Origin of the sequence: Paenibacillus sp. FSL R7-0312 (assembly GCF_038004445.1) — a bacterium.
In the GTDB taxonomy this organism is placed as follows: domain Bacteria; phylum Bacillota; class Bacilli; order Paenibacillales; family Paenibacillaceae; genus Paenibacillus_AQ.
Genome location: NZ_JBBORE010000001.1, coordinates 2,303,545 through 2,534,230 on the forward strand (window position 1 = coordinate 2,303,545; position 230,686 = coordinate 2,534,230).

The following is a 230,686-nucleotide window of genomic DNA, read 5'->3' on the forward strand; positions in this document are numbered from 1 at the left end:
GAAGATATTGAGGATATGAAGGTAGCAGTCTCGGAAGCCTGTAACAACTCCGTGCTTTATGCTTACGGGCAGGAAGACGGTTTGGTTGATGTAATCTTTGAAGTAGGATCAAGTGCTTTGTCCATTACTGTCAAAGATGAGGGGGAGAGCTTTGACGGGTTGGATTCGTCTGATGAACGTATGACGCTGCATGACAAGGAGCTGAATGATGTTCAGGTGGGCGGACTGGGATTTTATTTAATGCAGGCGCTTATGGATGACGTTAGCGTCGTCAGCGAAGCAGGGAAAGGGACAGTCGTTACCCTGACTAAGCGGCTTAATTACAGCGAGGAGAAAGTATGAACGACAAAGTGACTCCCCCAGAGTCCATGAATGAAGCAGTAAGCCTGATCTGGGAATACCAGCAGACGAAAGACAATGAAATAGCTACAGTGCTCATCCGTAAATACGAGCCTATGGTGAAGATGGCAGCCGGCAAAATTGCCCGTAACCGTCCAGATCTCTATGAAGATCTGTATCAAGTGGGACAAATGGCGCTAATCCGGCTGTTGCAGCAATATGATATTAGCCTGGGTATACCTTTTGAGCCCTATGCGATGAAAAGCATGATCGGACATATGAAGAATTTCCTGCGTGATAAATCCTGGTACATACAGGTTCCAAGACGGATCAAAGAAAAAGGCGCACTTGTGCAGCAGGCCATTGATGAACTTACCATTCGATTGGAACGTTCCCCTGCGGTGGAAGAAATTGCCCATTATCTGGATCTTACTGTGGAAGAAACTGTGGAAGTACTGGCCGGCAGGGAATGTTATCATTATGTCTCGCTCGATTCACCGCTCTCACAGGAAGAGACGGGTGCTACACTCGGCGAATTGATCAGCTCTGACGCCAATGACTATGAGACTGTGGAGAAACGCATGGATCTCCAGCAGGCTCTGGGACAGCTGAAGGAGCAGGAGCAGCAGGTGCTGCTGCTGGCATTCCAGGATGGCCAGTCACAGCGTGCCATCGCCCAGAAGCTCGGGGTATCGCAGATGAGTGTTTCCCGCATACAGAAGCGTGCTACCGAGAAGCTGAAGCAGATTATGGCTAATTCTTCTTATTAAGCTAAGTGGTATGCCATTATATTGAATAGCAGGACAAGCCCTTCCCCGCCGGGGATAGGGCTTGTTTTGCTATGGGCAGGATTAATTCCCCGCGGTTCCACGTGCAACACCCCTCCTGCAGTCTATTCTGGCGGGAGTAGGCTGCAGGAGGGGTGAGCGGGAGATCTATCTAGCTGTTGGCATCAATATATTTTTTGATTTCTCCAAGATATTCCCCGATAACTGGCACATCAAGAAACAAACTAAGAATATAGCCCAGTAAACCGAGGATCACGAACGTACCAAGGGAAAGCCCCAGGCCTCTGGATACGCCAGCCATCAGATTGGTAATGATCCGCTTCTTGGGGTCCGTATAATTTTCCAGGATATCCTTGAATTCGGATTTTTCGAGTGAATCTGCGATTTTGTCGAGCCGTGCATTCAAGCGTTTGACCTCATGCCGCAGCTCGAAGGGATGCTCATCAACCTCATAAGCATTAGTTCTGCTGTCCGCTTCTCCCATAAGGCGTACCTGCTTTCTATAGCCTGGAACAGGCTTTATTGAGTGTATGAGGGTATAATTCATTTCGGGCTTAGTGTGGACTTATACGCCCAAAAAAGGCATGCATAAATAGAGAGCAGCCAGCTACGGCGAGCTGGCTGCTCTCTTGTACTGCCTCAAATAGGCCGTATATCGCCGTTTTTTAATAAGTGGACTTGTAAGAGGATTTAACTTCCTCTTTAGCATCCTTAGCTTCATCAGCTATGTCTTTGGAAGCATCTTTAGCTTCATTCGAGACATCCTTGGAAGCGTCTTTAACATCACCGGCCACATCCTTCGAGGCTTCGCTTACGGTTTCACCAATCTTCTTGCCTGTTTCCGACAATGTAGCAGCAATTTGTTGTTTGCTGTCGCTGACCGTTGTGAAGATGTCGGAGGCTTTAGCAGATACTGTACCTGCCAGATCAGTCGCTTTTTCGCTGACTGTAGTTGCCAGTGTTTTGGTCTTGTCTGTTACGGCTCCGGCAACCTCTTTGGTTTTGTCAGTGGCAATCGAGAGCTTGTCCGACAAATCACTGCGCATTTCACGGCCCGGTTTCGGTGCGAACAACAGTGCCGCCGCAGCCCCAAGCAGACCACCTATGAAAATTCCCTTGAAAAATGTGCCGCCGCTTTCTACTGGATATTCTGTTTCTGCCTTGTTCATCACCAATCACTCCTCATTAGATTATTATGATTTGAACTCCGGCAGCTATGCTGCCTGCCGTCATTCAAATTCAGGATAGCCTGAAGTATCTTACTTCGTATATAAACGTAGGGGTATATACTGAAACAGTTGGTGAGCATGGGAAAGATTGACGGAGTATAGGGAAGAATCCAGGCAATAGAGGATCTTTTCTATATATAAACGGCTATATTTACGGCTTTACAAACGCTTGATTGATGAAGAAAGGAAGGGGGTAAGAGATACTAAATCACAGTGCCTATACACATCTCATATAAGGAGCATTTATCCCCTGGTTAAGATATGGAGAAGGTTCCAACATCTATGGAGGTGCAAAGTTTATGATTAAAGTAGTCACATCAGCAGAGCGTCATACTTCGACTAGAGAATGGATACACAGTGAATTCAGCTTTTCATTTGGAGATTACGATGACCCCAGCAATGCCCACTTTGGCGCACTGCTGGCCCATAACGACAATGAATTGAAGCCGGAGCAAGGCATGCATGAGCATCCGCATCATGATCTGGAGATTATTACTTATGTAGTTTCCGGAGTCCTGAAGCATCAGGATGATCTTGGAAATCATGCGGATCTGCAGGCCGGCAGTGTACAGATGATGAGCGCGGGTACAGGCATCAATCATTTGGAGACGAACCCGTCCCTAAGCTCGAATGTGCGTTTCTTGCAAATCTGGCTGCTGCCGGACCGTCCGGGAATGACGCCGAGGTGGGACGCGAGATTCTTTCCGGACGAGCTTAAGCTGAACAACCTGCTTCCGGTTGCTTCCGGATCAGCGGACAAGGGAGCGCTTAAGCTGGGCGAGGATGTTACGGTCTATTTGTCCCTTCTGCAGACGAACCGGGAGCTGCATTACCCGCAGCAAGAGGAGCGGCGCACTCATATTTATCTGATTTCCGGGAATCTGGAGATTAGCTGCTCAGACGGCGTGTTTCAGCTTCAGCAGGGAGATGCGGCGCGTATCCGCAAGAGCTGTGATCTGACCATTAAAGGGACAAGCAATGGCGGAGATGCAGAGTTCATCCTAATTGATCTGCCGTAAATGACAGTTGCAGACCTTCCTAAACCGAGCATCAACGCACAAAAGCCCTTCAGCTTCCCGGTCCATTCCTACGGACGGGTCGGAGAGAAGGGCTTTTATCATGCCGGCTGGCCGGTTTATTTCTTGCGTAAGCGTCCAAGTTCGGAGACAATCGCCTCCACCTGTGAGATGCTGAGCCTGTCGCTGCCCATGGCAACCTCATAAATATCCTGAATATCCTCATAATGCTCCACCGAAAAAGCCGAGGCCTGCATAGCCGCAGCGCTGGCCATTTTCAGCTTGTTCTTGATACCCTCGATCATATACTCAACATTTTCCTGGCTTGGTTTCGATAAATCCATGGGGTATAACAGTCCTCTCTAAGTGATATAGAATGAACTTAAGGTATGCTGCTCCATTGCATTCTTAAGTCCATCTTGCACAGTTCAAGTATTTTATCATGTTTGGATAGGGAAAGACCATTTTTTTGTCTGGATCACAGAAAACATGTTAAATTAGAGGGAATAATTCGCAGGCAATAGAAAGAGGGGGAGAGAAGTCTTTGGCAATCAGAGAAGAAGAGAGCAGGAAACGCCGCAAAATGGATGCTGACGGGCTGGCTTCTTTCTTCCGGGAGATCGCCGCCTTGCATCCGGCAGAGCAGCTGACCTTTCTGTGCATCGGAACGGACCGCTCCACTGGTGATGCTCTGGGGCCGCTGACAGGCAGCCGTCTGCTGGAATATGGGTTCCCCCATGTTACCGGTACGCTGCCGGCACCCTGCGATGCAGATAATCTGATCCAGCGGATAGCAGAGATTCCGGAAGGGCAGATTATTATCGCTGTGGATGCCTGCCTGGGGCCGCCTGCTGCTCTAGGGTATTACTTTGCGGCTGCGGAGCCGCTTCGTCCGGCACAGTCTGTCGGACTGCTGCTGCCCGCAGTCGGAAACTACAGTCTGGCAGCGATTGTCGATGTGAACAGTCCCCGGCCTTATCGTACGCTGCAGACCACACCGCTTCACCGGGTAATCGTTATGGCCGACCAGATTGCCCGTGCTGCCGCCCAGGGTTTCGGGCTCACGGGCTGAGAGCGTTTCAAAGGTACCTGATCTAGCTTAATAATAAAGACAAGCCGCGGTCTTCAACCGGATACTACATAGAAAGAAGGAAGCAGCCATGGAAAATGTTCGATGCGAAGGAAGCAACATTTGTTACAGTGATCAAGGTAAAGGTGATGTCATTGTTCTGCTGCATGGATTCTGCGGGAGCTCGGAATACTTTGAGAAGGTGATTCCTGGCTTAATCGCCAATTACCGGGTCATTGCCCCTGATTTGCGCGGGCACGGATCTTCAGATGCTCCGCTCGGAGTCTACACGATCGAACAGATGGCCGATGATGTTCTTTCACTGCTGAATGCCCTGGAGATTCCTGAGTGTTATTTGCTTGGACATTCCCTGGGAGGCTACATTACTTTGTCGTTTGCCCAGCGCCATGCCTCCAGGCTGAAGGGCTTCGGATTGATTCATTCCTCCGGCTATCCGGACAGTGAGGAAGCGAGGGAGAACCGGCTGAAAAGCGTGAGTACTATCCAGAATGAAGGCATCTTTGCTTTTGTAGACCAACTGGTGCCTGGGCTCTTTGCTCCTGGTGCAGCACCGCAGCTTCTGGAACGCGCCAAGGAGATAGGCTATAAGACCCCTCCGCAAGGTGCCGCAGGGGCAGCCATGGCCATGCGTGAGCGTCCAGACCGCAGGGATGTCATCTCGGCAACCGCGCTGCCGGTGCTGCTGGTAGCCGGAGCGGAGGATTCGAAGGTGACTCCAGAACGGACCTTCACCTCGGACAATCCGAATATTACCAAGGTGACAATATCAGGAGTGGGCCATATGAGCATGTTTGAGGCCCCGGAGCATTTGTCGCAGATTATTAAGGATTTCGTACACACGCCTGTGCAGAAGTAATTCTTATAGCATACAAAGAGGCAGCACCCGCCGGATGGCGGAGTGCTGCCTCTTTGTATTGGCCGCGCAGCGGCTTTTATTGAAATTTACGGATAGCCGGAACACTGAGCACGAGAGCGACACAGGTCAGTCCCAGAGTAGAGAAAATAATTATGGTCGGAACCCCGCCAATCAGGTCGGCCAGCCAGCCGACAAAGATGTAACCGACCGGCAGCAGGGCGAAGGAACCGAATAAATCGAGACTGGCTACCCGTCCGAAGGCTTCCTTCGGGACCAGCTCCTGCAGGCTGATCTCCCAGATCAGTCCGAAGATCATCAGCCCGAAGCCTTCAAGGGCAAAGAAACCGATGGCTGCAGCCGGAGTACCCGCAAACGGCATGAGCAGCAGAGCCACACCCCCCAGCATAGCACCGCCATAAGCCATAATGCCGCGGTTCTTCCATTTCGGCCGCAGTCCGAACAGCAAGCCGGCGATAATTGCGCCTACTCCGGAGAAGGTAACGGCAAGCCCGTAGACATAAGGAGGCCAGCCGTGATGGACCTTGAAGAGCCAGGGAAGAAGGACGCTGCTGATCCCCGCGTAGCAGATGTTGATGAAGCAGAAGGCCAGAATCGTAATCCACAGCCAAGGGTGGCTGCGCAGAACGGAGATTCCCTCGATGAAATCCTCTTTCCAGTTAGGAGTATCCGGGGCTTCAGTATCCGGCAGAACAGAGGCCGCGGAATCTGCGGCGGGTCCGGGCTGCAATTTGACAATCAGCACCCTGCGCAGGTAGACAAGGCATACTAGGGAGATCAGATAAGTGAATGCATCCAGTCCGAAGCCGACACCTGCGGACAGGTGAGTGATCAGCAGACCGCCCAGTGCGGGGCCGATCAGGCGTACGGACTGGGTAGTGATTTGGGTCAGAGAATTCGCAGCCACGCGTATGTCCGGAGTGAATACTGTGGCCCGGACTGCAGCATAGGCAGGCTGGAATAGACCATCGAGCAGACCATAGAAGGCTACCAGGATATAGAGCAGCGGGATACTGAGTATTCCGGTCAGGGCCAAGACTGCCGTGATCATCATCACGGCAAAGCGGGCAATATCCGCCAGCATCATAATCCGCACACGGTCGTAACGGTCCACGATATGTCCGGATACCGGAAGCATGATCACATTCGGCAGCATGTAAGCAGCCATGACCAGACCCATCGTGGTGGTTGATCCGGTCAGTGAATAGACGAGGACGGGCAGGATGACCATCGTCACCGAGCTGCCGAGGAATGAAATTAAATGTCCCAGCCACAGATAGGGAAAGGCGCGTGAACGGACAAAAGGAGCAGCGAAACCCTGCAGCGGATTGCGCCTTTCCTGTCCGGAAGGAGCGGCGGTATTCATCTACTCCTGTACCTCCGCATCTGTATTCGGCTCCGGAACAGGCTCTGCAGACTGCAGGCGGCCCATCACGATTTCAACACCATACTCGTCGCCGGCAGTAACCTTAGATTCCCAGGCAGTGATCAGCTTCAGCATCTCCTGATGGAATTTCGCAAGCTCCGGAGGAGAGAGGGTAAGTCTGGTGATGAAATGCTCCACCTGGTCTTCTTTGCGGAAGTGGAAGCCGCTAAGCTGTTCCGAGCGGAACATCGTCCCCTTGGAGCGGTAGAATTTCTGGATGATACCTCCCGCCACTTCGGTGCGGACAAGCTCCAGAAGCCCGCCCTCATAGAGCTTGACGATGTGGTAGTGGATGTTCCCCGGTGTCTTGTTCAGCTTCCTTGCAACCTGCTTGGACGTGAGGGGTTCCCCCGCCAGCGTATGCATGATCTTAATCCGCAAGGCGCTTTCCAGCAGCTTATCCTGTTCCGGGGTGACCTTCAAAGGCTGCACGTTTTCTTCCAGTTGAGAATAGCTTGAAGCAGCTGCTTCCGGCGGGCTTTGCCCGGGGTCGGCGGGTTGTGACATCACGTTTCCTCCTATAATCGATCTGTGTAACAGTATGATCTGGATTCCAGATTAGTTGTTTGTATTGTATTTGAGCCCCAGTTTTATGTCAAGAACAATCAGTAGCAGTGATAACAAGTGTTGGCTGAAGGACAGGGGTTATGCCAGGTGGCGCAGGCGGGTGGAATGGTTTAAGATGATTTCAAAGGCGAAAGGGTGAGCAAGCATGTTCCGGAGAGATTATATCGTACGCATGATCGAGGATATGACGGCAATGGTTGCCAAGGTAATGACCTTGAAGCAGGATAAAAAAACAACAGAAGCCCTGTGGGAAGTGGACGAGCTGCTCATGCGGCATTTCCGCATAAATTCCCGTCTGCTCAATTCGCTGTCCGTAGAGGACATTATTGATATGTTTCGTCTCGGCGGTGTGCTGGAGTCCGATAAGCTGCAAGGGGTAGCCCGGCTGCTGAAGGAGGAAGGCGGTATTTACGCGGCAAAAGGGGATCAGGATCAAGCCCTCTTCAGGGAGATGCGGTCCTTGCATCTGTTTTTGTATGCGGATCTGCATGGTGCCGACCGTGAGCTGCTAAACATGACGGGCGATATCAAGGAGCTATTAGAGGAAGTAGAGCCTTACCGCCTTCCGGCCAAAACAGAGCGGCTGCTGATGGCCTACCAGGAATCCCTGGGACATTACGCCAAAGCGGAGAACAGCCTGTACCGGCTATGGGAGCAAGGGGAGGATGTTGCGGCGGAGGGCAGGGAGCTGTACGGACGGCTGCTGCTGTTAAGTCCGGAGCTGTTGGCCCAGGGGGGGCTTCCTCTGGAGGAAGTGCAGCAAGGCGGGGAAGAATGGAGCAAGCTTACGGTTAATGCTATAATATAACGATATTCAGGAGACAGCGTGCTCCATTTATAAATTCGAAAGTGAGATGTACCCAGTGGAATCTTTGAAAGCATTGATCGATCAAGTGATTACCGGCCGTACGCTGATTATGGCTACGCTAAGCCAGCTGCGCAGCAAGGGTGGGGTCACCTACAGCAAAGTGCAGATCAAACCTGTTGAATTAAAGGGCAAGCTGCACTATCAGTTCGCCTACTATATCGGCCCCAAGGTCGAACACCGCAATATTCCGGCAGAGGATGCCGCTGAAGAAATGCTGACTCTGCTGAGAGAGACCTTCCGCCAAGGCCTGCTCTGTACCGCCAGTGCCGACTACCAGGTGCTGATCAGCAAAAAATACAAGGTGTCCATTCTGACCAAGTCTGCCAGCAAACAGGAGGCACCGGACCTGGCGCATAACCGCCGGAAGCAATATGTTCTGGACGAAGGAGAACCGGTGCCGTTTCTCGTGGAGCTTGGCATCATGAACAGCGAAGGCAAAGTGCTGGCTAAGAAATATGATAAGTTCCGCCAGATCAACCGGTTCCTGGAGATGGTCCAGGATGTGCTCAGTGATCTTCCGGCAGGCCGTCCGCTGACGATTGTTGATTTTGGCTGCGGCAAATCCTATTTGACCTTTGCGTTGTACCACTATCTGGCCGTCCGTGAGCAGCGGGAGCTGAAAATAGTCGGTCTTGATCTGAAGGCGGATGTCATTGCGCACTGTGGTGCCCTCGCTGCCAAGCTGGGCTACGACCGCCTCCGGTTCCTGGTCGGTGATATCGCTGACTATAATGAACTGGACCAGGTGGATATGGTTGTTACCCTGCATGCCTGTGATACAGCGACAGATGCCGCTCTCGAGAAGGCAGTACGCTGGGGCGCATCGGTCATCCTCTCGGTGCCTTGCTGCCAGCATGAGCTGTTCGCCCAGGTGCAGAGCGATGTGCTGAGTCCGCTGCTGTCACACGGAATCCTGAAGGAACGCTTCTCGGCACTGGCCACGGATGCAATCCGGGCCAAGCTGCTCGATCTGATGGGTTACCGCAGCCAGCTGCTGGAATTCATCGACATGGAGCATACACCGAAGAACATTCTAATCCGTGCCGTGCGGAGCGACAGCGGCGACAACGCCGCCAAATGGCGCGAGTACACCGCGTTCCGCGATTTTCTCGGTGCCAAGCCTTATCTGGAGCGCGTCTGCTCTGATCTGCTGCCCGTGGGAAATGCGGAGCTTAATTAATCAGCTTAATAGTTCAAAGTGTGACAGAACGGCTGCTTCCTGCGGGGGGCGGCTGTTTTTGTGCAAATATAAGAAATTATAAGTTGCACTTGATAACTTATCCTTCTATTTCTCGCTGAACCGTTACCGTTCAAAAGACAGCAAAGCCGTTTCCACTTGGGATTGCTATTGGAAGCTTCGGCCGCTATTAAGGTGCTGCTGTGGTGTTAATGGAGTGCAGCTGTGGTGCTGCTGTAGACGCTGATGTAGTGCTAACTGTGGTACTGTGATGCTGCTGTAGCGCATCTGTAGTGAATTCGTATTGTTAGTGCTATTTTAGTGCTGTTTTCGTACTTTTGTAGGGCCATCTGTGATGCCCTGAATTAGAATCTTGCATCAAATACAACAATTCTTTCATTATGCCGCCTCTAATCGGGAATTGTTGTACAAACTCCCGGCTATACCTGAATCAAAGTTGTAATACTTACAACATTTCGAATAATCCCGCTTGACCACCAGCTCTTAAGCGTTTATTTCCCCAATCTTAGACTTAAGTGTGGTTCATATAGCGACTTTCTTATGCATTGCTATAGATATGGGAAGACTGTAAGCAACAATAGGAATAGGGGATTTAGAAATGCGGATAAATCGGTTTCAGCAGTACAGAGGAATGGCGGTCACTCTGGCTTGCAGTTTGGCGTTGATAGCAGCGGGCGGAGCGGCCTGTGTGCTGAGAGGATTCTTTTTTGCCAAGGAAATGTATCTCTTCCTGACCGTATGGTTTGTGTTGTGCGGAGTTCTAACCCTAGGAGGACTTGTCCTGTATGCCGCCTCCGGCAGGGCAAAGCGGCTAAAGCTGAAGGGGGATCTGGCGGGTAAGGTGGAGACCCTGCGGGCGCTACCTGGAGGTGTCGTAAAGGGAGATATAGCTGAAGCTGAGAGGTTAGCCGGGAGTGGACGGTTGGTGACAGATCATGCCGGGAAGGCCGAGATAACGCAGGCAGCAGTTGAGGCAGTGTCCGGGAGTGGCCGTATGTTGGATAGCAGTATGAGTAGAGTTACGAGGTTGAGGGCGATTGTATGGTTGTTGCCGGGCTGCTGCATTGTTATCTGTATTCTTTACGCTATTCATGCATTCCGTGGCCCCCTATCCTCGCAGGGAACATTGAATGAATTGCTGCGCTGGGCATTTTACACCAGTTTTGCTCTCTTCGCTGTACTTGTGGCGGGAAACCGCCGGGGAGGAACTCTTCTTGCAGCGGTCTGGCATCTGCTGGGTCTCGTGATCAGCCTGTCTGCCTTATTGGCGGTATGCGGTGGCCTGCCGGTTCCTTACGCGGTAGCCTACAGCCAGTCACCTGAGGTCAGTGCTACCGGTGCCCGGCTGGCCGGACTGCTTCAGTATCCGAATGCCTTTGGCGCGGTGATGGCTGTGTTTCTGCTGGAGCGGCTATTTGCTGCTGCTTATGGCTTCAGGCTGACCGGTCCTTCGGGAACCGTGAGTGGAGAAGACTGCGCAGAGGGAGAGGTGGAAGCATCCCGTGGAGCAGTAAACCGGGCTGAGCAGGAGAACATAGCCAGCGGTGAAGCGGAGGGTGGAGCGGTAAGCAGAGCGGAGCAGGAGAACATAGCTAGTGGTGAAGGGGGGGGTGGAGCGGTAAGCAGAGCGGAGCAGGAGAACATAGCCAGCGGTGAAGCGGAGGGTGGAGCGGGAAGCAGAGCGGGTGAGACCGCTATAGCTGGCAGAGTGGGCCGTGCACTGGGCTGGTCCGCAGAGCTACGGCGGACAGCGGCGCGCCTGCTGCCGTTGTTCCCGTACGCCGCCGCGCTGCTGCTCAGCGAGTCGCGCGGCGCATGGCTGGCTGCGGCCTCCGCCGGCGCCGCAGCCCTGCTCTGGAAGCGGCAGCTGTCCGCGCTGCTTCTGCTTGCCGGCGCCGCGCCTGTGGCCGCCGCGGCGCTCCTGTACCGCCAGCTGGCCCGTACCGGGCTGGCGGCAGAGCCCTTGCCCGGCCTGCTGCTGCTGGCCGGGCTCTGGGCCGGCGCGCTGCTGGCCGGCCTATGGCTGCACCGCCGCAGCGCCGCGCGGCGGGCTGGCACCGCGCCGCCATGCTGGCGCTGGCGGCGGTGGCCTGGACGGCGGCCGCCAGCGCCGTCCTGCTGCAGGTACGCGCGCGGATCACGGGGCCGTCCCCGACGGCCGCCGCGCGCGGACTCTTCTACCGCGATGCCTGGAAGCTCGCGGCAGAGGCGCCCTGGCTGGGGCGCGGGGGCGAGACCTGGCGGCATTCGTACCTCGCCGCCCAGTCCCGCCCCTATGTAGGCAGCCAGGTGCACAGCGGTTATCTCGACATCCTGCTCAATCTGGGGACAGCCGGTCTGGCTGCTGTCCTCCTGCTGCTGCTGGCCGCAGGCTGGCTCGTCTTCAAGGCGTCACCTAGGCTGCTTCCGCCTCTGCTTGTCATCATCCTGCATAGCGCAGTTGATTTTGACTGGAGCTACGGATTGATATGGATGCTGCTCCTGCTGCTGCCTGCATGGGCTCTTACAGAAACCATAGCTCGGCCAGTTGCGGAGGGTACCGCCATCCTTACACGGCTGCGTCGATCATGGCCGTATGCAGGAATCGCTGTTCTCTGCGCCTTGACCTTCATGCTAAGCATCCTATCCTATCAGGCGATGAGGGGGGCTGCTTTGTATAAGCAGGCTGCCCGTACAAGCACTGATCCTGCCGCACAAACTGTGCTGCTGCGGCAATCGCTGGCGTGGAATCCAAGAGAGCCGCAGACGGCGGCCGCATTATCACGGCTGCTTCCAGAGGAGCAGGGAATGGACCTGCTGCAGAGCAGTATGCAATTCTCCCCCGGAGATGCTGCTCTGCACTGGGAACTTGCAGAGCGTTATCTGCAAGGCCGCGATCCGGGAGAGGCCTTGTACTGGGTCCGCCGCAGCCTGAAGGCCGACATATTTAACGCCGCCAAAAGACTGGCGGCGATTGAAGGGATGCTTAAAATGGCCGAACGCGGATTGGCGGAAGGGAACAGGCAGAGGGCTGCAGACAGCGCAGCTGCCGGACTGGAACTGCTGCGGCAATACAGCCTGCTTGCCGGCAGGGAGCATAGCGCAGGCCGGCGGCATAATGACCGCGGCTTCGGGATCAATGAACAAGCCGAAGGGGTTTACCTTCGGCTGAGAGCTCTGCAGGCGCTAGCCATACAGGATGAGCCGAAGAAGTTAGTGACCGGCTGAACACTGAAGCACTAAGCAGGCACTCAGTCGGCTGAATTCATTAGATGTGCATCTCCAGTAGCGTTCTTCCGAATCTCGGTGCAGTGCGGCGGCCAGCTTCAGACCTTGATCTTCCGCGAGATCAGCCACGAATACACATAAGGCACGATAATGGCGATAACCAGGGCAGTGATGATCATGCTGACCGACAGCACTTTTGGCATAAAAGCCCCCAGTGCAATCAGCAGTCCGCCAATCACCCACATCATTCCGGACAGACGGTGGGTCTTCCGCCACACCGCAGGGTTAGCCAGCGTCCAGGGTGTTCGGACACCCGTGAAATAATTATCCCTGATCTGCGGCATGAAGTTTCCAATCACTATAAACAGCAGCCCAATACTCACAGTAGCCCACTTCCCGGCGGCAAATTGCTCATCCAGACCTTGTGTGACCGACAGCACAAGTGCAGCATCGCATATGATGCCCACTGCCAGGCGGATCATTTTATAAGCGCTTTGAAACTTAGTGTAGTTCTCTCTTTTGGGATCAATTGTACGCATAAACTGCATGGCTATTGGGAAGATCAGTCCCATGAAGGAGAAAAAAGCAATGAGGGAGCCCTTGCTCCAGTAAGTGTTAACCTTGCCTGTAATGCTGAACTGGGCAGGAAGCTGATCCGGCAGCTTGCCGTAATTCAACAGTGCATAGCCGAGCGAGAACAATCCCAGAATTACAATCAGTGTGTCCTGCCATTTCCATTGGAAATCCTTCATCTTGATTCACCCTCCGTGTCAAAATATCGCTCCCGTCCCCTGGTCCCCTTTGAACCTGCGCCTTTTAAGCCTAACGAATCTTCAGCCGGTTCATCCGCAACTGCTTTACTCTCCGTACCGGCCTTACCCGTACCCGTCAATTCCAGGAACCAGCCCAGCACCTCTTCGAGCACGGTGGAGTCCAGCGAATAGAGAATAAACTGGCCTTTCCGTTCGTCCTGCACCAGTCCCGCATGCTTCAATGCATTTAGATGATGGGAGATGCTGGGTTTGGACATATTGAAAAAATCGGCAATTTCCCCGGCCGTCCTATCCTTTTCCCGCAGCAGGCGGAGAATCTGCCTCCGGGTCGGATCGGCCAGCGCCTTGAAGGATTCATTCAACTCCGCAGCCCCCTTTCAATATTTAGGTAATTATCTAAATGCATAATAGATCTTTATTCCACACTTTGTCAATGCTGGAATACCTGCTTTTCTATAGCAGAGAACCGAATGTCCATTTTCCATAAGTAGAAGTCGTAAGCCCGCATATGCTAGAATAGGCTAAGAGAAGCTGGATACATAGAGCGGACGAGGCTTAGGATTCTGCCTGCAGAATGCCAGGCTGATTACGCAACACACGGAAGGAGAGCTGCAGTTGCATTTTATATCTGAACTGATTTCGCAATTATTTGAATGGATTCAGAGTTTGGGTTACTTCGGAATAATGATTGGCCTGATGATTGAAGTCATACCAAGTGAGATTGTATTGGCTTTTGGCGGCTATCTGGTCTCGCAGGGAGATATTAATTTTTTTGGCGCGGTTTTGTTTGGTACAATTGGCGGGGTAGTCGCCCAGATTTTTGTGTATTGGATCGGCCGTTATGGCGGCAGACCGGTGCTGGAGAAGTACGGCAAGTATATTTTTATCAAAAAGAAGCATATTGACCATTCTGAAGAATGGTTCCAGAAATACGGGACCGGCGTAATCTTCACCGCCCGTTTTATCCCGGTTGTCCGTCATGCGATCTCTGTTCCCGCTGGTATTTCGCGCATGCCGCTGGGTAAGTTCACTATGCTGACCACGCTGGCTGTTATTCCATGGAGTGCACTGTTTGTATATCTCGGATATACTCTCGGCGATAAATGGCAGACTATTGATGAAGTCGCAGCTAAGTATACGCATGAAATCATTCTTGCCGCACTTGCGGTTATTGTTCTGTATTTCCTGTTCAAGTGGTACAAATCCAAGAAGAAGGGTAGTGCAGTATGAAACAGAATGTTGCTTCTAAATTTGGTCAGGGATTGACGCCCCGCCAGTTCGTGGAAGGCATGACGAAGAACCAGCAGGCTTTTGAATCCTGGTATGAGAAGTTTGCCTGGGCAGATGAGAGTGACCGGGAATATTTCGAGAGCCTGAATCACCGGGATGATCTGCGGGTACTGATTCTGGCTGCTGACTGGTGCGGAGATGTGGTTCGTAATGTCCCTGTGGTGTTCCGCATCCTGGAGACGGCAGGCATTAAGACTGAAGTGCTGATTCTGGAAGAGAATCAGGATGTTATGGATAACTTCCTGACCATGGGTGGACGTTCGGTTCCAATCGTGATTTTTGCCGATACCGGCGGCTATGTGCTGGGCCATTGGGGACCGCGTCCGGAGCATGTACAGTCACTGATGAGAGAGTTCAAACAGGAGAACCCGGACCGCGAGGCTGCGGATTATGAGGGCAAAATCACCGAAGTGCGCAAAGCCATGGGCCAAGCCTACGGAGAAGGAACGGAATCACACGCGGTTATTGCCAAAGAGCTGCGCAGTCTGATCTCCGGATTCTAATGCCGATGCTTAATATAAGGTCTTATAATCTTGGACCACTTCAGACGAACGCTTATCTGCTGACAGGAGCCGACCCTGCCAAAGGTGTGATTATTGATCCCGGTGCCAATCCGGCTGCCCTTCTCCGTGCTGCTGAAGGTATGGAAATAGAGGCTATCCTGCTGACTCACGCCCACTTTGATCATATTGCCGGACTGGATGAGGTCCGTAAGGCCAAGAAATCCCCAGTGTATATACATGCTCTGGAGAGTGAGTGGCTGGGCAGTCCCAAGCTGAACGGCTCGCTGATGTGGCCCGAATCATCTCCTCCGGTCAGTACAGATCCGGCTGAATACGATTTGGCGGAAGGCCAGATTCTGAAGCTGCTCGGTTTAACCTTCCGGGTGCTGCATACGCCTGGACACTCTCCGGGGAGTGTCAGCTTCCTGTGCGGAAATGATCTGTTCTCCGGTGATGTATTGTTCAAAATGGGAGTAGGACGCACCGATCTTCCCGGCGGCAGAGAACGTGATCTGTTTGATTCGATCCGCGGTAAGCTGTACCGGCTGGATGAAGAAGTGAGGGTATTTCCAGGACATGGTCCGCGCACCTCTATCGGGTTTGAGAAGCTAAATAACCCATACGTTCCTATGTAACGACGTGTTTATGCCGGTTATGACATAATTCGGGAAATTAGACATGGACAAAAAGATACAGAGTTGCTACAATAATGTTAATTAAATGTAACATTTACCTCGCGAAGCACGCAGACTGTGGAATAATCCCGGTTTGCGTTCTTTTTTTTGTCTATATGTCTTTAATTTCATGGGAGGAAGCAGATGAAGGAAGATATGCATCACCAACTGGACTATGGGGAATTGAGACTAGACGGGGAAGGTGTGGCGGAGCAGAATTCCGTAGAGTATGCTGCAGAGAATGGGGATAATAAGATCTCTCTATTCTGGCGCTTCCCCAGAGGCAAGGGAGCCGTCCAGCCATGGAGGCGCAGGCTGTGGGAATTGCAGAATAATTCTGACCCTGAATGAACGATCTACAATACATAATCGTATTACAGAGGTGAGGAAGAGAAAGAGGAGGGACTATGGGCGACGGGACGCTGGAGAAGATCAGACTGGCGCAGCAGGGGGATGCCAAGGCAACAGCTATGCTGCTGCGGGAGCATTATCCCTTCCTGTACAAGTATCTGATTAAAGCTACAATGGACCCTTCACTTGCGGAAGAGCTGGCTCAGGATACAATGGTCAGATGCTTGGAGAAGATGGGGAGTTACAATGGAACCTCTGCATTTTCTTCATGGCTGATAACGATTGCCAGCCGGCTCTACATCGACCGCAAGCGGCGGTGGAAGCGTGAGTTGAAGTGGCAGAAGGAGCAGACTGAGGAGCAGGGGAGCCGCAGTATCCGCTGGAGGTTTGAGAGCCGGAATATGGAGTGGAGTGAAGTGCTTGATGCCTTATCCCGCCTGTCTACTGCCCACAGAATGGCTGTACTGCTGAAGCATTATTACGGATACGGCTATGATGAAATCGGCCAGATGCTGCAGATCCCTTCCGGCACGGCCAAATCAAGGGTAGCAGCCGGATTGAATCAACTGCGAAAGGAGCTGGACGAGGATGAGGTTTAACAGTGATGAAGAGCTGCTGAATAAGCTGTCAGCAGAACTGGAGATTCTGGATCAGCATTACGACGATGTGGCGCCTCCCTCCTTGCCGGAGCTGGAGCAGCTTATTGCGGCAGAAGCAATCCGCCGAGTGAAGCGGCAGCGCAAGGAACTGCTGATATTCTCTCTGGTGGCTCTACTCCTGCTCAGCGTAGTGCTGTCTATTCTAAACTCTGCCCCGGCACTGTTTTGGGGCTTGCAGGCGCTATTTCCGCTGGCAGCACTTGGCAGTCTGGGAGTAGCACGGATCAGGCTGGGACGGGAGGATGCTGAAGAGTGAGTGAATTGCAGAAGGCGCCTTTGTGGCTGTGGCTTTGTATAGCTGCTGTACTGATGCTGCAGGGGACTTGGCTGTTCCGTAATGCTCAGGGCAGAGGGAAGGGCAGAATGGCCTGGTTCTGGGGAATTTGGGGCCTTACCGGTTTCCCGTCACCGGCTTTGTGTTATCTGCTGTTTGTAGTTCTCCCGGGCAGGCGGAAGGCCGGGCAGAAGCGCTGAAGGCGGACAGGGAAGGCGGTCTCAGAATAGCAAACTGGAGTATGGAGGGTGTACAGATGGATAAAGTGAATTGGGGGTTGATTGCGCCGCTGCTGGCGCTGCAGGTTCTGCTGGCGGTTGTGGGTCTGATCTCGCTGGCCAGGACAGATAAGGTTCGCGGGCCCAAATGGATGTGGGTGCTGCTCCTGGTATTTGGCAACCTGCTAGGAAGTATAGCTTATTTCACACTGGGAAGGAAAGAACTCTGATGCCGCTGCTTGAAGTTACGAATCTCCGCAAAAGCTTTGGCGGACATCCCTCCGTGGACGGCATCAGCTTCGGGGCCGAAGCCGGGCGTTGTGTCGCTTTACTGGGACCCAATGGAGCCGGCAAAACCACTACACTGCGCATGCTTGCCGGTCTTCTGCCGCCTACCGGCGGGAGCATCTCCTTTGGCGGCGCTCCTCCCGGAACGGATTACCGCCGGCAGCTTGGTTATCTGCCGCAGTCTCCGGCTTTTTACAGCTGGATGAGCGGTCTCGAATATATGATCTTTGCCGCCAAGCTTAGCGGCATGGCCGCCAAAGAAGCTGCGGCGGTGTCGGGCGCAGTGCTGGAGCGCGTGGGGCTTAGTTCTGCAGCGCGCCGCCGGATCGGCGGATATTCCGGCGGTATGAAGCAGCGCCTGGGGCTGGCCCAGGCCTTAGTGCACCGCCCGCGTCTGCTATTGCTTGATGAGCCTGTCTCCGCGCTTGATCCTATAGGGCGCCGGGAAGTGATGGAGCTGCTGCGGGACATCCGGGAAGAGACAACTGTGATTTTCTCCACCCATGTGCTGCATGATGCGGAAGAGATATGTGATGACGTCATATTAATGAACCGGGGAGCTATAGCTGTGCAGGGGACCTTGGCCCGTCTCCGGGCGGAGTACAGTCTTCCGGTTATCAGAATAACCATAGCGAAGGAAGACAAGGCTGTCCGGTGGCTGGAGGAGCTTAGGCACAAAGCCTTTATTGAAGAAGCAAGTATTTCGGACGGCAGGGCAGTCTTTAACGTAAGCGATGTCGGGCTCGCGCGCCGGATGATTCTGCAGGAAGCAGCAGGGCTGGATATTCCGCTGCTGCAATTTGAAGCAGGTTCTTCAACGCTGGAGGATCTGTTTATGAAAGTGGTGGGAACATGAGCAAGCTCTGGGCCCTGTATTCGAGAGAGATGCTGGAGGCAGTGCGCAGCTATAAGCTGATCTGGATACCTGTAGTGTTCATTATTCTAGGCATCATGCAGCCGCTAGTCACCTTTTATATGGCTGATATACTGGCAGCCTCATCAAATGTCCCGGCAGGGTTTATGGACAGCTACGAGATGCCTGGTGCTGCTGCGGTAATGGCCCAGGCTCTGGGCCAATACGGCACGATTGGCATCCTGATTCTGACGCTGGGGACAATGAACAGCCTGGCCGGCGAGCGGAGCAGCGGGACAGCCGAGCTGCTGATGGCCAGACCTGTTTCACCGGTATCGATCGTTGTTGCCAAATGGGCGGCAAATTTTACAGTGCTGGTAATTGCACTGGTACTGGGGGTAGCGGGGGCGGCTTATTATACAGTGCAGCTTATGGGGAGCTTGGCCTGGGGCACAGTTGCGGCGGCTTCCGGACTCTATGCACTCTGGCTGCTGTGTGCGGTGTCACTTACGCTGCTCTTCAGCGCCTGGCTGCGCGGACCTGCTGCTGCCGGGTTTGCTCTCCTGCTGGCTGCGGGGATGAGTCTCGCCCACAGCCTGCTGCCTTCCAGGACTGCCTGGTTGCCTGCCGCTCTGCCCGGAATGTCTGCCGGCTTGCTTGCAGAAGGCAGCGTAACCGGCGGGCCGATGATCTCAGCAGTGCTGTTAATCGTTGCTTGTATTGCAGGAGCTTCGCTGCTCATTCGTAGGAATAAATTGCCGAATTGATAAAATTGCAATAGAATAGCACGTTTTCAAGAATTTTCAGAGTATTTTCTGCGAAAAATCATCGGACTACTCTCCTGCGGCTGGACAGCTCTATCTTTTTTTAGTAGACTGTTGAAACAAGCAGAACCATGATAGATTTTGGTCAGGAGGTAGGACGATGCTGCGTTTAGGAGAGAAGATTGTCATTGTCGCGGACGCTTTTGAGCAGAGTCTTCCTATCGGAGACTACGGCTACCTAATTGCTTACGACCGCAATCCAGATAATGCGTTTGATTATGTCATTCGTGTTCCCGAGGCCAATAGAAATTTCTATGTTACGGCAGAGGATATTGAGGCCGAAGAGCAATTGCTGGTACTAGAAGCTGAAAGAGCCACGCACGAAGCTTTGATAGATTATGCTCTATCGACGTACAACGAGAAGCTGTTCCATCATCTGATGAACGGTGAGGAAGTTGAAGCGGAAGAGCTGGAGACAACATCCAAAGAAAGTTTGTCCCAGGCGGATTTCATCAAACAGGTGAATCTTCGCGCTTGGATTTAAGTAGAGCCGGCGAAAGCCGGCTTTTTGTTTTGTTATTTAGGAAATTATGATATTCCAGGAACCCCACTGATTCCGCTGATAGTTAGCGTTGCGGGAAAATCAAAGGGGAAAATCCCACTGATTATCCTGTGCGTTACCCGTAGGAGGCAAATGAGGAGCATTAGTGCCCCTCATATCCCCGGATCCATACTTTTTCAACTCCAATGTTCCCCGCGATCCCGCTATTCGGCACTCTGCTCCGCCGCACCGTCCCAGCACACCGTTCCCGCCTTATTCGCACCCACCGCCACCCGGCCTGCACCTCATATATCGCCCTCCATCGACAAGCGCATTGAATTGTAAGGCCGTCTACAATATAATTAAAAACGTTATCCGGGCGCTTTAGCCCTTTAAACAGGAGGGATATTCATTATGAGCATCACCGTCAAAGATGTGCAGCATGTGGCCAAGCTGGCCCGCCTGCAATTAAGCCCGGAAGAAGAGGCTACCTTCACCGAACAAATGAATGCTATTTTACAATATGCCGAGAAATTGAATGAGCTTGACACGGAGAATGTAGAGCCGACCACTCATGTGCTACAGGTCAGCAATGTGATGCGTGACGATGTGGTGAAGGAGAGCCTGTCCCAGGAGGCAGCACTGCTTAACGCGCCGGAAGATGAAGAAGGACATTTCAAGGTTCCCGCTGTTCTGGAATAACTAAAGCCTGAGAGGAGGAAGCAAGTTGAGCCTGTTTCAATATCGATTACCTGAAGTACATAACATGCTGCACAGTAAAGCGGTCTCGGTCAGTGAGCTGACGGAAGCGTCGCTTTCTGCCATTGCGGAGCATGACAGTAAGGTTCATGCTTTTTTGACACTGAATGAAGAGGGTGCCCGTGATCAAGCACGTGCACTAGACGACAAGATGGTTACCGGAGCCGCGCGCGGTCTGCTGTTCGGACTTCCTGCCGGAATCAAAGATAATATTGTCACCAAAGGTCTGCGCACCACCTGTGCCAGCCAGTTCCTGACCAATTTCCAGCCGGTTTACGATGCCACGGTAGTTTCCAAGCTGCGCCAGGCCGATGCGGTAACGATCGGCAAGCTGAACATGGACGAGTTCGCCATGGGCGGCTCGAATGAGAATTCCAGCTTCGGCGCTGTGCGTAATCCATGGGATTTGGAGCGTGTTCCCGGCGGTTCGAGTGGTGGTTCGGCAGCGGCGGTTGCGGCCGGAGAAGTGTTCTTCACCCTCGGCTCCGACACCGGGGGCTCGATCCGCCAGCCGGCTTCCTATTGCGGAGTGGTCGGCCTTAAGCCAACGTACGGGTTAGTGTCGCGTTACGGTCTGGTGGCATTTGCTTCCTCACTGGATCAGATTGGCCCGATTACCCGGACCGTTGAGGATTCCGCGTATGTACTGCAGGCGATTGCAGGCTATGACGCCCAGGATTCCACCTCGGCCAAGGTCAGCATTCCGGATTACCTGAGCTCGCTGACCGGCGATATCTCCGGTTTGCGTATTGCAGTGCCGAAGGAATACATCGGCGAAGGCGTAGATGCATCGGTCCGCGAATCTGTGCTGTCAGCGCTTAAAGTACTTGAAGGTCTTGGCGCCGTGTGGGAAGAAGTTTCTCTTCCGCATACTGAATATGCCGTAGCCGCTTATTATCTGCTCTCCTCTTCGGAGGCTTCCTCTAACCTGGCCCGTTTTGACGGCGTCCGCTATGGGGTTCGTGTAGACAATGGCGGAGGTTTGCTTGACCTGTACCATAACTCCCGCAGTCAAGGCTTCGGCCCTGAAGTCAAGCGGCGGATTATGCTGGGTACCTATGCACTGAGCTCCGGATATTATGATGCTTACTATTTGAAGGCACAGAAGGTCCGCACGCTGATTAAGCAGGATTTTGATGAAGTGTTCAAGAAATATGATGTCGTAATCGGTCCGACTGCGCCTACGACAGCCTTTAAGCTGGGCTCGCAGACTGAAGATCCGCTAACCATGTATCTGAATGATATCCTTACCATTCCTGTCAGTCTGGCCGGTATTCCTGCCATCAGCATCCCTTGCGGCTTCGCGGAAGGCCTGCCTGTCGGCTTGCAGATTATCGGCAAGGAGTTTGACGAGAGTACGGTACTGCGCGTTGCGCATGCCTTTGAACAACATACAGAGCATCACAAGGCCCGCCCCCAATTGTAGCTGCCAGTTTGAAGTATATGCCCACAAAACTTTTAAGGGATGAGATTATCTATGTCTAAATATGAAACGGTCATTGGGCTGGAAGTTCATGTGGAGCTTCATACCAAGTCCAAAATCTTCTGCGGGTGCTCCACAGAATTCGGCGCTCCGCCCAATACACATACCTGTCCGGTCTGTCTCGGCCACCCCGGTGTATTGCCGGTTCTTAACCGCCAGGCCGTAGAGTACGCGATGAAAGCCGCAATGGCGCTTAACTGTACGATTGGCGATGTCAGCAAATTCGACCGCAAAAACTATTTTTACCCCGATTCCCCGAAGGCCTACCAGATTTCGCAATTTGACCAGCCTATCGGCCTGAACGGCTGGATTGATATTGAAGTGAATGGAGAGACCAAACGGATCGGGATCACCCGTCTTCATCTGGAGGAAGATGCCGGTAAGCTGACTCATGTGGACGGTGGATTTGCTTCATTGGTTGACTTCAACCGGGTGGGTACTCCGCTTATTGAGATTGTCTCAGAGCCTGATCTGCGTTCGCCCGAAGAGGCGCGTGCTTATCTGGAGAAAATCCGCGCCATTATGCAGTACTGCGATGTATCCGATGTGAAGATGGAAGAGGGCTCGATGCGCTGCGATGCCAATATCAGCCTGCGGCCGGAAGGCCAGGAGGAATTCGGCATCCGGGCAGAGCTGAAGAACATGAACTCCTTCCGCGGCGTACTCCGAGGTTTGGAGTATGAGCAGTTCCGTCAAGGCGAGATTCTGGACGACGGGGGGATCGTTGTGCAGGAGACCCGCCGCTGGGATGAAGCTGGAGGCAAGACCTTGTCTATGCGCGGTAAAGAAGAAGCGCATGACTACCGTTATTTCCCGGATCCGGATCTTATCGTGCTGCATATTAGCGAGTCTTGGAAGGAACAGATCCGTGCCACCATTCCGGAGCTTCCGGATGCCCGGCAGGCCCGTTACAGTGAAGAATTTGGCCTGACTCCCTATGATGCCGGAGTGCTTACCTCATCCAAACCGCTCGCTGATTTCTTTGAGGGCAGTCTGGCCTACACCCAAGATGCCAAAGCTGTCGCTAACTGGATGATGGGAGACCTGCTGGGATATTTAAATAGCAATAATCTGGAATTATCCCAGGTGAAGATTACGCCGCAGGGGCTGGGTGAGATGATCGGCCTGATCGCAGGCGGAACCATCAGCAGCAAAATTGCCAAGACCGTCTTCAAAGAAATGCTGGAAAGCGGTAAGCTGCCGACAGTTATTGTTGAAGAGCAGGGGCTGGTCCAGATCAGTGATGAAGGGGCAATCAAAAAAATTGTCCAGGATGTGATCGCTGCTAATCCGCAATCTGTCGAAGACTACAAGGCCGGCAAGAAACAAGCGATCGGCTTCCTCGTGGGCCAGGTTATGAAAGAAAGCAAAGGAAAAGCAAACCCCGGTCTTGTTAACACACTGCTCGCTGACGTATTGAACAGCTAGGGACTGCTTTTGGGTAATAGATTGGGTAATAAGTCATAGAATCATTAGCACAGGGCTTGTCGGCAACGGCAGGCCCTCTGCAGTATATAAGGGGACTGTACGGATGGATACAATAGTGAAGCTGGATCTGCAGGATGAGATAACGCTGGATGAGCTCTGGAGTCTTCAGCATAAGGCGTACCGCCTGGAAGCGGAGATCATAGGGTTCCGTGATATTCCGCCGCTGCTGGAGACGAGAGACATGCTGAGCCGGGTTAAAGAGGACTTCTACGGCTGTCTCGACGACAATGAGGAGCTCATGGGGGCTGTTGCAGTGATGGAAGAGGCTCCCGGTAAGCTGACCGTTACACGCATGATGGTAAGTCCGGATCATTTTCGCCAAGGGGTGGCGGGCAGAATGTTAGAATTTATCTTTGCCCGTTATGGGGAAATGGAACAGTTTATCGTATCAACGGGGAAGCTGAATATTCCGGCAGTAACGCTCTACACCAAACACGGGTTTATTCCTGCAGGTGTTGAAGAGGTAGCTCCGGGTGTGGAGCTGATAGAATTTCACCGGAGCGGCAGGATTGAATGAGAAGCGGAGCAAACGTTCTGAAAGGAGGAGTGCCGAGATGAATTCAGGTCAACATGATCATGAGAATAATCCCGTGCAGGATGAAGAGAAGGAAGCTGATTTGCAGGAAGCTGAAGCTGGCGGAGAACCTAAGGCCCCTTATATCCCTCCCCGCCAAAAGCGGCGTCCCCGCAAACGCAAATTTATAGCCGGCCTGCTGGCTGCAGTTATTCCCGGCACGGGACATCTGTATCTCGGGCTGCTCCGTAAAGGAATTTCGTTTATTTTTCTTATTCTGCTGGATATTGTAGCGCTACTGTACTTCTCCTCTATCGGGATGCAGATCAATGTACCGCTTCTAATTTTGCTGGCGCTCCTGATCCCGGCATTGTACTTCTATAATGTGTTCGATGTGCTCCAGTCTGCAGACCGGATATTGCGCTTCCCTGAAGAGCATGACCCTGAACTATCGGATATGAAGGATTCTGCGAAGAATGCAGGGCGCCGGGTGAGAATCAGCGAGCCGGGGGTTTCCTTTGGTCTGCTGCTGCTCTTTGGCGGGACGCTGCTCTTCCTCTTCCGCCAGAAGCCGCCCTGGCTTCAAGTGTTCATTGAGAACTCCGCTGGTGCAACCGTAGCGGTTCTGCTGATGATTCTGGGCCTGCTGCTGGGTGTACGGGAGATTGCTAAGGACTCAGGCGCACGTCTGAGCAAGGAACGGCGGAGCCGGCGTGTGGGCAGATACACTGCATCCGCAGTACTGATTGCTGTCGGAGTTCTGTTGCTCGTGGATTGGCGTGAAGGAACAGATTATATGATGATGCTGCTGAAATGGTGGCCTGTCATTCCGGTATTATGGGGAGCGGAGTATTTGTTAATTCACTTCTTTTCCCGCCGCCGCAGCCAGAACGCTACTATTGCCAGAGCCCGTATGGACCTGCGCGGACTGTTCTCGGCTATCCTGCTCTCGGCATGCGTATTTATCGTAACGGAGCAGGAGCATTATCTGCATCTGTGGAACCGGGTTAGTCTTAATTTGACTGTAGCGGCAGTTGATTATGGAGAAGCTGAAGGAAGCCGTTATGAGAAGGCTCCGCTTATTGTTCCAGTTGAACTGAATACGTCTGGAATCAACATTGATGCGATTAACGGAGATATTCTGATCCACCGGGCTCCAGTGGAGGATATTGAGATTACAGCAACAGTCTGGGTGGATCAGTTGGACGGCGTACTTGCCGAATCCATAGCGGATCAGTCTTTTGTCGATGTGACAGAAGACACGACGATCAAGATCACTCCCCAGGGGAAGGTGTACGGTGAATCCGGCAAACGCCAGCCGCGGATAGATCTGGACATTTCCCTCCCCGAGGACCGCCGGTTTGATCTGGGGGTCCGTACGATGAACGGCGGTATTACTCTGCAGAACGTGGAGGCTATTTCAGATATTTCTCTGGAGACAGGGAACGGGGAACTTATTCTGCACCGTATTTACGGCAATGTAAAAGGTAAAACCCTCAATGGAGCAGTACGCGCCAGAAACGTACAGGGGAGTGTTGAACTGACTACAAGCGGTGGTGATATGGGGGCCTGGGAGGTTAGCGGGGCTCTGAAGCTCTCATCGGCAGTTGGTAATATATCGGCAACGGATAGCGGAGATGCGCTGGATCTGTCCACGAAGAACGGCAATGTGGAGGTAGCCGGAGCCAGATCGAAGCTGCATGCCGAATCTTTGAATGGCAGAATCAACATTCGTTCGAACGACTTCGGCGGAGACTGGGATATCTACAGTGCTGTCGGAGATATCGATCTCTACTTGCCGCTTACGGGTAATTATACGGTGGAGGGTTCAAGCGGGTACGGGGATATTGTAACGGACCTGCCGGGACTTGTAATCGACAAAAAAAACCTCTCCGGCCAGATCGGAACGGGTGAGTTCAAGCTTCGTGTGGATGGAAACAGCAATCTAAATGTGAGCAAATATTGAATTAAGTAATTTTTATTATATAATAATAAATATAATGTAAGGACTTCGTTGACAACATTGAAAGCCCGGTCTTACAATTACATTAGAGTTATTATTAAGTTGTATAATTAAAGGCGGTGGCATGGATGGGTAGTGGCGTACAGCATGCATTGGAGCAACTGAAGACAACCGGTGTCCGTATTACGCCTCAGCGTCATGCGATTCTTACGTACCTGATGGAAGCGATGAATCATCCTACGGCAGACGATATTTACCGAGCGCTTGAGCCTCAGTTTCCCAGTATGAGTGTGGCAACGGTGTATAACAATCTTAAGATGTTTATAGAAGCGGGTATGGTCCGCGAGCTGACCTACGGTGATAATTCCAGCCGTTTCGATGCCAATGTGTCTGATCATTATCATGTCATCTGCCAGGAATGCGGTAAGATTGAGGATTTCAGCTATTCTTCTCTCCATGAGGTAGAGGAGCGTGCCGAATTGGCTACAGGCTTTAAGATTCATGGATTACGTATGGAACTGTATGGTGTTTGCAAATGCTGCAACGAGAAGCAGCACTAAGATATGGAATTGCAGGCGTGTAGAATCCGAATGCGGATTGTACACGCTTTTTTCTATGGAGCTGTTACAAAAATACAAAGCTTCCAGCAGTTTGGCGCAACCAATAGGGCCGCGATGTCGTATACTTAACAGAAGTGCTATCTGATTATAAATTTATCATACTGTTTGGAGGATATATTTTGGACAGAAGACAGAGACAAAGACGCGTCAAAAAGCGTGGAAGTCTTTTTCGCCGCTTATTGGGACTTGTCATTATAGCTGCCGCAGCCTTTTGGGTTGTTTATTATGTATTACCGAACCGTCAGCATCTGGATCCGGATTGGAAGGGGCTGGAGAAGCCTGTTTTTGTTAAGGGAGAGCTTACCGGATACTCAGCCTCAGGTACAGGGGACAGCCTGCTATTACCACTGCCGCTATTACAGGAATACGTAGATTCATCTATCCGTTACGAGGAAAAGAGCAAGTCTGTGATTCTGTCGACAGACAGCAGTCTTTTATATATGCAGGAGGATTCAACAGCAGCAAGTTTGAACAATGAGCCCCTGCAGCTTCGTCTTGCGCCTGAAGAGAAGGATGGGGTGACATATCTTCCGGCAGATACACTGGAGGACTTATATGGCTTTGAGGTAGACGAGGATAGCAGTACCGGTGCCGTTCTGTTAATGACTGCCGGCGAAACGGTGCCGTTAGGCAAAGTGAAGGGTAAGGAAGGCGGACGGACCAAAGCGCTCCGCAGCGGAGACTCCGTACATGCGCCAATCCTTGCTGATATGCCGCCGGGAGCCACAGTGAGAATCTGGAATTCAGACATCAAAGGCTGGCTGTATGTGCAGCTGGAGAGCGGATATACAGGCTTCGTCAAGGCGGACGATATTCTAGCAGACGGGAATAGGACAGTAGTGCAGCAGCCTGTGGCTCCTACCCGTGCCGAACGCAGCTGGAAAGGAAAGCCCGTTAATATGTTCTGGGAGGCAGTCTACGAACGCAAGCCGAATCCTGCGAAATTTGCTGATTTGCCAGGAATTAATGTGGTTAGTCCAACCTGGTTCAGCATTATCGATGTTAATGGTAATGTACGCAGCCAGGCTGACAGCGCCTATGTAGAGTGGGCTCACACCCAGGGCATGGAGGTATGGGGACTGCTCAGCAACAGCTTTGAGGCAGACCTGACTACGGAGGCACTATCCACGTATGACAGACGGATGAATACAATTGTGCAAATGCTGAAGTATGCGGATCTGTACAACCTGGACGGTATTAATATCGACTTTGAGAATGTATACACCAAGGACGGACCTAATGTAACCCAGTTCATGCGGGAACTGAAGCCCATGGCACAGAGCCGGAATCTGATTGTCTCTATTGATGTAACACCGAAATCAAACAGTGAAATGTGGTCCTTGTTCCTGGATCGCCGGGCGCTTGGAGCCGTGTCGGATTTCCTGATCGTGATGGCTTACGATGAGCATTGGGCGGCCAGTCCGGTTGCCGGTTCTGTAGCTTCCCTGCCGTGGGTGAGGAATTCTATAAGCCGGATTATTGAAGAGGATGAAGTGCCTGCCGAGAAGCTGATTCTGGGGGTGCCATTGTACACTCGTATCTGGACCGAGAAGACCGAGAAAGGTGAAAACAAAGTAAGTTCCAAGGCCGTCAGTATGAATGCGGTTCAGGAGATACTTGCCGAGAAGAAGCTGACACCGGTTCTTGATAAGGAAGCAGGACAGAATTATGTGGAATACAAAGAAGAGGGTGCTCTGCGCAAAATATGGATTGAGGATAAAGTTTCGCTGGCAGCCAGAGTCGATCTGGCGCAGTCCTTCGGCCTTGGCGGGGTAGCCTCATGGAATCGGAGCTTTGCCAATCCGGAAGCGTGGGAAGCACTCAAAGCGATTGTTGAATAATGCTTAGGGGGATTAAATATAAAACGGGTGTCGTCCAGTAGAGGACGACACCCGTTTTTGTTTGTATCCGGCAGGAGATTATTTCTGTAAAGACATATGAATTCGATTATTGCTTCAATTGCTGGACTTCAAGTTCTTCAGCGGTAATTGTGGCTTGTGCAGGGTCCATCGTGAGGATGGTGTGACAGAACATACAGCGGTCCGTTTTGCCAAGCATTTTGGTCAGCTTATGGCATTCGGGACATTCCACCTGGACAGCACTGGTTGAGAGCATGCCCGCCCAGAAGTAGATGGCCAGACTGGCCATCATGGAGATTAGACCAATGACGAGACCGATAGCAGCGACAACCTTGCCTGCAGACCCCCAGAATACAATGCCTGCGGTTCCCATAATCATAAGGCCCATACCCAGCATCGTAAGAAGCAGTCCCCATGTACGAAAAGCGTTGATTTTGGCCGATTTAAATTTCATGAGTATTATCTCCTAACTGAAATATAGTTCGGTTATCCAGGAGGAACTGACATGAATATGTAGAATATCATTTATGTAAAGAGAATTATAACTGACTGGATGCAAAATCGCCAAATTTGATGGAGGGAAGTATGGAACTGTCCAATTTGACCCTATTAAGTGGGGAGACATTTGATGAGAATGTTCTTGGAGCCGTTGCTTTGCGGCAAAGAGGCAATGATACATTTCAGAGCGCGCTGCTGCATGACTTTGATATGATGGTGCTCATGCTGCATGAGGAACAGGAGACAGAGCGAATTATAACCCACACCATTGCCGGGGACCGGCGGACGCAATCCGTGCATGTGGGTCTATCTGCTTTGGAACGCGCTGTGATGGCAGGGGACAATAATGAACTCCTTACCAGTTTAATGTCCGGTGAGGTGATCTGGGACCCTAAGGGAATATTGGCGGAGATGCGGAAGGAACTCATTCAGTTCCAAGGTCCGCTGAAAGAGCGGGTATTGTTTATGGAATTCTCCCGGTTCCTACATATGTATGTGAAGTCGAAACGTTACCTTGAAGCAGGCTGTACTATGGATGCTTATAACTGCGTGCTGATCGCTCTGTATCATTGGGCACGTATTGAAGTGAGCGAGGCCGGATATTTTCCGGAGCCCGCAGTGTGGGGACAGGTCAAAAATTTGAATTCTCCGGTTCATAAGTTATATGAAGAACTGACAGTAAGTACAGAAACGCTGGAGCAGAGAGTCGAACTGATTTTGCTGGCCTGCGAGTTTGCGTTAATGTCAAAAATGGCGGATTGTTGCGCCATGCTGCTCCATATCCTGAGCAGCCGCAAGGAGGCTTGGAGTATCAAGGAACTTCTGCAGCATTCAGGACTGAGCCAGCTCCAGGCAGAGCTACCGCTTGTTCTGCGCAAGCTTGTATCGCGTTCATTAATTAGAGAAATTACTTCTTGGGCTGTAGAGGCCGGGGACGGACATGCAATTCGGTATACCCTTTAGTTAGGTGGCTGTCCACGGACATGAATAGACCTATAATAGAAAAAGTAAGCAGGAGGATGGAGAGAGGTAGTGTACTCTCTTTTTTTATTTGTTCCTTGCTGCATGAGCGCAGATAATGAGGGGAATATTTAGGGTTGACTAGGACGCAACTTATGTGATAAATTATAACTCGTCCCTCTGACATAACGATGCGCTGCAAAGCAGTCGTAAATCAGCCAAAAAAAGAAATCAAAAAAAAGGTTGACTAAAACGAGGGCGCTGTGATATATTATAAAGGTCGCTGCTGAAACAAATAACGGCGACAAAAGATGAGACATTGATCTTTGAAAACTGAACAACGAGTGAGTGGGAGATCGCTTCGGCGAGATCCAAAAAAGAGAATGAAAATTCTCGTCAGATGTTTCAAAATGAGCAATCGCTCTTTCTAAAACCAATTTGGAGAGTTTGATCCTGGCTCAGGACGAACGCTGGCGGCATGCCTAATACATGCAAGTCGAGCGGAGTTCATTTGAAAGCTTGCTTTCAAATGAATTTAGCGGCGGACGGGTGAGTAACACGTAGGCAACCTGCCCTCAAGACTGGGATAACTACCGGAAACGGTAGCTAATACCGGATAATTTCTTTCCTCTCCTGAAGAGAGAATGAAAGGCGGAGCAATCTGCCACTTGGGGATGGGCCTGCGGCGCATTAGCTAGTTGGTGGGGTAACGGCTCACCAAGGCGACGATGCGTAGCCGACCTGAGAGGGTGAACGGCCACACTGGGACTGAGACACGGCCCAGACTCCTACGGGAGGCAGCAGTAGGGAATCTTCCGCAATGGGCGAAAGCCTGACGGAGCAATGCCGCGTGAGTGATGAAGGTTTTCGGATCGTAAAGCTCTGTTGCCAGGGAAGAACGTCCGGTAGAGTAACTGCTACCGGAGTGACGGTACCTGAGAAGAAAGCCCCGGCTAACTACGTGCCAGCAGCCGCGGTAATACGTAGGGGGCAAGCGTTGTCCGGAATTATTGGGCGTAAAGCGCGCGCAGGCGGTCATTTAAGTCTGGTGTTTAAACCTTGGGCTCAACCTGGGGTCGCACTGGAAACTGGGTGACTTGAGTACAGAAGAGGAAAGTGGAATTCCACGTGTAGCGGTGAAATGCGTAGATATGTGGAGGAACACCAGTGGCGAAGGCGACTTTCTGGGCTGTAACTGACGCTGAGGCGCGAAAGCGTGGGGAGCAAACAGGATTAGATACCCTGGTAGTCCACGCCGTAAACGATGAGTGCTAGGTGTTAGGGGTTTCGATACCCTTGGTGCCGAAGTTAACACAGTAAGCACTCCGCCTGGGGAGTACGGTCGCAAGACTGAAACTCAAAGGAATTGACGGGGACCCGCACAAGCAGTGGAGTATGTGGTTTAATTCGAAGCAACGCGAAGAACCTTACCAGGTCTTGACATCCCGATGAAAGCATTAGAGATAGTGCCCCTCTTCGGAGCATCGGAGACAGGTGGTGCATGGTTGTCGTCAGCTCGTGTCGTGAGATGTTGGGTTAAGTCCCGCAACGAGCGCAACCCTTGACTTTAGTTGCCAGCAGGTAAGGCTGGGCACTCTAGAGTGACTGCCGGTGACAAACCGGAGGAAGGTGGGGATGACGTCAAATCATCATGCCCCTTATGACCTGGGCTACACACGTACTACAATGGCCGGTACAACGGGAAGCGAAACCGCGAGGTGGAGCCAATCCCAGCAAAGCCGGTCTCAGTTCGGATTGCAGGCTGCAACTCGCCTGCATGAAGTCGGAATTGCTAGTAATCGCGGATCAGCATGCCGCGGTGAATACGTTCCCGGGTCTTGTACACACCGCCCGTCACACCACGAGAGTTTACAACACCCGAAGTCGGTGGGGTAACCCGCAAGGGAGCCAGCCGCCGAAGGTGGGGTAGATGATTGGGGTGAAGTCGTAACAAGGTAGCCGTATCGGAAGGTGCGGCTGGATCACCTCCTTTCTATGGAGAATCGTTTCCTGCAACGGAAACATTCAAATCGGAAGCTAAAGCTTCCACAATGAACCTTAGGGTTCAAACACTCACTCGTTGGTCAGTTTTGAGAGTTTAAGCTCTCATCTTTAAACTGTCTGAATTTTCGAACATCACAGTCGTGATTGTCCCGAAATTTCAGCACCTTGATCCTTGAAAACTGGATACCGAAACGAATTTGCGTTTTAGAACATCTTTTAGCTGAAACTTGTGTAAGCAAGTTGAAATAGTTATTAGTCATGCTGAGCGATGGTTTTGGATTATGAGCGACTTTTGGCTTTAAACAGACTAGCGGACGGATTCATCCGGAAGCGCTGTTTAAAACAAGATGAGCGAATGAGCCAATACCGGAGCGATTGGTTAAGCTAATAAGAGCACACGGAGGATGCCTAGGCGCCAGGAGCCGACGAAGGACGTGGCGAACAACGAAACTGCCTCGGGGAGCTGTAAGCAAGCTTTGATCCGGGGGTGTCCGAATGGGGAAACCCAGCTGTGGTAATTCGCAGTTACTCGTATCTGAATACATAGGATACGCAGAGGCAGACCAGGGGAACTGAAACATCTAAGTACCCTGAGGAAGAGAAAACAATAGTGATTCCGTCAGTAGCGGCGAGCGAACGCGGAACAGCCTAAACCAAGGGGCTTGCCCCTTGGGGTTGTGGGACGTCTCACATGGAGTTACAAAGGAATATGGTAGGTGAAGAGGTCTGGAAAGGCCCGCGATAGAGGTAAAAGCCCTGTAGCCTAAACTGTGTTCTCTCCGAGACGGATCCCGAGTAGTGCGGGGCACGTGAAACCCCGTATGAATCCAGCAGGACCATCTGCTAAGGCTAAATACTACCTGGCGACCGATAGTGAAACAGTACCGTGAGGGAAAGGTGAAAAGCACCCCGGAAGGGGAGTGAAATAGAACCTGAAACCGTGTGCTTACAAAAAGTCAGAGCCCTATTACTGGGTGATGGCGTGCCTTTTGTAGAATGAACCGGCGAGTTACGTTTAACATGCAAGGTTAAGTCGAGAAGACGGAGCCGCAGCGAAAGCGAGTCTGAATAGGGCGAATGAGTATGTGGACGTAGACCCGAAACCGTGTGATCTACCCCTGTCCAGGGTGAAGGTGCGGTAACACGCACTGGAGGCCCGAACCCACGCATGTTGAAAAATGCGGGGATGAGGTGGGGGTAGCGGAGAAATTCCAATCGAACTCGGAGATAGCTGGTTCTCCCCGAAATAGCTTTAGGGCTAGCCTCGGTGAATGGAGTGGTGGAGGTAGAGCACTGATTGGGTGCGGGGCCCGCAAGGGTTACCAAGCTCAGTCAAACTCCGAATGCCATTAACTTCTTGCCGGGAGTCAGACAGTGAGTGCTAAGATCCATTGTCAAAAGGGAAACAGCCCAGACCATCAGCTAAGGTCCCCAAGTGTGTGTTAAGTGGGAAAGGATGTGGAGTTGCACAGACAACCAGGATGTTGGCTTAGAAGCAGCCACCATTGAAAGAGTGCGTAATAGCTCACTGGTCGAGTGACTCTGCGCCGAAAATGTAACGGGGCTAAACACACCACCGAAGCTATGGCTAGATACTTTGTATCTGGGGTAGGGGAGCGTTGTATGTGGGTTGAAGGTGTACCGTAAGGAGCGCTGGACAGCATACAAGTGAGAATGCCGGTATGAGTAACGAAAAGATCAGTGAGAATCTGATCCGCCGAAAGCCCAAGGTTTCCTGAGGAAGGCTCGTCCGCTCAGGGTAAGTCGGGACCTAAGGCGAGGCCGAAAGGCGTAGTCGAAGGACAACAGTTTGAAATTACTGTACCACCGTAATCCGCTATGAGCGATGGGGTGACGCAGGAGGGTAGTGACGCGGACTGATGGATGTGTCCGTCTAAGCAGTGAGGCTGATGTGTAGGCAAATCCGCACATCAATAAGGCTGGGCTGTGATGGGGAGCGAAAATTGTAGTAGCGAAGGTCATGATCTCACACTGCCAAGAAAAGCCTCTAGCCAGGAGAAGGTGCCCGTACCGCAAACCGACACAGGTAGGCGAGAAGAGAATTCTAAGGCGCGCGGAAGAACTCTCGTTAAGGAACTCGGCAAAATGACCTCGTAACTTCGGGAGAAGAGGTGCCTCGGTAGGGTGAATAGCCCGAGGGGGCCGCAGTGAAAAGGCCCAAGCGACTGTTTAGCAAAAACACAGGTCTGTGCGAAGCCGCAAGGCGAAGTATACGGGCTGACGCCTGCCCGGTGCTGGAAGGTTAAGGGGAGTGGTTAGGGGCAACCCGAAGCTGTGAACCGAAGCCCCAGTAAACGGCGGCCGTAACTATAACGGTCCTAAGGTAGCGAAATTCCTTGTCAGGTAAATTCTGACCCGCACGAATGGCGTAACGACTTGGGCGCTGTCTCAACGAGAGATCCGGTGAAATTTTAATACCTGTGAAGATGCAGGTTACCCGCGACAAGACGGAAAGACCCCATGGAGCTTTACTGCAGCTTGATATTGAATTTGGGTACGATCTGTACAGGATAGGTGGGAGCCGTTGAGGCAGGAGCGCAAGCTTCTGCGGAGGCGCCGTTGGGATACCACCCTGATCGTATCTAGGTTCTAACCTAGTACCCTAAGCGGGTACGGGGACCGTGTCAGGCGGGCAGTTTGACTGGGGCGGTCGCCTCCTAAAGAGTAACGGAGGCGTTCAAAGGTTCCCTCAGAATGGTTGGAAATCATTCGCAGAGTGCAAAGGCATAAGGGAGCTTGACTGCGAGACCTACAAGTCGAGCAGGGACGAAAGTCGGACTTAGTGATCCGGTGGTACCGCATGGAAGGGCCATCGCTCAACGGATAAAAGCTACCCTGGGGATAACAGGCTTATCTCCCCCAAGAGTCCACATCGACGGGGAGGTTTGGCACCTCGATGTCGGCTCATCGCATCCTGGGGCTGAAGTAGGTCCCAAGGGTTGGGCTGTTCGCCCATTAAAGCGGTACGCGAGCTGGGTTCAGAACGTCGTGAGACAGTTCGGTCCCTATCTGTCGTGGGCGCAGGAAATTTGAGAGGAGCTGTCCTTAGTACGAGAGGACCGGGATGGACGTACCGCTGGTGCATCAGTTGTTCCGCCAGGAGCATGGCTGAGTAGCTACGTACGGACGGGATAAGCGCTGAAAGCATCTAAGCGTGAAGCCCCCCTCAAGATGAGATTTCCCAACTAGTAAGACCCCTTGAAGACGACGAGGTAGATAGGTTGGAGGTGGAAGTGCAGCAATGCACGGAGCTGACCAATACTAATCGGTCGAGGGCTTATCCAAATTTCTTAGAGCGCAGATTCGTTTCGGATTCAGTTTTCAGGCGATCAAGCTTGATATGTATATTCCCTGATAGCTCAGTTGGTAGAGCACTCGACTGTTAATCGAGTTGTCACAGGTTCGAGTCCTGTTCGGGGAGCCATTTGGAGAGGTGTCCGAGTTTGGCCGAAGGAGCACGATTGGAAATCGTGTAGGCGCCACAAGCGTCTCGAGGGTTCGAATCCCTCTCTCTCCGTAGCTTTACTTTACAAGTAGTTAACAGCATGGCTCGTTGGTCAAGGGGTTAAGACACCTCCCTTTCACGGAGGTAACATGGGTTCGAATCCCATACGAGTCACCAATTTCTTCTTCGATTAATGGGATGAGAATTCCCTGGGTTCGTTGAAGCATAGGCATCGTAAGGAATACATCGCAATCTCGTAACGGAGTGGAGAGTATCTCATACGAGTCATATATGGAGGCTTAGCTCAGCTGGGAGAGCATCTGCCTTACAAGCAGAGGGTCGGGGGTTCGAACCCCTCAGCCTCCACCATCTATCTTTTAATAGAATAGATCTTTAACATTGACGCGGGGTGGAGCAGCCCGGTAGCTCGTCGGGCTCATAACCCGAAGGCCGCAGGTTCAAATCCTGCCCCCGCAACCAATTTGGAACCGTGGTGTAGTTGGCCTAACATGCCTGCCTGTCACGCAGGAGATCGCGGGTTCGAATCCCGTCGGTTCCGCCATCTTTATGAAAAAATGTTCGGCTCGGTAGCTCAGTCGGTAGAGCAAAGGACTGAAAATCCTTGTGTCGGGGGTTCGATTCCCTCCCGCGCCACCATATTTCTTACAACTTAATACGCCGGTGTAGCTCAATTGGTAGAGCAACTGACTTGTAATCAGTAGGTTGGGGGTTCAAGTCCTCTCGCCGGCACCATCCTCGGAGGCTTAGCGAAGTGGCCAAACGCATCAGACTGTAAATCTGCTCACGTACGTGTTCGGTGGTTCGAATCCATCAGCCTCCACCATTTTTAGGGGCATAGTTTAAAGGTAGAACAACGGTCTCCAAAACCGTTGGTGTGGGTTCAATTCCTGCTGCCCCTGCCAAGTAATATCCTATAAAATTTAATATGGCGATCGTGGCGAAGTGGTTAACGCACCGGATTGTGGTTCCGGCATTCGTGGGTTCGAGACCCATCGGTCGCCCCATTTCTTTTATAAGAGTTATAAGGCATTGCAATTAAATAAGCTTCATATGGCGACTGTGGCGAAGGGGTTAACGCACCGGATTGTGGTTCCGGCATTCGTGGGTTCGAGACCCATCAGTCGCCCCATTTTATTAAATCAAATGTTGGGGATTAGCCAAGCGGTAAGGCAACGGACTTTGACTCCGTCATTCATAGGTTCGATTCCTATATCCCCAGCCATTATATGCGGACGTGGCTCAGCGGTAGAGCATCGCCTTGCCAAGGCGAGGGTCGCGGGTTCGATTCCCGTCGTCCGCTCCATTTTTTGGTGCCATAGCCAAGTGGTAAGGCAAAGCTCTGCAAAAGCTTTATCCCCAGTTCAAATCTGGGTGGCACCTCCATTTTATTTTAGAATCAATTGTAAATAATATGTATATGCCGGCGTGGCGGAATGGCAGACGCGCTCGACTCAAAATCGAGTGGGAAACCGTGGAGGTTCGAGTCCTCTCGCCGGTATCTGCTAAAAGAGTTCATCAGAGATATTCTCTGGTGGGCTCTTTTTTCTTTTTATTTGAGCTGTATTCTCTTACTCCAGTTATGCGTAGAACTATCAAGATCCAGGCAATCTTTATCAGAACCAACAAATTGATTTCTAGCCGCACCTAGACCAACGATACCTCATGCCTGCCCCCACAGCTAAGGGAACACTAATACCGGAAGCTACCGCCCCGCATAGATTCAGGGAAACAGAATATCCCACTGTCCATAGTACCCATTTGCTGCGGAAACTCCCGTTTGATCAGGCTCGGAAGTAATACATTACATAGGGGAATAGCAAACCTCAGAATTGCAGTTCCAACATACAAGGTCACTCCGCCCGATTACGACTGAACAGCAATGGTCCCACCGATGTGAGGGGAGCACGCAAATTCGCTGCGATAAAAATAATTCCTACGATCATGAACCAGAGTGTCGCTTGCTTGCGAATACCGGTTCTGGAGACGGACAGCTTCCTCAGCTTTATGACCATCCTGATTGGCAATGGCTTGATAAATCAGGTCATAGGAGTCGAGATAAAAGCCGCATCTTTGCTTCGTTTCCAAAACCATGTTCTGACCTCCAGGCTCTCGAACTTATCGGTATGCTGAATCACTTTTCTTATTACTGACCCCAAAATACTGGAGGAGCAGACATAAGTCCCATCCCCTTGCCTGGTCTTCAGCAGAAGAGCAGAGAAGCGGCCCTCAAAAATGAGCGTCCGCTTCATTTTAAATAATTTATAATTCTTCGGAATAAAATGCTTTGGATACTGCCTCTGTGGCTTTATCAATAAAAGCTGCAACTTTACTGGGGCTTTCCTTCAAACCACTACTCACCCACTTTTTTATAATGGCTATACTGCCATGAGCGGCAAACGTATACCAAGACTCAAATAATTGTGGATCAAAATATTTTAATTCCTGCTTCCATCGCTCAATGGTTAAATCGTGACTGATATAAAGGATTCTTTCTAATAATTCTTTATCGCCATGCTCTGAGAACAGAACCTCACAAATCGTTTTATTCGCTTTTATATATTTACATAATTCATAAGATAGCTTTTCAGGAGTTTTAACGTCAGAAGAATTAATCCCAAGTTGCTTAATTTCTTCGTAAAGATCATTCTCGATCGTTGAAAGAAGCTCAAACTGATTAGCATAGTGTGAATAAAAGGTGTTGCGATTAATGTTTGCTTCGCTGCAAATGTCGGTCACTGTAACTTTATTGATAGACCGTTCTGTCAAAAGCTTCAACAAGCTTTCTTTTATAACCATTTTTGTATATCTCACTCTGTGATCTGCTTTTTTGTCTGCCATAATATCCTCCCCATATAAAATAAAAAATGAACAAAACTAATGTGATTTGTATGATAACTAACATAATTCAAACGAACAGCCTGTTGTTTTACTAACATGGTGATATTATAATTTATTTGAACGTTCGATTCAAATTAAATTAAATGGAGGTAAAATATGGGAGATATAACTGTAGTCCCTGTATGGATTATTCAAGATATTATGGTATTAATTGCTGCTGTTCTAATGGTTTTCTATATCCTTGATAAGGAAGAACATCCTAAAACGGTTCTAATGCAATTTATAGGTTTTGTGTTTTTTTACGCAGCTGTTTTTGAAATTACTGCGTCATCTCTTGGGGAAGGTTTCTACGCCTATGGGCGGAGTATTTTAATGTTATTTAATATACCTATTACTGTCCCTATAATTGAGTTTCTGATCATTTATTCAACTTTGCGTGTTCTAAAGTCTGTAAATATACCGTCCTGGACTAAACCCTTTATTACGGGATTAAGCGCTATGGTGTTTGACTTTTCATTGGATCCGGTGGCCGTTAAACAGATATTTCAGACCATGGAAGGAAGCATTGCAAGATGGACGTATTATCCGCTGGCCGGTGAACCTCAAATCTATGGGGAACCTGTGATGAATTTTACAGGATGGATTTATATAGCGGGATATTGGACAGTCTTTATTCTAATTGGTGAATGGTGGCATAAAAAGAAAGGCTACAGTAAATCCGTTGGTTACATTTATCCGTTTCTGGCGGCAATTGCGTCATTGGCTTGTATGTTCTCACCTTTATCTAACTTCTTTAATTATATGGGGCCATTCTTCGAAAGAACCTCTAATATGCAATGGGTGAATTTGATTGCACTTTCTGTAATTACAATCGGAGTTTTAGCATTAGCTTTCCTAAAGTTCTGGGACCGGAAGGTTAATTATTCAATCACTCCCAAAAAAGATTTTCCGATCATGTTTACGTTCTTGGGGTTCCCCCTGGTTAATACTATATTTTGCCTTATAGGAGGCTACACGGAAGTACTGTGGTTGGTCGTTCTAGCTCAGATAGTATTAATGTTTGCCTGGATTGGAATTTATATGATGGGTAAAAAGGCAAGCCCAATTGCGAGGTAGTTAAAGAAAACACCGCCTGGCTCTAGACCTCTTTCGTCTAAAGCTGGCGGTGTTTTCTTTTTGCCTTCTTGGTTAAGGAAGCACATTCCCTGCCGCGCGGTAGATCTCATACCATTCCTGGCGGCTGAGGGTTATATCGGAAGCTTTGGCGATATCCAGCAGACGCTTAGTGTTGGTGGTACCGACAATCGGCTGCATCTTAGCCGGATGTCTCAGTAGCCAGGCGATTGCGATGGCGGTATCTGCTACACCTTTTTCCGCAGCCAGACGGTTAATGACTTCATTCACCTCCGGGAACTTCTCATTGCCGAGGAATACGCCTTCAAAGAAACCGTATTGGAACGGGGACCAAGGCTGGATGGTCATGTCATGCAGACGGCTGTATTCCAGGATGCCTCCGTCATGGACTACAGAACCGGCGTTGGTCATGTTGACATTGAAGCCGGAGTCAATCATGCCGGTAACCATAATGCTAAGCTGAAGCTGGTTGAACAGCAGGGGCTGCTTGACGTTCTTTTTGAGCAATTCAATCTGCAGGGGATTCTGGTTACTAACGCCAAAGTGTTTAACCAAACCTCTGCTTTCCAGCTCATCGAAGGCTTCGGCTACTTCTTCAGGCTCCATCAGCGTGTCAGGGCGGTGGAGGAGAAGTACATCGACATAATCGGTCTGTAACCGCTTCAAGCTGTTCTCAACCGAAGTTACAATATGCTCTTTGGAGAAGTCGAAGAAGCCGTTGCGGATACCGCATTTGGCCTGAATCATCATACGATCCCGCATGCCGGGATTGGCGGTCAGAACGTTGCCGAACACTTCTTCAGCTTTACCCCCGGCATAAATATCAGCATGGTCGAAGAAGTCTATACCAGCCTCCAGGGCGCTGTGAATATGTATATCGGCCTCTTGTGGCGACAGATCTGCAATCCGCATACAGCCCAGGGAGATTTCAGCAACCTCAAGCGCACCATTAGCAACATTAATTCTTTTTACCATTAATTATTCACTCCTTAAATGAAGGTACAGTGTTAAGCTTAGACCTTAGAGTTAGGTGTAAGTCAATAGATTTATAGAGCGGCTTTTCATAGAAACCAAATGGTGTTACCTTAAGAGGTGAAACCGATACCAGCTGACAGAAGGGAGCTGCAATAATGGGATACAGCATCAAAACCATAGCACAAAAAAGCGGACTAAGCCAATATACGCTGCGTTACTACGAACGGGAGGGCGTATTGCCGGTTGTGGCAAGAGATGCTAACGGAAACCGGTGTTTTGACGATGAGGATCTGGAGTTAATTTCGTTAATCTGCTGTCTTAAGGATACAGGGATGGCGATTGCCGATATCAAACAATTCATTGCGCTTTCCAAAGAAGGGGTAAGTGCTTTGCCCGATCAGCGCAGACTGCTGCAGGAGCATAAAGTGCATATTGATGAGAAGATTAAATTCTTTCAGAGCTTTGCGCAAAAGGTGGACCACAAAATTGCTTATTTTGCCTCCCTGGAGAATGAAGCGAAAGCAGCCAGACCCTAATCTTGAGCCGTAGGGCCGTATGATTATTGTCGCTGCAATGAAGGATTGGAAATGCTGCAGCCAGTACTTAAAACTGTAGCAAAGCCGGTATAAGAATGAGATGAATTATAAATAGAGTAAGGCCTTATACTGGGTTGAAATCCTTGCGGAGACCGGGTTCCCGGGTTATCCTTAGTTGCTTATACAGTAGATAGAAGGGCAGCAGAAAGAACGGGATATCCAGGAAAATGGAATGCAAAGACTGCTAATGTAATGTTAAGTGACATATAAATTGACTATTTCTTGACAATGCGGTTTATAATCTTGACGGGAAGCCTCTTGATGATATGATAAAGGTACTTAAGGATGCCGATTCCGGATATTACGTTATATTAATTAACATGATAATGCCGGGGCTGCTTGCTTATCAGATGGACTAATCAAATAAGCTCTTGCTCTTGTATAAGCTCAATAATTTGGTTTGAGCGTTTCGACCAGGCGACCGTAAATTGCCCCAGGCTACAGGAGGTACGTGATAGGAATTGCTTTTCACTGTGCGGAGGAATCCGTGTGAGGCAGTGTTTACTATTATGTGCCTTTTGTACCCTGGGTTTTTTGTTGTGTACAGAAGCGTAGAGCTGATCTTGTCCCGTCCGGCCAGAGTGAGGATTCAACCAAATCATAAAGAAGAGGTGTGTACTGATGAGTTATGAACTGATCATTAAAAATGCGAGTATTCCGCAAGGCGACAGACAGGTGCTGACGGACATTCTGGTGAACAATGGCGTTATCGTGGGGTTTGCCAAGGATATTGACGCGGAGGCCGATACGATTATTGATGCACAGGGCAAACTGGTGCTGCCTGGGGTCATTGATTCGCATACCCACTTTAATGATCCGGGGTTCACACACCGTGAGGACTTCGTTACAGGGACCAGCAGCGCTGCGGCCGGCGGGGTAACGATGATAGTCGATATGCCTTGCTGCAGCGTACCGTCTGTACGTTCGGTGGAGAACCTGCATAACAAGCTGAATGCGCTCGAAGGCAAAGGAATCGTCGACTACGCCATGTGGGGCGGGATTACCGGCGAGGATGTACGCAATGATGTGCTGGATATTGTGAAGGAGCAGGCTGCTGAGGGCGTGGTTGCTTTTAAAGTATATATGACACCGTCTGTACCATCTTACCCGCGTGTGACGGACCCTGAGATGCTCGAAGCCTTCTATGCTGTAGCCGAAACTGGAATGCCAATCGGAATTCACGCTGAGAACTATGCCATCTGCGATTACTATACCCAGAAGCTGAAGAAGGAAGGACGGATGGATTATCCGGCATGGGCTGAAGCGCGCAAGATTCTGGCGGAAAAAGCGGCGATCCAGCTGGGCATCAGCTTCTCGGAGGAAACAGGAGCCCGCCTGCATATCGTGCATATGAGTACGGCGGCAGGCAATCAGCTGATCAAGGAAGCGAAGCTTAAAGGGGTGAAGGTGACCGCGGAGTCCTGTCCGCATTACCTTACACTGAATGCGGTGGATGCGATGACGGAGTTTGGGACTTTTGCCAAAATAGCACCTCCGCTGCGCCGTCCGGAAGATAATGAAGCGCTATGGCAGGGGCTGGTGGACGGAACGATTGACTTCATGGCTACCGACCATGCTCCTTATGAGATTGCTACGGAAAAGGATGCGCCGGGCATGGATGTCTGGACTTCCTTCCCGGGGATTCCGGGTGTAGAAACGCTGGTGCCGATTATGATCAGTGAAGGCTACAACAAAGGCAGACTCAGCCTGTCCCGCCTGGTGGAGCTGCTGTGTACGAATCCGGCCATCCATTATGGCCTGTATCCGAAGAAGGGCGCCCTTGAAATCGGCACCGATGCCGACTTCACGATTGTCGATCTGGAGAAGGAATGGACGCTCGACAAAGATAAAATGCACTGCAAACCGAAATACACCCCGTTCCACGGAATGAAGCTGAAAGGCAAGGTGGATAAAACCATTGTCAGAGGCACATTAGTCTACGATGACGAGCTTGGTGTGGTCGGTAAACCGGGCTATGGCGAGTTCGTTAAACGGCAGACGATCAGCGAGCTTCCGCGTTTGCTTAAATACTAGGGCGGTAGCATCGGAGAGGCTGGGGAATGCGCAGAAGGCTGATGGGATACGAAGTGGAAATCAAGAGAGGGAAGTGAGCATAATGGCTAAACACGCGGTAGTAATTATTGATATGCTGAATGACTTCATCCATCCGGATGGAGCGCTGACTTGTCCGAACGGTGCGGGAATCGTGCCAGCAATTCAAGAGCTGATCGAATTCAGCCACGAGAATGATATTCAGGTGATCTTCGTGCAGGAGGCGCACCGGCAGAATGATGCTGACTTCAGGGTAAGACCGGTGCACGCGATCAAAGGTACCTGGGGATCGGATTTCATTGCCGAGCTGACTCCGCAGCCGGATAAGGGCGATTATATCGTGCAGAAAAGAAGACACAGCGCCTTCAGCTATACGGATATGGATCTTTTTCTCCGTGAGGAGGGGATTGATACGGTTGTAGTTACTGGGGTATGGACCAACGTCTGTGTCCGCTCTACGGCATCCGACGCGATGTACCACACTTACAAGGTCAAGTGTATCAGCGACTGCTGCGCCTCCAAGGATGAGGAGATGCATATTTCCGGTCTGCGGGATATCGGGATTTTTGGAGAAGTGCTGACCCTGGCCGAGTATAAAGAGGTTAATGCTGTTGTAAAAGGCTAAAAGGATAAAAGGCTAAAAGACTGAAAGACTGAAAGACTGAACCTGATACTATAAAAGCTCCATGCTGTACGGCGGTGCCGCTCAGCTGGGGCTTTTTGCGTGAAGGCGGATGGGAGGGTGTTCCTCTTAATACACAGATAAATAATCCAGTAAAAACGGTAAATATGCTATTCCATTAGCGGCTGCTAAAAGCTTAAGATGCAGTAAGAGGCCAGGGTCAAATGCCTCAAAGTCAGCTATGTGCACCTTAGTTGTGATCCTGCACTATGAACCTGCGAAGGTCTTGGGTAAAATGAAGCTGGAACTGCTGACGCAGAAGGTAAGGGAATCATGGAAGAGAACAAAATCATTGTGAGAGACCAATAAGGAGGAAAATATAATGTTCAGCAACGAGCCCAGTCTGGAATGGTTATGCGATGTTTCGGTTTTTAAGGTGAACCGATTGGAAGCGCATTCGGACCATCGTTATTACAAGACCATGGAGGAAGCGGAGCGACAAGTCCCAATGGAGCTGCGTCATTCCCTGAACGGAGACTGGAAATTCAGCTACGCGGTGAATGCGGCCAGCCGGATTCAGGATTTCTATAAGGCGGATTATGATGCCAGAGGCTGGGGGGACATTCAGGTGCCCGGTCATATCCAGCTTCAGGGGTACGGCAAGCCGCAATATGCCAATACGATGTATCCCTGGGACGGGCTTGATGCTGTGCGGCCGCCGGCGATTCCGGAGGAGAGCAATACGGTGGGGAGTTATGTGAAGTATTTTGAAGTTCCGGCGAATATGGAGAACGGACCGGTCTTTATTTCTTTTCAGGGCGTAGAGGCGGCTTGTTATGTCTGGCTTAATGGACAATTCGTCGGCTACAGTGAAGACAGCTTCACACCTGCAGAGTTTGAGTTGACCTCTTATTTGCAGGAGGGGGTGAACAAGCTGGCCGTTGAGGTCTATCAGCGCTGCACGGGCAGCTGGCTGGAGGATCAGGATTTCTGGCGGTTCTCGGGTATCTTCCGCGAGGTGTATCTGTATACGGTGCCGGAGCTCCATGTGCAGGATCTGCGGATTCACGCGGGGCTGGATGCTGCCTTCCAGGAGGGAACGTTAACTGCTGAGCTTAGCATGGCAACGGCGGCGGACGCTTTTGTGAAAATCGGGTTGAAGGATGCGGCCGGAGTCGTTGTGGCGGAAACCGGGGGGCAGGTTGCGGCTGGTAAGGCGGCGTTTACCCTGGAGGCAGGTACGGTATCGGTGTGGAGCGCAGAGAATCCGTATCTCTATAGCGTCTGTATCTCTGTATTCGATGGCCGCGGAGAACTGGTGGAGGCGATTGTGCAGCGGGCGGGGTTCCGCGTGTTCGAACTGAAGGACAAGCTGATGCTGCTGAACGGTAAACGGATTATATTCAAAGGGGTCAACCGTCATGAGTTCAACAGCCGCAGAGGACGGAACATCTCCAGAGAGGACATGATTAAGGACATCATCATCCTGAAGCAGAATAATATCAATGCTGTGCGGACCTCCCATTATCCGAATCAGACGCTCTGGTATGAGCTGTGCGATGAGTACGGTGTCTATGTGATTGACGAGATGAATCTGGAATCCCATGGCTCGTGGCAAAAGATGGGCGCGGTTGAGCCGTCCTGGAACATTCCCGGTGATCAGCCGGAGTGGCAGGATATTGTAATGGACCGTGCAATGTCGATGCTGGAGCGCGATAAGAACCATCCGTCCATCCTCATCTGGTCCTGCGGCAATGAATCGTATGCAGGTGAGGTGATTCTGAATGTGTCCCATTATTTCCGCAAGACCGATCCGGGGCGGCTGGTGCACTATGAAGGGGTGTTCCATAACCGTAAATACAATGACACCAGTGACATGGAGAGCCGGATGTACGCCAAGCCTGCGGATATTGCAGAATACCTGGAAGGTCAGCCGGATAAGCCATACATCAGCTGCGAGTATATGCATGCTATGGGCAACTCGGTAGGAGGGCTCCATAAATACATCGAGCTGGAGAGCCGGTATCCGCAGTATCAGGGCGGTTTCATCTGGGATTATATCGACCAGGCGCTGGTGGCCAAAGACAGATACGGAGAAGAATATCTGGCCTATGGCGGTGACTTTGATGACCGGCCGACGGATTACAGCTTCTGCGGCAACGGGATTGTCTACGCCGACCGGACCGTGACGCCGAAGATGCAGGAGGTGAAGTTCCTCTACCAGAACATCCGGATTATGCCTGAACGGGATGCAGTGAAGATCATCAACGGTAATCTGTTCGAGGGGACGGAGCGGCTACGGCTGGAGTTCCGGCTGTACCGGGAAGGGCGGCAGATCTTCAAGGGGCAGCAGGAGATTGCAGTTGCGCCGCAGGCAGAGGCGCGGATTCCGCTTGCGCTGCCGCAGGTGTCAGGAGCTCCGGGAGAGTACACGCTGGCGGCAAGCCTGCTGCTGAAGGAAGCGGAGCTGTGGGCTGAGGCGGGATTCGAGACAGCTTTCGGGGAATACATCTTCCGGGTTGAAGCGGCTGAATCTACAGCGGATCAGGAGGATGTGATGCTGCCTGCGGCCGGAGCGTTCAGGGTGATCGAAGGAGACGTGAATATTGGCGTAACCGGCCGCGGATTCACTGCCCTGTTCTCCAAGCAGGCAGGTTCGCTGGTGTCGCTCTGCTACGGGGGGCGCGAGATGATTGCTACTCCGCCTGCTCCGCTGTTCTGGCGGGCAACCACGGACAATGATAAGGGAACTGCGCTTGCTTACCACGCAGGCGGCTGGCTCGCGGCCAGTCTTGCCCGCAGCTGTGTGGCGGTAAGGCTTGAGACCGGGAAGGACCGGGCCACGGTGAGCTTTGACTATGAATTCAGCATCAGCCGGGAGCTGAAGACCCGTATTGAATATACGGTCTACGCAGACGGCAAACTGCGGGTCCGTATGGTCTATACCGGAACAGCCGGCTTGCCGGATGTACCGGTTGTGGCCGTGTCCTTCCGGATGTCCGCCGATTATGGAGAGTCGGACTGGTATGCCCGCGGGCCGGAAGAGAATTACAGTGACCGCGCGTCTGGAGCGCGTCTGGGACGTTTCCGGCGTAAGGTGACGGAGCTGCCGTCACCTTATCTGGTGCCGCAGGAGTCCGGCAACCGTACCGGCGTACGCCAGGTACGCATTACGGACGAGCGCGGCCGCGGGCTGCAGATTCAGGCGGCTGCGGGAGAGCCGCTGGAATGTACGCTGTCGCCATACACAGCGTTCGAGCTGGAGCAGGCAGCGCATCCTTATGAGCTGCCCAAGGTGCACTACACGGTTGTCACCATTGCCGCGCAGCAAATGGGTGTCGGCGGTGATGACAGCTGGGGCGCGCCGGTGCATCCGGAATACCGGATACCTGCGGACCAGCAGCTGGAATGGGAGTTCTGGATGACTGCGGCGGTGCCGGAGACAGAGTAAGCATTAGTAAAATAACCCCGCAAAGTGGGACTTTGGCTTCGATGATTACTCAGGTACTATGCGGAGACCCCGAAATATATACATTCTTAACCAGTGAAACAGGCCATCAGCGGAGGAAACCGCTGATGGCCTGTTCTCATGAGAAGCGCTGGCGGTACTCCCGCGGTGACAGTCCCTCCAGCTTCATGAAGGTGGAGCTGAAGTAAGGCGCCTGGTTGAAGCCGACCTCTTCGGCAATTCGGGCGATAGGGAAGCTGGTCTGCATCAGCAGCAGCTTGCTCTGCTCGATCCGGTAACGGAGCAGATATTCCATCGGTGAATAGCCATACGCCTTGTTCATGCAGCGGGCAATATAGACCGGATGAAAGTTAAGGCTGTCTCCGAGCATCGCCGTAGTGATCTCTTCGCGGTAATGGGCGCGGAGAAAGGAGGCGGCCTGTTCGGCGCATACAGTGGACTGGGAGCTGTGCTGCTCCGGCTTCACGGAAGCAGCAAGCAGCTGCAGAATGTCCTGGAAGAGAGTCTGCTGCCGGAAGCGGACCGATTCCAGGTGGGCAGTGGCTTGCAGCTGCCCCAGCTGGGCTAACAGTTCTTCTACCTTGGCCGCCTGCAGCAGAGTGACGAATTGCGACAGCGCGAGGTTAAAGAAGCTGATATTGAAGAACGAAGCGGGCAGGCCGCCAACCGGCTCATTCGGGCTGCCGTAATCCAGCGCGGAACCGGGTAGTGCGGGCCAGTCATGGAAGGTTTGGAAATGAAGCCAATAATAGGCTGTCTCCTCCCGGCAGCCCTCGGTTCCGAAGTGGTGGCAGTCCGGGCGAAGGATTAAGGCATCTCCTGCCTTCACCGTAAACCGCCGCTCCTCTTCACCGATGTACAGGCAGCCTTGCCGGACGACGAGCAGATCGAATACTTTGATATGCTGGCGGTTCGGATGCTGATAGCCGGGCGGGTAGTGATTGAAGCCGCTTGCAATATAATGCGGCAGGGGAGGAATGCGGAATAGGAGCGGATTCATTAGGTAGCCTCCAGCAGGATGGTTTGATTATTGAAAGTTTAGGTTTGAGATATGGTACATTTTCCAGAGTATATCATCTATAATTTATTTCGAGCAAGCTTGAATTGCAAGGCTTGATTACACAGGTTATAGCAGCCGCATATTGGCAGAGGAGGGTTTATTCCATGAAACCCATGGGTGGGAAGAGCGGACTGTGGATGCTGGCCTGGCCAATATTTATTGAAATATTTCTGCAAACGCTGCTCGGGACAGTGGACACTATCATGGTCAGCCGGATCTCTGATGATGCCGTTGCCGTGGTAGGCATTTCGAATCAGTTATTTGGCGCTTTGATAACACTGTTTACCACGTTCGCCGGAGGTGCAGGTATACTGATTGCGCAGCGGCTCGGCTCCGGCCGCAATGAAGAGGCGCGTACGATTGCGATCATGGGAGTTACCGTAAGCACTATCCTGGGGGTTGCCTTCAGTGTCAGCTTGTTTCTGTATGCCGATCCGGTTGCCCGGATGCTTCACATTTCAGGAGATTTGATTCCGCTATCTCATGTCTATCTCACTTATGTGGGCGGCGGATTGTTCATGGTTGGAATGACTGCCTCTCTAGGCTCTGCAATCCGCAATACAGGCAATACGCGCGGGCCGATGTATACGGGAGTGGCTGTGAATGTTATTCATATCCTGCTCAATTATATTCTGATCTTCGGCATGTTCGGCCTGCCGGAGATGGGGCTAAGCGGCATTGCGGTCTCCACGATGATCAGCAGGCTGATCGGTGTGGCTGTACTGCTGTATATGTTCAGCAGCGCTTTTGAGCGCAGAATCAGGCTGCCGGATTTCCGGACCTTCCACCGCAAATTATTCGCGGAGATCGTCAGGATCAGCTGGCCGCTGGGACTGAACTCCTCCTCCTGGGTATTGTCGCAGCTGGTGATTTATTCTTTTCTCGCCCTGCTGGGTGCCAAGGAGCTGGCTGCGCGTACCTATCTGAACACGCTGGAGTCCTTCTGCTTCACGCTGGGTTATGCCATCGCCATGGCCGGGCAGATTCAGATCGCCTATCTCTTCGGTGCCAAGCAGACGCAGGAGGCCTATCGTGCTGCATACCGGACACTATACATCGGGCTGGCCATCGTCAGCGCCAATGTGCTGCTATTGTATTTGTTCGGCCGGTCGCTGCTCGGGTTCTTCACTGCCGATCCGGAGATTGTCGCTATCGGCGTATCCTTGCTGGCGCTTAATCTGCTGCTGCAGCCGTGCAAAATGCTGAATATGGCCATAGGCAACTCGCTTAATGCGATTGGCGACACCCGCTATACCATGGTGGTCTCGATGATCTCCATGACGCTGATTGGCGTAGGCGGCTCCTACTGGCTCGGAATTTCGTCCGGCTGGGGGCTGCTGGGGATCTACTGCTGTATGATTGCCGATGAAGCGGCAAGAGGAGGACTGGTGCTGCTGCGCTGGCGGAAACGGAAGGTGCTGAGTCAGGCCGAATCGCAGTTTGCCGGGCGCCGGCAGGGAGTGAAGGAGAAGCCGGGCGTGGCATGTTCGGTAGAGCTTTAAGGGTTATCTGATGATATAAGCGAGGCAGTACGCACACCATTCCCCCGGATTCTTCTCCTGAAGGAGAGTAATCCGGGGGCTTATTTGCGTTCAAGCTGCGGTTACTGCACAAAAGTATGAAATGTACACCCTGGGGTTGGCAATAAAATACAGGAATAGCTGTAAGGTTCACTGTTCAACTTCTGGAGGTGTCTTCTATACTCAGGTCATACATTGGACGAAGCCAACAGGTCTTCCGGAAGGAGGGCTTCGGGGGTTAGTGACGCCGCAACTTATATATAGGCATAGGAGAGTGAAGACTTTGAGACACCGCAAGCGCAAGAATAGTATGCTGCTCGCCATTGAGCTTCCTGTGAAGGAACAGGGCGGACTGCTGTCACCACACACTGAATCCGGCGCCCGGAAGAAAAGAAAAAAGGGATTTCTGCATGAGCTGGTTCATAATCGTGTTCTTTTTCTGATGCTGCTGCCGACGCTGCTGTTCTTCCTGGTCAATTCGTATTTTCCGATGGTCGGGGTGTATTATGCATTTACCCAATTTGATTTCAATTCGGGGCTGTTCAATGCTCCCTTTGTGGGCCTGAAGAACTTTGAATTTCTGTGGAAGTCCGGCACGCTGGTGAAGTTGACGCTCAATACGATCGGCTACAATCTGGCTTTCATCCTGCTTGGCAACATACTGGCCATTGTGTGTGCCATACTGCTCAGCGAGCTGCGGGTGAAATGGTTCAAGAAGCTGACCCAATCGATTATGTTCCTGCCGTATTTCGTATCCTTCGTTATTTTGAGCGTTATTGTCTATAACGTGTTCAATTATGATAACGGTTTCCTGAATACGCTGCTATCGCAATTCGGAGCCAATCCGGTAGATGTCTACAATAATCCGGTGATCTGGATCTTCCTGATTATCCTGTTCTATCTGTGGAAAAATCTCGGCTACAGCATGGTCATCTACCTGGCGGCCATCACAGGGATCAGCGATGAATATTATGAAGCAGCTAAAATTGACGGAGCGCATATTTTTCAGCGCATCTGGTATATCACGGTGCCGATGCTGAAATCCACCTTTGTCGTGCTGCTGCTGTTCTCGCTCGGAAGCATCATGAAGGGGCAGTTTGACCTCTTTTACCAGCTGATCGGCAACAACGGGGTGCTCTACAATACGACAGATATTCTGGATACGTACGTGTTCCGTTCGCTCAAGGTTACCTTTGATGTCGGGATGGCAACGGCGGCCGGTCTGTACCAATCCTTGTTCGGGTTCTTCCTAATTATGACGGTAAACTACATTATCCGTAAAATAAATGACGAATATGCCTTGTTCTAGAATGTGCTGAACATGATGCGGAAGGAGAAAACGAACATGCAAATCAAAGACGATCACTATACCAGGCTGCTGCAGGGAGTAGCCTACACAGTTATCATATTGGGCTCCCTAGCCTGTCTGATTCCGTTCCTGCTGATTATTTCCGCCTCCCTGACGGCCAATGAATCGATCATCAAGGATGGCTATCATTTGATACCGGCGCAGTTCTCGCTGGAAGGGTACAAGACGGTGTTTACATTTCCCGATGAGGTGCTGCGTGCGTATGGGGTGACACTGTTCACTACGGTGACAGGGACCACGCTGGGATTATTTTTTATGACAATGGCCGGTTATGTACTTGCCCGCAAGGATTTCAGATACCGCAATACCTTTTCATTCTATATTTACTTCACGACCCTGTTCGGAGGAGGGCTGGTGCCTTGGTATATTATGATCACTAAATATCTGCATCTGACCGATTCCTATGGTGCGCTGATTTTTCCGGGGCTGATGACCCCGTTCCTGATTATCCTGATGAAGAACTTTATCCGTTCCGCCGTTCCGGAGGAGCTGTTCGAATCGGCCAAGATTGACGGTGCCGGAGATTTCAAAATCTACTGGAGAATTGTGCTTCAGCTGTCGATGCCAGGCATCGCTACAGTCGGTCTGTTTCTCGCCCTGGCCTACTGGAATGACTGGTTCTCCTCTTCGCTGTTCATCAATGATCCGCATAAGTATCAGCTGCAGTTCCATTTGTACAATGTAATTAACTCGGCGTCCTTCATCGCCAACATGGGCGCAGGTACCGGTGTCAGCCTGGGCAGCGACTTGCCTACGGAATCTACCAAGATGGCCATGGCCATTGTCGTTACCGGACCGATTCTGTTCCTGTATCCGTTCATTCAGCGCTATTTCGTGAAAGGCCTGACGATCGGAGCTGTAAAAGGTTAGAACCGTTTGACAGAACGTACCATTATCATGAGTCTGTTATTTCGGCTAACATAGAGTCAAAACGGATGGAAGTAAGCTTACCCGGCCCGGGATTATGCCTTCGCAGTAAGTGTTGTGAAGCCAACGGAAAGAGTAGCTTACACAATCAAGTGTACGCTTCCGAAGCAGCTGTACTTGAAGCTGAAGCGTAGTTGTACCGCTTACCAAACTTTTAGGAGGGTTCATTAATGAGAAAGAAAGTAGGCAGAAAATCTCTGGTAACGCTTACGACTGGTGTGCTCGCTCTATCGCTTCTTGCGGGATGCGGCGGGGGCAATAGCAATGGCAATACCAACAGCGCTGGAACAGACGGAAATACAACCAACACTGCGGATGCAACAGACGGTGCTGCAGCCACAGCCGCAGCAGATACCGGCATTGACACCTCGAAGAAGGTGGAGCTGCAATTCTACATGCTGGGCGACGCTCCGAAGGATCTTCCGGCAATCCAGGCCGAGATCAACAAGATGGCTGAGGAAGAGCTGAATGCAACCGTGAAGTTCAATTATACAAGCTGGACGGACTGGGATCAGAAATACAAGCTGCTGCTGTCCTCCGGCCAGGCCATTGATCTGATTTTCACTGCGGACTGGACCCAGTATCAATCCTATGCGAAGCGCGGTGCCTTCCTGGCATTGGATGACCTTCTGCCTAAGGCGGCTCCCGAGCTGCAGAAATTCGTTCCTGAAAGCATGTGGGGGGATGTTAAGGTAGACGGTAAAATCTATACGGTTCCTGCCACTTTTAAAGAATATGTAACCAACGGTTTCGTCTACCGCGAGGATCTGCGCAAGAAATATAATCTTCCGGAGCCGAAGGACTTGGCCAGCTATGAGGCCTATATGGACGGCATCACCAAAAATGAGCCGGATATGATGCCAATGTCCCTAAACAGTGATGTGGGCAATAACCTGCACTACATTTATACGGAGCTGAACAAGATGATCGGCGCTCTGCCTTACGGTATGGGCGTGAAATATGAATCTCCTACAACGGTCTACTCCTACTGGGGCTCCGATGAGCAAAAAGAAGAGCTTAAAACGATGAAGCGCTGGGCCGACAAAGGCTTCATTCCGAAGAACGTGCTAAATATTAAGGATACGATGCAGGACCCGGTTACTTCCGGTAAAGCGGCCACCATGTTCGGAGACAACCCTAACCGGTTCAATGATATGAAAATGAAGATCAGCACCACACATCCGGATTGGGAGCTGGCTTATTCTCCATTCGGCTTAACTACAGGCTACGCTACACCGGTACATCCGATTCATAATGGATTTGCCATTCCAAAGAGCAGCAAAAACCCGGAAAGAGCGCTGGCCTTCTATCAGAAGATGGTCCTGGACAAACGGTATAACCAGCTGACGCAATACGGCATTGAAGGCAAAAACTACACTGTAGAAGACGGTTACTATAAGCTGGTCGGTACCAGCACTTCCAATGGCTTCACTCGTGAGGGTATGAACGGCTGGGCGTGGAGAAATCCGGAATTCATGCTGTTCGACAAGGGCTTCGACGGGGTCAAGGCGATCTTTGACGAGCTAGACAAGATCCAGAAGCCAGACCTGTTCCTGGGCTTTGCAGAGGATTACACCTCCTATCAGGCGGAGAAAGCCGCACTTGAGCAGGTGGAGAAGCAATATCTGTTCCCGCTGGAAGCCGGGCTCGTGGATGATGTAGACAAAGGGCTGGAAACCTTCATGCAGAAGGCCAAACAGGCGGGTCTTGAAAAGATTCAGGCGGAGTGGACGAAGCAGTGGAATGCTTATACTGCTGAAAAAGGAATCAAGTAGAGGAGTGCCCTGGAAGCCTAACGGCTTTTGGGGCTTTTTGTTGTGCAGATGGTAGGTGAGGGTACAGGTGCGAGTGCAGGGCTGGTGCAGGTGCGAGTGCAGGGCTGGTGCAGGTGCGAGTGCAGGGGGCTGGTGCAGGTGCAACGGAGGCGCGCCAGGTGAACGCTCCGAAAACGGAATGATGTTCCGATCGCTGTTGTGTCCGGATTTTATTATTTTTACCTTAGCGGTGAAAATCCGGACACAAAGGCGAACGCTGCCGCTTCTCCACATTCATTCCGTTTTCTCCGCTGTTTAAGCGGTAGCCAGACCTGCACACAGCACTCAAAGAGCAAAAGCCGCGTTAGACACCGTCTTCCATGGGGGAGGAGAGCAGAAAAGCCAGTCTCCGTGTATATGGAGACTGGCCAAAGCGGAGGGAGTTCTCTGCGTAGCTAGAGACTGGCTTGGTGTTCCACCAAAGCGTGAGAACATCCACCAAAGCTGAGAACAACCACCAAAGCGTGAGAACAACCACCAAAGCGGGAGGGGTCTTCGTGTACTGGAGACTAATCTTGTACAAAATACAACATTCCAGCTCAATATGCGCCAGCTAAGCGGGGATTGTTGTATGAAATGCAGCATTTTGCTTCATTCTAGCGGCTAATCGCGAGGGAAGCGGGAACAGGAACAGGAGCTGGAAATAGTACTGCTACAGCAGAACTGCCGTAAATGCCAGCATAACCCGAACCCCCCGAACTCCCGGAACATTAATGAGTCAACTATCTAAGCATTCTTCGAACGCCGGTAATCCGTAGGCGTCGTACCGAAGCTGCGCTTGAACATCCGGTGCAGATAAGAGCTGCTGGTGAAACCGCAGCGCTCGGCAATGGTAGTTACCGGCAGGTCGGTATTCTCCAGCAGGGCGCATACCTCGCGCATCCGCACCTCCAGCATGACATCGACGATACTGTTCATGGTCTGCTGCTTGTAAAGGCGGCTGATATAGATCGGCGACATATCGAGCTCATCGGCAATCTGGTTGAGGCTTAGGTTCGGCTTCATGTAATTCTCGTTAATCTTGTTATTAATCTGGCAGATCAGATCATGCTGCTTGGAGTTCTTCTTCTCGTCCAGCTGTTCGCGCAATGCAGTGAAGAGAGTGGAGAAGGCTTCCTCCAGCTCCTCAATGGTCTCAATGGATTCCAGGCAAGGCAGTCCGCTGATTCCGTCATTTTGTAAACGGTTACGTTTCTGCACAGTATTCGCGATTTCCCTGACCGTCACGCTGAGTCTGGATACTGTTAACTGCACCGTCTGGAAGGGGAAGGCTTCCGTCTCCCGGATAATGCTGTTGAACTGCTCGGCGGCGTCCTCCAGTTTACCGCTGAGCAGCGCGTCGGCCAGTTTCTTTTCCTTGTCGGTGGGATAGTGATAAGTGCTGGACTCAAGAGCGCATATGTGCTGGGCGTTAATAATACAGCCATGTCCGTAGAACAGGCGGTGATTCGACGCTTCCCGGACTTGCTTGTAGAGCTGGTGCAGCTGGCCAGCGTTACGGTCAATATGACTGTAGGTAAGCGTAAGACTTAGCTTCAGATAATCGGAGCAAGCCTGCTGGATCTGCCGGAGCAGCGCCTCAATCAGCCCGGTATCCGTATACTCCACGGGATCGATAATGTTCAGCAGCACAAGGATGCCGTCATCGTTCATATCAACAGTCTCGACGCGGTACGTCTGGCCACAAATTTCCGAAGCGATATTCATAATGGCAAACTTCGAGGCCAGCAGGTAGGAAGAGCGGGCTTCCCTGAACTCTTTGTAGTGATCAATCCTTAGCAGGATCAGGCGGAAATCATCATTGAAGGTGAAATGAATTCCAAGCTGGCGCAGCTTCTCTACCTGCTGAATAGACTGCAACGGCTTGAGGCCGAGAATGAGATCACGCAGTGTATTTTGCCGGATCATGAACATGCTGTCACGTTTCTCCGTTTCAAGAATGTTCATCTCGCTGACAATCCGGTCAATCGGCAGATAGAGGCTTCTGGACATGATCCAGGAGAGGCCTATGCCGGCCACCAGAACAAGTGCTGCAATGAGCAGGGTGGTGTTGCGGATGTTGTTGGTCTGCTCTGTAATGATGTCGTAGGGCGTAATCCGTACATACTGCCAGCTTAAGTCATCCGGTGCAGTATAAGAAATCAGCGAGTTCACGCCTCCGAAGGACCCGATGAAATAACCCGCCTCCTGTCCTTTGATCCGTTGTTCGATCCATCCGGCTTCCTCAGGGGAGAGCTCCTGCTGCTGCAGGCTGTTGCCGGACAGGAAAGCCCCCTGATCGTCCAGAATGTAAGTGGCGCTGGCAGAATTAATCGGACTGGTAATCTCCTTATTGATCCAGGGGGCAGAGATGTTGACGATTACCGCAGAGTTGATGGCCCGGTCCCAGCCGATGGCATCCAGACACAAAAAAGTATAAGCACGAACCTGGTCATTCTCCCGCGCACCATTGGAATACACTCTGGGAATCGGTGTGAAGGCCTTGTAGTCCTGATAATGGCCCAGGATATTAAGAATAGAGGTGTCTACCAGCTCTTGCTCAGTAAAGACACCGTTCTGCCCGTGGGAAGAGGCAATATACAGCTGTCCGCTTTTGGGATTATAGACATATATGGACTCAATATAAGGCATGGAGCTTAAATAATTGCCCAGCTCGGACATGGCTGCCGTGACATCATAGATATCAGGCTTATCGTAGAAAACGATTTTGGAGATCGTACTGTTGCGGTATATTTGAAAAGAAAGCGATTGCGCAGCATCGGTCATGTTAACGACTTCCCTGCTGGTCTGCGTGAGGTTACCGAGGTCCGACTGGAAAGCCTGCTTCTTTTCCACGCCGATATAATAGTTGTAATAGATGATGGTGGAGACAAGAAAAGTTAAGGAGACGCAAAGCGTAATGCTGGCTAATAATCTGCTGTACAGTGCTCTTTTATTACCAATCTTGTTCAGTCTCATATAAAGCCCCCTGTCTCACTGTGTACTCTGGCGATACCGTCCTGTCTATATTGTTCATAGAACAATTATAAGCTTCATAGCATGAACGGGACAGTGGAACAAGATTACAACAGTGAACAGGCTTGATAATCCGGCAGTGAACAAATGCAAGATTTGTGTACAAAAGCTACCCGGGAAAGCGGATGGTCAGCGGTAGGGAGCCTCACGGTGCGGCGGATATACGGCTGCAGCAGGTTCGGTAATCTGCATCATCAGCGGGGTTACCTTGAAGCCGTTGACCGGGGCCAGATCCTGCGAGCAGGAGGAGAGGGCGACGATCACATCGGTCAGCGCCAGGAGTGCAACGTAATCGCCGGGCCGGGAGAGCGGCTCTTCGATGACGTAGTCGAGATTCTCATCCAGCGCATTGTTCATGAACCAGTTAATGGGATCGGGCAGCTCCTTGTGACCCAGCTGATATTTGTGCAGTGCCTTCTGCAGGTTGTCATGGCAATTCGGATGCTCCTCCAGCCCGAAGTCGATCTTATAACGGTAATAGTCGCACGCCGGGAAAAAGAAATCATGCTTCCCTACGGTATCCTTCGTAAGCTGCATCAGCGGTCTGCGGCGGTTGCTGTAGAGGCCGTCGCCGGGCTTGAGCCTTATACTGCTGAGCGATGATCTCATATGCACAGGGGACACATGCTCGTCAGGGTCCTCAGCATTATAGCAGACGAAATCGCCCACCTGCTTGCCCTCGGTATCGATGATGTAGAGCGTCTGGCCTTTGCGTACGCGTGCACTTCTTCCCTCGTAAGCCGGTACCAGGATTTCTTCAATTACCTTGTCGGTGGTCATGGTACATTCACCTGCCTAATCTGTTTATTCTATGAATACCGCGACTGCACGGATGGGGGAGCCGGTGCCTCGGCGGATCCGGAGCGGAAGTCCGAAATACAGGAAACGCTTCTGGGCGATCAGATGCAGATTGCAGAGATTCTCGGTATTGGTCATCCGGTACTCACGGCAGATCAGGTGGCCGGAAAATAGCGGGTCCAGCGGATTGTCGATGGAGGGTGCATCAATGCCGATGTTAATGATCCCCTGCTTCGCCAGCCATCCCGCCGCTTCATAATCCAGGCCGGTATAGCGGGTCAGCCATTCTTCAGTGCCGTAGGCACGGTTATAATGCCCAGTGTACAGCAGGACGATATCGCCTTTATCCAGATGGAGGTGGTCTTTGCGCAGTGCCTGTTCCAGATCAGGCCGGGTAATGTAGGCGTCCGGTGAAATATGGGAGAGGTCCAGGCAGACAGCCGGTCCGTAAAAATACTCCAGCGGCATCTCATCAATCGTCGGCCCATGCGGATCATATTCGTAAATCGCATCGCTGTGGGTAGGGCCGTGCTCGTTAATCAGCAGATTGTTCGTGGCAAACTCGAAGCCGAGCCTGCGGCGGCTCTCTTCGTGACTCATATTGGGGAAGATCATCGTCTTCTGATGCGGCGGAAAGACCGGCATTCCCTGGTAGATTTCCTGGGAAAGATCTATCACTTGAATGCCCATAAGAGGTGCTCCTTTCACAGGGGAATTAGTTAGTTGCGTAACTGATGACCGGCTGACCGGCTCCGGATGTTAGGCGAGGCTGACGTGCGCAGCGGCAGGATGCAGACTCAGCCTGACGGCAGACGCAAGGGCTGCGGGCTCAGGCGAGCGGCGGCAGCACGGTGAAGGCATCGGCGTCGATCAGGCCAACGTCGGTGATTTTCCAGGCCGGGCTGGTGACCAGCGACAGGAAGGAGAGATGCATGAACGGCACATGCAGTGTACAGCCCAGCTCCTCGCGGGCCAGCCGGTGCAGCTCGGCAATTCTTGCGCTCATCTCTTTGCCGGTCAGCTCATCGGTCATCAGTCCGCCAATGCGCAGCGGCAGATCGCCGACCACCTTGCCGCCTTCGATCATGGCGATGCCGCCGTCCATCGCGATAACCCGGTTGACCGCAGTCACCATATCGGCGTAATTGGTGCCGGTGACGATAATATTATGGGTGTCATGGGCCACGCTCTCTGCAATGGCCCCGGCCTTCAGCTTCATGCCGCGGACGAAGGTTTTGCCGATCTTACCGCTGCAGCCATGCCGTTCTACGACAAGCAAGGGCAGCAGATCGTTCTCGACAGAGGGCTGCACAACGCCATCCTTCACGGCAGCGGTGTAGATGCCGGAGCCGGTCAGATTCTGGTCGGGGATGACCTCGATGACGCGGACCCGGACGGTTCCTTGGGCACCTTCAGCGGAGAGCTGAAGGTCAGCAAGCTTAACCGGCTTGCGCTTCACAGACTTTTTGACAGAGTCTGGATAGATATAGGAGGGGATCTCTCGCGTCAGCTCGCCATCACTGGCAACCTTGGCTCCGCTGATATAGACTTCGGCAATGGTCATGTTCGTCAGGTCGCTGATGACCGCGATATCGGCCTTCTTGCCTGGGGCCAGCACGCCGATATCCTGGAAGCCGAAATGGGTGGCCGGATTGATCGTGGCCATCTGAATCGCCTCAACCGGATCAATACCGACGGCAATCGTCCGGCGGATGATATCATTCATATGGCCGTGCTTCAGCAGATCCTCCGGCACCATGTCGTCGGAGACCAGAATGGCCCGCCGGGAATCCATACCTTCCTCGGTGATTGCCCGGATGCACTCCGCCATATTGCGCTGCGAGGAGCCTTCGCGCATGAATACACTGACCCCGTAGCGCAGCTTCTCCATCATTTCTTCCTTGGTTGTTGTCTCGTGGCAGGAGATATGGCCTCCGCCGCAGATGATATGGGCAGCCAGCTCCTGGCCGAACAGGCCGGGGGCGTTGCCCTCAATGCTTTTGCCGATAGCCTTGGCATAGGAGACGGAAGCGAGCAGATCATCGATCAGGTAAGGAGCGTTGCGGTATACAGGATGGACATTGCTGAACCCCTGCAGTTCACCGATTCCCTGAACATGGTCGTCATTCAGCAGTTCCTGCATATCCTTGGAGCCGATATCTGCGCCTGCGGTCTCGAGGCCGGGCACATCGGGTGTAAGGCACGGGACGGTGAACAGCACGCGGTTCGGCAAGGTCTTCGCTTCTTCAATCATGGCCTTCATTCCGGGAACGCCCAGTACATTGCCAATCTCATGGGGATCAGCCACCAGCGTGGTTGTTCCGGTTGGAATCGACAGCTTGGAGAACTCAGTAACCGTCAGCATTGCACTTTCAAAATGCATATGTGAATCGATGAAGCCCGGACTGATGAATTTGCCGCGCATATCCTCTACTACTGTGGAGGGACCGATCAGTTTATCAGCCTCGCCGACAAGCAGAATCCGGTCACCTTTAATTGCTACATCCCCGGGGTAGATCTCCCGGGTGATTACGTTGATAATATAGCCGCCCTTCAGCACCAGGTCGGCATGGAGCTGGCCGGATAGCAGCACATCAATCATCCGTCGCCGCTGAATCGCATCTTTGATATCGGTAGTCAGCATCATCTACAATCCTCCTGCTCTGGGACAATCCACACTATCTACGATTCCGACAATTGCGGCATCTATAGGGGCATTTGGATGCGTTGACGCCCTCGAAGCGACGCTGCCCACTGCATAGATAATGGTCTCCCCGATGCCTGCGCCAACGGTGTCGACAGCAATAATCAGCTGTCCGGCAGGCGTCCCGTCAGGGAGAATGGGCTGTACGATCAGCAGCTTGGCTCCGACGAGATTCTCATCTTTTCGCGTAGCCACAACGTGTCCAGTAATGATTCCCAGCTTCATGTGATGGTCACCTCTTCTATTCAAATCCTGCATGATTAAGCTCAATTCCATATTGCCGGGCGGTGTCCCTGGCCAGGGGAGTAATTACTGCCGGGCTGTTCAGAGTGATGGAGGTTCTGCCCAGCTTGGCTGCTGCGATGATATCCTCCTCCGTCAGTACCTGCCTCCTCAGCGGGGCAGAACCTGCAGACAGCCAGCTTAAGGCATCGGACGGTGCCAGTAGTCTGATCCCATAGCCGGATATTGCGGTCACCATGCTGCGCATTTTCTCTTTCAGCAGCGGACTGGCCTGAGATAAACCCTGCTCGCTCCAGCGGTAATGCTCCGGCTCCGCTCCAAGAGTAAGCGCGCCCACGGGCTTGCCGGCACACAGGTTCTCAACAATCAGTCTCACGAAGGGATGCCCGGTATCCAACTGAACGAGCCGGGACAGGAATGACAGCGACAGAACAGGGATCAACAAGGCGTCGGCATCGGCAGGGGAGAGTTTATCGGCCTGCCCCGGGTGGATCAGGTCATCTACTCCGGTTTGGCGTGCAAGTTCTCCGGCGTTATTTGTCCCGAGCAGCTGATCTTCTGCCCATAAGCGTAGCCTGAGTTTCTCCGTACTTAAGCTCCGCAGCGCAGCGTAACCTTCCTCCATACCAATGAAATGGCCGGCCAGCAGCACCAGCACCCGGGGATATTCCTCATTCAGCGCTGCCGTTCTGGAGCGGTATGACAATCCCAGCAGGGCATTCTCTGCAACTGTACTATGCCGGCTGTCCATGGGAGTATTTATTCAATACCCTTAGAGAGCAAGGCACGTTCTACTTCACTGTGCGGACGGGGAATGACATGAACGGATACCAGTTCACCGACCCGTTTGGCAGCGGCGGCTCCCGCATCCGTAGCGGCTTTTACGGCGCCTACGTCCCCGCGTACCATAACCGTGACCAGACCAAAGCCTATTTTTTCATACCCGCAGATTTCCACGTTTGCTGCCTTCACCATGGCATCGGCTGCTTCAATTGCGCCTACCAGACCTTTAGTTTCGATTAATCCAAGTGATTCTCCCATTATAAAAAACCTCCAATAATTTAGTTGTAATTCAAAAATGCCCTGCCGGAAACGAGACACGCAGTAAGTGGATAAGACAGATAGACAGGCGGACGGATAGATAGACGAACAGATAGTTAGTTAGGTAGGTAGGTAGATTGGTAGATTGGTAGATAGGTAGACAGATAGACAGACAGATAGATAGGTTGATTGTTAATGCTTATTCAATTTCTGGCAGATCCGGAGCAGTGGTACTGGCACTTCCGGCAGTTCCGGTTTGGTCGGTTTGATCAGCTTCGGCAAGTATGGCAGATGCGGCAGATTTGGCTCCGTCTGATGTAGTTCCGGCGTCTGTCGTCTTGGAGTCTGCGGGCAGGCCCGGAAGGAATCTGGCCAGTATTTTGCTGTTTACATCTTCATGGGTCTTGGCGATGACATGGGCGGAAATGACTGTGCCTATCCGCTGGGCTGCCGCTTTGCCAGCATCCACCGCAGCGCCGACTGCAGCGACATCACCGCTTAAATGAATGGTTACGCCGAGTGAACCGCCGACACCGATAACCTTCTCAACCGCAATCAGCTGCACATCCGCCGCTTTCAAGGCTGCATCTGCGGCGGAGACGGCGGTGGTATATCCAAGAGTCTCAATTAATCCGAGTGCCTGCATCACCGGCACCTCCTTTGTTATTAATGGGCTTAGTCTTTAGAGATGCTTGGGCGACAGGGCAGGATTGCTTTTTCAGAGTTGCTGCTAGTCAGCAAAGCGTGTGAACCCTGGCAGCACGCTTGCCATCTGAGCGGGGGTTCCGCTGATTATGCAGTAGCTGCGCTCGGCGCGGAGGCTGAGGCCTGCATCCGGGCAGCTGCCGAGCAGCTGTTCCGCGAGGCCGATGCTGCTCCAGCGCGAGGCGGCATCGATTACGGCAATGGCCTCCTGCTGGCCTGCAGCCAGATGCCGCCGAAGCAGCGGACCGGGCTGCAGGCTCGTGTATACCCGAACCCGGCGGGTGGAATCCCGCTGCAGGATTCCGGTGAGCTCTATCAGCAAGCGGTCCAGTTTGAAGGAATCGTTGCTGAACAGCCTCAGCTCAAAGCTCCCGCCGCTGGCGCCCCACTGGATATCTGCTTCCAGAGCAGGGTCACTGCCCAGCAGTTCTTCTGCGGCGAACAGCTGGCCCGGATGGCAGAGAGGAACGCTTAGTATGCCTGCCGAGCTGTAGCTGCGGCCGGCAGTGCCTAGCAGCGTGCGGAGCCTGCTGCTGATTACCGGGAATAGCCAGGCATCCATAGTTCCATCCCGGATGAGGGGGACTGGAATGTCTGGTGAAGCAGTGTTCCGGTCATATGACACTGCCAGTGAATCCATCGTCCGGGTGGGGCCAGCCCCCGGGATACCGCCGGACCGGCAGGGAATATCTCCGGTTGAATTCGTGCCCGAATGCTGAGTACCGGTTGGAATCGAAGCCTGCCCGCTCCCGGCAGGCAGGGTGCGCAAGAGCAGAGGGGACAGATACCGTTCGGCAAAGCTCCGATGATCCCCAGGCACATTGACTGCCGGGGATCGTGCCGTATTTGGGTATGCTGCCTGCTGCTCTTGAAAAAGATGTGAGGTGCGGAGCTGTGCAGCCGCATCCGCAGCCGGTAACCGGGCTGGAGTAGGGGATGCGCCGGGCAATCCGTGTGATTGGTGTGATCCTAGTGATTCTCGTGATACCGGTGACCTTGATGATCCCGGTGACCCCGGTGACCCTGTCGAGCCGGGATCACCGGGCAGACCAAACAATGCGAGCCGCTTCCCGGCCTGCTCCTTCTGGTAATTGATCCGCTTGATCCCGCCCGGTGGTTTCGGGCAATCCACGGGACTGCTGCAAGTGTCCAGGCAGTCCGACCAGTTGCCCGCTGAACAGGAAGGGCCGACTGAAGCAGAAGCAGAAGTCGAAGCCGGAACGGGAGAGGGAGCAGAAGCCGGAACGGGAATGGGAGCAGAAGAAGGTGCCGGTGCCGGAGCTTCAGCAAGGACGGGAACAGGTGAAGTAACGGTAACGGGTGAAGTAACGGAAGTGAGAGCAGCAGCAGCAGGGTGATTTCGCTCCAAAACCTCGGCAACAATGCTCTTCATGAAATTGGACAAGGGAAATCACCTCCTAAACTAGGTATTAATGCGCGCAGTATAGGTTTCCTTCAGACAATTTTTCAGACAACTTGGGATCGTGTTGTTCACACGCAGAGAAGTGCTGCCAAACGGAAAAACGTCCACTAATCATATGAAGAGTCCTAAATAGCGTGCAGTACAAGCTAAACTTTAAAGACACTAACGAAAATCCTACACGAAATACAACATTCTCCTCGTGAAATCGAGCGTAATCCGTAATTGTTGTATAAAAGGCAACATTCCTCCCGTATTCAAGCTGCTAAGCGGGGAATTGTTGTATTTCATACAACAATCCTTACAAGTTCCCTAGTATCGGGGTATCTAAGTTGTAAAACGTACAACTTTTTGGCCAGTACTTACAGATGTGCTTACAGTAGTACTCACAGTACTTACAGACGTACTTACAGTAGCGGCTAGAAGGTAGCACTCATAGATGTACTTGCAGTAGTACTCACAGTACTCACAGATGTACTTAAGTTAGCTCGCTTCGCTGCCGGGCCGCGGGCCGCAGAGTAACGCGTTAGTCCTTGGGTGGAGTGCCACGTGTAGTTGTATAGCCAGCGTATCTCATGGCTGTATACATACAGCGGCAGAACCGTTTCTTGCAGTCCTTGCTACCCGTCCGTATAACCAAGGCTTGCTCCGGTCACCGCTGATTTGCTGACTTTTAGCTATAGTCTAGGTGCATGCATATAGTTCTATAATTCAATCCATCTACAGCAGCATCCGCGCCAGATCCGGGTGCGGCCGGGGGATAACGTTGGAGGAAATCAGCTGTCCCCCCGTCCGGGGATAAGCGGCGATACCGGCCTCCACGGCCGCCTGGACTGCGGCGACATCGCCTTCGACGATAACCGTTATAAGTCCGGAGCCGACACGCTTGAAATCGACCAGCTTCACATTTGCTGCCTTGCACATCGCATCCAGTGCTTCAAGGGCCGGAGTTAGTCCCCGGGTCTCGATCAATCCGATCGCTTGCATAATCCACCTCCTGCTAAGCTAAATTGTGTATCCATGGATCCGGCTTCATCGTCTATAAATAACTCGCCAGTTCAATTTCCTCCTGGCCGGGGATGGAGGTCCGCCGGTAATGCTCCGCTTCAGCCAGCGGGAAGGTGGCGTCGATGCCCATTTTGGCGGTGACGCCGCGCAGGTTGTGCGAGGGCTCAAGCGGAGAACCCTTTGCTCCAGTGACAATGAAGGTGTCCAGGTCAGCCTGGACACGGGTGGCGATCGCCCACTCCACATCAAGCGGGTCCAGCAGGTTGACGTCCTCGTCGACAACGACCACATGCTTGAGGTCCTTGTCGCTGGCGAAGGCGGCGAGCAGGGCGGTTTTGCCGTCGCCCTCCTGTACCTTTCGGATACGGATGACCGCATGGTAGCGCCCGACGCCGCCCATAGTGATATGAACGTCTGTAACACCGGGGACGACCTGGCGGACGGAGCCCAGCAGGGCAATCTCGCGTGCAATGGCCATCGGCAGCTTCTCTTCGTAGCTGGCCGGGAGGATGGTCTGCCAGACCGGATTGTTCCGGTAGGTGACAGCGGAGAATTCGACGACCGGCTGCTCGGTGCGCGGGCCGTAGTAACCGCCGAGTTCGCCGAACGGACCCTCCGGTTCGCGGACCCGGGGAAGAATCCGGCCCTCGAACACAACCTCGGCTTCTGCCAGGACTTCAAGATCGATCGACTTGCAGCGGACGACCGCAAGCGGCTGGCCGAGCAGGGCAGAGGCGACCTCCAGCTTATCGGCATGGAACAGGTGGGTGCTGACCTGGGAAGCCAGCACGACGGCCGGGACGATGCCGAACATGAATGCCGCCTCCATCGGCTCGCCGCGTTCCTCGAATTCCCTGTACTGCTGGAATAATTCAGGGGAGGAGATCAGGATGCTGGTCCGGTTGCCGTCCAGCAGCTGCATCCGCCGGATGGAGGTGTAGCGCTTCTGCCCGTCCGCGCCTTTGACGACCATCACCCCGGAGACATAATAAGCTCCGCTGTCCAAGGCGTTATAGGTGCAGACCGGAAACAGCTCCCGCAGATTAATCCGGCTCGTAATGACGTTGTCGTGTACCGGAGCCTGCTCCTGGTTCTTCGTAGGCAACGGATGAACAACGGCCTCGATCAGCCGTGGCAGCAAGTCTTCCGGCTGAATGCCCATACTCTCGGCGAGCAGCTCTTTGGAGCCTCCAAGACCGGCTGCCATCGGGACGGAATAGCCTTTTACCTTCTGGAAGACCATAGGCTGCCTGCCCTTCACGGCCTTAATCACGGCCCCAAGCTCAAACTTGGGGTCCACCTCCTTGCGGACCTTCAGCAGTCTGCCGCTGCGTTCCCAGTGCTCCAGCAATTGCCGCATATTCATGAATGCCATCCAGGCTGCACCTCCTTCACCTCGTTCATTGTTGAACTGCTCGCCGTTGTAAGCTTCAGCGGGCCTTGACTCGCGCACCTTCCAAAAAAGGGAATAAAAAAAGAAGCCGCAGACATAGAGAAAAAAGATTCTCTAAATCGCGGCTTCCTTCATTCTGTGAACAGAAATGGGGCAAACCTTATATTGGGGCAGCGGATCTGGATATAATCGGGATCAGCCGGTATAAGTCATCATCACGTAAGCTTAAGTTCCATTATAGTGAAAAAAAGCAAAAAGTAAATGACTAATGTTATATTACATGACCTTACTTCTGATGCGGAAGGTTCGCGGGGAGAGTCCGCTCTCTCTTTTGAACATATTGCAGAATTGGGCATCATTGACGAATCCGGCAGCGGAAGAGACCTCGGAAATATGCATTTGGGTATGCAGCAGCAGAGATTTGGCATAATCCAGGCGCTTCAGTACAAGATAACGGTGCGGGGAATGTCCAAATCTTTCCTTGAACAGATGCCGGAAGCGGTCGTAGCTATAACCGGACATTTCTGCCAGAGAGGACACGGAGAGCTTATGGCGGTAATGCTCATTCATATAATTCAGCACATACTGCATCTGATCCTCTGCCGGGGAATGGAAATCCGAGGCGGCGAGCAGCCGCTGCAGATACACGGTAATTTCGCTCATTTGCAGATTCAGCAGCTCGGCGAACCCGTCACGCTTGCGCTTGAATTCTGCATTCATCCGCTGCAGGGTCTGCAGTACGGTATGTTCCTTATCATCGTCAAAAACGCCGGATAGCGTATTGATAATCGGATTGCCGCAGTGGAAGCCGACGAACAGCACCTCCGGGCTGGGCTGATGATTCTCGTCATGCTTGAAACCCGCCGGAATCAGGCCAAAGGTGAAGGGCCGGAAATGATAGCTGCGCGGTCCAATGCTGCAGGTCCCATGACCATGGATATAATACACAAGCTCGAAACATTCATGCTGATGCGGGGGGATATACGTATTTGCTTCATGCTCTGCATTTACAATATATAGAACACGGTCCATGATGAGCCTCCATTTATCGTCATTTAGCCGAATCGTACAAAAAGATGACCGAAAATATATAAATATTTATCTTTTCTTTTGTTATGATCTTATCAATTAAACCGAAGATTCTCAACTGGACTGGCCATCTTGTTCGGATTTATGCGGTTTTTTTGAGAAATGTAACATGTAATGTTTGTTTTTCAAAGTAAATTGCTTGTTTTCAGAATTTCAACAGTCTTTTATTCATGCTGCCCGATGCTATCCGTCAGACAAAACGTGTAATTGGAACTTTATGCTATTTTATGAGCGTTGATCTATTACAAACAGGGGTGTGAACTTAGAAAATGAAAAAGAATATACTCGCTTTATTACTGATGACGGTTATGGTACTGGTCACTGCATGCGGAAACAACACGTCAGGTAATGGAAATACGGTCAACTCCGGAACGAATGCTGAAGGCGGAGAGGCGGCTGCAGGGGACAAGCTCAAGGTTGTGCTGCTTATTCCGGGAACGCTAGGCGACAAGTCGTTTTTTGATGCGGCGAACAGCGGCCTGCAAAAAGTGAAGGACGAGCTCGGCGCGGAAACGAAAGTGGTTGAAATGGGCGCCGACAAGACGAAGTGGGAACCAACTTTTAATGATATCGCTGCCGAAGATTGGGATGTTGTCATCTCGGGCGGCTCGGAAATCACGGAAATGTTCAATGCAACAGCAGAGGCGAATCCGGATAAAAAATTCATCAACTATGATACGGACATCGAGGAAGCACCTGAAAATATGTACAACATGTCCTATTCGACCAATGAGGTCTCATTCCTGGCAGGGGCGGCAGCGGCACTTGCTACCCAGTCTGATATGCCAAACGCCAACCCGGAGAACGTAATCGGCTTCCTGGGCGGGATGGATATTCCCGGCATTAATGCCTTTCTGGTGGGTTACATCCAGGGGGCGCAGTATGTTGATCCTGATGTGAAGGTAGCGGTATCCTATGCCGGAGATTTCGTGAACCCTGCCAAAGGCAAGGAATTATCGCTGATCCAGTACAATTCTGGTGTGGATATTATTTTCAACGTAGCCGGCGGTACGGGACTGGGAATCTTTGATGCAGCCAAGGAAAAGACAAAGTATGCCATCGGTGTCGATTCCGACCAGGCGATGCTGCTGAAAGATACCGATAGTGAGAAGGCAAACCTGATTGTCACTTCCGCGATTAAAAAGATCGATATGGCTATCCTCGGCGCAGTGAAAAAACTGCAGGACGGGACGCTTGAGATGGGCAAACGCGATGTGCTCGGTTTCGTTGAAGACGGCGTAGGGATTGCAGAGAATGACATATACAAAGACGTATTCCCGGCAGATCTGCAGGCCAAGGTGGAAGAAGTGAAGCAGAAGCTGATTAACAAGGAAATTACGGTCGACAATGCAATGGGCATGGAAACCTCTGAAGTCGAAGCGATCCGCAATGCCGTGAAGCCTTAAGACGATTGATCAAAGATAGCTTTATATAATGAAATTGGCTTATGCAGCTCTGCAGTTGGAGGCTCTTCCCTTGGGGAGAACTCCAGCTGCCTATTTTTGCAGACCACCCAAGTTGAAAGGCGTTGATGACCCATGGCAAATGCTCTGCTGGAAATGCGGGGAATCACCAAAGTATACCCGAACGGCGTTGTTGCCAATAAGGATGTCGAATTCTCCCTGCGGGAGGGCGAAATCCATGCGATTGCGGGTGAGAACGGAGCCGGGAAATCGACTCTGATGAAGATCATGTTCGGCATGGAGGAGCCGAGTGAAGGCGCGGTCTATATCCGGGGAGAACAAGTGAAGCTGCAGTCCCCGCAGGACGCAATTGACCGCGGCATCGGCATGGTTCATCAGCATTTCATGCTGGTGCCTTCTTTTACTGTGGCCGAAAATATGGTGCTGGGCATGGAGCCGCGAAAAGGTGTGGGCTTCAATGCTGGCGAAGCGGTGCGTCTGACGGAGGAAACGGCGCGCAAATATAACCTCTCGGTAAACGCCAGGGCTAAGGTGGAGGATCTGTCGGTCGGCATGAAGCAGAAGGTGGAAATTCTGAAGGCGCTGGTTCGCGGGGCCAAAATCCTCATCCTCGACGAGCCGACCGCTGTGCTGACTCCGCAGGAGACAGAGGAGCTGTTCCGCGAGCTTCAGCAGCTGAAGGAGCAGGGGCACACGATTGTGTTCATCTCGCACAAACTGAAGGAGGTCAAAGCAATATGTGACCGGATCACCATCATGCGAGGCGGCAGAAGCGAAGGGGTCTTCGAGACCCGCGAGGTGACAGAGCAGGAAATATCACGGCTGATGGTCGGCCGGGATGTTGTACTGAAGTACGACAAGAGCACTATCCCACATGGCAAGCCGGTGCTTACGGTGGATGGGCTGAGTGTATCCGACAGTCTGGGCAAAGCACTCCTCGCAGAGATTAGCTTCTCGGTCCGTGAAGGACAGATTGTCGGCATTGCCGGTGTTGAGGGGAACGGACAGACGCAGCTGATTGAAGCGCTGACCGGCGGTCTGCGCGGCGTCTCCGGCAGTGGGGCGGTAAGTGTAAAAGGGACGGATATCCGCGGGCTGGATATTCTGGGCATCCGCAGCCTGGGCGTATCTTATATCCCGGAGGACCGGATGCGGCAGGGCTCCGCCGGAGAAGCCAGTATTGCCGACAACCTGATCTCTACGCGGTACCGTTCGAAGGACATGAATAAGGGGCTTTTTCTCCACAGCTCCAGAATTGCTGCTCTGGCGTCTTCGCTGGTGGAAGAATTCAAAGTGCGCTGCTCCGGTCCTCAGCAGCCGATCGGCATGCTGTCGGGCGGGAATATGCAGAAGGTAGTCGTTGCAAGAGAGTGCTCTACGAATCCGCAGCTGCTGATCGCCGAGCAGCCGACACGGGGTGTCGATATCGGTGCTGCACAATTCATCCATCAGAAGCTGCTGGAGCTGCGCTCGGACAAATGCGCCATAGTTCTGGTATCTGCCGATCTGAATGAAATTCTGGAGCTGAGCGACAGTCTCCTTGTGATGTACGAGGGGCAGATCGTTGCGTATTTCGATAATCCTTCTGCCGTGAGTGAGGAAGAGCTGGGACTCTATATGCTGGGCATTAACCGGCAGGACAAAGAGCAGACCGGGAGGGCATTAAATCATGTTTAGAGCAAAATACTTTGAGGCGGTCCGGACGGCAGCGGTTATTGTCATTGCGCTGATTATCGCATTCCTGATCATCTCGCTGGTCAGTGACCAGCCGCTCAAGACGATTGGCATTTTCCTGCTGGAGCCGTTCTCCACCAAGGGGCATATCGGCAATGTCATTGAGATGGCCATTCCGCTGATGTTCACCGGCCTTGCCGTCTCGCTGCTGTTCCGGGCCAATATGTTCAACCTGGGGGCAGAGGGAATCTTTTATTTCTCCGGTGTCGTGGCCTCTGTACTAGCGATTCATCTCAGCCTGAACAGTTGGCTGCATCCGTTGGTGGCGATATTAGCAGGTTCTATCACAGGGGCGCTGCTGTCAGCCATTCCCGGAATTCTCAAAGCGAAGTGGAACGCCAATGAACTGGTGACTTCGCTGATGTTCAATAATATCCTGTTCGGAGTGGGGCTATACCTGCTGAACTATCATCTGCGGGATGCCAAGGCCTTCGCCAACGTCTCGTTTAAATTCGAGAAAACTGCGCAGCTGAGCAAGCTTTTTGCAGGCACACGGATTCATACCGGACTTATTATTGTATTGGTGCTGATTGTACTGGCCCATCTGTTCCTCTACCGGACCAAATGGGGCTATGAGCTGCGGATGACAGGCGTCAACCGGGAGTTTGCCCGGTACTCTGGCATGAAGACTGCCAAGGTTATCATTCTCGTGCATCTGATCGCCGGGTTTATTGCCGGGATGGGCGGCTCGGTGGAAGTACTCGGGATGTACAGCCGCTTTCAGTGGACGTCTTTGCCGGGCTACGGCCTCGATGGTGCCCTGGTGGCGATGCTGGCCAAGAACAATCCGCTGTCTGTCATTGTCTCTGCGCTCTTCCTGGCCTATATCCGTATTGGAGCCGATCTGATGGCGCGGCTGTCCGACGTACCCTCCGAGATGATCTCGATCATTCAGGCTGTGATTATCCTGCTGATTTCGGCTGAGCAGTTCCTCAAGTTCTGGAAGAACCGCATGCTGCTGAAGGAGGCGAAGGAAGCATGAACAGTCTGCTGGATGTCATTCTGACGACGGATTTTGCCTTCTCTGTACTGCGTGTGACCACACCTATCCTGTTCGCTGCACTGGGAGCACTCATCTCGAACCGTGCCGGAATCATCAACATCGGGATGGAAGGGATTATGCTGGTCTCGGCTCTGGCCGGTGTTATTGTCAGCGCCTATACGCATAGCGCCTGGGTCGGGCTGCTGGGTGCGGTATTGTCGGGAACGCTGATTGCCGGGATTTTGGCCTTTTTCACCTTGAAATTCAAGACGCATATCATTCTAGGCGGTGTGGCGATTAATATGTTCGCCTCAGGCGGAACGGTGTTTATTCTGTATCTGCTCAGCGGGGACAAGGGTTCATCGACCTCCCTGGCGAGTAAAGTGCTGCCGAGTGTGCAGATTCCGCTGCTGAAGGATATTCCGGTGCTAGGTCCGATTCTGTCGGGACACCACATTCTGACCTACTTCTCGATTCTGTCTGTGCTTGTGGTCTATTATCTGCTGAACCGCACCCCGCTGGGGCTGCGTATCCGCTCGGTAGGCGAGAATCCGCATGCGGCCCAGTCGGTTGGAGTCAGCGTGGTCCGGATCCAGTACACGGCGCTGCTGCTCAGCGGCTTCTTCGCCAGTCTGGGCGGAGCCTACATGTCGATGGGCTATTTGTCGCTGTTTACCCGTGATATGGTGGCCGGCCGGGGCTGGATTGCGATTGCTGCAGAATCCATGGGCCGGAGCACCACCGTAGGAACAGCGCTGACCTCGCTGCTCTTCGGCGCCGCCGATGCGCTCTCCAATGCCCTGCAGGTGCTGAAGATTCCGGCGGAGCTGATCGCTACGCTTCCTTACGTGGCGACGGTAGTGGGGCTGATTATATACGCGGTCTCGGAGACCCGGAAGAAGAACAAGAAGCTTAAGACTACTACGACCAAATAGTTGAGGCTATGAGGGCAGCCTAGTTACTATCAACCACAATAGGAGCAGTTTCAATTTCGTTTTAGATTAGAAATCAACTTACAAGGGAGCGACAACGATGCCAACACCTATCATAATCGACTGCGATCCGGGGCATGATGACGCGATTGCCATTCTGCTTGCGCTGGCTCATCCCGGGCAGCTGGAGATCCGGGGCATTACCACGGTTGGTGGCAACCAGGTTCTGGATAAAATCACCGATAATGCACTCAAGGTGCTCAGCTTTGTAAATGCCGATATTCCCGTTGCCAAAGGAGCGGCGGCACCGCTGCTCGGCAAGCTGGTAACCGGAGAAGCAGCACATGGGGAGTCCGGCATGGATGGCCCCGCGCTTCCGGCGAGCCGCTTCAAGCCGGTGGAACAGGGAGCGGTAGAATTCATGCTGGATATTATACGGTCTTCTGAAGAGAAGATTACCCTGGTGCCTACAGCCCCGCTGACGAACATCGCCCTCCTGATTACTGCTTATCCGGAAGTGAAGGACAGAATTGAGAAGATCTCCCTGATGGGAGGCGGGCTCGCCTATGGCAATGTGACCCGGACGGCGGAGTTCAACATATATGTCGACCCGGAGGCGGCACGGATTGTCTTTGAATCCGGAATTCCCATTGTAATGAGCGGACTGGATGTAACGGATAAGGCGGCGATATTTGAAGAGGAGATTCAGGAGCTGAAAACCCGTGGACCCGTATCCGTAATGGTCGGAGAGCTGCTGGATTTCTATTCGATCTACGGCAAAAAGATGGGTTATATCGGCAATGCGCTGCATGACCCGTGCGCGATTGCCTGGCTGCTGCATCCGGAGCTCTTCGAAGCGGAGCATCTGCATGTAACAGTGGAAACCGAAGGGAAGCTGACCCGGGGGATGACTGTAGCTGACCGGCGCAAGAAGCCGGAGCAGCCTGCCAATACAGAGGTGCTGCTCGGTGTAGACCGTGAAGCTTTTATCAAGCTGCTGTTTGATTCACTGGAGCGGTTAGACCGCGGGTCCCTGCCTGCGGCGGGAGAATTGTAGCGGATGGCAGGCTGGGAACGCCTGCAGGAGACGGTGCGGCTGGAGCTGCAGCAGCGGATAGAGGAAGGCTGCCAGCCAGGGAGTCTGGCAGAGAAGCTGGCTGCTGCCGGAAGTGATGAGGGCAAGCTCATGGAGGTATACCGGGAGCTGATGGCCCTTCCGGTGGGCGCCGACTTTCCTTACGAGGAGCCTTCGGATCTGGCATCGATCAGACGGCTGCGCCCCGGAGGTCCGCGTAAGCTTGCGGTGAATTGGACACCGGAAGAGTGGAGGGACAGGTTCTATGGAGCCTGGCTTGGCCGGAGTGTAGGCTGCGCGCTGGGCAAGCCGCTGGAGTATTGGGATTATCTGTACGGAAAGGACGGCCGTACCGGCTGGGAGAACATCGAGCTGTGGTTCCGCGGTGCCGATGCCTGGCCGATTACAGGGTATACACCTGAGTACTCTACGGCACAGGCTGAATACGGCCTGGGCTTGAGCGACTGGTCCTTCACCAGTACACGCGAGAAGATCAGCTACATGGAGAGTGACGACGATATCCGTTATACCGTCCTTGGCCTGATGCTGCTGGAGCAAAAGGGGCTGGACTGGGACTCCTGGGATATCGGCAAGCTGTGGCACGGGCATCTGACCTACAGCCAGGTATGTACAGCAGAAACACAGGCCTATATGAACTTTGCCGGCGAAACCTCCCATCTGCACGGTGAGAAGCCGGAGGATTGGCCGCTGCGGCAGGAGCGGGTGCGCATGCATCTGAATCCGTACCGGGAATGGATCGGGGCGGCCATCCGTGCGGACGCCTTGGCCTATGGCGCGGCCGGGAACCCCGAGCTTGCGGCGGAGCTGGGCTGGCGGGATGCCTCCTTCTCCCATGTGAAGAACGGGATCTACGGCGAAATGTTCAATGCTGCAATGATCTCTGCTGCGTTCGCGGGCCTGGATAATGAAGAGATTGTAGAGATTGGGCTGAGCGAGATACCGCAGACCAGCAGGCTGACCCGGGATGTGCGGCGGGGTATGGAGATCGCACAGCAGGCAGGCAGTGAGCGCGAGCTGGTTAGCACACTATGGAACGAGTTCAGCCATTATGACCCGGTGCATACCAATAACAACGCCGCTATCGTTGCAGCTTCGCTTATATACGGCGGCAATGACTTCGAGAAAGCCGTGGTTACCTCTGTCTCTGCCGGGATGGATACAGACTGCAACGGTGCCACAGTCGGCTCCATTATGGGAGCGAAGCTGGGCGCAGCCCGGCTTCCCGCCAGTTGGACCGCACCGCTGAATGATCTGCTGTACGCGGATCTGCCGGGCTTCCACCCGATTGCGATTTCGGAGGTTGCCGAGCGGAGCTATCAGGTGTTCCTGAAGATCCGGGCAGAGCTGGGAGAATAGGATTATTTCTTACAATATTGTATCTCAAAAAAACAGGGAAGCCCGCAGCCATGCCACACAGGCTGCGGGCTTCCCTGTTTCGGCAGAAGGCCAGCACAGCCCTCCTAAGCTTCCCCCCAGCGCTTCATCAGCTGATGATCAATCCCCAGCGCGTCTAGAACACGGGCATTCATGAAGTTCACCAGCTCCCAGATCTCGGTCGGATGATTGTAAAAGCCCGGCGAAGCGGGCATGATATCCGCTCCCGCCCGGGCAATCCGCACCATATTCTCCAGATGAATCAGATGGAGCGGGGTTTCGCGCGGAACGATAAGCAGCCGCCGCTTCTCCTTGAGCACCACACTGGCTGCCCGGCTAAGCAGTGTATCCCCCATGCCGTTAGCGATAGCTCCCAGCGTATTCATTGAACAGGGAATAATCACCATCCCATCTGTCTTGAAGGAGCCGCTGGCTACAGGAGCGAACAGATCTGTATTGGACAGCACAGTGGCATATCCGGCCAATTCCTGCATATCCGCACCACACTCGTATTTCATCACATTCTCTCCGGCACCTGTGGCGATGACATAGGTTTCGATCCCAAGCCGGTGCAGGCTGCGGATCAGGGAGTAGGCGTAAATGGAGCCGCTGGCTCCGGTAATGCCGACAATAATTTTCATGGCGTATGCTCCTTTGAAATGAAAAGAAGCCGCTGAAATAGAGGGGATCCTCTAATCAACGGCTTCCTTCAGTCTGTAAACAGAAATCTGGCGAGCCATAGGCGTAGTCAGCGCATCAGGATACAATCCGGATGCAGCCGGTTATAGGATAAGAAGGTACATGCTTCGCTTCATCGAAGCCAAAGCCCCACTTTGTGGGGGATCTTGTTATTCACTGATAATGATCGTGCTGGCCCACCCTGTGCCCGGATCATAATCCCGGAGTACACCGGTGACAGGCAAATCCAGCTCATCGGCTAGCTTCTTCCGGAAGATCCGCTTGAACTCCTGATGGAGCGCAGCATCCACCGACTGCTTCAGCTCGGGATAGTTCTCTTCCAGTGCCCGCAGCGCAGTTACCCGCTGATGCTTCACCAGAAAGAGGATCATCGATTCGCCGGCGGCATCAATTCTCAGCTGTGTGACACCTACCCCATACAGTTCCCTATGCACTTCATTGTAGCAGCGGGAGAGGCGCTTCTTGAATTCATTGGAGGATAGAAGACTGTTTACCGTCAAGCATATCACTTCCCTGTGTGAGATAATGCCGGATAATCAATAAAATTAACCCTAATTATAGAGAATATCCGCAAAAAGTAAATGATCAATGTTACTTTATATGACTCCGGTATCTGATTAAGTTGTAATTCACATCATTGAACTTGTATGTTAGCATTATTTGTAATTCATTTACTGACAAAATTTAGATTCGGGGATTGGAGCGAGGCTCATGCTGAAAGTCATGATTGTTGACGATGAACCGTGGGTGCTTGAAGGACTTAGGACGATGGTCGACTGGGAGAAATCCGGTTACAAAGTATGCGCCGAAGCGCTTAGCGCTGTGGAGGCCCTCCGGTTAATTCAGGAGCATAAGCCGGACCTGCTGCTTACGGATATCAACCTTCCCGTAATGAACGGACTCGAGCTGATTGCTGCCGTGAAGGAAGTGATGGACCACCCGCCCAGATTCGTTATTCTGAGCGGATATGACGACTTCAACTATGCCCGAACTGCGCTGCGCCAGAAGGTGGATGGCTATCTGCTGAAGCCGGTCGATGATGAAGAGATCGGGACGCTGCTCTTGAAGATCAAAGCCATCATCCAAAATGAAATCGCTTCCAGAAGTGAGAACCGCAAGAAGCAGAACTTCCTGGTCCATAATCTGATCAACCGGTTCATTCAGGGGGAATGGAGCGAAGAGCTGGAGCGCGCAGCGGATAGGCTGATGGATCTTCAGCCTGAGACAGAGCTGCAGTGTATCCTTACTGCTGCTGTATCAAGCACAATAAGCCTGAATGAAGGGGATGGGGAAGGATTCCCGGGTGAGCTTGGCTATGTCTTTCAGGACCCAGCGGGCAGGCCGGGTCTTATTGTGCGGTGTGCGGGGATGTCCTCCGAAGCCATTGAGGCAGCCGCCGCCCAGGTGCAGAGGGCACAGTCGGAGAAGCTTGGCGTACCTGTGGCCGTACTGATCAGCGGCAAGCGGAGAGGGGCGGGCTCTATCCAGGAACTGTACACACAGAGCCTTGAGGTCTGGGGATTGAAGTGCCGCCGGGAGAAGGGGGGGATCTTCTACTATAATGACCTGGGAGCAAAGGGCCAGTCCCTGGAATTAGCTGAAGGGCACTTCACCTGTGTGCTGGAGAAGGTCAAGGCAGGCGAGACTGGGCAGATTCAGAGTTGTGTCAGGGAAGCATTCGCTGCCATTACGGCCAAGCCGCTGAGGATTGATGCAGCCCAGGCCGAGGTGGCCCATCTGGAGATGACCTTATGCCGGAGCATCGCAGAAATGCAGGGAGATCCCGACCGAATCATGAATGCGATGCGGACGGAGTATGGCGATCTGGGCGGACTCGCCGATTATTACAGGCTGAGTCTGTATGTGGACAAGCTCTGCCTGCAGGCAGCGGCTTATCTGGCTGAATTACGGGCGGATAATGAGGGGGATACGATCTATAATGTCATTCAGTACGTGGATCTTGAATTCCGGAGTAAGCTGCAGCTTCAGGATATTGCCAAACAGTTTCATATGAATTCGGCTTATTTGGGCCAACTGTTCCGTAAGGAAACGGGCCGGAGCTTCAGCGATTATCTGAATGAGAAACGAATTGAAGCGGCCAAGAGCCTGCTTAAGCGCACCCAGCTCAAGATATCGGATATCGCACTGCAGGTGGGCTTTTCGAATACGGATTATTTTATCGACAAGTTCAAGGGGAGGGTTGGGTCTTCACCTTCAGTCTACAAGAATGCCAATAAGAACAAGCAGCTATGAGATAACCCCACAAAGTGGGGCTTTGGCTTCGAAGGTTACTCAGGTACTTTGCGGGGACCCCGAGATCTTATAAATTTTATAATGATAAGAAAGCCGGGTGCATAAGGCATGTGGAGAAAAAGATTCAAATTCACGACGATTGTTAACGATATCCCGCTCAATTACAAGTTCTACCTGATTTATATTGTCGGTGTACTCCTGCCTATCATGGTGCTTAATCTTGTATTTCTGGACCGCATTACGGATCTTATCAAATCCAGAGAACAGCAGAATCTGGAGATTTCTCTGGAACGGGCGCGTAAGGATATTCTTGATTTCATCGAAGGGGGGGTCTCCGTCGGTTATGCATTGTCTACGGATAAGAATCTGTACGAGATGCTGGAACGCACCTACACGGACTCCATAGAATTCTATAGTATGTTCGACGAACAGCTGAGGGACCGGATGAACAGCTACATGCCTGTTAACAACCAGTTGGAGCGGATTAGCATTTACACGGACAACCGCACCATTGTATCCGGCGGGAATTATCAGGTCATGAATGACAAGGTGTGGGCCAGCGATTGGTATAGACAGGCGAAGAATGCGAGTACCCAGGTGTTTGTTACCGCCTACCGGACGAGTGAGAATAAGAATCTGGCATCGTCAATCCCTACGCTAAGTGTAGTTCAAACGATGGATAATTACAGAAACTTGAATAAGTATGAGAAAGTGCTGCGCATTGATCTGGATCTTAATGAGATCTACGACATTATTGTCCGGGAGAAGGATTACTTAAGTCTCTACCTCATCAATGAGCAGAACAAGATTGTCATGTCAGCGGACAGCGGCTATCAGCGGCTCACCAAAGAGCCCTATCCTGTATTCAATCAGCTGGGTAGCGGTCAAGAGGAGGATGTTCAGATAGTACCTGTAGGCACGGCTAACTATCTCAAAGGCTGGAGAATTGCCGGGATCACCCAGGGTGAGCGGATTTCTAAAGCGATTCTGGATATACGTCTGTACGCGGCTGTGCTGGCAACAACGCTTACGCTGCTGACCAGCGGGTTCATCTATATTATGCTGCGCTCTTACAATTACCGGGTGAAACGCCTGTCCCGCCATATGCAAAAGGTGTCTAACGAGAAGTTTGAGCTGATCACCATCGATGAGGGGCGGGATGAGATTGGCGGCTTAATTCACAATTTCAACCGGATGACCTCCAGAATCCACTCGCTGATCAACGATGTGTATAAGCTGGAGATCCAGAGCAAGAATCTGGAGATGGAGCGCGTCAGGGCGGAGCTGAACTTCCTGCAGAGCCAGATGAACCCCCATTTTCTGTTCAATACGCTGAATGCGATTCTGGTGGTCTGCACCAAGAATAAATATTCCGATGTTACGGATATTGTGAAAAGCCTGTCGAAGCTGCTGCGCAGGCTGCTCAGCTGGAAGGAAGACCTGGTGTCGGTGCAGGAGGAGATCACATTCATCGAGATGTATCTCAAAATTGAGAAATTCAGGTTCAGGGATAAATTCGACTATGTGTTTGAGATTGATGAGCAGTCACTGAAATATAAAATTCCGAAGCTGAGCATGCAGCCGCTGGTCGAGAACTCCTGTAAGCATGGATTGCAGACGATTGAAGGGCTTGGCATTATCCGGGTGAGCACGGCAGTGCTGGATAACCGGCTGCAGATTAGCGTATCGGATAACGGCAAAGGCATAGAGCCGGATAAGCTTAAAGAGCTGCTGTATGCCATCCGCAAGGAGGACTCCTCCGGGACCAATATCGGAATCCGCAACGTCTACCGCAGGCTTGAACTATATTATGCCGATCAGGTGCGCTTCGAGATATCCAGCACACCGGGTCTGGGGACCTTGGTCACCTTCGGCATTCCGCTCAGGCTGCTGGAGTTGAATCATCCCTTGGAAGGCGAGGTGTAACCTGTGAAATACAAAGTATTATTAGTTGATGATGAGCCGAGCGCCCTCGAAGGCATGCAGCTGTGGATCGATTGGGAGGAACTCGGCTTCGAGCTGTGCGGAACCTGCGGCAACGGCCGGGAGGGGCTGCGGCTGATGAAGCTGCTGGAGCCGGACCTGGTGATTACAGATGTGAACATGCCGCTCATGAATGGTTTGGAGATGATAGAGGCCTGGCAAGAGCAGGATGCCGGCAGACCCAAGTTCGTGATTCTGAGCGGCTACAGTGAATTTGAATATGCCCGTACGGCCATCAGCTACGGAATCAGCCATTATCTGCTGAAGCCGGTCTTTCCGGAGGAGGCCGCTGAGGAATTGCGGGAAATTCATCAGGAGCTGGAACAGGAAGCGAACCGCAGAATGATTCATGAGATTGCCTCTGAAGAAGAGGCGGTGGCCTTGATTAGAGGACTGCTGTACGGGAAAAAAGCAGACCCGGCGCTTCAGGAGCTGCTGGATCGTCTGCCTGGCTTTCAGGGGGTCGGGCTCTGGAATCTTTGTCTGATTCAGACTGTCCCGGAGCTGTATACAGAGCTGCGGGGAAGGGCGGCTACCCAGTTGGCTGCCTATCCGGCCATGGTGATGATGGATCTGGAGGCGGGCATTCTCGGGATTGTATACGGTATGCCGGCAGATAGCCCTGAAGGCGGAGCAATAGAAGAGGGGCTGAATTTCCTCCGGCAGGAATACGGCAGAAGACAGATCTATATGGCCATTGGAGCTCCGGAGAACTCCCTGCCGGGAATTGCTGAGAGTTACCGCAGCGCCAAAGAGGCTTTGCAGCATTTTTTCTATAATCCTGAGTATGCCGGGATTCTGGCTTACCGCGGGATACAGGGCCATCCCTTCAGCTATCATTATGATCATATCCGGCTAATGGATGCCCTGCTTGATTCTGTTAATCTGCTCGATGCGGACGGTTACCGCAGAGCGCTGGAGGAAGCGGACTGCAGCTTCCGTGCACAGCAGGTGGCGCCGGAGGTGGTTCGGAAAATTGTGATTCATCTCATGTACCGGATCACCGAGCTCGCGCCCGGGGCGGAGGACGGAGGCGGGGAGCAGGTGACGGCTGGGTCTGGAATCGCGGAGATCCAGCAGGCCATGATCCCGCTGGATGAATTGCTCAGCCGCTTATTAATGTGCGGTGAAATGGCAATTGATCTCCTGATGCGTGAGCAGAATCAAAAGTCGCATGGCATTGTGCAGGAGATTAATGAGTATATCGGTGCGCATTTTCAGGAGAGTCTGAGCATTCAGAAGCTGGCAGAGGTCTTCTTCCTGCATCCCGTCTATCTGGGGCAATTGCTGATTAAGAAGAACGGCATGACCTTCAATGAGCAGCTGCATCATCTGCGGATTCAGGAGGCGGCGGTTCTGCTGCGCGGCAGCAAGCTGAAGCTCTCGGAGATAGCTGAACGTGTGGGTTATGTCAATTACGGTCAGTTTTTGAAACGGTTTGAAAAGGAGATGCACATGGGCCCGAATGAATACCGCCATGCAAAGTTCTAAACTTTTATGGGGGTATACCTTTAATTCGGTCGTATTTTAGCCGGCGGATCACCTCTATAATTCATACATGTAAGTGCTTACAAATTAAAGACCAACACATTATGGAGGTGCTTTATGGGGGGCAAGTCGAAAGCGATGTACAAGTTTTCCCTGATTGTTCTGTTATCCCTAAGCTTTACGCTATCCGGCTGCGGGGGCAACAACAACAATACTGCGGGCAAAGCTGAAGAGACAACTGCGGCAGGAACGGCTTCAGCTAACACAGGAGGAAAGATAGAACCATTTAAGGTAAGCGTATTTATCGGCGCAGCTGGACAACAGCCGACACCGGACAATAAGATTTACAAGAAGATCAAGGAAGAAACCGGAGCCAGCTTCGATATGGAATTCCTGGCAGGTGACATTAACCAGAAGCTGGGCGTCATGATTGCCGGCCAGGATTACCCGGACCTCATGACCGGGAATACCAAGCTTACAGCAGCAGGGGCATATATTCCGCTGGAAGACCTGATTGAGGAGCATGCGCCAAATTTGAAAGCGCATTATGCCGAATACTGGAACATGATGAAGGACCCGAACGACGGCCATATTTATATCCTGCCTAACTACGGTGTATACAATGGTAAGGTCAACAGCTCCTGGTATTCGGGACCTGCCTTCTGGATTCAAAAAGCTGTCCTCAAGGAATTCAATTATCCGCAGGTGAAGACACTGGATCAATACTTTGACCTGATTGAGCAGTATAAGGCGAAATATCCTAAAATCGACGGAAGCCCGACGATCGGGTTCGAAATTCTGAACTATGACTGGAAAAACTGGGGTCTGTTCAATGCGCCGCAGCATCTGATCGGCCATCCAAATGATGGCGGTGTGGTTGTCAATGACGGCGTAGCTGAAGTGTTTGCAAATAAAGATTATGCGAAGCAATACTACCAGAAGCTGAATGAAATCAACCAGAAGGGTCTGATCGATAAAGAGACCTTTGTACAGAACTATGACCAGTATATGGCGAAAATATCCAGTGGTACCGTACTGGGGATGTTCGACCAGCACTGGAACTTCAACGCTGCTGAGGATTCTCTGACGACCCAAGGTAAAATTGAACGCACCTATGTTGGTCTTCCGCTCGTATACGAAGAGGCGACCAAAGACTACTACCGCGATCTTGCCGTTCTTAACCTTAACAACGGCTTCGGTATCAGTATCAATGCCAAAAATGCCGTGCAGATCATCAAGCTGCTCGACACTCTGATCCAGGAAGACTGGCAGAAAATGTTCTCCTGGGGTGTGGAAGGCGAAGATTATATCGTGGAGAACGGCAGATTTATGAGAACCCAGGAACAGCGTGACAATGCAGCCGATGCCACCTGGCAGCTGGCCAACAAAGCCAAAGCGATGTTTGATTACCTTCCCAAAACAGAAGGAAGCTTCAGTGACGGCAACTCAACGGATGCTGCTGCACAGCCGGAAGAATACAAAGCAGGTCTGAAGCCTTTCGACAAGGAAGTGCTTGATGCCTATGGCTTTGACTCTTACGTGGACTTCTTCAGTGAGCCTCCTGCCAATCCGGTCTATTATCCTGCCTGGTCCATCGACTTAATTGAAGGATCGGATGCCAAAATAGCCAGTACCAAGCTGAATGAACTGCAGACCAAATTCCTGCCTAAAGCCATCCTTGCCGACCCGGCAGATTTCGATTCCGTATGGACCGATTACACCGGACAGATCGAAAAGGCTAATGTGAAGGCATATGAAGACAAGATCAATGAGCAGATTAAGTGGAGAATTGAGAACTGGAGTAAATGACGGAACGCTGTTTCCGGGATCAGAAGGTGGAGGGCCGATCAGGGCCTTCCACTTGCTAAATTAATTTCATGGAGTAGGAGACAACGAATATGGATGAGACCCTAGAAATAGATACTGTCGTCCGGCATCCGAAGAACCGAAAGAAGAAAAAACAGCCGATTACCTGGCGCTTGATCAGAAACCAGAATCAGCTTATTTGGATGTCTGTGCCTTTGATGCTATACATTATTCTTTTTGCCTATGTTCCCGTTTGGGGCTGGACCATGGCGTTTCAGAATTACAAGCCCGCGAAGTCCTTCGGTGAACAGGAATGGGTGGGACTCAAGCAATTCAGGTTTCTGTTTACAGATGATAACTTTATTCGTGTACTGCGCAACACGCTGGCGATGGGGCTTATCAATCTGATCCTCGGTTTTGTTACAGCCATAGTGCTTGCGCTGCTGCTGAATGAAATCAAGAAGGTCTTCTGGAAAAGGACTGTGCAGACAATCTCTTATCTGCCCCACTTCCTGTCATGGATTATCGTTACCGGCATTGTGGCCACCTCGCTCTCCATTAACGACGGGATTGTAAATATCGTTCTGATGAAGCTGCATCTGATTAAAGAGCCGATTCTATGGCTTAGTGAAGGAAAGTATTTCTGGGGAATCGTAGGGGCTTCGCATGTGTGGAAGGAAGTAGGATGGAATACCATTATTTATCTGGCGGCCATTGCCTCCATTGACCCTGCCCTTTATGAAGCTGCCGAAATTGACGGTGCGAACCGTTACAAGAAGATGATGTTTGTAACCCTGCCTGGTATCAAAGCAACGATTGTAATTCTGATGATTATGTCCATAGGACATGTCCTGGAAGCAGGCTTTGAAGTGCAGTATCTGCTCGGCAACGGGCTGGTAGTGGACTGGGCGGAGACGATAGATATCTTCGTGCTTAAATACGGGCTTGCCCAAGGGAATTATTCACTCGCCACTGCGGGCGGGATTTTCAAAACAGTTGTCAGTGTAACCTTGCTGCTTATGGCTAATGGGATTTCCAAGCGGCTTGGGGAAGAGAGGTTGTTATAATGATGGATAACCGACACATTAGCCCTGGGCCAAATGCAGGCTATACGGTGAAAAGGAGTCTAGGTACCGGAAGGCTTGAGCCGATTCTGTTCACTTCCTTCAATACGCTCTTTATGGTCTGTCTGGTGGTTGTGACATTATATCCATTCATCAACACGATAGCTGTTTCGTTTAATGAAGGGAACGATACAATCCGCGGCGGTATTTACTTATGGCCGAGAGAATGGACTTTTCAGAATTACAGGGCAATTTTTGCCACGGGAACTATTTTTGACGCTTTCCTGGTTTCAGTAGCCCGTACAGTGATTTCTACGATACTCAATATTTTTCTGACCACCATGCTTGCATACACCTTAAGCCGCAGGGAATATGTATTTCGCCAGCCGATTACTGTTATCTTTGTGCTTACGATGTATTTCAGCGCCGGTCTGATCCCGAACTATTTCCTGATCAAGGATCTGCACCTGTTAAACAGCTTCTGGGTGTATATTTTCCCTTCGATGATCAGCGCATTCAATATGATCGTCATCCGTACCTATATCGGAACCATTCCGGAGAGCCTCTTGGAATCGGCGAAGATAGACGGCGCCGGGGATTTCAGAATATTCATGCGGGTGGTGTTTCCGCTCTGCAAGCCGGTGCTGGCGACCATCGCCCTGTTCGTGGCTGTCGGCGCGTGGAACTCCTGGTTCGATGCCTTTATCTATACCTCATCCAGACAGAATCTCAGTACGCTGCAATATGAGCTGATGAAGCTGCTGTCCTCAACGATGAATTCCAACGGTAACCCAACCGTACAGAATGGGGTGGGGATGGATCAGAATTCGGCAAGAGCGATGGTGACACCACTCTCTATACGGGCAGCTATCACAGTCGTGGCCTCTGTGCCTATCCTGCTGGTGTATCCGTTTATGCAGAAGTACTTTGTAGTGGGCTTGAATGTCGGCAGTGTGAAGGAATAGGCGGACAGAACGGCGCTGCTCTACCTGATCCGACTACCGGAACTGCTTGAGCTGCAGGCAGAGCGCTATGAAGCCGTGTTTCTGGCTGAGCGGAGGAGATTTTACTTGTAAAATAGCAAAAAAGGATGTGGTCCTATTAGGGCCGCATCCTTTTTTGCTATATATATGAATAATCCCAAACGGACCAGGGGCATCCTCTATAATGGGTTTCTCTTCCGGAGCGCTTAACAATCATTTTGAGAAAAATGATGACACAGCGGAAGAAATGCCTTATTATTTAAAGAGATTTTTAACAAAACAGATTTTAAATAATTATAGTACAATACAGCCGAAGGTGGAGAGCTGTAGTTCAGGCAGTCTATTGAGGAGGGCTTCATATTTTATCACTGAGTCAGGTTAGCAAAAGCTTCGCTCTGAAGGCCGGCCCTTATACTGCTGTGGACAATGTATCGCTTGAAGTGAAGACGGGTGCTATACACGGCATTATCGGGGCAAGCGGTGCCGGAAAATCTACACTTCTGCGGCTGATTAATCTGCTGGAGCGGCCCGATAGGGGAACGGTTACTGTAGACGGCAAGCTGCTTACAGAGCTGCCGGACAAGGAGCTGCGGCGGCAGCGGCAAAGAATCGGCATGATCTTTCAGCAGTTCAATCTTGTCGGCAATGCCACCGTCAGCCGCAATGTGGCGATTCCGCTGGAGCTTGCCGGAGTGCCGCGTGCCGGACGGATGAAGCGGGCGCTGGAATGTCTGCAGTTTGTCGGGCTTGCAGACAAAGCTAATCAGTATCCGGCACAGCTCAGCGGCGGCCAGCTCCAGCGGGTAGCGATTGCCCGGGCGCTGGCGAACAATCCGAAGCTGCTGCTGTGCGATGAGCCGACCTCCGCGCTTGATCCGGGCACCACGGCGGATATCCTGGGTGTACTCCGCCACATCAATGATTCGCTCGGTGTTACTGTCGTTATAGTTACCCATGAGCTGGATGTCGTCCGGAGCATCTGCTCAGAGGTATCTGTAATGGAGAGCGGGCGGATGGTTGATTTCTTTTCCCGGGAGGAGGTCGGCTTTCTTCCGCCGGGGAGCCATTTGGGCTCCTACCGGGAGAGAATTACGGGAAGAACGGGGGAACCCTATGTTTGAGAGCATGCTGAAGTATCAGGATCAGATGTGGCAGTCGATCGGAGAGACCTTTGTGATGGTCGGAATCTCCGTGGGGTCTGCGCTGCTGCTGGGGCTTCCGCTGGGGACACTGCTGTATTTTTGCCGCAAAGGCCAATTGTATGAGAATAGAAGCTTGTCGCTCATACTGAACAGCATCGTAAATGTGGTGCGTTCGTTTCCGTTCCTGCTGCTGGTAGTGGCTCTGATTCCGTTCACCCGCCTGGTAGTGGGAACGGCGATTGGCACGCTGGCGGCAACGGTGCCGCTGTCTATCGTCGCTATTGCCTATTATTCACGGCTGGTGGAGCAGTCTCTGCTGGAGGTTCCCAGAGGAACGATAGAAGCGGCGTTATCCATGGGGGCATCCAGACTGGGAGTGATCTTTAAGTTTCTGTATGTGGAGGCCCGTTCCGGACTGGTGCTGGGATTGACTGCCTCTACGATCAGCTTCATTTCTTTTTCAACAGTAATGGGTGTGGTCGGCGGCGGCGGGGTTGGCGATTTCGCGATCCGCTACGGGTATCAGCGGTTCGAGACAGAAGTGATGATCTACGCCATACTCGTCATGATTGTGCTGGTGCAATTGATTCAGTTCACAGGAAGTACACTGGCAAGACTGCTGGATAAACGCTGAGTAACTATATAACAATGGGGGCTGGAGATAATAATGAAGAAGTCGATAATTGCAGGAAACGGAACGGTTAAGAGAGCCGCAACAAGAATGAAAGCTGCCTTCGGATTAACACTGCTCGTATTGGTACTTGCCCTTGCGGGCTGCGGAAACAACAAGGAAGCAGAAGAGACACCGGCTGCCACCAGCACTGAATCTGTGAAGATCAAGGTAGCCTCGCTGATTCCGCCAATGACGGATATCCTTGATATCGTGAAGCCGATCCTGAAGGAAGAAGGCGTGGACATGGAGGTTGTGGTGCTGTCCGATAATGTGCAGCCGAACGAAGCGCTGGCGAACAAAGAGGTGGACGCGAACTTCTTCCAGCATGTGCCATACATGGAGCAGTTCAATGCCAGCAAAGATGCGAAGCTCGTTGCGGTTCAGCCAGTATATGATGCCATCTATGGCGGTTACTCCAAACGCTATAAGAGCATTGATGAACTGCCTGATGGAGCAACCCTCGTAATGGCGAATGATCCTTCGAATATCGGACGCTCCCTGCAAATGTTCGCGGATGCCGGACTGATTACGCTGAAGGAAGGCGTAGGCATTCAGGCGACCCAGGCGGACATTACCGCCAATACCAAGAACTATAAGTTCGAGGAGGTCGATCTGCTGATGCTGGCCCGGATGCTGGATGATGCGGACCTGGTGGCGATGACTCCGGCGTATGCCAGCCCGCTCGGCCTGACCCCCAAGAAGGATGCGCTGATCACCGAAGGTGAGGATTCCGCATTTACGATCACGCTTGTTGCCCGTGAGGACAACAAGGATTCCGAGGCGATTCAGAAGCTGGCTAAGGCGATCAGCGGCCCGGAAGTGAAGAAGTTCCTTGAGGATAATTACGCGGATATCGCGCTGCCTGCTTTTTGAATAGAATGCATTAGAGAAAGCAATAGATAACCGATACACAAAGCAGCCTTCCCCACTAATGATTCGATGGGAAGAGGCTGCTTTGTTTTTTTTTGAAAATTATTTTTTCATACCATTGTGGAATATGAGTATTTTTACGTTTAATAAAATCAAGGAGTAATGTTATTACCAGTTATTTACATTGTGTGGTCAGCACTATGATCTTTCCCGAACACTCCCAAATAATAAGTACCCTGCTTAGGAGACTTTATGTTGATATTTTCTTGAGGGAGGTCTGTGTTGTCTCCGATGTAATAGGTTGCAGGAGCACCTTGGTATGGATCAGCCCCCGGTTCCCATATTGCTAAATCCAGATTTTCTTTATTCTCGTTTATGATCAACAATGTAGCATTAAGATCTGCATTTGTTGCATTCTGTTTAATTGCATATACATCGATATAATCTTTAGCCACATGTCCATTGGGTACAGAAATCAAAGAACGATAAGTATTGAAACTACCTTGTCCTTGGGCAGCATTTTTAATGGACTCATAGGCATTTAATATACCATTACCGTACAACTTATCATATCCCTGAGTACCCATGTCAAATGCAGAAAAACTAATAGAGCTTGATATTCCTCTTGAATAAGCTGCATCATACATCAGTGCGTAGGTTCCCGCTACAAAAGGGGTAGCCATAGAGGTCCCGCTCATAGTGATATATTCACTTCCAGAGTTTGCCTTAGCGGCCCTAATACTCTCTCCTGGTGCAGAAAGATAAGGACCAGTACTACCTGTACCTCTGGATGAAAAGACGCTTAAACCCCAACCGTCTTCATAAGGGTCTTTTATACTGGCTATGGATGTAAATGTATATTTGGCGTATGTGCTAAGTGTATCGTAATATCTACCTAAAAATACCGTACCATTATAGCCATGACCTGAATTTCCAGCCGCAACGAATACAGGAACGCCTGCATTCTCAATTTTTTTGATCCAGGTAATTACATCGGATACGTCTTGATATGATTTTAGAGTCCCTATACTAAAATTAACAGCTTTTACATTATAGGAATTTATGTTGTTGTAGAGCCATTACAATCCTTCAATAATATCGGCGTTAGAACCGTGGCCACTACTGTCGAGAACTTTAACGCCTACTAAAGCAGCACCTGGGGCTACACCAGTCTGAATATTAGGATCTCCTTCACCTGTACCTGCTACAATACTTGCTACGTGTGTACCATGCCCATGATCATCATAAGGTTGGGATTTGTCATTAACGGAGTCGTACCATCCTATTACTTTGCCTCCATCTAAATCTACATGATTGGCATCAATACCAGTGTCGACAACAGCAATTACAACATCACTTTTAGTATAAGTGGTCTCCATGCCGTCTAAGGCCCCGGTTACTTTGAAATCACTGCGGGCTTTTGTAACTCCCGAATCTCACTGGCTGCATTTAAATAAGGAGTAATGATCTGTTCCCCTGCGGATTCTGCAATAAATGAGCCTTTATCACTTTTGGATTGAATAATGACAAACTTTAATTCCTTCATTCCCTTCAAAATATCCAGTTGTTCTTTAGTAACATCCATATGATAAGTTCGGTTACTAACTTTTTGATATGTTAATTCGCTTTTAAAAAGAATGTTAAGTTGATTTTCAAATTCTTCTTCGTTTAATTGAATCGTTGACTGTTTATCTTCTGCAATAGCTTCGATGGAGATAGTTGTTTTGTTCTCATTCCGGGCTTTTGTGAATTCTTCATCAGAATTGAAAAATATTTTATTAGTTCTTTCAACAACATCGTTAGGGTTTTCGTAGGGAAGCGTGTTAGATTTATTCAACACGGGAATATCTAAAGAGTTAGTTTTCTTTTGAAAGCCCTGAGAGGTGTCTATCGTTTTGGTGTTTATAAATGAAGGGTCAATTTTAAAAGGTTGTGAAGACTGTCCATAAACTAGAGAGGCATTAGATAACAGCATCACAGATAAAACTACTGCTCTTGCTGCCTGTTTAATACTCATCATTATTTCTCCTTTGAAATATTGAATTGTTGGGGGAACCAATGTACAAGAAAGATACAATGTTTAACTTGGGTTATCACCTTCTTTTTCCATTTGTACAATAAATCATAGCTCTTCTTCGTTCCATTTCAATCCAAATATATGGAAAAAAGTGTATATTTACTGAGTTTTGATTGCAAAAATAACAGATTAGAAAATTTTTTGAGAGAATCTATCTCGAGGACATGTACCGAAAATAAATGCGGATACGCAAACAGCCTAATCCACTAACGGGAGAAGGCTGCTTTTTTATAGCTTATTGTCAATGTACCTGTATACTCCGAGTTAACGGTGTACATTAACAGTGTTAACAACTTCATACTGCGCCGCTTCCACCCAGGTTCCCGTAGTGAAGTCGCGTCCCCGTACAAGCACCTTGTCAGCGTAGACCTCCACATAGAAGCCCTGGCTGCCCGTCTTGTGCTCATCCGCATTCGTCCAGAGGTAGGCGACAGAAGCGGCGTTGAACATGGTAGCTATCTCCCCGTTGCCGGGGTACATTGTATTGCCGGCCTCCAGCTCCCAGTGGGTATGTCCGGTGAAGAGCAGCGTCTGTGGATACTTCGCCAGAATGGAGCGCAGCTCTTTGTCTTGAGTAACGCCATACCACTCCTGTGACTCCAGTGAACCGGCCACCGTATCCTTCAGCGGCTGGTGCAGGAAGAGAAAGACCGGCTGATCCGGCGGCGCGGCTGCACCGAGCTCCAGCTCCATCTGCCCGTCAGGCTGCTGATTGTCCGGTGCCCGTTCTCCGAGTTTACGGTCCAGCCACTTAAGCTGTTCGTCCGACAGATTACAGAACGTGGGCAGACCCTCCTCCGTTCCAAGGAAGATGAAATGATACCCGCCGGTCCAATGGTCATGATAGGGACCAGGCATACCCATACGGGAGGTGTACATCGCCAGGCGGGATTCCCAGTGGCCGAGGCCCACATCATGATTGCCCAAGGTGTAGCGGATCTCCGGCAGCGATGCCTGATGCAGCTGAAGAATACGGTGGACCTCTGCATATTCCTCCACGAAGCCATGATCCGTGATATCCCCGATATGCATAATTCCGCTGCTGCCCTGCGCATGGACGGCCAAATCCTGCAGTGCCCGTTCGAAATTCAGATTGTATTCATGTGCCGGATCGGCCGTGACGTGGGTGTCGGTAATAATCTGGAAGGTTAACAGCGGCGGTTGTCCGCCATGTCCGCTTGTGTTCATTCGCAGGGTGAGCCTCCTTTGATGATGTGTGAATATCTTCCTAATGCCCTTTGGCACTGATGTTTAGGCCCACAATGCCGGCTACGATTACGGTCACCCACAAGAGTGAGGAGAAGGTCAGCCGTTCTTCAAAAAAAAGCGCGCCCGCCACGGAGATCAGGATGATGCCTGCCCCCGACCATACCGCATAAGCCACTCCAACTTTGATGGAGGTAAGGGCAACATTGAGCGAGGTGAAGCTGATCCCGTAGAACAGGAACATCAGCACGGAGGGCCAGGGCCGGGTGAAGCCGTGGGATAGTTTCATGGAGAGGGTTCCGGAGAGCTCGAACACAATTGCCATTGCGAGAAACACCCAGGCTAAGGCCCCCTCGGCCCTCATCGTGCGATCCTTCCTATACCAAGCTCCGCATAAGATTGCACCAAACAATCTGCATCAGGCAAAAGACTGCGTACAGGCCGTGTATCTGCCGCACGGCTACTGCCAGCAGCCCGTTCTATTGCCGCTGCATTCGCGCCAGCCGGGCTGGTGGCTGCACCTACTCTGGCTGTAGCTGCAGCAGCTGCCGTCCCGGCTGCCGCATTGCCGGCAATCCCGATGGCCACAGCTGCCCCGGCAGCCTTGGCCATCCGCATATCGCCGTTCGTGTCGCCGATCACGGCAGCTTCGGCCGGCTGTATCCCCAGCCGTTCGCAGGCCAGCAGCGCCATGTCGGGGAAGGGCTTGCCGCGCTCCACCTGGTCTGTGCCGATCACGGCGCTGAAATACCCGCGGATGCCGAGCCAGCGGAGATGATTCTCCGCCGCTGCGGTTTCATCGGCAGTGACTACGGCCAGCGGAATTCCTTCGGCTGCGCACTCGTCAAGGAAATGCAGCAGGCCGGGGAGCGGGAGCACTGGCTTGCTCTGCTCCATTAATGCATCCGCCTCCTGGCGGCAGCGGTCAGTCAGTTCCATCGACTCTGCCCAGGATAAGCCAAGCAGATAACCCTGCCAGGACAGAATGGCATAGAGATCGCTCATGGTGCCCATGGCCAAGGGGCCGTTACGGTCATAATCAATAATTCTGCCGTTAACATCGTGAACGGTCCCGAGCAGCGAGGCCAGGTGCTGCGCCGGAAATTCAAGGCCGCGCTGCTGGAGCTGCCGGGAGAACCGGGCGAGGAAACACTCGCCCCAGCTGCCCCAGAGGGAGACGAACTCCAGGAGGGTGCCATCCTTGTCGAACAGGATGGCGGATATGGAATGCTCCCCGTGCGGGGTGATGAGCGTAGGCATGCTGCTGTCCTCCTGTATCTGATAGTTCATTGCCTGAAGTGTTTAGAGCCTGAATTGCCGGTTATTTCAGTTTATCCAGCGCCGCCTGGGCGGTTTGCTGCGCTTCTTTAAGAGCTTCAGCCGCCGAAATATTCTCAATCTGCACCTTGTCCGCAGCGATCGTCAGGGCATCGTTGATTTTGCCGCCGGTAGGGTCCTGGAAAGGAGCGGAGGCGTGGGATGCCTGCTGTAACGGGATTTTGATCTGCGGATTAGTCTCACTGAAGGTGACGAATGCCGGATCTTCGAGTGCGGACTGGCGTACGGAAATATATCCGGTATTAATTGACCAGAAGGCGGTATTCTCGGAGTTTGTGAAGTAGGCCAGCCACTTCATAGCGGCCTGCTGCTCGGCATCTCCGGCCTTGGCAGGAATACCAGCCATGATCGCCTGGGCTACAGGTTTGCCTTCGCCGACTCCGGCCCAGCCCGGCTGCTCCATCGCGGAGACGATGCTGAAGTCGAGATCGCCCTGGTCGCCGCTGGAGCCGGTGTATCCGGCCGCCTGGCCTTTCATTACATCGTCAATCGTCTTGTACCAGTACTCCCAGCCTTGTCCACCGGAGTGAATACGCATAGTCTTGTCTTCATGAATCGACTGGCGGAAGAAGTCCCAGGTCTCGATCCATTCAGGAGAGTCGATCGTCACTGTCTTGCCATCCTCACTTAGAATATTGCCGCCCTTACTGAGGACAGCGTCAATCATATTGCCGGAGCCCCACATTGGCTCCCAGCCGTAGAAGCTGGTTTTGCCGCCTTCTGTGACGGTCATTTTCTTGGCAGCTGCAGCGAGGTCTTCCCAGGTCTTAATCTGGCTGGCATCAATGCCGGCTTTCTCAAAAGCATCCTTACGGTAGTACATCACCTGTGTCGTTCCATACATCGGGAGGAAGTACTGCTTGCCGTCAACCTGGCCCTGGCTCAGGAAGGTCTGGACGAAATCCGCCTGATTGAAATCCGGCTGCCCGGCAATCAGCTCATCCATCGCTGCGAAGTAGCCTTTGCGGGCCCAGTCTATATTGGAGGAGAGCACGGCTGCCGGAACCTGCCCGGTAGCGATCGCTGCCTGAAGCTTCTGTTCGGTTTCTGTATAATCTGCCTGCACAATGCCCTTGACGATGACCTCCTGCTGGGAGGCATTGAATTTCTGAATGAGCGATTCCATATTTTCACCTAGCTTGCCGCCGAGTCCATACCAGAATTCAATGGTTACCGGTTCGTTTGAGACCGGAGCAGCGCTTGAGGCTGGAGCAGCATTGGCAGCAGGTACTGTAGCTGCACCGTTAGCCGCCGTAGCATTTCCCGAAGCAGAATTACCGCCACAGGCAGTGAGTACGGAAAGTCCAGCGATCATGGATACTGCAGACAACCTTTTGAATACGTTCATCATCATTCTCCTCTTTGTTTGGAAGTGTTAGATTTCAACCTTTACTGGAGCCTGCGGTCATGTTGACACTTTGCATAATCGTTTTCTGCGCCAGCAGGAAGACAAGCAGCAGCGGGGCAATCGTGAAGGCGCTGGCGGCCATGATGAGCGGCCATTTCAGTCCGTACGCACCTCCTTCCACGAAGAAGCTGCGCAGACCGGCTGATACCAGCTGCAGGCTCGGGTCCTTCGTAATCAGCATCGGCCAGAAATAATTGTTGTACTGATCAATGAAGGTAATCAGCGCCAGTACGGCGAAGGATGACCGCGTAACCGGCACCAGCACCGTCCAGAGAATCCGCATATGCGAAGCGCCGTCCACTTCACCCGCCTCCACCAGCTCATGCGACACCTGCAGGAAGGCTTGTCTGATCAGGAAGATGGAGAAGATACTTACACAATTAGAGAGTATCAGGCCGGCATAGGAGTTCAGCAGATGCAGCTCGGACAATACCAGATATCCGGGCAGATAGACGGCTGTAGCCGGAACCATGTAACCGAACAGAATCACTCCGGCAAAAACACCCTTCAGGCGGAACTTCATATGCGTCAGCGCATACGCCATCATCCCGGAATTGATCGTCTGCAGGATGACGATGGAGACAGCCACGAAGATGCTGTTGCCCATATATCTGGCGAAGGGGGCCTCATTCCAGGCTGCAGCGAAATTCCCCCAGAGTGGTACCTCTGGCCAGAGCGTGGGCGGGGAACGCCAGATTTCATCATTGGTTTTGAGTGCGCTGGTAACCATCCAGTAGAACGGAAAGGCCATCAGCAGAGCAAGCGCGGCGAAAAAAATCTGGCGGGCCGGTCCGCTGAGCCGTGTGAGCATACGCAAGCGGTGAGACCTCCTTGTACGAAAGATAAGAAAAGATAACTACTATTGATAATGGGTGGTCCGCTTGCTGATGCTGAAGGAGAACACCGACAGTAGCATGCAGAGGAAGACCAGAACGACAGCTACAGTGGAAGCCTCTCCGATCTGGAACGATTCGAAGGCGGACTGATAATACAGATACAGTAAGGTGCGGGTAGAGCCGGACGGGCCTCCCTGCGTCAGCACATTAATCTGATCGTAGGCCTGAAGCGCCGAGATGAGCTGTACCACGAACAGAAACAGTGTGGTCGGCGAGATCAGCGGCAGCGTGATGCGGAGGAACTTCTGCACCGGACTTGCGCCATCAAGCTCCCCGGCTTCCAGCAGATCCGAAGGCACATTACGCAGCGCCACCAGATAGAAGATCATCGCCCAGCCTACTGATTTCCAGATCGTTACGAGCAGCACGCCAATCAGCGCCCACTTGGGGTCCTGCAGCCACCCGATCGGCTCAATGCCGAAGAAGCCGAGCACTGTATTGGCGAGGCCGACATCAGGCTCATATATCCAGGACCAGACGATAGAGACGGCTACTGTAGGTGTGACCCATGGCGAGAACAGCAGCACCTGATAGAGTGCGGAGCCTTTCAGCTTGCGGTTCATCAGCAGGGCAAGCCCCAGTCCGAGCAGAATGATCGGCAGCACACTGCCGGCGCAGAAGAGCACGGTTACCTTGAGCGCTTTGTAGAAGGCAGGGTTACTGAGCAGATCAGTATAGTTCTGCAGGCCGACAAAGGTTTTCTCCGGGCTCATGAAATCCCATTCCGTGAAGCTGAGATACAGTACATACAGCAGCGGTGCCAGCCAGAACAGGGCGAACGGGACCATTGCCGGCAGCGTGAATAGCACGGGCTTAAGGCCGCTAATAAGCTTTGAACGTGTCATTTTCGTTCCAATACCCCATTCCATCTACATTGTTTGGTGCGGTATAATGCAGAGGACAGCTCCTCTGTTCAAAAAAAATTGTACACTCATGAGCGAGGCTTGTGGTCAAGCGGGAGTAAACATACTTCGGAATTTGTGTAAAATTTGTAGTAAGTCTGCCGCAAAGCTTCAGTTTTGTGTAATGTAGAGAGAAGATTCTATGCGAAAATGAGGTGCTACCCTGATGAAGCAGGCCGCATTTGGCGAGGACAACCCGCATCGTTCGCCACGGGAACAGCTGCTCGGCCCGATGATTGATGCGATAGCGCAGACGATGGATTTGTATGGAGCGAATTATTCCTTCGGGCAGCTGTACGGAATTATGTTCTTTGAGGACAAGCCGATGACGCTGGAGGAAATGAAGCAGGTCATGAATATGAGCAAAAGCAATATGAGCTACGGTGTCCGCTCCCTGATCGCTTCGCGGATGGTTACGAAGCTGGAGGAGAAGCGTGAGCGAAAGGAGCTGTATGCGGCGGAGACGGATTTCTTCCAGGCCTTCCGGAACTTCTTCACGCTGAAGCTTCAGCGGGAGATTGATGTGATGCAGGAGGCGATGGGGACGGTGGTGCCTGAACTGCAGGCGCTAATCGATGCGGAGGACACTCCGGAGGAGGAACGGCTGGCCTGCCTCAAGGATCTGGACAAGCTGAAGCATGCGGCTGAATATTATGTCTGGCTGCAGCAGTTTGTGTCGGGGCTTGCGGAAGGAACGGTATTCGGCGGCGGCTTGCCGGGCAGGGAGTAGCTGCTGTGCTCGGTTAAAAAGTTGCCGCTGGCGCCCGGACAGAAGTAGTTCGGGGGATGCGTAAGCCGCCGACGCTGGACAGAAGTAGCTGCTGATCACTGTCACTGCTGATCGCTGTCGCTGCGGACGGAGCAATGAAGGTCTGCGTCTCCAGTTCATCTGTGACATGGGTACACAACTGTGGGGAGACCGATATCCTGCGGGAACCGGACTGACAATCCCCTATTTGGCGAAAATACCCTGTTATTTAGCCTACGCGGACTCAGATTCCGCTAAATGTCTCAAAGACCCTTGTTTTGGCGTGCCCGGAAGTAAATAGAGGATTCTGAGTCCGTTTGCCCGGACAAAGCAGTCCTTTTCGTAAAATAGGGTCCTGTCAGTCCGGTTAAGTATAGTTTGGTTTTGACTGAAGGGTTTCAACCCAACCCAACCAAGTCCAGTCTGTTTACTCATGCAGCCAACTGGTTATTGTACGCTCTCTCCGCCTTCGCCCCAATCTGGAGCTCCGCAGCAAATATCCTCGAGCATCATCCCGCTCAAGCAGCGGCCTAAGCAGGCTTCTCCGGCTGAGGGTCCATGGCTTGAGCTTTTGGCGTGTTCCAACGTACCTACGATTCGTTATTCTCCTGATAGATTTGAGACGTTATTATAACGATTAACGATATTATTGCCTGTTTTTCTTACGAAACGTTTGAATCTACTGATGAACACTAACGATTAGTCATTATTCATATAAATCATGCTATAATTTTGCCCAGGAGGCGGTCTTGTGGATGAACTCGATGTCAGAATTCTAAAGCTGCTGGAAGAGAACGGGAGACTGTCTCATGAAGAGATCGGCAAGCTGCTGCATATCTCCCGGCCGTCTGTGCATCAAAGGGTCGGCAAGCTGGAGAAAAGCGGAGTGATCAAGGGATATAGGGGAATTGTGGACTGGAGCAAGCTGGACCAGAAGATTAAGGTCATGATCTCCGTGAAGGTGGTCAGCCAGGGCTTTAAGGAGGCGGCAGAACAGATTATCCGCATCCAAATCCCCGGTGTGAGCATCATCGAATGCCAGCGGCTGGCGGGAGAGTGGTGCATGCTGCTCAAGGTAAGGGTGACCTCGCCGGAGGAGCTTACGCTCCTGCTTGACGAGATTCTCCGTATTCCTGACGTTAAGGAAACCTCGACCACTTTTATTTTATCTACTATATATGAGGACGGATTGAAGGGGGTGTAGCGGTATGCCGCAGAAGAAGAAAGTGAATCCGGTGTACGTGGTTGGTATTGCACTATTGTGCGTTTATTTGTTTTGGGGAGGCACCTATGTCGGCATGAAGATTGCGATTGAGACGATGCCGCCTTTTCTGATGGCTGGAGTGAGATTTTTTGCAGCCGGTGCAGTGCTCTATAGTATTGCCAGATTAAGCGGAGCGAAGCGTCCGGCCGGGCGCGAGTGGCGGTCTTCGGCGATTGTCGGCGCCTTGCTGCTGCTTGGAGGCAACGGTGTGGTGGCCTGGTCCGAGCAAAGAGTATCTTCATCCATCGCTTCACTGATCGTTGCAGCGGTTCCCGTCTGGATGATGCTGATGGGCTGGTTTGGCCGCGGCGGCAAACGTCCGAATACCGGTGTCATCGCCGGGATTGTACTGGGGCTGCTGGGTATTGCCGTGCTGGTCTTCCAGCCGGGGAAGGGAGATACGGGGACCGCCACCGATCTGATCGGTATTATTACCTTATTAATAGCCTCCATAAGCTGGGCAGTCGGGTCGATGTATTCACGCAGTGCTGCAATGCCGGATTCCCCGCTGATGTCAACGGCAGCACAGATGCTGACGGGAGGGGCGCTGTTGATGATTTTCTCCTATTTCACCGGGGACTGGTCCCGGCTTGATGTCTCCGGCATTTCTATGCGCTCGTATCTGGCACTCGGTTATCTGGTCGTCTTCGGCTCCATCATCGGCTACACGGCCTACATCTGGCTGCTTAAGAATGCCGACGCGTCTCTCGTCTCAACCTATGCCTTCGTCAATCCGGTGGTGGCGGTACTGCTTGGCTGGCTGCTGGTCGGTGAACAGCTTACCTTGAATACACTGATTGCAGCCGTGATCATTATTGCAGCGGTCGTTCTGGTAACTATTTACCGTGGCAGGCCCCAGCGGGCGGCAACTCAAGCAGCGCTTGATATACAAAAACAGCAGCGGTCGGTACACTGAGGTCATCTTAGCCGAAGGGGTGGAAGCATGTTTGACATGTTGAAGGTGGGCAGGAATATCGTTAGATTGAGAGGAGCTGCCGGGCTTACGCAAATGGGGCTCGCAGATAAGCTGGGGATCAGCTATCAGGCAGTCAGCAACTGGGAGAGAGGCGCAAGTATGCCGGATATCTCCAAGCTTCCGGAGCTAGCAGAAATCTTTGGCGTAGGGATCGGAGAGATCCTCGGTGAAGGACAGGGGCACAGCTCCCGGATTATCGAAAGTGTGCTGGATCAGACCACGGGGGATTATTTCCAGCGGGGGGAAGGCACGGCACAAGACCTTTCGGACCTTGCCCCGCTGCTGCAAAATGAACAGATCGGCGAAGCGTTTGAGCATGTGAAGGTGGGTGCGGCAGTAGACGATCTGTTGGCACTGGCGCCATTCTTAAGCGAAGAGACGCTGGATAAATGCGCCGTGGAGGTGTTTGAGCGGGAGGGGATTCAGCCGCTGCTGAAGCTGGCCCCGTTTATGAGCGAGGAAACGCTGGACGAGCTTGCCAAGCAAGCTTATGCCGCAGGAGGAAAACATGCACTTGTGGCGCTTGCCCCGTTTGTAAGTGAGGAGGGGCTGGAGGAATGCGCCAAGCTCGCTTTTACCAAAGAAGGTCCGGGAGCGCTACCCCCGCTGGCTCCGTTCCTCGAAGAAGAGCTACTGGATGAACTGGCAGAGGCAGTCTTTGAGCAGGAAGGCTCGGGAGCGCTGCTCCCCTTGGCTCCGTTCCTCAGTGAAGAGGCGCTGAACGGACTGGCTGAGCGTATCTTCCAAAAAGAAGGTGCGGCAGCACTCCTGCCGCTGGCTCCCTTCCTCGATGAGGATATTCTGGGCGATTGGGTGTCGAGGGCCTTCGCCAAATAACTGCTGAAACGGGGCTATCCCAAAAGAAGATATTGTTCACGTATGAGACGGTTTTTTGACACTTCAAAGCTGCAAAAGAAAAAAAACGAGTCAGTCTCCGGGTTATTGGAGACTGACTCGTTTTCGTTTTTGATCCGTAGTGGCCTGCTTTAGCAGGTTATGGGCAAGCAAAAGCCACCCGATTTCGAGCGTCACTTTTGACAACCCTCGAAGCAGGAAACGCCGGAATCCCCGGTTATTCTTCAGTGGTTTATCTTTCGATTTCTCCTGGAGCTGAGCTTCCAGCTTTTGAATGGCAATTTCTAACTTCTCGCCGGTCCATTCGGTTCCTTCGCCGAGTTCAGCTAGGTCACTGCCTTGTTGAATTTGCTCTTCCCGCTGTTCGTCAGCCTCAATGGTAGCAAAAAGGGTATGCACCTTCTCTTGCAATTTGGCTTTGTGCTTAACAACGGCTTTCCCCAAAACAAAGGTGTACCGATTGGCATTCGCTTCAATCTTCGTCCCGTCTACAAAATAATGATCTAGGGAGACGTGCTTTTCCTCGGCCAAGAACTGCAACACGGCAGTAAACACGGTTTCGAGAATCTCTTTCATGTGTGGGAACAGAACCGGTTGAGGGTTCGGAAATCTGGATGCTGCCGACCCGCCAGCCACATGAAGGGGATGTTCTCCCGCACAGTACGCTGCGGCAAAGATAGCGTCGTCTAGGCGGTTGACGGCGGTATTGACGACACGAACAAGGTGATGGCTCGGGATATCTTCTTCTTAATCCATTGGTAGGCAAAGTTGGTCCATGGTATATTGAATGTACAAAGAAATCGCTCCTTTGAAATGGTTGCTGGTACTTCCATTTTACCAAAGGGCGATTTCTTTTTGTGATTTCAATGAAGATTTCGAGTATGGTTTTTCCGCTGAAACCAGCGGAGAGGACGGACTGATTGCGGAAAAGCGGTAGCGGTCGCCTTTGTGTCCGGATTTTCACCGCTTAGGGGAATTCAAAAAATCTGGACACAACAGCGATTGGAGCAACGGTCCGTTCGCGGAGCGTCCTCACAAGCACAACCGTTTAACTGACTCCAAAGACAAGGGGCGTCCCAAGCAGCCATTTCATGGCTTATGGGACAGCCCCGTTTAGCATGCCTTTATTCCATTTCACGCAGCCGTTCGACGATCGGGCTGCGTGCGAGCGGTCTGTAGGCACTTATTGTGATGAGATAAGACAAGACAGCCAGTACCGGGATGACCAGAATGAACGGCAGCCACATCATGCGGAATTCCATATAGGCCATGCCCGCGGCAATATTCCTGGCGATCCCGTAAGTCAGCAGCACGCCTATAGTAGAGGTAAGCAGAGCGGTGAGCAGTACAGTATACAAGCCTTCGTAAACAAGCATCCGTTTGAGCTGTTTCTTAGTCATCCCGATGCTCTCGAGCACGGCAAATTCATGCCTGCGGGCGATCACCCCGGTAAGGACAGAATTAATGTAATTCAGCAGACCTATAAGGGCGATTACGAGACTCAGGCCATAGCCGATAATCTCAAAGATACGGATATTATCGCTTAACTCCTGCCTGTAATCCTCTCTGGATTTCAGCTGCAGAGCATCCAGCGGGCGGATAGCCTCCCTGAGCAATTGTCCCGTTTCATCAAGCTTGGCGGGATCTGCATGCAGGGTAAGCGAGAGGATGTCTGCTGGAGTCCCGCTCTCCAAAGTGGCTTGGCGGAGCTTGGCTGCAGGCAGGAAGGCATTGTAGCCGTTGCCGAAATACGTTTGGGTGGTTGCCGCGAAGAAAGCGTCATATTTCAGCACGGCCATCACTTCGTAGCTCTGCTTCAATCCGGGGTAGCTGATCCTATCTCCGGGATGATAGTAGCTTGCATAGGCGCCTGGCTCTGTAAGAGTCTGGGTCACCAGTATGAAGTCCCCGGAATCAAATTGTTCCCGGTTGAATTCCCCTTCGAGCACATCCTGTTCTGCGAGATCGTACCAGCCTGAATCCAGTCCGAAGAGCTGAGTGTGGACCCGGGAAGGGATGCCCTGGGGATTGGATGACGACTTCAGTGAAGCGCTGATGATATCATCCGGAGGAACGGTGAGCAGGCTATAATAGACTTTATCGATACTGTTCACCCCGTCTATATGACTCAGCTGACCGCACAGTTCCTCGGACAGCTCTGTTTCATTGACGGAGCGTTCCCCCTCCGGCTGGATAATGCCCTTGTTGTGAATCATATAATCTCCATGAATATAGGCGCTGAGGTACTTATTGACATCCATGGAGGAGATCACGGTGAATATCGTGTTAAACAGCAGAATGCTTAAGAAGAGGGAAGATAACATCAGGCTCAGCTTCTTTTTACTCCGGAACAGATTGGAGAACGCCATCCGGTGCAGCTTGGCCCCGTGGTTTGAGGACCTTAGAGTCTTCACTCCGCCATTCTGAACGCCTGAGAATTTAACGGCTTCCACGGGAGCGATGTCCGCTGCCAGCCGTCCAGGCTTATGCGCTGCGATCCACACGGTCAGGAAGGAGAAGAGGGCTGCGCCTGCAAAAATCCATGGACTGGACGAAAGCGAACTTCCTTTAAATTCCCCCGATAGTGAAGTGGTCAGAGGTGTAACCCATCTGCCGATTAGATAGCCGAAGCCAAGGCCGAACGGCAGGGCAATGAGGTATAGCAGCCTGGCTTGAATAGCGATGATTCTCCGCAGTTGTCTCGGGGTGGTGCCAATCATTTTCAGCAGGCCATAGAACTTCACATCACGGACCACCGATATATAAAAAATATTATAAATAAGCAGGTAGCCGCTAAGCATAATGATGAAGATAACTGCGGCGTATGGAATGATATTCACTGCATTTTCCGCCAAAGATACACTGGAATAAGCCCAATTGATTCCGATAGGAGCCGTAATTCCCGTGTCTGCCAGGACCTTGTTGAGCTTGCTCTCAATATGAAAGGAATTGCTGAACATGACACTCAGATTTGAGGTGTTAACGTAGGAGCCGCTGTCCCTTGATTGTACGGGATCGATGTCTGAGAGGTTTTTATCGGTAAAAGCTTTCGAGACAAAGGCCAGTCCCGCCATCGCAAGCTCCTTGTCCGCTTCATAATAGCCTGACAGAGTGAACTTCTGGCTGATTATCCGCTCACCAATATCTATCTGCAGCGTGATTTCCTTGCCGAGCACCGGCTGAACCCCCAGCTTGTCCAGAATCCAGGTGTTCAGGGCAACCTCATTCTCTCCAGTAGGCAATCCTCCCTCTGTGAACACGATAAAGCTGTGATCCGCATAGACCTGATCAATCTGCAGCACCTCAACGGGATCATGCTTAAATTCTGTATTCCCCAACCTGCCGGAACTAAGCGAGTAGTCATATAATTTAATTGAAGGATGCTTGCGCAGCGTAGCGGCTTCTTCCGGAGTAAGGTATTTGAAGCCACCGTGGAAGTCACTTCCGGCTGTTTTCATCTGTGCATATTGCATAGATTGGTTGATACTCAGCGCCATAGTGAAAATGGAAGTAATAAGCAGTGTAGTCAGCACAATAGCGCAGATGGCCGCCAAATTTCGCAACCGGTTGGCCCGCAGGCTGGCCATCGCCAGGTTGAATACGGTCTTCCGGTTGTTCGTAGCGATCATAACCGGCTCTCCCCGGGGGCCTGCGTTAATCCTGAGGCGATCCTGCCGTCCTCAATGCGGATGATCCGGTCCGCCATCTGGGCGATGGCTTCGTTATGCGTAATCATAACAATAGTCTGGTCGAATTTGACACTGAGCTGTTTCAGCAGGATAAGCACCTCCTGGCTGGTCTTGCTGTCCAGGTTGCCGGTGGGTTCATCAGCAAGGATAATGGAAGGTTTGGTCGCAAGCGCTCTTGCGATGGCCACGCGCTGCTGCTGGCCGCCGGAGAGTGCAGCAGGCAGATAGCGAATCTTCTCCTGCAGTCCCAGACTCGTGATAATCAGGTTCAGATACTCCTGGTCGATCTGGCCTCCGTCAAGCTCAATGGGCAGGACGATATTCGCGAGCACATTCAGGATCGGCACCAGATTATAGCTCTGGAAGACGAATCCGACAGAGCGGCGCCTGAAAATGGTTAACTTCTCATCACTCATCTGAAAAATATCATGCCCGTTGACATACACCTTGCCTTCGGTGGCGCGGTCCAGACCCCCGAGCATATGCAGCAGTGTACTTTTTCCGCTGCCGCTCGTGCCGACGATTGCCACGAACTCCCCTTTCTCGACATTCATAGATACGTTATCCAGAGCCTTGACCGTCTGCGCTCCTTTTCCATAATATTTCTTGAGATTCTCTATTCGCAGAATAGGCATGTTAGATTCCTCCTGTGCGTATGTTCTTATTCACATCTTCAAGGTATCAGACAAATCTAACAGGAGAGTGTCTGAAATCTGACGGAATGGACATATTCAGCATAGCGGCAGGTAGATCGAGAACACAGTGCCTTGCCCGGGCACAGATGCAGCCTTCATATGTCCGCCTTGTGCAGTGATAATCTCCCGCGCCAGGAAAAGTCCTATTCCCGCGCCATCTATATCGCGCACATTATTTCCCCGGTAGAACCGCTTGAAGATTCGGGGCAGCTCTTCCTGGGAGATTCCCCGGCCGGTATCTGCGATATCCAGGCGTACAAACATCTCATTCGCTTCAGCGGTGATATGGATGCTGCCCCCCGGCTCTGTATATTTCACGGCGTTCTCCAGCAGATTGAATAACACCTCGGTTGTCCACTTGGAGTCATGGTACGCGGTGATGTGAGCTTCACAGCTTATACTGATAGTGATACAGTTGCTCTCTGCCTGGATGAAAATCTGCGAAACTGCTTCAGAAACGGCGCGGATCACAGGAGAAGACTCCATGTGCAAAGAAATCATGCCCGTCTTCAGTCGGGACAGCTTGACCAGGGATTGGATCAGCCAGTCGAGCTTTTCCGACTGCTTTTTAACTTGGAGAACAAGCGGGAGCGCATGCTCATCATGCACCAGATTCTCCTCAAGCAGCTGGCTGTAAATCATAATATTGGATAATGGTGTTTTGGTCTGATGAGAGATATCGGAGATCAGTTCTTTAATTTTGTTCTTTTCCGTTTCCATATTCTGTCCGTTCACTCTGGCAATCTCTATGTACCGCATTAATTTATGTTCTATGGAGGAGAGAAGGGTTTCTTCATAATTATAGTATGGCTCACGCCCGAGAGTAGCGTTGTCTACCAGTGTCTCTACCTTTTCCATAAAAGAAGTGAGCTGATGCCTGAGCGACCAGGACCAGGCCCCTCCAAGGATCAGCATGCAGAGTATAAACAGAAGGGAGAGTCCGAGGAGGGATGAGCCAGTGGTATCCAGTAATAGAATACAAGTCACATAAGCCAGCACCAGAATGATAAAAGCCGCAGCAAACCCCAGATTTACCAGCCGGGTATGCGGCAGTCGTTCTTGTCCCTTCATAGAGTCGGCCCTTCTGTCCATGTATACCCTAAACCATAAACGGTCTTAATATATTGGGGCGAGGAGGGTTCAGCTTCGATTTTGGCCCGCAATCTTTTGATCGCTACCGTCAATGCATTCTCATCCACGAAGACAGCCTCCTGGCTCCACGTTTTGTCGATCAGCTGCTCTCGGGTCAGAATGTTGCCTCTGTTCGCTACCAGTATGCGCAGCAGTTTCTGTTCGGACTTGCTCAGCAGCAGGGGGCGGCTGTTCTTGAAATATTCCATTTTGCCAAAATCAAATTCCAGCGGTCCGATAACGATCCTGTCACTGGCAGGCGCATCGCTCCTTCTCAGGACGGCCATTACCCGGGCCCGCAGAACCATCAGACTGAATGGCTTCGTAATATAGTCATCAGCTCCCAGCGCAAAGCCGGTAACAATATCCGGCTCCATGTCGTTGGCAGTCAGAAATATAATCGGCACTTGTGAGGTTCTGCGGATTCTCTCGCAGTAATCGAGTCCGCTTCCGTCCGGAAGATTCACATCCAGCAGAATGAGATCTATCTGGGTTGACGAGATCATCTGATCAGCCATCGCCACAGTATAGGCCTGCTCTATAATTAAGTCGTTTTGAGCCAAGGACAGGGCGATCCCCTTGTTCAGGCTTCGGTCATCTTCAACGATCAGCAGTGTCTTCATGGGCGTAACTCCTTTGTGTGGATGAAGCGTTATCTCAATATTATGGCCATCACTGGGAGATCCTGCAAGGGAGTATGATGCCGCATATTTGGAAGAGACAGTACAAAAGCTGATCCCCAGCAGAATATCTGCTAAGACCCCGCGGTCTGCGGTCGTGCATAAGTCCCCGACTAAGGTCCAGTACATAAAACCGTCCACAGTCTGTTTTGAAAATCTGCGGTTTACCCTAGAATAAGGATATAAGAAAGAGATCAACGAAAGGCGGTGAGAAAAAATGCAAAGAAAAGGTAACGGACTTGCGATTGTGCTGATTGCAATTGGAGCGGTAATGCTGTTAGGGATTTTGCCTAATTTGATTCACGGCATCTTTGGCATCCTGTTCCCGGTATTGCTGGTTGCTCTCGGATACTACGGAATTAAGAGCGGACACAAAATTATCGGCTGGGTAGTATTGTTCATCGGTATCATGTCCCTGATCTCCAAGCTTTCCTGGATTATCGGACCGCTGCTCGGTGTAGCGCTGGTAGTGTGGGGCATCTCGGTACTCCGGGGTAAACGGAGCAGAACATACTAAGAGGTAGAACAATTACTTAATAAGAAGCAGGGAGGGAACAGGAAATCATGAGTGTTTTTCGCAGAATGAGGGATATCACCGTAGCCAACTTGAATGAACGCCTGGAGCAGAGTCAGGATCCCGTGAAGCTGATTGATCAATTTCTACATTCAACCCGTGAAGAAATAGGGGAGGCAGAGCGGCTGTATCAGCAGTACGCTTCCCATACGAAGCAATTGCAGCAGCAGGTGAATCAGGCAACCGCCATGAGAAACAAACGTGAAGAGCAGGCACTCCTCGCGCTCAAGGCCGGTGAAGATCATCTCGCCAAACTGGCACTACAGGAGAAAATTATCCACGAGGAAAAGCTGGAGCAATACAGCGGGCTACTGGAAACCAGCCAGCAATCACTCTTTGAGCTTGAAAGCCAGTTGAATGAACTCAAAATTGAGTATCAGACGGTATACAGCAAACGCCAATTCTATGCAGCCCGGATGGAATCACTTCGGCTGCAGCAGCGAATGAATCAAAGAGCGAGTGCTTATGGCGGCGGTGATGTCCCCAAAATGTTCGGCCGTCTGGAAGACAAGATGACCGATTGGGAGCTGGAAGCCAAAAGCCTGAGCGATTTGCGCCGGATGGGACAGGAATATGCAGTGCAGGCCGGTGAGACGGTGGCGACCGTGCTCGAAAGAGAAATGGCCCGCCTGAAGGAGAAGCTGAACAATGATGGCAGAAAGGAGTAGTACTATGACCCGATTGTACCGTTCAACCAGAGACAGGGTAATGACAGGGCTGGCAGGCGGATTGTCCGAGACACTCGGCATCGACTCCACACTGTTCAGAATTCTGCTGGTGGTCAGCATTCCTTTTAGCGGAGGAGCTACTATCCTGGTGTACCTTATCGCAGCAATGGTAATTCCCAAGGAGCCTACCCAGTACAATCCCTTCGGACCTGGACCCGGTGCGCCGGGCGGCCCGTATGGCGGTCCTTACTCAGGAAGACCTGAGCATGGCCGCGGACCGCAGGGACAGCAAGGATATGGCCCTTACGGCGGACAGCCGGGCTATAATCCCGGCTATGACAAAGCGGGCGCTTACACGGCTCCCGATTCCGGTCTGGATGCCATGATGAAGGATATTGAGAAGAAGGCACTGCAAAAAGAAGTAGAAGAGCTCAAACAAAAACTGTCTAAATACGAGAAGGGAGAAGTGTAAATCATGGGAGTATTCAAACGGATTAAAGATATGACTAAAGCGTCGGTAAACGACATGTTGGATAAGGTAGAGGACCCAATCGTAATGCTGAATCAATATCTGCGCGATATGGAGGCTGAGATTCATGAGGCTGAAGTAACGGTAGCAAAGCAGATGGCCAATGAACGCCGTATGAAGCAGCGTGTGGACGAAGCCGCTAAGGTATCCGGACAACGTGCGGCACAAGCGGAACTTGCGCTTAAGAACGGCCAGGAGGAAGTTACCCGCAAGCTGCTGGAAGAGAAGATTTATTTCGACCAAAAGCATGTTGAATACAGCGAGCTTCACGCCCAGGCTGAAGTTCAAGCCAAGGAACTGGTGCAGCAGCTTCATGATATGAAGGATGAGTTCTACAAGCTGCGCAACAAACGTAATGAACTGGTCTCCCGCGCTCAAATGGCTAAAGCCAAGAAGCAAATGTCCCAGATCAGCAGTGTACATTCCATTGAAAGCGGAAGTGCATCCCTTGGATTCCACCGCATGGAAGAAAAGATCATGCAGCTAGAAGCGGAAGCAGATGTTATGCGCGCTCCGTACAGCCCTTCGGCAACCGCATATGCTAAGCCGGTAGATCCTGAGAAGCAGCTCAAAGTGGAAGAACAGCTCGCAGCACTCAAGAGCAAGCTGAATTCTGCTCCGGCAGCTCCTTCACTTGATAAAAAAGAAGAATAATGCCTGTTCCTAAAGAATAGGCAGGTATGATATGCTGAACAAGGTAAAGCCATACGGTATGGATTCTCCATACCGGTATGGCTTTTGTAGCGGGAAGCGGTTATAGATGAGGAGGTGCGGAATGGATAAACGGAACCGTTTGATTGCCATCGGACTGATTGGTGTCGGCTGCTTAATGATTTTTGGCAAATGGATCGGCTTCTTCTCCATGGTCGCACTCCTGTTCCTGCTGCTGGGGATCTACCGGACAACGTCAGGCAAGGTGAAGCAAGGGTATAAGCTTCTGGGGATCGGCGCGGTGCTGCTGCTGCTGGACCATCTGCTGCTGGTGCTTGGAATCTGCCTGATTTCGCTGGGCATGTTCTTTGTGAAATCCAAAAGAATGCAGCGTAAGGCCGGGTTTATGCAGAAACAAAGCTTCTCTTCCAGATTCGACTGGGATCTCTCGCCGTGGGTCATGCGCAGCCTCAGCGCCTGGCATGTGCTGGGTGAAGCGGACGTGGATCTTTCGCTGGCAATGGCGGAAGAACAAGAGACGATTATGCTGTTCCAGGGCATTTTTGGCGATGTAGACATTCTGATGTCCGAGGATTACGGGGTAGAGATCGAAGCCTTCGTGCTGTTCGGCTCTATCGAATCCGGCAGTCACCGGGACACGGGGATGCTGAACCGGCTGAACTGGAAGTCACCCAACTACGACAGCAGCGAGCATAAAGTGAAATTCAATATCTCATATCTGATGGGCGATCTGGACATACGGTTTCCCTGATGCATACAGCATATGAGCAGAGAGATGGAAGGGAGGGCTCCCGGGCATGGGCAAAAAAAGCAGTAACATGGTAACGCGCAGTATGGGCGAGGGGGCTCTGTTCTCTTTGATCATGCTGCTTGTTATTACATACATTATGTATACATATGGATTATTACAGCCGTTTGAGGACTGGAAGGTCGGCGTGAGAACGGCAATGACGCTGATTCTGCTGCCAATGGCCTTCGGCATCGGGTACGGGTTCTATCAGGGCTTCCGCAGCAAGCGCAAGCTGGAGCTGCTGCGGGCGACGCTGGTAGCCTGGGAGAAGGGCAATCTCACCCCGGTGATGCCGGATCTGGGCCATGATGAACTGGGCCGGCTAGGGGAACAGCTCGGACGGATCGGCGGCAAATGGGAGAATCAGGTGAATACGCTGCAGCGGCTCTCCACCAATAATGCCAAGCTTGCCGAGCAAGCCCGGGTGACGGCAATTATCGAGGAGCGTCAGCGGCTGGCACGCGAGCTGCATGATGCCGTATCCCAGCAGCTGTTCGCGATCTCGATGACGGCAACGGCTGTAGGCCGGACGCTGGAGAAGGATTTCGACAAGGCGCAGCGGCAAATTGCGCTGATTGAGGAGATGTCTGCCGTAGCCCAGTCGGAGATGCGGGCACTGCTGCTGCACCTGCGGCCGGTATATCTGGAAGGTAAGGGGCTGGAGCAAGGGCTGCAGGAGCTGATCAAGGAACTGAAGATCAAGGTTCCGATCGATATTGTGTTCGAGATGGATCAGGGCGTGCAGCTGCTCAAAGGCGTCGAGAATCATTTGTTCCGCATTGTGCAGGAGGCGATTTCGAACACGCTGCGTCATGCCAAAGCGGAGAAGATGGAGATCCGCCTGCACCGCCGCGGTGATACCGTCCGTTTGACGCTGCGCGATGACGGGATCGGTTTTGAGCTGGATGAGGGCAAGCAGACATCCTACGGACTTTCGAATATGCAGGAGCGGATAACAGAGATCGGAGGCTCGATCCAGTTCATCACCGCTCCCGGCAAAGGAATGCGGATTGATATTACCGTACCGGTAGTCAATGAATAGGGGGCAAGGGTAACCATGGAGATGGAGGAAGCGGAAGCGATCAAGGTCCTGCTGGTGGACGATCACGAAATGGTCCGGATCGGACTTGCTGCGGTGCTTGGCACCGAGGATGGGATTGAAGTTGTAGGTGAAGCCGGAAGCGGCGAAGAAGGAATCCGGCTGGCACAGGAATATAATCCGGATGTGGTGCTCATGGATCTGGTGATGGACGGCATGGACGGGATCGAAACAACAAGACAACTGCTGAAGCTGTACCCGGACTGCAAAGTTATAGTGCTGACCAGTTATTTGGATGATGAGAAAATGTACCCGGTCATTGAAGCCGGCGCGTTCAGCTATCTGCTCAAAACCTCGCGGGCCAGTGAAGTCGCGGATGCAATCCGGGCTGCCGCAAGAGGACAGTCCGTGCTGGAATCACAAGTGGCTTCCAAAATGATGAACCGGTTCCGCTCGAATGCCAGAGGTGAGTCTCCGGCCTACAAGGAGCTTACCGAACGCGAGATGGAAGTGCTGAAGCTGCTGGCCCAGGGAAAGTCCAATCAGGATATTGCCGATCAATTAATTATTGGAATCAAGACAGTGAAATTCCATGTCACGAATGTTCTTGCCAAGCTGGGCGTCGAAGACCGGACCCAGGCAGCTATTTACGCATATAAGAATGGACTGGCGGAATAAAGCCATAGACCATAGAAGCTATTACGCACTTTCAAGAGAAATTAGCCCTGGCCTGGGAAGGACGGGGGATTATCTTGAAAGTGTTTTTGCGTGCGCGTAAGGCTCGCGTCCTTGCAGTTTGTATACATAACCTAAGGATAAGAGCAGATAACTTACCCCAAACCCGAGATAAACACAGGTTAAATCAAGCTTCGAGATAAATATATATATGATTACCAGGGATACTGCATACACCACCCCCGAGTAAACAAGCACCCACTTCTCCAGATCAATCGCCTGCAGGGTGGAGCGCATAATCATCTGTAAACCATTCAATAGATTAAGAGCAAGCGCCAGGGGAAGAACATGCTGGACAAAGGAGATGACAATAGCATTGTCTGTGATGATGGTGATCAGCGGATAGGAGAATGAGATCAGGATCAAGGTTAGCGGAATGCTGATCATTAACATTAGCTGGAGCGACAAATGCGAGTATTTGGTGTACCCTTCTTGCTGCTTGCCGTAGGCCTGGGCAGTAATTGTCATACAGCTGCCTGCGAAGCAGTACATCGGAATCATAATGATCTCAAGCAAAGTGGTCACAACGGTGTATGACGCGATGAATTCAGACTCCATTCTGGAGATGATCGCCATGATGCCCATTGCAAACAAAGTGTATTCAATAAGGTCCTGAAGGGCCATCGGGAAATAGAGCTTCAGCAGCTGCTTGGCGATGGGGCGGCTGATCTGAAGGGAGAAGCTGAATAACCTGCTTTTGCGGAAAAAATAGATGCAGACTATAATGCTCGCACCATAGCCTGCGACAGAGCCAACAGCGGCACCGCTCATGCCCAGCTCAGGAAAGCCCCATTTGCTGAAGACGAGCACATAATCGAAGAATATATTAACGATGCCTGCTGCCACGAAACTGAAGGTTAACAGCTTGGCTTGGTTGATGTTCTTGAAATAGGCTGAGAAATTAAACAGAACCATATTCATGCCCATAGTCATTCCGCTGATATACAAATAATGAGTGGCAGGTAAGAAATTCAGATCATAGACCGTGCCCAATATCCATTTGCCAGTCCCTAACAGCAGCAGTTCGAACAGGATGCCGATAATGATGGACATTGTCATGCTTGTATTAAAAGCTTGGCCAAACTTAGGGATCTCATTGTTGCCGAAGAATCTTCCGCCGATGATGTTGAAGGCCGCGCATAGAATGCCGATCGTTCCGGTGATTAGAAAAATAAAAGATGAGGCGATGCCCACTGCGGCAAATTCTTCAACGCCAAGCCTGCCGATAATCGCCTGGTCGCCGAGTTGAAAGAGAAGCTGGAGGATCTGGAGGAAAAGCATGGGGACAACCAGATCGTTGACAAGACGGAAGTCAGCGCTGTTTCGGTGATACCATTTTTTAAGCATGCTGTATGAGTACCTCTTCTATCTATATTATGCGAATTCTATTAATGGAAATATAAACTAATAAATACTCCTGTGGAAGTGATTGGAATCTCATTGCATTCCAAGTGAACTATGCAGCTACCGGATCGGGAGTCTCAGAGAGTCTCTCTCAGCGGGGTATATCTTTCTCTGAAGCTGGGTATCCTGTCTAGTAGATTACTAGAACGGATTGAGAGGGAGATGCGGAATGGGGAACAGAGGACAAGGCAAGGGAATGCTGCTGCTGGCCGGGTTATGTGTGGTGGCGATGCTGCTCAGCGGTTTCCGCAGCGCGGGAACTGCCCTGGGAGGTAGTGCTGCTGGCGCATCCGCTACAGTATCAGCTACGGTCAACGCCGGGGGGGACGCCGGATTCTCCGGCAGCAGTCTGAACCAGGTTGCCGGTGCCGGATCAGCGGCTTCCGGGGAACTTCAGGATTCCCTTGCTCTGCTGGCCTCTCTCGGCAGTAAGGCTTCCGCTGCTGGAGCTCCGCTCCGGCTCGTGCTGAAGTGGCAGGGGGAATACAGCAGCGGATTGCCGGCTGAAGCTGCGGTACAGAAGCTGGCTGCCAAGCTCGGACTCGGTGAAATCAGCCGTACGGATGAGGATGGCCATATGACCTCCCGCGCCTATCGGGAACTCAGTGGAGGCACGAAGATCTCCCTGTTCTGGAGCGAGCTCGGCGGCGGACGGAGTTATTGCATCGTTACCTTCGAGACGGCGGATCTTCTGGGCTCGCCCGAGCTTCCGGCAGCAGCCGGAGACGCGGGAAAGGCGATGATTCAGGCGGGTATCGCTGCAGCGTGGAATATCTCGCTCCAGGCTCCGGCCAAGGAACAGAGCGGACCGCAGGCTGCGCTGCTGGCCACAGAGCAGAACCTTGCAGCGCAGCTCCCCGGCATTCACGCGGAGGAGAATTACGCAGATGCGACTACATCCAGCCGTTCATATAGTGTGCCCGGCCTGCAGCGCACCGTCAGCAGCGGCGGACATGAGCTCGCGCTCCAGCTGGCGGTGCACAGAGACGGGAATGAGGATAGAAACCGCATGACCCTTGGACTCCCGCTGATCACGATCGAATACTGAAGCCGGGGATTTCCAGGCTTACTCCGCAGCGGCTCCACGTTGCGGAGCCTTTGGCGGGGCGGTATAATATCGGTAGTATAAGCGGGAGCATGTGAAAGCATAAGAAAGAGTAATAGAAAATTACGAAATCCCGAGAAAAACTGTCAGGAATGTGATAGCATCCTTAGTGCAATTATGATAAAATGACATCACGCCGTCATGCGTATTTTATATCATGACCGCCGCTGAGAATGAATGTCAACTATATTACATACAGAGAGATGAGGAGCCATGGCTGAAAATCAAACCCTTGATGCACTGCATACACCCGGTGCTGTATTCTTTATCTTCGGGGCAACCGGAGATCTAGCCCGGCGTAAGCTTTTCCCGGCGATTTACAGTTTGTACCGTGAAGGCAAGCTGACACATGATTTTGCGGTAATTGGCGTGGCTCGGCGTCCCCGTACCCAGGATGAATTCCGGGAAGATGTGAAGGAGTCCATCCGCGAGTTCTGCCGCTACCAGGCAGGAGATGCTGCGGAATGGAACGAGTTCGTACAGCATTTTGAATACAAGTCTCTGGACATCAACAATATTGACGGTTTCCGTGAGCTGAATGCCCAGACGGAAGCGCTCGAAGAGAAGTTCCATATTCCGGGCAACCGCCTGTTCTATCTGGCGCTCGCACCTGAACTGTTCGGCAGTGTCTCCTTCAACCTTAAGGCTGGCGGAATGCTGCAGACCCGGGGCTGGAACCGTCTGGTGATCGAGAAACCATTCGGCTACAATCTGGAGTCCGCTGAACAGCTGAATGAGCAAATCCGCCAGGTGTTCAAGGAAGAAGAGATTTACCGGATTGACCATTACCTGGGTAAGGAAATGGTGCAGAATATTGAAGTGATCCGGTTCGCTAATGCTTTCTTCGAGCCGCTGTGGAACAACAAGCATATCGCCAACATTCAGATCACACTCGGGGAAACCGTGGGTGTTGAAGAGCGCGGTGGGTATTACGATCATGCCGGAGCACTGCGTGATATGGGCCAGAACCATATTCTTCAGCTGCTGACAATGATCGCTATGGAACCGCCAAGCCGTCTGCTGGCTGAAGATATCCGTGATGAGAAAGTGAAGGTGCTTCGTTCGCTGCGTCCTTACGCTACGGCGGAAGAGGTTCGCGAGAACGTGGTGCGCGGTCAATACACGCAAGGGCTCTACAAGGGCAAGACCCTTCCGGCTTACCGCCAGGAAGACAAGGTGGACCCGGAATCGAATACAGAGACGTATTTCGCAGCCCGTGTATTTGTAGACAACTTCCGCTGGGCAGGGGTTCCCTTCTACATTCGTACCGGCAAACGTCTGCCTGTGAAGACCACGGAAGTGGTTGTCGAGTTCAAGGGAATGCCGACCAACGTTTATCTGGGCCAGAAGCATAATCTGGAGCCGAACCTGCTCGTCATCCGTGTGAATCCGATGGAAGGCATCTACGTGAAGATCAATGCCAAGAAGCCGGGCTCGGAATCGGAAATTCAGCCGCTGGCGATGGATTTCTGCCAGAGCTGCATGATCGGCATCAACTCGCCGGAAGCTTATGAGCGCCTGCTGCATGATGCTGCGCGCGGCGATTCCACTTACTTCACCCGCTGGGATGAAGTGTCCTCGGCTTGGTCCTTCGTGGACCGTATCGCCAAGGCATGGAAGGAAGAGAGTAACGATCTCGCTTCCTATCCTGCCGGCTCCTGGGGGCCGGTCGAAGCCGATCAGCTGCTGGCTGGCGAAGGCTTCCACTGGTGGCCGGTCAACGGCCAGGATGAAGACAATGTGGTTTGGCAGGTTAACCGCTAAGCCCTGAATAAGAGAACTGTTGGAGATCCCTCTGCATACGTTGCAGGGGGATCTTTTTGCGGAATAACGGATTTCCGGCGGACCAGTCAGCCGAATATCCACCAAAGCCGGAGTTTCTGTACATAATATTGCAAGATATTTGACTTGCGGAGCTTTTTTGTAGATAATGTTTGCCGGATTTTGCTATACTAAAAAGGATGCTTTCAAAATAAAGAATTTCTAGGCAAGGCGCCATAAAATATCCTATAAACCGTACTTCAACGATGTAACGATGAATTCTACGTGAAAGGATCTGGACGAATGAGTAGTGCACCGATTTGATGAAATCCGGTAATTGAAGCAGAAGCATGGATGAATATATATATGAAGGGATATGTGTAATGAATAAGGCACCGGACCACAAGCTTCAGAGTGAAGTAGACAAACGCAGAACCTTTGCGATTATTTCCCACCCCGATGCGGGTAAAACAACGCTGACCGAGAAACTGCTCCTCTTCGGGGGCGCTATCCGCTTAGCAGGTACAGTCAAAGCCCGTAAGGCAAGCAAGCATGCGACAAGTGACTGGATGGAAATTGAGAAGCAGCGCGGGATCTCCGTCACTTCTTCCGTCATGCAGTTTGATTATCTGGACCACCGGGTGAATATCCTGGATACCCCGGGTCACCAGGATTTCAGTGAAGACACTTACCGTACGCTTACTGCGGCTGACAGTGCGGTCATGCTGATTGACGTTGCCAAGGGCGTGGAAACACAGACGATCAAGCTGTTCCAGGTTTGTGCGAAACGCGGCATTCCGATCTTCACCTTCATCAACAAGCTGGACCGTGAAGGCCGCAATCCATTTGAGCTGATGGAAGAGCTGGAGAATGTACTGGGTATCCGCTCTGTGCCAATGAACTGGCCGATTGGCATGGGCCGTGAGCTGTGCGGCGTATATGACCGGATGAAGAATCAGGTCGAGCTGTTCCAGGGCGACGATCATTCCGTGATCAGAGTACAAAAAGTGGAAAGCTACCGTGACCCGATTATCCGCGAGATGGCCGGAGAGTACCTGCATGACCAGTTGTGCGCAGATCTGGAGCTGCTGGATGTAGCGGGCGATCCTTTTGACTATGAGAAAGTACTCCGCGGCGAGATTACCCCGGTATTCTTCGGCAGTGCGATCAACAACTTCGGCGTGCAGACCTTCCTGGATAATTTCCTTGATCTTGCACCGAAGCCTGAACCACGCCGCAGTACAGCTGGCTCTGTTGAACCGACAAATGAGAAATTTACCGGCTATGTCTTCAAAATCCAGGCTAACATGAACCCGGCTCACCGTGACCGCATTGCCTTCCTGCGCATTGTGTCCGGCAAGTTCGAGCGCGGGATGAGCGTGAAGCATGTGCGGGCTGGTAAAGACATCAAGCTGTCCCAGCCGCAGCAGTTCCTCGCCCAGGATAGAGATATTGTTGAAGAGGCGTATCCGGGTGATATTATCGGTCTGTTTGACCCGGGTATCTTCCGGATTGGCGACACGCTGAGTCAGGCAGGGGATATTGAATTCGATGAGCTGCCGACCTTCTCGCCGGAGATTTTCTCCAAAGTGAGCATTAAGAATGCGCTGAAATCGAAGCAGTTCCAGAAGGGTATTGACCAGCTGACCGAAGAGGGTATGATCCAGGTGTTCCGCACCGTGAACTTCGATGATATCCTGCTGGGTGTCGTCGGACAGCTGCAGTTCGAGGTGTTCGAGTACCGGATGAAGGGCGAGTATGGTGTAGATGTCCAGCTGCAGCGGATGAGCTACCAGTTCGCGCGCTGGATTGTGGATGACAACAAGCCGGACGCAAGCAAATTCCGGATTAACTCCACCCTGGTTACTGATAAGAAGGGCAATTTTGTGGTGCTGTTCGAGAATGAATACGCCATGCGGACCGCAATGGAGAAGAATCCAACGGCCAAGTTCCTCGAAACCGCGCCTTGAAATGTACAGTTGAAGTAGGATAAGCTGACCGCTTATTCAATTGTTTGTTATAAAAAACCTCCGCCTCCATAGTGCAGCTGCACAGTGGATTGCGGAGGTTTTTGGCGGAGTGAAGCTCTTTAGGAGGTGATGGATCCTGGTGTGAGCTTCTCCAGATGTCTGTGCAGCATGGAGAGCACCCGGTCCTGCTTGGCGGGATCGAGATCCTTCCAGATCATCTCGAAGACAACGCCGAGTCCTGGAAGCGCGGCTTCCGGTCCGTCCACGGAATTCTCGATCACTTCCCGCAGGCCTTCTTCGGTCTGTCCGTGAATCTTGTGTACAATAGCCTGGCGCAAATCAATGGTGACTGGCATATCGGCCTCCTTAAGTTTGTTAGCATTCGCTCCCTGGGTCGGCATTGCAAAACTGGCTTCGGGAGCGTGGGCTTTGGTTTGTGAGCAGCCTTGTTATAAGGTGCCCTGCGGCCGCGCTGAAAATTCAAGTTTATGACAACGTATGCTATACTGTTTGAGATGCAAAATGCGGCGGGAGGTACAACAATTATGGCAAAAAAACAATATGCCGTCATCGGAATGGGACGTTTCGGCTCAAGTGTAGCCAAGGCGCTCAGTGGTATGGGCTTTGATGTACTGGCCATTGATACGGATGAGCAACGCACCCAGGAAATTTCGAATATTGTTACTCATGCCGTATCCGCGGATTCGACCGATGAAGAGGCACTGCGTGCACTCGGAATCCGTAACTTCGATGTGGTAGTTGTCGCGATTGGCGAGGATATTCAGGCCAGTATTCTAACCACGCTGATCCTGAAGGATCTGGGCGTGCCTGCAATTCTGGTTAAGGCCAAAAGCGAGCTGCACGGCAAGGTATTAAGTAAAATCGGAGCGGATAAGGTAATTTACCCCGAACGGGATATGGGCATGCGGGTGGCGCATCATCTGGCCTCGCCGAACATCCTTGATTATATAGAGCTGTCGCCGGACTACAGCATCCTGGACATGAAGGTCTCCGGGCCGATGCTCGGTAAGAATCTGCAGGAGCTTAATATTCGTGCTAAATACGGCTGTAACGTGATGGCCATCCGCCGGGGTGAGGAAATGAATATTTCCCCCAGAGCGGAGGACCGTCTGACTGAAGGTGATGTACTCGTCATTGTCGGACGCAAGGACAACCTGACGAAGCTGGAAATGGCTTATCAATAGGGCTGTATGGTTGAGTGCAGGTACAGGCAAGGTTAATTGTATTTTGGGCAGTTATTTTAATTGAATTAATCCGTTATATGCAAATAGGGTACAACTAAAATCACGTAAATAGCGGAATCTTACTCCAACCGCTAATTTTAGTTGTACTAACTACAGTTAAAACACTCGATTGGTTTAGCATACTTAAGATCAGGAATCTGCAAGCACCAGAAAGGTAGGACCTCATGGAAATTATGTCGCCGCAGAATACGCGGGTGAAGGAATGGGCAGGGCTGCAGGAGAAGAAACACCGCGACAAATCCGGGAAATATATTGTGGAGGGCATTCATCTGGTGCAGGAGGCGCTGCAGGCGGAAGCGGATGTGGAATGCCTGGCCTTTGATCTGGAAAAGGGCATGCCTTCCGAACTGAAGCCTCTGCTTCAAGCCGTGCAGGGCATGGAGGTAATTGGCGTGTCGGCAGCGGTGATTGCGAAGTGCAGCAGCACGAATACACCGCAGCCGGTATTTGCCGTTGTGCGCAAGGAGCAGCAAGGCGTGGAGATTATTCTGGCGAAGCCGGATAGTCTGGTTGTTGTGCTGGACGGGGTCCAGGACCCCGGTAACGTGGGCACCATCATCCGCAGTGCCGATGCGGCAGGTGCGGACGGAGTCATCCTCGGCCAAGGCTGCGCCGATCTCTTCAATCCCAAGACCATCCGTTCCACGATGGGCTCCATGTTCCATCTCCCGGTGGTGGAGGGAGATCTCGGCACGATTCTGCCTCAGGCGCGGGAACGCGGAGCGCTGCTGGTCAGCACTTCGCTGACAGGTGAAGATTCCTGCTACACCCATGACTTCCATGGCAGCCAGTGGCTGCTGATCGGCAGCGAGGGCAAAGGCATCTCGCCGGAGACGGCAGCCCTCGTCGACAAGAGCATTATCATCCCGATGGCCGGCCGCGCCGAATCGCTGAATGCAGCGATGGCGGCGACGATTTTGTTGTTTGAGGGGATGCGGCAGCGGGGGAGTCACGGGAAGTAGACTCAGCTCATGTTGTGAGTTGTAAGTCATCTTGTCACCGTTTGGATCGTAGTTTGGTATAGATTTGTAACGATATTCGGCACAAGCATTTTAGTCCTGATGGTCAAGAAACCCTTGATTTATCAGGACTTTTTAAATTTTTTTTTAGTATTATCAAATGGGCTCTAATGTCAAAACTGATTTTGGATTAGGAAACTCATGGCATAACTTTTGGTTATCGGAAAATCAGCTGAGGGGATAATAAATATGAAGACTCTATTTCGACCTGTCGGTCTTGCGGAAATGAAATTGATCCTAGATCTAAACCTAAGGGGATTTCCTCCAAGGTTACCTGAGCAGCCAATTTTCTATCCAGTTTTAAATCAAACCTATGCAGACCAGATTGCAGCGGAATGGAATGTTAAGGATAAATTCTCAGGCAACGTTGGATTCGTAACAGAGTTTATTGTTGCCAGCCCTTTTATTGATAGATATGGAGAACAAATTGTAGGATCAAGAAATCATAATGAGTTATGGATCCTGCTGAAGATATAGACGAACTTAACAATAATATTGATGGTCAGATTAAGTTAGTCAATGTGTTTTATGGCTATGACTATAGAGGGCTTACCCCTGAATCAACCATTTTTGAAGATAAGAATCCAACACAACAATTCGTTATTTGGAAAGAAATATTGGACTACAACTCAATGGATTTCTATTGTGAAATCAAAGAATTCTGGAAATATATTTTTATGAATTATTCATACTGGAAGAAGACTGATTTTATTGATTATGGTATAACTTTAAAAATGAAATTTGAAGTACTTTTAACCATGAAAGAATACTGGAAGGATCACTTTCCGCAAACTGAATTGATTGAAGGTAACACATAGAAGAACTAACTTTCGATAGCACCATATTCACGCAATGGGTATTCACCATCCGGTCGGAGTTAGAGGTGAATTCGGGGAGGTGATTGGCAGTAGCTAGGAAGCAGATTCTTTGGCGTCGTTTGCCTCTTGGATGCGCACGCAAATTTCAGTCCTGATAGTCAAGATAACCTTGATTATCAGGATTTTTTTGTGTAATTCTAGCACCTGTAATAGAGGAGATTCGGAAAGATAATGCTTATACGCAAGTCTTATCAAGTGCTGGAGAAGGTACGGAATCAAAGGCCGATTATTATACTTTAGGAGGATTTAGCAGAAGCCTGTAATGTTATTCCCGGCCTAAAGGAAATATCTGCTTGTCTACTTTTCCAGGCAATCTTGGTAAGGTTAGAAGAATTGCTATTCATAAGAGGTGGTAAATTGTCATGCTCAAAAAACACTGTTTGTTCTGCGATCAGATTGTCCCGATTACAGCTGAACGCGATTATGATCGGTATGAAGACTGCTCCTGTTCACCCGGGGGGTTCTATAAGCTGCTGAGAGACAGCTATGAGTCGATACTTTCGTTATCACACCAACAGAAACGCGACATGCTCCATTTGGTATCAGCGTATATCCGGGAAATGACAGACCGTGGAGAGAAGGTCAGTGTTAATGCCGGAGATTTGGATTCTATTGTGAATTCTCCGGCCATCCCTGTGACTATTGAGGATAAAGGAAACAGGCTGCTGCAACATTTGTATAGACATTCCGAAGGGCCGTTGGAGCCTGTGGTTATTCAACCCCTTTCCAGCAGCTATAACCTGACATACTCTCCCAACCTGCAAGAGCTGGTCTATATCATCGATAAGCTTGGAAGCGACCAGCTGCTTATAAGAGAAGGCTTAACCTTTAAATTAACCGCACAAGGATGGAGCGAAGCCGCTGCAACAAGCGGAGGTAAGAAATTAAAGCCATGCGTCGTTCTCCTGCCGGAAGAAGAGGAATTGCGCAAGGAATGGCAGGAGAAGCTTTTGCCCAAAATCGAGCAGTACGGTTATCTTCCCCGATTGATAGCATATAGCAGCGAAACGTATTCTTTGGAGTCCGTTGCGGACAGCAAGCTGATTATCGCAGATATAACGGGTCAATCTCCTGAAGTGTATTATACAGCGGGATACGCGCTTGGGAGGGGCATTCCGGTGATCTGGGCTGTTAAGAGCTGTGATGCCAACAACCTTCGGGTACACCTGCAAGAGATCCGTCCACTCGTCTGGGATACAGCGGAGGATCTGGTTGTATTACTCCAACAGAAGTTGAGTTTAGATTAGGGTATATACACAGGTGTAATTATACAGGGGGTTCTTCCGCATTATGCAACAGACCTTGTTCTAGCGGCAGATGCCGGGATGAACAGGGTCTGTTCCTGTTTCAGGGGCAAAGCTCGATGGATAGTAGGGTTAAAGTTTGATACAGATATAATAGATATGCTTACTGCAGGATCTTTCAGGCTTCAATCTCAGCTATTCGATAAATATATGAACTATAAAGAGAGTTGCTATTGTAGGAGTCACTCGACATATGAATGTCCCTTTAAAATACTGCTTGCAAAAAGAATCTATACATGATATATTCTATTTCTGGCCGCGAAACATCAACGCCGAGCTCGAAAAGAAGTTGAAAAAAAGAGCTTGCATTGATCGGTTGGGTGTGATATACTATAAGAGTTGCTGGTGACGCGGTAGTCGTCGCTGACAACGAGCTTGATCTTTGAAAACTGAACAACGAGTGAGTGGGAGATCGCTTCGGCGAGATCCAAAATAGAGAATGAAAATTCTCGTCAGATGTTTCAAAATGAGCAATCGCTCTTTCTAAAACCAATTTGGAGAGTTTGATCCTGGCTCAGGACGAACGCTGGCGGCATGCCTAATACATGCAAGTCGAGCGGAGTTCATTTGAAAGCTTGCTTTCAAATGAATTTAGCGGCGGACGGGTGAGTAACACGTAGGCAACCTGCCCTCAAGACTGGGATAACTACCGGAAACGGTAGCTAATACCGGATAATTTCTTTCCTCTCCTGAAGAGAGAATGAAAGGCGGAGCAATCTGCCACTTGGGGATGGGCCTGCGGCGCATTAGCTAGTTGGTGGGGTAACGGCCCACCAAGGCGACGATGCGTAGCCGACCTGAGAGGGTGAACGGCCACACTGGGACTGAGACACGGCCCAGACTCCTACGGGAGGCAGCAGTAGGGAATCTTCCGCAATGGGCGAAAGCCTGACGGAGCAATGCCGCGTGAGTGATGAAGGTTTTCGGATCGTAAAGCTCTGTTGCCAGGGAAGAACGTCCGGTAGAGTAACTGCTACCGGAGTGACGGTACCTGAGAAGAAAGCCCCGGCTAACTACGTGCCAGCAGCCGCGGTAATACGTAGGGGGCAAGCGTTGTCCGGAATTATTGGGCGTAAAGCGCGCGCAGGCGGTCATTTAAGTCTGGTGTTTAAACCTTGGGCTCAACCTGGGGTCGCACTGGAAACTGGGTGACTTGAGTACAGAAGAGGAAAGTGGAATTCCACGTGTAGCGGTGAAATGCGTAGATATGTGGAGGAACACCAGTGGCGAAGGCGACTTTCTGGGCTGTAACTGACGCTGAGGCGCGAAAGCGTGGGGAGCAAACAGGATTAGATACCCTGGTAGTCCACGCCGTAAACGATGAGTGCTAGGTGTTAGGGGTTTCGATACCCTTGGTGCCGAAGTTAACACAGTAAGCACTCCGCCTGGGGAGTACGGTCGCAAGACTGAAACTCAAAGGAATTGACGGGGACCCGCACAAGCAGTGGAGTATGTGGTTTAATTCGAAGCAACGCGAAGAACCTTACCAGGTCTTGACATCCCGATGAAAGCATTAGAGATAGTGCCCCTCTTCGGAGCATCGGAGACAGGTGGTGCATGGTTGTCGTCAGCTCGTGTCGTGAGATGTTGGGTTAAGTCCCGCAACGAGCGCAACCCTTGACTTTAGTTGCCAGCAGGTAAGGCTGGGCACTCTAGAGTGACTGCCGGTGACAAACCGGAGGAAGGTGGGGATGACGTCAAATCATCATGCCCCTTATGACCTGGGCTACACACGTACTACAATGGCCGGTACAACGGGAAGCGAAACCGCGAGGTGGAGCCAATCCCAGCAAAGCCGGTCTCAGTTCGGATTGCAGGCTGCAACTCGCCTGCATGAAGTCGGAATTGCTAGTAATCGCGGATCAGCATGCCGCGGTGAATACGTTCCCGGGTCTTGTACACACCGCCCGTCACACCACGAGAGTTTACAACACCCGAAGTCGGTGGGGTAACCCGCAAGGGAGCCAGCCGCCGAAGGTGGGGTAGATGATTGGGGTGAAGTCGTAACAAGGTAGCCGTATCGGAAGGTGCGGCTGGATCACCTCCTTTCTATGGAGAATCGTTTCCTGCAACGGAAACATTCAAATCGGAAGCTAAAGCTTCCACAACGAACCTTAGGGTTCAAACACTCACTCGTTGGTCAGTTTTGAGAGTTTAAGCTCTCATCTTTACCTTGATCCTTGAAAACTGGATACCGAAACGAATTTGCGTTTTAGAACATCTTTTAGCTGAAACTTGTGTAAGCAAGTTGAAATAGTTATTAGTGCAGAACGAAGGTTTTCGATTGTGCAGCGACCTTTGGCTTTGAATGTGTTGGTGAATGGAGCAATCCATGAGCAGTATTCAAAACAAGATGAGCAAGCAAGCGAAACACCGGAGTGACGGTTAAGCTAATAAGAGCACACGGAGGATGCCTAGGCGCCAGGAGCCGACGAAGGACGTGGCGAACAACGAAACTGCCTCGGGGAGCTGTAAGCAAGCTTTGATCCGGGGGTGTCCGAATGGGGAAACCCAGCTGTGGTAATTCGCAGTTACTCGTATCTGAATACATAGGATACGCAGAGGCAGACCAGGGGAACTGAAACATCTAAGTACCCTGAGGAAGAGAAAACAATAGTGATTCCGTCAGTAGCGGCGAGCGAACGCGGAACAGCCTAAACCAAGGGGCTTGCCTCTTGGGGTTGTGGGACGTCTCACATGGAGTTACAAAGGAATATGGTAGGTGAAGAGGTCTGGAAAGGCCCGCGATAGAGGTAAAAGCCCTGTAGCCTAAACTGTGTTCTCTCCGAGACGGATCCCGAGTAGTGCGGGGCACGTGAAACCCCGTATGAATCCAGCAGGACCATCTGCTAAGGCTAAATACTACCTGGCGACCGATAGTGAAACAGTACCGTGAGGGAAAGGTGAAAAGCACCCCGGAAGGGGAGTGAAATAGAACCTGAAACCGTGTGCTTACAAAAAGTCAGAGCCCTATTACTGGGTGATGGCGTGCCTTTTGTAGAATGAACCGGCGAGTTACGTTTAACATGCAAGGTTAAGTCGAGAAGACGGAGCCGCAGCGAAAGCGAGTCTGAATAGGGCGAATGAGTATGTGGACGTAGACCCGAAACCGTGTGATCTACCCCTGTCCAGGGTGAAGGTGCGGTAACACGCACTGGAGGCCCGAACCCACGCATGTTGAAAAATGCGGGGATGAGGTGGGGGTAGCGGAGAAATTCCAATCGAACTCGGAGATAGCTGGTTCTCCCCGAAATAGCTTTAGGGCTAGCCTCGGTGAATGGAGTGGTGGAGGTAGAGCACTGATTGGGTGCGGGGCCCGCAAGGGTTACCAAGCTCAGTCAAACTCCGAATGCCATTAACTTCTTGCCGGGAGTCAGACAGTGAGTGCTAAGATCCATTGTCAAAAGGGAAACAGCCCAGACCATCAGCTAAGGTCCCCAAGTGTGTGTTAAGTGGGAAAGGATGTGGAGTTGCACAGACAACCAGGATGTTGGCTTAGAAGCAGCCACCATTGAAAGAGTGCGTAATAGCTCACTGGTCGAGTGACTCTGCGCCGAAAATGTAACGGGGCTAAACACACCACCGAAGCTATGGCTAGATACTTTGTATCTGGGGTAGGGGAGCGTTGTATGTGGGTTGAAGGTGTACCGTAAGGAGCGCTGGACAGCATACAAGTGAGAATGCCGGTATGAGTAACGAAAAGATCAGTGAGAATCTGATCCGCCGAAAGCCCAAGGTTTCCTGAGGAAGGCTCGTCCGCTCAGGGTAAGTCGGGACCTAAGGCGAGGCCGAAAGGCGTAGTCGAAGGACAACAGTTTGAAATTACTGTACCACCGTAATCCGCTATGAGCGATGGGGTGACGCAGGAGGGTAGTGACGCGGACTGATGGATGTGTCCGTCTAAGCAGTGAGGCTGATGTGTAGGCAAATCCGCACATCAATAAGGCTGGGCTGTGATGGGGAGCGAAAATTGTAGTAGCGAAGGTCATGATCTCACACTGCCAAGAAAAGCCTCTAGCCAGGAGAAGGTGCCCGTACCGCAAACCGACACAGGTAGGCGAGAAGAGAATTCTAAGGCGCGCGGAAGAACTCTCGTTAAGGAACTCGGCAAAATGACCTCGTAACTTCGGGAGAAGAGGTGCCTCGGTAGGGTGAATAGCCCGAGGGGGCCGCAGTGAAAAGGCCCAAGCGACTGTTTAGCAAAAACACAGGTCTGTGCGAAGCCGCAAGGCGAAGTATACGGGCTGACGCCTGCCCGGTGCTGGAAGGTTAAGGGGAGTGGTTAGGGGCAACCCGAAGCTGTGAACCGAAGCCCCAGTAAACGGCGGCCGTAACTATAACGGTCCTAAGGTAGCGAAATTCCTTGTCAGGTAAATTCTGACCCGCACGAATGGCGTAACGACTTGGGCGCTGTCTCAACGAGAGATCCGGTGAAATTTTAATACCTGTGAAGATGCAGGTTACCCGCGACAAGACGGAAAGACCCCATGGAGCTTTACTGCAGCTTGATATTGAATTTGGGTACGATCTGTACAGGATAGGTGGGAGCCGTTGAGGCAGGAGCGCAAGCTTCTGCGGAGGCGCCGTTGGGATACCACCCTGATCGTATCTAGGTTCTAACCTAGTACCCTAAGCGGGTACGGGGACCGTGTCAGGCGGGCAGTTTGACTGGGGCGGTCGCCTCCTAAAGAGTAACGGAGGCGTTCAAAGGTTCCCTCAGAATGGTTGGAAATCATTCGCAGAGTGCAAAGGCATAAGGGAGCTTGACTGCGAGACCTACAAGTCGAGCAGGGACGAAAGTCGGACTTAGTGATCCGGTGGTACCGCATGGAAGGGCCATCGCTCAACGGATAAAAGCTACCCTGGGGATAACAGGCTTATCTCCCCCAAGAGTCCACATCGACGGGGAGGTTTGGCACCTCGATGTCGGCTCATCGCATCCTGGGGCTGAAGTAGGTCCCAAGGGTTGGGCTGTTCGCCCATTAAAGCGGTACGCGAGCTGGGTTCAGAACGTCGTGAGACAGTTCGGTCCCTATCTGTCGTGGGCGCAGGAAATTTGAGAGGAGCTGTCCTTAGTACGAGAGGACCGGGATGGACGTACCGCTGGTGCATCAGTTGTTCCGCCAGGAGCATGGCTGAGTAGCTACGTACGGACGGGATAAGCGCTGAAAGCATCTAAGCGTGAAGCCCCCCTCAAGATGAGATTTCCCAACTAGTAAGACCCCTTGAAGACGACGAGGTAGATAGGTTGGAGGTGGAAGTGCAGCAATGCATGGAGCTGACCAATACTAATCGGTCGAGGGCTTATCCAAATTTCTTAGAGCGCAGATTCGTTTCGGATTCAGTTTTCAGGAATCAATTCCTGAAGCATTTACGCTGTAAATGCCCGTTTGGTGGCGATAGCGGAGGGGTTCCACGCGTACCCATCCCGAACACGACCGTTAAGCCCTCCAGCGCCGATGGTACTTGGACCGAAGGGTCCTGGGAGAGTAGGACGCCGCCAAGCACATGAAGCCATTGTTGAGCAATCGACAATGGTTTTTTTGTTGTGTTTGGCGCCACTTTTATAACAATAGAATCCATAGTACACCGTGAAATGTCATGTACGCTCTGAAATCTGATATGATAAAGGTTAAATAGTTAACGGAACATTTTGCTATTACAGGAATCAGGAGGATATTCAGTAGATGGCTCATATACTAGTAGTTGAAGATGAACAGCCGATCAGCGACTTGATAACTATGAATCTTAAGCTGGTTGGACACACGTATTCCAAAGTGTATACCGGCTCAGAGGTTGCCGGAATGCTGGAACAGGAGCGTACGGATCTTATCCTGCTCGATGTGATGCTTCCCGATCTCGACGGGTTTGAAGTAATGCAGCAGATCGCTCATTTGCGGATTCCGGTCATTCTGATTACGGCCAAAAATGCACTCTCCGACCGCATCAGAGGCTTCGAGCTGGGTGCGGAGGATTATATAATAAAACCGTTTGAAATCCTGGAGCTGCTGGCCCGGATTAACGTTGTGCTGCGCAGGAATGAACAAGCTGCCCCTGCCTTTATTTGCGATGCGGTGGAAGTCAGGTTTCCGGAACGGCAGGTCCGGGTAGATCAGCAGCAGGTTGATTTGACCACCAGAGAATTTGAGCTGCTCGAAGTACTGATACGTAACCGGAATATCGCCCTTTCGAGAGAAAAGCTGCTGGAGCTGGCCTGGGGTTATGACTTTGCCGGAGACACCCGCACCGTGGATGTTCATATCCGCCAGCTGCGCAAAAAGCTCGGCTGGGAAGAACGGATCAAAACTGTATTCAAGCTGGGCTACCGGCTGGAAGTTCAGGTCTAGCCATGCGGTTCTGGCATAAGATCCTCCTCGCTGTCCTGGTTCTCTTCATAGCCGCTCTTGATGTAAGTGTGATAATGGTGATGAAAAAAAGCTGGCAGCTGAATATGGATAGCGAAACCAGGCGCGCGGCCAGTGAACAGCTGCTGATCACCAACAATATATACGAGAATCTGGATTCGATCCGGACACGTGGCCTAACCCTCACCCCTGCACTTATGGTCAGTGTGGCTAAGTCGTATGGGGAACACTACCGCAAACAGGGAATAGGACTGGAGTTGCGGGAGGACGGACAGCTTATCTACCCCAATCAGGCAGGGAAGAGCGCTGTGCAGGAAGAGCATGTCATGACGCTTGCTATGCCGCTCCCTGCTCCTTATCAGCATCTGGAGCTGACTTACAAGCGCGACATTAGCGGGCTGTATGCTCAGCAGCAGGAGCTTAACCGCTTTTTCGTGATGATTAACTGGATCGCTGGTCCATTGCTGGTGCTGCTGCTCTACCTTCTGATCCGGCACCTGACCAGGCCTCTCAAGCTGCTGTCCGAGACGACCAAAACGATTGCCGAAGGTAACTATTCTAACCGTGTGGAGCTGAACAGCAGGGATGAATTCGGGGAGCTGGCCTTCAACTTTAACCGGATGGCTGCTGTGGTGGAGCAGCGGATGACGGACCTCGCAGGCATGGCCGAGGATAAACAGCGGATGGTCGATAATCTTGCCCATGAACTGCGGACGCCGCTGACCAGCATGCAGGGATTTGCTGAACTTCTCACCTCGGCGAACATTGGCCAGGAGGATCAGATCAAGGCCGGTCACTATATTTTAACTGAGACTGTCCGGCTTAAGAATCTGGCCTTCAAGCTGCTTGATTTGTCCGTTCTGCGGCATCAGCCACTGGTGCAGGCAGAGGTGAATGTGGCAGCCCTGTTCCAGGCGGTAGCGCAGACCGAGCAGCAGAAGGCAGCAGAGCACGGATTACTGCTGCAGATGGACAGCTATATTCCCGCCGTGTGGGGAGATGCGGATCTTCTGGCATCCTTTCTGGTAAATCTGATTGAGAATGCCATTCCTGCATCCCAGCCAAGGAGCACCATCCGCCTGCTGGCTTTTCAGCAGAACGGGGAAGGGGTGCTGGAAGTGCAAGACAGTGGAGGCGGCATGACGGAAGAGCAGAGTAAGCGTGCGTTCGAGCCGTTCTACCGCGCAGACCCGGCACGTTCGCGGACCTACGGCAATGCTGGCCTCGGCCTCTCCTTGTGCCGGCAGATTGCCGAGGCGCATGAGGCCAGGGTTGAGCTGCAATCTGTCGTTGGTCAGGGGACAAGCATCCGTATCTTTTTACAACTCCATAACAACTGACCCTCTACTCTATAACATCCCGGGATTAAGGTATAGACAGAGTTAATATCTTAATCCGATGGAGGTAATACAATTGAAAACAAAGAAATGGTCGGCTACGGTGGCTGTCATCTTAGTCTCTGGAGGTGTATTCGCAGCTAGTGCATTTCTCGTCCCCAGCCTGGTGAACTCTGCAGTCGTCTCTAAGAACAGCACGGCAACACAGGACAATGTCCGGCTAAGTCTGACAGGAAGTACTGTTCCTGTGTTGAAAGTAGAGGCGCCTGTGCCGGTATCTACCGTGAATGATAATCTGCTTGAGCAGATGTCCGAGACGCAAATGCAGCAGATCTATGACTATATAGAGAAGCCCGGTGATCCCAATGTTTCAGGCCGGCAAATGACTGATTCGGAAATCAAACGCAATCTGGTGCTGCAAGATCAGTATGTGTATGATGGCGTGCGGCCACATAAGCCAATGCCCCTAGAGCCGGGGCAAGGGGCATTGTATCTGGATATGGATACCAATACGTACTACTATCCAGAGCAGACCTGGACCGATGAAGAGCATCTGCAACTGATCGACTGGTACGCCCGGATGAATTATGTATTATCCAAACGATATGTGACTGCGCCTTCCCTTCCGCAGAAATATAGTAAGTCTGAAGTAGAGGCGCTGGCGGCTGAAAGTGTACGTAAATTGTTCGATGCCGATGTATCTAAGCTAAAAACGACGGTTATATTAGTGGAACCGGGATATGGCATACGTTCCACCTGGGCGGTTCACTCTGCTCCGTACAAGTCTAGTACCTTGCGCGGACAAGGCCAGGAATATTGGGAATACGATGTGCGGATCGATCCGGAAACCGGGGTTGTAGTAGATACGACAGCCATTAATGGGACGTTGAAAAGAACGCCTATCGACGCAGCAGCCGCAGCTGTCCTCAAAAAGGATAACAGCTGGATCAATAAAGCTACTCAGGTCGTGAAGGACAAGCAGGGAGAGAAAAGAAAGATAGTCAAAGCTTATCTGACCGATACTGAGGTGAACAACAAACGCGGGATGGTAGCAGTGGATGTGTTATTAGAAGACGGCAGCAAATATAATGCTGAGTTCCGCTATCCGAGTAAGATGCTGCGCTGTCTGATCTATGAACCTGCCGTAAAAGAAAAATAAAAGAAAGCCATACCTTTTGCTACAAGAAAGACAGTCCTGATGATCAAGCAGCCCTTGATTCGTCAGGACTTTTTGGTACTTTGGGGCAGGAAAAAACATAGGATTGTTTATTATTAAGGGAGGACTCCACCAAGCAACGCAGAACATACTTACATTAGAGGAAGATGGTGTGAGTGTAGGGAATAGAAAATTTATTGAATGAGGTGGAGAGATGAGAATTCATTGCCTGCAGCATGTCCCTTTTGAAGCGCCGGAGGAAATTGCAGTTTGGGCCGGGAACAGAGGGTATGAGCTTACAACAACCTTATTGTATGAAGCGCAGGCTCTGCCGTCTATTGATGAGTTTGATATGCTCGTAATCATGGGCGGACCGATGGGAGTCAATGATGAGGAAATGATCCCCTGGTTGAAGGGGGAGAAAGCTTTTATTAATGCAGCCATCCGCTCGCGTAAGCTGACGCTTGGAATCTGCCTGGGAGCCCAGCTGATTGCCGAACAAATCGGCGGTGAAGTCTATAAAAACAAGTGGAACGAGATCGGCTGGTTCCCAGTGAGATTGACCGGGGATGCCAAGACGTCTACCTTCTTCAAAGCGTTCCCGGAGCAGTTTATACCGTTTCACTGGCATGGGGATACCTTCAGCCTGCCCGCCGGAGCCAAGAGGCTAGGGTTCAGCTTGGGCTGTGCCAATCAGTGTTTTGAATATGAGGATTATGTAGCCGGCCTGCAGTTTCATCTGGAGGTTAATGACCTCAGCATCCGGAAAATCATCGGGAACTGCGCCGAGCAGCTGGAGCGGGAGGAGTATGTTCAAGCGCAGTCTGAGATGGTGAATCAGCTTGAGAAAGTAAAAGCTTCCAATGAACTGATGTTCACGCTCCTCGATGCAATGGAAGACAAATTCCTGTCCAGATCATAGCTGTCTGGCTCGCCACAGAAAGGAATATGCATGAAAAATATAAATGTCGCTATACCGACTCCTTTCCGGGAGGATGAAAGCTTAAATGTTGACGGATTTAGAGCCATTGTAGAGTATCAGAAGCAGAACGGTATAGAATCACTGCTTGTCTCTGGAAGTACGGGTGAGCAGCATTCCATGAGCATAGAGGAGAGACTGCAGATCATTGAATATTTTGACCAGCAGCGCTTTCAGGATATTGAGCTTGTCTTCGGGGCTTCCGCTATAAGAACACGGGATGCTGTACGTCTGGTAAAGGTGCTGGAGGCCTCTGTAATTGATATAATTCTGATCGGGTTCCCTCCGTATATCCGGCCCACGCAGCAGCAGGCAGTTGCTTATGTGGAGGAGCTGCTCAGCCATACAACCAAGCAGGTGGCCCTGTACAATAATCCCGGCCGGACCGGGTTCGATTTGACTCCAGACTCGCTTCATTCGTTAATTAACCGATACCCCAACATTGTAGGCTATAAAGAAACAGGGGATTTGCAGCGTCATCTGCCGCTAATTTACCCGGACGATTTCATCATGTTTGCTGCAGGAGATGTTAAGCTGGTGGACAATTTCGTCACAGGCGGATGTAATGGTCTCTCAAGTGTGGCTGGTAATATATATCCGAAGGAAATTAAACATACCGTCGAACAGCTGCTTCAGCATAAACAGGTTGACGCTAAACCGGTCGAGGATCTGGTATCACGGGTCATAAGCGGGCATGCGATTATTAACATCAAACAGCACTATAACAGCTTGGGGATTAATGCAGGAGTCTGCCGCGCTCCGCTCATCTAATTAATAATTAAGCGATATAAATATTAATCTCCTTACTTATTGTGTTGGGGATAGCTCTGACCCATGCATTATATCTGTTAATGAGGTAGACTGGATTCAGCAGCTACAATGAACAAGAGAGGATTGAGGGAGATGAAGCATCCTTTTCACCTGAAGGCAGTATGGAATGGCGGGCGTAACAGTGAGGGGCATATCGAAGCAGGCGGACTCCGGACGGTCATCTCGATTCCGCAGGAGATGGGCGGTCCGGGAACCGGAACGAATCCTGACGAAATGCTGCTGGGGGCAGCCTCGACCTGTTATTTGATTACGCTGGCGGCGATGCTCGAGCGTTCAGATATTGTACCACAGGAACTGACACTGGAGTCAGAGGCAACGGTAGATGTCACGAATAATGTATTTATGTACGAACGGATCGTGCACAAGCCGCGGTTGGTGCTCCAGGCAGATGCGACAGCGGCCCAGCTGAAGAAGGCAGAGCGGCTGGCACATATGGCAGAAGAGTCCTGTATGATCTCCAGAGCTGTAGCAGGGAATGTCTCGATTGAGACGCAGCCTGTAATTGAAATAGCCGGGGCAGGAAAATGATGCCCGAAAATCCTCCAACTGGCATTCCTGCGCACGGGGAGGTCTAAGCTCACAGATACACCGGCGGAGGAAGATGCTGCTCCAGCCGGTAAAGCGGCAGCTCCACGATCACGGAGGTACCTTTGGTGAATTCACTCTCGATCCGCAGCCGCCCGTCATGCAGCTCTATGATCTCCTTGCAGATGGCCAGGCCCAGGCCGCTTCCGGACTGGCGGGACCGTCCTTTGAAGAACTTGGTACCGAGCTGTGCCAGGTCTGCGGCCTCGATGCCTTCGCCGTTGTCGGCTACGGTGATGATGATGAGCTCCCCGTGTAACACTGCTGTAAGGCGGATGGCTCCCTGGGCAGGAGTGAATTTGAAGGCGTTGTCCAGCAAATTGACAAAAACCTGCTTCAGGCGGTTGAAATCACCGTCTACCGGCAGGGGTTGATCAGGAAGTTCGGGATAGAGGCGGATCTGTTTGGTCTGCCCCCGGTATCTGAACTGCAGCAGCAGATCCTCAAGCAGTCCCCTGAGATCATAAGGCTGGCGTACGATCTTGATCTCACCAGCCTGGAATTTGGAGAAGTCCAGCAGATCCTCGACCAGTCCGATGAGCCTGTCGGTCTCCCCGGTCATGACCTCAAGACCCTGCAGGGTCTCTTGTTTATCCGACAAATCACCCACCAGCAGCGTTTCGCCCCAGCCTTTGATCGAAGTAAGCGGAGTGCGTAGCTCATGAGTGACAGAGGAGATGAAATCATATTTGATCTTCTCGCTTTTGAGAATTTCCTCGGACATATAATTCAGTGTTACCGCGAGCGTACCAACCTCATCATCATATTGTTTGGCCGCCCGTACGGTGAAATTGCCGGTGGCCATATCCTTCGCAACCCCGGTCAGCTGCTGGATCGGACCCACGATTCTTTTGGCGATCAGCAGACTCATCACGAATCCGAATCCAATCACAAGCAGGCCGACTACGGCTGCATTCAGCACAATTCTCATAATAACGGCATATAAAGGCTCTGCAGAAACAGAGTAACGCAGCACACCAATCGTACTTCCGGACTCCTTGAGTGCAATCGAGACGGCTATAATCCGCTCACCCTGTAACGGCTTAAGACTCTGGAAGCTTCCTTTACCGCTGGTCAGCGCTGCTCTTACATCAGGGGTATTCACCTTCTCCTGACTTGAGAAGCCGAAGGAATTAATAATGACGTTCCCGGCCGGACTCAGCACTTCCACCTTACTGCTCTCTTCAGGAGAGAGATTCTCCAGAATATAACGTGCCCGTTCATTCAGGGTATAACCCTCCAGATACTTGTTGAAAAAAGTCGCTGAAGTAGCGGCCCGGGAATTCAACGTTTCCATCGCGCTGCCCAGATAATAATAGTGGACGGCAGCAATAAAAACTCCCTCCAGCAGCAGGACGATCAGGAGCAGCATAAGGGTAATATAGACGATAAGCCTGGACCTGATTCCCTTCAGCAAAGTTAGCCCCTCCATATATAGCCGAATCCCCACACCGTTTCGAGGAACTGCGGCCCGGAGGACTCCTGCCCGATTTTTTGGCGGATTCGGCTGATATTCACATCTACAATCTTTAGATCCCCCATGAAATATTGCCCCCACACGGCTGTCAGAATATCGTCCCGGTTCATCGCCTTGTTCGGCTGCTCCATCAGCAGCTTGACGATCATGAATTCGGTCGGGGTCAGCGGGATATCCTGCCCGTTCTTCAGTAACTTCCGTTCATCGAGCAGAAGGGTAAAAGGCGGAAGCTCCAGGTTGTTCTCCTGCGGCAGAGCTTCTCCCGGATACATCCGGCGGTACAGGGAGCGCACCCGGGCGACCAGCTCAACCGGACTGAACGGCTTGACCACGTAGTCGTCTGCGCCGGCTTCAAGGCCCATGACCTTGTCTACTTCCTGGCTTTTGGCTGTGAGCATAATGATTCCGAGGCGGGGGAACTGTCCCCGGAGGCGGGTGCATACCTCGAAGCCGCTCATGCCGGGAAGCATCAGATCCAGAATGGCGATGTCAAAATCCTTCCGTTCCCCTGCGCTTCGCAGAGCCTCTTCACCGGTAGAAGCCTCAGCGACTTCGAAGCCTGCACGTTTCAGATTCACACACAGAAGATCCCGGATTGGCTTCTCATCTTCCAGTATCAGCACTTTCATGAACAGCCTCCTTATTATTGCCGGGGCTTCTGCGGTGTGCCGGCCAGCTGCACTGCTTCCTCAAGGGTCAGCTTCAGCTGATTATACTCCTGAAGGGAAGCGCCCTGCAGCTTGGCTGCTGCACCGGCAGCGGGCATGACCGCAACGAACACCGTTGGCGCCGTATCATCATTGGTATTGTGCAGCTCATACAGCAGCTTATATTCTCTATTCTCTGACTTCAGCTTAGTCTCTGCTGCAGCCCAATCCTTCTTAGCCAGCAGTCTAAGCTCGAGAAGCGGAGCCTGCTGGGTAGATTCGGCATTCTTGTAGCTGAAGCGGATATTCTCCCATGGCGCCGGTGACTCTCCCGGTGTCTCCAGAAGGGTACGGCCAGCCCAGCTCTTAGGAATATGGAAGTTGAAGCCCCAGCGGTCAAACTGTTCTTCCACGAACTTCAGGCCGGTTCCGCCATCCCATTGATAGTACTTGGTGATGAACGGAGTGGCCAGCGGGGCGTAACTCTCGGTGCCCGCAGGCGGTACGAGAAAGCCGATCTCGACAATCCCGTCACCGTTAATATCTGTGCTGTCCAGAGGGTAATCCTTGATGGCCATGTTATTGCTGCCGAGCATTCCGTCAGGCGCCGGTGCCAGCGGCTTGAGTACAAGATCCTTGCTCCCGGCCAGCGCAGTACGCTGATAATCATCTGATGCCAGTATATCAGTAAATTTGCTATTTTCCCAAGTCAGCAGCGAAGTGTAAGAGGAGTGCGCACCCACTGCGGCATCGATGAATAAGGCACTGCGGGTAGGAGATGCCTTGGCGAACTGGGCGCCTATCACGTTCCCGTCAAGCTTCTGATCGGATAAGGTCTGCAGCGTACCGCCCTGGAGCCGGAGCAGCTGAAGGTGCGTCTCGGGTTGTGCATCTGTGATATAGGTTCCCTGGAGTACAGCAATGTCGGTTTGCCCTTCCCCGGTCAGATCCCCAACCACTACCTGATCATAGGGCTGCTTGAGAATCTCGGATAATTTGCCGCTGTTCAGACTGTGGACAGATAACTCTTTACTTAGTCCTTCCCCGCCGCTATAACCAAGCAGCAGATCCTCCGCTCCATCTGCGGTAACATCGGTGAACGCCACGTAATCCAGCTCACTGCCTACCCCGGTCAGAGTGGCGAGTTTACTCCACTTCCCGTCCTTGTGCGAGAGCAGGAGGGTATTGATTTCATAATCGGTCTGGTCTGTCTTATAGAAGGCCAGCAGCTCATCCTGTCCGTCCTTGTCGAGATCCTGCAATTGAATGGCGCTGCCGGATTCGGAATGGACAGGCACTGTTAAATGCGAATTGGCGGGAAGATATAATTTCACGATCCCGGTTAATGTGCCATCGGCATTGCCCTGTGCCGGGGCCTGAAGCAGATCGCTTGGCGTCTTCAGGGTGCCGCAGCCGGAGGTGATTATACTTAAGAATAGAAGGCCGCTCAGGCCGGGTATGAATTTGTTCATCCAGTTACTCTCCTTATGATTCATCTGTGGCTAGTATATCCCAACCTTTCTGGCAATTAGTTGCAAAATGGTAAAGGAGCTATCTGAATATCTATAGGCGTTGAAGCTAAGGTGCTAACGGGAAGCTGCGGCGTCTCTGCGGTGAACATTTGGACTTCCGGCCGCTGTTGTTTCCTGATTTCTTGATCTAGACTGCAGTTTGCAGTTGAAATCGGGAAACAAAGGCGGACGCTATCGCTCCTACAGTTCCAAATTTCCCCTCCGGTCCTTCCGCTTCTGGTTATAACCTTTGTTCCTCTGAAATATATACTTTCAGCTTAGCTCCGGAGGGGAGGGACAGGAAGGGACAGCGGGACGCGTCTCAGTTGCGTGCCCTATGAAGCGGACTGTGTGGACCACTATCATGTTCATATGAACCCGAAAGAAGGCCGGAGGCGATTATGCTCAACAATGAGAATGGACTAACCTTATGGAAATTACCATGAAGTAGCCTATTCCAACCAAAAAGACAGCCGGAATGGCTGCCTTTTTTGGGGAGAAAGAGCTTAACGCAGCAAACTCTCTCCATTGGACGCAATAACGTCCTTATACCAGTGGAAGGATTTTTTGCGGTAGCGCTCAAGTGTGCCGGTATTGTCGTCGTGGCGGTCAACATAAATGAAGCCGTAACGTTTGCTGAGCTGTGCGGTTGAAGCGCTGACCAGGTCAATACAGCCCCATGAGGTGTAGCCCATGACATCTACGCCGTCCTCGATTGCTTCACCCACCTGCACCAGGTGGTCATTCAAATACCCAATCCGGTAGTCGTCATTGACGGTCGGCACACCGTCTTCGCCGGTGATCAGCTCGTCCTTGGCGCCGAGACCATTTTCTACAATAAACAATGGCTTCTGGTAACGGTCATGGAACATGTTCAGTACATAACGCAGACCTTGCGGGTCAATCTGCCAGCCCCATTCGGAAGCCTTCAGGTAGGGATTGGCTGCACCGCTGAACAGGTTAGCTTCGTTCTGATTGCGCTTATTGTTGTCTCCCGTTTCACAGATGCTCACATAATAGCTGAAGGAGATGAAGTCTACCGTGTGCTTCAGAATCTCGGCATCGCCAGGCTGCATATGGATTTCAATACCGTTCTCTCTGAAGTAACGCTTCATATAGCCCGGATATACGCCTCTCGCATGAACATCTCCGAAGAAATAGTTCATATGCTCCGACTTCATCGCTGCGATTACATCATCCGGGTTCGGAGTGAGCGGATAAGTCGGCATACTAAGGATCATACAGCCGATCTGGGCCTGCGGGTTAATCTCGTGACTGAGCTTCACGGCCAGCGCACTGGCTACCAGCTCGTGATGGATTGCCTGATACAGATCCTGCTTGCTGAGCTGCTCCTTCGGCGTGTAAATACCACCGCTCATGAACGGTTCATGCAGAATGGAGTTGATCTCGTTAAAGGTCAGCCAATATTTCACTTTGTTCTTGTAGCGGGTGAATACCGTTCTCGCATACCTTTCGTAGAAGCCGACTAAATCGCGGTTAACCCAGCCGTTATAGTGCTTGGACAAATGCAGCGGAGTTTCATAGTGGGAGAGGGTAACGAGCGGCTCGATGCCGTATTTATGCAGTTCGTCGAACAGATCATCATAGAACTGCAGGCCTTGCTCATTAGGCTCCAGCTCATCACCGTTCGGGAAAATCCGCGACCAGGCAATGGAGGTACGGAAGACTTTGAAGCCCATTTCGGCAAAAAGCTTCACATCCTCTTTGTACCGGTGGTAAAAGTCGATCCCGACCAGCTTCATATTATCCTCAGTCGGAACTTCAGTAATCGGACCTTTGATCCCTTGCGGAGCGACGTCCTGGGTCGACCAGCCTTTGCCGTCCTCATTATATGCGCCTTCAAGCTGGTTGGCAGCTACAGCGCCGCCCCACAGAAAGCCTTCAGGAAACTTAATACTCATGCAATATCCCGCCTTTTATAGTTATGGATTCAGATATGGTAAGCTAATAATATGTCCTATAATGGAATGCTAAATGTTGAAACGCGTTACATGTCAAGTGTTTTTTTGGGAGATAACAATTTATATAAGGAGAAGCCTCATGTCGAATCTTGATCAAATTGCCAAGCTGTCGGGATTCTCCAAAGCCACCGTGTCGCGTGTGCTGAATCATTCCCCCCATGTGAGCCTGGCGACGCGGGATACCATCATGAAGATCATGGATGAGCAGGATTACGTGCCGAACGGCAATGCTATTTCCTTATCCAAAGGGCAGACGGAACAGATCGGTATGGTTACGGAAGGGATCAACGAAGTGATGCTGCCGTTTCTGAACAGCTTCGTTGAGACCGCCAGCCAGTATGGCTACCAGACGATCATTTATACTTCCGGAGGTGATCCGGCCAAAGAGCTGCAGGCCTTCGAGGATATGCGGCGGAAAAGAGTTGATGCGCTGGTCATCAGCACCTGTGTCAACGATCTGGAGCTCCTCAGCTCCTATGGCAAGTACGGGCCGATGGTGTCCTGGCAGCGGATGGAGCGGCCGGAAATTCAGAGCGTCGCCATGAACCAATATGACGGATATATGCTGGGGCTGGAGCATGTGATTAAGCAGGGATATACGCGGATCGCCAATGCTTTTGGCAGGCCGACCAGCATGAATACCTCCGGGCGGATGCAGGCGTATCAAGACATTGCCCGCAAATACGCGCTTCCGGTTAATCCGGACTGGTCGCCTACCGGCATCTATTCTATCCGCCAGGGGGAACAGCTGGTCCGCGAGCTGCTGCTGAATCCGGGCGAGCGACCGAATGTCATTCTGTGCGCCAATGATCTGGTAGCGGCAGGTGTGCTGAACGAGGCCCGGAGGATGGGTGTGAAGGTGCCGGAGGAGCTGGCGGTTGTCGGATTCGATAATACCGAGCTGGCTCATACGCTGGGGATTACCTCGATCTATAATCCGATTGCCGCACAGGCGCAGAATGCCTTTCAGCTGATATTCGGCAGGCTCAAAGGCACGGAAGCGGAGCAGCAGCAGCTGGAGTTTCAGCTGGTGAAGCGGGCTACTACGTAAGGGGAAGCGGCTGCGGTCCTGGCCGGCGGCGCTGGGCCGGGAGATGTAGGGGCGGCGCAGAACGAAGTGACAAGGGGCAAGTGACAATTGATAAAGTGACAAAGTAACTTTATTCCTGCATCAAATACAACATTTCCCGCGTCATATCGACTATAATCGAAAATTGTTGTATGAAATGCAGCAATCCCCGTCTATTAAACGGATTAGCGGGAAAATTCCTGTATTTCATACAACAATCCGCCTGTGCACCCGGGTTTCACTGGCTCGAAGCTGTAGTTTATACAACATTTTGTCTCTGCGGGGTGGACAGTAAGAGCAAGAGCGAGAGTAAGCGTAAGTAGTAAGTAGTAAGTAGTAAGTAGTAAGTAGTAAGGAGTAAAGTTGAGCTCTGAAGCAGCCGTGGATCAAATGCGGCTGCTTTTTTGCGTCTAAGCCGTGCGCGGATGAAGGGTTGGGTAGGTAGGAGGATAAGAGGAGGAGTGGGAAGTTGCGGACTCCAGTGCGCTTATCCTCCGGATTCGGCACATTGCTTCGGGCCAGCGGACTCAGGAGTCCGCAAGCCGAGCGAAAAGGCCCTTTTACGGGAAATAAGCGCTTCTGAGTCCGCAACGGCGCGTCCGGCGGGTACCGCACCTGAGTGGCTTCGAGAATTATCAGTGACTAGTTGCGCTGCAGCACCCGGTCCAGCTATCTATGCCCGCAATCGTTCCTTGTGTTCCCGCAAGAGGGTAGTCTCAAAAGTGTGCGGCAAATAAGGAGCAGAAGTGCTCTTGAATCCGCCGGAAGCGGGGCGTCCCGTACAAACAAAGGGCCGTGACAAGCAGCCAATCCTGGCGCTTAACACAGCCCTTGTAACTTGCCGCAGGCCTCAGAAAATAATCTTCTGCGCCGCCATAATCCGGCCGATTTCAAAGATAGCGGCACACTCTGCGAAGTGAACCTCGGAGATCACGGAATGATCATGCGTTCTGTAGTAATACTTGCCGTCGGTATACACATGATCATAGATTGGACTGATGTCATATACCGAAGTGGGGTAGAGCTCCCCTTCGCCCTTGATGATTCCCGCAGCCACCGAATGATGTCCGGAGCCTTCTACGAAGCAGATGCCCATTGGAAGCCACAGTGTGACTTCATGGCCTATATCTTGTCTCCAGCTGCCGTTCAGGGTGCCTTCCCCTATGCGGATCAGACTGTCGCGTAATTTCCGGGGAATCCAGGGGGAGGGGAAGACGAGGTCACGCGCCAGGTTAATGATCCTGCTGCTGTTGTCGATCTGCCTCATCAGGAAGTGGAAGCTCTGTCTGTCCTCTGTAACCTCTGCCCACTCATCAAAGAACAGGTTGTCCGAGAAAATCCGCTCCATCTGGTCGATCTCACCGTAGAGCGCGGGCATCAGCATCAGCTGGCTCTGAATCCGTCTGCCTATGAGCCTTATGAAGTCCACAATCGGATGAGTCTCCGGCTGGAAGTAGCCGTAATTGATATCGTAATAAAAACCGAGATTCTCATTGATTAAATCCTTGGCAAATGCCATGAGATTATCGAATTCTTGTTTCGTGTTCATGCAAAAGCTGCTCCTTCAGTCGTATGATATTTGCTTATCATATTATGCACTATACCCATATGTCTGTGATGAATACAGCAGGGAATGACTGGATTGTTCAAATATAATATCTTAGGTGCATTCTACAACGGGAATCCACTATAATATTGTGAATGATTAGCTTCTGGAGGCAGAGGCAGAGGCAGAGGCGGAGAGGGGCAGCGGATGATTTCAATTCTGGTTGTTGACGATGATGCCCATATCAGGGAACTGATTGAGCTGTATTTATCGATGGAGGGTTACAAAGTAGTTCAGGCAGCAGACGGCAACGAAGCCTCCGGCCTTATGGAGAGGCATTCCTTCCAGCTTGCCATTATCGATATTATGATGCCCGGTAAAGACGGCTGGGAGCTGTGCAGGGAAATCCGTGAGCGTTACGATATGCCGGTGCTGATGGTGACGGCCAAGGGGGAAAGCGAGGACCGGGTGAAAGGATTTCAGCTGGGCACGGATGATTACGTAGTAAAGCCGTTTGATCTTAGAGAGCTGATCCTGCGGGTCAAGGTCATTCTGCGCAGATCCAAGGTCAACGAGACAGGTCTGGCCTCTGTTGGCGGCGTAAAACTGGATATACGGACTATGGAAGCAGTCTGGAACGGTGTGAACGTCACGCTGCCGCTTAAGGAATTTCAACTGTTGTTCAAGCTGGCCAGCAGCCCGGGCCAAGTCTTTTCCAGAGAGCAGCTGATCAGTGATATATGGGGGCTTGAATTTGATGGCAGCGACCGGACGATTGATACACATGTGAAGAAGCTCCGCAAAAAATTCGCAGGCGACCCGCCGCCGTTCGAAATTGCTTCGATCCGCGGCCTGGGCTACAGGCTGACAGGAGCCGCCGATGATTAAAACGCTATACGTCCGCGTAATCGTAACCTTTATCATTGTGGTGGCTGTGAGCCTGTCTGTGGCCTTTGTGGTCAGCTATAACGTCAATGAAGACCGGATATTTCATGAGCTGGAGGATGATCTGATCCAGTCTGGCAAATCCATGATTGAGCTGTATAAGTCCAACCGGACTGGTGACTGGAATGAACTGCTGCCGCAAATCTATACGATGCGCTCACAGGGTGTGCTTTTTGGGAGCGACGGGTCGGAGAGATTCCTGGGTACAGCCAAGGCGGAGAGCTTTGCCAGCCCGGAAGATGTGGAGAAGGTGCTGAACGGGGGCGTTCACCGGTTTGATTTCTCCAAACGGGGTATCCAGAGTACACGGACCATTGGGCTGCCTTTTGAAATGAACGGCCATAGCTATGCCCTGTTTCTGAAACCCCTGTACAAAGGGGCGCTGCTGCGGCTTAAGAATTCACTTATTCTGGCGTTGGCCCTGGCGCTGTTCATCGGCAGCATGCTGTATGTAATTGCCATTCACTGGCTGGTGAAGCCTATTAAAAGGCTGACGGTAATGACTACACGCATTGCGGAGGGTCATTTCGAGGAGCGGGTGCCGGACAAGCGGCAGGACGAGATCGGGGAGCTGGCCCGGAGCTTCAACAGGATGAGCGCTGAGCTCAGCCAGGTGGAGCAGCTGCGCAAGGAGTTTGTCTCCAATGTATCCCATGAAATTCAGTCTCCGCTGACTTCAATCAAAGGCTTCGCGGCGGCCATCCGCGATAACCGGCTGCCTGAAGAGCAGAACCGCCGTTATTTGAATATTATTGAAGAGGAGAGCGGCAGGCTGGCCCAGTTAAGCAGCAAGCTGCTGCATCTGTCTGCACTAGAGAGTATGCAGAGTCCGCTGAATGTCCGGGAGTACGAGCTGGACCAGCAGATACGCAAGGTATTCCTTTCTTTGCAGCCCCAGTGGCTGGGCAAATCCCTGGAGATTAATCTGTCTGACCTGCAGCCCGTACGAATTGCTGGTGATGAGCATCAGCTGGAGCAGGTCTGGCATAATCTCCTGTCCAACAGCGTGAAATATACGCCGTCCGGCGGGGAGATATCCGTCAGCGCAGAGGAAGCGGCGGGACAAGTAACCGTAGTCTTCCGCGATAACGGACAGGGGATCAGTGAGGAGGATCTGCCCCGCATCTTTGACCGGTTCTACATGGGGGACAAGTCCAGAGACCGATCAGTGAAGAGCAGCGGACTGGGATTGTCAATTGTACGCAAGATCGTGGAGCTGCATGGAGGCACCATTGCTGTTCAGAGCCGCTCAGGTGAAGGAACGATTGTGACAGTTATGCTGCAGCAGGACATTCTCAGGACACAATAGCATTCTAAGATAGATTTCAAACCGAAAGGAGAGAAATCTTCATGAATAGCTTGTGGCGATTTATATTGAGAAACCGTTCTTCCGTAATTATGCTCACTCTGGCATTGGTCGTATCCGGTGTGTTGTCGGCCTTTGGCATACAGCAGGAGAAATATCCGAATGTGGAGATGCCAGCCCTTGTGATACAGGTCAAGTATCTTAATCATTCAGCAGAAGAAATAGAACGTGATATTACTATGCCTGTTGAGAGTACAATAGGAAATTTGCAGCCCTATGATGCCTTAACCAGCCAAACGTCTGCGGGCGGTGTCATTATTCAGGCTTCCTATGAATTTGGAACCGATATGAATAAGCTGGAGCAGGAGGTGGAAAGCGCCGTAGCGAAGCTGGGACTTCCTGAAGGTGCATCAGTGGCATACAAGCGGATATCCACTGATGCCAGACCGGTGTACCAGGTAGCACTGGCTTCTGCCGATGCTGCCGGACTGCAGCAGCAGATTACTGCTTCCCTTCTGCCGGAGCTTGGCCGGGTGGATGGGGTCAGTTCGGTGGATGCCAGCGGCTTGTCGGAACGGCAGCTTGTCATCAGCGTTGATGAGGCCAAGGCTGCCGCCAATGGAATTATGCTGTCCGATATCAGCACCGCCTTGAAGCAGTCGGAATATATCCTGCCGCTGGGCACTCTTGCCGAGCAGAACGGCAAAGCTGTGGTGAATCTGGAGGGCCGGGTGGCGGATCTTGCTGCGCTGCAAAATACGCCGCTTCCCTCAAAAACTACACCGGGTCTGCGCCTGTGGGATATTGCCACAATTACCGAAACGGAGCTGGCGGCCAATATTGCCCGATACAACGGGCAGCCTGCCGTACTGCTGGATGTATACAAAACCCAGGACAGCAATACAGCTGAAGTAGTGGATCAGGTGAAGGAGCAGCTGGAAGCGTTCCATAGCACAGTCTCCTTCGAATCCAATACGATCGTCGATCAGGGAGCGGATGTGACGGAATCGGTTCAATCCCTTCTGCATGAAGGCGCATTTGGTGCCCTATTTACCATCGTGGTCATTCTCCTGTTCCTCCGCAATATCAGAGCGACGCTGATTGCGGTAATTTCCTTACCGCTGTCCATTATGGGGACAATTATCGTGCTGAAAAGTATGGGCTATTCGCTTAATATTATGACGATGGGCGGTATGGCTGTGGCTGTCGGCCGTATTGTCGATGACAGCATAGTGGTCATAGAGAATATCTTCCGCTGGCTGCGCAAGGAACCGGACAAGAGCCGGACGGAGATTCTGGTGCATGCCGTCAAAGAGGTGGCCGGCGCGGTTACAGCCTCCACTGTAGCAACCGTTGTAGTATTTGTGCCGCTGGCTTTTGTGAAGGGTATTGTCGGGGAATTCTTCCGTCCCTTCTCTCTGGCTGTCGTTGTGTCCATTCTGCTGTCACTCCTGATTGCCTTCGTATTGATTCCTGTCCTGGCAGCGCTCCTGTTCAAGAAGCTGCCGGAGCACAGCGAATCCACCCGCCTCAGCAAAGGATATACCCGGCTCCTGCAGCAGGCGGTAGCTCACAAGGCAATGGTACTACTGGTAGCCTTGGCAATGCTCGCCGGTTCTGTCTTTTTTGCGTCGTCGATAAGCAAATCCTTTTTACCCTCTGAAGCTTCACAGGCACTTAAGATCCGGCTGGATCTCCCGGTGACTGCATCCCTGGAGCAGACTGATGCTATGGCCCGGAAAGTGGAGGATCAGTTAACGAAGATGGAGCAGGTGGAATACGTCCAGGCCTTCGTAGGCTCATCAGGAAATGTTCAAAGGCTGCAGCAAAATAAAACAGGAGATTATACCGCTGAATTACAAGTAGGACTTAGCAGTGAAAGTGAAATGCAGAGTATCCGTGAAGAACTGGAGCAGAGCCTTCCGGCACTGGTGCAAACCGGGTATCCCTCAGCCAGTGTAACCATAGATGAGCTTGTGAAGGATGGACCGCCTTCGGGCAGCAATGTGGAGGTGATTCTGTCCGGAGAGAGTATGACCGATCTGCTTGCTGCCTCGGCGCAGGCTTACGATATGATGGAGCAGAAGTCTGATTTGAAGAATCAGTCGACCTCGGCAGCGCAGCTTCAGAACGAGTATACATTGACACTTAAGGATACCGCCCGGCAAAAAGGTGTAAGTCCCGGGCTAATCTATCAGCAGGTCAAAGACCGGCTGCAGCCGGTATCCATAGGCATATTGAATCTGGAGGATCAGCATTATCAGACCACTCTTCGTTACAATCAGGATGTCGCGGGTGCTGAAGCGCTGATGGGTATAAAGGTTGCTACCGCGTCCGGTCCGGCGTTGCTGGGAGATCTTGCGGAGGCTGAGGTGATAGAGGTTCCTGCTACCATTCAGCATCAGAATGGTAAACTGGCTGTGAAGCTGACAGCCATGAGCAGCGGTGAGGAAATCGGAACTGTGACCAAGGAACTGAAAGGAGATATGGCAGCCCTGTCCCTGCCGGACGGCGTAAGCTGGGAAGTCGGAGGCGGCCAGAAGCTGATGCAGGACGGCTTCAAGGACCTGGGAACGGCAATGCTTCTTGCGGTTGTACTGGTATTTATAGTTCTGTTCATTACGTTCGGCGGATGTATCACTCCGGTGGTCATCCTGTCTTCGCTGCTGTTTGTTCCATTTGGCTCACTTGGTGCGCTGTATCTGGCAGGAGAATCTCTGTCCATGAGCGGAATGATCGGCATGCTCATGCTCATCGGGATTGTGGTTACCAATGCCGTAGTCATGCTGGAGAGAATTGAGACCAACCGCCGTTCAGGCATGGCGATTACTGAAGCTGTGATGGAAGCCTGCGTAGTTCGCGTTCGTCCGATCGTAATGACGGCACTGGCCACGGTGTGTGCCCTTATTCCGCTGGCCCTGTCCCAGTCAGGCTCAGGCGTAATCTCCAAAGGTCTGGCTATATCTGTGATCGGCGGGCTCAGTACCTCGACGCTGCTGACTCTGGTGTTCATTCCGGTAGTCTACAGTCTGCTAGGAAAGTGGCGGAGGTTGTAGCTTATGAAGAAGCAGGCGAAGAAGATGCTGGTGTATGCTGCAGCAGCGATTCTGGTGCTGTGCGGAGTAATGTCTGCAACCAAGCCCTCCGAGGAAAGATATAAGAGCTGGGTGCTGGACAAGGTATCGGAAAGAGCAAGCGGGGCCAATCCGTTAATGGGGCTCGGTCTATCACTGTTTGGTGAACGGATGATCAATGAAGGAACTGTGGTATCCGATTATGGAATTGTCAGGGTGTTTGAGACGGAATTTAAGGGCAAGCGGATTAAGGTATTAGGAGGCCTTGGCATGTTTGTACCGCTGGGCAAGCCGGCTGATCTCATAGAGCAGGGCTCCGACAAAGGCAGTACCGGGTGAATCAGCAGCCTGAAGAACCTGCGTATCCTTCTGGATGCACAACCTTCTATTCTACTGGCGGCAGTGTACAGCTGCGGGGCAGGCACCTAATAAATAATTCATAGCGTTAATCCCGGAAAAGGGTGTTCGGCAAAGCCATGAGGAGATGGCCTGCTGAACACCCTGCTTGAGCTGCATAGCATGCTGTCCATTTCGGAGATTAGCAGACTGATCAGCATTTCCCGCCAGGGGACGCAAAAAACGATCAACAATTTGCTCACTGAGGGCTATGTAGACACTGCTTCCAAGGAAGGGAACAGCCGTGACAAGCAGATTGTACTCACTCCGCGTGGCGCTAAGGTCTGCAGGAGTATGCAGAAGATCAAGCAAAGCATTGAAGCGGAGATTGCAGCCAAAATTGGCAAAGACCACGCAGAAACGCTGCGAATGCTGCTTAAAGAGGACTGGCTGTAGCGAAGGAAAGCTTCAAGAGAAAGCCCAAGAGAAAGCCTAAGAGGAAGCGTGATAAGAAAATCATCCGTTTTTGCCGCAGAAGCGTATAATAAGGGACGCAGATTATTTTTTATTTTCTGTGGGTAATATAAACCTAAAAAAAGTCGGGTGAGCTGATGAAGTCTTCGGTAAAAAGATTCCTGATTGGACGGCCGCTGAAGTCGGAGCAACTGGGTGAACAGAAATTAAACAAAACCAAAGCTCTTGCCATTCTATCCTCGGATGCCTTGTCTTCGGTTGCTTACGGTCCCGAGCAGATTCTGCTGGTTCTGATTACGATCAGTACAGCCGCATTCTGGTATTCGATTCCTATTGCAGCAGGAGTACTTGTACTGCTGACGGCGCTGATTCTCTCCTACAGGCAGATTATTTTTGCCTATCCCCAAGGCGGCGGAGCGTATATGGTATCCAAGGAGAACCTAGGCAAATATCCGGGGCTTGTGGCTGGCGGCTCCCTGCTGGTGGACTACATATTGACCGTGGCAGTAAGTGTATCGGCCGGAACGGATGCCATTACTTCTGCTTTTCCCAGTCTTCATTCTTATAATGTGATTATTGCCATCATCTTTGTTCTCCTGATTACGACACTGAATTTGCGGGGCGTTACGGAATCGGCCTCTTTCCTGGCTTATCCGGTCTATCTGTTCGTCCTAGCACTATTCGTTATGATCGGGCTTGGCTTGTTCAACATTGTGACCGGCAATGTACCGGCTGAACTTCATACCTCCCTGGGTACACCGGTGGCCGGAGTCAGCTTGTTCCTCCTCCTAAAGGCATTCTCTTCAGGGAGCTCCGCGCTGACAGGTGTGGAGGCCATATCGAATGCCATTCCTAACTTCAAGGCGCCGGCTCCGAACAATGCGGCCAAGACACTGGCTTCGATGGGCATACTTCTGGCGCTGTTATTCTCAGGGATTGTCTTCCTGGCTTATTATTACGGAATTGCTCCACGGGAAGAGGTTACGGTGGTTTCCGATATTGCCGAGCAGGTCTTCGGACGGAACTTCATGTATTTCTTCGTTCAGGGGACCACGGCACTGATTCTGATCCTGGCCGCCAATACCGGATATTCAGCGTTTCCGCTGCTGGCCGTGAATCTGGCCAAGGATAAATTCATTCCCCGGATGTTCACGGTCCGCGGCGACCGGCTGGGCTACTCTAACGGAATTCTCAGCCTCGGTGTCCTGTCGATTATTCTGATCATTGCTTTTAAGGGGCGGACCGAGCATCTGATTCCTCTGTATGCGGTAGGGGTGTTCATCCCCTTCACGCTCTCACAGACCGGCATGATGGTTAAATGGATCCGGCAGAAGCCGGAGGGCTGGCTGCCCAAGCTGATCATCAACACAACCGGGGCACTCATCAGCTTCATTGTTACTATTATGTTCTTCTTGACCAAATTCCCGCAAATCTGGCCGGTGCTGGTCTTCCTGCCGCTGATTATCCTGTTCTTCTACCGCATCCACAAGCATTATGAATCGGTGGCTGATCAGCTTCGGATTACAACCTGCGGTGAGCCACCGCTCGCAATTGAAGGGAATATCATTATTCTGCCGGTGGCCGGAATTACGCATGTAGTGGAGAATTCCCTGCGGTATGCCAAATCACTGGGCGCTGAACAGATTATTGCGGTACACATTCCGTTTGAACGGGAGGATGACGTGATATTCGAGGAGAAGTGGAAGAAATTCCATCCCGAGGTGCGGCTGGTGACGCTGTATTCGCCTTACCGCAGTATCATTCATCCGCTGACCAAGTTCATCGATACCGTCCAGCGCAAAGCAAGCGAATCGAATTATCAGGTTACTGTAATCGTTCCGCAATTCATTCCGAAGAAAGGCTGGCATAACATCCTGCATAACCAATCCAGCCTCCTGATCCGCGCGCACCTGCTGTACCGCAGAAATGTAATTATCACTACTGTGCCTTATCATTTGAAAAAATAACTGCTTGTTGCACGCAAAAAGCCCCCAGCCACGGATGACCACAGGCCGGGGGCTTTTATAAGCTTGAGGCTAATCTTGCTTTTCTCCCAACAGGAGCATATGGTAAGCTAAACTGTGACCTTCCGGATGATAGGAGATTCGCCTCTAGCCGGTTCGGTTAAGCAATAGCAACAGGCAGCGGATGGAGGGATAGTGGTTGAAAGAACAGGGTTTGAACGGATTCAAAGTTAAGACTGTACTAATGATGATGATGCTTGTGCTGCTGCTCACAGGCTGCGCGCAGGGAACGGCCCATATGACGGTGAAGAAGAACGGTTCTCTCGATCTGGCCTTCAGTCTGCTGCTGGATTCCCGGGCGGAGAAGCTGGTCAGCGGTAAAATAGAGGAGCTCCTGACCACAAGGCTCGCGGCCGCAGGGATTGAGCTGAACAAAACGGCAAGCGGTAAATCTACAGAATATCAGTTTCTGAAATCCTATGCTTCGATCGAGGAGCTGCAGTCCAGCGGCAGCAGTCTCGATATAGTGGAGGCGGAGGTCGGGCAGACGGACAGATGGCTGTATACCCGTTACGATGTAGTGGCCCAGCCTAAGCTGAACGCCTATTCGGATGAAATTATTGATGGCATCGGCAGCTTAAGCGTGCCTAAATCTCTTGTGCGGCTGCTGATGGGGACCTTCTCCGTGGATTTCAAATTAACGATTCCCTATGATCTGTACGGGCCTAATAATGCGGCGGAACAAGACGGCAATACCTTAACGTGGCATATTTCACTTGCGGATTCCGAGCCGCTGCGTCTGGCTGTATACGTGCCGGATATCAGGAATATTGCGATCGCTGGCGGCGGCCTCCTGCTGATTCTGGGCGTACTTATTACGTTCTTTATCCGGTCAAAAAAATCACGTAAGCCCAAATCCGCGCCTGGGGGCCCTGCCTTTAATAATCATCGGGCACAGCCTTAGGCCTCGAGCTGAAGTTGTCGCGGTATTGGCCGGGAGTCATCCCCTCCTGCTTGCGGAAGGAGCGGATGAAGTTCTGCGAATTGTTGTATCTGAGGCGTGAGGCGATATCCTTCACCGGCATATCGGTTTCCTCCAGCCATTTCTTCGCCATTTTGAAGCGGTACATTGTAAGGTAGTCACTGAAGTAATACTGGGTCTCCTTACGGAACACACTGCTGATATAGTTGGCGTTATAATGCAGCCGGGAAGCACATTCCTCCAGCGTTAGATCCTTGTCATACTCATGCTGGACGATGTCGATCAGCTTCTCGGAGATGTTATGATACTGGGCATTCTGCCTGCTGTGGAAGATGGCGATGACCGGCTGGATGACGATGGTCCAGAACCAGTCTTCAATCTCCGCAACAATATGCAGATCCGTCAGCTCTTCGAACAATGAACCGTTGGCATGATAGATCTGATTCAGCGTAATCCCCGATTCCTGCATCATAATGAGCGTATTGTTCAGCAGCCGCGTCAGCGGAATCTGGTATTCCTGCGGTGAGAGCCCCAGCGCAAAAATACACTTGAACAGCTTATGCAGCAATTCCTTCGCCTTATCGCTGTCCGCCAGCTTGATGGCATCCATCAGGTCATTTTCGGTATGGGTAGGGTAGTTCAGATTGAGATAATGTTTGCCGGAGTTAATGTTCTCGTACTGGATGATGATGCCTTTGCCGAGCGTGATCCGGTGCTTCAAGGCTTCCAGGCCTTCCCTGTAGGCAATGGACATTTTATCAAAAGAGTGGAACGGCAGACTAAGCCCGATGCTGACCTGCAGCTTCAGGTAATTATTAATCTCCTGCTGCAGCTTCTCCGTCAAGGCATAGAGCGTACGGTGAAAAGATTCCGTATTGCCGTCACTGCTGCCAATTACGGTCGCCAGGGCATGCCCCATCATCACAGGGGTTAGCCTGTTATCCTCCGATACCAATTCCTGGGTCATATTATGCGCCGCGAATAACAGCAGATTGAGATCCTTTTTCTCATAGCTGCTCTCCTCGGAGAAGTCGATGCTCAGCGTAATGACAGCCATCGTCTTCCATTCCTCCACCTGCTTGCGGTACCCGTATTGCTCCAGTTCCTCCAGCAGCTCACGTTTCCTCAGATTGCCCTGAAAGGCCTGAATCAGGAAGAAGGTCCGCACCTGCCCGATGTACTGGCTGACCTCTTTCTCCAGCTGTGATTTGGATTGGAACAGGGAATGCACCTGCTCGCCGATGAGCTGGAATTCATCCGTATGCCTTGCCCGCAGGCCCGGACGGCGCTGTCCCATCTGATTCAGCAGCCGTTCGATCGGAGTGTACATACGCCGGGAGCCCAGCCACGCCAGCAGCACAGACAGCAGCAGCATGAACGTACAGACAACTACCGTATAGGTGCCGATTTTGCCGGATTCACGGGTCAGACTCTCAATGGAAGTTACCGACAGGTAGATCCATCCGTTGAGCGGGGAGCGCATATAGGTTATGGAATAATCTTCTTTGTTGATTTCGGTTTTGAATTGCCCTGAGGGCTCGGCTGCTGCGGCAATCCGCTGGAAGCCCGTGAATCCCCCTGCTTCGGCGGGCTGGCCGATCAGGTTACGATCAGGATGGAGCAGAATCCGACCGGATTCGTCCAGCATAATAATGCTGTCCAGCGGCTGCACATCGGAGTTGATGAAATCCTGGAGACTGCAGGCGGGAATATTGGCCATGGCGAGCCCGTATTTCTGGAGCTTGGTGGTAGGGAGCTTCTTAATCAGGCTGATGCTGTAATTGCAGCCGGTAACGTTAATACTCTCTTCGCTGTAGAACAGGGAGGAGGGATTCAGCACCCAGGACGATGTGCCTTGAATATTCATCAGGTTCGTGAGCTGCTCGTAATTCTGGTATTCATTCAGGCGGTAGAGTCCGGAATTCTTGATCATCCAGTTCTGCCGCTGATTTAATAGAATGACATCCTCCAGCTTCGTATCGAAAGATTGCATGTTGCGGATTTCATTTCTTATGTCATTATATAAAATGAAATCGGTTACATTTAGCGGGTTATTGAGCGCTTTTTTCAGCACAGAGGAGTTCACTACCTGATTCAAGGTCTGGTTGACAGTGGTAAGCTTATGTTCTACATTTGAGGTAATTTGTAAAATAAGTTCCATTTTGCTTTCGTTAACATTTTTTTGAATTTCCTTGGAGGATGTGAAATAAGAGAAAGAACCAATGAACAGCACCGGCAGGATGCTGATGGCAAAAGCGAACATCGTTAATTTACTCAGAAAGCTTAAATGTTTCACCGGGTTCAGCACCTTTGCTTGAAGTAGTCGTAATCGCTGCTTTAAGTGTATGCATCACGAAGGATAATAACAATAATCATCTGGTGCCGCAATAATCATTTTCTCTAATAATCTCTCTACATACTAAATTATTCAATAAATAGGGCCTTAATGTATATAAATATTTCGATTTTGGGAGGTTATGAAATGTTCAAAGGAATGGCGGGCAGGAAGGTGACTCTTGTATGCTGCTTAAGTCTATTACTCTCGTTCAGTTTGTTAAGCGCTTGCAGTGAGGATAACTCTACCCCTTCAGATACTTCCGGGGAGAAACCGTCTATCTCGATTCTGGCACCGCTGCATTTCCCGCAAACGCCTTCCAAGGATCTTATCGCCGAGATTGAGAGATTGACCGGAACGCAGCTGAATATTACCTGGGTGCCGGAGGGCGTATACTCGGACAAAATGAATACGGCGCTGACCAACGGTGCCCTCGGCAAAGTTACATTTGTCAAATTCACCGATTATAATCCGGTCAAGAATATGATCCGTTCCGACGCTTTTTGGGAGATTGGCCCGTACTTGGAGGAGTTCCCGAATCTGCGCCAGCTGGATGCTTCTATCCTTAAGCAGACCACAGTGGACGGGGGGATTTATGGCCTCTATACGGAAAGACCCGCTTCCAGGCAGGGAATTATTATCCGTAAGGACTGGCTGGAGCATCTGCACCTGAGTCACCCGGGGACACTGGATGAGCTGTACGAGGTGATGAAGCAGTTCACCTATAATGATCCGGACGGGAACGGCAAAGCGGATACCCTCGGACTGGTAGACCGGAATGACCTGGTGTACGGGGTATTCAAGACGTTAAGCTCCTATTTCGGCACGCCGAATAACTGGAAGATTGAGAACAACCGGTTCATTCCGGAATTCGCCACCTCTGAATACATGGACACGATGAATTTCATGCGCAAATTATATAACGAGGGGATTATCAACCAGGATTTCGCCCTGACGAGCAAGGAGGTGCAGCGGGATAAGTTCATCCGCGGGACGGCAGGGATATTCATCGGGAGTATGACAGACGTGCAGCGGCTCTCCATTGAGGCCAAGGCAATTAATCCCCAGGCAGAGCTTACTCTGATTAACCGGATTAAGGGGCCGGACGGGTACAAGGTATGGTCAATTCCCAAGTACAACGGCCTGTATCTTTTCTCCAAAAAAGCCATTGCCACAGAGCAGGAACTGAAACAGGTACTCGGGTTCTTTGACCGCACGATGGATAAGGATGTAGCCAACCTGATGGTGTACGGCTTCGAGGGCCGGCATTATCAGCTCGATGGGGAGGGGAAGGTGATCCTTCCAGAGGAAACCTCCCAGCTGCGCGTATTCGAGGTGAATCCGCTCTATTCCCTGATGATTGCCGATATCGGCAACAATAATATTATGGAGGTCGCGCAGAAGGAGCAGCTGACGGCCCTTGCCGACCAGCTCAGCCAGGATAATGAGCAGTTCCTGGTCGATGACCCGACAGTACGTTTAACCTCCGCTACCTATGATGAGAAGAACGCCGAGCTATCAGCCATTATCGTGGATGCTACCTATAATTATATTCTGGGCAAGATTGATGCGGACGGCTTCGCCAGTGAGGTCGAGAAATGGCAGACCAGCGGCGGCAGTATGATTATCCAGGAATATATGGAGGCGGAGGCTAAGGCTCGGGCTAGCGAGGATTAATTGATAAATGTACATATTTAGCTTGTCCACCCAGAAGCTTTGACGATAACCCAATTTCGCCAAGCGCTCCCAGCTTCATTCCGGGACACTCAGTAATATCGTTCATGGGCACCAGCTCATTGCGATGCAGCAGCTTGACCGGATCACTCAGGCTATAGGGCAGGAGGAAGGCTTCTTCTATGATTTGTGTATAGATAATTACATTATCGAAGGTTCTTCACTGGCGTAGAATTGGTCCGCTGCTGCTCCGCTGTGCAGATCTGGACAAGCTGGACTGCATTCAGAGAATTGCCCGCCATATTATGGAGAACCTGATGTACGCTCCCCTGCTGTTTGATACGGCGGAAGAGCATAGATCCTCTCCACGGGTCTGGCCATGGAACAGTGAAACTGCAACGCAGTCCCAAGTGGATACTTACTTAAGTCAAATGGGTTACTCAGGTAGTCCTTTTGGATATGTTTACTCAATTCCTGGGATTATCTCATACGGACCTGGTCCAAATTCTATAAATCACTTTGCAAGAGCTACCGCTGCTTATGTTGCTAAAGCAAAATGGGGAGAAGCAGAACTGATGCAGACTTCTTGGGATCCGTATAAACCGACGGGGCCATACGGACCGGCACAAAGATATTATAACTAAATTATACAAGGAGTATCTGAATGAAGAAAATTGCTGCTTTACTATTCATTGTTTCGTTTGTTGTGGTATTTTCTTTGACTTCAAATTTGAAGGCACATGCAAGTGTTGAAGAACAAATAATTTCAAGTATAAATAAAATTCAAGATTTCATTGTGAAATCATCTTCGACAGATTTAGCATTTAGCTCAAGCCCATATTCTTATATTAAAAACAATAAGGATTTTGATGACATTGTTGCTTTGGGTGATCCAGCGTTGCCTGTACTCAAAAACATGTTGGACAATTCGCAACAGAGCGGTTTAATTGAATATATTTACGCAATTGCTATTGAGAAGATATCTAAAATTGATCTTAGAAAAGAAGTGAATTGGGAAACTGCGAAGGATTTTTCAGCAAAGTATACAGCCCATGTAAAGGAGATTCCTGATAAAGTAGACTCAATATCAAATGAAGGCATTAGTGACAATGAAAAAGTCAATAAATTAAAGGATTTGGGAACACCTGCAATTCCCTATATATCACAAAAAATTGAAGAAGGACAAAAAGAATTAGCTCCTGCATTGGATTATCTTACTGATAATGAATCTCAAGATGATTTTACAAACTGGAAAAAGGAAAATGCGGATAAAGAAAGTCTTCTCAAATCGTTTGTGGAGCAAAACAGCAAATAATAACCGGGTTTTCAATTTAGAGATATTTTATGATGAGTGAACAATACCAATACGGTTATCCAATTGCGAAAACGAATGGGTATCCGTTTTTTTGGCGTGCAAAGAACTGCTTTTTTAATGTTGAGAGTTGAAACAAATGGAGATTAGGTTAGCATTGGACGCATAAGCTGTCTGCGGATTTCCACCGCGAACGCAAATTAAATCAAACCCTCTGCATACTGGCAGCGGCGGGGCTTTCCTTTGCCTCCCCTTTCAAGGATATACATTGAAAGGCCCCATCCGTGGAGTGAAGTGCACCCCTTAGAGCGGCAGAAAGGGACGGAGGGAGGTTTGGAGCTGTAGGAGCGATAGCGTCCGCCTTTAGGTATGGATTTCTACCGCAAGCAGCGGTCCGAATCAAGAAATCCAAACCTAACAGCGGCCGGAAGTCCAAAGCTCACGCAGTCCCGCCCGCCGCCGCTCCCAAGTCCTGCCGTACTCTCAGCTCCACTGGTTACCCCTCAGCTTCACCGTTCCAACTAAGCTCCTTTCAATGTATATCCCCCCAATCACACGATAATCATTAACCCACACCCCCAGCCCCAGCGAGCCTTTATGAGGAAATGATTGTATTCGTAATCCTCCATGAACTGTAATGTGAGGCTTGTAACCAATACAAGTTAAACGGAGGTCAAAAAGGAATGACGAAAAAATCCTTCACCTTGCTCCTCAGCTCACTGCTGACACTCAGCATGCTGTCCGCCTGCGGCGGCAACAACAATAATGAGGCGGCGGCAACCAAAGATCCAGGCACCAGCACCGGGACCAACACGGCGGCAACAGAACCGGCAGCAGAGCCGGAGAAACCGACAGAAATCAAAATCATGCTCCCGCTGAACACGACAGATACTCCGCCGGACACGATCAAGACGGAAGTGGAGAAATTGACGAATACGAAGCTGACCTATCAATTTTTCCCGGCAGATACGTATGAAGAGAAGCTGAACTCCTCCTTCGCCACGGGCTCACTGCCGCAGGTTACGTATCTGAAGAATCAGACGACCTTCCTGCAGATGAAGGAAGCGATCAAGGACGGACAGTTCTGGGAGATCGGGCCGCTCCTTAGCGAATTCCCTAACCTGAATAAGCTGAAACCGGAAATCCTGGGTAACACCAAGGTAGACGGCAAGCTGTACACCTTGTATATCGGCCGTCCGCTGGCCCGTCAGGGGATTATCTACCGTAAGGACTGGGCGGATAAGCTGGGACTTGCAGCACCTGCCAATACAGAGGAACTGTTCACAATGGCTAAAGCGTTCACGGAGCAGGACCCTGACGGCAACGGGAAAAAGGATACGATCGGACTTGTTGACCGCAATGAGCTGGTGTACGGCGCATTCAAAACCGTCTCTTCCTGGTTCGGCACACCGAACAACTGGGCGGAGAAGGACGGCCAGCTGGCACCGGAATTCACCTTCCCGCAGTACTTCGACACCATGGATTTCTTCAAAAACCTGCGTGACGGCGGATACATGAATCAGGACTTTGCAGCAACCAGTAAAACGGATGCGGTAAATATGTTCACCAGCGGCAAAGCAGGACTGTATATCGGCGGTTCCATGCAGGATATCGATTCCCTGAACAAGGACCTGATCAAGAACGTTCCGGATGCTGTGCTGGACACACACAGTATGGTGGCCGGACCTGACGGCAAGTTCGCCCAGTGGATGATTCCAGGCTATAACAACGTAGTGCTGTTCCCGAAATCAGCGGTTAAGGATGAGGCAGAGCTGAAGAAGATCCTGGCCTTCTTTGACAAAATGATGACCCCTGAAGTGGCCAACCTGATGTACTGGGGGATTGAAGGAACACACTATACCGTTGAGGACGGCAAGGCCAAAGCTACAGACAATAAAGAGCTGATCGAACGCGAAGTCAAAGGCTTCAAAGACAGCGTAATCGGCGAATACGAAACGAACGGCATGTATCAGAGTCTGAACGTGCTGCCGGGCCGCATTCATGCGGAAGAGCTGGTGCTGGAGAATGTGAAGGTAGGGGTCGCAGATCCTACGGCGGCACTCGATTCGGCAACCTATACGTCCAAGGGCGTTGAGCTTCAGCAGATCATTACGGATGCCACTTATAAATACATGTACGGTCAGCTCGATAAAGCCGGATTCGAGAAAGAAGTCGAGAACTGGAAGAGCCGGGGCGGGGCCCAAATCATCGAAGAATATAACGCCGCGTACAAAAAATAATCAGAACGCAGCAGCTTTGACTGCAGGCTGACCACATGAAAGAAGGCTGCCCCGGGTTAGCGCTTCGGCAGCCTTTTTTTTCAAATATAGAAGAATTTACAGAGAAAGGAAGAGAATCATGCAGGAAGTTACCGCCCAGCCCCGTGTAGTTCCCGAACCGAAGCCTAAGAGCTATAAGAGCAGCAGCGAGCTTAAGAAAAGGCTGTGGAGAAATAAATTACTCTATGTGATGCTGATCCCCGGAGTGCTGTATTTCATTGTCTTCAAATATTTACCGATGTACGGGCTGATTATCTCCTTCCAGGATTACAAGCCTTACCAAGGGATTACAGGGAGCGAGTGGGTTGGAATGAAGCATTTCAGCCGGCTGTTCACCGAACCTGATTTCCTGAACATTCTGGGGAATACCCTGATTCTGTTCGGGATGAATATTCTGATTTATTTTCCGATTCCGATTATCCTGGCCCTGATGCTCAATGAACTCAGAGGCACTTTCTTCAAAAGATTCTTCCAGACCCTGGTCTACCTGCCTCACTTCATGTCCTGGGTTATCGTCGTCTCGATTTCCTTCGTCATGGTGACGATGGACGGGGGGATTATCAACGAATTGCTGGCTTACTTCGGATTCTCCAAAATCAATTTCCTGCTGAGTCCCGGCTGGTTCAGACCGATGTACATCATTCAGGTCATCTGGCGGGAAGCGGGCTGGGGTACGATTATTTATCTGGCTTCCATCGCTGCGATCGATCCCGGACTCTATGAAGCTTCGCGTATGGACGGAGCCGGAAGGCTCAGACAAGTCTGGCATATCACACTGCCGGCGATCCGCGGAGTCATTATTACCCTGTTTATTCTGAAAATCGGTTCCGTTCTCGATCTTGGATTCGAACATGTCTACCTGCTGCTCAATTCCATGAACCGGGAAGTTGCGGAAATTATCGATACGTATGTCTACACCGCCGGCCTGCGGCAAGGGCAGTTCAGCTATAGTACAGCCATCGGCTTCTTCAAGTCGATTGTGGGTCTAATCATGGTGGTGACCGTCAACAAGGTATCCAAGAAAATAGGAGAAGAAGGCGTTTATTAAAATGCCGCAGGAGGAATTGAAATGGTAGAAGACCGTACGATTAGCGGCAGAATATTCTCCGCTGTCAACTTTACACTGCTTGCCATCATCGCGCTGGTAACGGTGCTTCCCTTTGTCCATGTAGTAGCAGGGTCCTTCACAACCAGCGCAGAGCTGGCAGCCAACAAATTTGTACTGATTCCGAAAGTGTGGAGCCTGGAGGCCTACAAATTTATTTTCTCAACGAATACAATCTTCAGAGCCCTGGGTGTGTCCATCGGGGTAACGCTTATAGGGACTTTGTTCAGTATGTTCATCACGTCGCTGATGGCTTACGGTCTCTCCCGCAGGGATCTGGACGGACGCCGGGTATTTAACTTCCTAGTGGTGTTCACGATGCTGTTCCACGGCGGAATGATTCCAACGTTCCTGGTGGTCAAAGAGCTGGGCCTGATCGACTCGTATTCAGCATTAATTCTCCCATCGGCAATCAGTGCTTTCAATATGATTATCCTGAAGAACTTCTTTCAGAACATTCCTGAAGGGCTGGAGGAATCGGCCAAAATCGACGGCTGCAATGACTTCGGCATTCTGTTCAAAATCGTATTGCCGCTATCGCTGCCGGCGATTGCCACCATCTCCCTGTTCTATGCGGTGACGTATTGGAACACTTATATGAGCGCCATTCTGTATCTGGATAACAGCGCCAAGTGGCCGATTCAGGTCCTGCTGAGACAGATTGTCGTGCTGGCCAGCGGGATGGATCACAGTGCAACGCTCGATGGATCGGTGCCGCCGCCGGATCAGACGATCAAAATGGCTGTTATCGTGGTAGCCACGCTGCCGATTCTGATGGTGTATCCGTTCCTGCAAAAGCATTTCGCCAAAGGCGCGATGCTGGGCTCTATGAAGGGCTGATGCTGAGGGCAGGCCGGGTATTCTGAAATATGAAAGGGGTATAACAATGATAGGCAGTCTGCCGCAAACACCTTTAGAATGGGCGCAAAAGGCCTGTGATTCTTTGATGGATACGTATCAAGCGGGGGAGCTTCCGCCTGCGCACCGCTGGCATTATCACCAAGGCGTGTTTCTATGCGGAATGGAGCTGCTGTGGGAGGCTGTCCGCGAGGAGCGCTATATGGAGTACATCCAGCAGTATGTGGATGATCTGGTGGATGAATACGGCAATTTCTATTTTGCCCGGGATGAGCTGGATGCTGTACAGGCGGGGCTGCTGCTCTTCACGCTGCATGAACGGACCGGGAAGCAGAAGTACCGGGAGGCTGCGGCCAAGCTCCGTAATCTGCTGCTGACGCTGAACCGGACCTCCGAAGGCGGTTATTGGCATAAGGACAAATATGCGAATCAGATGTGGCTTGACGGGCTGTATATGGCCGGGGTTTTCTCTCTGAAGTATGCGAATGCCTATGGAGAAGAAAGCCTGCGCGCAGCGGTACTGCATCAGGAGCGTCTGATGCGCAAATATATGAAAGACGAGACTACCGGCTTGCTCTACCATGCCTGGGATGAGAGCCGCCGTATGCCGTGGGCGAATCCGCAAACCGGCTGCTCGCCGGAGTTCTGGAGCCGGTCACTCGGCTGGTACGGGCTGGCGCTCTCACAGTTCATGGATGAGCTGCCGGTAGAGGAGCCTGGCCGCGCAGAGCTTGCCGCTGAACTTAGCGGCTTCGTGCAGGCACTTATCCGCTATCAGGACCCGCAGAGCGGCCTGTGGTATCAGGTGGTCGATAAGGGGAATGAGCCGGATAACTGGCTGGAAACCTCCGGCTCCTGCCTGTTCGTCTACACGATTGCCAAAGCAGTGAAGCTGGGAATCATGCCGGCAGAGGCTCAAGTCGCTGCGGCAGCTGCGGCACGGAAAGGCTACGAAGGCTTAATTCAGGTGCTGCAGTGGGATGAGCAGGACCGGCTGATTCTGCCGGATATCTGCATCGGGACCTCAGCAGGGGATTACCGTAACTATATAACCCGTCCTAAGGTCAGCAATGACCTGCACGGAGTAGGGGCACTGGTAATGGCCTGTGTGGAGATGCAGGATTTGTATCCGGCAAGGGTGTAGCAGCGTTTGAGGCTGGCGGCGGGTCCGGCAGAATCGTAGTGGAGTTTGAAGTGGCTGTATCCAGCGGAAAGCGAAGCAAAGCTTGAGACGGCCTGGACCAGCAGTGGATTAGTAGAAAGGAGGCGCACAGTGTTTAATATTGCGGATTACGGAGCGCTCCGGGACAGCGGGGTTCCGGCAACGGCAGCGATTGCGGACGCCATCTGGGCGGCGTACAGCGCCGGCGGAGGCACGGTGTATGTTCCGGCCGGTACATTTGTGACAGGTGCAGTGCGCCTGTGCAGCAACATTCAGCTGCATTTAAGTGCGGGAGCGGTATTGTCCTTCAGTACCGATCCTGCGGATTACCCGGCCGTGGAATCACGGTGGGAAGGGGTGAAGCAGGAGGTGCACGCGGCCTGCATATATGGAGCGGGTCTGACCAACGTCTCCATCACAGGCAGCGGGACGATCAATGGAAACGGTGCGCCATGGTGGGAGAAGCACCGGAACCACCCGGAAGAGCTGGAGTATCCCCGCCCGAGATTAATCGGCTTCGACAACTGCAGCCGGGTAACGATCAGGGATGTCCAGCTGATCAATTCTCCGAGCTGGACCGTGAATCCGATCGGCTGCAGCAATGTAATGATCGATAATCTGTCCATCCTGAATCCGGCGGATTCGCCGAACACGGATGGCATTAATCCAGAGTCCTGCCGTGACGTCCGCATCAGCAACTGCCACATCGATGTGGGCGATGACTGCATTGCCATCAAGGCAGGCACCGAGGACACCAAGGAGCGGATTCCCTGCGAGAATATCACGATTACGAACTGCGTCATGGTCCACGGCCACGGAGCGGTGGTGCTGGGCAGTGAGATGAGCGGCGATATCCGTAACGTGACGATCAGCAATTGTGTGTTCAAGCAGACGGACCGCGGCATCCGCATGAAATCGAGGAGAGGGCGCGGCGGGATCATTGAAGATATCCGTGTCAGCAACATTGTGATGGAGGATGTCATCTGTCCCTTCACGCTTAACCTGTATTATTTCTGCGGGCCGCGGGGTAAGGAGAAATATGTCTGGGACAAGAACCCGTATCCGGTGACGGAGGAGACCCCGCAGTTCCGGCGGATTCATTATGCCAATATTACGGCCCGCAATGTCCACGCTGCGGCGGGATTCCTGTATGGGCTTGCCGAGCAGTATGTATCGGAAATTACCTTCACTAATATTTACATTTCGATGGCGGAGCATGCGGTGCCCGGCCATCCCGATATGATGACAGGCATGGAGAATATGCAGCGCCGGGGCTTCTACCTGGGCAATGTCCGCGATGTGCAGTTTCAGCAGGTCAGTATTGAGAACCACGATGGACCGGCCTTTTATGTGGAGAACGGGGAAGATGTGGAGTTTATGAACTGCCGTTCGAGGAATACGGCTAAGCCGGAGAAGCTGGTGGAGCAGGTTACGGTGGAACTGGCGGGGTGATGAATTTCAGCAATCCCGGGGATGAAATCTTCCGGATTTAGCAAGCAAGCTGAACAATAAGAGCCTGGTCCTGTTGAGGGACCGGGCTCTTATTGTATGATCAGGGCAGCGCAGCCGATGAAAACCTATATCAGCCAAATGTCACCAAGTTCACTCACACGAGACTTAGTTATGAAAGAACTAATATCGTTTGCCTTATATAACGAACCGGTATATGCACAACAGGAATATTGTACAATTCTAGATACAATATCCTGCGAGCAAGTTTTGGAGCAATTATCGGCCTGGCTCGACATGGGAGAAGAAATTTCTATTGTAGTTGACGAAGGTTGGCCGGATGGAAGCTTGTCCACGATTTTAGGATAATCTTAAGAATTTAATAAGAAAAATACCACAAAAGCTTCTGGGATTTTCTGATACAATGGCTGTATTTCATGCAGTGAAGGCGGCGATACCCAAATGATTGAAAATATACTGGTGGTGGATGATGAGCAAGCTATCACCGATCTTATCGAAATCTACTTGAAAAATGAAAATTACAACGTTACTAAATTTTATAATGGGCAAGATGCCCTGAGATATATTGAGCGCGAAAAGGTTGACCTCGCTATTCTGGATGTTATGCTCCCGGATATGAACGGGTTTACTGTGTGCCAGCGTATCCGGGAAAATCATCATTTTCCTGTCATTATGCTTACGGCCAAGGATGAAGAAACGGACAAGATTACGGGTCTTACTCTGGGGGCGGATGATTATATGACAAAGCCGTTTCGTCCGCTTGAAATGGTTGCAAGGGTAAAGGCACAATTGCGCAGATACAAAAAATATCAGCCCATGTCAAAGCCGGACGAAGGTATCATATCGTATTCGGGATTAGTTATGAATGTGAACACGCATGAGTGTTGGCTTAACGAAGAAACGTTGTCCCTTACGCCCACGGAATTTTCAATCTTGAGGATGCTGTGTGAGAATAAAGGTAAAGTGGTCAGCTCTGAACAATTATTTCATGCGATATGGGGCAATGAATATTACAATAAAAACAACAATACCATCACTGTGCATATCAGGCATCTGCGGGAAAAAATGAGTGATTCCGTGGATCATCCGAAATGGATTCGGACGATATGGGGGGTGGGGTATAAAATTGAAAAGTAAAAAACAATTGACTGTGAATTATGCAAAACTAAGAATGAAAGTATTTATTCGGATGCTTATGCTGATTCTCCTTGCTCTTGTGGCAGTGGACGGACTGTATCTATTAGTGCGGGGACGGCTGGGAGAGGGTGGCATCCGGCTGTTGCAATACGTCACTGGCTACGAATATAAACACGCGCTTTCCATTTATGAAAGTGTACTTCGTGAACATTGGGAAATTATTATGCTGATAGCCATATCGGCTTTTTTTCTACTATTTTTCTATTTTTCTTTATCATGGTTTACTAAATATTTTAATGAAGTCAATACAGGAATTGATGCCTTAATTCAGGATGATGCCGAGATTAAGCTGTCGCCGGAGATGTCTTCAATGGAAGAAAAGCTGATATTTGTTAAGCAAACTCTTCAAAACCGTGCGCTGGAAGTACAGGTGGCAGAGCAAAATAAACGAGATCTGGTGATGTACCTGGCCCACGATATCAAAACACCGCTGACTTCAGTCCTGGGATATTTAAGTTTGCTGAATGAAGCCCCGGAAATGCCGGATGAGCAGCAACGACATTATATGAAAATAGCTTTGGATAAAACCTATCATTTGGAGAGTTTAATCAACGATTTTTTTGAAGTTGAACGGTATAACCAGCAAACGATCCAGCTGAATAAGCAGATTGTCGATATCTCTTATATGCTGATCCAAATGCCGGATGAATTTTACCCTTCTCTCACGCCTGCCGGTAAAAAGATGATTGTTGATGTAGAAGATACTATAACGGTCCATGGGGATTCTGAGAAATTGGCACGGGCATTCAACAATATTCTGAAGAATGCCATTGCCTACAGCGATGATAACAGCACGATTGAGGTATCAGCGAAGGTTCATGAGGGGATGGCAACGATTACCTGTCTGAACACCGGAGCGATGATCCCGCTTGATAAGCAGGATAAAATATTTGAGAAATTCTACCGCCTGAATGATGCCCGTTCAACGAATACCGGAGGCTCGGGGCTTGGACTCGCCATAGCTAAGGAAATTGTAACCCGTCATGGGGGACAGATCGATATGCAGAGCGAAAACAGGAAAACGGTATTTCGTGTAAGGCTGCCGCTTATTTCACAAGGAGGTCAAGATGGCTGATTTAATGGGTTATTTTATCATAGGAGGTATTCTGATCGTCGCGGTCATGGTACTCTATCTGCCGGTATTTTTCTTGCTGAAGGGGCGGGTAAGTTCAGTCCGGCAACTATGCATTTTGTTTTTTGCCGGGTCCTGTCTTGTTGTGCTGTACGCTACTATCTTTTCGGCCTGGGGGGAAGACGCCTTTCACCCGGAGCACTATCATTTGAATCTCATTCCCTTAAGCGGGTTAGAAGCCTCGGAAGGAATGTCAGAGGATAAAATGATTGTGCAGGCCGTTGCCAATATCATTATGTTTCTGCCCTGTGGTTTTTTTCTGCCCTCGGTCTTTTTACGGCTGCGGTCCTTCGGCCGAACGGCATTAATAGTATTTGCCGCAAGCTCCTCTATTGAATTTTTGCAATATTTTCTTGGGGCAGCTGCAGACATCGATGATATTATCCTGAACTTTTTGGGAGGAATACTCGGCTATGCCTTGTTTGCGGGGTTCTCCCGTTACCTTCAGCACCATAAGCGTACTCTCAAAGGTCGGCAGTAATCTTCCGATAACAGCGAAAATTAATATTTTCTTAGGATTCTCTATATTAAATGACGATGCAATCTTAAAGTTCAATCTGCTTGCCTGCGGTAGAATAAATACCGGGTAAGCAGATTTTTGTTTGTAATGGCAATTATACAAGATTTCCAGGGAGGACGGAATATGGAATTGGTGCTGGATAAGCTGACCAAATAATTTGGACGTAAAACCGCAGTTGATCAAGTGACGATTCGAATGAAGCCCGGAGTGTACGGCATGCTGGGAGCGAACGGGGCTGGCAAAACAATCTTGATGCGCATGATCTGCGGTGTGCTGAAACCTACTCGGGGCACTGTTTTTTTGGATGGAAGGGCTGTGGAGGATCTAGGGGAGGATTATCGCAATCTCCTCGGATACCTTCCGCAGGATTTTGGATATTATCTCGGATTTCACCGCCGAGGATTTTATGCTCTATGTTGCCGCGCTGAAGGGAATTCCCCCGCAGAAGGCCAGGGGCCGCAGCAAAGAGCTGTTGGCACTGGTTGGACTAACTGAAGTCTCAGCTAAAAAAATTCGCACTTTTTCCGGTGGGATGAAGCAAAGATTGGGAATTGCTCAAGCAGTTCTTAACGACCCGCGCATCTTGGTGCTGGACGAACCCACAGCCGGACTTGACCCGAAGGAGCGGGTGCATTTCCGTAAATTAATTGCGGATTTCTCCAAAGACAAGATCGTTATACTATCTACTCATATTGTATCCGATATCGAATATATTTCCGACACGGTTCTAATGATTAAGGATGGAAAGCTGATTATTAACCGTCCGGCCGACCATATCGCTCACGAAATGGTCGGCAAGGTATGGAGATGTGTGGTGCAGAAAGAGAAGACCGAAGAGGTCAGCCGTTTATTCTGTGTGGCCAATCTGCATCACGGAGATGACAATACGGTTATACTCCGTGTGCTCAGCGATGAGATTCCGCTTGAGGGAGCCGTGAATGAGGCACCTACGCTTGAGGATTTGTACTTGTATCATTTTCAAAATGACATTGCTGAATACAGGGGGATCAAATGAACAATTTATTCAAATACGAGTTTATGAAAATTGCCAAAAAGAGAATGAATCTGATCGTGGTTCTGGTCAGTTTGTGCTTAACCCTGTTCCTATTTATCTTACCTGTCAAAAGTTACATTTCCCTGGAGCGGGATGGACGTCAGATCAATGGCCTTGCCGCCATCCGGCTTGAGAAGGAGTACGGCCAAGAGCTTGCAGGTACGCTCACTGAAGAGCGGGTAGCAAAGGACATAGCAGCCTATCAAACATTATTCTCCAAGCCTGAGCATGTGCTCAAAGACGGGAATCAGGTGAATCTGAAGGATGACATTTATGCCCGTTATGTGTTGCCGTATTACTCTTATTACAAAATGATTGACGATGCTTTTTTGGAGCCGCAGGTTACAGATAATGGACTTACGGTGCTCCGGGATATGAAGCTCGGGATCCCGCAGGGTTCTACCAGGCTCGTGCGGACAAGGTGAAGAATTATTTGAATATTGATTTTTCCGACTGGAACTATTCCTCACAAGAGAAGGAATTCTGGAATGCCAAGAACAGCCAAGTGGAAGCTCCTTATGTATACGGCTACCATGCCGGCTGGAAAAGCTTGTTCCAGTGTTTCGAGTTGCTGATTGTTTCCATTATAGCTATCTGCATTTGTATTGCTCCTGTTTTCGCAGGAGAATATCAAACAGGTGCGGACAGCGTCATTCTGTCCACCCGATACGGCAAATCCAAATTAATAAAGGCGAAGATTGCAGCGGCGTTCTTGTTTGCCTTGCTGGTCTTTACCGTTAATCTTTTGTTGGCTGTCGGAATTCAGCTTGTTGCGTTTGGAACGGGAGGCTGGAACCTGCCGCTGCAAATTTTGAATGTTACGATTCCCTACCCGTTCTCCCTGCTGGAAGCAGCATTGATATGCCTAGCGGTTCTTTATTCGGTACTGATTGGGATGGTCTCGGTAACCCTCCTGCTGTCCGCCAAAATGAAAACAGCGTTTGTAGTGCTTGTAATAGATGTGCTGATTATTTTGCTTCCTGTCTTTTTGGGACTTAGCGGGTCGAACGGCGTACTGAATCATATTCTGATGCTGTTTCCGTACATGGCGGTTCAGCCCGCATTTCCCGCCGAGTATACTTCGTATTTTTCTTATCCGTTTCCCGGACTGACGGTAGACATTATCACCATGAGGATTGTGTTTTATGTGGTGATATGTTTAGTAAGTCTTCCTTTTATCGGGCGTGCATTTAAGCGTCATCAGGTCCAGTAGGTTTAGTCCGGTGATGGCAAGCCATTCCGTTTTTTGCCGGTAGCCTGAAAGCTGTTTGTACAATGACGGAGCCTTTTATTTGCTCAACCTTCTCAATATATCTTTTTTCTTCAACCCGTTCCTCTTCGCAGTAGCGTTCCAGAAGGAGTGGGTCGCGGCGAATTTCCAGGCGAAGCGCGGGAAGTTGGGGCTGAACAGCATGGATTCATCTGCGCTTCTGGATTGGATATTAGCTGCCGTACATACATTTGCTGATGATAATCAGTTCATCGCTTTTGGAGAACAGCTCACCCAGATGGTTATAGCCATCCCGTATCACGCATGCGCCGGGCGTCCGGGTCCAGCAGCCGAAGCAGCCCATACACTGCCGGATGGTGCCATTGGCCGAGATAACAGTCAGCTCTCCTTGCCCGCCCTCTGCCCATCCTGCGAATTCCTGCTCCTGCAGATCGTGCACAATCGTTCTCATGGTTCATGTCTCCTTAACTACAGATTCAAGCGCTAACAAATCACGCCAGTTCCCCGAATAACGCACCCCGTTATTGGTAAGCAGTGAAGCAATACCGTGCACCATCGCCCAGTGTGATATCAACTGACGGGAGAACTCTGCTTCCGGCAGTCCGATGCTTGTGAACAATTGATAGGCAGTGGTCCGGAATAGAACGAATGGCGGATAACTGTCGGAATTATAGTTGTCTAAATCAATGACTAAGCCGGAGTGGTAGAATAAAAACTGGAAATATTGCGGATGCTCCATGAAAAAATCAATGTAAGCCTGCCCCAGCTGGAACATCGCTTCCTGGCGGTCCTCCTGGCCTTGAACGGATGCACGCAGGGACTCCATAAATTGCTCTGTGACATGCTCACCCATGGCGGATACCAGCTCATCTATATTTTTGAAATGGCTGTAGGGGGCGGTGTGGCTGACATTGCATTCGGCTGCGACCTTGCGTAGGGAAAAGCTGTTGATGCCGTCTGTGTTAATAAGCTTAATGCCAGCTTCTATAAGCTGACTCCGTAAATTGCCGTGGTGGTAGGGTTTATCCGTCACTTCCTGCAGCCTTCCTTTCCGTTATCTTTACACTGTAAAGATTGTAGCATCGAATCTTTACGATGATAAGATACATTGATCATACAAGGCGATCTGGAAATCATTTCACCTGTAATTTTTTTGCAAATTAATTCGCTTTAAGTTATTATTAGTACCAAGTACTAATATCAGATGCTAAAATAAAAAATGAGGTGATATTCATGAAGGGTGCAAGAATTACAGCGATCGGCTCTTATGTACCGTCCCGGAGACTTACGAATCATGATCTGGAGCAAATGGTCGATACCAATGACGAGTGGATTGTTCAGCGGACAGGTATCCGGGAGCGCCGAATCAGCCGCGCGGATGAATATACCAGTGATTTATGTGCAGCCGCCGTGCAGGATCTGATGAAGCGTTACGGTAAAAGCGTACAGGATGTCGATATGGTTCTCGTGGCTACCAGTACGTCCGATTTCTCTTTTCCTTCCGTGGCAGCCATTGTGCAGAACCGTCTCGGCATTCCGCTTACTTCGGGAGCGATAGATATGAGCGCCGCCTGTGCCGGGTTTGTCTACGCGCTGCACACCGCCCATGCGCTGGTTGCTTCCGGACTGCATCATAAAGTGCTGGTCATCGGCGCTGACACTCTGTCCAAGATCACGGATTACACGGACCGCAGTACCAGTATTCTGTTCGGCGATGGTGCAGGGGCCGTGCTTGTGGAGAGCGGCGGGGATACAGATCACTTCTTAGGGTTCAATCTCGGCAGCGACGGGAGCGGAGCGCAGCATGTCTACCGCACGGGGCTGGCGGACAAGGTGAACGGAGTGGAGCTTGCCGCTACTGGCATGCTGGTACAGAACGGGCGTGAGGTCTTCAAGTGGGCGGTCCGGACAGTTCCGCAGGGGGTGCAGCAGGTGCTGCAGAACGCAGGAGTTGATCTTGCGGAAGTGGACTGGTTCATCCCGCACAGCGCCAATCTGCGGATGATTGAACCGATTTGTGAACGGCTGAATTATCCGCTCGAACAAGCGCTATACAGTCTGGAATATTTCGGCAACACCTCGGCGGCCAGTATTCCGCTTGCCCTCGACCTTGGCATCCGCGAAGGGAAAGTGCGGGATGGCCAGCGGATATTACTGTACGGATTCGGTGCAGGCCTCACCCACGCGGGCCAATTGGTCAGCCTGTCACTGGACCCGCAGGTAGGTGCTCCAACAGCTCTTTAATGTCAGCAGAAAACACTCATAAGAAGATCCACATCGGACATTTCTCCTTTCTCATGAAATTAGTTTAAAGCATATCAACTAGAGTGCACTCTATATCAAGGCGGTTACCGAATTATTAAATCGTCAGATATCGTGAGATATGTATTAGAATAGCCACAACTATGGAAGACAGCGGCAGCCGTGGACGAGAAAACAAAGTCCCAGCCTGCCGCTGTTTTAATGAGATATGGTTTCCTGTTAGAGCTTAATTCGAAATCCCTCGGGCAGACCGAGGGGGCAATAGCACCAATGCTGCTAAATATGTTGTTATCTGATAGATTCGCCTTCTATGAAACGCTAATCTCTCTTTTACTTAATTTCTTAAATGCAGAGTAATCCTGATCGGATTTAATATAACTTAATATTTTATCCGCGCATTTTGCGGGACTCAACTCTTCCGTATTTACTTCAAGGTCATATTCATCAAAGGAATATATTGTGTCGTACTGGGAATTCGCTAGCCCAATTTCTCGATCTCCTCTGATTTGCTCTCTACTTGTAAGTTCTTCTTTCGAGCATAATACGCATACAAAAAATGTAGGATGATCGAACAATAGATCAAGGTAATCATTAAACCGCTTGTCATTGTCGATTACGGTATCGACGATTACATTCAACCCCATTTCTGAAAACAATTTAATTGTTGCAAAGTATACTGAGATTATGGGATCAAAAAGAATTTGTCCGACATTATCCACTTCTCTTGTAGGTTCAATATCTGGAAATTTATTATCAATAAAATCATTGTAATTACCAAAGAAATCATCTATGGATAAATGATGAAAAGGAATCTCTTTCTGCTTTTTCAATTCCATAGAAATACTGGTTTTTCCTGAACTTGAAGTTCCGTTCAAGAATATAATAAGTCCTTGTTTCAAACGAATCACCCTCACATATAAGTTTTGCGCACTTTTAGATAACGTCATATTCACAAAGTTCATGAAAAAATAAGGATCTGCAGGGAGGCATCACCATTCTCCGGTCTCCGCTATACGTGTCTACTTTACTTTATTCAATAAGATTGTCACCATTCTGCTCAATGTCCCTTGATCGACAAAAGGAGCAAGGCTTGCCAGCAGATCTGGGCTAAGCTGCTCAGCTTCGACTCCAATAATCAACTTCTCGAGATTCTCCCTGTCCAAAAAAGCTGCGAGGCTTATGATCCGATTCGCATCGATGGTACCATCTGTAGCCCGGTCTACCAAGCGGCTTAACGTTTCTCTGCTAATAAAGGGTGCCAGCCCTTGAACGGAATTCCAGCTCACGCTGCCCTCATCTTGATGAACCAGTTCATCCAGTATACCTGTTCCAAGGAACGGAGCCAGCCGCATGATCACCTCTAAGGTAAGGCTGCTGCTGTCTACTCGTTCTGTAACCTTATGCAGAGCGCTTGCTTTTTCAAACGGCGCTAACTCTACAAGCTCTTCCATCTCCACCTCACCGGTATTGACCATCTCTGCAACTTGGTCCGGCCTGTTCTCTTTTAAACACAAATAATGGGGACCAAGCCGAAAAATGGTCCCCATAACCAGAAAAACGGTACCTTGAACCATCCCATCAAATGAGAGATTATAGTATCGAAAGCGGTTTCAGTATGCTTCAGGTAAGCGGAATGAAGAAACAGAGGGGAGGTAGTAATCTGCACCCGGAAGAAGGCGCAGCTCAGCGGTTCAACCCGCTTCCGCAGGATTCACGGATGATCAGCGCCGGCTCAACCACGAAGGAGCCGCCTTCCGACTGATTGTTAATGAGATCGAACAGCATATGGGCCGCGAGTACACCCAGCCGTTCCTTGTTCTGGCGGATTGTAGTCAGTGTCGGACTGGTATACTGGCAGGCCTCGATATCATCACAGCCGATGATGGCGACATCCTCCGGTACACGGAGGCCATGCTCCTTCAAGGCGCGGACCGCTCCAAGGGCGAGCAGATCGGAGGCGGCGAAGATGGCTTGCGGCAGACTGCCGGTCTGGATCAGCTGCTTCATGGCCGTGTAGCCGCTGGGCTCGAAGAAATCGTCACCATGCACGAACCAATTGGGATTCATCGTCAGACCGAAACCGGCAATGGCTTTGACATAGCCCGCTTCCCGGCGGTTGGAGATATCCGAATCGGCCGTACTGCCGATGAAGCCGAGCTCCCTGTGGCCGAGCAGATAGAAGTGCTCCACCACTTTGGAGGCAATCTGGTAATTATCTGACATCACATAGCCGGATTTCTTGCCAGTCAGCTCCAGGTCAACGCCGATGCAGGGAATATTGCTCCTATCCAGATCCTGTATGGCAGGCTCCATCTGTTGTCCGGAGATAATGACGCAGCCATCCACATGGAAATGCAGGCAACGCGAGAAATAATCGCCGCTGCTGATGAATTTCTCATTGGAAAAGAAGATCAGGTCGTAACCCAGCACGCCCATCTGCTTCTTGAAGGAATTCAGTACCTCTACAAAAAAAGGATGGGTAAACTCCACATTCAGCTCACCGGCAAAAATAACCCCGATCAGATTGGACTTCTTGGTAGCCAGTGTCTTAGCGGAGCTTGAGGGGGTATATCCGGTTTGTTCGATAATCTCCAGCACTCTTTGCTTCGTTTTTTCGGAAACATCGCTGTAATTATTCATTATTTTCGAAACCGTGGATACAGAGACCCCGGCCATTTCGGCAATTTTTTTGATATTCATCTGCATGCTAAAGTCACCCCCGTTTAATAGTTGTAACAGGGCCAAAAGACGGGTATGCCAGGGTTTCTCAGGCTATAGGGCCGTTCATCGGACACTCGGCTGCTGCTAAGCAATAGTTCTTTCTAGAGTCTATTCAACTTGCCGAAACAAGTCAAAGGTTTATTGCGCTCAAGGGATAAGTATAGATATTATCGAAACCGATTTCGATTATTACAGCTGAGAAATACCCGGCCATGCAATTGTGAACGGGTGAGACTGGAAACTAGAGGAGGCCTAAAGGATATGAAAAGAAATGTATCTGCGGTGTTAGCGGCCGCTGTGATCATTACCGGTCTTTTGTCACCGCTGGGAGGCGGAGCGGCAGGCGCCTTGCCTGTGAAGAGTAAGCTGGCAGCTGCGGGGAATGCAACAGCTGCGGTGCAGAACGGAAATTTGGCTGCCGCTGATATGAAAGCGTTTACTGATGTGAGCACGGACAATTGGGCGGCGGATGCCATACAGCGCTGGAGCCGCAGTGGTGTGATCTCCGGTTACGGGGACGGCAGCTTCCGGCCGGATCATCAGGTGACGCGGGCAGAATTCGCGGCCATCATCAACCGCATATTTGGCTACAAGGAAGCGGCAGCCGCACTCCCGGAGGATATACCTGCGGGAGCCTGGTACAAGAACGATATCGCCAAGGCGGTAGCGGCAGGTTATCTAAATGCAGGAGCAGATAACCATATCCAGCCTGCGGCTAAGCTGAAGCGCGGGGAAGCGGTTGTGGCGCTGCAGAGGATTTTCCGGCTGGAGACTGTCAATCATGCAGGGTCGGTGTATAGCGATCTGGCCGGGGCAGGAAGCGAGGTCATTTCAGCAGCGGATGCATTAACTGCAGCCGGCTATATTCAGGGCTATCCGGGAGGCTTGTTCAAGCCGGACGGAAACATTACCCGCGCCGAGCTGGCCAAGATGGCCGATACGCTGGTGCAGGAGCTCCAGTCCTCCGGCGGGGAAGTGAAGCTGGGAACGGTACAGGGGAATGTGGTGCTGAACCATGAAGGAGCTACGCTCAAGGAAAGCGTAATTGAAGGCAATCTCTATCTTACCGAGGGTATCGGAGAAGGCGATATCCGGATTCAAGGTGTGCAGGTTAAAGGCACAACCTATATCCGCGGAGGCGGTGAACACAGCGTGACCCTTGCGGACAGCAGCCTCGGCACTATTCAGGTTGCGAAGCCCCGCGGCACAGTCCGCATTGTTGCCAGCGGGACTACAACAGCGGGAACCGTACAGCTGAACTCTGGTGGCGTCCTTGAAGAAGGCAATCTCACCGGAGAAGGATTCACCAATGTTGAATTGTCAGCCGGGGAGAAGACGGTCACCCTTAAAGGGAATTATGGAGTGGTGTCCACCGCAGATCCTGCAGGAAGCCGCATTGCACTGAACATCTCCGGCAAGCTCACTAGGCTGGTATGGGGGGCCTCCGGTACAATTGTGCTGATGGACAAAGCGCAGGTGGCCGAGTTGCTCATTAAAGCCGGGGCTAAAGGCTTGGCACTCACGGGCAGCGGCAGCTTCGGCACCGTACTGAATCAGGCGGATGATGTTACTGTAGGCGGATTTGCCCTCAAGCAGGGCAGCAGCACGAATCTGAATCCGACTGCACCGCAGGCCAGCCAGCCTCCTGCTGCTGCCAGCGGCGGAGAGACTGCCGCTACGGCTACACCGGCTGTGACGCCGGCACCGGAAGTCACACCAACTCCGGCACCGACCAGCGATCCGTGGAGTCTCGTGTGGAATGATGAATTCGATGATAATGTCATTGATCCGGCCAAATGGACCTATGACCTTGGAGACGGAACCACCGTCGGCAATCCCGGCTGGGGTAACAATGAGCTGGAGTATTACACCAATGACGGGAAGAATGTGAAGGAGGAGGATGGTAAGCTGATCATCACAGCGCGCAAGGAAGCCGTGGGCGGCAAGCCATACACTTCCACCCGAATCAAGACAAACGGACTATACAGCAAAATGTACGGAAAATTCGAGATCCGGGCGAAGGCGCCAACAGGGAAGGGGCTCTGGCCGGCGATCTGGATGCTGCCGGAAGATTACACCTACGGCAATTGGGCTGCCTCCGGAGAACTGGATATTATGGAAGGCTGGGGCAGCCGGCCGAATGTGGTTGCCGGAACCATTCACTATGGTTCCCAGTGGCCGGATAATGTCTATTCCGGCAAGGAATATGTGCTGCCGGGCAATTCCACGATTGAAGATTATCACACCTACTCGATCGAGTGGGAGCCTGGGGAAATCCGCTGGTATGTGGATGGCGTATTATACTCCACGAAGAATGACTGGTACAGCAAGAGCAGCGGCCAGCCGGCAATGAATGCGTATCCGGCACCGTTCAACCAGAGATTCCACCTTCTGATGAACCTGGCGGTAGGCGGCAATTTTGACGGTAACCCTACGGAAGAGACTGTATTTCCGAGTTCCATGGAAATTGACTATGTACGAATATACGAGCTGACCGGGCGCGAGTACCGGGAACCGGTACCGGTTGAGTTTGAGAAGGAGCCTTATCTGGAGGGAGCTAAGCTGCCGCTTGAGGACGGCAACTTCATTCATAACAACGGCTTCACCGAACAAGTGGATGGCGATGCCGGAATGGGCATTCCGAATACAGCGCACTGGGTATTGTACAAGGATGAAGGAGCGGATGCAGCTCTATCGGTTGAGCCGATAGGCGGGCAGAATTTCCTTAAGGTAAACATCAGCAAGCCCGGGGGCAATACCTACTCCATCCAGCCGCAGGCCATTGTCTCCCTGGCGAAGGGAAGATACTACAAGCTGAGCTTCGATGCCAAGACGGATACGGCGCGTGATATAAGCGTCCGGCTGACAGGCGGGGCGCCGCGGGGATTCCCGGCGTATTCACCGGCGTTCAAAGCTGATCTGACACCGGAGATTCAGCATTTCGAGACGATGTTCCAAATGAAGGAGAGCTCGGATAACGCAGCGCGGATCGAGTTCAATATGGGCACCAATACTTCACCGGTATGGCTCGGAAATGCCCGGCTCGAAGAGATTGATCATATTCCGTTCGATCATGACAGTGCCAAAACGCCGCTGGGCAGCGGCAACCATCTCTACAACGGCAGCTTTGATCTGGGCGAAGTGAACGGACGCAGCTATTGGCATATCGAAGGTAAGGGAGGTGCAGAGGTCAGCCCGGTTGTTAAGGATAGCCGGCTGAAGCTGGAGATTGCAGGCAACGGAGGCGCGGAGGCTGATGTTACCCTGCTGCAGAAAGGAATCTTCCTGGTGCAGGGGCATGATTACAAGCTGACCTTCGAGGCCGACAGCTCCTCCGCCCGGACGGCCACAGTTGAATTGCGGGGCCATGACGGCTCAGTATATGCTTCACAGCCGGTGCAGCTTATTGCAGGCAAGCACAAGGTCGAAGCCGTGTTCACTGATCTCGCGGGAGCAACGGATCATCTGGGCCAGTTCGTGCTGCGGCTTGGCAGCGATGCCGGAACCGTGGTGCTGGATCAGTTCCTGCTGCTGCGCACGAGTTTCTATTACGATCCCGACATTGACTACTTCCCGCTTAAGAACGGCGATTTCAGCAATGGTTTTAATGGCTGGGAGCGGTTGCTTGCGGAAGAAGGCGGCCAGAGTACCGCGGCAGTTGCAGACGGAGTAGCGAAATTCAGCATTACGAATACCGGCAATCAGGCCTATTCGGTCATGCTGTTCCAGAATGGCCTGAAGGCTGCTGCCGGAATGAAATATATCATCGAATTTGATGCCAGTTCCAGTGTAGCCCGTGAGATCAGCGTAAGGGCAGAGAATGGACAAAATTCCCCTTCGCATAGCAAGATTGTGAAGCTGTCACCGGAAAAGAAGCATTACGCACTGGAATTTACGCAACTGACCAAGGATACATTGTCGCTGAAGTTCCTGCTCGGCAAAGTGGAGGGTGTAAGCATTGCGCAGGCTCATGATATTATGATCAACAATGTGAAATTCGAGGTTAAGGATGCTCCGGCCAAGCCGCAGGAGCTGGTTGCGGACAGCACCAATAACCGGGTGCTGCAGCCGGTTGAGCTTACCTTTGCAGAGAAAGAGGATTGGTCAAGTAAGATTAAGGCAGTGAAGGTAAACGGAACAATGCTCGGGAAGGAGCAGTACGCGGTTCAATCCGGCACCCTTCGGATCGATGCGGCGGTTTTTCCGGCAGAGGACCGCTACATCATCTCTGTAGAAGCCGATGGATATGTCGCAGCGTCGGTGGTCCAGTACATTCTGGCAAGCGGCGATAATCTGGTATTCAACGGTTCATTCGGCGCAGGCGATGCAGGCTGGTCAACCTGGTCCCCGGACAAGGGCATGTCGTCCTTTCAAGTGGCTGGCGGTATAGCGGATGTGCAGATTAATGCTGCCGGATCAGAAGTCTGGCATACGCAGCTCTATCAGGAGGATATCCGGCTTGAAGCAGGCAAAACCTATGAACTGAGCTTCAAAGCCAAATCTACGGTTCCGCGGCAGATGATCGTGGAGTATAGCGGCACCTCTGCCCAGCCAGCCCAAGCGAAGTTCGATGTCACGGCAACCTGGGCGACCTACAGTGCACAGTTCACGGTTACCAACAACAATCCGCTGAAGCTGAACTATCTGATCGGCAAAACGCTGGGCGAAGACGGAACGGCCAACAGCACAGCGCATACGATCTCTCTGGACGACATTGCGGTCCGGGAGGTTACAGGCGGTCCGGTCATTGAACCCGCCAGCGGCACGCTGGATAACGGGACCTTCGATGCTGAAGGCATGAAGGGCTGGACCCAGTACTTTGAAGGTGCAGGAAATGCCGCAGTCAGGGACGGAGAGCTGGAAGTCTTGCTGAACTTCACAGGATCTGCGAACTACGCCGCCCAGGTCGATTACAGGGATCTGAGGCTGGTGCAGGGCAAGAGCTACACCTTGAGCTTCAAGGCCCGCTCGGATGTGAACCGTCTGATTGAAGTGGCGCTTGAACATTTCGGTGGAGATTACACGAAATATCTGCCGGCAACCGCTGTAGCGTTAACGGGAGAAATGCAGCCCTTCAGCTACACCTTCACTATGAATGACAGCACCGATGCGGGTGCACATCTGGTATTCCTTATGGGGCTCATTGACGGAAATAGCACAGAGACCAACACGGCTATCCAGGCAGGCAACCATATTTATATCGATGATGTCAGCCTGGTGGAGATTCCGTAACGGTACATTAACAGACAATGATAAACGGCCGTGATCCTTGAATATAAGGATCGCGGCCGTTTTCATTTGTGCGGAATAGGATTAACGTATATGGTTGATATTATTCTTTAGGGATTAATTCAAAAATCTTGCCGGTCTCCAGCGCTTCGATCAGCTTCAGCAGCCAGCGGTAATATTTGATCGCTTCCTCAATTTTGGCCTCATCGGTCAAAAGCAGGCGCAGGATGTCCGGCTCGTCCGCATATTCTTGCTTCATCTGCTGGATCTCGGACAATGATTTGTTAAGTGCAGTCATATTACCCTCGACTGCTTTTCTCCATTTAATGGAGAAGTAGTCGCTGAAGTTCTGATGCCAGTCCGGGACCACCTCGAACAGATCCTTGCGGGTGCCTTTTCCCCAGACTTTATCGATCATCTTCAGATCCAGCAGCGTGCGCACGCCGGTACTCATCGAAGTCTTGCTCATCCCCATAGTGCTGCTCAGTTCGTCCAGTGTAACCGGACCCTGATTGAAATACATGTAGCCGTATAAATGTCCAATGGACAGGGTAATCCCGTACAAATCCATATTTTTACCGATGGAATCGATGACCCGCTCTCGGACTTTGCTGATTCGCTCTATTTGTTCGGGCAGAAGCCCCTCTAAATCGTTCATGATGTCCCTCCTGAGGAATAGGCTGACAGGCAACAAACCTCTCCAATGTATTGTAATCAAATCCGCTGCTATAAGTAAAGAATTCATCTGGAACGGAATATGGCGTTAAACAGAGTATTCTATACGTAAAGTTCGTAAAGTTAAAACTGTACACTAAATTTTAAGCGAATATGCGCTTTGCGTCTCTTTTCACAAGTCCGTTACACTAGGTCAGGAGAACTAACCTGAAATATTAAGGGGAGAGAAGGAGGTCACCATGGCAATTATAGAGGTGAAACAGCTTACCAAAGTATTCGGTCATGATGCGGTACGGGCACTTCCATTATTAGAACAAGGCTGGTCCAAAGAGAAGATTGCCCGGGAAGCCAAGCTGACGGTTGGCGTGAACAAAGCCGAATTCAGCATTGAAGAAGGAGAAATATTTGTCATTATGGGATTGTCGGGCAGCGGTAAGTCCACGCTCGTCCGGTTATTGAACCGGCTGATTGAGCCCACTGGGGGCCAAGTATTGTTCAAGGGCAAGGACGTTGTCCAGATGAATCCGGAGCAGCTAAGAGAGTTCCGTCGCAAGAATATCGGCATGGTCTTTCAAAAGTTCGCGTTGTTCCCGCACCGTAGTGTGCTGGCCAATGCGGAATACGGACTGGAAGTGCAAGGTGTGGAGAAAAGCAAGCGAACCCGTCTTGCCATGGAAGCACTTGAGCTGGTCGGCCTTAAGGGCTGGGAGCATCACCGCCCGGATCAACTGAGCGGCGGCATGCAGCAGCGTGTCGGTCTGGCCAGAGGGCTGGCCAATGATCCGGATATTCTGCTGATGGATGAGGCCTTCAGTGCGCTTGATCCGCTGATCCGCAAGGATATGCAGCAGGAGCTGCTGGAGCTGCAGGCCCGGGTGAAGAAGACCATTGTATTCATCACGCATGATCTCGATGAGGCGCTGCGGATCGGTGACCGGATTGCACTGATGAAGGACGGCGTCATTGTCCAGATCGGTTCGCCGGAAGAAATCCTCATTCAGCCTGCAAATAAATATGTAGAACGATTCGTTGAGGACGTCGACTTGTCTAAGGTGCTGACCGCCGCTCATGTCATGCGCCAGCCGGAGATGATCCGTCCGGAACGCGGACCCCGGGTAGCCCTGCAGCTTATGCGGGACAGCGGAGTATCCAGCCTGTATGTGGCAGATAATGAAATGAAGCTCCAAGGTGTAATTACAGCGGAGAATGCGGCACAGGCACTGAAAGAGAACCGCAGCATTCTGGAAGTCATGCAGCGGGAGATTCCCCGTGTACGGCCGGATACCCTGCTGAATGACCTGTTCGAGATGATGTCGGAGACGCATCTGCCGGTTGCGGTAGTAGACGAGGGTGACAAGCTGAAGGGCATTGTCATCAAGGGAGCCGTGCTGTCCGCACTTGCCGGTAATGCGGTTCCGGAAGGAGGACTTGGTTTATGAATTTACCCAAAATACCGCTCGGAAAGGGCGTAGAATGGCTCGAAGACTGGCTGACGACTTATTTCGGCCCCTTCTTCGATCTCATTCATGCTGTGATCGGCGGAATGGTAAGCGGCATTGATGCGGCGCTAACATTCCTGCCCGCGATTGTGCTGACCATACTTATCGCCGCTTTGGCTTATTGGATCGGCAAATGGCGGATGGCATTGTTCGCAGTGATCGGGCTGCTGCTGATTGATAATCTCGGATTATGGGACCCCTCAATGCAGTCGCTGGCCCTTGTGCTGACGGCTTCCTTGCTGGCTGTAATTATCGGGGTTCCGCTGGGTGTGCTCTGTGCACAGAGCAAGACCTTCCAGAACATTGCTACGCCTATACTTGACTTTATGCAGACGATGCCGGCGTTCGTATATCTGCTGCCTGCGGTATCGTTCTTCTCTCTGGGTGTAGTGCCCGGGGTGATTGCTTCTATTATATTTGCTATCCCGCCAACCATCCGTCTAACGAACCTGGGTATCCGGCAGGTATCGCCGGAGCTTGTGGAGGCTGCGGATGCGTTCGGATCGACAGCAGGACAGAAGCTGTTCAAGCTGCAGCTGCCGATTGCCCTGCCTACGATTATGGCCGGCATTAACCAGACCATTATGCTATCGCTGTCGATGGTTGTAATCTCGTCTATGATCGGCGCCCAGGGTGTCGGAGCCTATGTGTACCGTGCGGTATCACAGGCCAAGACAGGGGCTGGCTTTGAAGCGGGAATTGCCATTGTTATTATTGCGATATTGCTGGACCGTCTGACCCAGAAGCTGTTCAAGCCCAAACAACAAGGATAGAGGAGTGTTTAAAATTCATATGAGTAAATTTAAATCGATGAAACTGAGCCAGCTCGGCTTGATTATGCTATTGATGATGGTTGTTGTTATTTCCGGATGCTCGTCCAAGGATAATTCTTCGGTGAAGCTGGCTTATGTAGCCTGGGATTCGGAAATTGCCAGCACAAACGTGGTTAAGGAAGTACTGGAATCGAAGCTTGGCGTTACGGTAGAAATGCTCCAGGTCGATGCCGGTCCAATGTGGGCAGGGATTGCTGATGGAAGTGCGGATGCGATGGTAGCCGCCTGGCTGCCGGGTACCCATGCTTCCTATCTGGAGAAATACGGCAATGATATCGTAGATGCCGGTGTGAATCTGGATGGAACGAAGACTGGACTTGCCGTTCCTGCATATATGGATATCAATTCCATTGAAGATCTGAACAATGCAGAAGTTGCAGCTTCGCTGGATAACATGATTATCGGAATCGAACCGGGGGCCGGAATTATGACGGCTACCGAAGCCGCAATTGAAGCGTACGGATTAAGCGATTATACGCTGCTTGAGAGCTCTTCGGCGGCGATGGCACAGGAGCTGCAGAAGGCTTTTGACAACAATGAACCGATTGTAGTTACCGGCTGGACTCCGCACTGGATGTTCGCGAATATGGATCTGAAATATCTGGATGACCCCAAGAAAGTATACGGCGGTGCTGAACAGATCCATACTATGGTACGGAAAAGTCTGAAGGATGATATGCCTGATGTTTATCTGTTCTTAAGTCAATTCAAGTGGACCGCAGACGATATGGCTCAGGTTATGGTCAAGATTCAAGGCGGACAATCGCCGGAGGAAGCGGCCAAAGATTGGGTCGATAACAATGAAGCCAAGGTGAATGAGTGGATTACCGGAGTGAATTTGTAGAGATTGTTCCGTTAATCAGTGATTTGGCAGAGAAGAACGATGTGTGCTATGATTGAAAGAACTAGGCTACAATTCTGTAACTTGTACGCTAACGACTGTTCTTTAGATGTACATATCATAAGCAAACTCATTCAACAAACACCCCGAGAGGGGTGTTTTTCTTGAAAAGATAAGAATGTATATGCTTCGCGTAATAAATGTTCCTTATCTTTCTCGCTGAAACGGTACCGTCCTTTTTAAAGGACGGCAACGCCGTTTCCACTTGAGATTCACGAAACAAACGTTAATGAGCGATTCCCTTATGTTCAGTATGAAATCAGGAGACAGCTGCTGCAAGGAGTCAGGAAAGGGGAGAACTCCGTGACTGAGACCATTAATGCCTGGATCGATTGGCTGCTGCAGAGTCTTGGACTGAGCGGCCCTTCCATTCTATTCGCTACCGTTCCACTGGCGGTACTGCAAAGTTTGTTCGGATTTTTCCCACTCGCGATCCTGATTGTGCTTCATGTCTCTGTATTTAATGTTATTGGCGGGATGATTGTCAGCTGGCTGGCCTGTAATATTGGTGCGGTGCTCGTCTACTTCCTGTTCCGGCGTTATCTCTTTGAGTGGTTTGACCGGAAATGGGGATATAAGCTGAAGCGTTATGACAAATGGCAGATGTACCTGGACCGCTATGGCATCTGGACCCTGGTGCTGCTGCGCACGATTCCGATTGTGCCGAGCAATATAATCAATCTGATGTCGGCTGTTTCTCCGATTAAGCCTGCTGCATTTATCTGGGGGACGGTGCTTGGAAACCTGTCTTATATCTGGCTGTTTGGAACGATCAGCTCCTCGCTGATTGTCCCCCGGGAGGAATGGAACGGATTCCTTACGTGGTATGCGGTGTTTATGGTGATTCTGATCGCTATTTTTGTCCGCCGTCATTGGGGGCATCTGCAGGAGGATAAGCGCAAGCGGATGGGGCATTAGGTTTATCTTTAAAATATGCTGAAACGGCTTCTCCTCCTCTAGAAGGACGGAGAAGCCGTTTCAACTTGTTGGCTGGTAAATTATGTATGGGTAATCCCGCTGAAGCCGCCGGAAGCGGGTGGCAGGCGGAAATGAGGGGCAAAAGTGCCCCTGAATTCGCCAAAAGTGGGTGGCAGGCGGGAATGAGGGGCAAAAGTGCCCTTGAATCCGCTGAAAGTGGGTGGCAGGCAGGAATGAGGGGCAAAAGTGCCCCTGAATTCGCCAAAAGTGGGCGGTAGGAGGAAATGAGGGGCAAAAGTGCCCTTGAATCCGCTGAAAGTGGATGGCAAGCAGGAATGAGGGCATTATTATTATTGTGCTTGATTTCCCCGGGGGCTTCCCAGAAGTAGTCTGAGTAGATCAATATAAGCGCATAAACTCCGGCTGAATTCACCCGTAAGGGTGATTTTTGTTCAAAAATAAGAATTTATAGGTTTCACACGATAACTTATCCTTCTATTTCTCGCTGAAACGGTAACATCCTTATACAAGGGCGGTAAAGCCGTATCTACTTCTCCAAAGAGGAATGTTTCTGCGGTGTTCTGCCGCAGGGATGTTCTTCTTTTTTGCGTTCGTCCCGAATAGCCTATAGTACATGGGCGGCTTGACCGCAGGAATGTCGGGAGGGACTGCAAGGCATGGGCAGAATCAGAAAATGGGGGAACCGGCGGGCAGGCGCATCACTCTTCAGCCGTCTGCGGCTGCCGAGGTTCAGCTGGAGCGGGTTGCCGAGACCAGCCGGACGCAGCCCGGCGTTCAAGGCCAAACCGTCGAAGGCAGTCTTCCGGCCGCCGGGTTCGGGAGCAAGATTCGCGGCGAAGCCGTCCAGGTCCGGGGCAGGGGCATCAAGCCGGGGCGGTGTATTCGTGGCGAAGCCTTCGAGGTCGGGAATCCGGCCGGACAGGAAGGAAGCGGGTTATGAGACGGCTTCGCCCGGTGCAGGAGCAGGCGCTCCGGGCTACCGTGTCTGGCGTAAAGCCAGCCGGAGCGGGGGATTCAGCCTGTTCCGCGGCCGGGAGCGGAAGAAGCAGGAGGCCGTGGCCGGGAAAGGCCGGAAGCCGCGCCGCCGGGGCAGATTCTGGATCATCCTGAGCCTGCTGCTGATTCTGGCTGTGCTTCAGGGGCTGCGTTATGTGGAGCAGCATATGAAGCCGCCGATCCTCCATCTGGCGCAGATCCGGGTGAAGCAAATCGCTACGGAATCCATTAACAAGGCGATTACTTCCCAGGTTGCGGACGGGGGGAACGCGGAGGCGCTGATTGACTGGAAGACAGATAAGAACGGCAAAATATCCGGGTTCATGCTCAACTATAAGGAGCATATGCGGATTACTTCACAGGCGGCCGAGGTCATTCAGTCCACGTTGCAGGAGCTGCATAACCAGACGGAGCATATTCCGCTGGGCCAGGCGCTGGGCAGTCCGCTGATTGCTTCATTTGGGCCGGATATTCCGATCAAAATCGAACCGCAGGGCGCGGTAAAGGTGGAGCTGAACACGCGGCAGCAAAATGCCGGCATCAACATGATTCTCGTTGAAGTCTTTATTCATATTGTGACCGAGGTTGCGGTCGTCATTCCGTTTGATATGGAGCCGCAGATCGTGGATACAGAAATTCCTGTCTCCTACCTGATGGTTGTCGGCGATGTCCCGATGTACTATTACGACAATCAGGGCCAGCCTGTCGGCGAGAACGGCAGCAGCGCGCCGGGAATCGCTATTCCCGCACCTTCACTGAACACAGAGAAGAGCGGCACTGGCACGGACGGTACAGCTGTTGAGGGAAGCGGGGGGGCGGGGAATACGAACAGCGGAGAGAATAACACACCGGCCGGGAGCGGCAACTCTGCGCCCAGCACAAATGCGGGGAATGCCGGGGCCAATGCGGGAGGAGAGTAATGGGATATTTGACGGGTAGAACATATAAATGAGTAGAACATATAAATGGGTAGGACATATAAGTGGAAAAACTCCATCTGCTGTTGGTAGAATCTCTGATTCCGGGGACTTAGTTGGAAAAACGGCACTTAATTTCAGCGGGATTCGCTGACGGCGGGGTTATAGGCAGGATTAAGTGTCATAAATCCAATTAATTTCTGTAAAGCAAGCAAACCGGAATGATTAAGTGGAGAAAATCCAACTGCTGTACCTTGAAGGGTCAGGGACAACGATAATGCGGGCCTGCGGGCCGTTGAAGCGAAAATGAAAAAGACTATAATCCGCAAATACAGAAGAGCCGCCAAAGAAATGGGCGGCTCTTCTGTATTTGCTTGTACAGGAACGTTAGCTTCTCTTGACGTGGCATAGAAACGTGAAACCATCGTACCGATTGCTGTTTACGTGTCTGGAACGTTAGCCTCTCTTAACGTGGCATAGAAACGTGAAACCATCGTACCAGATTGCTGTTTACGTATCTGGAACGTTAGCCTCTCTCAACGTAGCTTAGAAACAGCTTCTCTCCAGGACTCCGCGCACGCTCCCAATAATATTCCACCAAACCAATATTAATGCACTATGAATAAGCCGGAACGGCTTTTATAATTAGGGCAAAGATGCGGCTGATATGTAATTCACACCAATTCGGGGGGCTGAGCATAGTGAGAATATTGATCGTGGATGATGAGCCCAGACATCTCAGAGGGATGGTCAATCTGATTGGGCGGCTGCGGCCGGAGGACCAGGTGGTGGTGGCGAAGGATGGCTTGTCGGCCATGGAATTGGTGAAAGCCCATGGCCCGGAAGCCATATTGACGGATATCCGCATGCCTGGCATGGATGGACTTGAATTTCTGGAACGGCTTAAGGTAGATGGCATTAAAACCAGGGTTGTAATGGTATCCGCTTACAATCTGTTCGAGTATGCGCAGAAGGCGGTTCGTCACGGCGCTTTTGATTACCTGCTGAAGCCGGTGGAGATTGAGAAAATTGTGGATGTCTTAAGCCGGATTGACCTTCAGCTGACAGCGGAACAGCAGCAGTACCGCGAAGAAGAAGAGCTGCAGCAACGCCTGAAGCTGGCTTCTTCCGCCTACCTGAGCCGGTTGATACTGTCCTGGCTGAACGGCAGTGCGGCCCCGGAGGAGCTGGAGGAGCTGAATCGATATGAATGGCTGCGGGAGAGCGGTGTGGCTGTGTATTCGGAGCTGCAGCACCGCCAGGACAGCAGAGAGCAGCAGGACAGCAGCTCCTTCGCCCGCTCTCTGGAGCAGGCCTGGTCTGAGTGGGGGGAGGCTATAACCGTTCCCTTAAGCGGGATGATGGAGGACGGCGTTCAGGCGGCCGTGACCTTGATTACGCTGGAAGAACTTACCAAATGCAAGCGGGAGGAGGCCCGCTACATCGCACAGTCTTTGGAGGCGGAGTGGGCGCATGCGGGACAGCTTGTCCACGGGATTGGGCCGCAAAGCCATTCCCTGCTTACCGAAGCGCCGCGGTCGTATCTTGCAGCCAGGACGGCCAACAGCTACAATTTCTACGATTTCCGGCAGGGGCTGCTCTTTGCGGATGAGCTGATCGTAACCCCCGGGACTGGGACTACCGATTGGGGCAGGCTGTACGATGCTTTGAAAATGGACGATGCAGCCCTTGTTCAGGAAGTCTGCGCCGAGACCGTCTATCAGCTCGCGGACGCCGGACAGGCCAGTCCCATGCTGCTGAAGGAGCAAGCCTCGCTGATGCTGCTGCAGATCCGGAGTGACCATCAGGATATTCTGGACAAAAAGACGGGGCAGATGCTGACCGATACGGCCACGATGCTGATCCGTTCATGCCGTTCATATCAGGAATTAATGACCAAACTTAACCATGCTCTCCGGGAAGCGCATCTAGCCCTGTCCTTATCCAGACAGGATAAGAGTGAGGTGGTCATCGCGGAATGCCTCGGCTGGATACAGGGGCATACGAAAGAGAACCTTACACTGGAACGGGCAGCGGAGCATTTTCACTTTAACCCCTCCTATTTCAGTACGCTGATCAAGAGCAGGACGGGAAAGACCTTCTCCGAGCATGTGACGGCGGTCCGTATGAAGCGGGCCAAAGAGCTGCTTGCAGCGGAGCGGTTCAGAGTATATGAAATTTCCTTGGAATGCGGATTTCAGGATACGAAATATTTTTGCCGTGTATTCAAGAAGTATCATGGCATGTCGCCAAAAGCGTATAAGCACGTACTTTCGCAAAGGAAACGGGAGGCATGAAGATTACCTTCCGTTACCGGCTGCTGGCAAGCTACATCTTGCTGATCGCGGTTCCCCTGCTCGTACTGGGGGCATTGTTCTATCGGACCAGCCTGAAGATTATCACGGAGCAGGCGCAGAAGAATGTGTATGAGATTGTCAAAAAAAATAACGAAGTCATGGACACGAAGCTGCGGATCGTGGACCAGAACAGCATGTCCTTATTTCTCGATAAGGATCTGTTCCGCATTTTTAGCCAGTTGGACCCCGCGAACCAAGTGGAGCTTTTTGCAGCGGACCGGCAGGTGACGGCAGTGCTCAGCAAAACCTTTTCCCAGAACCAGGATATCTATGCCTACCAGCTATGGACCTCCTACTTTACCTTCGGACAAACGCTGCCGCAAGGAGACCCGGTTCAATCGGATATATACGATCTGGCCCGGCAGGCAGGGGGGAAGCTGGTGTGGATTCCTACCTATGATTTCGTATCCATGTTCAACCAGCCTTATCTGCAGGACGGGAATCTGGAGTTCCGTTATTTGTTCTCGGCCGCGCGCCTGCTTGATTTCACGTATCTCAGCAATACGAAGCTGGAGAAAATGGATGCCGGGGTGGAACGCCCTGTACTTGCCATTAGCTTCAAATCCGAGGTGCTTAAATCCTTGTATGAGGACAGCATACCGGGAAGCTCGCGCTATATGGTGCTCGATCCGCATGATAAGGTGGTTGCCAGCAGTGAGCCGGGGGCTGTTGCGCAGACCTATAAGGAGGCGTGGCTGGACGAGCTGCAGCAGGAGAAAAGCGGGGCGCGGAGAATGACGCTGGACGGTAAAGCGGTGATCGTCTGCTTTGACCGCTCGGAGGTTACCGGCTGGATGTCTGTCGTGTGGATTCCGGAGGCAGGGTTGGTGAGCAGCTTTGTGCCGGTGATCCGCGCTTCCATTACTGTCATGGCCGTTGTGATGGGGATAGTGGCGCTTATCCTCGCTTTTTTCATTGCCGGCAAAATTACCAAACCGATCAAGCGGCTGTTAAGCGCGATGAGATCGGTGGGCGAAGGAGATTTCCAGACCCGCGTGGATGTGGTAAGCAATGATGAGTTCGGCGTTCTGACGCAGCGCTTTAACCGGATGAATGACCGGATCCATCTGCTGGTGACAGAGAATTACGAGACCAAGCTGAAGGAAAAGGAAGCCGAGATTCAGGCGCTGAACATGCAGATGCATCCCCATTTCCTGTACAATACCCTGAATGTGATGAACTGGACGGCGATTGAGAATGATCAGCAGGAGCTCAGCAAAATGCTTGTCTGCCTGTCCAATATGCTGCATTATACCTCGAGGAAGACATGGGGCGCCGTTCCTTTGTCCGAAGAAATGAACTGGATGAATAACTATTTCTATATTATGTCGATCCGGTTCGAGGACAAGTTTACTGTAGAGGTTGATATGGACCCGCGGCTCTTCGAATACGAGGTGCCACGGCTGCTGTTCCAGCCTTTTGTGGAGAATGCGATTCTTCATGGCTTCGATCAGACCGAATCGGGCGGCATCATCGGGATCCGCGGCTGGATTAACGGCAGAACCCGGCATTACGAGGTGGCCGACAACGGCCGTGGCATGAGCCAGGCGACTGTAAATGCGATTTTGCACCAGAAAGCATCTTCCGTGGGCATTAAGAATACCATTGACCGCATTCAGATGACCTATGGCGGCGAGTACGGAATCTCCATCTTCTCTACTCCGGGAAAAGGCACAAAGGTGGCCATTACACTGCCGCTGTAAACCCAATCACAGTCCACCAATCCAAAGAGATTAGGGTTATGTAAGCGCTATCCTGTAATTTATAATAAAGGCATCATAGACTGCAGCTATGAACCCGTTGAACTTAGAAATCGAGAGGGGCTCGGAATATGTTGCTACCAAGAAAATCGGTCTTCATTACATTGGCTCTGATTCTGATGCTAGCCGCTGTGCTGTCTGCGTGTTCGAAGTCGGGTACAGCAAGCCCTGAGACTTCCGCGCCTTCCGGAAATGCCGGATCGAAGGAGAACATTACGCTGCGGATGACTGTATGGGGATCACCGGAAGAAGTGGCTCCTTACAAAAAAGCCATCCAGAACTTCGAGGCCAAGCATTCAAATGTCAAGGTTGAGCTTCAGCATATTGCCGCTGATTATGATACCAAGCTGACGACAATGGTCGCCGGAAATGATGTTCCGGATATTGCCATGATGGAATCGGGTACGATTGCCTTTCCGATGGCGGAGCAGGGCAAATTCTATAATCTCCAGGAATTTCTCGATACGGATGCCGATATCAGTCCGGATACGCTGGTTCCCAATATTACCTATTCACTGGAGCCGGGCAATGTAATTGGAATCGGACCAGGGCCGGAATCCTTCGGACTGTTCTACAATGAGGATATCTTCAAGGAAGCTGGAATAGAGCCTCCCCCGTCGAATGTGGCGGATGCCTGGACCTGGGATGAATTCGTCGAGGTCGCCAAGAAGCTGACTGTGGACACCAATGGCAAAACAGCAGCCGACCCGGACTTCGATCCCAAAAAAATTAAGCAATATGGCGCAAATCTCTCCACCTGGTGGGGGGTATACAGCAACTTTATCTATTCCAACGGCGGGGATTTCATCTCGGCGGATGGCAAGACCTTCGCGCTTAACCAGCCGGAAGCTGTTGAAGCCCTCCAGAAAATAGCCGATCTGATGAATGTGCACCACGTATCCCCTTCACCCGTGCAGTCGAAGAATATTCCGGCAACGAATGTAGCCCTCCAGACCAAGAAGGTAGCGATGACGGTGGACGGGCAATGGGCAAGCGCAGGCCTCGCCCAGTCGAAGTTCAACTTTAACGTCGGGGTCATGCCTGTAATGAAAGAGCCGGTAACCACCGTGGTCTGCGGCATGTTCTCCATCTTCAAATCCACCAAGCATCCACAGGAGACCTGGGAGCTGCTGAAGGCGCTGCTCGATCCTGAAGCTTCCATTGATATGCTTACAGCCGGAACTTGGATGCCTTCTCCCAAGGACTGGTACACCGATCCGGTGCTGCTGGCCAAATGGACAGAGAATCTGGATGCCAGACCCTCCGGCTATAAAGAAGCCATTGTCGATGTAATCTTGACCAAAGGGCACCAGACGCCGACCGGCTATGTGAAGAATTTCAACAATATTATGGATCTGGTTAATCCCGCCCTGGATAAGGTATGGCTCGGCCAGCAAACCGCCCAGGCAGCGATGGACTCAATCGCCGTAAAGGCTCAGGCCCAAATTAAGGGACGCCGTGATATCAAGGAATAAACAACTGCGAAACTAGTAGCAGGGAGCGGCGTCCGAACCCTCGTTCGCCGTTCTTTTTGCAAATATAAGAATTTATATGCTTACGCTTTAAATTATCCTTCTATTTCACGCTGAAACGGTACCGTCCGTCTAAAGGACGGCAAAGCCGTTTCTACTTGCGAAATTCGAGACTGGAGGCCGGTATGCGAAAGGGAATGTTCTATGGGCTGCTGTTCACCGCCCCCGCCATACTTGGGTTTGCCATTTTTACGCTGGGTCCCATGATCGCCAGCCTGGTGCTCAGCCTGACCAACTATAATGTGTTCCAGGATCAGACGTCTTTTGTCGGTCTGGATAATTTCGTGCGGCTGTTCTCAGGTAAGGATGAGCTGTTCTATAAATCGCTGGGGATTACCTTTTATTTCGTCGTGCTGCGTGTGCCTGCAGTTATTCTTATTTCTTTCGGCATCGCGCTTCTGCTCAATCTCAATGTAAAGGGAAGAGCCATCTTCCGTACGATCATCTACCTTCCGAGCATCGTTCCTGCGGTGGCCTCGGCCATGATCTGGATGTGGCTGCTCAATCCCGATCTGGGCCTCATCAATTCGCTGCTCAGCCGGCTGCATCTGCCGACCAGCGACTGGCTGTATGGGGAGAGCAGTGTCATCCCGTCAGTGGTTCTTACCACGCTATGGGGCATCGGCAGCACGGTGATTATTTTTCTCGCCGGACTTTCCGGCATCCCCCGGCAGTATTACGAAGCGATTGAGGTGGATGGAGGCGGCTGGTTCCGCAAGCTGAGCCACGTGACAGTTCCTATGGTCACCCCTACGATCTTTTTCAATACAATCATGACCATAATCGGCTCCTTTCAGGTCTTCAACGAAGCTTATATTCTGACGCAGGGCGGACCGAACAACCGGAGTCTTTTCTATGTATTTTATTTGTGGAGAACAGGCTTCCGGGATGCCGAGATGGGATATGCGTCCGCGCTGGCCTGGATCTTGTTCATCATTATTCTGTTCTTTACCTTTATTGTCTTCAGAACCTCGAAGTCATGGGTGTATTACGAAGGGGGGGACCGTGCTTGAGGCCATCGAAGCTTTCCCTTACCGCAAGCTACGGAGCGCTTATCCTGATCTCTGCCATGTTCGTCATTCCGTTTGTCTGGCTGATCCGGAGCTCTCTGATGAATTTATCGCAGATATTTACCATGCCTCCCGAATGGATACCGAAGCCGTTTCAATGGAGTAATTTTCATAAGGCGCTTACGGTGCTGCCGTTCGATGTTTTCTTCAAGAACACACTGATCATCGTGGTTACGGTGCTTGTAGGGACCGTAATTACCAGCAGCATCGGAGCCTTCGGATTCTCACGGATTCAGTGGAAGGGCCGGGATACGGTGTTTGCCATCCTGATGACCAGCATGATGCTGCCGGCAGCGGTAACGATTATCCCGAGCTTTCTCGGCTGGCAGGCGCTGGGCTTCTACGATACGCTGTATCCGCTGATTGTACCCGCTTATTTCGGCGGCGGAATCTTCAATATCTTCCTGCTGCGGCAATTCTATCTGACGATTCCACGCGATTTTGATGAAGCGGCCTTTGTGGACGGGGCGAATTACTGGCAAATCTATACCCGGCTCATCTTTCCCTTAAGCCGTTCCGCGATCATCGTGGTTGCCTTATTCAGCTTCCTGGCCTCCTGGAACGATTTCATGGGCCCGCTGATTTACCTGAAAAGCGACAGTCTCTTCACCCTTGCCCTGGGCCTGCAAATGTTCCAGGGCACCTACACCGCGCAGTGGGATCTGTTGATGGCGGCCTCGGCCACCGTCGTTCTGCCCTGCGTCATTGTGTTTCTGGCCGGGCAGCGTTACTTTCTGGAGGGTATTACCTTAACGGGATTAAAAGGATAAAGGAGGCGGGTAACGGAAATGGCAGAGCAACAAGCGAAGCTGCACGCCTGGCAGGGTGTGTCTTTTACGAGCATAACAATCAATGACAAGTTCTGGAAGCCGCGCCTGGACGTACTCCGGCAGATCACTCTGCCGGACTGCTTGTCCAAATGTGAGGATACCGGGCGCATCGATAACTTCGCCAAGGCCGGGGGCTTAATGGAGGGGCATTACGAAGGCAAATATTATAATGACTCGGATGTCTACAAGGTGCTTGAAGGCATAGCCTATGCGCTGATGTCGGGGCGGGATGCGGCGCTGGAAGCTGAAGCCGACCGGATTATCGGGCTGATCTCGGCAGCGCAGGAAGCGGATGGATACCTTAGTGCTTACTTCACACTGGAGCATCCGCAGGGCAAATGGACGGACATGGAGAAGCACGAGATGTATAACGGCGGCCATTTGATTGAGGCGGCGGTTGCCTATTATGAAGCGACCGGCAAGCGCGGGCTGCTGGAGGTGGCCTGCCGTCTGGCCGATCATTATGATGAGGTGTTCGGCCCCGGCAAGCGGCACTGGGTGGAAGGGCATCAGGAGATTGAGCTGGCGCTGGTGAAGCTCTACCGCGTGACCAGGGCCGAGCGCTACTGGAAGCTTGCGCTGTGGCTGCTGGAGGAGCGCGGCCATGGATATGGCGCGGGCGCGATCTGGGACAATCCGGAATGGGGGCCGGCCTATTGTCAGGATGATGTTCCTGTCCGTGAGATTAAGCAGGTGACCGGGCATGCTGTCCGTGCCATGTATATGTACACGGCCATGGCGGATATTGTCCATGCTTCAGGGGATTCCGCTTATGCGGAGGCGCTGCACCGGGTCTGGGCCCATACCGTAGAGCGCAACATGTACGTAACGGGCGGCATTGGGCCGTCCAGGCATAACGAAGGCTTCACCTTCGATTATGACCTGCCCAATGAAAGCGCCTATTGCGAGACCTGTGCCGCCATTGCCATGGTGTTCTGGAATCACCGGATGAACCTGACGTTCGGAGACGGCAAATACGCCGATGTGGTAGAGCGTGAAATGTACAACGGCGCCTTGTCGGGAATATCCCTGTCCGGGGATAAGTATTTCTATGTCAATCCGCTTGCTTCGCAGGGCGGGCATCATCGTGTGCCCTGGTTCGAAACCTCCTGCTGTCCAACCAATCTGGCCCGTTTTCTGCCTTCGCTGGGCCAATACGTCTATGCTACTGCAGAAGAAGGCTTGGTGGTCAATCAGTACATGAACAGCGAGGCAGAGCTTGTGCTGGGCAGCGGACTGGGCGTCAGGCTGAAGCAAAGCACACAGTATCCCTGGGAAGGCCGGATCGAGCTTGAGGTGAACCCTGCAGCAATTGCTGACTTCAGCATCCGGCTGCGTGTGCCGGAATGGTGCAGGGGATACCGGCTGGAGGCTGGCGGCGTCAGCATCAGCGGGGCCGGAGCCCTGACGGATCAAGGGTATCTGGTGCTTAACCGGCATTGGTCGCCGGGAGATACGGTTGTGCTTGAGCTGGATATGCCGGTGAATCTTGTGCGGGCCAGGCCGGAAGTGGAGGCGGACAAAGGGAGGGTTGCCGTTCAGCGGGGACCCATTGTGTATTGTCTGGAGCAGACGGATCATCCCGGATTGTTCTATGATGCCTGCTCCATTCCGCCCCGTGCGAAATTCCGGGTGGAACACCTGCCGGAGCTGCTGGGCGGGGTGACGGTGCTGCAGAGCCGGGATGAAGAGGGCAGACCGCTCCGGTTCATTCCCTATTACGCCTGGGACAACAGAGCGTCCGGCTTCATGCAGGTCTGGATCCGGGAACAGGAAGAGAACGGACTATACAGCTGTTAATATGCAGGTTGCGGAGAAAGGAGGGAGGTTCGCTTGCGAGGAATTACGAACCCGATCGTGCCGGGCTGGTATGCAGACCCCGAAGCCAGGACCTATCAAGGCAGGCATTATATTTATGCCACCAGATCATTTACGGAATATACCCTTCAGATGAATCTGGATGCCTTCAGCTCCGGGGACCTGATCCATTGGAAGGTCCATGAGAGCATTATTGAAATGGATGATTTCCCCTGGATCTGGAGGGCGGTATGGGCTCCGACCCAGATTGAGCATAACGGCCGGTATTATCTTGTCTTTGCCTCGAACGATATCCAGAAGGACGGTGAAGCCGGCGGGCTGGAGATTGCCGTTGCGGATGCTCCCGAAGGCCCCTACAGGGGGTACCTCCACAGGCCGCTGATCGGCAAGTTTATTCACGGTGCCCAGCCCATTGACGCTCATCTGTTCAAGGATGATGACGGTGCAATCTATCTGTATTACGGGGGCTGGGGACATTGCAACATGGCCCGGATGAATGAGCAAATGACGGGCTTTGTCCCTTTCCCGGACGGACAAATGATCTGCTCTATTACCCCGCCGGGTTATGTGGAAGGACCGTGCATGATCAAGAAGGACGGTCTATATTATCTGATGTGGTCGATGGGCGGGTGGACCAACGGGACCTACCGGGTAGCTTACGGCGTAAGCGATAATCCGCTGGGACCATTCGATAACAAAGGGACCATACTGGAGAGGCAGGAGCCTCTAGCGGAAGGTCCCGGCCATCACGGATATTTACATCTTCCTGACCGCGATGAATGGCTGATCGTCTATCACCGGAGGCTTATCGGAGACCCGGAGCCGGGCAACCGTATGTTATGCGTCGACAGAATGGAATTCGATGCCGATGGAATCAAGCCGGTAGTGATGACAGACAGGTGGTAAGTGCGACCGCTGCAGCTTGACGTGGGTATCCGCTTTGCGGACTATCTGCCGAATACGGCATAAACAGGGATACCTGCCCTATCCCGCTCATACACTACAGACAGCGCAGTTATGACTAATGGAGTGTGAGTCTGGTTGTCCTATGAAGCGATGGATGCAATCAACACAATTAAAACCATGAATACTGTAAAAGCTGTCAGCACGGAACGTCTGGCCGGAAGATACAGCTATCTGGAACGGGAAGGGCTGCTTCCGCTGCCGGTGCAGGGAGGGGTTACGCTTGTAGTGGAGCTGCGGCATGCGCAGTGGTCGGCGGAGTGTCTACGGCTGCTGCTTCGGCACTCCGGTTCTTCTGTCCGGCTGATTGCCGTTCCGATGACTGCTGAGTTTCCGCTGCAATGGTTGTCAGAGCAGTTCTCGGGGAGGCGAATCTGGTATTTCTCCCCTTTACCGCCGGGAATTATAGGGTGAATGAGGCCTTGGCTTATGCTGAGACCTCTTTTGTCGTTCTGCTGGAGGACCGTGTGATGGTGTCCCCCGGCTGGCTTGGGAATCTGCTATGGCCGCCTATTGATGATCCGGCGGTGGGCGTGGTGGCTCCGCGTTCCCCCAGTGAACGGGGAGAGGGGCAGGAACAGCTGCATTTTGCCGGATACTCTGAACTGTCAGCTTATGCAGCCCACATCCTGGACAAAAGGCAAGGGGAATGGAGGTATGCGGAGGTACTGGGCGGGTCCTGTCTGCTTATAGCAAGAGAGCTGCTGCTGAGGGTAGGAGGCTTCGATTCATCACTGGTGGAGCGCAGGCTGATCATTGCCGACTGGTGTCTGCGGGCCCGGATGCAGGGGGCAAGTCTTGCACTCAGTGATCCGGTATATGTGCATGTCCTTCACCCGATTGAGGAAGGAACTGTGATTAACGCAGGCAATGCGTCCTTTGCACCGGGGGAGCGGGCATACCGCCGGAAATGGAATCTGCAGGGCAATCCTGCTGATGCGGATCTGCTCCAGATTCCCGGTGATCTGTCTGCTTGTCTGCCGCAGCCGGCAATTCCGCTGGCTCGGCATACGGCGGAGACGCCGCTTGTGACCACTGTTGTCTTTTTCGAAGAAAACTGGACGGCAGCGGATTCGCGTGAGCGGTAGCAGACGCTGCAGGAAGGCCAGAGCTACAGCAATATCCGCTGGGTGTGGGTCCGGGACAGCTGGGGCCAGTCTTTTCCCGAATTCCCGGTTCATGAGCGTGACGCTGTGATTACTGTGCATGGCGAGAAGCCCTGGCTGCACGCGCTGGAGAATATCTCGGCTCTCTATGGCAGCGAAGTCATTGTCTACTTATCTGCTTCTGCGGCATATGACAGCCGTTACATCGAGAAGCTGGTGGAAGTCCTGCAGCATAGCCAGGCGGATATTGTAGTCAGTGCGGACTATGCAGCGGGAGGGCTTCTTCCGCATTTCTCTCAGGATACCGGCCAAAATCCAAAAATAGCAGAACAGGGAGTAAACCTTGACTTCAGTTCAATTAAGGTTTATTTTTCTATAAATGGATATTGATAAGGTGTGAAATGAGGAGAAATGATGAATAGCTGCTTGTTTATACACGGCTTCACCGGAGGCGAATATGAGATTGCTCCACTGTCCCAGTTTCTCGGAGCACATGATTGCCTGTCCAGAACGTTTACGTTACAAGGACACGGGGGCAGCCGGAGTGATCTGCTCCAGTCGGACCGCCAGGGTTGGCGGCAAAGCGCCGAGGATGAGCTGAGTACATTGCTTACCCGGACAGAGGGCGTACATCTGATAGGTTTTTCTACTGGCGCTCTGATTGCTTCCCACCTATCGGTTCAATATAAGGCCAGAATCAAATCACTGACTTTGCTGTCCACCCCTGTGTTTCCGCTGAATCCGGTTCAGATCCTGCGGACGCTGGGGCAGCCGGCGATGATCAGGAATTACATCCGTAAATGGGGCTCCACTCCCGTGAAGGCCACAAGAGAATTTCAGCGTCTGGTCCGCGAGAGCTTTGAGATCTATCCGCAGATGGATCTGCCAACCCTGATTGTGCAGGGCAAGCGGGATCATCTGGTGAAATTCAAAAGTGCAGGTTATCTGGAGCAGACCATCTCCTCCGGCCGCAAGCAGGTGCTGATTATGGAAAAGAGCGGGCATATGGTCTGCCACAGCGAGGAGAGCCCGGCGATGATGAGGGAAGTGCTGCAGTTCATCCGCAGCTCCGGTCATTAATTCAGGGATGATAAACGGACAAGCTGAAGAGCCCCTTTCACAATTCAGTGGTAGGGGCTCTTCGGCATGCAGTTTCTATTGTATGATTTCACATTGACATTGCCTGTAGCGCGTGTTAATTTCAATTTAAGGAAACCGGTTTCCCGTGAGTGGGGCCGGGATAGTCCACCAAGTCCAGTCCGGGTTATTCATTCGGACGAATTGCCTCATTTAATCTATTCAGTCCGCAGACTACTTACTTCTTCGCAGGGAAGACAACCTGGGAAGCAGCACTGGCTCCAGCAGCTGTCCGCTCACGGTAGTGATCTGGGTGCCAAGCTTGTCCATTAATAACCGTCCTGCAGAGACCCCCAGCTGGAAGGTATCCATATTGAGTGAAGTTAGCGGAGGTGTGGTATAGGGTGACAGCGGATATTCATCGAATGTGGCAATACCCAGCTGCGCCGGAATCTGAACATTCAATTCCCTGGCAGCCTGAAGCACTCCAAAAGCAGAAAAGTTACTCATGCAGACAATAGCATCGGGCGGTTCTGCGCTTTGCAGCAGCTGCATAGCCGCGTCATAGCCATCCTCCTCAGCCGCTCTGCCATTGATAATCCTGTCGCTGCGCACCGGAAGTCCCGCCTGCCGGAGTGTGGCCCTATAACCGGCAATACGGCGGAGGAACAGAGGCTCGTTCTGTTCTCCGCCAATAAAGGCAACAGAGGAATACCCCTGCTCCAGCAGATGCCCAGTCAGCACAGTTCCTCCAAGCTCATTGTCACAATCGACCCATGTCCCGGGAGGATTAATCTCACCGATCGAGATATAGGGGAACTCCAGCCTGTTAAGCTCTGCGCATAGCTCAGGAGTCAGAACTGAAGTGTTGGCAATGATACCGTCCACCCGCTTATTCAGCACCAGTCTATGCAGGAAATGCCCCTCAGCCTGATCATGCTGAATATTGGCAATGGTCAGCTCATATTTCAGAGGTCCGATGACGCTCTCCACCCCGCCGATAATGTTATAGAAGAATTGATTCAGAAATTCGCTTTCCTTAGACATATCGATCAATATTGCGACCGTATTACTGCTTTGTCTGGCAAGTCCGGTGGCAATACTGCTGGGAGTATAGTTCATCTGTTTAATAATATCCCTGACCCGGGTTTTCGTTTCCTCGGATATTTTGGGAGAGTCATTCATTACCTTGGATACGGTGGATTTGGCAACCCCTGCCGCCTGGGCGATATCCTTAATCGTAACTTTCATAGCGATCCCTCTCGGTCATAACGGTATTTGTAATCCATGACAGTGAACTCGTTCTACCTGCCATAATAACACAGATTGTGCAAGCTACTCTATGCAGTACCAAAGGAGAATGAACCTAATGTCCAAGCATTTATTTCTTTACCATACAGCCGAAGACCCTTTCGCTTTCCCTGTAGGTCCCGGCACCCTTAAATTGCGTTTATTTGTGCAGAGCGGACAGTCGCTCAATTGTACCGTTATCCATTCCGACCGCTACGATTCACCTGGCAGCGAGCTTCCGCAGGAGATGGAGCGGACCGGTTCTGCCGGGGCATATGACATTCATGAGGCGGTACTCCGGACGGAGACCGGCAAATGCCGGTATCAGTTCCATATCAAGAATTCCACAGGGGAAAATGTATGGTATGGAGAGAGGGGAATATCTGAGAACCGTGAGCAGGCAGGGGCTTTTCAATATGCATATATTCACCGTCCGCAGGCAACCCTGCTGCCTTACTGGACAGCAGATGCGATTGTTTATCAGATTTATCCCAGCAGCTTCAACCAGGGGACATTACAAGGCATTGCGGACAAAATCCCCTATTTGCACGGGCTGGGTGTGACCGCCATTTATATGACTCCGATCTTCGAATCGCCTTCTGAGCATAAATACAATACATCGGATTATTACAAGGTGGACCCGGGCTTTGGTACGATGGAGGATCTGATAATGCTGGTTGATACAGCACACCGACACGGGATGAAGGTTCTGCTCGATGCGGTATTCAATCATGCCGGGGATACGTTCTTTGCCTTCAGGGATGTGTTGGAGCGTGGAGAGGCATCCCCGTATAAAGACTGGTTCTATATCCGTTCTTTCCCTGTACGCCAGGCGCCGGTTCCTAGCTACGAGACCTTCGCCAAAGCGGAAGCCAGCATGCCGAAGCTGAATATGGATCATCCGGATGTAGCCGACTATATGATAGAGGTAGCCAAGTATTGGGTACGGGAGGCGGGAATCGACGGCTGGAGGCTGGATGTGGCCAATGAAGTGACCCCGGCCTTCTGGCCGAGGTTCCGCCGGGAATTGAAGGCCGAGTTCCCCGAGCTCCTGCTGATTGGTGAGATTATGCATGCTTCCGGACCATGGCTCCGGGGAGACCAGTTCGACGGCGGGATGAACTACGTGCTGCGGGATGCGGTGCTGGAGTTTTTTGCCGGACAATCTGCGGGCCCGGTCCGCTTTATGGAGCAGGTGCTGCACCAGGAAGCTCTCTACAATGATCAGGCTAATTCAGCCATGTTCCAGCTGCTGGGCAGTCATGACACCTTACGTTTTCTGACTGCCTGCAAGCAGGGAGGCAGGGGCTGGGACCGGGAATCCACAAGCTTAAGCCGGATGAAGCTGGCTGTATTTTTCCAGATGACCTATATCGGTCTGCCTATGATTTATTACGGCGATGAAGTTGGAATGGAAGGGGCTACGGATCCCCACTGCCGGCAGCCGATGGTCTGGGAAGCTCAGGATCAGAATATCCTGCTGCAGGAATGGTACAAACAGCTGATCTCTTTGCGAAAAGAACATGAAGTGCTGCGGACAGGCGGATTCCGCCCGTGGTTTACAGACGAACCCCGCAATGTTCTAGGTTATGTGCGGCGCAGTGAACAGGACCGGATGGGCCTTATAATCAATAATTCTCCTAATGCGTACCAGCTTGAGCTGTGTAATTACCGCTCGGACAAAACCGTGCTGGTTGATCTGTTGAGTGGACTCACCATCCGCACCGATAAGCGGATACTGGTGGAAATTGAGCCGTTTGGCTGTCTGATGCTGTACTAAATGAAGATCTGTATGAAGCAGAGGCTCATTTCTTATTTTTGCTTTTTTTGAGCTGCCGGAATTCCTGATTCTCCCACTGTTTGAGCAGCGGATAGGGATCGAAGGCCCATTCGGTTATTCCGCGGTCACGGTAGATCCCGTAATGCAGATGGGGCGGGAATTTGCCCTGGGTGCCTGGACTGCCGTATCCGGAGCTGCCTACCCAGCCGATGGTCTGGCCCGGAATCACAATATCTCCCCGGGATAAGGACTTCTCATAACCCATCAAATGAGCGTAATAATGGTAGCGGTTCTCGATATCCCTGATGCCGATCCGCCAGCCACCGTAACGGTTCCAGCCCTTGGTCTCCACCACTCCGAAGCAGGTGCTGCGGACGGTCAAGCCATGCGGTGCGAACAAATCCGTCCCTTCGTGGATGCGCGCCCCGCCCCAGCTCCGTCCAGTTCCCCAGGTGCTGCGGTAGGCGTAGTTCGTACCTATCGGCAGCGGGAAGGCGCTGCCTGACAAGTCAAGCCGCCCGAAATGCTCATACAGCTTGGCGAACTGGGCTATCCGCTGAGCCGCACGGCCGTTATGGTAGTACTCCCAGACACCGATGCTGAAGTCGCTGGCCGATCTGCCGTACTTAAGCAGATGCTCTGCCATGCTATAGAGTACATCAATATCATTCCCGGGATCGGCAATGCCATCTCCCGTGCCGTCACGGCCGAAGCCGCCGAAGAAGGTGATGGATTCCGGGAACTTATCCTCCTGATTAGGGTTCAGGGGGCCGGACCACACGGGTGCAGGGATGGAGATCCCGGTGAGCCGGGCCGGAGCTGCTGCGGGGTCTGCTTCTGACACCGCAGGGCTTTTTTTCTTTTTGGCGACAGAGCGTTCATATTGATCAATCGCAGCGAACCGGAACCAGGGAATTCCGGTTGCAGCACTCATCTGTTCATAGAGCACTTTGCGGGCAGCAGCGGCGGCTTCTTTGCTGTCTCCGGCTACGGGACCGCTAGACGTCAGCTCCGGCAGCTTATGATAACGGGCAGCGTGGGCGGGGGTACTCATAGCAGGGCTGCTGCCCCAGAGCAAGGCGGCTGCCGACATGCATATAAGGGTTCTCCGGGTGTTATAACTTCTGAATAGGGCAGGCATAATCTCAACCTCCTGTGTTCCGGACGCTTAGTCATCTATAACATCCTCATGAAATGGCACCTTGCAGGTGCTTTTCTTTAGATTGAAGCAAAAGCGTTATTTTTATCCGTTACCTCCCAAAGGTTCACAAAAACAGGCAAACGACTATTCCACATGCTATAATATGAGGCAGCAACTTTTAACTATGAAAAATGACATTCAGATCGAAAGCGGGGTTTCATCATTTTGACTAATAGAACAGCCAAACAGCCCAAGCCAGACTGGATCAAAATCAAGTTAACCACCGGTGAAGATTATCAGGAAATTAAGGGCATGATGCGTTCCAAGACGTTACATACCGTATGTGAAGAAGCGCGCTGTCCTAATATTTATGAATGCTGGGCGAACCGTACGGCAACCTTCATGATTCTGGGTGATATTTGCACACGGGCTTGCCGTTTCTGCGCTGTAAATACAGGATTACCGACTGAACTCGATCTGCTCGAACCCGAACGTGTGGCTGAAGCTGCAGAAGGGATGATGCTTAAGCATTGTGTGGTTACCAGTGTAGCCCGCGATGACCTTAAGGATGGGGGGGCGCAGATTTTTGCCGAGACGGTGGCCGCGATTCGTAAGCGTCTTCCTCTGTGCAGCGTAGAGGTGCTGATTCCCGATTTCCTGGGAGACCGCGGGAGTCTGGAGATCGTGATGAACAGTAATCCGGATATTCTGAATCACAACATTGAGACCGTGGAACGCATGTCGGACCGTGTCCGGGCCAGAGCCAAATACCGCCGTTCCCTGGAGCTGCTGCGCCGTGCGAAGGAGATTAAGCCGGATATTCCAACGAAATCGAGCATTATGCTTGGTGTCGGCGAGGAGTGGGACGAAATTCTGCAGGCGATGGATGACCTGAGAGCAGTAGATTGTGATATATTGACATTAGGACAATACCTTCAGCCTTCACCGAAACATCTGAATGTGGAGAAGTATTACCCGCCGGAAGAATTCGCTATGCTGAAGGAAGAGGGAATGAAGCGCGGCTTCAGCCATGTGGAGGCGGGTCCGCTGGTGCGCAGCTCCTATCATGCGCATGATCAGGTGAAGTCTGCTGCGGTTGCGCGTGAGGCGCGTTCGGTTTCCCAGGGTTAGTAGGTCTTATGTCATCTCGTGCTAATTTTGTATGCGTTCTATAATGTTTAGCATTACCGAAATTTGCTGAGCAAATTTGCCTCGTGACGGAGTCACGGGGGATAGGTTTTTGTTTTAAGGTCTAAGCTTTAAGCCTTTTATTTTTTAGTTTAGTGTTGTAATAAAGGGGCAAAGAACCGATGTTGCGATAGCGACGAGGTTCTGGGGTTTGCGGTTACCCACCCCCTCACGTTGATGGAGTCATGGAGAGGGATTTTGAAATTGTAGGAGCGATAGCGTCCGCCTTTGTTGGCTGATTTCAACCGCCCAGCGGTTTGAAATGAAGAAATCAGACAACAACAGCGGCCGGAAACTCAAAATCCCGCGGAATGACGGCTTATCAACGCCTCAAACCCTCTCATAGAAAGGCAGGCGACACACGCTTGATCGTTATAGGTGGAAAAGGTTACGAGCTCATGCTCGATCATAAGGACGGCTGGAACCCGGAAGCATTTCGCGGTAGATACAGCGAGGTGCTGGATCGCTACGATTATATTATCGGCGACTGGGGGTACAGCCAATTGCGTCTGAAAGGCTTCTACCGGGATAATCACCCCAAGGTGAACCGGGATACGGCTATTTCAGGCATGGTGGATTATATTAATGAATACTGTAATTTTGGCTGTGCGTATTTTGTACTGCACAAGCTGAAGGAGGCTCCGCAGGAGGGAACCTTCAAGGATATTCTGATAAAGGAAGTTCCTGAACCGGGAACGGAGGAAGAACTGGAGCAGGAGTCTGCCGAGCCGGCAGGGAATGTGAAAGATCACCGCGAATTCCCGTCTAAGGCAGGGAACCGGGATAAGGATAACGCAGGCGGTTCAGGCCGGGAGCATGCTGCCAAAGACAGACCTGTGCGTGAGCACCAGAGCCGGAATCACCGCAACAAGGAGCAAGGCAAGAAGAACCATAAAGAGTTCCAGGGCAGAGGCCAGCAGCAGGGGAATCAGGGTGGCAATCAAGGTAACTCAAATAAGCAGAACAAAGAAAACAGAGAGAACAGTCCCAACAGACAGAACAACCAGAGCAAGCAGGATAACCAGAATAATCAAAACAATCAAAACAAACAGGATCACCAGAGCAGCCAGAATCCGAATAACAGCCAAGGGTAGGCAACGCTTGTTCCCGGTGCGGGTATTCTCCAGGTTTTCTCCGTTGTTTCGGTGCATTTCCCGGCAGTGTCGCTTAGACGCTGCTGATAACTGAAAGAGTCCCTTCAGCCATATGGCTGGAGGGACTCTTTCGATGTTAGTGCTGTATTTTAGCTATGAAATCCAATTATTTAACCGATAATTTCAGCTGATTCTGGGCAGCGTTGTAGCTCCACGTAAGCAGCGGGAACTTCTTCTTGAAGGCACCCAGCTCGATGAAGGTTTCGCCGTCCTGGTATAGCGCCTCTTTGGCGGCCAGGGTGAATCCGGAGCTTTTGCCGGCTCCAGTCGTAATCAGCACCTTCTTGTTCTTCGCGTCCCAGGTTACTTCACTCTCTACAAGCGCGGACAGTACGCGGGAGGAGGCATAGACTTTATCCCCCTGCTTGATCAGACCGACATTTCCGGCAAAAGCAGCACCGTCGATATCGAGAATATGATTGTCACCGGAGGCTGTGATTCCGGTCAGTCCGGCGATTTGCAGAGCGGTGATCAGCTGGGCCGTTTTGCCCTTGATCTCAATATCAGGAGCGAGTCCGATGTGGTTGAAATCCTCTTTGCTTGGAGTCAGATACTTCATCGTTGTCAGCTTCAGCTCGCCGCCGTCCGACATAGGAATCAGACTCTGAATCCGCGCCTTGCCGTACGAACGGGTACCGACGATTGTAGCCAGTTTGTTGTCGCGGAGTGCCCCGGTCAAAGCTTCGGAAGCACTGGCGGTGTATTCATTGGTCAGTACAACAACGGGAACACCGATTTTGCTGCCGCTTGTGATCGTTACAGGTGTCAGTACGCCGCTCTGATCGGAGGTGTACATCATAATACCGGCATCCATAAACTTGGCGGCAATGTTCTGGGCGCTATCCATGTAGCCGCCTGTATTGTCACGCAGATCGAGCACCAGTGACTTCATTCCGGCTGCCCGCATTTTATCCAGCGCTGTGGAGAACTCTTCGTCAGCGGTCTGTGTGAAGCCGTTGATGGCAATATAGGCAACCTTGGACCCGATAATTGTGCCGGTAACGGATGTTGTGGTAATTTCACTGCGGGTAACGCTGTAGGATTTGCTAACGCCGTTCCGCTGGATCAGCAGAGAGACCTTCGTGCCAGACGCGCCGGCAAGCTCATCGCCTGCCGTATCATCTACCCGTACACCGTTGATCTTAAGAATGGTATCCCCGCGTTTCAAACCGGCTTTCTCTGCGGGGGAACCGCTCATCACCTCTTCAATGTAGAGTTCTTTGGGCGTATATACGAGCCGGACGCCGATGCCGACATATTCCAGATCAACCGCATGGCCGAAGTCCGCAGCTTCCGCCTGATCGAAATATTGGCTGTAGGGATCATCCAGCGTACTTACCATGCCGTCAATCGCACCACGGATAAGCGTATCCTGATCAATACCCTCCACATTGTAGTACTCAAGATACTCCATAATTTCATTGATGATATCCGTTTTGGAGGATTGCACAGCTTCAGTGGAAGCAGCAGCGTCTGCGGCCGAAGCGGCAGGAGCCCAGGCGATGGATAAAGCCAAGCAGCCGCTGAGGGCTGCAGTAAGGATTCTGGCTGATTTCATAAGTTCATACATCCTTTTGATATATTTTTGAAATGCTAGGATTGCGCACTATCAAAGCTGATGTGATAAGTGTCGTCAATGGTCCATGCGCCGCTTTCCGATTTGCTCAGAATGAAGATGAGGGACTGGGTGTAGCTCTCTCCCGATTCACCGTCTTTAATAGAGACTTCCGTGTAGACGGCAGCTTCGTCGGCCCCATAATAGTAGATATTCGCATTCGTCAGCGAGTAGCTGAGATCATAGGAATCGAACAGATCCTGCAGATCGGCTGCACTGGCAGCGTCATATTCCTCACCGTAAGAGGTCATTAGTGCCTGGGTTCCATCAACATTCTGGGTAGTCATATTCTGATAATATTTGCTGAGATTATCCTTGATTACTGTGGCGTCATTCTGTGGAAGCACCGCCTGCTTCATGCCTTGTTCACGTGTAAGCAGCACTGTGGATTCCTGTACCTCCATTCCGGAGATTTTCCAGGACCCGTCCTTACGGACCAGTGTGTACAAATATTCGAACTGCTCATCCGGGATATAATATCCGCCAGTTCTAACCGAGCTTTCGACAGTGTAGACAGTAGCCTCGTCTCCGGCAAGACTCAGAATCTTAAGGCTTTTAATAGTATTCTTGAGGTCGTACAGCTCGAACAGGGAATTCATATCCGTTACAGATTCCATATTGTCGGATTCGGAATCTACCAGGGAGTAGAAGCTGATGGCTTTTTCTTCATTATAATATTTATTGGATAATTGAATGAGTGCTGTAATATCCTTCTCATCGCTGGAGGAGGATTGCGGTACGGTAATTTTCACGCTCCGGCTGGCTGAATCCCAGACGGCTGTTCCGCCGGTGGCTTCAGCTATGAAACGCAGCGGTATGTAAGTTGTACCTGCCGAAGAAACCGGAGCAACCGTAAGCTGCTTGACGGTACCGTTGACAGTAGCACGTTTGCTGCCGACCTTAAGGCTGATATTCAGGCCTGTCCCTGTCCCTGTAACAGTTCCAGTCTTGGAATCCCATAGCACCTGCAGCCCGAGCTTCTCGAATATAACCCGGAAAGGCACCAGCACCGTATTATCCTTCAGATAAGGGGTTCCGGCGGTGAAGGTAAGATTGCTGTTGTTTATGTAGACTTTGATAGGTTTCTCTGCTGCAAAGGCGGGAACGGCCAGTACGAGGGCCAGCAGGCTCACGCCAATGAGGGATAGTAGTTTTTTCAATAGATTCTCTCCTTTTAATTAGAAAACTTTGTAAAATAGGTTCATTATACCATCTGAAAATTCCCTCTGTCCATTTCTTGTGAACGATGCTCCGGAGGTAGTAGGACTCCGGACAGGCGGCATGATAAAGCCGGAGAGGCGGGGCATCTCCGGCTGTAAGAGCAATGGATAGCAGACGTATCATTTGGTTCGGATATCCTTCTATTCCCCAGAAATTCTACACTAGAAACGCTTCACGGACACGGTTCCAGAAAGGGAAAGGGCGGTACCGGGCAAAACTGATTTTTTTGTCGGACACCTGACAACGTACAGAGATCAGGTCATCCACAGGAATATTGTTATGGTCCACGGTCAGCAGCAGACGCTGATCCTTGCGCGAGAAAATATCGCAGTGATGATGCTTGGGCAGCAGCAGAGGTGAACCCATCGTGCGGAATACCCGGTTATTAATCGAAGCAATCTCCGAAATCTGCAGCGCCTCAATCGTGGGATGCACCATGGCGCCTCCCAGACTTTTGTTATAAGCGGTACTGCCGGAGGGGGTAGAGATGCAAATGCCGTCACCGCGGAACATTTCGAAGGTTACATCGTTAATATCAATCTGGATGACAACCGTTCCGTCTACGCCTTTAAGTGTGAATTCGTTCAGGGCAATATGCGAGCTTGAACCGGACTTCTTGTGAATTTCCAGTTCAAGGAGCGGATACTGCACCATACGTGGGTTATGCGGCCCAATATCTCCGCACATATAATCAATCAGGGTCGGCAGCTCTTCAGCTTGCCAGTCCGCATAGAAGCCCAGATGCCCGGTATGCACACCGACAAAAGCCAAATCTGGAATCTGGTCGATAAACGTATGGAAAGCATGCAGCATGGTGCCGTCCCCGCCGATCGATATCACAATTTCCGGTGACTTGGCATCCAGCTCCAAATCCCGCTCCGCCGCCAGCTTGTGAAATTGCTCCGCTAGTTGGATGGACAATTCATCTCCGCGGTCCAGAACATAATATCTCAAGATGTACAGGCTCCTTTGTATGATTCAGTCATACACCGATCATAATCAATCTTGACCCGGAACACAATATTTGAATCAAGTTAAAAACGCCGCAGCCTGCCCGCCAACAGCATCAGCAGCGACAGCACAAGCATACAGGCCAGCAGCAGGCAGAGCAGGCTGATGCTGCTGAACAGAGCCGAATCCGGTGAAGCCAGTCCGGAGGCAACGGGCAGCGCACCCCACTGTCCGGCCAGTCCTGAGCTGACCACCGGCTTCCAGAGCAGAAGAACAAGTCCGGCAGAGAGGAGGGCATGCACTAACCGTGCGATCATAAAGGGAAGGTAACGCAGTCCGGTGCCATTCAGTATACTGGCTACCTGGGCGTGAACGGATAATCCGCCCCAGGAGAGGATAAATGCTGCAGCGGTTACCTTGAACTGCAGCGGAATTCCTGCAGCCGCTTCTCCGGCCGAGCGGGCACCGAGTGTCACCTCGAATAACCCGCTGACCAGAGCGGCTGAGAGCCCCGGCGGTAATCCGGCCAGGGACAGCAGCTGTCCGGTGGTACTGAACAGCATGGACATAATTCCGGCGCGGGCAAGCAGCTCCATCAGCACATTGAAGAATACTACCAGCCCTCCAACGACAATAATAAGCTGCAGCGAGGACTGGATGGCGTTCCTAAGCAGTTCGCCGAGACTTCGGCCGTCTTTACGGCGGGCTTCAGCCATGGCATTCATCGCGGTGCGCAGTCTGCCGTAACTTGGTCCTGACGGGGCTGCAGATGAGGGTGCTGCGGGCGTAGCGGGAGCTGTCCCGGAGTCCCCGGTCCTGCTGCGGCCATGAAATGACATCAGCAGGCCGACGATGAATCCGCCTCCGTAATGGGCAAGGGCGAGGATAAGCCCGAGGGAGGCATCATGGAAGAATCCGACGGATACGGCGCCAAGCAGGAAAATAGGGTCTGAGGAAGTGGTGAAGGCCACCAGCCGTTCCCCTTCCACCTTGCTGATCATTCCCTGCTCCCGCAGCTTGGCGGTTAATTTGGCCCCGACGGGATATCCTGACACATATCCCATGGCAGCCACGAACCCGCCGCTGCCGGGTATATTGAAGAGGGGGCGCATAAGCGGATCAAGCAGCGCCCCGAAGAGATGGACGATGCCAAATCCCAGCATGATTTCGGAAATGACGAAGAAGGGGAACAATGAAGGAAACAGCACGTCCCACCAGACGGCTAGCCCGCGAAGTGCCGCATCCAGAGAGCTGGACGGATGGATCAGCATCAGCAGCATGCAGGCCGCCAGCACGATACCGAGCAGCGGACCGGCAATTTTGTTCAGTGTCATCGGGTGGCACCTCCAATTCTATGCTTAGTTGTATGCCGGAAGTGGGACAAACAGCACAAAAATAACACGGAAAGCGGTTACATTTACCGGTGCTTTTTCACCGGAATTATGATACTATAAAAATTAAATAATGCACATTTGATCAAGAATGATTTAAGGGATGGAGTGATGGTGATGAGTGTAGTTGCCGGAGTTCTTGTTTGTGCTTTTGTATATGTAATCCGGGTCTCTCTTGTCCCGCCTGGTGATGAAGAATTTAGAACTTACTGACTACAGTAGTTAACGAGCGCTGAACTTAGGTTTGGCGCCTTTTTTTGTGTTTTTTCCCTTAGGGTGCATGTCTTAAGGCAGGGATAACTGTCGAGCTTATTTTTTGGTATAATAAAATAACTGCTTATCAGATTAAAAGGGAAGAAGGCTGAAGCCTCCAATGAATTCGAATGAGAGTCTATTTGACAACCTGGGAGGTGCCGAGGGAGTTCACCGTCTGGTGGAAGTGTTCTACTCCAAGGTACAGCTCCACCCGCAGCTAAGTCCGTTATTTCCCGAAGATATTACTCCTGTACTGGAGAAGCAATATCAGTTTCTAAGCCAGTTTTTTGGTGGTCCTGCCCTTTATTCGGAGCAGCACGGCCATCCCATGATGAGAGCCAGGCATATGCATATTCCCATCACTCCGGAACGGGCGGATGACTGGCTGAACTGCATGAAGGCCGCACTTGAAGAGACCGGTGTGGAAGAGCCGCTGCGTTCGTTCGTACTAAGCCGGCTGGCGGGTCCTGCGCATCATTTTGTCAATATGCCCCATGAATAAGAGCTGCTGTGAAAGGATGAGGGCGTTTTGCCGGAATTAATCCCCCTGTATTCAATTAAGGTTGTATGCTGCAACTGCGAACATGAATTTTCAACATCCAGAGTACGTCCCAGTCTCAAAAAAGCCATCCGCCGTGATGCTGATTTCTGCTCGTATTACAAGGATGAGAATCCTGACTATTATGTTGTACGTGTCTGTCCGAAGTGCGGGTTCGCATCCACGGAGAATTCAGCAGACAAACTGGTGGAATGGCAGCGCAAATCTTTCGAAGCGCAGGTGGGCAGACGCTGGGTAACCCGTGACTTTGGGGACAAGCGCAGCTGGGAGGTCGCTCTGGAGACTTACAAGCTGGCCCTGATCTGCGCACAAAGCATCAAGGACAAGGAACGGATCATTGCAAGTCTGCTGCACCATATTGCCTGGCTATACCGCTATCAAGGGGATATGGTACAGGAGCAGCGTTTCTTGCGTTACTCGCTTGATGAGTATGTGAAGGTGTTCGAGAATGATTCCTCGGGAGGAAATGATGCCCGTCTGATGTATCTGATCGGGGAGCTTAACCGCCGTGTCGGCGATTTCGCTATGGCTGTGAGGTGGTTCTCCCGTGTGATTAATGACCAGAGAATTGTGGATGCGGCTATGATCCGCGCTTCACGTGAACAGTGGGCCATTCTGCGGGAGCAGATGCGCGGAGAAGAGATTGATCCGGACGGCCTTCCGTCGGCTACATAGAGAACCGCACTTGGATTATGAATGTCGGTCGGTCCGGAGTCATCCGGACCCCGAAAAGGCGTAGAAGAGAAAACTCCTCATACGCCTGGTATTTGGTGACTGAAGCCGGGGGGAACTGTCTTCCGCTGTTTAGCGGACAGCCCGATCGAACAGCAGATAGTCCCCGTCATTGTCGATGACCGTGGGGCTGGCACTGCAGCAGGGGAAGACCAGCAGCTTTTTTTTGCCGTCACGCACGATTTGCAGCTCTTTGGGCTTCATAGGCAGAAGAACATTCTCCTGGTCGCAGAACGGGCAATATTGTACGTACATGTCTCCCAGAATAATATCATAAGGCCAGGTATGGCTGAAGGGAATCATTGCTTGTCCTGCTCTGAACTTGCTTTCTTGGATAATTCGGCGATTTTTTGCAGCAGGATATGTTGAGGCATATGCATCAGGTGTTCCAGCGGAACGCCGAGTTGTTTGGATAACGTAATGGCCGTTTCCGGCGAAATTTGCAGTGGCTTCACAAGGGTGGCCTCCTTAACATTGGTGGACTATCGTAATTCACTTTACCATGGCTGCAGCACAAATACAAAGAAAACCAATATGAACAAAGGAACGGTGAGAATACATGAAACAGCCTTTATCATTGACATGGGAACTGGATTCCATTTTCCCTGGAGGTTCGGCTTCCCCCCAGTTTGAGAGTTTTTTGAACCATCTGGAAGAAGACATTGAAAGCTTGCGCCGGCAGGTCGCTGCGGCAGTTGCGCCAACCGATGCTGCGTCCACGGAGTCGCTGGACGGTGTGATCGAACTGCTGCAGAGCTGTGCCGGACGGCTCACGCAGGCTTCAGAATTCACCGGCTGTCTGGGAGCCCAGAACCAGCAGGACAAAGGGGCTGTAAGGCTGTCGTCCAAGGTAACTGGCATGCGGGCCGGTTTTGAGGGCGTCAGCTCTGCATTCGATAATGTGCTGCGCCAGACTCCGGATGGGGTGTGGGCTGAATGGATGGACCGGCCGGAGATTGCCCCGCTGAACTTCGTACTAAGTGAGAGCCGTGATCTGGCCCGTGAGAAGATGAGCCCGGAGCTTGAGAGCCTTGCGCTTGAACTGGCAGTTGATGGATACCATGGGTGGAGCGAGCATTACGAAACGATCGTGAGCCGGGTCCAGATTCCTTTTGAGGATGAAGAGGGCATGAAGCTGCTATCTGCCGGTCAAGCCTTCAACAAGCTGGATGACGAGGACCCTGAGGTCCGCAGCGCCATGTTCCGCAAATGGGAAGAGGCCTGGGCCGGCGCTGCTGATTATTGTGCCGACACCCTTAACCATCTGGCCGGATTCCGCCTGAAGCTCTACAAAGGCCGGGGCTGGGAGGATGTGCTGAATGAGCCGCTTGGCATTAACCGTATGACTCGGGAATCGCTCGATGTGATGTGGGAGGTTATTACGAAGAACAAGCCTGCAATTGTGTCCTATCTGCAGCGCAAGGCGAAGCTTCTTGGTCTGGAATCTCTGGCTTGGGTTGATGTGGAAGCGCCTGTAGGCAAGTCCTCCGGCAAAATCCCTTATGAACAAGCGGCAGCCGACATCGTCACCCAGTTCCGCAAATTCAGTCCGAAGCTGGCGGACTTCGCCGAACAAGCTTTCGACAATGACTGGATTGAGGTCGAAGACCGTGCAGCCAAACGTCCCGGGGGATTCTGCGTATCATTCCCGGAGAGCAAAGAATCGCGCATTTTTATGACCTACAGCGGTACTCCGTCCAATGTATCGACGCTTGCGCATGAGCTCGGTCACGCCTATCATTCGTTCCTGCTGGATGACCAGCCGCTGTTCAATCAGAACTATGCCATGAATGTGGCTGAGACGGCCTCAACCTTCGCCGAAGTCATTGTGGCTGATGCGCAGGTGAAATCCGCAGGCAATGCTGAGGAGAAGCTGGCGCTGCTTGAAGCGAAGATTCAGAACAGCGTAGCGTTCTTCATGAATATTCACGCCCGCTTCCTGTTTGAGACCCGCTTCTACGAGAAACGCAAAGAGGGTCTGGTGAATGCGGAAGAACTGTCTGCCCTGATGGAAGAAGCGCAGAAAGAAGCCTTCTGCGGTGTGCTCTCGGAGTACCACCCGCATTTCTGGGCCTCCAAGCTTCATTTCTATATCACGGATGTGCCGTTCTACAACTTCCCTTACACCGTCGGATATATGTTCAGTACCGGACTGTACCGGCTTGCGTTGCAGGAAGGTGCATCCTTTGCTGATAAATATGACAGCCTGCTGAAGGATACCGGAGTCATGACACTGGAGAATCTGGTGTCGAAGCATCTTGGCGTGGATTTGTCCAAGCCGGATTTCTGGCAGGGGGCCGCAGATTTGATTGCTGCAGATATTAATGAATTCCTGGAAATGACAGCACATCTGGCCTAAGAATTTGTCGGAAATAAGGCGAATTGATTTTTTTGCAGTAAAACAATAGCTATAGAATATGGTACGAATACGCAAAGTCCCTGGATACAGGGACTTTTTTAGTTGTGTTTTTGTCGAAAAAAGGCGATAAAAGGATGGATTTAGCTAATGATATTAAGAAATTTGCGCATTCATAGGGATAATAACCCAATTATGTTGAATAATGTTGTATGCATTTAATTAGTGACCTATAATGTGCCTAAAGCCTTATATAAGGGCTGTTAGACTGATACTTTACTACTCTGTATTTTTACACACAAAACTTAAGCCATAGGTTATTGAAGCGGCTTTTGTGAAGCTGAATCATGGAACTTGTATCACCCACAAAACTTCTAGGAGGATATGTATGTTGAGAACGGAACAACTATCGCTGGCAAGACAAATCGATCTGGTGTTTAAGGAACTGCAGGAAGAATTGTCAGGATTGACTTCCGGTATCGTATTTGTACAAATCAGAAATAACATCATCGGCAAGTTCGGCATCCGTCATAATCCGCTTGCCGGGCGCAGCGGGAGCTATGCAGCGGAGCAGGAAGGATTAACGAAGGGTCAGCAATCTTCTTTCCGGGTGATGGCTCTGGAGAGCCTGAAGTATAAGAAGCGCTGGACTCATGGCGAGATCAGCTATGAATTTGCCGTCCGCCAGGGGATGGTGGTGGTGGATGCGACACTGGAGTCTAATTACAATATGGCCAACCTGATGATCCGCTATCCCCGCAGTAACCATGGAGATGTCTCCGACCAGTCCTTTGGCTGATTACCCGATTATATATATCTTGCATACCCATATAAAAAGCCCCCCTGCGCTTCGACGAGAAGCGCGGGAGGGCTGCGAAGCTGCTCGGCCTAAGCTATGAGGCTTGGCCGGATACTTATGATAAGGCTGTTACTACGAACGACCGGACAGTTGTTGCTCTGCCAGTTGCACCAGACGTTTGGTGATATATCCTCCCAAAGAACCGGTTTCGCGGGAAGTGTAGTTCCCATAATAACCGTCAGCCGGGATAGTTACTCCAAGCTCTTGTGCTGCTTCATATTTCAACTGCTGCAGCGCTGCATTCGCTTGAGGAACGACCAGGTTGTTAGAACGGCTACCACGACCTTGTTGACCTGCTTGACCCATGTTTGTTCACCTCCTTCGCCCGTTGTGAAGATAGTATGAGCGCTAGGGAGAGAATTCATGCACGAATTTCGAAGGTTTAGAGGCTGGTAATTATATGAAATTTACCCTCAGGGATAAATCATCTGCAAGCTGCTGCCAAGCACCAGTGTCTGGCCCGGTTCAAGCGTAAGCATTCCTGTGAAGGAAGCGTCCTGCTGAAGATTCGGCGCATCCGGAAGCCAGGTGAGCGGTTCAATGCAGAGGAACTGGTCAGCCTCTCCTTTGGTATAGAGGACCCAGTGGCGGAAATGTTCCTTGTCCACCGAATAACGCAGTCCGTAGCCGTCATCGCGCATGAGTAACGCTTCGGCAGGCTGATGATCATCCATCCTCAGGGCCGTATCCAGATTCTTGCCTTGGAGGTTCATATGGCTGTTAAGACTATCGAGTTCACCGAGCGGTAATAAATGTCCGCTGGGCAGGAGTTCGTTATTTAGCTCATAAACGCTTTGCACAGGGAGTGTTATGCTCCAGCGCTCAGGGGCGCCGTCAAGCATAAACCATGTATGATAGCCGATACCAAATGGAATGCGACTGCCGCCCAGATGGGTAACCTTAAGTGTCTGCACCAGGTCAGGCCCCTGCAGGCGGAATGTCATCTCAAGCTTCAGCGGCTCGGGAAATTGCCTGATCCACTCCGGATCATCCGTAGTTGTGAATTCGGTTGTTACCGCGCAGCCTTCCTCGTCTTCTTCAATATCGCTGACACACCAGGCTTGGGTACGGTGCAGGCCGTGAATATGATGATCGCCTGAATTCCGGTCGAACTGGTAGCTGGTGCCATCGAACGCGAACTGCCCGTTTCGGATACGGCCGGGCGGTACCAGAAGCGGAATGCCAAAGTGATAAGGTTTCTGAATATAAAAAGCCAAGTCGCTTTCATCAGGCTGGCGCAGGATTTGCCGCTCCTCCTTGCGGTCCCATAAGGAAATTACATTGTTCCCCAGCCGGGGCAAAAGCGTGACTTCCAGCTCACGGCTATGCAAAATGTACGTATCATAACCGTTCCACTGCCCTTTGGTCACCTGTTTCATAAGAGATATGCTCCTTTGATAAACTGTAATCAGATCATACACGAATATCCTTATCATACCAGATTTAAGTGACGGTGGTTAGAGATTTGACAACTTCTCCGGCACGCACTATGATGAAGGCAACAATGAATGACAACAACGTGATGACAGGGACAAGTAAGCAATGGACTGTACCTTCAGAAAGCCGGTGGCTGATGTGAACCGGTGGTGCACCTCTGACCGAATGGACCCTTGAGCGCCGCGATCGAACGGGCTGAATAAGCCTTCAGTAGACCGGCCGGCTCTTCCCCGTTAACGGAAGCTAAGGCTGCTTGCCTGTCCCCCAGGGATGACTTAGGAGCAGCGAATAAGGGTGGTACCACGGTCTCACGTCCCTTGCGGATGTGGGGCCTTTTTGCGTCCTGGCGCACACGGAATATACAGATGATGGAGGATAAAGATCATGGCTAAAAAGGTATTATCGGGGATTCAGCCCAGCGGTTCGCTCACACTCGGAAATTACATCGGAGCGATCAAGAATTTCGTCAAGCTTCAAAGGGAATATGAATGTTACTTTATGGTGGTGGATCTGCATGCCATTACGGTTGCCCAAGATCCCGCTGCCCTTCGTGAGAATTCGGAATCGGTAGCTGCATTGTATCTGGCTGCAGGCATTGATCCTGCCATCTCCCATGTCTACATGCAGTCCCACGTGCCTCAGCATGCTGAGCTGGGATGGATTCTGACGACACTGACTGCTATGGGTGAGCTGGAACGGATGACGCAGTTTAAGGATAAATCGGCAGGCAAAGAATCCGTAGGAGCCGGATTATTCGTGTATCCATCGCTGATGGCTGCAGATATCCTGGTCTACAACGCCGATCTGGTACCGGTGGGTGAAGACCAGAAGCAGCATCTGGAGCTGACCCGCGACTTGGCGGGGCGCTTCAATCACCGGTTCGGTGATTTCTTCACTATTCCTGAGCCGTATATTCCTGAAGTCGGAGCGCGGATTATGTCTCTGGATGACGGGACCAAAAAAATGAGCAAAAGCGACCCTAATGCCGGCAGCAGAATCGGTCTGCTGGATCCGCCGGATATCATCCGTAAAAAGATCAGCCGCGCAACCACGGATTCAGGACGCGAAGTGGTATTTGATCCGGCCAATAAGCCTGAGATCAGCAACCTGATGAGTATCTATGCCGAATGCTCGGGAATGAGCCTCCAGCAGATAGCGGACAAGTATGAAGGGCAAATGTACGGCGGCTTCAAAAAAGATCTTGGCGAAGTAATCGTTGCCCTGCTTGAACCCATCCAGCAGAGATACCATGAGATCCGCAGCTCAGGCACACTGGGCGATATTCTGGCTCAAGGTGCCGAAAGCGCGCGCAGCAGTGCTGCCCGGACACTGGAAGGCGTGAAGGAACGGATGGGCTTCCTGCCTTACCGTTAAGAGGAGGGCAGCTTGCGCTCGGCCTTGCGTCTCAGCCGGGCTTTGATGATGAAGCCCCAGCCAATGTTGAGCACGCACAGGGTACCGAGCAGCAGTGCCAGCCAAATGTTATAGCTGATTGAAATGGAAGCTGCCGTAAGTATGAGAATTGAAGAGCAGGCGAACCACAGTGACAGACCTTTACCCATATGTTCCAGCCTTCCTTTCTGCTGCAATAGCGGTGGAGTGAGTCCCGGAGTGCTTTCTGCACCCCGGGATTTTCAATTCATATCATGAACTATTAACTGTAACCGCTTTATTGTGATTGTGCCTTATGCGGTCCGGGGCGTCAAGAGGTGGCAAGAGAAATAGACCTCAGGAAGATTTAACCTGCTGGTTAAGCTTAGCTAGAGATAGGAATGTTTATGTAAAGGTCCAATGACGGAATCCTGCACAGAATACAACATTTCCTTTATTAAATCGCCCTAATTGAAAATTGTTGCACAAAAGGCAACATTCTTCTCCTCCATAGCCGCTAAGCGGGGGGATTGCTGTATTTCATACAACAATTCTTAAAGTAATCCCAATATCTAAGGCTCAGAGTTGCATTACATTATATACAACATTCTCAACATCCCGGCCGGACAATACAGGGTGAACTTCAACTCATTGCCACATAAACTAAAAAGCTGGCATCCGCAAGGGCGGATGCCAGCCATCTTCAGGTATGCATTGTTTACGCTGCTAGGTCTTAACTGTTCCCGGATCAATGGCGAAGCGTTCATCCAGCTTCTCACTGCTGAGCCAGCCTACATAAGTATTCAGCGGGTGATACTGGTTGTCCATGACCAGTACTGCAACAAACGGGAATTGCTTACGGTGTAAATAACGAACATCCCCCCAGCGTACAATATAACCGGAGGGTAGCTCTTCGACCTCGGCGACAGCGTAAGAGGTAAAGTACAGAAAAGCCTGAATATCCGGATGGGACTTCGAATGTTCCACAGCGGGGTGAGTGGAGCACACCGCATGCCTGAACCATTCCAGCTTGCCGTTGTTCAGCAGTCCGACGTTGTAGCTGCCATCCGGCTTGGCTTTGACCACGTTCCAGCGTGTAGGCGAAATCGTAGGGATGACATAGTACCGGTCACCAGCATTATGGTGCACATCCTTGTTCTTGATGTTACGTGTGATACGCGCATGTACGAGCGTCCGCCAGATGTAATACAAGACGATGCTTGCATATAGGGTAATGAACAAGGGTGCCGGAGGCACAATCCCGCTGATCCAGAGAATGATCGCTGCCGCATGGCTGCCGAAGATGAACGGGTCGAAGATGTGGATAATATTCCAGGCAATCCATTTCTCGGTGAACGGGCGTGCCGCCTGGGTCCCATAAGTGTTGAACAGATCCGAGAACACATGGATGGCAACGCCGATAAAGCTCCAAAGCGCAATATGGCTTAAGGCATGGAGATCCGTTAATCCGAAGACCGGACCTATGACCACTGTGATCAGAGCCGGCCATAACAGTAAAAAGGGCAGGGAATGGGTGATTCCCCTGTGATTGCGGATATAAACCGCGTTGTCCTTCAGCCGCAGCGCAGTATCGGCATCCGGTGCCTGAGAAGCGAGTACAGTAGCAACCATCACGGCACCGGCAAGTGTCCCATTCGAGGCGACAGAAGGATCAACGAACGACAGACCGGCGAGTCCCAGTCCCATAACAAAATGTGTAGCGGTATCCATTTGGCCAGATCTCCTTTATACGGAAGTTCCCTATTAATAACTACCCAATTTAGCGCCAAGTTATTTAGGGGGAGGAAATAAATATTGTCACGTAATTGTCGAATTGATGAACATCATGGTCAATGATTGTCAAAGTCTTTCCCAGTTTGCTATGATAAAGTTAATAGCGGAGCGAGTAATATTATCCAGGGTACAGCCGAACAGTTACTCAGGCTCCGGCGGAACGTTAAGAAGTCCCTTAGAAGGAGGAACACCATACGTGGACAATCAATTGAGATATCAAGCTTCTTCCGATTCCGCATCAATGTCTGCCAAGTCTCCACCGGAAGGTGCAAGCTGGCGCGACTTCATTACGGTGACGAAACCCGGTATTATCCGTTCCAATCTGATCGCTGCTTTTGCAGGCTACTGGGTGGCTTCAGGCTGGGATGTACAGTATGGACGATTAATCCTTACCCTGCTTGGCACAATGCTGGTTATGGCCTCTGCCTGTGTTTTCAATAATTATTTCGACCGGGATCTGGATATGAAGATGGAAAGAACCCGTGAGCGGGGCTTGCCTACAGGTAGGCTGAAGCCTCAGACAGTGCTGCTGTACGGCATTGGGCTGGGTATTGCCGGCCTGGCGGTGCTGTTTGCTTTCTGCGGAGTACTGGCCGGACTGTTTGGCATCGTCGGGATGTTCGTATATGTTGTAGTGTATACCCTTTGGCTCAAAAGAACATCTACCTGGAGCACTTCCGTGGGAGCCATTTCCGGTGCCATGCCGCCTGTAATCGGTTATGTTGCTGTTACCGGAACCGTAGACCTTGGTGCCTGGCTGCTGTTCGCCATGCTCTTCCTGTGGCAGCCGCCCCACTTCTGGGCACTTGGTATCCGCCGCAAAGAGGAATACAGGGCGGCAGGGTTCCCCCTGCTTCCAGTGGTCAAAGGGACACGCCGTACCAAGTTCCAGATGATCCCTTATGTGGCACTGCTGCTGCCCATTCCTGTACTGATGTACATGTATGACTATGCAGGGATATTTTATCTCATTGTGTCGTCAGCTTTGTCGCTGGCCTGGCTCTATTTAACCTTAATCGGATTTAAGGCGAAGGATGATGATGCCTGGGCCAAGAAAAATTTCTTCTTCTCCATTAACTATCTGACCATAAGTCTGATTGTGCTTGTATTGAATACGGTCCACGGTTAATTTTTAGATACACACGGTGGAAGTACGGATTCTTATGATGAATGGGGAGGGGTCCTGTGCAGACCTTGAAACGCTATAAATGGACCTGGCTGATGCTGCTTGCAGCGGTAATTATGGCCATCTATCTGGCAGTGAATTCGCTCAGCTTCGGAGACAAGAAGCTGCCGGTCATCGGGGAGGTACAGGACTTCTCTCTGGAGAATGTGGATGGACAGCAGGTGAGCCTGGCGGATACGGCAGGCAAAGCAAGGCTGGTCTATTTCTTCTTTACCGAATGCCCGGATGTGTGCCCTATTACTACCTACATGCTGTCACAGACGCAGGATCTGCTGGTGAAGGATGGCAGCTTTGGCAAGGATATTGAATTTGTCTCCATTTCCTTTGACCCGGAGAACGACACACGTGAAGCGATCAAGGCATTTGGCGACAAGTTTCATGCCGATTATAACGGCTGGTATTTCCTGCGCGGGGATCAGGAGCAGGTACGTAAGCTGGCGGCTGAATCATTCAAGGTTCTGATCTACGGCAACAGTAAGGATGATTTCGCCCATGCCAACCTTATTGGTCTGGTAGATCGGACCAACCGCCTCAGGGCATTATATGATGCCGGGGATACGGAGAATGTGACTCCGGAGTTTCTGGCTGAATCGGTTAAGAAGCTGGCCCGTGAATAGATTTGCCGGAATAAACCAAACGCCTTGCCGGACCCCCTCCACTTAAGGAGGGACCAGCAAGGCGTTTTTTGGTGTTGAACTACAGACCGGAGGAGCAGCTAGCTGTTACTGAACGGCTGCGGATAGAGAATATATTCCTCAAGGCCGGCTTTTTCGAGCTGTGTGATACTGTATTCGTCAGGAGTGCCTTCGACACCGGCGTAACCCCGCCGGGTATACATATGCACCGCATCGGGAAAGGCGTCTCGCAGAACGCCGCGGATTTTTTTGCCGGAGCTGTCATTGTCCAGATACAGGTATACTTCTCCATCACCGACGGTGCGGCGCAGGGATTCAAGCTTGAGTGTGTTCAAGGTGCCGAAAGTGCACAGAATGTCGACCTCCGGCGCGAGCAGCCGTCTCAGCCGGCTGCGGTCATTCTTGCCTTCGACAATAATGGTGATGGACATAGGTGCTCACTCCCGGATCGTAGTTGGTTATGACGATATTGTACCTAAGCTTCGCCAATTTTAACAGTTCAAAGAGCAATATGTATTCATTCCCCGGGAAATGTCGTAAAAACAAACGTCATCAAACAAACAATCACCCGGCAGGGAAAATGCGGGTGATTGCTGGCGAATGCGGCTGGAATCAGGCGGCGTGGCTGTTCAAGCCCGGAGAATAAGCAGCGGGACTGCCGGATCTTCCGGGAGGAAGCAGCAGAAGGGCTGTCATCAGCAGCACGAAGGCAATGAAGTAAGGGGAGACATAGTCCCTCAGCTGTCCGGCGGCTACCGGCCCGGCAAATGCCCCTAGAGACATGGCGATGGATTGCAGCGAGAAGGTACGTCCCATCCGGCCTGCACCGCCCAGACTGATGAACAGGGAGGCCATCGCCGGGAATAACACACCTTTGGCTGCGCCAAGTATGAATAGAATGATTCCGGCCGGTATGCTGCGGAAGGCGGCCAGACTGAAGAAGCAGATGGCCATTCCCAGCAGTGCAGCAGCAATGCGGATGCCAGGGGCCAGCCGGTTCAGGAAGAACAGGCTGAGGGTCAGGAGTGCCCCCAGGCTGAGCAGCGACAGTAGAATTCCGGTTGAAATCATTCCGTCTCTTCCTTGAGACAGCGGAAGTTCAAAGAAGAGTACCCCTTGGGAACAGGATACGAAAAAAGGCAGCAGATAGTAGCGCTTAGAGACTGGAATGTCAGCTGTCAGTGGAATCGCCGCTTTCTCCTGCGGCAGCGGCACAGCGTGTGCGTGTGAAGCCAGCGCAGGAGAATGCTTCGGCACGCTGAAGTAAGCCATCACGCCTGTTAAGATCAGCAGCCAGCCCAGGGTACTGAAGGTGCCGGAATAGCCGGCCTTGAGAACAATGAATGCACCGGCCGCCGGTGAGACCACAGAAGCCAGCGTGTGGATGATCCCATGGCCTGACATGTACTTGCCCTGGGTAGCCGGGTCAGAGGAGAGAGAGGCCAGCAGGGTCATGCAGGCAGGCGAGAGGAAGGCCAGCGCGAAGCCGCTTGCTGCGCGCAGCAGCAGCAGATGCCAGGGCAGCTGGGCATGGGCCTGCAGCAGCAGAATTAGCCCGGCTGCTGTAAGAGCAAAGACGATGTAACGGCGGCTGCCGTTGCGGTCAACCAGTACACCGGCCAGCAGGTTGCCGGGGAGGTGGGTCAGCGAATACATTCCCATCATCCAGCCTATGAAGGCAGGGCCTGCTCCCAAAGACATGGCAAACGGCGTCAGAATGGGATACTGGGCGTGCAAATCAAAGAATGCCAGAAATAGAAACAGATACAGCCACAGTGCGGTTTTCACGGGTGACACCTCCAGGTTGTTGGCCAGCCGATGAGTAATGGGAAGGGATTCACTTGGAAGAAACGGCCTACTTGTACTTTACGTGCGCCGGAGGGGGCTTATACCATTTTCTTGGCCAATCCCAGTATGCGCTTCTGCAGCCCGGGAACCATGAATTATAAGAGGCATTCATGTATAATCATTATTATTAAGGATATGTCAGACGGGACAGGAGTCCCGGCGTGGCGAAATTTGCGATAGGGGTGTTGTGAAATTGATGGATCCGGCAGTGTGGTCACAATTTATCAGAGAGAATTGGCTTGTTATCGTTATTGCGCTTGTCCTGCTGTTTGCAGTAATTAATCTCGTTAAGACTGTACTGAAATGGGCAATTGTTATCATTATCGTTGCAGGCCTGTTCATCTACAGCGGGGTGACCATGGATCAGATAGGTAATGCTGTTAACAAAGTGGCGGACGGGACGGTCAGCACGCTGAAGAAGGAAGCGCAGGAAGTTATGCTTAAGGAAGCGCAGGAGGCGGTGTATACCTCCGGCGGTGACGGTACTTTTACAATTACGACTCCCAATCTCGAAGTGAAAGGCTCCGCCGCAGAGGATAAGGTTGAAGTGATCTTCCGCGGGGTCAGTCTTGGAAAGTGGAGTGTAACAGATACTACCAAAACATTTATTGACGAAGCCCGGAAACAGGCCGGCAAATAATAGTGCAGTTGAACCAAAGGCTAAATAGCCACAGAAGGAGGAGCGAGAGAGATGCTGAACAGCTGGATAGATAGTCTTAGTGAGGCCAATATCATCTCGATCGTCCTGCTGGTGGTCGTGCTGTTCTCCGTACTGCAGGGATGGGGCCGGGGCTTCAAAAGAGCGGCCGGAGGGCTGTTCGGACTGCTCGGCTCCGGAATAATGGCGATCGCGGCCCTGATTATGGCTGTTCCGGCCGCTGTATACCTCTCGCCACTAGCCGGGGAGTGGGCATCAGGCGTTGTTCTGCCTGACATCCGGATGAGCCAGTGGCAGCAGGTGTATTATACAGCTGTATCGGTGCTGGCGAACTCGCCGCTTGTGCGGTTCCTCCTCCTCCTCCTCCTGTCCTACAGTCTGATCCGCCTAATACTGGGTCTGCTGTTCCTGCTGCTGCCTTTCCGCCTGCCGCGGTTTTCGTCAAGGCCGGGAGGGAAGATCACGGGGGCCAGCCACTTAAGCGGAGCCGTTCTAGGCTTTGCCGCCGGGCTCGCCCGTGCACTTGTTCTGGTCTTTGCGCTTTATATCGGCGTAGGCCTAAATCCGGACAGCGGCTTCAGCCGCTACGTGGAATCCTCGCCGATCTACAGCCAGAGTGCGGCGGCGGTATTTGAGCCGCTGGCCGGTGAACAGGTCCGGGGTAAGCTTCCGGTGCTGACCAAGGCGGTAGCCGCCGAGATGAATGATATTTTGCGGCGCAAATATGAAGTGATCGACCATGATATTTCCGCGGACATCGCTGGTGCAGCCGCAGATATTGCCGGACAGGCTGACGGGGATGAAGCGAAGGCTAAGCTGCTCTATGATTGGATCGGCTCACGCATCACCTATGACTATACCAAGGCAGAGAACTATGAGCAGAAACGGATCTGGCATGAGCAGACCCCGCAGGATACCTTTGATACCCGGCTGGGGGTATGTATAGATTATGCCCGCCTCTATGCCATGATGGCCCGTTCGCAGGGCCTTCAGGTGCGGGTTGTAACCGGCAGGGGCTATGACGGGCAGGGCGGTTATGGTCCCCATGCCTGGAATGAGGTCTATATCAGCAGCAGGGAAGCCTGGATTCCGCTGGATTCTACCTGGGCCAGCAGCGGGAACTGGTTCAATACCAAGGATTTCGATTCAACGCATATCAAGGAAAACATCCTCTGACAAGAAGCGGGAGCTCCTCCATCTATGGTACAATAACAGCGTGTAAGAAGAGCTCTGCCTTTGGACTACCGGATATACGGTTTTGCATAACATACAAGGAGAGGACATGCTGTGAGATGGTTCGGTAAGCCGGGCTCCCGCCCGGATGGAGGTTCTGCCCGAAACTACCTGAGTTTACGCATAAATCTGTTTTTCTTCGGCACTTTTTTTATTTTTTGCATCATTATTATCCGCCTTGCAGGGCTGCAGTTTGTGGAGAGTCCTGAGCTTACTGAGGTCGAGGCCAGCCGGGAGACCAAGGATGTGCCGCTTGCGGCGATCCGGGGAATTATTCATGCTGCCGGCGGCGAGAAACTTGCCTATTCCACATCCATACAGTCGTTATATATCACTTTAACCAAGGAATATACAGCCAAAGCCAAGAACAAGGACACCGGAGTATATGACTTCACTGCTGAAGCCAAGGCAAGTACGAATTCACTGGTGGCGCGGCTCACGTCAGTTTTTAATGAATATGGTGATCCTTCCGCCAAAAAGCTCTCGCAGGAGGATATCCTTGCTCTGCTGGATCTTGATTATAAGAAATCACTCGGCTATGTCCCGCGCAAAATCAAGACGGGCCTGACGGTGAAGGAAGTCGCTCATCTCATGGAGAACAAGGAACGCTATCCTGGATTAGCTGTTGTGGAAGAAAGCGTCCGCCATTATGACAAGGATACAGTGGCAGTTCAGACGGTAGGCTATATGAAGCTGTTCCGTTCGACAGAGGACTATGATATATACAAGAATATTCGTAATGCCATGAAACAAACGGGCGCTGATCCCGGCCTGGCTTACAGGGAAGATGAATTTGTCGGTATCTATGGTCTCGAGCAGCAATATCAGCGAGAACTTAGGGGCAAGAATGGTTATCAGACCCTCTCCGTTAATCCGCAGAACATGGCTGAGGAAGTCATTGCATCCGTTCCGCCTGTCAAGGGCAATGATATCTGGATGACGATCAATAAAAGCGTGCAAATGAAGACAGAGCAGGCCATTATGGATCAGATCAGCTGGCTGCATACCAATCCGGTCCAAGGCAAATATCATCCGGATGCCCTGACCGGGTATGCGGTTGCGATGGAAGTCGATACAGGCAATGTAGTCGCAATGGCCAGTATGCCGGACTATGATACAAATGTCTGGAACGCCGAGAAGCTGCTGCCGGAAGTGTATGAGAAGATTAAGAATAATAACCAGAACGGCACGATTAACCAGAATACCTCCGGTGTCTCAGGGAATGGCCTGAAGTCACTGATTTTCCTGGGTTCCACAATCAAACCGTTAAGTGTGTTAATTGGTCTCAATGAAGGTTTATTCAACACGACTGACACTTATATAGACAAGGGAATCGCGTATTTCGGCAAGGATGACAGTTCCTCCGTAAGCAATTCCTCCGGCCACGTCCTGGGGCCGCTTGATCCCGCTAAGGCGATCCAGGAGTCATCCAATGCTTTTATGGTAGACTGGGTCGGCAATGCACTCTATAAGAAGTATCAGGGTGAAGGAATCGCAGTGTGGGACAAGTATATGAAGGCCTTCGGACTTGGGGTGTCGACACAAAGCGGACTGCCGGGTGAGAGTGCCGGAGTTGCCGATTATATCAATACGGAGCAAGCGGGCTCTGTCCAGGCGGCGTTAGTCTTTGCTTCCTTCGGTCAAAAAGGCAAGTATACCGCACTGCAGCTTGCCCAGTATACAGCAACGCTTGCCAATGAAGGGGAACGGATCAAGCCGCAGCTGGTCAGCAGGATTACAGATGCCGAGGGCCATACGGTTAAGGAATTCGGACGGGAAGTTCTGGACAAAATTACGTTTGATCCTTCGTACTGGAAGGAGATCAAGCAGGGGATGAACACGACAGTTAAGGTGTTTGACGGATTCCCGTATGACTTCGCCCGCAAGACAGGGACCTCTGAAATGGATGCGTACGGTGCGGTCCGTGACAACGGAGTCTTCATTGCTTATGCTCCGCGTGAGCATCCCAAGCTTGCTGTAGCGGTGATTATTCCGGAAGGCGGCTTTGGATCGAACAGTGCTGCACCGGTGGCCCGTAAAATATTTGAAGCCTATGACTCAGAATACGGGCTCGATGGAGTTCCCAAAAAAAATCTTCCGCCAGTAGCGCAGGAACAAGAATCGACTGTCAACTAAGAGATTTATATTATTTTTCCCGCTGAAACGGTGCTGTCCTTAGTAAGGACGGCCAAGCCGTTTCCACTTGAGATGTAGAGGAGTGAAAAACTGTGAGTGTTTTCCGAAAGCAGGCCTCTCCCCCGGATGAGAAGGACAGCAAGAGTTCGCTTGGCCTGCGGCTCAACGTGTTTTTCTTCAGCACGTTTGTAATTTTTTGCGTAATTATTATCCGTCTGGCTGTGGTGCAGTTTGTGGAAGGACCTAAGCTGACTGAGGTGGAGACCAGCCGGGATACCAAAAGTGTACCGCTCGCGTCCATCCGTGGTGCGCTTCGCGCAGCCGGAGGAGAAGAAATTGCCTATTCGACCTCCGTTCAATCGCTGTATATCACCCTGACAAAGGAATATACGGCCAAAGCCGTGGATAAGGAGACCGGAATCAGTGCACTGAAGCCGGAATCGAGAGCAAACGCCTATGCGCTGGCAACCCGGCTGGTCGAGGAATTCGATAAACATGGTGATCCGGACGGCGAGAAGCTGACGGTGAATAATGTGATTACTTCATTGGATTTATATTTCAAAAAATATTCGGGTTATATGGCACGCAAGATTAAATCCGGTCTTACCACCCAGGAAGTTGCTTATTTCATGGAGCATAAAAGCGAGTTCCCCGGTCTTGAGATTGTTGAAGAAGGCGTGCGGCATTATGACAAGGACACGGTTGCTGTGCAGACAGTCGGGTATATCAAGCCCTTCAAATCTTCCAGTACACTTAATATCTATAAGAACATACAGAACGCAATGAAGAAGATCGATGCCGATCCCGGCCTGAACTATAAAGATGATGAGTTTGTCGGCTTTGACGGTCTGGAGCTGCAATATCAGCGGGAGCTGCGCGGCAAGAATGGTTATCAGGTCATTTCAGTGAATCCGCAGAATATGGCCGAGAAGGTTGAAGAGGTTGTGCCGCCGGTCAAGGGTAATGATGTCTGGATGTCGATTAATAAGAACGTCCAGCTCAAGACGGAAGAGGCTATTACGGAGCAGATCAGCTGGCTGCACAGTCATGCTGTACAGGGCAAAACCCACCCCGATGCACTGACGGGTTATGCCGTAGCCATGGAAGTGGATACAGGCAATATTGTTGCCATGGCCAGTATGCCGGATTATGATACCAATGTCTGGACGGCGGAGAAGCTGGATTCCGATACTTGGAATAAAATTATGGGTAACTATCAGAATGGGACGATTACTCCGTATTCTTCGGGGATGTCCGGCCATGGATTCGGTTCTACCGTATTACTGGGGTCAACCATTAAGCCGCTGAGTGTGCTTGTGGGCTTGAACGAAGGATTCTTCAGCACCTCTTACCGGTATAATGATAAAGGGATCGCTTATTTCGGTAAGGATGACAAATCCTCCGTACGCAATTCCTCCGGACATGTCTACGGTCCAATGGACCCGGCCAAAGCGATTGAGGATTCCTCCAACGTATTCATGGTGGATATGGTCGGCAAGAAGCTTTATGAGCAATATAAGGGCGAGGGGATTGAAGTTTGGGATAAGTATATGAAGGAGTTCGGCCTCGGCGTCTCCACACAGAGCGGGCTTCCGAATGAGTATCTGGGACAGATTAACTATACCGATATCAAGGCAGCGGGCAGTGCGCAAGCCGCACTGGTCTATGCCTCCTTCGGGCAGCAGGGCCGTTATACGGTGCTGCAGCTGGCACAGTACGCTTCCACGCTTGCCAATGAAGGTGTGCGCATCAAGCCGCAGCTGGTCAGCAAGATCACCGACTCTGAAGGCAATGTGGTCAAAAAGTTTGAGCGCGAGGTGCTTGATGAGGTAACGACCTTTGACCCGTCCTTCTGGAAAGAAATCAAACAGGGCATGAACAGTAAGGTTACTGCATTTACGGATTTCCCTTATGATTTTGCCCGTAAGACAGGTACCTCCCAACAGCTGGGTAAAGGGGAACTACGTGATAACGGGGTATTTATTGCTTTTGCCCCGCGTAATAATCCTAAGTTAGCAGTTGCCGTGGTCATCCCTGAAGGCGGGTTCGGCTCCAACAGTGCCGCGCCGGTCGCGCGTAAAATATTCGATGCGTATGACTGGGAGTACGGGCTGGATGGCAACCCGAAGAAAAATGTGAAGACTGCAGATCCGGCCAATGGAGAGGCCGTAAACACAAACTGACGAACCGCCGTAGCCTGATTGACAAATACACAGCTCCCGAACGGGAGACATACAAGAATGGAGGGGTGGCAAATGACTGCCAAATACCGCCTGCTTGCATTGGATATGGATGGAACCCTACTGAATGATGAACAGAAAATTACCCCCAAAACGGTGGAATGGATCAAAAAAGCGATGAATGCCGGCGTACATGTCTGCCTGTCTACCGGACGTTCGTCCCGGAGTGCGATGCCTTATGCCGTACAGCTTGGCCTGGAGACCCCGATGATTATGGTAAACGGAAGTGAAGTATGGCGCGCACCGGGGGAGCTGTACCGCCGGTCCCTGATGGATGTGGAACTGGTCAAACAGATGCATAAGATTGCCGAAGAGTTCGATATCTGGTTCTGGGCATATTCGGTGGATGAAGTATACAACCGCGACACCTGGGACGGCGAAATTGACAGCAGGGAATGGCTGAAGTTCGGTTATTCTACCGAGGATAATAATATCCGCCATAAGCTGCTGATGCGTCTGCAGGAGCTGGGCGGGCTGGAGATCACGAATTCCTCGCCGTTCAATCTGGAGATTAATCCGCTTGGCGTTAACAAGGCATCCGGCATTCTGGAAGTCTGCAAGCTTCTCGGCATTAACATGTCCCAGGTTGTGGCCGTCGGCGACAGTCTGAATGATCTGGCGGCCATCCAGCAGGCCGGATTCGGCGTAGCGATGGGCAATGCCCAGGAGACCGTTAAGCAGGAAGCCGATGCTGTTGTGGCTACGAATAATAATGACGGGATCGCGGAAGTGATCGAGAAGTATATTCTGTCGGAGGCCGGAACCTCGGCTGGTAGAATTTCAAAGCAGGCTTAGTAGATGTAGTAATGAGTTTGGGATTATCAAATTTTTTATAGCTTGATCTGGAAGACAACAATTGGTGGGAGTAACGGAGGGGAAGTTTGAGCTGTAGGAGCGGTAGCGACCGCCTTTGCCACCGTATTTCCACCGCGAATAGCGGTATAGATCAAGAAATCTGGGGACAACAGCGGCCGGAAGCTCGATCATTCACCGCAGTTACGAGCGACACCTTTTGGAGTTCTTTTATTGCTATCAAAACTTGAGGAGTTGAAGGAATTGACGATCCTGGGTTGGATTCTGATCATTGCTTTGTTTGCAGTAGGGCTGGCAGGAGCGGTATATCCAATCCTGCCGGGCGCGCTGGCGATTTATCTGGCCTTCTTCGTATACGGCTGGTTCTTTTCCTTCGACCCCTTCGGTCCCTGGTTCTGGATTGCCCAGACATTGATTGTGGTGGTTCTGTTCGTTGCCGATTATGTAGTCGGGGCCTGGGGTGTCAAAAAGTTCGGCGGCTCACGGGCGTCCGTCATCGGCAGCACGATCGGCTTGATTATTGGCCCCTTTCTTATTCCGGCCTTTGGTCTGCTGATCGGCCCGTTCCTCGGGGCCTTTGTCGGTGAACTGATTGCAGGCTCTAAGCCGGGTAAGGCGGTCAAGGTCAGCTTCGGCTCCTTGCTGGGGCTATTCAGCAGTACCGTAGTCAAAATTATTCTGCAAATTGTTATGGTCGTCCTCTTCTTTATCTGGATCGGACGGTATTAAATTTATTGTGAAGAAGGCGAAACAGCTTGTCCAATAAGAAAGAATCTTTTGTTAAAGGCACGCTTATTCTGGCTGCGGCCGCACTTGTGGCCCGCATCCTTGGACTTGCCCAGCGGGTGCCGCTGGAACATCTATTCAATGATATAGGGAATGCATCCTTTACTCAGGCTAACAATGTGTATCTGCTGCTCCTTCCGCTGGCGACCGCAGGAATACCCAGCACGCTGAGCAAAATGGTATCAGAGCGTTATGCTCTGAACCGTCCGCATGAAGCACAGCAGGTATACCGTGCCGCCCTTATCTTTGCAGCTGTTGTAGGTGTTGTAATGAGTACAATACTGTACATAGCCGCTCCGTATTATGCGGAGTACACCAAAGTTCCTGAGAGTACGCTGGCCATCCGGGCGATTGCCCCGGCGCTGCTGCTGTTCCCCGCAATCGCGATGATGCGCGGTTATTTCCAGGGGCGCAATAATATGATGGCCGGAGGTATCTCACAGATTATTGAGCAGATTGCCCGGGTATCGACGGCAATTCTGCTGGCTTTTATTCTGCTGCGCCAAGGCTACAGCAACACATGGATGGCTGCAGGCGCTTCTTTCGGCAGTGTGCTCGGGAGTGTCGGCGCTTTCGGTGTTATGCTGTATTACGCGATGAAGATGCGCCGCAGCGAGGAGCAGATTGCTCTTTATGAATCAAATGAGGCACGCCTTCCGTTACTTGGAATATATAAAGATATTTTCAAACTGTCCATTCCAATTGTATTATCTTCGATCACAGTACCTGTTGTGAACTTTATCGATACTTCCTTTATTGTACCGCTGCTCAGCGGCCGGATCGGAATGGAGGAAGCTACCCGGGCCCTGGGGATATTCGGCAGCCGTGCACAGAGTATAGCAGGTATCCCGCCGGTGTTGTCTATCGCGCTTAGTACGTCGCTCATTCCGATTATTTCAGCGGCGTACGCCCGCAAAGATGAACAGCATCTGAAACGCCAGGTTACCCTGGCTATGCGTATTTCCATTCTTACCGGCACACCAATTGTACTCTCTCTCGTTGTGGCGGCATATTCTGTCAATGGACTGATCTTCAGCAGTCTGGACGGCAGCGGGATTGTAGCGATGCTGACGCTGGGGACTATTTTTCAAATCACTATGATGACTACGAACTCTATTCTGCTTGGGATGGGCAAGTCGCGGATTTCGATGTATTACGTGCTTGTCGGGATTATCGTGAAGTTCGCTTCCAACTTCCTGTTCAGCCAGCTATTCGGCATCTATGGCATCATCGGCTCTACGGCCCTGTGCTTCATTGTCATTACGCTGCTTAATCTGCGGATGCTCAAAAAGATCATTCCCTTCGAAATTCTCGGCAAACGCTGGGGCGGATTCTCAATCGCTGTACTCGCATCGGCCGGGATCGGCTATGGCCTCAAT

199 protein-coding genes, 16 tRNA genes, 5 rRNA genes, 4 pseudogenes, 1 riboswitch and 1 other annotated feature (2 of these 226 running past the window's edge) are annotated in these 230,686 nt (G+C 51.6%); of the genes and pseudogenes, 156 read left to right on the top strand and 68 right to left on the bottom strand.

Features of this window, described 5'->3' with window-relative positions; genetic code table 11:
- Positions 1–342, top strand: the 3' portion of a protein-coding gene (gene rsbW, locus MKX70_RS10065) for an anti-sigma B factor RsbW (RefSeq protein ID WP_042239715.1). It extends 111 nt beyond the left edge of the window; 342 of the gene's 453 nt are visible here — the last part of the coding sequence; its start codon lies beyond the left edge, outside the window; the stop codon is at positions 340–342.
- Entirely contained in the window at positions 339–1,109 is a 771-nt protein-coding gene (locus MKX70_RS10070; protein ID WP_039309251.1) for a sigma-70 family RNA polymerase sigma factor, read from the top strand. Before rsbW ends, MKX70_RS10070 begins: the two co-directional genes overlap by 4 nt.
- Before the next feature lie 169 nt (positions 1,110–1,278).
- Here MKX70_RS10070 and MKX70_RS10075 read toward each other — a convergent pair whose 3' ends face one another.
- Together MKX70_RS10075 and MKX70_RS10080 are read right to left on the bottom strand one after the other, a co-directional pair.
- On the bottom strand, positions 1,279–1,611 hold the full coding sequence (locus MKX70_RS10075; protein ID WP_042239714.1) for a DUF5665 domain-containing protein: 333 nt from the start codon (positions 1,609–1,611) through the stop codon (positions 1,279–1,281).
- A gap of 181 nt (positions 1,612–1,792) precedes the next feature.
- Positions 1,793–2,296 carry a YtxH domain-containing protein gene (locus MKX70_RS10080; RefSeq protein WP_340782321.1) on the bottom strand — a complete coding sequence of 168 codons (504 nt, stop codon included), beginning with the start codon at positions 2,294–2,296 and terminating at the stop codon, positions 1,793–1,795.
- A gap of 359 nt (positions 2,297–2,655) precedes the next feature.
- Here MKX70_RS10080 and MKX70_RS10085 point away from each other — a divergent pair, with 359 nt between their 5' ends.
- A complete protein-coding gene (locus tag MKX70_RS10085; protein WP_340839982.1) occupies positions 2,656–3,375 on the top strand; it encodes a pirin family protein in 720 nt (239 codons plus the stop codon).
- 116 nt (positions 3,376–3,491) lie between these two features.
- On the opposite strand, the gene MKX70_RS10090 is transcribed toward MKX70_RS10085, so the two are convergent.
- Complete coding sequence (locus MKX70_RS10090) at positions 3,492–3,716, bottom strand: DUF1128 domain-containing protein (protein ID WP_042239711.1); 225 nt, start codon at positions 3,714–3,716, stop codon at positions 3,492–3,494.
- A gap of 200 nt (positions 3,717–3,916) precedes the next feature.
- Here MKX70_RS10090 and yyaC point away from each other — a divergent pair, with 200 nt between their 5' ends.
- Positions 3,917–4,444 (top strand): spore protease YyaC, encoded by a 528-nt coding sequence (gene yyaC, locus MKX70_RS10095; protein WP_039309245.1) that lies wholly within the window; start codon positions 3,917–3,919, stop codon positions 4,442–4,444.
- A gap of 88 nt (positions 4,445–4,532) precedes the next feature.
- A complete protein-coding gene (locus tag MKX70_RS10100) occupies positions 4,533–5,318 on the top strand; it encodes an alpha/beta fold hydrolase (RefSeq protein WP_340839983.1) in 786 nt (261 codons plus the stop codon).
- 76 nt (positions 5,319–5,394) lie between these two features.
- On the opposite strand, the gene MKX70_RS10105 is transcribed toward MKX70_RS10100, so the two are convergent.
- Both MKX70_RS10105 and MKX70_RS10110 read right to left on the bottom strand, forming a co-directional pair.
- Positions 5,395–6,702 (bottom strand): MFS transporter, encoded by a 1,308-nt coding sequence (locus tag MKX70_RS10105; RefSeq protein ID WP_052416743.1) that lies wholly within the window; start codon positions 6,700–6,702, stop codon positions 5,395–5,397.
- On the bottom strand, positions 6,703–7,269 hold the full coding sequence (locus MKX70_RS10110; protein ID WP_340782331.1) for an ArsR/SmtB family transcription factor: 567 nt from the start codon (positions 7,267–7,269) through the stop codon (positions 6,703–6,705).
- Between the two features lie 205 nt (positions 7,270–7,474).
- On the opposite strand from MKX70_RS10110, the gene MKX70_RS10115 reads away from it, so the two are divergent.
- From MKX70_RS10115 to MKX70_RS10125, 3 genes are all read left to right on the top strand, one after another.
- Positions 7,475–8,137 carry a DUF6483 family protein gene (locus MKX70_RS10115; RefSeq protein WP_042239709.1) on the top strand — a complete coding sequence of 221 codons (663 nt, stop codon included), beginning with the start codon at positions 7,475–7,477 and terminating at the stop codon, positions 8,135–8,137.
- A 46-nt stretch (positions 8,138–8,183) separates the two neighbouring features.
- The gene (locus MKX70_RS10120; protein WP_340839984.1) at positions 8,184–9,377 is read left to right on the top strand and encodes a class I SAM-dependent methyltransferase; all 1,194 of its coding nucleotides are present in this window, start codon (positions 8,184–8,186) and stop codon (positions 9,375–9,377) included.
- 2,103 nt (positions 9,378–11,480) lie between these two features.
- Complete coding sequence (locus tag MKX70_RS10125) at positions 11,481–12,602, top strand: O-antigen ligase family protein (protein ID WP_340839985.1); 1,122 nt, start codon at positions 11,481–11,483, stop codon at positions 12,600–12,602.
- A 98-nt stretch (positions 12,603–12,700) separates the two neighbouring features.
- Here the strand turns inward: MKX70_RS10125 and MKX70_RS10130 are convergent, their stop codons facing one another.
- The gene (locus MKX70_RS10130; RefSeq protein WP_042239703.1) at positions 12,701–13,354 is read right to left on the bottom strand and encodes an SdpI family protein; all 654 of its coding nucleotides are present in this window, start codon (positions 13,352–13,354) and stop codon (positions 12,701–12,703) included.
- 116 nt (positions 13,355–13,470) lie between these two features.
- Positions 13,471–13,737, bottom strand: a pseudogene (locus MKX70_RS10135) (autorepressor SdpR family transcription factor); the annotation flags it as partial.
- Positions 13,738–13,990: 253 nt separating this feature from the next.
- Here MKX70_RS10135 and MKX70_RS10140 point away from each other — a divergent pair.
- The 18 genes from MKX70_RS10140 to MKX70_RS10225 all read left to right on the top strand — a co-directional run bounded on the left by MKX70_RS10140 (position 13,991) and on the right by MKX70_RS10225 (position 28,458).
- Positions 13,991–14,605: a DedA family protein gene (locus tag MKX70_RS10140; RefSeq protein WP_042239702.1), complete on the top strand. Its 615-nt coding sequence runs from the start codon at positions 13,991–13,993 to the stop codon at positions 14,603–14,605.
- The gene (locus MKX70_RS10145; RefSeq protein WP_039303121.1) at positions 14,602–15,168 is read left to right on the top strand and encodes a thioredoxin family protein; all 567 of its coding nucleotides are present in this window, start codon (positions 14,602–14,604) and stop codon (positions 15,166–15,168) included. Before MKX70_RS10140 ends, MKX70_RS10145 begins: the two co-directional genes overlap by 4 nt.
- 5 nt (positions 15,169–15,173) lie before the next feature.
- Positions 15,174–15,803, top strand: coding sequence for an MBL fold metallo-hydrolase (locus MKX70_RS10150; protein ID WP_042243516.1), 630 nt, complete (start codon positions 15,174–15,176; stop codon positions 15,801–15,803).
- A 183-nt stretch (positions 15,804–15,986) separates the two neighbouring features.
- Positions 15,987–16,193, top strand: a complete 207-nt coding sequence (locus MKX70_RS10155) for a hypothetical protein (protein ID WP_042239701.1) — start codon at positions 15,987–15,989, stop codon at positions 16,191–16,193.
- 56 nt (positions 16,194–16,249) lie between these two features.
- Positions 16,250–16,792, top strand: a complete 543-nt coding sequence (gene sigY / locus MKX70_RS10160) for an RNA polymerase sigma factor SigY (protein ID WP_042239700.1) — start codon at positions 16,250–16,252, stop codon at positions 16,790–16,792.
- The gene (locus tag MKX70_RS10165) at positions 16,782–17,108 is read left to right on the top strand and encodes a YxlC family protein (RefSeq protein ID WP_042239699.1); all 327 of its coding nucleotides are present in this window, start codon (positions 16,782–16,784) and stop codon (positions 17,106–17,108) included. The genes sigY and MKX70_RS10165 overlap by 11 nt, the downstream gene beginning before the upstream one ends.
- Complete coding sequence (locus MKX70_RS10170) at positions 17,105–17,326, top strand: hypothetical protein (RefSeq protein WP_039303111.1); 222 nt, start codon at positions 17,105–17,107, stop codon at positions 17,324–17,326. The genes MKX70_RS10165 and MKX70_RS10170 overlap by 4 nt, the downstream gene beginning before the upstream one ends.
- A gap of 56 nt (positions 17,327–17,382) precedes the next feature.
- Positions 17,383–17,574, top strand: a complete 192-nt coding sequence (locus MKX70_RS10175) for a PLD nuclease N-terminal domain-containing protein (RefSeq protein ID WP_340782351.1) — start codon at positions 17,383–17,385, stop codon at positions 17,572–17,574.
- Positions 17,574–18,488, top strand: coding sequence for an ABC transporter ATP-binding protein (locus tag MKX70_RS10180; RefSeq protein ID WP_042239696.1), 915 nt, complete (start codon positions 17,574–17,576; stop codon positions 18,486–18,488). Before MKX70_RS10175 ends, MKX70_RS10180 begins: the two co-directional genes overlap by 1 nt.
- A complete protein-coding gene (locus MKX70_RS10185) occupies positions 18,485–19,252 on the top strand; it encodes an ABC transporter permease subunit (RefSeq protein ID WP_042239695.1) in 768 nt (255 codons plus the stop codon). Before MKX70_RS10180 ends, MKX70_RS10185 begins: the two co-directional genes overlap by 4 nt.
- Before the next feature lie 157 nt (positions 19,253–19,409).
- A complete protein-coding gene (locus tag MKX70_RS10190; protein WP_039303101.1) occupies positions 19,410–19,793 on the top strand; it encodes a hypothetical protein in 384 nt (127 codons plus the stop codon).
- Between the two features lie 411 nt (positions 19,794–20,204).
- Positions 20,205–20,492: an Asp-tRNA(Asn)/Glu-tRNA(Gln) amidotransferase subunit GatC gene (gene gatC, locus MKX70_RS10195; protein ID WP_042239693.1), complete on the top strand. Its 288-nt coding sequence runs from the start codon at positions 20,205–20,207 to the stop codon at positions 20,490–20,492.
- A 25-nt stretch (positions 20,493–20,517) separates the two neighbouring features.
- On the top strand, positions 20,518–21,975 hold the full coding sequence (gatA, locus tag MKX70_RS10200) for an Asp-tRNA(Asn)/Glu-tRNA(Gln) amidotransferase subunit GatA (protein WP_042239691.1): 1,458 nt from the start codon (positions 20,518–20,520) through the stop codon (positions 21,973–21,975).
- A gap of 39 nt (positions 21,976–22,014) precedes the next feature.
- Positions 22,015–23,460 (top strand): Asp-tRNA(Asn)/Glu-tRNA(Gln) amidotransferase subunit GatB, encoded by a 1,446-nt coding sequence (gene gatB / locus MKX70_RS10205; RefSeq protein WP_042239689.1) that lies wholly within the window; start codon positions 22,015–22,017, stop codon positions 23,458–23,460.
- Between the two features lie 103 nt (positions 23,461–23,563).
- The gene (locus MKX70_RS10210; RefSeq protein ID WP_042239687.1) at positions 23,564–24,037 is read left to right on the top strand and encodes a GNAT family N-acetyltransferase; all 474 of its coding nucleotides are present in this window, start codon (positions 23,564–23,566) and stop codon (positions 24,035–24,037) included.
- A gap of 37 nt (positions 24,038–24,074) precedes the next feature.
- The gene (locus MKX70_RS10215) at positions 24,075–26,000 is read left to right on the top strand and encodes a DUF4097 family beta strand repeat-containing protein (protein WP_340782364.1); all 1,926 of its coding nucleotides are present in this window, start codon (positions 24,075–24,077) and stop codon (positions 25,998–26,000) included.
- Positions 26,001–26,125: 125 nt separating this feature from the next.
- Positions 26,126–26,557, top strand: a complete 432-nt coding sequence (locus MKX70_RS10220; RefSeq protein WP_039310392.1) for a Fur family transcriptional regulator — start codon at positions 26,126–26,128, stop codon at positions 26,555–26,557.
- A gap of 179 nt (positions 26,558–26,736) precedes the next feature.
- The gene (locus tag MKX70_RS10225) at positions 26,737–28,458 is read left to right on the top strand and encodes a glycosyl hydrolase family 18 protein (RefSeq protein ID WP_042239685.1); all 1,722 of its coding nucleotides are present in this window, start codon (positions 26,737–26,739) and stop codon (positions 28,456–28,458) included.
- A 106-nt stretch (positions 28,459–28,564) separates the two neighbouring features.
- Here the strand turns inward: MKX70_RS10225 and MKX70_RS10230 are convergent, their stop codons facing one another.
- Complete coding sequence (locus tag MKX70_RS10230; protein ID WP_039310396.1) at positions 28,565–28,930, bottom strand: DUF2614 family zinc ribbon-containing protein; 366 nt, start codon at positions 28,928–28,930, stop codon at positions 28,565–28,567.
- Between the two features lie 131 nt (positions 28,931–29,061).
- On the opposite strand from MKX70_RS10230, the gene MKX70_RS10235 reads away from it, so the two are divergent.
- The 19 genes from MKX70_RS10235 (at position 29,062) to MKX70_RS10325 (ending at position 36,923) form a co-directional block, all read left to right on the top strand.
- Entirely contained in the window at positions 29,062–29,937 is an 876-nt protein-coding gene (locus tag MKX70_RS10235) for a nucleotidyltransferase-like protein (RefSeq protein WP_042239683.1), read from the top strand.
- Positions 29,938–30,369: 432 nt separating this feature from the next.
- Positions 30,370–31,927: ribosomal RNA gene (locus MKX70_RS10240) — 16S ribosomal RNA — on the top strand.
- A gap of 388 nt (positions 31,928–32,315) precedes the next feature.
- Positions 32,316–35,244 (top strand): 23S ribosomal RNA (locus tag MKX70_RS10245).
- Together the 16S and 23S rRNA genes with 16 tRNA genes alongside form the textbook arrangement of a ribosomal RNA operon.
- 63 nt (positions 35,245–35,307) lie before the next feature.
- Positions 35,308–35,383: transfer RNA gene (locus tag MKX70_RS10250), tRNA-Asn, on the top strand.
- 3 nt (positions 35,384–35,386) lie between these two features.
- Positions 35,387–35,476: transfer RNA gene (locus tag MKX70_RS10255), tRNA-Ser, on the top strand.
- A 30-nt stretch (positions 35,477–35,506) separates the two neighbouring features.
- Positions 35,507–35,581 (top strand) — tRNA-Glu (locus MKX70_RS10260).
- 116 nt (positions 35,582–35,697) lie between these two features.
- Positions 35,698–35,773: transfer RNA gene (locus MKX70_RS10265), tRNA-Val, on the top strand.
- A 34-nt stretch (positions 35,774–35,807) separates the two neighbouring features.
- Positions 35,808–35,884: transfer RNA gene (locus MKX70_RS10270), tRNA-Met, on the top strand.
- 4 nt (positions 35,885–35,888) lie between these two features.
- A tRNA-Asp gene (locus MKX70_RS10275) sits at positions 35,889–35,966 on the top strand.
- 19 nt (positions 35,967–35,985) lie between these two features.
- Positions 35,986–36,061 (top strand) — tRNA-Phe (locus MKX70_RS10280).
- Positions 36,062–36,081: 20 nt separating this feature from the next.
- Positions 36,082–36,157, top strand: a tRNA-Thr gene (locus MKX70_RS10285).
- Between the two features lie 5 nt (positions 36,158–36,162).
- Positions 36,163–36,248 (top strand) — tRNA-Tyr (locus MKX70_RS10290).
- Positions 36,249–36,253: 5 nt separating this feature from the next.
- Positions 36,254–36,327: transfer RNA gene (locus MKX70_RS10295), tRNA-Trp, on the top strand.
- A gap of 26 nt (positions 36,328–36,353) precedes the next feature.
- A tRNA-His gene (locus tag MKX70_RS10300) sits at positions 36,354–36,429 on the top strand.
- A gap of 49 nt (positions 36,430–36,478) precedes the next feature.
- Positions 36,479–36,554: transfer RNA gene (locus MKX70_RS10305), tRNA-His, on the top strand.
- 18 nt (positions 36,555–36,572) lie between these two features.
- Positions 36,573–36,647: transfer RNA gene (locus tag MKX70_RS10310), tRNA-Gln, on the top strand.
- 6 nt (positions 36,648–36,653) lie between these two features.
- Positions 36,654–36,728, top strand: a tRNA-Gly gene (locus tag MKX70_RS10315).
- 6 nt (positions 36,729–36,734) lie between these two features.
- Positions 36,735–36,808: transfer RNA gene (locus MKX70_RS10320), tRNA-Cys, on the top strand.
- A 36-nt stretch (positions 36,809–36,844) separates the two neighbouring features.
- Positions 36,845–36,923, top strand: a tRNA-Leu gene (locus tag MKX70_RS10325).
- Positions 36,924–37,077: 154 nt separating this feature from the next.
- Here the strand turns inward: MKX70_RS10325 and MKX70_RS10330 are convergent.
- From MKX70_RS10330 to MKX70_RS10335, 3 genes and pseudogenes are all read right to left on the bottom strand, one after another.
- A pseudogene (locus tag MKX70_RS10330) lies at positions 37,078–37,368 on the bottom strand (MFS transporter); the annotation flags it as partial.
- Positions 37,289–37,516 carry a hypothetical protein gene (locus MKX70_RS33405; protein WP_042239677.1) on the bottom strand — a complete coding sequence of 76 codons (228 nt, stop codon included), beginning with the start codon at positions 37,514–37,516 and terminating at the stop codon, positions 37,289–37,291. The pseudogene MKX70_RS10330 and the gene MKX70_RS33405, both read right to left, overlap by 80 nt.
- Positions 37,517–37,684: 168 nt before the next feature.
- The gene (locus MKX70_RS10335; RefSeq protein ID WP_197072998.1) at positions 37,685–38,263 is read right to left on the bottom strand and encodes a TetR/AcrR family transcriptional regulator; all 579 of its coding nucleotides are present in this window, start codon (positions 38,261–38,263) and stop codon (positions 37,685–37,687) included.
- 156 nt (positions 38,264–38,419) lie between these two features.
- On the opposite strand from MKX70_RS10335, the gene MKX70_RS10340 reads away from it, so the two are divergent.
- Positions 38,420–39,379, top strand: coding sequence for a carotenoid biosynthesis protein (locus MKX70_RS10340; protein WP_042239674.1), 960 nt, complete (start codon positions 38,420–38,422; stop codon positions 39,377–39,379).
- A 72-nt stretch (positions 39,380–39,451) separates the two neighbouring features.
- Here the strand turns inward: MKX70_RS10340 and MKX70_RS10345 are convergent, their stop codons facing one another.
- Positions 39,452–40,372: an aldo/keto reductase gene (locus MKX70_RS10345; protein ID WP_042239669.1), complete on the bottom strand. Its 921-nt coding sequence runs from the start codon at positions 40,370–40,372 to the stop codon at positions 39,452–39,454.
- A 155-nt stretch (positions 40,373–40,527) separates the two neighbouring features.
- On the opposite strand from MKX70_RS10345, the gene MKX70_RS10350 reads away from it, so the two are divergent.
- From MKX70_RS10350 to MKX70_RS10365, 4 genes are all read left to right on the top strand, one after another.
- A complete protein-coding gene (locus MKX70_RS10350) occupies positions 40,528–40,908 on the top strand; it encodes a MerR family transcriptional regulator (protein WP_042239667.1) in 381 nt (126 codons plus the stop codon).
- A gap of 417 nt (positions 40,909–41,325) precedes the next feature.
- Positions 41,326–41,429: riboswitch (purine riboswitch) on the top strand.
- A 160-nt stretch (positions 41,430–41,589) separates the two neighbouring features.
- Positions 41,590–43,002 (top strand): allantoinase AllB, encoded by a 1,413-nt coding sequence (gene allB / locus MKX70_RS10355; protein WP_340782377.1) that lies wholly within the window; start codon positions 41,590–41,592, stop codon positions 43,000–43,002.
- Positions 43,003–43,084: 82 nt separating this feature from the next.
- The gene (locus MKX70_RS10360; RefSeq protein WP_042239665.1) at positions 43,085–43,645 is read left to right on the top strand and encodes a cysteine hydrolase family protein; all 561 of its coding nucleotides are present in this window, start codon (positions 43,085–43,087) and stop codon (positions 43,643–43,645) included.
- Positions 43,646–44,024: 379 nt separating this feature from the next.
- On the top strand, positions 44,025–47,093 hold the full coding sequence (locus tag MKX70_RS10365; RefSeq protein ID WP_042239664.1) for a glycoside hydrolase family 2 TIM barrel-domain containing protein: 3,069 nt from the start codon (positions 44,025–44,027) through the stop codon (positions 47,091–47,093).
- A gap of 136 nt (positions 47,094–47,229) precedes the next feature.
- On the opposite strand, the gene MKX70_RS10370 is transcribed toward MKX70_RS10365, so the two are convergent.
- Positions 47,230–48,111, bottom strand: a complete 882-nt coding sequence (locus MKX70_RS10370) for a helix-turn-helix transcriptional regulator (RefSeq protein ID WP_042239660.1) — start codon at positions 48,109–48,111, stop codon at positions 47,230–47,232.
- 164 nt (positions 48,112–48,275) lie between these two features.
- Here MKX70_RS10370 and MKX70_RS10375 point away from each other — a divergent pair, with 164 nt between their 5' ends.
- From MKX70_RS10375 to MKX70_RS10390, 4 genes are all read left to right on the top strand, one after another.
- Entirely contained in the window at positions 48,276–49,673 is a 1,398-nt protein-coding gene (locus tag MKX70_RS10375; protein ID WP_340782386.1) for an MATE family efflux transporter, read from the top strand.
- Positions 49,674–50,133: 460 nt separating this feature from the next.
- On the top strand, positions 50,134–51,000 hold the full coding sequence (locus MKX70_RS10380) for an ABC transporter permease (protein WP_231637928.1): 867 nt from the start codon (positions 50,134–50,136) through the stop codon (positions 50,998–51,000).
- Between the two features lie 36 nt (positions 51,001–51,036).
- Entirely contained in the window at positions 51,037–51,930 is an 894-nt protein-coding gene (locus tag MKX70_RS10385; protein ID WP_042239657.1) for a carbohydrate ABC transporter permease, read from the top strand.
- Between the two features lie 227 nt (positions 51,931–52,157).
- Entirely contained in the window at positions 52,158–53,762 is a 1,605-nt protein-coding gene (locus MKX70_RS10390; protein WP_042239655.1) for an extracellular solute-binding protein, read from the top strand.
- 765 nt (positions 53,763–54,527) lie between these two features.
- Here the strand turns inward: MKX70_RS10390 and MKX70_RS10395 are convergent.
- The 12 genes from MKX70_RS10395 to MKX70_RS10450 all read right to left on the bottom strand — a co-directional run bounded on the left by MKX70_RS10395 (position 54,528) and on the right by MKX70_RS10450 (position 67,160).
- On the bottom strand, positions 54,528–56,759 hold the full coding sequence (locus MKX70_RS10395) for an AraC family transcriptional regulator (RefSeq protein WP_042239653.1): 2,232 nt from the start codon (positions 56,757–56,759) through the stop codon (positions 54,528–54,530).
- Positions 56,760–56,945: 186 nt separating this feature from the next.
- The gene (locus MKX70_RS10400) at positions 56,946–57,596 is read right to left on the bottom strand and encodes a DUF1989 domain-containing protein (RefSeq protein ID WP_042239651.1); all 651 of its coding nucleotides are present in this window, start codon (positions 57,594–57,596) and stop codon (positions 56,946–56,948) included.
- A 24-nt stretch (positions 57,597–57,620) separates the two neighbouring features.
- The gene (locus MKX70_RS10405; protein WP_042239649.1) at positions 57,621–58,304 is read right to left on the bottom strand and encodes a cyclase family protein; all 684 of its coding nucleotides are present in this window, start codon (positions 58,302–58,304) and stop codon (positions 57,621–57,623) included.
- A gap of 139 nt (positions 58,305–58,443) precedes the next feature.
- On the bottom strand, positions 58,444–60,261 hold the full coding sequence (gene ade / locus MKX70_RS10410; protein ID WP_340839986.1) for an adenine deaminase: 1,818 nt from the start codon (positions 60,259–60,261) through the stop codon (positions 58,444–58,446).
- On the bottom strand, positions 60,262–60,543 hold the full coding sequence (locus tag MKX70_RS10415; RefSeq protein WP_042239647.1) for a EutN/CcmL family microcompartment protein: 282 nt from the start codon (positions 60,541–60,543) through the stop codon (positions 60,262–60,264).
- A 16-nt stretch (positions 60,544–60,559) separates the two neighbouring features.
- Complete coding sequence (locus MKX70_RS10420) at positions 60,560–61,312, bottom strand: hypothetical protein (RefSeq protein ID WP_042239646.1); 753 nt, start codon at positions 61,310–61,312, stop codon at positions 60,560–60,562.
- Positions 61,313–61,320: 8 nt separating this feature from the next.
- The gene (locus MKX70_RS10425) at positions 61,321–61,602 is read right to left on the bottom strand and encodes a BMC domain-containing protein (RefSeq protein WP_019908484.1); all 282 of its coding nucleotides are present in this window, start codon (positions 61,600–61,602) and stop codon (positions 61,321–61,323) included.
- A gap of 199 nt (positions 61,603–61,801) precedes the next feature.
- Positions 61,802–62,248, bottom strand: a complete 447-nt coding sequence (locus tag MKX70_RS10430) for a BMC domain-containing protein (RefSeq protein ID WP_081956697.1) — start codon at positions 62,246–62,248, stop codon at positions 61,802–61,804.
- 84 nt (positions 62,249–62,332) lie between these two features.
- Positions 62,333–63,712 (bottom strand): hypothetical protein, encoded by a 1,380-nt coding sequence (locus MKX70_RS10435; RefSeq protein WP_156123384.1) that lies wholly within the window; start codon positions 63,710–63,712, stop codon positions 62,333–62,335.
- Positions 63,713–64,447: 735 nt separating this feature from the next.
- Positions 64,448–64,714, bottom strand: a complete 267-nt coding sequence (locus MKX70_RS10440; RefSeq protein ID WP_042139963.1) for a BMC domain-containing protein — start codon at positions 64,712–64,714, stop codon at positions 64,448–64,450.
- Positions 64,715–64,766: 52 nt separating this feature from the next.
- Positions 64,767–66,110: a UbiD family decarboxylase gene (locus tag MKX70_RS10445; RefSeq protein ID WP_340782426.1), complete on the bottom strand. Its 1,344-nt coding sequence runs from the start codon at positions 66,108–66,110 to the stop codon at positions 64,767–64,769.
- A 294-nt stretch (positions 66,111–66,404) separates the two neighbouring features.
- Positions 66,405–67,160 carry a helix-turn-helix domain-containing protein gene (locus MKX70_RS10450; RefSeq protein ID WP_042239640.1) on the bottom strand — a complete coding sequence of 252 codons (756 nt, stop codon included), beginning with the start codon at positions 67,158–67,160 and terminating at the stop codon, positions 66,405–66,407.
- 326 nt (positions 67,161–67,486) lie between these two features.
- Here MKX70_RS10450 and MKX70_RS10455 point away from each other — a divergent pair, with 326 nt between their 5' ends.
- The 6 genes from MKX70_RS10455 (at position 67,487) to MKX70_RS10480 (ending at position 74,741) form a co-directional block, all read left to right on the top strand.
- Positions 67,487–68,623, top strand: coding sequence for a BMP family ABC transporter substrate-binding protein (locus MKX70_RS10455; RefSeq protein WP_042239639.1), 1,137 nt, complete (start codon positions 67,487–67,489; stop codon positions 68,621–68,623).
- A gap of 132 nt (positions 68,624–68,755) precedes the next feature.
- Positions 68,756–70,318, top strand: a complete 1,563-nt coding sequence (locus MKX70_RS10460) for an ABC transporter ATP-binding protein (RefSeq protein WP_042239637.1) — start codon at positions 68,756–68,758, stop codon at positions 70,316–70,318.
- Entirely contained in the window at positions 70,311–71,357 is a 1,047-nt protein-coding gene (locus tag MKX70_RS10465; RefSeq protein ID WP_042239635.1) for an ABC transporter permease, read from the top strand. The genes MKX70_RS10460 and MKX70_RS10465 overlap by 8 nt, the downstream gene beginning before the upstream one ends.
- Positions 71,354–72,292: an ABC transporter permease gene (locus tag MKX70_RS10470; protein ID WP_042239634.1), complete on the top strand. Its 939-nt coding sequence runs from the start codon at positions 71,354–71,356 to the stop codon at positions 72,290–72,292. Before MKX70_RS10465 ends, MKX70_RS10470 begins: the two co-directional genes overlap by 4 nt.
- A 97-nt stretch (positions 72,293–72,389) precedes the next feature.
- Positions 72,390–73,346, top strand: a complete 957-nt coding sequence (locus MKX70_RS10475; RefSeq protein ID WP_340839987.1) for a nucleoside hydrolase — start codon at positions 72,390–72,392, stop codon at positions 73,344–73,346.
- A gap of 3 nt (positions 73,347–73,349) precedes the next feature.
- Complete coding sequence (locus MKX70_RS10480) at positions 73,350–74,741, top strand: ADP-ribosylglycohydrolase family protein (protein WP_042239630.1); 1,392 nt, start codon at positions 73,350–73,352, stop codon at positions 74,739–74,741.
- Between the two features lie 104 nt (positions 74,742–74,845).
- Here MKX70_RS10480 and MKX70_RS10485 read toward each other — a convergent pair whose 3' ends face one another.
- Positions 74,846–75,400 (bottom strand): UbiX family flavin prenyltransferase, encoded by a 555-nt coding sequence (locus MKX70_RS10485; protein WP_042239629.1) that lies wholly within the window; start codon positions 75,398–75,400, stop codon positions 74,846–74,848.
- Between the two features lie 207 nt (positions 75,401–75,607).
- Entirely contained in the window at positions 75,608–75,958 is a 351-nt protein-coding gene (locus MKX70_RS10490; RefSeq protein WP_042239628.1) for a hypothetical protein, read from the bottom strand.
- Positions 75,959–76,169: 211 nt separating this feature from the next.
- On the opposite strand from MKX70_RS10490, the gene MKX70_RS10495 reads away from it, so the two are divergent.
- The 9 genes from MKX70_RS10495 to MKX70_RS10535 all read left to right on the top strand — a co-directional run bounded on the left by MKX70_RS10495 (position 76,170) and on the right by MKX70_RS10535 (position 87,723).
- Entirely contained in the window at positions 76,170–77,711 is a 1,542-nt protein-coding gene (locus MKX70_RS10495) for a response regulator (protein ID WP_042239626.1), read from the top strand.
- A 108-nt stretch (positions 77,712–77,819) separates the two neighbouring features.
- Positions 77,820–79,637, top strand: a complete 1,818-nt coding sequence (locus MKX70_RS10500; protein ID WP_042239624.1) for a sensor histidine kinase — start codon at positions 77,820–77,822, stop codon at positions 79,635–79,637.
- Positions 79,638–79,640: 3 nt separating this feature from the next.
- Positions 79,641–81,185 carry a response regulator gene (locus MKX70_RS10505; RefSeq protein WP_042239622.1) on the top strand — a complete coding sequence of 515 codons (1,545 nt, stop codon included), beginning with the start codon at positions 79,641–79,643 and terminating at the stop codon, positions 81,183–81,185.
- 114 nt (positions 81,186–81,299) lie between these two features.
- Positions 81,300–82,991, top strand: coding sequence for a sugar ABC transporter substrate-binding protein (locus MKX70_RS10510; RefSeq protein WP_042239621.1), 1,692 nt, complete (start codon positions 81,300–81,302; stop codon positions 82,989–82,991).
- A gap of 89 nt (positions 82,992–83,080) precedes the next feature.
- Complete coding sequence (locus tag MKX70_RS10515; RefSeq protein WP_042239620.1) at positions 83,081–84,055, top strand: ABC transporter permease; 975 nt, start codon at positions 83,081–83,083, stop codon at positions 84,053–84,055.
- A gap of 2 nt (positions 84,056–84,057) precedes the next feature.
- Positions 84,058–85,017 carry a carbohydrate ABC transporter permease gene (locus tag MKX70_RS10520; RefSeq protein WP_081956826.1) on the top strand — a complete coding sequence of 320 codons (960 nt, stop codon included), beginning with the start codon at positions 84,058–84,060 and terminating at the stop codon, positions 85,015–85,017.
- A gap of 377 nt (positions 85,018–85,394) precedes the next feature.
- Entirely contained in the window at positions 85,395–86,156 is a 762-nt protein-coding gene (locus tag MKX70_RS10525) for a methionine ABC transporter ATP-binding protein (protein ID WP_340790112.1), read from the top strand.
- Positions 86,149–86,811, top strand: a complete 663-nt coding sequence (locus tag MKX70_RS10530) for a methionine ABC transporter permease (RefSeq protein WP_042239616.1) — start codon at positions 86,149–86,151, stop codon at positions 86,809–86,811. The genes MKX70_RS10525 and MKX70_RS10530 overlap by 8 nt, the downstream gene beginning before the upstream one ends.
- An 87-nt stretch (positions 86,812–86,898) precedes the next feature.
- A complete protein-coding gene (locus tag MKX70_RS10535; RefSeq protein WP_340790115.1) occupies positions 86,899–87,723 on the top strand; it encodes a MetQ/NlpA family ABC transporter substrate-binding protein in 825 nt (274 codons plus the stop codon).
- Positions 87,724–87,899: 176 nt separating this feature from the next.
- Here the strand turns inward: MKX70_RS10535 and MKX70_RS10540 are convergent.
- The 8 genes and pseudogenes from MKX70_RS10540 to MKX70_RS10575 form a co-directional block, all read right to left on the bottom strand.
- Positions 87,900–89,099, bottom strand: a pseudogene (locus MKX70_RS10540) (S8 family serine peptidase).
- A gap of 17 nt (positions 89,100–89,116) precedes the next feature.
- Positions 89,117–89,740: a hypothetical protein gene (locus MKX70_RS10545; protein ID WP_339840919.1), complete on the bottom strand. Its 624-nt coding sequence runs from the start codon at positions 89,738–89,740 to the stop codon at positions 89,117–89,119.
- A 321-nt stretch (positions 89,741–90,061) separates the two neighbouring features.
- Entirely contained in the window at positions 90,062–90,985 is a 924-nt protein-coding gene (locus MKX70_RS10550; protein ID WP_340839988.1) for a metallophosphoesterase family protein, read from the bottom strand.
- 40 nt (positions 90,986–91,025) lie between these two features.
- Positions 91,026–91,367, bottom strand: a complete 342-nt coding sequence (locus tag MKX70_RS10555) for a DMT family transporter (protein ID WP_039307319.1) — start codon at positions 91,365–91,367, stop codon at positions 91,026–91,028.
- Positions 91,364–92,263, bottom strand: a complete 900-nt coding sequence (locus tag MKX70_RS10560) for an HAD family hydrolase (protein ID WP_340839989.1) — start codon at positions 92,261–92,263, stop codon at positions 91,364–91,366. The genes MKX70_RS10555 and MKX70_RS10560 overlap by 4 nt, the downstream gene beginning before the upstream one ends.
- A gap of 61 nt (positions 92,264–92,324) precedes the next feature.
- Positions 92,325–93,689, bottom strand: coding sequence for an ABC transporter substrate-binding protein (locus MKX70_RS10565; RefSeq protein ID WP_340841643.1), 1,365 nt, complete (start codon positions 93,687–93,689; stop codon positions 92,325–92,327).
- Positions 93,690–93,723: 34 nt separating this feature from the next.
- Positions 93,724–94,560: a carbohydrate ABC transporter permease gene (locus tag MKX70_RS10570; protein ID WP_039307391.1), complete on the bottom strand. Its 837-nt coding sequence runs from the start codon at positions 94,558–94,560 to the stop codon at positions 93,724–93,726.
- Between the two features lie 48 nt (positions 94,561–94,608).
- Positions 94,609–95,490, bottom strand: a complete 882-nt coding sequence (locus MKX70_RS10575; protein WP_340839990.1) for a carbohydrate ABC transporter permease — start codon at positions 95,488–95,490, stop codon at positions 94,609–94,611.
- 223 nt (positions 95,491–95,713) lie between these two features.
- On the opposite strand from MKX70_RS10575, the gene MKX70_RS10580 reads away from it, so the two are divergent.
- The 4 genes from MKX70_RS10580 (at position 95,714) to MKX70_RS10595 (ending at position 99,372) form a co-directional block, all read left to right on the top strand.
- Entirely contained in the window at positions 95,714–96,277 is a 564-nt protein-coding gene (locus MKX70_RS10580; RefSeq protein WP_042239608.1) for a GbsR/MarR family transcriptional regulator, read from the top strand.
- Between the two features lie 769 nt (positions 96,278–97,046).
- Positions 97,047–97,499: an Lrp/AsnC family transcriptional regulator gene (locus tag MKX70_RS10585; RefSeq protein WP_042239606.1), complete on the top strand. Its 453-nt coding sequence runs from the start codon at positions 97,047–97,049 to the stop codon at positions 97,497–97,499.
- 4 nt (positions 97,500–97,503) lie between these two features.
- Positions 97,504–98,475: a drug/metabolite exporter YedA gene (gene yedA, locus MKX70_RS10590; RefSeq protein WP_340782456.1), complete on the top strand. Its 972-nt coding sequence runs from the start codon at positions 97,504–97,506 to the stop codon at positions 98,473–98,475.
- 27 nt (positions 98,476–98,502) lie between these two features.
- A complete protein-coding gene (locus MKX70_RS10595; RefSeq protein WP_052416734.1) occupies positions 98,503–99,372 on the top strand; it encodes a helix-turn-helix domain-containing protein in 870 nt (289 codons plus the stop codon).
- Positions 99,373–99,567: 195 nt separating this feature from the next.
- Here MKX70_RS10595 and MKX70_RS10600 read toward each other — a convergent pair.
- The 5 genes and pseudogenes from MKX70_RS10600 to MKX70_RS10625 all read right to left on the bottom strand — a co-directional run.
- A pseudogene (locus tag MKX70_RS10600) lies at positions 99,568–100,128 on the bottom strand (transposase); the annotation flags it as partial.
- Between the two features lie 386 nt (positions 100,129–100,514).
- Positions 100,515–103,019 carry an ABC transporter permease gene (locus MKX70_RS10610; protein ID WP_340782459.1) on the bottom strand — a complete coding sequence of 835 codons (2,505 nt, stop codon included), beginning with the start codon at positions 103,017–103,019 and terminating at the stop codon, positions 100,515–100,517.
- Positions 103,016–103,714, bottom strand: coding sequence for an ABC transporter ATP-binding protein (locus MKX70_RS10615; protein ID WP_042239600.1), 699 nt, complete (start codon positions 103,712–103,714; stop codon positions 103,016–103,018). The genes MKX70_RS10610 and MKX70_RS10615 overlap by 4 nt, the downstream gene beginning before the upstream one ends.
- A 96-nt stretch (positions 103,715–103,810) precedes the next feature.
- Complete coding sequence (locus tag MKX70_RS10620) at positions 103,811–104,845, bottom strand: sensor histidine kinase (protein WP_340839992.1); 1,035 nt, start codon at positions 104,843–104,845, stop codon at positions 103,811–103,813.
- Positions 104,842–105,528, bottom strand: a complete 687-nt coding sequence (locus MKX70_RS10625; protein WP_340839993.1) for a response regulator transcription factor — start codon at positions 105,526–105,528, stop codon at positions 104,842–104,844. Before MKX70_RS10625 ends, MKX70_RS10620 begins: the two co-directional genes overlap by 4 nt.
- A 274-nt stretch (positions 105,529–105,802) precedes the next feature.
- On the opposite strand from MKX70_RS10625, the gene MKX70_RS10630 reads away from it, so the two are divergent.
- From MKX70_RS10630 to MKX70_RS10660, 7 genes are all read left to right on the top strand, one after another.
- On the top strand, positions 105,803–106,102 hold the full coding sequence (locus MKX70_RS10630) for a LiaF transmembrane domain-containing protein (protein WP_042239592.1): 300 nt from the start codon (positions 105,803–105,805) through the stop codon (positions 106,100–106,102).
- A 47-nt stretch (positions 106,103–106,149) separates the two neighbouring features.
- On the top strand, positions 106,150–106,827 hold the full coding sequence (locus tag MKX70_RS10635) for a PspA/IM30 family protein (protein WP_042239590.1): 678 nt from the start codon (positions 106,150–106,152) through the stop codon (positions 106,825–106,827).
- A 4-nt stretch (positions 106,828–106,831) separates the two neighbouring features.
- Positions 106,832–107,299 (top strand): PspC domain-containing protein, encoded by a 468-nt coding sequence (locus MKX70_RS10640; RefSeq protein WP_042239587.1) that lies wholly within the window; start codon positions 106,832–106,834, stop codon positions 107,297–107,299.
- Between the two features lie 3 nt (positions 107,300–107,302).
- Positions 107,303–108,010 carry a PspA/IM30 family protein gene (locus MKX70_RS10645; RefSeq protein ID WP_039307345.1) on the top strand — a complete coding sequence of 236 codons (708 nt, stop codon included), beginning with the start codon at positions 107,303–107,305 and terminating at the stop codon, positions 108,008–108,010.
- Positions 108,011–108,131: 121 nt separating this feature from the next.
- Positions 108,132–108,779 carry a cell wall-active antibiotics response protein LiaF gene (gene liaF, locus MKX70_RS10650; RefSeq protein ID WP_042239586.1) on the top strand — a complete coding sequence of 216 codons (648 nt, stop codon included), beginning with the start codon at positions 108,132–108,134 and terminating at the stop codon, positions 108,777–108,779.
- A gap of 46 nt (positions 108,780–108,825) precedes the next feature.
- A complete protein-coding gene (locus tag MKX70_RS10655) occupies positions 108,826–109,860 on the top strand; it encodes a sensor histidine kinase (RefSeq protein WP_340782474.1) in 1,035 nt (344 codons plus the stop codon).
- A gap of 21 nt (positions 109,861–109,881) precedes the next feature.
- Positions 109,882–110,535 carry a response regulator gene (locus tag MKX70_RS10660; protein ID WP_042243482.1) on the top strand — a complete coding sequence of 218 codons (654 nt, stop codon included), beginning with the start codon at positions 109,882–109,884 and terminating at the stop codon, positions 110,533–110,535.
- Positions 110,536–110,604: 69 nt separating this feature from the next.
- Here MKX70_RS10660 and MKX70_RS10665 read toward each other — a convergent pair whose 3' ends face one another.
- Positions 110,605–111,939 carry an MATE family efflux transporter gene (locus MKX70_RS10665; protein WP_042239580.1) on the bottom strand — a complete coding sequence of 445 codons (1,335 nt, stop codon included), beginning with the start codon at positions 111,937–111,939 and terminating at the stop codon, positions 110,605–110,607.
- Between the two features lie 226 nt (positions 111,940–112,165).
- Here MKX70_RS10665 and MKX70_RS10670 point away from each other — a divergent pair, with 226 nt between their 5' ends.
- The 3 genes from MKX70_RS10670 (at position 112,166) to MKX70_RS10680 (ending at position 116,832) form a co-directional block, all read left to right on the top strand.
- Positions 112,166–113,044 carry a YwmB family TATA-box binding protein gene (locus tag MKX70_RS10670; RefSeq protein WP_042239579.1) on the top strand — a complete coding sequence of 293 codons (879 nt, stop codon included), beginning with the start codon at positions 112,166–112,168 and terminating at the stop codon, positions 113,042–113,044.
- A 270-nt stretch (positions 113,045–113,314) separates the two neighbouring features.
- Complete coding sequence (gene zwf / locus MKX70_RS10675; RefSeq protein WP_039307355.1) at positions 113,315–114,865, top strand: glucose-6-phosphate dehydrogenase; 1,551 nt, start codon at positions 113,315–113,317, stop codon at positions 114,863–114,865.
- 380 nt (positions 114,866–115,245) lie between these two features.
- Complete coding sequence (locus tag MKX70_RS10680; protein WP_042243479.1) at positions 115,246–116,832, top strand: peptide chain release factor 3; 1,587 nt, start codon at positions 115,246–115,248, stop codon at positions 116,830–116,832.
- Between the two features lie 119 nt (positions 116,833–116,951).
- Here MKX70_RS10680 and MKX70_RS10685 read toward each other — a convergent pair whose 3' ends face one another.
- Positions 116,952–117,188: a small acid-soluble spore protein SspI gene (locus MKX70_RS10685; protein ID WP_042139923.1), complete on the bottom strand. Its 237-nt coding sequence runs from the start codon at positions 117,186–117,188 to the stop codon at positions 116,952–116,954.
- 159 nt (positions 117,189–117,347) lie between these two features.
- On the opposite strand from MKX70_RS10685, the gene MKX70_RS10690 reads away from it, so the two are divergent.
- The 14 genes from MKX70_RS10690 (at position 117,348) to MKX70_RS10755 (ending at position 132,494) form a co-directional block, all read left to right on the top strand.
- On the top strand, positions 117,348–118,037 hold the full coding sequence (locus MKX70_RS10690; protein WP_156123503.1) for a potassium channel family protein: 690 nt from the start codon (positions 117,348–117,350) through the stop codon (positions 118,035–118,037).
- A gap of 224 nt (positions 118,038–118,261) precedes the next feature.
- Positions 118,262–119,059 carry a TrmH family RNA methyltransferase gene (locus tag MKX70_RS10695; RefSeq protein ID WP_042239574.1) on the top strand — a complete coding sequence of 266 codons (798 nt, stop codon included), beginning with the start codon at positions 118,262–118,264 and terminating at the stop codon, positions 119,057–119,059.
- 246 nt (positions 119,060–119,305) lie between these two features.
- Complete coding sequence (locus MKX70_RS10700; RefSeq protein WP_063840085.1) at positions 119,306–119,593, top strand: hypothetical protein; 288 nt, start codon at positions 119,306–119,308, stop codon at positions 119,591–119,593.
- Positions 119,572–119,934 (top strand): hypothetical protein, encoded by a 363-nt coding sequence (locus MKX70_RS10705; protein ID WP_063840084.1) that lies wholly within the window; start codon positions 119,572–119,574, stop codon positions 119,932–119,934. The genes MKX70_RS10700 and MKX70_RS10705 overlap by 22 nt, the downstream gene beginning before the upstream one ends.
- A gap of 422 nt (positions 119,935–120,356) precedes the next feature.
- A complete protein-coding gene (locus MKX70_RS10710; RefSeq protein WP_340839994.1) occupies positions 120,357–121,241 on the top strand; it encodes a hypothetical protein in 885 nt (294 codons plus the stop codon).
- A 548-nt stretch (positions 121,242–121,789) separates the two neighbouring features.
- Positions 121,790–123,347 (top strand): 16S ribosomal RNA (locus MKX70_RS10715).
- Positions 123,348–123,681: 334 nt separating this feature from the next.
- Positions 123,682–126,610 (top strand): 23S ribosomal RNA (locus MKX70_RS10720).
- Between the two features lie 77 nt (positions 126,611–126,687).
- A 5S ribosomal RNA gene (gene rrf / locus MKX70_RS10725) occupies positions 126,688–126,804 on the top strand.
- A 181-nt stretch (positions 126,805–126,985) separates the two neighbouring features.
- Positions 126,986–127,645 (top strand): response regulator transcription factor, encoded by a 660-nt coding sequence (locus MKX70_RS10730; RefSeq protein WP_340839995.1) that lies wholly within the window; start codon positions 126,986–126,988, stop codon positions 127,643–127,645.
- A gap of 80 nt (positions 127,646–127,725) precedes the next feature.
- Positions 127,726–129,003, top strand: a complete 1,278-nt coding sequence (locus MKX70_RS10735; protein WP_231637726.1) for a sensor histidine kinase — start codon at positions 127,726–127,728, stop codon at positions 129,001–129,003.
- 73 nt (positions 129,004–129,076) lie between these two features.
- Positions 129,077–130,159, top strand: coding sequence for a hypothetical protein (locus MKX70_RS10740; RefSeq protein WP_340782505.1), 1,083 nt, complete (start codon positions 129,077–129,079; stop codon positions 130,157–130,159).
- 211 nt (positions 130,160–130,370) lie between these two features.
- A complete protein-coding gene (locus MKX70_RS10745) occupies positions 130,371–131,078 on the top strand; it encodes a type 1 glutamine amidotransferase (RefSeq protein WP_042239566.1) in 708 nt (235 codons plus the stop codon).
- Positions 131,079–131,108: 30 nt separating this feature from the next.
- The gene (locus tag MKX70_RS10750) at positions 131,109–131,906 is read left to right on the top strand and encodes a dihydrodipicolinate synthase family protein (protein ID WP_042239564.1); all 798 of its coding nucleotides are present in this window, start codon (positions 131,109–131,111) and stop codon (positions 131,904–131,906) included.
- Between the two features lie 132 nt (positions 131,907–132,038).
- Positions 132,039–132,494 (top strand): OsmC family protein, encoded by a 456-nt coding sequence (locus tag MKX70_RS10755; protein ID WP_042239562.1) that lies wholly within the window; start codon positions 132,039–132,041, stop codon positions 132,492–132,494.
- Between the two features lie 49 nt (positions 132,495–132,543).
- On the opposite strand, the gene MKX70_RS10760 is transcribed toward MKX70_RS10755, so the two are convergent.
- The 4 genes from MKX70_RS10760 to MKX70_RS10775 form a co-directional block, all read right to left on the bottom strand.
- Positions 132,544–133,968 (bottom strand): sensor histidine kinase, encoded by a 1,425-nt coding sequence (locus MKX70_RS10760; protein ID WP_339840941.1) that lies wholly within the window; start codon positions 133,966–133,968, stop codon positions 132,544–132,546.
- Between the two features lie 2 nt (positions 133,969–133,970).
- A complete protein-coding gene (locus MKX70_RS10765) occupies positions 133,971–134,657 on the bottom strand; it encodes a response regulator transcription factor (protein WP_042239558.1) in 687 nt (228 codons plus the stop codon).
- 14 nt (positions 134,658–134,671) lie between these two features.
- Positions 134,672–136,147, bottom strand: a complete 1,476-nt coding sequence (locus tag MKX70_RS10770) for an FG-GAP repeat domain-containing protein (RefSeq protein ID WP_042239556.1) — start codon at positions 136,145–136,147, stop codon at positions 134,672–134,674.
- Between the two features lie 545 nt (positions 136,148–136,692).
- Positions 136,693–138,108: a glycoside hydrolase family 1 protein gene (locus tag MKX70_RS10775; protein WP_042239555.1), complete on the bottom strand. Its 1,416-nt coding sequence runs from the start codon at positions 138,106–138,108 to the stop codon at positions 136,693–136,695.
- Between the two features lie 139 nt (positions 138,109–138,247).
- Between MKX70_RS10775 and MKX70_RS10780 the strand changes: the two genes are divergently transcribed.
- The gene (locus MKX70_RS10780; RefSeq protein ID WP_042239553.1) at positions 138,248–139,219 is read left to right on the top strand and encodes a LacI family DNA-binding transcriptional regulator; all 972 of its coding nucleotides are present in this window, start codon (positions 138,248–138,250) and stop codon (positions 139,217–139,219) included.
- 868 nt (positions 139,220–140,087) lie between these two features.
- Here the strand turns inward: MKX70_RS10780 and MKX70_RS10785 are convergent.
- Entirely contained in the window at positions 140,088–140,786 is a 699-nt protein-coding gene (locus MKX70_RS10785; RefSeq protein WP_340782525.1) for a DUF6710 family protein, read from the bottom strand.
- 204 nt (positions 140,787–140,990) lie between these two features.
- Here MKX70_RS10785 and MKX70_RS10790 point away from each other — a divergent pair, with 204 nt between their 5' ends.
- The 7 genes from MKX70_RS10790 (at position 140,991) to MKX70_RS10820 (ending at position 149,846) form a co-directional block, all read left to right on the top strand.
- Positions 140,991–141,671: a response regulator transcription factor gene (locus tag MKX70_RS10790; protein ID WP_340782528.1), complete on the top strand. Its 681-nt coding sequence runs from the start codon at positions 140,991–140,993 to the stop codon at positions 141,669–141,671.
- Positions 141,664–143,037, top strand: a complete 1,374-nt coding sequence (locus MKX70_RS10795) for a sensor histidine kinase (protein ID WP_340839996.1) — start codon at positions 141,664–141,666, stop codon at positions 143,035–143,037. Before MKX70_RS10790 ends, MKX70_RS10795 begins: the two co-directional genes overlap by 8 nt.
- A 41-nt stretch (positions 143,038–143,078) precedes the next feature.
- Positions 143,079–146,090, top strand: a complete 3,012-nt coding sequence (locus MKX70_RS10800) for an efflux RND transporter permease subunit (RefSeq protein ID WP_340839997.1) — start codon at positions 143,079–143,081, stop codon at positions 146,088–146,090.
- Between the two features lie 3 nt (positions 146,091–146,093).
- The gene (locus MKX70_RS10805) at positions 146,094–146,447 is read left to right on the top strand and encodes a hypothetical protein (protein WP_042239547.1); all 354 of its coding nucleotides are present in this window, start codon (positions 146,094–146,096) and stop codon (positions 146,445–146,447) included.
- Between the two features lie 180 nt (positions 146,448–146,627).
- Positions 146,628–146,900 carry a hypothetical protein gene (locus tag MKX70_RS10810; RefSeq protein ID WP_340782534.1) on the top strand — a complete coding sequence of 91 codons (273 nt, stop codon included), beginning with the start codon at positions 146,628–146,630 and terminating at the stop codon, positions 146,898–146,900.
- A gap of 155 nt (positions 146,901–147,055) precedes the next feature.
- Positions 147,056–148,885 carry an APC family permease gene (locus tag MKX70_RS10815; protein WP_340839998.1) on the top strand — a complete coding sequence of 610 codons (1,830 nt, stop codon included), beginning with the start codon at positions 147,056–147,058 and terminating at the stop codon, positions 148,883–148,885.
- A 196-nt stretch (positions 148,886–149,081) separates the two neighbouring features.
- Entirely contained in the window at positions 149,082–149,846 is a 765-nt protein-coding gene (locus MKX70_RS10820; RefSeq protein WP_340839999.1) for a hypothetical protein, read from the top strand.
- Here MKX70_RS10820 and MKX70_RS10825 read toward each other — a convergent pair.
- The gene (locus MKX70_RS10825) at positions 149,821–152,160 is read right to left on the bottom strand and encodes an AraC family transcriptional regulator (protein ID WP_340840000.1); all 2,340 of its coding nucleotides are present in this window, start codon (positions 152,158–152,160) and stop codon (positions 149,821–149,823) included. The genes MKX70_RS10820 and MKX70_RS10825 overlap by 26 nt on opposite strands.
- A gap of 186 nt (positions 152,161–152,346) precedes the next feature.
- On the opposite strand from MKX70_RS10825, the gene MKX70_RS10830 reads away from it, so the two are divergent.
- From MKX70_RS10830 to MKX70_RS10900, 16 genes are all read left to right on the top strand, one after another.
- Positions 152,347–153,876 carry an extracellular solute-binding protein gene (locus MKX70_RS10830; RefSeq protein ID WP_340840001.1) on the top strand — a complete coding sequence of 510 codons (1,530 nt, stop codon included), beginning with the start codon at positions 152,347–152,349 and terminating at the stop codon, positions 153,874–153,876.
- A 314-nt stretch (positions 153,877–154,190) separates the two neighbouring features.
- On the top strand, positions 154,191–154,517 hold the full coding sequence (locus MKX70_RS33410) for a DUF7689 domain-containing protein (RefSeq protein WP_445323659.1): 327 nt from the start codon (positions 154,191–154,193) through the stop codon (positions 154,515–154,517).
- Positions 154,518–154,537: 20 nt separating this feature from the next.
- Complete coding sequence (locus MKX70_RS10835) at positions 154,538–155,188, top strand: hypothetical protein (protein WP_340840002.1); 651 nt, start codon at positions 154,538–154,540, stop codon at positions 155,186–155,188.
- A 680-nt stretch (positions 155,189–155,868) separates the two neighbouring features.
- On the top strand, positions 155,869–157,425 hold the full coding sequence (locus MKX70_RS10840) for an extracellular solute-binding protein (protein ID WP_042239542.1): 1,557 nt from the start codon (positions 155,869–155,871) through the stop codon (positions 157,423–157,425).
- 118 nt (positions 157,426–157,543) lie between these two features.
- A complete protein-coding gene (locus MKX70_RS10845; RefSeq protein ID WP_042139871.1) occupies positions 157,544–158,512 on the top strand; it encodes an ABC transporter permease in 969 nt (322 codons plus the stop codon).
- A gap of 21 nt (positions 158,513–158,533) precedes the next feature.
- Positions 158,534–159,409 (top strand): carbohydrate ABC transporter permease, encoded by an 876-nt coding sequence (locus tag MKX70_RS10850; RefSeq protein WP_042239540.1) that lies wholly within the window; start codon positions 158,534–158,536, stop codon positions 159,407–159,409.
- Between the two features lie 46 nt (positions 159,410–159,455).
- The gene (locus tag MKX70_RS10855; protein ID WP_042239538.1) at positions 159,456–160,571 is read left to right on the top strand and encodes a glycoside hydrolase family 88/105 protein; all 1,116 of its coding nucleotides are present in this window, start codon (positions 159,456–159,458) and stop codon (positions 160,569–160,571) included.
- Positions 160,572–160,700: 129 nt separating this feature from the next.
- Positions 160,701–162,041, top strand: coding sequence for a glycoside hydrolase family 28 protein (locus MKX70_RS10860; protein ID WP_042239537.1), 1,341 nt, complete (start codon positions 160,701–160,703; stop codon positions 162,039–162,041).
- A gap of 117 nt (positions 162,042–162,158) precedes the next feature.
- A complete protein-coding gene (locus MKX70_RS10865; RefSeq protein ID WP_197072996.1) occupies positions 162,159–162,407 on the top strand; it encodes a hypothetical protein in 249 nt (82 codons plus the stop codon).
- Positions 162,408–162,500: 93 nt separating this feature from the next.
- The gene (vanR, locus tag MKX70_RS10870) at positions 162,501–163,196 is read left to right on the top strand and encodes a VanR-ABDEGLN family response regulator transcription factor (RefSeq protein WP_042239536.1); all 696 of its coding nucleotides are present in this window, start codon (positions 162,501–162,503) and stop codon (positions 163,194–163,196) included.
- 34 nt (positions 163,197–163,230) lie between these two features.
- Positions 163,231–164,331 (top strand): sensor histidine kinase, encoded by a 1,101-nt coding sequence (locus MKX70_RS10875; protein ID WP_052416860.1) that lies wholly within the window; start codon positions 163,231–163,233, stop codon positions 164,329–164,331.
- Positions 164,324–164,869: a VanZ family protein gene (locus MKX70_RS10880; protein ID WP_042239531.1), complete on the top strand. Its 546-nt coding sequence runs from the start codon at positions 164,324–164,326 to the stop codon at positions 164,867–164,869. Before MKX70_RS10875 ends, MKX70_RS10880 begins: the two co-directional genes overlap by 8 nt.
- A gap of 255 nt (positions 164,870–165,124) precedes the next feature.
- Entirely contained in the window at positions 165,125–165,403 is a 279-nt protein-coding gene (locus tag MKX70_RS10885; RefSeq protein ID WP_269322082.1) for an ATP-binding cassette domain-containing protein, read from the top strand.
- The gene (locus MKX70_RS10890; RefSeq protein ID WP_340841645.1) at positions 165,285–165,923 is read left to right on the top strand and encodes an ATP-binding cassette domain-containing protein; all 639 of its coding nucleotides are present in this window, start codon (positions 165,285–165,287) and stop codon (positions 165,921–165,923) included. Before MKX70_RS10885 ends, MKX70_RS10890 begins: the two co-directional genes overlap by 119 nt.
- Positions 165,920–166,387, top strand: a complete 468-nt coding sequence (locus MKX70_RS10895) for a hypothetical protein (protein ID WP_340782566.1) — start codon at positions 165,920–165,922, stop codon at positions 166,385–166,387. Before MKX70_RS10890 ends, MKX70_RS10895 begins: the two co-directional genes overlap by 4 nt.
- Before the next feature lie 8 nt (positions 166,388–166,395).
- Positions 166,396–167,175: a hypothetical protein gene (locus MKX70_RS10900; RefSeq protein ID WP_340840004.1), complete on the top strand. Its 780-nt coding sequence runs from the start codon at positions 166,396–166,398 to the stop codon at positions 167,173–167,175.
- A 229-nt stretch (positions 167,176–167,404) separates the two neighbouring features.
- Here the strand turns inward: MKX70_RS10900 and MKX70_RS10905 are convergent, their stop codons facing one another.
- Entirely contained in the window at positions 167,405–167,644 is a 240-nt protein-coding gene (locus tag MKX70_RS10905) for a hypothetical protein (RefSeq protein ID WP_340840005.1), read from the bottom strand.
- 3 nt (positions 167,645–167,647) lie between these two features.
- Entirely contained in the window at positions 167,648–168,226 is a 579-nt protein-coding gene (locus MKX70_RS10910) for a TetR/AcrR family transcriptional regulator (RefSeq protein WP_340840006.1), read from the bottom strand.
- Between the two features lie 200 nt (positions 168,227–168,426).
- Between MKX70_RS10910 and MKX70_RS10915 the strand changes: the two genes are divergently transcribed.
- Positions 168,427–169,437: a ketoacyl-ACP synthase III gene (locus tag MKX70_RS10915; RefSeq protein ID WP_340840007.1), complete on the top strand. Its 1,011-nt coding sequence runs from the start codon at positions 168,427–168,429 to the stop codon at positions 169,435–169,437.
- Positions 169,438–169,763: 326 nt separating this feature from the next.
- Here the strand turns inward: MKX70_RS10915 and MKX70_RS10920 are convergent, their stop codons facing one another.
- From MKX70_RS10920 to MKX70_RS10930, 3 genes are all read right to left on the bottom strand, one after another.
- Positions 169,764–170,354 (bottom strand): chloramphenicol phosphotransferase CPT family protein, encoded by a 591-nt coding sequence (locus tag MKX70_RS10920; RefSeq protein ID WP_340840008.1) that lies wholly within the window; start codon positions 170,352–170,354, stop codon positions 169,764–169,766.
- A 120-nt stretch (positions 170,355–170,474) separates the two neighbouring features.
- Positions 170,475–170,906 carry a hypothetical protein gene (locus MKX70_RS10925; protein WP_340840009.1) on the bottom strand — a complete coding sequence of 144 codons (432 nt, stop codon included), beginning with the start codon at positions 170,904–170,906 and terminating at the stop codon, positions 170,475–170,477.
- A gap of 232 nt (positions 170,907–171,138) precedes the next feature.
- The gene (locus tag MKX70_RS10930; RefSeq protein WP_042243464.1) at positions 171,139–172,155 is read right to left on the bottom strand and encodes a LacI family DNA-binding transcriptional regulator; all 1,017 of its coding nucleotides are present in this window, start codon (positions 172,153–172,155) and stop codon (positions 171,139–171,141) included.
- Between the two features lie 282 nt (positions 172,156–172,437).
- On the opposite strand from MKX70_RS10930, the gene MKX70_RS10935 reads away from it, so the two are divergent.
- On the top strand, positions 172,438–177,408 hold the full coding sequence (locus MKX70_RS10935; protein ID WP_340840010.1) for a carbohydrate binding domain-containing protein: 4,971 nt from the start codon (positions 172,438–172,440) through the stop codon (positions 177,406–177,408).
- Between the two features lie 100 nt (positions 177,409–177,508).
- On the opposite strand, the gene MKX70_RS10940 is transcribed toward MKX70_RS10935, so the two are convergent.
- On the bottom strand, positions 177,509–178,063 hold the full coding sequence (locus tag MKX70_RS10940; RefSeq protein ID WP_042239527.1) for a GbsR/MarR family transcriptional regulator: 555 nt from the start codon (positions 178,061–178,063) through the stop codon (positions 177,509–177,511).
- Between the two features lie 256 nt (positions 178,064–178,319).
- On the opposite strand from MKX70_RS10940, the gene MKX70_RS10945 reads away from it, so the two are divergent.
- The 16 genes from MKX70_RS10945 to MKX70_RS11020 all read left to right on the top strand — a co-directional run bounded on the left by MKX70_RS10945 (position 178,320) and on the right by MKX70_RS11020 (position 196,681).
- Positions 178,320–179,519: a quaternary amine ABC transporter ATP-binding protein gene (locus tag MKX70_RS10945; RefSeq protein ID WP_042239526.1), complete on the top strand. Its 1,200-nt coding sequence runs from the start codon at positions 178,320–178,322 to the stop codon at positions 179,517–179,519.
- A complete protein-coding gene (locus MKX70_RS10950; protein WP_039305343.1) occupies positions 179,516–180,352 on the top strand; it encodes an ABC transporter permease in 837 nt (278 codons plus the stop codon). Before MKX70_RS10945 ends, MKX70_RS10950 begins: the two co-directional genes overlap by 4 nt.
- 19 nt (positions 180,353–180,371) lie before the next feature.
- Complete coding sequence (locus MKX70_RS10955; protein WP_231637725.1) at positions 180,372–181,256, top strand: glycine betaine ABC transporter substrate-binding protein; 885 nt, start codon at positions 180,372–180,374, stop codon at positions 181,254–181,256.
- A 360-nt stretch (positions 181,257–181,616) separates the two neighbouring features.
- Positions 181,617–182,231, top strand: a complete 615-nt coding sequence (locus tag MKX70_RS10960; RefSeq protein WP_042220053.1) for a TVP38/TMEM64 family protein — start codon at positions 181,617–181,619, stop codon at positions 182,229–182,231.
- 677 nt (positions 182,232–182,908) lie between these two features.
- Complete coding sequence (gene yunB, locus MKX70_RS10965) at positions 182,909–184,168, top strand: sporulation protein YunB (RefSeq protein WP_081956692.1); 1,260 nt, start codon at positions 182,909–182,911, stop codon at positions 184,166–184,168.
- Between the two features lie 698 nt (positions 184,169–184,866).
- Complete coding sequence (locus tag MKX70_RS10970) at positions 184,867–186,462, top strand: response regulator transcription factor (protein WP_340840011.1); 1,596 nt, start codon at positions 184,867–184,869, stop codon at positions 186,460–186,462.
- Positions 186,459–188,225, top strand: coding sequence for a sensor histidine kinase (locus MKX70_RS10975; RefSeq protein WP_042239520.1), 1,767 nt, complete (start codon positions 186,459–186,461; stop codon positions 188,223–188,225). The genes MKX70_RS10970 and MKX70_RS10975 overlap by 4 nt, the downstream gene beginning before the upstream one ends.
- Before the next feature lie 128 nt (positions 188,226–188,353).
- Positions 188,354–189,757 carry an ABC transporter substrate-binding protein gene (locus tag MKX70_RS10980; protein WP_052416725.1) on the top strand — a complete coding sequence of 468 codons (1,404 nt, stop codon included), beginning with the start codon at positions 188,354–188,356 and terminating at the stop codon, positions 189,755–189,757.
- 182 nt (positions 189,758–189,939) lie between these two features.
- Positions 189,940–190,827: a carbohydrate ABC transporter permease gene (locus MKX70_RS10985; protein WP_042239518.1), complete on the top strand. Its 888-nt coding sequence runs from the start codon at positions 189,940–189,942 to the stop codon at positions 190,825–190,827.
- The gene (locus MKX70_RS10990) at positions 190,824–191,654 is read left to right on the top strand and encodes a carbohydrate ABC transporter permease (RefSeq protein WP_442950495.1); all 831 of its coding nucleotides are present in this window, start codon (positions 190,824–190,826) and stop codon (positions 191,652–191,654) included. Before MKX70_RS10985 ends, MKX70_RS10990 begins: the two co-directional genes overlap by 4 nt.
- Before the next feature lie 18 nt (positions 191,655–191,672).
- Entirely contained in the window at positions 191,673–193,514 is a 1,842-nt protein-coding gene (locus tag MKX70_RS10995; RefSeq protein ID WP_340782607.1) for a glycoside hydrolase family 127 protein, read from the top strand.
- 33 nt (positions 193,515–193,547) lie between these two features.
- Positions 193,548–194,438 (top strand): glycoside hydrolase family 43 protein, encoded by an 891-nt coding sequence (locus tag MKX70_RS11000; protein ID WP_340782609.1) that lies wholly within the window; start codon positions 193,548–193,550, stop codon positions 194,436–194,438.
- 135 nt (positions 194,439–194,573) lie between these two features.
- Positions 194,574–194,909, top strand: a complete 336-nt coding sequence (locus tag MKX70_RS11005; RefSeq protein WP_340782613.1) for a hypothetical protein — start codon at positions 194,574–194,576, stop codon at positions 194,907–194,909.
- Positions 194,906–195,583 carry a hypothetical protein gene (locus tag MKX70_RS11010; RefSeq protein WP_340840012.1) on the top strand — a complete coding sequence of 226 codons (678 nt, stop codon included), beginning with the start codon at positions 194,906–194,908 and terminating at the stop codon, positions 195,581–195,583. Before MKX70_RS11005 ends, MKX70_RS11010 begins: the two co-directional genes overlap by 4 nt.
- A gap of 105 nt (positions 195,584–195,688) precedes the next feature.
- Positions 195,689–195,991, top strand: a complete 303-nt coding sequence (locus MKX70_RS11015) for a hypothetical protein (protein WP_197072994.1) — start codon at positions 195,689–195,691, stop codon at positions 195,989–195,991.
- A 21-nt stretch (positions 195,992–196,012) separates the two neighbouring features.
- Positions 196,013–196,681 carry an alpha/beta hydrolase gene (locus MKX70_RS11020; RefSeq protein ID WP_340840013.1) on the top strand — a complete coding sequence of 223 codons (669 nt, stop codon included), beginning with the start codon at positions 196,013–196,015 and terminating at the stop codon, positions 196,679–196,681.
- Between the two features lie 231 nt (positions 196,682–196,912).
- On the opposite strand, the gene MKX70_RS11025 is transcribed toward MKX70_RS11020, so the two are convergent.
- Entirely contained in the window at positions 196,913–197,929 is a 1,017-nt protein-coding gene (locus MKX70_RS11025) for a LacI family DNA-binding transcriptional regulator (RefSeq protein WP_340840014.1), read from the bottom strand.
- 118 nt (positions 197,930–198,047) lie between these two features.
- Here MKX70_RS11025 and MKX70_RS11030 point away from each other — a divergent pair, with 118 nt between their 5' ends.
- Entirely contained in the window at positions 198,048–199,748 is a 1,701-nt protein-coding gene (locus MKX70_RS11030; RefSeq protein ID WP_340840015.1) for an alpha amylase N-terminal ig-like domain-containing protein, read from the top strand.
- 25 nt (positions 199,749–199,773) lie between these two features.
- Here MKX70_RS11030 and MKX70_RS11035 read toward each other — a convergent pair whose 3' ends face one another.
- Positions 199,774–200,889 carry a M23 family metallopeptidase gene (locus tag MKX70_RS11035; protein WP_340840016.1) on the bottom strand — a complete coding sequence of 372 codons (1,116 nt, stop codon included), beginning with the start codon at positions 200,887–200,889 and terminating at the stop codon, positions 199,774–199,776.
- 225 nt (positions 200,890–201,114) lie between these two features.
- Here MKX70_RS11035 and lipA point away from each other — a divergent pair, with 225 nt between their 5' ends.
- Both lipA and MKX70_RS11045 read left to right on the top strand, forming a co-directional pair.
- Positions 201,115–202,020, top strand: a complete 906-nt coding sequence (gene lipA / locus MKX70_RS11040; protein ID WP_042239499.1) for a lipoyl synthase — start codon at positions 201,115–201,117, stop codon at positions 202,018–202,020.
- Between the two features lie 422 nt (positions 202,021–202,442).
- Positions 202,443–203,171: a YutD family protein gene (locus MKX70_RS11045; RefSeq protein WP_340840017.1), complete on the top strand. Its 729-nt coding sequence runs from the start codon at positions 202,443–202,445 to the stop codon at positions 203,169–203,171.
- Between the two features lie 166 nt (positions 203,172–203,337).
- Here MKX70_RS11045 and MKX70_RS11050 read toward each other — a convergent pair whose 3' ends face one another.
- The 4 genes from MKX70_RS11050 to ylbJ form a co-directional block, all read right to left on the bottom strand.
- On the bottom strand, positions 203,338–204,789 hold the full coding sequence (locus MKX70_RS11050) for a S41 family peptidase (protein WP_052416724.1): 1,452 nt from the start codon (positions 204,787–204,789) through the stop codon (positions 203,338–203,340).
- 35 nt (positions 204,790–204,824) lie between these two features.
- Complete coding sequence (locus MKX70_RS11055; RefSeq protein WP_081956686.1) at positions 204,825–206,006, bottom strand: copper amine oxidase N-terminal domain-containing protein; 1,182 nt, start codon at positions 206,004–206,006, stop codon at positions 204,825–204,827.
- A gap of 217 nt (positions 206,007–206,223) precedes the next feature.
- The gene (locus tag MKX70_RS11060) at positions 206,224–207,021 is read right to left on the bottom strand and encodes an NAD kinase (RefSeq protein ID WP_042239496.1); all 798 of its coding nucleotides are present in this window, start codon (positions 207,019–207,021) and stop codon (positions 206,224–206,226) included.
- 80 nt (positions 207,022–207,101) lie between these two features.
- Positions 207,102–208,352 (bottom strand): sporulation integral membrane protein YlbJ, encoded by a 1,251-nt coding sequence (gene ylbJ / locus MKX70_RS11065; protein WP_042239495.1) that lies wholly within the window; start codon positions 208,350–208,352, stop codon positions 207,102–207,104.
- Positions 208,353–208,782: 430 nt separating this feature from the next.
- Between ylbJ and MKX70_RS11070 the strand changes: the two genes are divergently transcribed.
- Both MKX70_RS11070 and MKX70_RS11075 read left to right on the top strand, forming a co-directional pair.
- The gene (locus MKX70_RS11070; RefSeq protein ID WP_042139845.1) at positions 208,783–209,166 is read left to right on the top strand and encodes a globin domain-containing protein; all 384 of its coding nucleotides are present in this window, start codon (positions 208,783–208,785) and stop codon (positions 209,164–209,166) included.
- Between the two features lie 27 nt (positions 209,167–209,193).
- Positions 209,194–209,898: a DUF2225 domain-containing protein gene (locus MKX70_RS11075; protein WP_042239494.1), complete on the top strand. Its 705-nt coding sequence runs from the start codon at positions 209,194–209,196 to the stop codon at positions 209,896–209,898.
- Between the two features lie 129 nt (positions 209,899–210,027).
- On the opposite strand, the gene MKX70_RS11080 is transcribed toward MKX70_RS11075, so the two are convergent.
- Together MKX70_RS11080 and MKX70_RS11085 are read right to left on the bottom strand one after the other, a co-directional pair.
- A complete protein-coding gene (locus tag MKX70_RS11080) occupies positions 210,028–210,258 on the bottom strand; it encodes a hypothetical protein (protein WP_039307194.1) in 231 nt (76 codons plus the stop codon).
- Positions 210,255–210,410, bottom strand: a complete 156-nt coding sequence (locus MKX70_RS11085; protein WP_081956685.1) for a YycC family protein — start codon at positions 210,408–210,410, stop codon at positions 210,255–210,257. Before MKX70_RS11085 ends, MKX70_RS11080 begins: the two co-directional genes overlap by 4 nt.
- 104 nt (positions 210,411–210,514) lie before the next feature.
- Here MKX70_RS11085 and MKX70_RS11090 point away from each other — a divergent pair, with 104 nt between their 5' ends.
- Together MKX70_RS11090 and MKX70_RS11095 are read left to right on the top strand one after the other, a co-directional pair.
- Positions 210,515–212,314, top strand: coding sequence for a M3 family oligoendopeptidase (locus tag MKX70_RS11090; protein WP_042239492.1), 1,800 nt, complete (start codon positions 210,515–210,517; stop codon positions 212,312–212,314).
- A 385-nt stretch (positions 212,315–212,699) separates the two neighbouring features.
- Positions 212,700–213,110 carry a hypothetical protein gene (locus tag MKX70_RS11095; protein WP_042239489.1) on the top strand — a complete coding sequence of 137 codons (411 nt, stop codon included), beginning with the start codon at positions 212,700–212,702 and terminating at the stop codon, positions 213,108–213,110.
- Positions 213,111–213,242: 132 nt separating this feature from the next.
- Here the strand turns inward: MKX70_RS11095 and MKX70_RS11100 are convergent, their stop codons facing one another.
- Positions 213,243–213,476, bottom strand: coding sequence for an alpha/beta-type small acid-soluble spore protein (locus MKX70_RS11100; RefSeq protein WP_039307200.1), 234 nt, complete (start codon positions 213,474–213,476; stop codon positions 213,243–213,245).
- A 107-nt stretch (positions 213,477–213,583) separates the two neighbouring features.
- Positions 213,584–214,549 (bottom strand): aldose 1-epimerase, encoded by a 966-nt coding sequence (locus MKX70_RS11105; RefSeq protein ID WP_340840018.1) that lies wholly within the window; start codon positions 214,547–214,549, stop codon positions 213,584–213,586.
- Between the two features lie 134 nt (positions 214,550–214,683).
- Positions 214,684–214,928: a binding site (T-box leader), on the top strand.
- A gap of 63 nt (positions 214,929–214,991) precedes the next feature.
- Between MKX70_RS11105 and trpS the strand changes: the two genes are divergently transcribed.
- Positions 214,992–215,981: a tryptophan--tRNA ligase gene (trpS, locus tag MKX70_RS11110; RefSeq protein WP_042239487.1), complete on the top strand. Its 990-nt coding sequence runs from the start codon at positions 214,992–214,994 to the stop codon at positions 215,979–215,981.
- Here the strand turns inward: trpS and MKX70_RS11115 are convergent.
- Together MKX70_RS11115 and MKX70_RS11120 are read right to left on the bottom strand one after the other, a co-directional pair.
- Entirely contained in the window at positions 215,978–216,169 is a 192-nt protein-coding gene (locus MKX70_RS11115; protein ID WP_042239485.1) for a hypothetical protein, read from the bottom strand. The two genes, trpS and MKX70_RS11115, sit on opposite strands and share 4 nt — an antisense overlap.
- Positions 216,170–216,704: 535 nt before the next feature.
- Complete coding sequence (locus MKX70_RS11120; protein WP_042239483.1) at positions 216,705–217,709, bottom strand: metal-dependent hydrolase; 1,005 nt, start codon at positions 217,707–217,709, stop codon at positions 216,705–216,707.
- A gap of 259 nt (positions 217,710–217,968) precedes the next feature.
- On the opposite strand from MKX70_RS11120, the gene cyoE reads away from it, so the two are divergent.
- Together cyoE and MKX70_RS11130 are read left to right on the top strand one after the other, a co-directional pair.
- The gene (gene cyoE / locus MKX70_RS11125) at positions 217,969–218,901 is read left to right on the top strand and encodes a heme o synthase (RefSeq protein WP_042239481.1); all 933 of its coding nucleotides are present in this window, start codon (positions 217,969–217,971) and stop codon (positions 218,899–218,901) included.
- Positions 218,902–218,957: 56 nt separating this feature from the next.
- Positions 218,958–219,575, top strand: a complete 618-nt coding sequence (locus MKX70_RS11130) for an SCO family protein (protein ID WP_340782658.1) — start codon at positions 218,958–218,960, stop codon at positions 219,573–219,575.
- Between the two features lie 98 nt (positions 219,576–219,673).
- Here the strand turns inward: MKX70_RS11130 and MKX70_RS11135 are convergent, their stop codons facing one another.
- Together MKX70_RS11135 and MKX70_RS11140 are read right to left on the bottom strand one after the other, a co-directional pair.
- On the bottom strand, positions 219,674–220,024 hold the full coding sequence (locus tag MKX70_RS11135; protein WP_042239479.1) for a DNA primase: 351 nt from the start codon (positions 220,022–220,024) through the stop codon (positions 219,674–219,676).
- Positions 220,025–220,205: 181 nt separating this feature from the next.
- Entirely contained in the window at positions 220,206–221,381 is a 1,176-nt protein-coding gene (locus tag MKX70_RS11140; RefSeq protein ID WP_042239477.1) for an MFS transporter, read from the bottom strand.
- 256 nt (positions 221,382–221,637) lie between these two features.
- Here MKX70_RS11140 and MKX70_RS11145 point away from each other — a divergent pair, with 256 nt between their 5' ends.
- The 7 genes from MKX70_RS11145 to MKX70_RS11175 form a co-directional block, all read left to right on the top strand.
- Positions 221,638–222,081 (top strand): hypothetical protein, encoded by a 444-nt coding sequence (locus tag MKX70_RS11145; protein WP_042239475.1) that lies wholly within the window; start codon positions 221,638–221,640, stop codon positions 222,079–222,081.
- Positions 222,082–222,132: 51 nt separating this feature from the next.
- The gene (locus MKX70_RS11150; protein WP_340782666.1) at positions 222,133–223,275 is read left to right on the top strand and encodes a transglutaminase domain-containing protein; all 1,143 of its coding nucleotides are present in this window, start codon (positions 222,133–222,135) and stop codon (positions 223,273–223,275) included.
- Positions 223,276–223,386: 111 nt separating this feature from the next.
- Positions 223,387–225,468 carry a peptidoglycan D,D-transpeptidase FtsI family protein gene (locus MKX70_RS11155; protein WP_340840019.1) on the top strand — a complete coding sequence of 694 codons (2,082 nt, stop codon included), beginning with the start codon at positions 223,387–223,389 and terminating at the stop codon, positions 225,466–225,468.
- 92 nt (positions 225,469–225,560) lie between these two features.
- Positions 225,561–227,651 (top strand): peptidoglycan D,D-transpeptidase FtsI family protein, encoded by a 2,091-nt coding sequence (locus MKX70_RS11160; protein WP_340840020.1) that lies wholly within the window; start codon positions 225,561–225,563, stop codon positions 227,649–227,651.
- Positions 227,652–227,723: 72 nt separating this feature from the next.
- Positions 227,724–228,503 carry a Cof-type HAD-IIB family hydrolase gene (locus MKX70_RS11165; RefSeq protein ID WP_042239467.1) on the top strand — a complete coding sequence of 260 codons (780 nt, stop codon included), beginning with the start codon at positions 227,724–227,726 and terminating at the stop codon, positions 228,501–228,503.
- A gap of 261 nt (positions 228,504–228,764) precedes the next feature.
- Positions 228,765–229,250 (top strand): DUF456 domain-containing protein, encoded by a 486-nt coding sequence (locus MKX70_RS11170; RefSeq protein ID WP_042239465.1) that lies wholly within the window; start codon positions 228,765–228,767, stop codon positions 229,248–229,250.
- Positions 229,251–229,276: 26 nt separating this feature from the next.
- Positions 229,277–230,686, top strand: the 5' portion of a protein-coding gene (locus MKX70_RS11175) for a putative polysaccharide biosynthesis protein (protein ID WP_340840021.1). 219 nt of this gene lie beyond the right edge of the window; only the first 1,410 of its 1,629 coding nucleotides appear in the window; the start codon lies at positions 229,277–229,279; its stop codon lies beyond the right edge, outside the window.

Coding starts and splice junctions, on each gene's coding strand:
- MKX70_RS10070 (WP_039309251.1), top strand. CDS start 339: ATGAACGACAAAGTGACTCCCCCAGAGTCCATGAATGAAGCAGTAAGC.
- MKX70_RS10075 (WP_042239714.1), bottom strand. CDS start 1,611: ATGGGAGAAGCGGACAGCAGAACTAATGCTTATGAGGTTGATGAGCAT.
- MKX70_RS10080 (WP_340782321.1), bottom strand. CDS start 2,296: ATGAACAAGGCAGAAACAGAATATCCAGTAGAAAGCGGCGGCACATTT.
- MKX70_RS10085 (WP_340839982.1), top strand. CDS start 2,656: ATGATTAAAGTAGTCACATCAGCAGAGCGTCATACTTCGACTAGAGAA.
- MKX70_RS10090 (WP_042239711.1), bottom strand. CDS start 3,716: ATGGATTTATCGAAACCAAGCCAGGAAAATGTTGAGTATATGATCGAG.
- MKX70_RS10100 (WP_340839983.1), top strand. CDS start 4,533: ATGGAAAATGTTCGATGCGAAGGAAGCAACATTTGTTACAGTGATCAA.
- MKX70_RS10105 (WP_052416743.1), bottom strand. CDS start 6,702: ATGAATACCGCCGCTCCTTCCGGACAGGAAAGGCGCAATCCGCTGCAG.
- MKX70_RS10110 (WP_340782331.1), bottom strand. CDS start 7,269: ATGTCACAACCCGCCGACCCCGGGCAAAGCCCGCCGGAAGCAGCTGCT.
- MKX70_RS10115 (WP_042239709.1), top strand. CDS start 7,475: ATGTTCCGGAGAGATTATATCGTACGCATGATCGAGGATATGACGGCA.
- MKX70_RS10120 (WP_340839984.1), top strand. CDS start 8,184: ATGTACCCAGTGGAATCTTTGAAAGCATTGATCGATCAAGTGATTACC.
- MKX70_RS10130 (WP_042239703.1), bottom strand. CDS start 13,354: ATGAAGGATTTCCAATGGAAATGGCAGGACACACTGATTGTAATTCTG.
- MKX70_RS10145 (WP_039303121.1), top strand. CDS start 14,602: ATGAAACAGAATGTTGCTTCTAAATTTGGTCAGGGATTGACGCCCCGC.
- MKX70_RS10150 (WP_042243516.1), top strand. CDS start 15,174: ATGCTTAATATAAGGTCTTATAATCTTGGACCACTTCAGACGAACGCT.
- MKX70_RS10155 (WP_042239701.1), top strand. CDS start 15,987: ATGAAGGAAGATATGCATCACCAACTGGACTATGGGGAATTGAGACTA.
- sigY (WP_042239700.1), top strand. CDS start 16,250: ATGGGCGACGGGACGCTGGAGAAGATCAGACTGGCGCAGCAGGGGGAT.
- MKX70_RS10165 (WP_042239699.1), top strand. CDS start 16,782: ATGAGGTTTAACAGTGATGAAGAGCTGCTGAATAAGCTGTCAGCAGAA.
- MKX70_RS10175 (WP_340782351.1), top strand. CDS start 17,383: ATGGATAAAGTGAATTGGGGGTTGATTGCGCCGCTGCTGGCGCTGCAG.
- MKX70_RS10180 (WP_042239696.1), top strand. CDS start 17,574: ATGCCGCTGCTTGAAGTTACGAATCTCCGCAAAAGCTTTGGCGGACAT.
- MKX70_RS10185 (WP_042239695.1), top strand. CDS start 18,485: ATGAGCAAGCTCTGGGCCCTGTATTCGAGAGAGATGCTGGAGGCAGTG.
- MKX70_RS10190 (WP_039303101.1), top strand. CDS start 19,410: ATGCTGCGTTTAGGAGAGAAGATTGTCATTGTCGCGGACGCTTTTGAG.
- gatC (WP_042239693.1), top strand. CDS start 20,205: ATGAGCATCACCGTCAAAGATGTGCAGCATGTGGCCAAGCTGGCCCGC.
- gatB (WP_042239689.1), top strand. CDS start 22,015: ATGAGATTATCTATGTCTAAATATGAAACGGTCATTGGGCTGGAAGTT.
- MKX70_RS10210 (WP_042239687.1), top strand. CDS start 23,564: ATGGATACAATAGTGAAGCTGGATCTGCAGGATGAGATAACGCTGGAT.
- MKX70_RS10215 (WP_340782364.1), top strand. CDS start 24,075: ATGAATTCAGGTCAACATGATCATGAGAATAATCCCGTGCAGGATGAA.
- MKX70_RS10220 (WP_039310392.1), top strand. CDS start 26,126: ATGGGTAGTGGCGTACAGCATGCATTGGAGCAACTGAAGACAACCGGT.
- MKX70_RS10230 (WP_039310396.1), bottom strand. CDS start 28,930: ATGAAATTTAAATCGGCCAAAATCAACGCTTTTCGTACATGGGGACTG.
- MKX70_RS10235 (WP_042239683.1), top strand. CDS start 29,062: ATGGAACTGTCCAATTTGACCCTATTAAGTGGGGAGACATTTGATGAG.
- MKX70_RS33405 (WP_042239677.1), bottom strand. CDS start 37,516: ATGGTTTTGGAAACGAAGCAAAGATGCGGCTTTTATCTCGACTCCTAT.
- MKX70_RS10335 (WP_197072998.1), bottom strand. CDS start 38,263: ATGGCAGACAAAAAAGCAGATCACAGAGTGAGATATACAAAAATGGTT.
- MKX70_RS10340 (WP_042239674.1), top strand. CDS start 38,420: ATGGGAGATATAACTGTAGTCCCTGTATGGATTATTCAAGATATTATG.
- MKX70_RS10345 (WP_042239669.1), bottom strand. CDS start 40,372: ATGGTAAAAAGAATTAATGTTGCTAATGGTGCGCTTGAGGTTGCTGAA.
- MKX70_RS10350 (WP_042239667.1), top strand. CDS start 40,528: ATGGGATACAGCATCAAAACCATAGCACAAAAAAGCGGACTAAGCCAA.
- allB (WP_340782377.1), top strand. CDS start 41,590: ATGAGTTATGAACTGATCATTAAAAATGCGAGTATTCCGCAAGGCGAC.
- MKX70_RS10360 (WP_042239665.1), top strand. CDS start 43,085: ATGGCTAAACACGCGGTAGTAATTATTGATATGCTGAATGACTTCATC.
- MKX70_RS10365 (WP_042239664.1), top strand. CDS start 44,025: ATGTTCAGCAACGAGCCCAGTCTGGAATGGTTATGCGATGTTTCGGTT.
- MKX70_RS10370 (WP_042239660.1), bottom strand. CDS start 48,111: ATGAATCCGCTCCTATTCCGCATTCCTCCCCTGCCGCATTATATTGCA.
- MKX70_RS10375 (WP_340782386.1), top strand. CDS start 48,276: ATGAAACCCATGGGTGGGAAGAGCGGACTGTGGATGCTGGCCTGGCCA.
- MKX70_RS10380 (WP_231637928.1), top strand. CDS start 50,134: ATGCTGCTGCCGACGCTGCTGTTCTTCCTGGTCAATTCGTATTTTCCG.
- MKX70_RS10385 (WP_042239657.1), top strand. CDS start 51,037: ATGCAAATCAAAGACGATCACTATACCAGGCTGCTGCAGGGAGTAGCC.
- MKX70_RS10390 (WP_042239655.1), top strand. CDS start 52,158: ATGAGAAAGAAAGTAGGCAGAAAATCTCTGGTAACGCTTACGACTGGT.
- MKX70_RS10395 (WP_042239653.1), bottom strand. CDS start 56,759: ATGAGACTGAACAAGATTGGTAATAAAAGAGCACTGTACAGCAGATTA.
- MKX70_RS10400 (WP_042239651.1), bottom strand. CDS start 57,596: ATGACCACCGACAAGGTAATTGAAGAAATCCTGGTACCGGCTTACGAG.
- MKX70_RS10405 (WP_042239649.1), bottom strand. CDS start 58,304: ATGGGCATTCAAGTGATAGATCTTTCCCAGGAAATCTACCAGGGAATG.
- ade (WP_340839986.1), bottom strand. CDS start 60,261: ATGATGCTGACTACCGATATCAAAGATGCGATTCAGCGGCGACGGATG.
- MKX70_RS10415 (WP_042239647.1), bottom strand. CDS start 60,543: ATGAAGCTGGGAATCATTACTGGACACGTTGTGGCTACGCGAAAAGAT.
- MKX70_RS10420 (WP_042239646.1), bottom strand. CDS start 61,312: ATGGACAGCCGGCATAGTACAGTTGCAGAGAATGCCCTGCTGGGATTG.
- MKX70_RS10425 (WP_019908484.1), bottom strand. CDS start 61,602: ATGGGAGAATCACTTGGATTAATCGAAACTAAAGGTCTGGTAGGCGCA.
- MKX70_RS10430 (WP_081956697.1), bottom strand. CDS start 62,248: ATGCAGGCACTCGGATTAATTGAGACTCTTGGATATACCACCGCCGTC.
- MKX70_RS10440 (WP_042139963.1), bottom strand. CDS start 64,714: ATGCAAGCGATCGGATTGATCGAGACCCGGGGACTAACTCCGGCCCTT.
- MKX70_RS10445 (WP_340782426.1), bottom strand. CDS start 66,110: ATGGCATTCATGAATATGCGGCAATTGCTGGAGCACTGGGAACGCAGC.
- MKX70_RS10450 (WP_042239640.1), bottom strand. CDS start 67,160: ATGGACCGTGTTCTATATATTGTAAATGCAGAGCATGAAGCAAATACG.
- MKX70_RS10455 (WP_042239639.1), top strand. CDS start 67,487: ATGAAAAAGAATATACTCGCTTTATTACTGATGACGGTTATGGTACTG.
- MKX70_RS10460 (WP_042239637.1), top strand. CDS start 68,756: ATGGCAAATGCTCTGCTGGAAATGCGGGGAATCACCAAAGTATACCCG.
- MKX70_RS10465 (WP_042239635.1), top strand. CDS start 70,311: ATGTTTAGAGCAAAATACTTTGAGGCGGTCCGGACGGCAGCGGTTATT.
- MKX70_RS10470 (WP_042239634.1), top strand. CDS start 71,354: ATGAACAGTCTGCTGGATGTCATTCTGACGACGGATTTTGCCTTCTCT.
- MKX70_RS10475 (WP_340839987.1), top strand. CDS start 72,390: ATGCCAACACCTATCATAATCGACTGCGATCCGGGGCATGATGACGCG.
- MKX70_RS10480 (WP_042239630.1), top strand. CDS start 73,350: ATGGCAGGCTGGGAACGCCTGCAGGAGACGGTGCGGCTGGAGCTGCAG.
- MKX70_RS10485 (WP_042239629.1), bottom strand. CDS start 75,400: ATGAAAATTATTGTCGGCATTACCGGAGCCAGCGGCTCCATTTACGCC.
- MKX70_RS10495 (WP_042239626.1), top strand. CDS start 76,170: ATGCTGAAAGTCATGATTGTTGACGATGAACCGTGGGTGCTTGAAGGA.
- MKX70_RS10500 (WP_042239624.1), top strand. CDS start 77,820: ATGTGGAGAAAAAGATTCAAATTCACGACGATTGTTAACGATATCCCG.
- MKX70_RS10510 (WP_042239621.1), top strand. CDS start 81,300: ATGGGGGGCAAGTCGAAAGCGATGTACAAGTTTTCCCTGATTGTTCTG.
- MKX70_RS10515 (WP_042239620.1), top strand. CDS start 83,081: ATGGATGAGACCCTAGAAATAGATACTGTCGTCCGGCATCCGAAGAAC.
- MKX70_RS10520 (WP_081956826.1), top strand. CDS start 84,058: ATGGATAACCGACACATTAGCCCTGGGCCAAATGCAGGCTATACGGTG.
- MKX70_RS10530 (WP_042239616.1), top strand. CDS start 86,149: ATGTTTGAGAGCATGCTGAAGTATCAGGATCAGATGTGGCAGTCGATC.
- MKX70_RS10535 (WP_340790115.1), top strand. CDS start 86,899: ATGAAAGCTGCCTTCGGATTAACACTGCTCGTATTGGTACTTGCCCTT.
- MKX70_RS10545 (WP_339840919.1), bottom strand. CDS start 89,740: ATGATGAGTATTAAACAGGCAGCAAGAGCAGTAGTTTTATCTGTGATG.
- MKX70_RS10550 (WP_340839988.1), bottom strand. CDS start 90,985: ATGAACACAAGCGGACATGGCGGACAACCGCCGCTGTTAACCTTCCAG.
- MKX70_RS10555 (WP_039307319.1), bottom strand. CDS start 91,367: ATGAGGGCCGAGGGGGCCTTAGCCTGGGTGTTTCTCGCAATGGCAATT.
- MKX70_RS10560 (WP_340839989.1), bottom strand. CDS start 92,263: ATGCCTACGCTCATCACCCCGCACGGGGAGCATTCCATATCCGCCATC.
- MKX70_RS10565 (WP_340841643.1), bottom strand. CDS start 93,689: ATGAACGTATTCAAAAGGTTGTCTGCAGTATCCATGATCGCTGGACTT.
- MKX70_RS10570 (WP_039307391.1), bottom strand. CDS start 94,560: ATGCTCACACGGCTCAGCGGACCGGCCCGCCAGATTTTTTTCGCCGCG.
- MKX70_RS10575 (WP_340839990.1), bottom strand. CDS start 95,490: ATGACACGTTCAAAGCTTATTAGCGGCCTTAAGCCCGTGCTATTCACG.
- MKX70_RS10580 (WP_042239608.1), top strand. CDS start 95,714: ATGAAGCAGGCCGCATTTGGCGAGGACAACCCGCATCGTTCGCCACGG.
- yedA (WP_340782456.1), top strand. CDS start 97,504: ATGCCGCAGAAGAAGAAAGTGAATCCGGTGTACGTGGTTGGTATTGCA.
- MKX70_RS10595 (WP_052416734.1), top strand. CDS start 98,503: ATGTTTGACATGTTGAAGGTGGGCAGGAATATCGTTAGATTGAGAGGA.
- MKX70_RS10610 (WP_340782459.1), bottom strand. CDS start 103,019: ATGATCGCTACGAACAACCGGAAGACCGTATTCAACCTGGCGATGGCC.
- MKX70_RS10615 (WP_042239600.1), bottom strand. CDS start 103,714: ATGCCTATTCTGCGAATAGAGAATCTCAAGAAATATTATGGAAAAGGA.
- MKX70_RS10620 (WP_340839992.1), bottom strand. CDS start 104,845: ATGAAGGGACAAGAACGACTGCCGCATACCCGGCTGGTAAATCTGGGG.
- MKX70_RS10625 (WP_340839993.1), bottom strand. CDS start 105,528: ATGAAGACACTGCTGATCGTTGAAGATGACCGAAGCCTGAACAAGGGG.
- MKX70_RS10630 (WP_042239592.1), top strand. CDS start 105,803: ATGCAAAGAAAAGGTAACGGACTTGCGATTGTGCTGATTGCAATTGGA.
- MKX70_RS10635 (WP_042239590.1), top strand. CDS start 106,150: ATGAGTGTTTTTCGCAGAATGAGGGATATCACCGTAGCCAACTTGAAT.
- MKX70_RS10640 (WP_042239587.1), top strand. CDS start 106,832: ATGACCCGATTGTACCGTTCAACCAGAGACAGGGTAATGACAGGGCTG.
- MKX70_RS10645 (WP_039307345.1), top strand. CDS start 107,303: ATGGGAGTATTCAAACGGATTAAAGATATGACTAAAGCGTCGGTAAAC.
- liaF (WP_042239586.1), top strand. CDS start 108,132: ATGGATAAACGGAACCGTTTGATTGCCATCGGACTGATTGGTGTCGGC.
- MKX70_RS10655 (WP_340782474.1), top strand. CDS start 108,826: ATGGGCAAAAAAAGCAGTAACATGGTAACGCGCAGTATGGGCGAGGGG.
- MKX70_RS10660 (WP_042243482.1), top strand. CDS start 109,882: ATGGAGGAAGCGGAAGCGATCAAGGTCCTGCTGGTGGACGATCACGAA.
- MKX70_RS10665 (WP_042239580.1), bottom strand. CDS start 111,939: ATGCTTAAAAAATGGTATCACCGAAACAGCGCTGACTTCCGTCTTGTC.
- MKX70_RS10670 (WP_042239579.1), top strand. CDS start 112,166: ATGGGGAACAGAGGACAAGGCAAGGGAATGCTGCTGCTGGCCGGGTTA.
- zwf (WP_039307355.1), top strand. CDS start 113,315: ATGGCTGAAAATCAAACCCTTGATGCACTGCATACACCCGGTGCTGTA.
- MKX70_RS10680 (WP_042243479.1), top strand. CDS start 115,246: ATGAATAAGGCACCGGACCACAAGCTTCAGAGTGAAGTAGACAAACGC.
- MKX70_RS10685 (WP_042139923.1), bottom strand. CDS start 117,188: ATGCCAGTCACCATTGATTTGCGCCAGGCTATTGTACACAAGATTCAC.
- MKX70_RS10690 (WP_156123503.1), top strand. CDS start 117,348: ATGCAAAATGCGGCGGGAGGTACAACAATTATGGCAAAAAAACAATAT.
- MKX70_RS10695 (WP_042239574.1), top strand. CDS start 118,262: ATGGAAATTATGTCGCCGCAGAATACGCGGGTGAAGGAATGGGCAGGG.
- MKX70_RS10700 (WP_063840085.1), top strand. CDS start 119,306: ATGAAGACTCTATTTCGACCTGTCGGTCTTGCGGAAATGAAATTGATC.
- MKX70_RS10705 (WP_063840084.1), top strand. CDS start 119,572: ATGGATCCTGCTGAAGATATAGACGAACTTAACAATAATATTGATGGT.
- MKX70_RS10710 (WP_340839994.1), top strand. CDS start 120,357: ATGCTCAAAAAACACTGTTTGTTCTGCGATCAGATTGTCCCGATTACA.
- MKX70_RS10730 (WP_340839995.1), top strand. CDS start 126,986: ATGGCTCATATACTAGTAGTTGAAGATGAACAGCCGATCAGCGACTTG.
- MKX70_RS10735 (WP_231637726.1), top strand. CDS start 127,726: ATGAAAAAAAGCTGGCAGCTGAATATGGATAGCGAAACCAGGCGCGCG.
- MKX70_RS10745 (WP_042239566.1), top strand. CDS start 130,371: ATGAGAATTCATTGCCTGCAGCATGTCCCTTTTGAAGCGCCGGAGGAA.
- MKX70_RS10750 (WP_042239564.1), top strand. CDS start 131,109: ATGAAAAATATAAATGTCGCTATACCGACTCCTTTCCGGGAGGATGAA.
- MKX70_RS10755 (WP_042239562.1), top strand. CDS start 132,039: ATGAAGCATCCTTTTCACCTGAAGGCAGTATGGAATGGCGGGCGTAAC.
- MKX70_RS10765 (WP_042239558.1), bottom strand. CDS start 134,657: ATGAAAGTGCTGATACTGGAAGATGAGAAGCCAATCCGGGATCTTCTG.
- MKX70_RS10770 (WP_042239556.1), bottom strand. CDS start 136,147: ATGAACAAATTCATACCCGGCCTGAGCGGCCTTCTATTCTTAAGTATA.
- MKX70_RS10775 (WP_042239555.1), bottom strand. CDS start 138,108: ATGAGTATTAAGTTTCCTGAAGGCTTTCTGTGGGGCGGCGCTGTAGCT.
- MKX70_RS10780 (WP_042239553.1), top strand. CDS start 138,248: ATGTCGAATCTTGATCAAATTGCCAAGCTGTCGGGATTCTCCAAAGCC.
- MKX70_RS10785 (WP_340782525.1), bottom strand. CDS start 140,786: ATGAACACGAAACAAGAATTCGATAATCTCATGGCATTTGCCAAGGAT.
- MKX70_RS10790 (WP_340782528.1), top strand. CDS start 140,991: ATGATTTCAATTCTGGTTGTTGACGATGATGCCCATATCAGGGAACTG.
- MKX70_RS10795 (WP_340839996.1), top strand. CDS start 141,664: ATGATTAAAACGCTATACGTCCGCGTAATCGTAACCTTTATCATTGTG.
- MKX70_RS10800 (WP_340839997.1), top strand. CDS start 143,079: ATGAATAGCTTGTGGCGATTTATATTGAGAAACCGTTCTTCCGTAATT.
- MKX70_RS10805 (WP_042239547.1), top strand. CDS start 146,094: ATGAAGAAGCAGGCGAAGAAGATGCTGGTGTATGCTGCAGCAGCGATT.
- MKX70_RS10810 (WP_340782534.1), top strand. CDS start 146,628: ATGCTGTCCATTTCGGAGATTAGCAGACTGATCAGCATTTCCCGCCAG.
- MKX70_RS10815 (WP_340839998.1), top strand. CDS start 147,056: ATGAAGTCTTCGGTAAAAAGATTCCTGATTGGACGGCCGCTGAAGTCG.
- MKX70_RS10830 (WP_340840001.1), top strand. CDS start 152,347: ATGTTCAAAGGAATGGCGGGCAGGAAGGTGACTCTTGTATGCTGCTTA.
- MKX70_RS33410 (WP_445323659.1), top strand. CDS start 154,191: ATGTACGCTCCCCTGCTGTTTGATACGGCGGAAGAGCATAGATCCTCT.
- MKX70_RS10835 (WP_340840002.1), top strand. CDS start 154,538: ATGAAGAAAATTGCTGCTTTACTATTCATTGTTTCGTTTGTTGTGGTA.
- MKX70_RS10840 (WP_042239542.1), top strand. CDS start 155,869: ATGACGAAAAAATCCTTCACCTTGCTCCTCAGCTCACTGCTGACACTC.
- MKX70_RS10845 (WP_042139871.1), top strand. CDS start 157,544: ATGCAGGAAGTTACCGCCCAGCCCCGTGTAGTTCCCGAACCGAAGCCT.
- MKX70_RS10850 (WP_042239540.1), top strand. CDS start 158,534: ATGGTAGAAGACCGTACGATTAGCGGCAGAATATTCTCCGCTGTCAAC.
- MKX70_RS10855 (WP_042239538.1), top strand. CDS start 159,456: ATGATAGGCAGTCTGCCGCAAACACCTTTAGAATGGGCGCAAAAGGCC.
- MKX70_RS10865 (WP_197072996.1), top strand. CDS start 162,159: ATGAAAACCTATATCAGCCAAATGTCACCAAGTTCACTCACACGAGAC.
- vanR (WP_042239536.1), top strand. CDS start 162,501: ATGATTGAAAATATACTGGTGGTGGATGATGAGCAAGCTATCACCGAT.
- MKX70_RS10875 (WP_052416860.1), top strand. CDS start 163,231: ATGAAAGTATTTATTCGGATGCTTATGCTGATTCTCCTTGCTCTTGTG.
- MKX70_RS10880 (WP_042239531.1), top strand. CDS start 164,324: ATGGCTGATTTAATGGGTTATTTTATCATAGGAGGTATTCTGATCGTC.
- MKX70_RS10885 (WP_269322082.1), top strand. CDS start 165,125: ATGCTGGGAGCGAACGGGGCTGGCAAAACAATCTTGATGCGCATGATC.
- MKX70_RS10895 (WP_340782566.1), top strand. CDS start 165,920: ATGAACAATTTATTCAAATACGAGTTTATGAAAATTGCCAAAAAGAGA.
- MKX70_RS10905 (WP_340840005.1), bottom strand. CDS start 167,644: ATGAGAACGATTGTGCACGATCTGCAGGAGCAGGAATTCGCAGGATGG.
- MKX70_RS10915 (WP_340840007.1), top strand. CDS start 168,427: ATGAAGGGTGCAAGAATTACAGCGATCGGCTCTTATGTACCGTCCCGG.
- MKX70_RS10925 (WP_340840009.1), bottom strand. CDS start 170,906: ATGGAAGAGCTTGTAGAGTTAGCGCCGTTTGAAAAAGCAAGCGCTCTG.
- MKX70_RS10930 (WP_042243464.1), bottom strand. CDS start 172,155: ATGAATATCAAAAAAATTGCCGAAATGGCCGGGGTCTCTGTATCCACG.
- MKX70_RS10935 (WP_340840010.1), top strand. CDS start 172,438: ATGAAAAGAAATGTATCTGCGGTGTTAGCGGCCGCTGTGATCATTACC.
- MKX70_RS10940 (WP_042239527.1), bottom strand. CDS start 178,063: ATGAACGATTTAGAGGGGCTTCTGCCCGAACAAATAGAGCGAATCAGC.
- MKX70_RS10945 (WP_042239526.1), top strand. CDS start 178,320: ATGGCAATTATAGAGGTGAAACAGCTTACCAAAGTATTCGGTCATGAT.
- MKX70_RS10950 (WP_039305343.1), top strand. CDS start 179,516: ATGAATTTACCCAAAATACCGCTCGGAAAGGGCGTAGAATGGCTCGAA.
- MKX70_RS10955 (WP_231637725.1), top strand. CDS start 180,372: ATGAGTAAATTTAAATCGATGAAACTGAGCCAGCTCGGCTTGATTATG.
- yunB (WP_081956692.1), top strand. CDS start 182,909: ATGGGCAGAATCAGAAAATGGGGGAACCGGCGGGCAGGCGCATCACTC.
- MKX70_RS10975 (WP_042239520.1), top strand. CDS start 186,459: ATGAAGATTACCTTCCGTTACCGGCTGCTGGCAAGCTACATCTTGCTG.
- MKX70_RS10980 (WP_052416725.1), top strand. CDS start 188,354: ATGTTGCTACCAAGAAAATCGGTCTTCATTACATTGGCTCTGATTCTG.
- MKX70_RS10985 (WP_042239518.1), top strand. CDS start 189,940: ATGCGAAAGGGAATGTTCTATGGGCTGCTGTTCACCGCCCCCGCCATA.
- MKX70_RS10995 (WP_340782607.1), top strand. CDS start 191,673: ATGGCAGAGCAACAAGCGAAGCTGCACGCCTGGCAGGGTGTGTCTTTT.
- MKX70_RS11020 (WP_340840013.1), top strand. CDS start 196,013: ATGATGAATAGCTGCTTGTTTATACACGGCTTCACCGGAGGCGAATAT.
- MKX70_RS11025 (WP_340840014.1), bottom strand. CDS start 197,929: ATGAAAGTTACGATTAAGGATATCGCCCAGGCGGCAGGGGTTGCCAAA.
- MKX70_RS11030 (WP_340840015.1), top strand. CDS start 198,048: ATGTCCAAGCATTTATTTCTTTACCATACAGCCGAAGACCCTTTCGCT.
- MKX70_RS11035 (WP_340840016.1), bottom strand. CDS start 200,889: ATGCCTGCCCTATTCAGAAGTTATAACACCCGGAGAACCCTTATATGC.
- MKX70_RS11050 (WP_052416724.1), bottom strand. CDS start 204,789: ATGAAATCAGCCAGAATCCTTACTGCAGCCCTCAGCGGCTGCTTGGCT.
- ylbJ (WP_042239495.1), bottom strand. CDS start 208,352: ATGACACTGAACAAAATTGCCGGTCCGCTGCTCGGTATCGTGCTGGCG.
- MKX70_RS11070 (WP_042139845.1), top strand. CDS start 208,783: ATGAATTCGAATGAGAGTCTATTTGACAACCTGGGAGGTGCCGAGGGA.
- MKX70_RS11080 (WP_039307194.1), bottom strand. CDS start 210,258: ATGATTCCCTTCAGCCATACCTGGCCTTATGATATTATTCTGGGAGAC.
- MKX70_RS11090 (WP_042239492.1), top strand. CDS start 210,515: ATGAAACAGCCTTTATCATTGACATGGGAACTGGATTCCATTTTCCCT.
- MKX70_RS11095 (WP_042239489.1), top strand. CDS start 212,700: ATGTTGAGAACGGAACAACTATCGCTGGCAAGACAAATCGATCTGGTG.
- MKX70_RS11100 (WP_039307200.1), bottom strand. CDS start 213,476: ATGGGTCAAGCAGGTCAACAAGGTCGTGGTAGCCGTTCTAACAACCTG.
- MKX70_RS11105 (WP_340840018.1), bottom strand. CDS start 214,549: ATGAAACAGGTGACCAAAGGGCAGTGGAACGGTTATGATACGTACATT.
- trpS (WP_042239487.1), top strand. CDS start 214,992: ATGGCTAAAAAGGTATTATCGGGGATTCAGCCCAGCGGTTCGCTCACA.
- MKX70_RS11115 (WP_042239485.1), bottom strand. CDS start 216,169: ATGGGTAAAGGTCTGTCACTGTGGTTCGCCTGCTCTTCAATTCTCATA.
- MKX70_RS11120 (WP_042239483.1), bottom strand. CDS start 217,709: ATGGATACCGCTACACATTTTGTTATGGGACTGGGACTCGCCGGTCTG.
- MKX70_RS11135 (WP_042239479.1), bottom strand. CDS start 220,024: ATGTCCATCACCATTATTGTCGAAGGCAAGAATGACCGCAGCCGGCTG.
- MKX70_RS11145 (WP_042239475.1), top strand. CDS start 221,638: ATGGATCCGGCAGTGTGGTCACAATTTATCAGAGAGAATTGGCTTGTT.
- MKX70_RS11150 (WP_340782666.1), top strand. CDS start 222,133: ATGCTGAACAGCTGGATAGATAGTCTTAGTGAGGCCAATATCATCTCG.
- MKX70_RS11165 (WP_042239467.1), top strand. CDS start 227,724: ATGACTGCCAAATACCGCCTGCTTGCATTGGATATGGATGGAACCCTA.